General features: G+C 61.5%; 196 protein-coding genes, 5 tRNA genes, 1 other RNA gene, 1 pseudogene and 1 riboswitch. Of the genes and pseudogenes, 121 read left to right on the top strand and 82 right to left on the bottom strand.

Annotation, left to right across the window (positions count from 1 at the left end; genetic code table 11):
- Positions 1–314: 314 nt before the first annotated feature.
- Entirely contained in the window at positions 315–797 is a 483-nt protein-coding gene (locus tag IEX16_RS10880) for a GreA/GreB family elongation factor (protein ID WP_188708697.1), read from the bottom strand.
- Between the two features lie 410 nt (positions 798–1207).
- Between IEX16_RS10880 and IEX16_RS10885 the strand changes: the two genes are divergently transcribed.
- The 10 genes from IEX16_RS10885 (at position 1208) to IEX16_RS10930 (ending at position 11879) form a co-directional block, all read left to right on the top strand.
- Positions 1208–2707: a sigma-54 interaction domain-containing protein gene (locus IEX16_RS10885; RefSeq protein ID WP_188708516.1), complete on the top strand. Its 1500-nt coding sequence runs from the start codon at positions 1208–1210 to the stop codon at positions 2705–2707.
- A gap of 144 nt (positions 2708–2851) precedes the next feature.
- Positions 2852–4045 carry a substrate-binding domain-containing protein gene (locus tag IEX16_RS10890; protein WP_188708517.1) on the top strand — a complete coding sequence of 398 codons (1194 nt, stop codon included), beginning with the start codon at positions 2852–2854 and terminating at the stop codon, positions 4043–4045.
- 169 nt (positions 4046–4214) lie between these two features.
- Positions 4215–4991: an ABC transporter ATP-binding protein gene (locus IEX16_RS10895; RefSeq protein WP_188708518.1), complete on the top strand. Its 777-nt coding sequence runs from the start codon at positions 4215–4217 to the stop codon at positions 4989–4991.
- Entirely contained in the window at positions 4988–5713 is a 726-nt protein-coding gene (locus IEX16_RS10900; RefSeq protein ID WP_188708519.1) for an ABC transporter ATP-binding protein, read from the top strand. Before IEX16_RS10895 ends, IEX16_RS10900 begins: the two co-directional genes overlap by 4 nt.
- An 85-nt stretch (positions 5714–5798) precedes the next feature.
- Positions 5799–6779: a branched-chain amino acid ABC transporter permease gene (locus IEX16_RS10905; RefSeq protein WP_188708520.1), complete on the top strand. Its 981-nt coding sequence runs from the start codon at positions 5799–5801 to the stop codon at positions 6777–6779.
- Positions 6780–6888: 109 nt separating this feature from the next.
- A complete protein-coding gene (locus tag IEX16_RS10910; protein ID WP_188708521.1) occupies positions 6889–7971 on the top strand; it encodes a branched-chain amino acid ABC transporter permease in 1083 nt (360 codons plus the stop codon).
- A gap of 58 nt (positions 7972–8029) precedes the next feature.
- A complete protein-coding gene (locus tag IEX16_RS10915; RefSeq protein ID WP_229676305.1) occupies positions 8030–9184 on the top strand; it encodes an ABC transporter substrate-binding protein in 1155 nt (384 codons plus the stop codon).
- A gap of 45 nt (positions 9185–9229) precedes the next feature.
- Positions 9230–10117 carry an alpha/beta fold hydrolase gene (locus tag IEX16_RS10920; protein ID WP_188708522.1) on the top strand — a complete coding sequence of 296 codons (888 nt, stop codon included), beginning with the start codon at positions 9230–9232 and terminating at the stop codon, positions 10115–10117.
- A gap of 129 nt (positions 10118–10246) precedes the next feature.
- Positions 10247–10672 (top strand): ribbon-helix-helix domain-containing protein, encoded by a 426-nt coding sequence (locus tag IEX16_RS10925; RefSeq protein WP_188708523.1) that lies wholly within the window; start codon positions 10247–10249, stop codon positions 10670–10672.
- A 31-nt stretch (positions 10673–10703) separates the two neighbouring features.
- Positions 10704–11879, top strand: coding sequence for an extracellular catalytic domain type 1 short-chain-length polyhydroxyalkanoate depolymerase (locus IEX16_RS10930; RefSeq protein ID WP_188708524.1), 1176 nt, complete (start codon positions 10704–10706; stop codon positions 11877–11879).
- 133 nt (positions 11880–12012) lie between these two features.
- Here the strand turns inward: IEX16_RS10930 and IEX16_RS10935 are convergent, their stop codons facing one another.
- The 7 genes from IEX16_RS10935 to hemH form a co-directional block, all read right to left on the bottom strand.
- The gene (locus tag IEX16_RS10935; RefSeq protein ID WP_188708525.1) at positions 12013–12444 is read right to left on the bottom strand and encodes a GNAT family N-acetyltransferase; all 432 of its coding nucleotides are present in this window, start codon (positions 12442–12444) and stop codon (positions 12013–12015) included.
- A gap of 29 nt (positions 12445–12473) precedes the next feature.
- Entirely contained in the window at positions 12474–12944 is a 471-nt protein-coding gene (locus tag IEX16_RS10940) for a GNAT family N-acetyltransferase (RefSeq protein WP_188708526.1), read from the bottom strand.
- A 70-nt stretch (positions 12945–13014) separates the two neighbouring features.
- Entirely contained in the window at positions 13015–13398 is a 384-nt protein-coding gene (locus tag IEX16_RS10945) for a RidA family protein (protein ID WP_188708527.1), read from the bottom strand.
- A gap of 230 nt (positions 13399–13628) precedes the next feature.
- Positions 13629–15125, bottom strand: a complete 1497-nt coding sequence (locus tag IEX16_RS10950) for an RNA-directed DNA polymerase (protein WP_188708528.1) — start codon at positions 15123–15125, stop codon at positions 13629–13631.
- Positions 15126–15796: 671 nt separating this feature from the next.
- Entirely contained in the window at positions 15797–16036 is a 240-nt protein-coding gene (locus tag IEX16_RS10955) for a SlyX family protein (protein ID WP_188708529.1), read from the bottom strand.
- Between the two features lie 20 nt (positions 16037–16056).
- Positions 16057–16275 carry a hypothetical protein gene (locus IEX16_RS10960; protein WP_229676306.1) on the bottom strand — a complete coding sequence of 73 codons (219 nt, stop codon included), beginning with the start codon at positions 16273–16275 and terminating at the stop codon, positions 16057–16059.
- 79 nt (positions 16276–16354) lie between these two features.
- The gene (gene hemH / locus IEX16_RS10965) at positions 16355–17458 is read right to left on the bottom strand and encodes a ferrochelatase (protein WP_188708530.1); all 1104 of its coding nucleotides are present in this window, start codon (positions 17456–17458) and stop codon (positions 16355–16357) included.
- A gap of 19 nt (positions 17459–17477) precedes the next feature.
- Between hemH and IEX16_RS10970 the strand changes: the two genes are divergently transcribed.
- On the top strand, positions 17478–18188 hold the full coding sequence (locus IEX16_RS10970) for an HAD family hydrolase (RefSeq protein ID WP_188708531.1): 711 nt from the start codon (positions 17478–17480) through the stop codon (positions 18186–18188).
- Positions 18185–18823 carry a glutathione S-transferase family protein gene (locus IEX16_RS10975; RefSeq protein WP_188708532.1) on the top strand — a complete coding sequence of 213 codons (639 nt, stop codon included), beginning with the start codon at positions 18185–18187 and terminating at the stop codon, positions 18821–18823. The genes IEX16_RS10970 and IEX16_RS10975 overlap by 4 nt, the downstream gene beginning before the upstream one ends.
- A gap of 63 nt (positions 18824–18886) precedes the next feature.
- Here the strand turns inward: IEX16_RS10975 and hpnE are convergent, their stop codons facing one another.
- The 5 genes from hpnE to hpnC form a co-directional block, all read right to left on the bottom strand.
- Positions 18887–20164 (bottom strand): hydroxysqualene dehydroxylase HpnE, encoded by a 1278-nt coding sequence (gene hpnE, locus IEX16_RS10980; protein ID WP_188708533.1) that lies wholly within the window; start codon positions 20162–20164, stop codon positions 18887–18889.
- 208 nt (positions 20165–20372) lie between these two features.
- The gene (gene hpnD, locus IEX16_RS10985) at positions 20373–21215 is read right to left on the bottom strand and encodes a presqualene diphosphate synthase HpnD (RefSeq protein ID WP_188708534.1); all 843 of its coding nucleotides are present in this window, start codon (positions 21213–21215) and stop codon (positions 20373–20375) included.
- Positions 21212–21451 carry a DUF2867 domain-containing protein gene (locus IEX16_RS20000; protein WP_229676307.1) on the bottom strand — a complete coding sequence of 80 codons (240 nt, stop codon included), beginning with the start codon at positions 21449–21451 and terminating at the stop codon, positions 21212–21214. Before IEX16_RS20000 ends, hpnD begins: the two co-directional genes overlap by 4 nt.
- A 106-nt stretch (positions 21452–21557) precedes the next feature.
- Positions 21558–21992, bottom strand: coding sequence for a DUF2867 domain-containing protein (locus IEX16_RS20005; protein ID WP_229676308.1), 435 nt, complete (start codon positions 21990–21992; stop codon positions 21558–21560).
- 8 nt (positions 21993–22000) lie between these two features.
- Positions 22001–22885 carry a squalene synthase HpnC gene (gene hpnC / locus IEX16_RS10995; protein ID WP_188708536.1) on the bottom strand — a complete coding sequence of 295 codons (885 nt, stop codon included), beginning with the start codon at positions 22883–22885 and terminating at the stop codon, positions 22001–22003.
- Between the two features lie 120 nt (positions 22886–23005).
- Between hpnC and IEX16_RS11000 the strand changes: the two genes are divergently transcribed.
- The 11 genes from IEX16_RS11000 (at position 23006) to IEX16_RS11050 (ending at position 34988) form a co-directional block, all read left to right on the top strand.
- Complete coding sequence (locus IEX16_RS11000; RefSeq protein WP_188708537.1) at positions 23006–24163, top strand: efflux RND transporter periplasmic adaptor subunit; 1158 nt, start codon at positions 23006–23008, stop codon at positions 24161–24163.
- Between the two features lie 7 nt (positions 24164–24170).
- Positions 24171–27332: an efflux RND transporter permease subunit gene (locus IEX16_RS11005; RefSeq protein ID WP_188708538.1), complete on the top strand. Its 3162-nt coding sequence runs from the start codon at positions 24171–24173 to the stop codon at positions 27330–27332.
- A 125-nt stretch (positions 27333–27457) separates the two neighbouring features.
- Positions 27458–27544 (top strand) — tRNA-Leu (locus IEX16_RS11010).
- 91 nt (positions 27545–27635) lie between these two features.
- Complete coding sequence (tig, locus tag IEX16_RS11015) at positions 27636–28946, top strand: trigger factor (RefSeq protein ID WP_188708539.1); 1311 nt, start codon at positions 27636–27638, stop codon at positions 28944–28946.
- 115 nt (positions 28947–29061) lie between these two features.
- Positions 29062–29679 (top strand): ATP-dependent Clp endopeptidase proteolytic subunit ClpP, encoded by a 618-nt coding sequence (gene clpP, locus IEX16_RS11020; RefSeq protein WP_308421338.1) that lies wholly within the window; start codon positions 29062–29064, stop codon positions 29677–29679.
- Between the two features lie 125 nt (positions 29680–29804).
- Entirely contained in the window at positions 29805–31070 is a 1266-nt protein-coding gene (gene clpX / locus IEX16_RS11025; protein WP_188708540.1) for an ATP-dependent Clp protease ATP-binding subunit ClpX, read from the top strand.
- 297 nt (positions 31071–31367) lie between these two features.
- Entirely contained in the window at positions 31368–33797 is a 2430-nt protein-coding gene (lon, locus tag IEX16_RS11030; protein WP_188708541.1) for an endopeptidase La, read from the top strand.
- A gap of 62 nt (positions 33798–33859) precedes the next feature.
- Positions 33860–33935 (top strand) — tRNA-Gly (locus IEX16_RS11035).
- A gap of 88 nt (positions 33936–34023) precedes the next feature.
- Positions 34024–34097: transfer RNA gene (locus IEX16_RS11040), tRNA-Cys, on the top strand.
- 59 nt (positions 34098–34156) lie between these two features.
- Positions 34157–34250: transfer RNA gene (locus tag IEX16_RS11045), tRNA-Leu, on the top strand.
- A gap of 99 nt (positions 34251–34349) precedes the next feature.
- Positions 34350–34988, top strand: coding sequence for a DUF6806 family protein (locus IEX16_RS11050; RefSeq protein WP_188708542.1), 639 nt, complete (start codon positions 34350–34352; stop codon positions 34986–34988).
- A 25-nt stretch (positions 34989–35013) separates the two neighbouring features.
- Here the strand turns inward: IEX16_RS11050 and IEX16_RS11055 are convergent, their stop codons facing one another.
- A complete protein-coding gene (locus IEX16_RS11055; RefSeq protein WP_188708543.1) occupies positions 35014–35640 on the bottom strand; it encodes a TetR family transcriptional regulator in 627 nt (208 codons plus the stop codon).
- Between the two features lie 242 nt (positions 35641–35882).
- On the opposite strand from IEX16_RS11055, the gene IEX16_RS11060 reads away from it, so the two are divergent.
- From IEX16_RS11060 to IEX16_RS11070, 3 genes are read left to right on the top strand one after another with little or no spacing between them, the layout of a single operon-like run.
- On the top strand, positions 35883–37088 hold the full coding sequence (locus tag IEX16_RS11060; protein ID WP_373288332.1) for an efflux RND transporter periplasmic adaptor subunit: 1206 nt from the start codon (positions 35883–35885) through the stop codon (positions 37086–37088).
- 11 nt (positions 37089–37099) lie between these two features.
- A complete protein-coding gene (locus tag IEX16_RS11065; RefSeq protein WP_188708544.1) occupies positions 37100–40279 on the top strand; it encodes an efflux RND transporter permease subunit in 3180 nt (1059 codons plus the stop codon).
- Positions 40272–41714, top strand: coding sequence for an efflux transporter outer membrane subunit (locus IEX16_RS11070; protein ID WP_188708545.1), 1443 nt, complete (start codon positions 40272–40274; stop codon positions 41712–41714). Before IEX16_RS11065 ends, IEX16_RS11070 begins: the two co-directional genes overlap by 8 nt.
- On the opposite strand, the gene IEX16_RS11075 is transcribed toward IEX16_RS11070, so the two are convergent.
- On the bottom strand, positions 41711–42346 hold the full coding sequence (locus tag IEX16_RS11075; protein WP_188708546.1) for an alternative oxidase: 636 nt from the start codon (positions 42344–42346) through the stop codon (positions 41711–41713). The two genes, IEX16_RS11070 and IEX16_RS11075, sit on opposite strands and share 4 nt — an antisense overlap.
- 141 nt (positions 42347–42487) lie before the next feature.
- On the opposite strand from IEX16_RS11075, the gene IEX16_RS11080 reads away from it, so the two are divergent.
- Complete coding sequence (locus IEX16_RS11080) at positions 42488–43798, top strand: MFS transporter (protein ID WP_188708547.1); 1311 nt, start codon at positions 42488–42490, stop codon at positions 43796–43798.
- A gap of 44 nt (positions 43799–43842) precedes the next feature.
- Here IEX16_RS11080 and murI read toward each other — a convergent pair whose 3' ends face one another.
- Together murI and IEX16_RS11090 are read right to left on the bottom strand one after the other, a co-directional pair.
- Entirely contained in the window at positions 43843–44673 is an 831-nt protein-coding gene (gene murI, locus IEX16_RS11085) for a glutamate racemase (protein ID WP_188708548.1), read from the bottom strand.
- Between the two features lie 102 nt (positions 44674–44775).
- Positions 44776–46329, bottom strand: coding sequence for a fumarate hydratase (locus tag IEX16_RS11090; protein WP_188708549.1), 1554 nt, complete (start codon positions 46327–46329; stop codon positions 44776–44778).
- A gap of 91 nt (positions 46330–46420) precedes the next feature.
- Between IEX16_RS11090 and fumC the strand changes: the two genes are divergently transcribed.
- On the top strand, positions 46421–47806 hold the full coding sequence (gene fumC, locus IEX16_RS11095; RefSeq protein ID WP_188708550.1) for a class II fumarate hydratase: 1386 nt from the start codon (positions 46421–46423) through the stop codon (positions 47804–47806).
- A gap of 114 nt (positions 47807–47920) precedes the next feature.
- On the opposite strand, the gene IEX16_RS11100 is transcribed toward fumC, so the two are convergent.
- Positions 47921–48535 (bottom strand): YqhA family protein, encoded by a 615-nt coding sequence (locus IEX16_RS11100; protein WP_188708551.1) that lies wholly within the window; start codon positions 48533–48535, stop codon positions 47921–47923.
- A gap of 161 nt (positions 48536–48696) precedes the next feature.
- Here IEX16_RS11100 and acs point away from each other — a divergent pair, with 161 nt between their 5' ends.
- On the top strand, positions 48697–50694 hold the full coding sequence (acs, locus tag IEX16_RS11105; RefSeq protein ID WP_188708552.1) for an acetate--CoA ligase: 1998 nt from the start codon (positions 48697–48699) through the stop codon (positions 50692–50694).
- 72 nt (positions 50695–50766) lie between these two features.
- Here acs and IEX16_RS11110 read toward each other — a convergent pair whose 3' ends face one another.
- Entirely contained in the window at positions 50767–51081 is a 315-nt protein-coding gene (locus IEX16_RS11110; RefSeq protein WP_188708553.1) for a c-type cytochrome, read from the bottom strand.
- A 119-nt stretch (positions 51082–51200) separates the two neighbouring features.
- Between IEX16_RS11110 and IEX16_RS11115 the strand changes: the two genes are divergently transcribed.
- Positions 51201–51440 carry a TIGR04438 family Trp-rich protein gene (locus tag IEX16_RS11115; protein ID WP_188708554.1) on the top strand — a complete coding sequence of 80 codons (240 nt, stop codon included), beginning with the start codon at positions 51201–51203 and terminating at the stop codon, positions 51438–51440.
- Between the two features lie 184 nt (positions 51441–51624).
- Here the strand turns inward: IEX16_RS11115 and ilvD are convergent, their stop codons facing one another.
- Positions 51625–53334 (bottom strand): dihydroxy-acid dehydratase, encoded by a 1710-nt coding sequence (gene ilvD, locus IEX16_RS11120; RefSeq protein WP_188708555.1) that lies wholly within the window; start codon positions 53332–53334, stop codon positions 51625–51627.
- A gap of 99 nt (positions 53335–53433) precedes the next feature.
- Between ilvD and IEX16_RS11125 the strand changes: the two genes are divergently transcribed.
- From IEX16_RS11125 to IEX16_RS11160, 8 genes are all read left to right on the top strand, one after another.
- Positions 53434–54348: a LysR family transcriptional regulator gene (locus IEX16_RS11125; protein ID WP_188708556.1), complete on the top strand. Its 915-nt coding sequence runs from the start codon at positions 53434–53436 to the stop codon at positions 54346–54348.
- A gap of 37 nt (positions 54349–54385) precedes the next feature.
- Positions 54386–55192, top strand: coding sequence for a prolipoprotein diacylglyceryl transferase (gene lgt, locus IEX16_RS11130; RefSeq protein WP_188708557.1), 807 nt, complete (start codon positions 54386–54388; stop codon positions 55190–55192).
- 293 nt (positions 55193–55485) lie between these two features.
- Positions 55486–56154: a GntR family transcriptional regulator gene (locus IEX16_RS11135; RefSeq protein WP_188708558.1), complete on the top strand. Its 669-nt coding sequence runs from the start codon at positions 55486–55488 to the stop codon at positions 56152–56154.
- Positions 56151–56732, top strand: coding sequence for a hypothetical protein (locus tag IEX16_RS11140; protein WP_188708559.1), 582 nt, complete (start codon positions 56151–56153; stop codon positions 56730–56732). The genes IEX16_RS11135 and IEX16_RS11140 overlap by 4 nt, the downstream gene beginning before the upstream one ends.
- Entirely contained in the window at positions 56729–58201 is a 1473-nt protein-coding gene (locus tag IEX16_RS11145) for a malonyl-CoA decarboxylase (protein ID WP_188708560.1), read from the top strand. Before IEX16_RS11140 ends, IEX16_RS11145 begins: the two co-directional genes overlap by 4 nt.
- A 48-nt stretch (positions 58202–58249) precedes the next feature.
- Positions 58250–59248 (top strand): Bug family tripartite tricarboxylate transporter substrate binding protein, encoded by a 999-nt coding sequence (locus IEX16_RS11150; RefSeq protein ID WP_188708561.1) that lies wholly within the window; start codon positions 58250–58252, stop codon positions 59246–59248.
- Between the two features lie 206 nt (positions 59249–59454).
- On the top strand, positions 59455–60231 hold the full coding sequence (locus IEX16_RS11155; RefSeq protein ID WP_188708562.1) for an enoyl-CoA hydratase/isomerase family protein: 777 nt from the start codon (positions 59455–59457) through the stop codon (positions 60229–60231).
- A 47-nt stretch (positions 60232–60278) separates the two neighbouring features.
- Complete coding sequence (locus IEX16_RS11160; RefSeq protein ID WP_188708563.1) at positions 60279–61820, top strand: malonate--CoA ligase; 1542 nt, start codon at positions 60279–60281, stop codon at positions 61818–61820.
- A 169-nt stretch (positions 61821–61989) separates the two neighbouring features.
- Here the strand turns inward: IEX16_RS11160 and IEX16_RS11165 are convergent, their stop codons facing one another.
- Entirely contained in the window at positions 61990–62910 is a 921-nt protein-coding gene (locus IEX16_RS11165) for a DMT family transporter (protein WP_188708564.1), read from the bottom strand.
- A gap of 90 nt (positions 62911–63000) precedes the next feature.
- Here IEX16_RS11165 and IEX16_RS11170 point away from each other — a divergent pair, with 90 nt between their 5' ends.
- The 20 genes from IEX16_RS11170 (at position 63001) to IEX16_RS11265 (ending at position 80692) form a co-directional block, all read left to right on the top strand.
- Positions 63001–63411, top strand: a complete 411-nt coding sequence (locus IEX16_RS11170; protein ID WP_188708565.1) for a gamma-glutamylcyclotransferase family protein — start codon at positions 63001–63003, stop codon at positions 63409–63411.
- Between the two features lie 354 nt (positions 63412–63765).
- On the top strand, positions 63766–65085 hold the full coding sequence (gene aceA / locus IEX16_RS11175) for an isocitrate lyase (RefSeq protein WP_188708566.1): 1320 nt from the start codon (positions 63766–63768) through the stop codon (positions 65083–65085).
- Between the two features lie 141 nt (positions 65086–65226).
- Positions 65227–65403: a hypothetical protein gene (locus tag IEX16_RS11180; protein ID WP_188708567.1), complete on the top strand. Its 177-nt coding sequence runs from the start codon at positions 65227–65229 to the stop codon at positions 65401–65403.
- A 238-nt stretch (positions 65404–65641) separates the two neighbouring features.
- The gene (thrS, locus tag IEX16_RS11185; RefSeq protein ID WP_188708568.1) at positions 65642–67549 is read left to right on the top strand and encodes a threonine--tRNA ligase; all 1908 of its coding nucleotides are present in this window, start codon (positions 65642–65644) and stop codon (positions 67547–67549) included.
- An 87-nt stretch (positions 67550–67636) separates the two neighbouring features.
- Positions 67637–68254, top strand: coding sequence for a translation initiation factor IF-3 (gene infC / locus IEX16_RS11190; protein ID WP_188708702.1), 618 nt, complete (start codon positions 67637–67639; stop codon positions 68252–68254).
- Positions 68255–68489: 235 nt separating this feature from the next.
- Complete coding sequence (gene rpmI / locus IEX16_RS11195; protein ID WP_188708569.1) at positions 68490–68693, top strand: 50S ribosomal protein L35; 204 nt, start codon at positions 68490–68492, stop codon at positions 68691–68693.
- A gap of 25 nt (positions 68694–68718) precedes the next feature.
- The gene (rplT, locus tag IEX16_RS11200; RefSeq protein ID WP_188708570.1) at positions 68719–69078 is read left to right on the top strand and encodes a 50S ribosomal protein L20; all 360 of its coding nucleotides are present in this window, start codon (positions 68719–68721) and stop codon (positions 69076–69078) included.
- Between the two features lie 142 nt (positions 69079–69220).
- Positions 69221–70273 (top strand): phenylalanine--tRNA ligase subunit alpha, encoded by a 1053-nt coding sequence (gene pheS, locus IEX16_RS11205; protein ID WP_188708571.1) that lies wholly within the window; start codon positions 69221–69223, stop codon positions 70271–70273.
- 21 nt (positions 70274–70294) lie between these two features.
- On the top strand, positions 70295–72721 hold the full coding sequence (pheT, locus tag IEX16_RS11210) for a phenylalanine--tRNA ligase subunit beta (protein WP_188708572.1): 2427 nt from the start codon (positions 70295–70297) through the stop codon (positions 72719–72721).
- 38 nt (positions 72722–72759) lie between these two features.
- Positions 72760–73113 (top strand): integration host factor subunit alpha, encoded by a 354-nt coding sequence (locus tag IEX16_RS11215; protein ID WP_188708573.1) that lies wholly within the window; start codon positions 72760–72762, stop codon positions 73111–73113.
- Positions 73114–73279: 166 nt separating this feature from the next.
- Positions 73280–73759 (top strand): MerR family transcriptional regulator, encoded by a 480-nt coding sequence (locus IEX16_RS11220; protein WP_188708574.1) that lies wholly within the window; start codon positions 73280–73282, stop codon positions 73757–73759.
- A gap of 39 nt (positions 73760–73798) precedes the next feature.
- Positions 73799–73875: transfer RNA gene (locus tag IEX16_RS11225), tRNA-Pro, on the top strand.
- Positions 73876–74067: 192 nt separating this feature from the next.
- A complete protein-coding gene (locus tag IEX16_RS11230) occupies positions 74068–75306 on the top strand; it encodes a tyrosine-type recombinase/integrase (RefSeq protein ID WP_188708575.1) in 1239 nt (412 codons plus the stop codon).
- Positions 75307–75407: 101 nt separating this feature from the next.
- Positions 75408–75719 (top strand): hypothetical protein, encoded by a 312-nt coding sequence (locus IEX16_RS11235; protein ID WP_188708576.1) that lies wholly within the window; start codon positions 75408–75410, stop codon positions 75717–75719.
- Positions 75720–75833: 114 nt separating this feature from the next.
- Positions 75834–76475: a hypothetical protein gene (locus IEX16_RS11240; RefSeq protein WP_188708577.1), complete on the top strand. Its 642-nt coding sequence runs from the start codon at positions 75834–75836 to the stop codon at positions 76473–76475.
- Between the two features lie 112 nt (positions 76476–76587).
- Positions 76588–76833 carry a helix-turn-helix transcriptional regulator gene (locus tag IEX16_RS11245; protein ID WP_188708578.1) on the top strand — a complete coding sequence of 82 codons (246 nt, stop codon included), beginning with the start codon at positions 76588–76590 and terminating at the stop codon, positions 76831–76833.
- 10 nt (positions 76834–76843) lie between these two features.
- Positions 76844–77119, top strand: coding sequence for a hypothetical protein (locus tag IEX16_RS11250; RefSeq protein WP_188708579.1), 276 nt, complete (start codon positions 76844–76846; stop codon positions 77117–77119).
- Positions 77116–79530: a DUF3987 domain-containing protein gene (locus IEX16_RS11255; protein WP_188708580.1), complete on the top strand. Its 2415-nt coding sequence runs from the start codon at positions 77116–77118 to the stop codon at positions 79528–79530. The genes IEX16_RS11250 and IEX16_RS11255 overlap by 4 nt, the downstream gene beginning before the upstream one ends.
- Positions 79527–80015 (top strand): hypothetical protein, encoded by a 489-nt coding sequence (locus tag IEX16_RS11260; protein WP_188708581.1) that lies wholly within the window; start codon positions 79527–79529, stop codon positions 80013–80015. The genes IEX16_RS11255 and IEX16_RS11260 overlap by 4 nt, the downstream gene beginning before the upstream one ends.
- Positions 80012–80692 (top strand): hypothetical protein, encoded by a 681-nt coding sequence (locus IEX16_RS11265; protein WP_188708582.1) that lies wholly within the window; start codon positions 80012–80014, stop codon positions 80690–80692. Before IEX16_RS11260 ends, IEX16_RS11265 begins: the two co-directional genes overlap by 4 nt.
- A gap of 183 nt (positions 80693–80875) precedes the next feature.
- Here the strand turns inward: IEX16_RS11265 and IEX16_RS11270 are convergent, their stop codons facing one another.
- On the bottom strand, positions 80876–81514 hold the full coding sequence (locus IEX16_RS11270) for an SOS response-associated peptidase family protein (protein WP_188708583.1): 639 nt from the start codon (positions 81512–81514) through the stop codon (positions 80876–80878).
- A gap of 1192 nt (positions 81515–82706) precedes the next feature.
- Positions 82707–82967 (bottom strand): annotated as a pseudogene (locus IEX16_RS11275) (IS21 family transposase); the annotation flags it as partial.
- A 204-nt stretch (positions 82968–83171) separates the two neighbouring features.
- Between IEX16_RS11275 and kaiC the strand changes: the two are divergent.
- Together kaiC and IEX16_RS11285 are read left to right on the top strand one after the other, a co-directional pair.
- Positions 83172–84692 carry a circadian clock protein KaiC gene (gene kaiC, locus IEX16_RS11280; RefSeq protein ID WP_188708584.1) on the top strand — a complete coding sequence of 507 codons (1521 nt, stop codon included), beginning with the start codon at positions 83172–83174 and terminating at the stop codon, positions 84690–84692.
- A gap of 39 nt (positions 84693–84731) precedes the next feature.
- Positions 84732–85337, top strand: a complete 606-nt coding sequence (locus IEX16_RS11285; protein ID WP_188708585.1) for a chemotaxis protein CheB — start codon at positions 84732–84734, stop codon at positions 85335–85337.
- Positions 85338–85588: 251 nt separating this feature from the next.
- Here IEX16_RS11285 and IEX16_RS11290 read toward each other — a convergent pair whose 3' ends face one another.
- From IEX16_RS11290 to IEX16_RS11325, 8 genes are all read right to left on the bottom strand, one after another.
- A complete protein-coding gene (locus tag IEX16_RS11290; protein WP_188708586.1) occupies positions 85589–86557 on the bottom strand; it encodes a recombination-associated protein RdgC in 969 nt (322 codons plus the stop codon).
- 115 nt (positions 86558–86672) lie between these two features.
- Positions 86673–87218 carry an NUDIX hydrolase gene (locus IEX16_RS11295; RefSeq protein WP_188708587.1) on the bottom strand — a complete coding sequence of 182 codons (546 nt, stop codon included), beginning with the start codon at positions 87216–87218 and terminating at the stop codon, positions 86673–86675.
- A 67-nt stretch (positions 87219–87285) separates the two neighbouring features.
- Positions 87286–88338, bottom strand: coding sequence for a TRAP transporter substrate-binding protein (locus IEX16_RS11300; protein ID WP_188708588.1), 1053 nt, complete (start codon positions 88336–88338; stop codon positions 87286–87288).
- Between the two features lie 112 nt (positions 88339–88450).
- On the bottom strand, positions 88451–89146 hold the full coding sequence (locus tag IEX16_RS11305; protein WP_188708589.1) for a fumarylacetoacetate hydrolase family protein: 696 nt from the start codon (positions 89144–89146) through the stop codon (positions 88451–88453).
- Positions 89143–90210, bottom strand: coding sequence for a gentisate 1,2-dioxygenase (gene gtdA / locus IEX16_RS11310; RefSeq protein ID WP_188708590.1), 1068 nt, complete (start codon positions 90208–90210; stop codon positions 89143–89145). Before gtdA ends, IEX16_RS11305 begins: the two co-directional genes overlap by 4 nt.
- A 16-nt stretch (positions 90211–90226) precedes the next feature.
- Positions 90227–91585 (bottom strand): FAD-dependent oxidoreductase, encoded by a 1359-nt coding sequence (locus tag IEX16_RS11315; protein WP_188708591.1) that lies wholly within the window; start codon positions 91583–91585, stop codon positions 90227–90229.
- A gap of 147 nt (positions 91586–91732) precedes the next feature.
- Positions 91733–92740 (bottom strand): Bug family tripartite tricarboxylate transporter substrate binding protein, encoded by a 1008-nt coding sequence (locus tag IEX16_RS11320; protein ID WP_188708592.1) that lies wholly within the window; start codon positions 92738–92740, stop codon positions 91733–91735.
- Positions 92741–92765: 25 nt separating this feature from the next.
- Positions 92766–93959, bottom strand: coding sequence for a 3-hydroxybenzoate 6-monooxygenase (locus IEX16_RS11325; RefSeq protein ID WP_188708593.1), 1194 nt, complete (start codon positions 93957–93959; stop codon positions 92766–92768).
- A 172-nt stretch (positions 93960–94131) separates the two neighbouring features.
- On the opposite strand from IEX16_RS11325, the gene IEX16_RS11330 reads away from it, so the two are divergent.
- Positions 94132–94572 (top strand): MarR family winged helix-turn-helix transcriptional regulator, encoded by a 441-nt coding sequence (locus IEX16_RS11330; RefSeq protein WP_188708594.1) that lies wholly within the window; start codon positions 94132–94134, stop codon positions 94570–94572.
- A gap of 29 nt (positions 94573–94601) precedes the next feature.
- On the opposite strand, the gene IEX16_RS11335 is transcribed toward IEX16_RS11330, so the two are convergent.
- From IEX16_RS11335 to IEX16_RS11350, 4 genes are read right to left on the bottom strand one after another with little or no spacing between them, the layout of a single operon-like run.
- Positions 94602–94904: an antibiotic biosynthesis monooxygenase family protein gene (locus tag IEX16_RS11335; RefSeq protein ID WP_188708595.1), complete on the bottom strand. Its 303-nt coding sequence runs from the start codon at positions 94902–94904 to the stop codon at positions 94602–94604.
- A gap of 39 nt (positions 94905–94943) precedes the next feature.
- The gene (locus IEX16_RS11340; protein WP_188708596.1) at positions 94944–95267 is read right to left on the bottom strand and encodes a 2Fe-2S iron-sulfur cluster-binding protein; all 324 of its coding nucleotides are present in this window, start codon (positions 95265–95267) and stop codon (positions 94944–94946) included.
- Positions 95268–95281: 14 nt separating this feature from the next.
- A complete protein-coding gene (locus tag IEX16_RS11345) occupies positions 95282–96766 on the bottom strand; it encodes a glutamine synthetase family protein (RefSeq protein ID WP_188708597.1) in 1485 nt (494 codons plus the stop codon).
- The gene (locus tag IEX16_RS11350) at positions 96763–98193 is read right to left on the bottom strand and encodes a Rieske 2Fe-2S domain-containing protein (protein ID WP_188708598.1); all 1431 of its coding nucleotides are present in this window, start codon (positions 98191–98193) and stop codon (positions 96763–96765) included. Before IEX16_RS11350 ends, IEX16_RS11345 begins: the two co-directional genes overlap by 4 nt.
- A 57-nt stretch (positions 98194–98250) precedes the next feature.
- On the opposite strand from IEX16_RS11350, the gene IEX16_RS11355 reads away from it, so the two are divergent.
- The 3 genes from IEX16_RS11355 to IEX16_RS11365 are packed head-to-tail and all read left to right on the top strand — an operon-like array spanning position 98251 to position 99957.
- On the top strand, positions 98251–98973 hold the full coding sequence (locus IEX16_RS11355; RefSeq protein ID WP_188708599.1) for a GntR family transcriptional regulator: 723 nt from the start codon (positions 98251–98253) through the stop codon (positions 98971–98973).
- Positions 98970–99665 carry an AzlC family ABC transporter permease gene (locus IEX16_RS11360; protein ID WP_188708600.1) on the top strand — a complete coding sequence of 232 codons (696 nt, stop codon included), beginning with the start codon at positions 98970–98972 and terminating at the stop codon, positions 99663–99665. Before IEX16_RS11355 ends, IEX16_RS11360 begins: the two co-directional genes overlap by 4 nt.
- The gene (locus tag IEX16_RS11365; RefSeq protein ID WP_188708601.1) at positions 99655–99957 is read left to right on the top strand and encodes an AzlD family protein; all 303 of its coding nucleotides are present in this window, start codon (positions 99655–99657) and stop codon (positions 99955–99957) included. Before IEX16_RS11360 ends, IEX16_RS11365 begins: the two co-directional genes overlap by 11 nt.
- A 160-nt stretch (positions 99958–100117) precedes the next feature.
- On the opposite strand, the gene IEX16_RS11370 is transcribed toward IEX16_RS11365, so the two are convergent.
- From IEX16_RS11370 to IEX16_RS11385, 4 genes are all read right to left on the bottom strand, one after another.
- The gene (locus IEX16_RS11370) at positions 100118–101152 is read right to left on the bottom strand and encodes an NADP-dependent oxidoreductase (protein ID WP_188708602.1); all 1035 of its coding nucleotides are present in this window, start codon (positions 101150–101152) and stop codon (positions 100118–100120) included.
- 178 nt (positions 101153–101330) lie between these two features.
- Entirely contained in the window at positions 101331–103385 is a 2055-nt protein-coding gene (locus IEX16_RS11375) for a PAS domain-containing hybrid sensor histidine kinase/response regulator (RefSeq protein WP_188708603.1), read from the bottom strand.
- 13 nt (positions 103386–103398) lie between these two features.
- A complete protein-coding gene (locus IEX16_RS11380) occupies positions 103399–104967 on the bottom strand; it encodes a DUF7125 family protein (RefSeq protein ID WP_188708604.1) in 1569 nt (522 codons plus the stop codon).
- Positions 104951–105400: a hypothetical protein gene (locus IEX16_RS11385; RefSeq protein WP_188708605.1), complete on the bottom strand. Its 450-nt coding sequence runs from the start codon at positions 105398–105400 to the stop codon at positions 104951–104953. The genes IEX16_RS11380 and IEX16_RS11385 overlap by 17 nt, the downstream gene beginning before the upstream one ends.
- 422 nt (positions 105401–105822) lie before the next feature.
- Here IEX16_RS11385 and maiA point away from each other — a divergent pair, with 422 nt between their 5' ends.
- From maiA to IEX16_RS11415, 6 genes are all read left to right on the top strand, one after another.
- Entirely contained in the window at positions 105823–106461 is a 639-nt protein-coding gene (gene maiA, locus IEX16_RS11390) for a maleylacetoacetate isomerase (protein WP_188708606.1), read from the top strand.
- A 5-nt stretch (positions 106462–106466) separates the two neighbouring features.
- Positions 106467–107270, top strand: a complete 804-nt coding sequence (gene pgeF / locus IEX16_RS11395; protein WP_188708607.1) for a peptidoglycan editing factor PgeF — start codon at positions 106467–106469, stop codon at positions 107268–107270.
- A gap of 338 nt (positions 107271–107608) precedes the next feature.
- Positions 107609–109351 carry a class I poly(R)-hydroxyalkanoic acid synthase gene (phaC, locus tag IEX16_RS11400; protein ID WP_188708608.1) on the top strand — a complete coding sequence of 581 codons (1743 nt, stop codon included), beginning with the start codon at positions 107609–107611 and terminating at the stop codon, positions 109349–109351.
- A gap of 143 nt (positions 109352–109494) precedes the next feature.
- Positions 109495–110673, top strand: coding sequence for an acetyl-CoA C-acetyltransferase (locus IEX16_RS11405; protein ID WP_188708609.1), 1179 nt, complete (start codon positions 109495–109497; stop codon positions 110671–110673).
- 129 nt (positions 110674–110802) lie between these two features.
- Positions 110803–111540, top strand: coding sequence for an acetoacetyl-CoA reductase (phbB, locus tag IEX16_RS11410; protein ID WP_188708610.1), 738 nt, complete (start codon positions 110803–110805; stop codon positions 111538–111540).
- A gap of 229 nt (positions 111541–111769) precedes the next feature.
- The gene (locus tag IEX16_RS11415) at positions 111770–112219 is read left to right on the top strand and encodes a ribonuclease HI family protein (RefSeq protein ID WP_188708611.1); all 450 of its coding nucleotides are present in this window, start codon (positions 111770–111772) and stop codon (positions 112217–112219) included.
- On the opposite strand, the gene IEX16_RS11420 is transcribed toward IEX16_RS11415, so the two are convergent.
- From IEX16_RS11420 to IEX16_RS11435, 4 genes are all read right to left on the bottom strand, one after another.
- Complete coding sequence (locus tag IEX16_RS11420) at positions 112216–112761, bottom strand: nucleoside deaminase (RefSeq protein ID WP_188708612.1); 546 nt, start codon at positions 112759–112761, stop codon at positions 112216–112218. The genes IEX16_RS11415 and IEX16_RS11420 overlap by 4 nt on opposite strands.
- A gap of 34 nt (positions 112762–112795) precedes the next feature.
- Entirely contained in the window at positions 112796–114490 is a 1695-nt protein-coding gene (locus tag IEX16_RS11425; protein ID WP_188708613.1) for a PhoH family protein, read from the bottom strand.
- Positions 114491–114656: 166 nt separating this feature from the next.
- Positions 114657–115133, bottom strand: a complete 477-nt coding sequence (locus tag IEX16_RS11430) for a peroxiredoxin (protein ID WP_188708614.1) — start codon at positions 115131–115133, stop codon at positions 114657–114659.
- A gap of 130 nt (positions 115134–115263) precedes the next feature.
- On the bottom strand, positions 115264–115665 hold the full coding sequence (locus tag IEX16_RS11435; RefSeq protein WP_188708615.1) for an Mth938-like domain-containing protein: 402 nt from the start codon (positions 115663–115665) through the stop codon (positions 115264–115266).
- Between the two features lie 175 nt (positions 115666–115840).
- On the opposite strand from IEX16_RS11435, the gene IEX16_RS11440 reads away from it, so the two are divergent.
- The 7 genes from IEX16_RS11440 (at position 115841) to IEX16_RS11470 (ending at position 122941) form a co-directional block, all read left to right on the top strand.
- On the top strand, positions 115841–117097 hold the full coding sequence (locus IEX16_RS11440; RefSeq protein WP_188708616.1) for a pyridoxal phosphate-dependent aminotransferase: 1257 nt from the start codon (positions 115841–115843) through the stop codon (positions 117095–117097).
- Positions 117098–117129: 32 nt separating this feature from the next.
- Positions 117130–118452, top strand: coding sequence for a homoserine dehydrogenase (locus tag IEX16_RS11445; protein ID WP_188708703.1), 1323 nt, complete (start codon positions 117130–117132; stop codon positions 118450–118452).
- Positions 118452–119969, top strand: coding sequence for a threonine synthase (locus IEX16_RS11450; protein WP_188708617.1), 1518 nt, complete (start codon positions 118452–118454; stop codon positions 119967–119969). The genes IEX16_RS11445 and IEX16_RS11450 overlap by 1 nt, the downstream gene beginning before the upstream one ends.
- Before the next feature lie 343 nt (positions 119970–120312).
- Positions 120313–120846: a molybdopterin-guanine dinucleotide biosynthesis protein B gene (gene mobB / locus IEX16_RS11455; protein WP_188708618.1), complete on the top strand. Its 534-nt coding sequence runs from the start codon at positions 120313–120315 to the stop codon at positions 120844–120846.
- Positions 120843–122108 (top strand): molybdopterin molybdotransferase MoeA, encoded by a 1266-nt coding sequence (locus IEX16_RS11460; RefSeq protein WP_188708619.1) that lies wholly within the window; start codon positions 120843–120845, stop codon positions 122106–122108. The genes mobB and IEX16_RS11460 overlap by 4 nt, the downstream gene beginning before the upstream one ends.
- 17 nt (positions 122109–122125) lie before the next feature.
- A complete protein-coding gene (locus IEX16_RS11465) occupies positions 122126–122377 on the top strand; it encodes a MoaD/ThiS family protein (RefSeq protein WP_188708620.1) in 252 nt (83 codons plus the stop codon).
- Positions 122378–122941 (top strand): molybdenum cofactor biosynthesis protein MoaE, encoded by a 564-nt coding sequence (locus IEX16_RS11470; RefSeq protein WP_188708621.1) that lies wholly within the window; start codon positions 122378–122380, stop codon positions 122939–122941. It begins immediately after the preceding gene.
- A gap of 12 nt (positions 122942–122953) precedes the next feature.
- On the opposite strand, the gene IEX16_RS11475 is transcribed toward IEX16_RS11470, so the two are convergent.
- Positions 122954–123448 carry a MarR family winged helix-turn-helix transcriptional regulator gene (locus tag IEX16_RS11475; protein ID WP_188708622.1) on the bottom strand — a complete coding sequence of 165 codons (495 nt, stop codon included), beginning with the start codon at positions 123446–123448 and terminating at the stop codon, positions 122954–122956.
- Between the two features lie 105 nt (positions 123449–123553).
- Between IEX16_RS11475 and IEX16_RS11480 the strand changes: the two genes are divergently transcribed.
- Positions 123554–124561, top strand: a complete 1008-nt coding sequence (locus IEX16_RS11480; protein ID WP_188708623.1) for a tripartite tricarboxylate transporter substrate binding protein — start codon at positions 123554–123556, stop codon at positions 124559–124561.
- A gap of 97 nt (positions 124562–124658) precedes the next feature.
- The gene (locus IEX16_RS11485; protein WP_188708624.1) at positions 124659–125897 is read left to right on the top strand and encodes a flavin-dependent oxidoreductase; all 1239 of its coding nucleotides are present in this window, start codon (positions 124659–124661) and stop codon (positions 125895–125897) included.
- A gap of 28 nt (positions 125898–125925) precedes the next feature.
- Here the strand turns inward: IEX16_RS11485 and IEX16_RS11490 are convergent, their stop codons facing one another.
- Positions 125926–126534 (bottom strand): hypothetical protein, encoded by a 609-nt coding sequence (locus tag IEX16_RS11490; protein WP_188708625.1) that lies wholly within the window; start codon positions 126532–126534, stop codon positions 125926–125928.
- Between the two features lie 104 nt (positions 126535–126638).
- On the opposite strand from IEX16_RS11490, the gene clpB reads away from it, so the two are divergent.
- The 4 genes from clpB to IEX16_RS11510 all read left to right on the top strand — a co-directional run bounded on the left by clpB (position 126639) and on the right by IEX16_RS11510 (position 131188).
- On the top strand, positions 126639–129239 hold the full coding sequence (clpB, locus tag IEX16_RS11495; protein ID WP_188708626.1) for an ATP-dependent chaperone ClpB: 2601 nt from the start codon (positions 126639–126641) through the stop codon (positions 129237–129239).
- Between the two features lie 86 nt (positions 129240–129325).
- A complete protein-coding gene (locus tag IEX16_RS11500) occupies positions 129326–130258 on the top strand; it encodes a histone deacetylase family protein (protein ID WP_188708627.1) in 933 nt (310 codons plus the stop codon).
- Between the two features lie 8 nt (positions 130259–130266).
- Positions 130267–130464, top strand: a complete 198-nt coding sequence (locus IEX16_RS11505; protein WP_188708628.1) for a hypothetical protein — start codon at positions 130267–130269, stop codon at positions 130462–130464.
- Positions 130457–131188 carry a transporter substrate-binding domain-containing protein gene (locus tag IEX16_RS11510; RefSeq protein ID WP_188708629.1) on the top strand — a complete coding sequence of 244 codons (732 nt, stop codon included), beginning with the start codon at positions 130457–130459 and terminating at the stop codon, positions 131186–131188. Before IEX16_RS11505 ends, IEX16_RS11510 begins: the two co-directional genes overlap by 8 nt.
- 105 nt (positions 131189–131293) lie before the next feature.
- Here IEX16_RS11510 and IEX16_RS11515 read toward each other — a convergent pair whose 3' ends face one another.
- The 4 genes from IEX16_RS11515 to IEX16_RS11530 form a co-directional block, all read right to left on the bottom strand.
- A complete protein-coding gene (locus IEX16_RS11515; RefSeq protein WP_188708630.1) occupies positions 131294–131542 on the bottom strand; it encodes a DUF3297 family protein in 249 nt (82 codons plus the stop codon).
- A gap of 35 nt (positions 131543–131577) precedes the next feature.
- Positions 131578–132291, bottom strand: a complete 714-nt coding sequence (locus IEX16_RS11520; RefSeq protein WP_188708631.1) for a YebC/PmpR family DNA-binding transcriptional regulator — start codon at positions 132289–132291, stop codon at positions 131578–131580.
- A 145-nt stretch (positions 132292–132436) separates the two neighbouring features.
- The gene (locus IEX16_RS11525) at positions 132437–133141 is read right to left on the bottom strand and encodes a glutathione S-transferase N-terminal domain-containing protein (RefSeq protein WP_188708632.1); all 705 of its coding nucleotides are present in this window, start codon (positions 133139–133141) and stop codon (positions 132437–132439) included.
- A 131-nt stretch (positions 133142–133272) separates the two neighbouring features.
- On the bottom strand, positions 133273–133944 hold the full coding sequence (locus IEX16_RS11530) for a hypothetical protein (RefSeq protein ID WP_188708633.1): 672 nt from the start codon (positions 133942–133944) through the stop codon (positions 133273–133275).
- Between the two features lie 291 nt (positions 133945–134235).
- Between IEX16_RS11530 and IEX16_RS11535 the strand changes: the two genes are divergently transcribed.
- From IEX16_RS11535 to IEX16_RS11580, 10 genes are all read left to right on the top strand, one after another.
- The gene (locus IEX16_RS11535) at positions 134236–135033 is read left to right on the top strand and encodes a LytTR family DNA-binding domain-containing protein (RefSeq protein ID WP_188708634.1); all 798 of its coding nucleotides are present in this window, start codon (positions 134236–134238) and stop codon (positions 135031–135033) included.
- 154 nt (positions 135034–135187) lie between these two features.
- A complete protein-coding gene (locus tag IEX16_RS11540) occupies positions 135188–136051 on the top strand; it encodes an FAD binding domain-containing protein (protein ID WP_188708635.1) in 864 nt (287 codons plus the stop codon).
- A gap of 43 nt (positions 136052–136094) precedes the next feature.
- On the top strand, positions 136095–136583 hold the full coding sequence (locus IEX16_RS11545; protein WP_096696434.1) for a (2Fe-2S)-binding protein: 489 nt from the start codon (positions 136095–136097) through the stop codon (positions 136581–136583).
- Between the two features lie 29 nt (positions 136584–136612).
- Complete coding sequence (locus IEX16_RS11550; RefSeq protein WP_188708636.1) at positions 136613–139015, top strand: aerobic carbon-monoxide dehydrogenase large subunit; 2403 nt, start codon at positions 136613–136615, stop codon at positions 139013–139015.
- Positions 139016–139079: 64 nt separating this feature from the next.
- The gene (locus tag IEX16_RS11555) at positions 139080–139679 is read left to right on the top strand and encodes an SRPBCC family protein (RefSeq protein ID WP_188708637.1); all 600 of its coding nucleotides are present in this window, start codon (positions 139080–139082) and stop codon (positions 139677–139679) included.
- A 12-nt stretch (positions 139680–139691) separates the two neighbouring features.
- Positions 139692–140624, top strand: a complete 933-nt coding sequence (locus tag IEX16_RS11560; protein WP_188708638.1) for an AAA family ATPase — start codon at positions 139692–139694, stop codon at positions 140622–140624.
- Between the two features lie 3 nt (positions 140625–140627).
- Entirely contained in the window at positions 140628–141806 is a 1179-nt protein-coding gene (locus tag IEX16_RS11565; protein ID WP_188708639.1) for a VWA domain-containing protein, read from the top strand.
- Between the two features lie 205 nt (positions 141807–142011).
- Entirely contained in the window at positions 142012–142686 is a 675-nt protein-coding gene (locus IEX16_RS11570) for a nucleotidyltransferase family protein (protein WP_188708640.1), read from the top strand.
- A complete protein-coding gene (locus tag IEX16_RS11575) occupies positions 142683–143381 on the top strand; it encodes a TIGR02466 family protein (protein ID WP_229676310.1) in 699 nt (232 codons plus the stop codon). Before IEX16_RS11570 ends, IEX16_RS11575 begins: the two co-directional genes overlap by 4 nt.
- Positions 143382–143439: 58 nt before the next feature.
- A complete protein-coding gene (locus tag IEX16_RS11580; protein WP_188708641.1) occupies positions 143440–143916 on the top strand; it encodes a PaaI family thioesterase in 477 nt (158 codons plus the stop codon).
- A gap of 151 nt (positions 143917–144067) precedes the next feature.
- Here the strand turns inward: IEX16_RS11580 and IEX16_RS11585 are convergent, their stop codons facing one another.
- Both IEX16_RS11585 and IEX16_RS11590 read right to left on the bottom strand, forming a co-directional pair.
- A complete protein-coding gene (locus tag IEX16_RS11585; protein ID WP_188708642.1) occupies positions 144068–147559 on the bottom strand; it encodes a class I SAM-dependent DNA methyltransferase in 3492 nt (1163 codons plus the stop codon).
- Positions 147560–147678: 119 nt separating this feature from the next.
- Positions 147679–148995 (bottom strand): amidase, encoded by a 1317-nt coding sequence (locus IEX16_RS11590; protein WP_188708643.1) that lies wholly within the window; start codon positions 148993–148995, stop codon positions 147679–147681.
- Positions 148996–149071: 76 nt separating this feature from the next.
- Between IEX16_RS11590 and IEX16_RS11595 the strand changes: the two genes are divergently transcribed.
- The 3 genes from IEX16_RS11595 (at position 149072) to IEX16_RS11605 (ending at position 152160) form a co-directional block, all read left to right on the top strand.
- Positions 149072–150487 carry a coniferyl aldehyde dehydrogenase gene (locus IEX16_RS11595; protein ID WP_188708644.1) on the top strand — a complete coding sequence of 472 codons (1416 nt, stop codon included), beginning with the start codon at positions 149072–149074 and terminating at the stop codon, positions 150485–150487.
- Positions 150488–150668: 181 nt separating this feature from the next.
- Complete coding sequence (locus IEX16_RS11600; protein ID WP_188708645.1) at positions 150669–151133, top strand: GlcG/HbpS family heme-binding protein; 465 nt, start codon at positions 150669–150671, stop codon at positions 151131–151133.
- A gap of 55 nt (positions 151134–151188) precedes the next feature.
- Complete coding sequence (locus IEX16_RS11605; protein ID WP_188708646.1) at positions 151189–152160, top strand: tripartite tricarboxylate transporter substrate binding protein; 972 nt, start codon at positions 151189–151191, stop codon at positions 152158–152160.
- A 58-nt stretch (positions 152161–152218) separates the two neighbouring features.
- On the opposite strand, the gene IEX16_RS11610 is transcribed toward IEX16_RS11605, so the two are convergent.
- Positions 152219–153046: a CAP domain-containing protein gene (locus IEX16_RS11610; protein ID WP_188708647.1), complete on the bottom strand. Its 828-nt coding sequence runs from the start codon at positions 153044–153046 to the stop codon at positions 152219–152221.
- Positions 153047–153232: 186 nt separating this feature from the next.
- Positions 153233–154141 (bottom strand): AraC family transcriptional regulator, encoded by a 909-nt coding sequence (locus IEX16_RS11615; RefSeq protein ID WP_188708648.1) that lies wholly within the window; start codon positions 154139–154141, stop codon positions 153233–153235.
- 73 nt (positions 154142–154214) lie between these two features.
- Here IEX16_RS11615 and IEX16_RS11620 point away from each other — a divergent pair, with 73 nt between their 5' ends.
- Positions 154215–155459: an MFS transporter gene (locus IEX16_RS11620; RefSeq protein ID WP_188708649.1), complete on the top strand. Its 1245-nt coding sequence runs from the start codon at positions 154215–154217 to the stop codon at positions 155457–155459.
- Between the two features lie 29 nt (positions 155460–155488).
- Here the strand turns inward: IEX16_RS11620 and IEX16_RS11625 are convergent, their stop codons facing one another.
- The 10 genes from IEX16_RS11625 to IEX16_RS11670 form a co-directional block, all read right to left on the bottom strand.
- Complete coding sequence (locus IEX16_RS11625; protein WP_188708650.1) at positions 155489–156355, bottom strand: dienelactone hydrolase family protein; 867 nt, start codon at positions 156353–156355, stop codon at positions 155489–155491.
- A 160-nt stretch (positions 156356–156515) separates the two neighbouring features.
- Positions 156516–156836, bottom strand: a complete 321-nt coding sequence (locus tag IEX16_RS11630; RefSeq protein ID WP_188708651.1) for a DNA-3-methyladenine glycosylase — start codon at positions 156834–156836, stop codon at positions 156516–156518.
- 6 nt (positions 156837–156842) lie between these two features.
- On the bottom strand, positions 156843–157745 hold the full coding sequence (locus tag IEX16_RS11635) for a DMT family transporter (RefSeq protein WP_188708652.1): 903 nt from the start codon (positions 157743–157745) through the stop codon (positions 156843–156845).
- A 10-nt stretch (positions 157746–157755) separates the two neighbouring features.
- Entirely contained in the window at positions 157756–158358 is a 603-nt protein-coding gene (locus tag IEX16_RS11640) for a DUF6064 family protein (RefSeq protein ID WP_188708653.1), read from the bottom strand.
- A gap of 2 nt (positions 158359–158360) precedes the next feature.
- A complete protein-coding gene (locus tag IEX16_RS11645) occupies positions 158361–159272 on the bottom strand; it encodes an aldo/keto reductase (RefSeq protein ID WP_373288329.1) in 912 nt (303 codons plus the stop codon).
- Positions 159273–159365: 93 nt separating this feature from the next.
- The gene (locus tag IEX16_RS11650; RefSeq protein ID WP_188708655.1) at positions 159366–160244 is read right to left on the bottom strand and encodes a sugar phosphate isomerase/epimerase family protein; all 879 of its coding nucleotides are present in this window, start codon (positions 160242–160244) and stop codon (positions 159366–159368) included.
- Between the two features lie 94 nt (positions 160245–160338).
- Positions 160339–161535, bottom strand: coding sequence for a dihydrodipicolinate synthase family protein (locus tag IEX16_RS11655; protein ID WP_188708656.1), 1197 nt, complete (start codon positions 161533–161535; stop codon positions 160339–160341).
- A 64-nt stretch (positions 161536–161599) separates the two neighbouring features.
- Complete coding sequence (locus IEX16_RS11660; protein WP_188708657.1) at positions 161600–162763, bottom strand: Gfo/Idh/MocA family protein; 1164 nt, start codon at positions 162761–162763, stop codon at positions 161600–161602.
- Between the two features lie 104 nt (positions 162764–162867).
- A complete protein-coding gene (locus tag IEX16_RS11665) occupies positions 162868–163860 on the bottom strand; it encodes a tripartite tricarboxylate transporter substrate binding protein (protein ID WP_188708658.1) in 993 nt (330 codons plus the stop codon).
- Between the two features lie 134 nt (positions 163861–163994).
- Complete coding sequence (locus tag IEX16_RS11670; RefSeq protein ID WP_188708659.1) at positions 163995–164654, bottom strand: TetR/AcrR family transcriptional regulator; 660 nt, start codon at positions 164652–164654, stop codon at positions 163995–163997.
- A gap of 159 nt (positions 164655–164813) precedes the next feature.
- Here IEX16_RS11670 and IEX16_RS11675 point away from each other — a divergent pair, with 159 nt between their 5' ends.
- Entirely contained in the window at positions 164814–165122 is a 309-nt protein-coding gene (locus IEX16_RS11675) for a hypothetical protein (RefSeq protein WP_188708660.1), read from the top strand.
- Between the two features lie 150 nt (positions 165123–165272).
- Positions 165273–166994, top strand: coding sequence for a thiamine pyrophosphate-binding protein (locus tag IEX16_RS11680; RefSeq protein ID WP_188708661.1), 1722 nt, complete (start codon positions 165273–165275; stop codon positions 166992–166994).
- 189 nt (positions 166995–167183) lie between these two features.
- Here the strand turns inward: IEX16_RS11680 and IEX16_RS11685 are convergent, their stop codons facing one another.
- Positions 167184–167660 carry an SWIB/MDM2 domain-containing protein gene (locus tag IEX16_RS11685; protein WP_188708662.1) on the bottom strand — a complete coding sequence of 159 codons (477 nt, stop codon included), beginning with the start codon at positions 167658–167660 and terminating at the stop codon, positions 167184–167186.
- 603 nt (positions 167661–168263) lie between these two features.
- Positions 168264–168956, bottom strand: coding sequence for an ArsR/SmtB family transcription factor (locus IEX16_RS11690; protein ID WP_188708663.1), 693 nt, complete (start codon positions 168954–168956; stop codon positions 168264–168266).
- A gap of 88 nt (positions 168957–169044) precedes the next feature.
- Here IEX16_RS11690 and IEX16_RS11695 point away from each other — a divergent pair, with 88 nt between their 5' ends.
- The 3 genes from IEX16_RS11695 to IEX16_RS11705 are packed head-to-tail and all read left to right on the top strand — an operon-like array spanning position 169045 to position 170978.
- On the top strand, positions 169045–169518 hold the full coding sequence (locus IEX16_RS11695) for an OsmC family protein (RefSeq protein ID WP_188708664.1): 474 nt from the start codon (positions 169045–169047) through the stop codon (positions 169516–169518).
- Positions 169505–170608: a cytochrome P450 gene (locus tag IEX16_RS11700; protein ID WP_188708665.1), complete on the top strand. Its 1104-nt coding sequence runs from the start codon at positions 169505–169507 to the stop codon at positions 170606–170608. The genes IEX16_RS11695 and IEX16_RS11700 overlap by 14 nt, the downstream gene beginning before the upstream one ends.
- Positions 170609–170633: 25 nt before the next feature.
- Positions 170634–170978, top strand: a complete 345-nt coding sequence (locus IEX16_RS11705) for an antibiotic biosynthesis monooxygenase family protein (RefSeq protein ID WP_188708666.1) — start codon at positions 170634–170636, stop codon at positions 170976–170978.
- A 3-nt stretch (positions 170979–170981) separates the two neighbouring features.
- On the opposite strand, the gene fdhF is transcribed toward IEX16_RS11705, so the two are convergent.
- The 6 genes from fdhF to oxc form a co-directional block, all read right to left on the bottom strand.
- Positions 170982–173819 (bottom strand): formate dehydrogenase subunit alpha, encoded by a 2838-nt coding sequence (fdhF, locus tag IEX16_RS11710; protein WP_188708667.1) that lies wholly within the window; start codon positions 173817–173819, stop codon positions 170982–170984.
- A 33-nt stretch (positions 173820–173852) separates the two neighbouring features.
- Positions 173853–175553 (bottom strand): NAD(P)H-dependent oxidoreductase subunit E, encoded by a 1701-nt coding sequence (locus IEX16_RS11715; RefSeq protein WP_188708668.1) that lies wholly within the window; start codon positions 175551–175553, stop codon positions 173853–173855.
- Between the two features lie 36 nt (positions 175554–175589).
- Complete coding sequence (frc, locus tag IEX16_RS11720; protein ID WP_188708669.1) at positions 175590–176837, bottom strand: formyl-CoA transferase; 1248 nt, start codon at positions 176835–176837, stop codon at positions 175590–175592.
- A gap of 105 nt (positions 176838–176942) precedes the next feature.
- On the bottom strand, positions 176943–177389 hold the full coding sequence (locus tag IEX16_RS11725; RefSeq protein ID WP_188708670.1) for a PAS domain-containing protein: 447 nt from the start codon (positions 177387–177389) through the stop codon (positions 176943–176945).
- Between the two features lie 113 nt (positions 177390–177502).
- Positions 177503–178774, bottom strand: coding sequence for a formyl-CoA transferase (frc, locus tag IEX16_RS11730; RefSeq protein ID WP_188708671.1), 1272 nt, complete (start codon positions 178772–178774; stop codon positions 177503–177505).
- 28 nt (positions 178775–178802) lie between these two features.
- Positions 178803–180518 (bottom strand): oxalyl-CoA decarboxylase, encoded by a 1716-nt coding sequence (oxc, locus tag IEX16_RS11735; RefSeq protein ID WP_188708672.1) that lies wholly within the window; start codon positions 180516–180518, stop codon positions 178803–178805.
- 261 nt (positions 180519–180779) lie between these two features.
- Here oxc and IEX16_RS11740 point away from each other — a divergent pair, with 261 nt between their 5' ends.
- Positions 180780–181388: a Crp/Fnr family transcriptional regulator gene (locus IEX16_RS11740; RefSeq protein ID WP_188708673.1), complete on the top strand. Its 609-nt coding sequence runs from the start codon at positions 180780–180782 to the stop codon at positions 181386–181388.
- A gap of 72 nt (positions 181389–181460) precedes the next feature.
- Here IEX16_RS11740 and IEX16_RS11745 read toward each other — a convergent pair whose 3' ends face one another.
- The 3 genes from IEX16_RS11745 to IEX16_RS11755 form a co-directional block, all read right to left on the bottom strand.
- Positions 181461–182990, bottom strand: a complete 1530-nt coding sequence (locus IEX16_RS11745; protein ID WP_188708674.1) for a tripartite tricarboxylate transporter permease — start codon at positions 182988–182990, stop codon at positions 181461–181463.
- A 51-nt stretch (positions 182991–183041) separates the two neighbouring features.
- Positions 183042–183563, bottom strand: coding sequence for a tripartite tricarboxylate transporter TctB family protein (locus IEX16_RS11750; protein WP_188708675.1), 522 nt, complete (start codon positions 183561–183563; stop codon positions 183042–183044).
- A gap of 111 nt (positions 183564–183674) precedes the next feature.
- A complete protein-coding gene (locus tag IEX16_RS11755; RefSeq protein WP_188708676.1) occupies positions 183675–184691 on the bottom strand; it encodes a Bug family tripartite tricarboxylate transporter substrate binding protein in 1017 nt (338 codons plus the stop codon).
- Positions 184692–185001: 310 nt separating this feature from the next.
- Here IEX16_RS11755 and IEX16_RS11760 point away from each other — a divergent pair, with 310 nt between their 5' ends.
- Complete coding sequence (locus IEX16_RS11760; RefSeq protein WP_188708677.1) at positions 185002–185901, top strand: hypothetical protein; 900 nt, start codon at positions 185002–185004, stop codon at positions 185899–185901.
- A 30-nt stretch (positions 185902–185931) separates the two neighbouring features.
- Here the strand turns inward: IEX16_RS11760 and IEX16_RS11765 are convergent, their stop codons facing one another.
- From IEX16_RS11765 to IEX16_RS11775, 3 genes are read right to left on the bottom strand one after another with little or no spacing between them, the layout of a single operon-like run.
- Positions 185932–186942 (bottom strand): 2-dehydropantoate 2-reductase, encoded by a 1011-nt coding sequence (locus tag IEX16_RS11765; RefSeq protein WP_188708678.1) that lies wholly within the window; start codon positions 186940–186942, stop codon positions 185932–185934.
- A gap of 21 nt (positions 186943–186963) precedes the next feature.
- Positions 186964–187731: a fumarylacetoacetate hydrolase family protein gene (locus IEX16_RS11770; protein ID WP_188708679.1), complete on the bottom strand. Its 768-nt coding sequence runs from the start codon at positions 187729–187731 to the stop codon at positions 186964–186966.
- Between the two features lie 9 nt (positions 187732–187740).
- Positions 187741–188121: an HAD family hydrolase gene (locus IEX16_RS11775; protein ID WP_188708680.1), complete on the bottom strand. Its 381-nt coding sequence runs from the start codon at positions 188119–188121 to the stop codon at positions 187741–187743.
- A gap of 146 nt (positions 188122–188267) precedes the next feature.
- On the opposite strand from IEX16_RS11775, the gene IEX16_RS11780 reads away from it, so the two are divergent.
- Complete coding sequence (locus IEX16_RS11780) at positions 188268–189254, top strand: LysR family transcriptional regulator (RefSeq protein WP_188708681.1); 987 nt, start codon at positions 188268–188270, stop codon at positions 189252–189254.
- A gap of 135 nt (positions 189255–189389) precedes the next feature.
- Here the strand turns inward: IEX16_RS11780 and IEX16_RS11785 are convergent, their stop codons facing one another.
- The 5 genes from IEX16_RS11785 to IEX16_RS11805 form a co-directional block, all read right to left on the bottom strand.
- A complete protein-coding gene (locus IEX16_RS11785; RefSeq protein WP_188708682.1) occupies positions 189390–190313 on the bottom strand; it encodes a methionyl-tRNA formyltransferase in 924 nt (307 codons plus the stop codon).
- A 26-nt stretch (positions 190314–190339) separates the two neighbouring features.
- Positions 190340–191140, bottom strand: coding sequence for a sulfite exporter TauE/SafE family protein (locus IEX16_RS11790; RefSeq protein WP_188708683.1), 801 nt, complete (start codon positions 191138–191140; stop codon positions 190340–190342).
- 33 nt (positions 191141–191173) lie between these two features.
- Positions 191174–191353: non-coding RNA, 6S RNA (gene ssrS, locus IEX16_RS11795), on the bottom strand.
- An 80-nt stretch (positions 191354–191433) separates the two neighbouring features.
- Positions 191434–191799, bottom strand: a complete 366-nt coding sequence (locus tag IEX16_RS11800) for a cell division protein ZapA (RefSeq protein WP_188708684.1) — start codon at positions 191797–191799, stop codon at positions 191434–191436.
- Positions 191796–192053, bottom strand: coding sequence for a cell division protein ZapB (locus IEX16_RS11805; RefSeq protein ID WP_188708685.1), 258 nt, complete (start codon positions 192051–192053; stop codon positions 191796–191798). Before IEX16_RS11805 ends, IEX16_RS11800 begins: the two co-directional genes overlap by 4 nt.
- A gap of 35 nt (positions 192054–192088) precedes the next feature.
- Positions 192089–192379: riboswitch (cobalamin riboswitch) on the top strand.
- Positions 192380–192460: 81 nt separating this feature from the next.
- Between IEX16_RS11805 and IEX16_RS11810 the strand changes: the two genes are divergently transcribed.
- The 16 genes from IEX16_RS11810 (at position 192461) to IEX16_RS11885 (ending at position 212307) form a co-directional block, all read left to right on the top strand.
- On the top strand, positions 192461–194344 hold the full coding sequence (locus IEX16_RS11810) for a TonB-dependent receptor domain-containing protein (protein WP_188708686.1): 1884 nt from the start codon (positions 192461–192463) through the stop codon (positions 194342–194344).
- 10 nt (positions 194345–194354) lie between these two features.
- Positions 194355–195698 (top strand): cobyrinic acid a,c-diamide synthase CobB, encoded by a 1344-nt coding sequence (locus IEX16_RS11815; RefSeq protein ID WP_188708687.1) that lies wholly within the window; start codon positions 194355–194357, stop codon positions 195696–195698.
- On the top strand, positions 195695–196543 hold the full coding sequence (locus tag IEX16_RS11820) for an ABC transporter substrate-binding protein (protein ID WP_188708688.1): 849 nt from the start codon (positions 195695–195697) through the stop codon (positions 196541–196543). Before IEX16_RS11815 ends, IEX16_RS11820 begins: the two co-directional genes overlap by 4 nt.
- A 117-nt stretch (positions 196544–196660) precedes the next feature.
- A complete protein-coding gene (cobU, locus tag IEX16_RS11825; protein WP_188708689.1) occupies positions 196661–197251 on the top strand; it encodes a bifunctional adenosylcobinamide kinase/adenosylcobinamide-phosphate guanylyltransferase in 591 nt (196 codons plus the stop codon).
- Positions 197252–197316: 65 nt separating this feature from the next.
- Complete coding sequence (locus IEX16_RS11830; protein ID WP_229676314.1) at positions 197317–198171, top strand: ABC transporter substrate-binding protein; 855 nt, start codon at positions 197317–197319, stop codon at positions 198169–198171.
- A 41-nt stretch (positions 198172–198212) separates the two neighbouring features.
- Positions 198213–199187: a FecCD family ABC transporter permease gene (locus IEX16_RS11835; RefSeq protein ID WP_188708704.1), complete on the top strand. Its 975-nt coding sequence runs from the start codon at positions 198213–198215 to the stop codon at positions 199185–199187.
- The gene (locus IEX16_RS11840; protein WP_373288330.1) at positions 199187–199984 is read left to right on the top strand and encodes an ABC transporter ATP-binding protein; all 798 of its coding nucleotides are present in this window, start codon (positions 199187–199189) and stop codon (positions 199982–199984) included. Before IEX16_RS11835 ends, IEX16_RS11840 begins: the two co-directional genes overlap by 1 nt.
- Before the next feature lie 149 nt (positions 199985–200133).
- A complete protein-coding gene (gene cobO, locus IEX16_RS11845; RefSeq protein ID WP_188708691.1) occupies positions 200134–200715 on the top strand; it encodes a cob(I)yrinic acid a,c-diamide adenosyltransferase in 582 nt (193 codons plus the stop codon).
- Positions 200716–200755: 40 nt separating this feature from the next.
- Positions 200756–201220: a MotA/TolQ/ExbB proton channel family protein gene (locus IEX16_RS11850; RefSeq protein ID WP_188708692.1), complete on the top strand. Its 465-nt coding sequence runs from the start codon at positions 200756–200758 to the stop codon at positions 201218–201220.
- Positions 201217–201573 carry a DUF2149 domain-containing protein gene (locus IEX16_RS11855; RefSeq protein WP_188708693.1) on the top strand — a complete coding sequence of 119 codons (357 nt, stop codon included), beginning with the start codon at positions 201217–201219 and terminating at the stop codon, positions 201571–201573. The genes IEX16_RS11850 and IEX16_RS11855 overlap by 4 nt, the downstream gene beginning before the upstream one ends.
- Positions 201573–205760, top strand: coding sequence for a cobaltochelatase subunit CobN (gene cobN, locus IEX16_RS11860; RefSeq protein ID WP_229676311.1), 4188 nt, complete (start codon positions 201573–201575; stop codon positions 205758–205760). Before IEX16_RS11855 ends, cobN begins: the two co-directional genes overlap by 1 nt.
- A gap of 1 nt (position 205761) precedes the next feature.
- Positions 205762–206781, top strand: coding sequence for an adenosylcobinamide-phosphate synthase CbiB (cbiB, locus tag IEX16_RS11865; RefSeq protein ID WP_373288331.1), 1020 nt, complete (start codon positions 205762–205764; stop codon positions 206779–206781).
- The gene (locus IEX16_RS11870; RefSeq protein WP_188708694.1) at positions 206760–207761 is read left to right on the top strand and encodes an aminotransferase class I/II-fold pyridoxal phosphate-dependent enzyme; all 1002 of its coding nucleotides are present in this window, start codon (positions 206760–206762) and stop codon (positions 207759–207761) included. The genes cbiB and IEX16_RS11870 overlap by 22 nt, the downstream gene beginning before the upstream one ends.
- The gene (locus IEX16_RS11875) at positions 207758–209323 is read left to right on the top strand and encodes a cobyric acid synthase (protein WP_229676312.1); all 1566 of its coding nucleotides are present in this window, start codon (positions 207758–207760) and stop codon (positions 209321–209323) included. Before IEX16_RS11870 ends, IEX16_RS11875 begins: the two co-directional genes overlap by 4 nt.
- Before the next feature lie 91 nt (positions 209324–209414).
- Entirely contained in the window at positions 209415–209840 is a 426-nt protein-coding gene (locus tag IEX16_RS11880; protein ID WP_188708695.1) for a potassium channel family protein, read from the top strand.
- 109 nt (positions 209841–209949) lie between these two features.
- A complete protein-coding gene (locus IEX16_RS11885) occupies positions 209950–212307 on the top strand; it encodes an ATP-dependent DNA helicase (protein WP_188708696.1) in 2358 nt (785 codons plus the stop codon).
- Positions 212308–212424 lie beyond the last annotated feature (117 nt).

The following is a 212424-nucleotide window of genomic DNA, read 5'->3' on the forward strand; positions in this document are numbered from 1 at the left end:
AGCCAGTCAGGCCGTCATATCGGTTTGACTTAACCCAACGGGCCTCCACGAAACCCGGGGCGATTCAGCTTCTTACCCCAGCCTAACCGGTTGGTGAAGCTGACGCCCACAAACGCCGCTCGCGGATGCTCTCCGTGCTCGGCACTCTGGTGCGGCTTAGCGCGAGGGCAAAACACCAAATCAGATGAGTTGAATGACCGCTATCTGGAAATTTGGCTGTCGGCTATGCGGCGAGGAGCGGTCATTCGACCGATAGTCCTGTGTGTCGGCTCCTGGCCCACAGCCGCTGTCGAGACACAGGAGTCCTTCACGGTTTAATAAACCCGTAGCACCTCAAACTGCTGTCGGATTAGAGTGACCTGGATCGACACCTCATCACCCTCGCATTTGCCCAGCATGGCCCTGCCCAAAGGGGCTTCGCTGCTGATGACCTGAACGAGCTGAGTGCCGCTGACCAACTTCATGCTGCCCCCATCCGGGCCGAGAAAGAGGTGTTGCTGCTTGTCGTCGGAATCGACCATGCAGACCAGCGCGCCGAGCTGTATACCTTTTCTGACGTCGTAGGGACGCGGGCGGAATTGGCGCCAGTTGGCCAGCGCTTTGCGGATGGCTTCGGCACGCCGAACTTGGCCGGTGGCCAGGTAGGCGGCTTCGAGTCCCAATGTGTCGTATTTGTTTTCGGCGATGTTTTCTTCGTGGGTCGCCGTTTCATGGGCCGCCCGCGCTGCCTGTTCGGCTTGCAGCAGGTCTTCTGCGAGCCGTTTCAGCACCTGCTGTTGCAGCAATAATTTATCCATAACCAAAGGTAGGCATCTCAGACAAGCGGGAGACAGGCCTTGATTATGAAGGGCTCCACCGGCCGTCGACCAGATTGCGCCTCCGGCAGCGCGCCGTAAATCTTTCAAACGGCCAGAACGTTCCGGCAAGGAAGACTTTTTTACACGGCTCAACTTGCGCGAATGACCGCTTCTGGTCCATAGCTGTCGCTAAAAGCTCGGAAATGACCGGCCGCTCCTGCCGCTTTGCAGTCATTCAAAACGGAATCGTGATGGTCCAGTTGGACGCCCAAAGCAGACATTGGCAGGATTCTTCGCTGACTATCGATAGCCGAATATTGTTGTTAGCCTCGTGTTGACCGCAGAGTGAAAAACGTGGGGCGGGGTTCTAGTTGACCCGGTGCTTGGCTCGGCGGCGTTACCATCGACGCATGGAGACGCTTGACACCACAACGCATGGCCTGCCGCGCGATGCCCAGAGCATTCTGGAGCTGGCGGCACGCTCCATGTTCCACCTTTTTTCCAGCATCAGCCAGGGCATGTTCCTGGTGGACCGCACCGGCCGCATCGTCTGGGTCAACGAGGGCTACAAGCGATTTTTGCCGGCGCTGGGCTTTTCGTCGGTGGACCAGTTTGTCGGCCACATGGTGGAAGAGGTCATCCCCAACACGCAGATGCGGCGCGTGCTGGAAACCGGCGAAGCTTTTCTGATTGACCTGCTGACCAATCGCGCCGGCACCTTTGTTGTAAGCCGCATCCCGCTGCGCGACGAAAGCGGCGACGACATCATTGGCGCCATCGGCATCGTGCTGTTCGACCACCCGGAGACCACGCTGCAGCCGTTGATCAGCAAGTTTGCGCTGCTGCACCGCGACCTCGACGATGCGCGCCGAGAGCTGGCCAGCCAGCGACTGCAGCACACCGGCGGGCAGCGCCAGTCCAAACACACGTTTGCCAGTTTCATCGGCACCAGCCCGGCCGCGGTCGAGGTCAAGCGCCAGGCGCGGCGCGCGGCGCAAACATCGAGTCCGGTGCTGCTGCTGGGCGAAACAGGCACCGGCAAGGAACTGCTGGCGCATGCCATCCATGCGGCGTCGAGCCGGGCGCGCGGGCCGTTTATCAGCGTCAACATCGCGGCCGTGCCCGACACGCTGCTGGAGGCCGAATTTTTTGGTGTGGCGCCCGGCGCCTATACCGGCGCCGACCGCAAGGGCCGCGACGGCAAGTTCAAGCTGGCCGATGGCGGCACGCTGTTTCTCGACGAGATCGGCGACATGCCGCAGGCGCTGCAGGCCAAACTGCTGCGCGCCTTGCAGGAGGGCGAGATCGAGCCGCTGGGCTCGAACAAGCTGATTCCGTTTGACGCGCGGCTGATTGCCGCCACCTCGCGCGACCTGGCGGTGCTGGTGCGCGAAGGCAAGTTTCGCGAAGACCTGTTTTACCGCCTCAACGTGTTGCCGGTGCGGGTGCCGCCGTTGCGCGAGCGGCGCTCTGACATTCCCGCGCTGCTGGAAGTGCTGGGCGAGGAAATGGCCTCGCGCAGCGGCGACCGCCAGCCCGAACTGTCGGCCGATGCGCTGGCCTTGTTGTCGGCGCAGACCTGGCGCGGCAACATTCGCGAATTGCGCAATGTGCTGGAGCAGGCCGCCATGCGCAGCGACTCGGCCAACATCGAACGCGCGCAGTTCGAGCAGGTGCTGAAAGAAGCCGGCATCGAACGTATCGCACCCGCGCCCGCCGCAGAGGAAGGCGCGGATTTGTCGGCCAGCGACCCCTTGCGGCCGCTGGCCGAACAGATTGCGCAGGTCGAGCGGCGGGCGATTGCCGCCGCCATGGAGGCCACGGGTGGCAACAAACTTGCGGCTTCCCGGCTGCTCGGAATCTCGCGCGCCAAGCTGTACGAACGTCTGGATAACCCTGATCGAAAATAATGCATTTGTCTGAAATAAATACAAAATTATTGTATTTATATAAGGCAACTTAAAAAATATAAAAAAAATATCCATATAAATCAATGGCTTGAAGCTGGCACGACCTGTGCAATCCTGGTGCATAACCCACAACAGGAGACATCCATGCACCGCCGTTCCCTTATTGCACTTGCCGCACTCGCCACAGCCCTTGTTTCGCCGCTGGCCCAGAGCCAGTCCAAGGAAGTCAAGATTGCGTTGATCGCCAGCAAGACCGGCCCGCTGGAGGCTTACGCCAAGCAGACCATTGTTGGCTTCAATATGGGCCTGAGCTACGCCACCGGCGGCACCATGATGGTCGCCGGCAAGAAACTGGTCGTGATTGAAAAGGACGACCAGGGCAAGCCCGATGTGGGCAAGAGCCTGCTGGCCGCAGCCTATGCCGACGACAAGGTAGACATCGCGGTCGGCCCGACAGCCTCGCCGGTTGCGCTGGCCATGCTGCCGGTCGCCGAGGAATACAAGAAGATCCTGCTGGTCGAGCCGGCTGTGGCCGATTCGATCACCGGCGACAAATGGAACAAGTACATCTTCCGCACTGGCCGCAACAGCTCACAGGATGCCGCCGCCAACGCGGCCGCGCTGGACCAGCCGGGCAACGTGATTGCTTTTCTGGCCAACGACAACGCTTTTGGCCGTGATGGCGTGAAGGCGGCCAAGGACTTCACCAAGAAGGCCAAGGTGGTGCATGAGGAATACCTTCCCGTCGGCACCACCGACTTCACCGCCGGCCTGCAGCGCATCATCGACAAGCTCAAGGACCAGCCGGGCCGCAAGTACATCTCGGTGGGATGGTCCGGTGCGCCCACACCCTTCGGCAAGATCGCCGACCTGGACCTGAAAAAACGCTATGGCATCGAGCTGGCCACTGGCGGCAACATCCTGCCCGCGATGGTGGCTTACAAGCAGTTCCCCGAGATGGAAGGCGCCCTGTATTACTACTTCGGCATCCCTAAAAATCCAGTGAACGAGGCGATGGTTGCCGAGCACTACAAGCAGTTCAAGGCACCGCCTGACTTCTTCACCGCCGGTGGTTTCTCTGCTGCGATGGCCGTAGTGACCGCACTCAAGAAGACCAATGGCGACACCAACACCAACAAGCTCATTACCGCCATGGAAGGCATGAGTTTTGACACGCCCAAGGGCAAGATGACTTTCCGCAAGGAAGACCATCAGGCCATGCAGAGCATGTACCACTTCAAGATCAAGGTAGACCCGGCGTTTGCCTGGGGCGTGCCTGAACTGGTGCGTGAGATCAAGGCGGAAGAGATGAACATCCCGATCCGCAACAAACGCTGATTCTTGGCATTGTCATTGCGGGCCTGACCCGCAATCCATGCCGCGCTGACCGTGCATCTGCGGTGTGCTGACATGGATCCCGGATCAGGTCCGGGATGACAGTCAGGGGAGTCCCCCTAACCTCCTGCCCTCTCGCTACGCCGCTCCCCCCATCAAGGGGAAAGAAAACATGCTTCAAACAAACGAACTCACGGTCCGCTTCGGCGGGCATGTGGCGGTCAATGCCGTCTCGTGTACTTTTGCACCGGGCACGCTGACGGCCATTGTTGGCCCCAATGGCGCGGGCAAAACGACCTATTTCAATTTGATCTCGGGTCAGCTCAAGGCCAGCAGCGGCACGGTCACGCTTTATGGCCAAAGCTTGTCCGGCATGAGTGCTTCTGCGCGCACACGCGCCGGCCTGGGCCGGGCCTTTCAGCTCACCAACCTGTTTCCGAATCTGACGGTGCTGGAGAACGTGCGGCTGGCGGTGCAGGCGACCAGGCAGGGTGCGCACCGCCATGGGCTGAATCTCTGGAGCATCTGGAGCGACCACAAGGCGCTGGTGCAAAGGGCTGAAGAAATTCTTGAAGCGGTGGCCATGAACGACAAGGCCGGCATGCCGGTCGCCAGCCTGCCACATGGTGACCAGCGCAAGCTCGAAGTCGCGCTGCTGATGGCGCTGGAGTCCAAGGTCTTCATGTTTGACGAACCGACGGCCGGCATGAGCACCGAGGAGGCGCCGGTGATTCTGAACCTGATTCGCCAGCTGAAGCGGGACAAGACCAAAACGATTTTGCTGGTGGAGCACAAGATGGACGTGGTGCGTGAACTGGCGGACCGCATCATCGTGCTGCACAACGGCGCGCTGGTGGCCGACGGCGAACCGGCTGAGGTGATTGCCTCGCCGGTGGTCCAGGAGGCTTACCTGGGTGTGGCGCCGGTGCCGGCAGGGGAGACCGCATGAGCGCGAATCTACTAACCCTCGAAGGTGTGCACACCCACATCGGCGCGTACCACATCCTGCATGGCGTGGACCTGGCCATACCGAAGGGGCAGCTCACCATGCTGCTGGGCCGCAACGGCGCCGGCAAGACCACCACGCTGCGCACCATCATGGGCCTGTGGCAAGCCTCGCAGGGCAAAGTCAGTTTTGCTGGTCGCGACATCACCCGGCTCAACACGCCGCAAATCGCCGAACTCAATATTGCTTATGTGCCTGAAAGCATGGGCATCTTCTCTGACCTCACCGTCAAGGAAAACATGCTGCTGGCCGCGCGCAGTGCCAGCCGTGCGAGCCAGATGGACGCGGCACGCCTCAAGTGGATCTTCTCGCTGTTTCCTGCGGTAGAGAAATTCTGGAACCACCCGGCCGGCAAACTCTCGGGCGGGCAAAAACAGATGCTGGCCGTGGCCCGCGCGATAGTCGAGCCGCGCGAACTGCTGATCGTCGACGAGCCCAGCAAGGGCCTGGCGCCCGCCATCATCAACAACATGATTGACGCGTTTGCCCAGCTCAAGGCCAGCGGGGTCACCATCCTGCTGGTCGAGCAAAACATCAACTTTGCCAAACGCCTGGGCGACACCGTCGCCGTGATGGACAACGGCCGCGTCGTGCATGCCGGGTCCATGAAAGAACTGGCGGAAGACGCGGCGCTTCAGCAATCTCTTTTGGGACTGGCACTATGAGAATTCGCGACGACGGACCGCTCCTAGGCGCGAAGGCCCCCTCGGGGGGCAGCGTAGTACATGAAATGACAAGCGTGGGGGCACTATGACTCTTGACTTTGACTGGAAGCCGCTGGCGCTGGTCCCGCTGCTGGCCGTGCTGGTTTTTCCGTTTATCGGCTCCAGTTCCACCTGGCTCACGCTGACGGTGGCGGGCCTGGCCATGGGCATGATCATCTTCATCATTGCCTCGGGCCTGACGCTGGTGTTCGGACTGATGGACGTGCTCAATTTCGGCCACGGCGTTTTTATCGCACTCGGTGCGTTTGTGGCCACCAGCGTGCTCGGCGCCATGAGCGACTGGACCGGCTCGCAGGAACTGTGGCGCAACCTGGTGGCGGTGTTGCCGGCCATGTTAATTGCCATGCTGGTGGCGGGCGCTGTCGGCCTGGCATTTGAGCGTTTCATCGTGCGGCCGGTGTATGGCCAGCATTTGAAGCAGATTCTGATCACCATGGGCGGCATGATCATCGGCGAGGAGCTGATCAAGGTGATTTGGGGCCCGGCCCAGATTGCGCTGCCGCTGCCCGAAGGCATGCGTGGCTCGCTGCTGGTCGGCGACGCAGCGATTGAAAAATACCGCCTGATAGCCGTGGTGGTGGGCCTGGCTGTATTTGCCCTGCTGGCCTGGACCCTGGCACGCACCAAGATTGGCCTGCTGATTCGTGCCGGCGTGCAGGACCGCGAAATGGTGGAGTCCCTCGGCTACCGCATCAAACGCCTGTTTATCGGCGTGTTTGTGGTCGGCAGCGCGCTGGCCGGACTGGGCGGCGTGATGTGGGGCTTGTACCAGCAGGGCGTGACGCCGCAGATGGGTGCCCAGGTCAATGTGCTGATATTCATCGTCATCATCATCGGTGGCCTGGGCTCCACCGGCGGTGCGCTGATAGGCGCGCTGCTGGTGGGCCTGATGGCCAATTACACCGGCTTTCTGGCGCCCAAGGTGGCGCTGTTTTCCAACATCGCGCTGATGGCCGCGGTGCTGCTGTGGCGGCCCCAGGGCATTTACCCCGTGACCAACCGCTGAAGACAAATATGGCCCCCACGCTCTTCACTTCGTGTAACTCGCTGCCCCCCGAGGGGGCTGGCCTTGCTTGGGGCGGCCCTGCGCTGCGACCGACTTTCTGGATCTCATCATGCTGACCCGCGTTCTTTCCGGCGACTTTCCGCGCAGCCGCGTGCTGGCCGTCATTCTGGTAGGCCTGTTGCTGGCGCTGGCCTTTGCGCCGTTTATTTTTCCTGGCGTGAAGGCGCTCAACGTCGCGGCCAAGGTGCTGATTTTTATTGTGCTGGTCGCCAGCTTTGACTTGCTGCTGGGCTACACCGGCATCGTCAGTTTTGCGCACACCATGTTTTTTGGCATTGGTGCCTATGGCATCGCGGTGGCGACAACCCGCCTGGGTCCGACTTGGGAGGCTCTTGCCGTCGGGCTGGTGTCGTCGCTGGCCTTGTCCTTTGTGCTGTCGCTGCTGGTGGGCTTGTTTTCGCTGCGGGTCAAGGCCATCTTTTTTGCCATGATCACGCTGGCGGTGGCCTCGGCCTTCCAGACCCTGGCGTCGCAGTTGTCGGAGATCACCGGCGGTGAAGACGGCCTGAGCTTCAAGGTGCCTGAACTGCTGTCGCCCAGCATGGAGTTTTTCGAGCAGCCTTTCCTCGGTGTGTCCATCGACGGGCGTCTGCTTTGCTACTACCTGCTGTTTGTGGTCACCCTGGTGCTGCTGCTGAGCCTTCTTCGCATCGTCAATTCACCGTTTGGCCGCGTGCTGCAGGCCATCCGCGAAAACGAGTTTCGCGCCGAGGCCATCGGTTACCGCGTGGTGGTCTACCGCACTACGTCCAGCGTTTTGTCGGCACTGTTTGCCACCCTGGCCGGCGCCATGCTCGCGCTCTGGCTGCGCTACAACGGGCCCGACACCTCGCTGTCGTTTGAAATCATGATCGACGTGCTGCTGATCGTTGTGATCGGTGGCATGGGCACGATTTACGGCGCCGCCATTGGTGCGGTGCTGTTTCTGGTGGCGCAAAGCTACCTGCAGGATCTGCTGCGCCTGGGCAGCGAGGCGGCCTCTGGTCTGCCCTGGTTGGCGGCCCTGCTTTCCCCTGACCGCTGGCTGCTCTGGCTGGGCCTGCTGTTTGTGTTGTCGGTTTATTACTTTCCCACCGGGGTGGTGGGCAAGCTGCGCGCCGCACATCTGAACAGGTTGGCAAGTCGGTCGTAAGCAGGTAGGTAGCAGGTAAAAAGCCTGAATCCAGGCAACAACAAGCAGGAGACAAACCATGATGAAGAACACTTTCGGACATTGGGGTCGACAGACGGTGGCCGGACTGGCGGCGCTGGCTTTGAGCGCAGCCGGCGGTCTGGTGTTGGCGGCCGACCTCGTGATCGGTCAGGTGGCGCCGCTTTCTGGCGTGCTGGCCAGCACCGGCCACCAGATGGTGGTCGGCGGGAAAATTTACTTTGAGCACATTAATGCCCAGGGCGGCATCCACGGCGCAAAAATCCGCCACGAGGTGGTAGACGACGGCTACAAGGTGGCCGAGACCGTGCGCCTGACGCGCGAGATGCTGGCCAAACCCGAGGTGGTGGCGCTGTTCGGTTTTGCCGGCACCGCCAATGTCACCCAGTTGCTGACCGACGGCGTGCTGGATGTGGGTGGCGCGGCGCTGGTGGCACCCTATACCGGTGGCGAATCGCTGCGCAACCCGTTTAATCCGTGGATCTTCCATGTGCGTGCCGGTTACGCCGACGAGGCCGAACACATGGTGCAGCAGGTCACCACCCTGGGCATGAGCCGCATTGCGGTGATGTATCAGGACGACGGTTTTGGCAAGGCGGGGCTGCTCGGTGTCGAGAACGCCCTGACCAAGCGCAACCTGAAACTGGCCGTGGCCGCCGGTTACGAGCGCAACACCGACAAGGTGGAAGAGGCCGTCAAGAAGATCAAGGCCTCGGACGCACAGGCCATCATCATGATTTCGGTCAACAAGTCCACGGCGGCTTTTGTCAAGCTGTACCGCGAGAGCGGCGGCGGCGCGCAGCTCTACAACATCTCGGTGGTGGACCCGGCCGAACTGGTCAAGCTGGCCGGCCTGAAAAACGCCCACGGCCTGGGCATCAGCCAGGTGGTGCCTTACCCCTTCATGCCCAACACACCGGTGGTGCGCGAGTACCAGGCGCTGCTCAAGAAGTACGCGCCCAAGGAACTCGTCAACTACACCAGCTTTGAGGAATTTGTCGGTGCCAAGGTGCTGGTCGAAGCCTTACGCCGCGCCGGCCCGAATCCGACGCGCGCCAAGGTGGTCAAGGCCCTGGAAGGCATGACCAGCTACGACACCGGCGGCGTGGTCGTCAACTTCTCGCCCAGCAACCGCATCGGCTCGCGTTATGTCGAGGTCACGGTGATCGGCAGCACCGGCAAGCTGCTGAAGTAACACCGCCGCAAGTCTCATAACAGCAGATTACAGAGAGTCCTGTCCATGTCCTTCACGTCGCACTACATGAACTGCGCCGGCCGCGAAATCCATTACACCGAATGGGGCTCGCAGCACAGCGCCACCGTGATCGCCTGGCATGGGCTGGCGCGCACCGGGCGCGACATGGACGAACTGGCCGCGCACCTGAGCACGCGTTACCGCGTGATCTGCCCCGACACGATTGGCCGTGGTCTGAGCCAGTGGAGCCCGGACCCGGCCAATGAGTACCAGCTCTCGTTTTACGCGCGCATCGCCGCCGAGCTGTTTGACCAGTTGAACATAAAGCGTGCGCACTGGGTCGGCACCTCCATGGGCGGTGCCATCGGCATGGTGTGCGCGTCGGGCTTGTTCGAGCCCAGCCTGAAACCGCGCATCCAGAGTCTGGTGCTCAACGACACCGCGCCCAAGATTGCCGATGCAGCGATAGAACGCATACGCTCCTACGCCGGTAACCCGCCGGCCTTTGACACCATGCGCGAGCTGGAGGCCTTCTTGCGCCAGGTCTACAAACCCTATGGCTGGCTCAGCGACGCACAGTGGCGGCGGCTGACGGAGACGTCAACACGCCGCCTGCCCAATGGCCAGGTGACGCCGCATTACGACCCGGCCATGGTGCAGCAGTTCACGCACCATCCCGACGACTACCTGATCTGGGACCACTACGACGCGCTGACTATCCCGGTGTTGTGCCTGCGCGGCGCCGACTCTGACCTGGTGCTGCGCGAGACCACGGCCGAGATGCTGACACGCGGCCCCGGAGCACAGGGTTTGACGCAAGTGGTGGAAATCGAAGGCTGCGGCCATGCGCCAGCGCTTAATGTGCCAGATCAACTGGAGCGGGTATCGGGGTTTATCAAAGCGGCCAGCCGGGCCGGAGTTGCTACTGAATAGATAGCTGCTTGCGCTTGCTGGTAATGGGCTGGGGCCCGATTTGATGCCTTGATTCGGGTCTAAACGTTAATCCTGCGATGGCAATAACCCTCCGATTACCATCCATATGGATGGTGGTAGGATGGTTTCATGAAAAATAACACGACCGCGGTACTCGCCCGATCCAAGGCTGCGGACGCTGAAAAGATCACCATCAACCTCGGTTTTGTGGACCTTGGCCAGATCGACCTGCTGGTCACGGAGGGCTTTTACGGCAACCGCACCGATTTCATCCGCACCGCCATTCGCAACCAGCTGAGCACGCATTCGGACGCGGTCAAGCAGGTGGTGGCCCGCAAGATGCTCGTGCTGGGCCTGCAGCATTTCAGTGCAGCCGACCTGCGCGCTGTGCAGGCTGCCAACCAGACCTTGCAGATTCGCGTGCTGGGCCTGGCCACGATTGCCGATGACGTCACGCCCGAGCTGGCGCTGGCCACCATCGCCTCGATGGAGGTGCTGGGCGCCTTGCATGCCAGCCCGGCGGTCAAGGCCGCACTGGCCAGCCGCCAGCTTTGATTTCCCTCCTTCCCCTTTCAAGAAAGTTTGCATGAACAACGTCCTGCAGGACCTGATGCGTGAAGCCACACGCCTGACACAAAGCGGCCGCCTGGCTGAAGCCACCGAAGCGATACAGCGCGCGCTGGGAGGCGCGGTGCCGGCGGCACGTCCTCGCCCTGGCGCTCGCGCGGGCGCCGCCACCCCAGCCGAATCAGAGGCGGATCCGCTGATCCTGGACGGCTGTGTGTTTGAGGTTGATGAACAGCCCTCCGCCGCCGCGGCGAAGGCAGCGCCCGTCCCGGAGCCGGCGCCTTCGCGCGGCCCGGCAGCGCAGGGCCAGTTCATCAGCGGCACCTTCACCGAGGCATCGCGCACGCGCCGCTACAAGCTGTTTGTTCCGCCCGGCCGCGCCGGCCGGCAACTGCCACTGGTGGTTATGTTGCACGGCTGCACCCAGAACCCCGACGACTTCGCCGCGGGCACCGGCATGAACGCGCCGGCAAGTACGCAAGGCTTTTTTGTGCTGTATCCCGAGCAGTCGCAGGACGCCAACCCGCAGCGCTGCTGGAACTGGTTCAAGCACAACCACCAGCAACGCGGCAGCGGCGAGCCGGCCCTGATCGCCGGCATGACGCAGGCCGTGATGAAGGACTACGGTATCGACCCGCGCCGCGTTTACATCGCTGGCCTGTCGGCCGGCGGCGCGATGGCTGCGGTCGTGGCAGGCGCCTACCCGGAGATGTTTGCAGCGGCCGGTGTGCATTCGGGACTGCCGAGCGGCGCCGCCAGCAATCTGCCGGAAGCCCTGGCGCTGATGAACAGCGGCGCGGCGGGCCCGTCCCTGCAGTCTGGCGGACGTTTCGGCGCGGCAGTCCGAATGAAAGCGCCGCCACCGGTGCCGGTCCCCACCATCGTTTTTCACGGCGACGCAGACCGGACCGTGCACCCGCGCAACGGCGAGCAGGTGCTGGCGGCCGCGCTGGGCGATGCTGCGCGCGGTCCACAGGTGGAGCAGGGCATGTCGCCGAACGGGCGGCGCTACACCCGCAGCACCCACCTCGATGGCGAGGGAAAGTCGCTGGCCGAACACTGGCGGGTAGAGGGCGCCGGCCACGCCTGGTCGGGCGGTGATGCCAGCGGCTCTTACACCGATGCCCGCGGACCCGATGCCACGCGCGAAATGCTGCGCTTCTTTTTTGAGCACCCACTGGCCCCGCGGCATTGAGCCATGGCAGGGAAAATTGCTACTGAATTAATAGCTGTCTGCGCACGCTGGACGGGGGCGGGAGGCTGATTTGATGCAAAGGTTGCAGGTTGGGCCAGGCTTGTCATTGCGGGCCTGACCCGCAATCCATACCTCACGTCTCGTTGATATAACCACGCGCCATGGCGCCAGCCTGGTCATCGAAGATGGCCATGGCCGTTGTCATGCGCCTGAAGGCCAGCTTGCGGTAAAAACCTTCCTTGCCGGGGACCGCATAAAGAATGATCTTGCGGTGACCGCGCGACAGGTCCACCAGATGGCTGACGATCTCTTTGCCGAGGCCAGTGCCCTGGTGGCTGGGCAGCACGGCAATGTCGCAGATATAAGCGCAGTCCACGCCATCCGCCAGCACGCGGCCCACACCGACGAGTTTGCCGTTCTCGCTCGCGAAGCAGCGGAACATGCTGTTGGTGAAGACGGTTTGCAGGTTCTCCGGGCTTTTGTTGCCGAGGGGCGCGGCCGCATACAGCGCGGAGAGTTCGCTCCAGTCGATGTCGGCTAACTGGTCGGTCCAGGTGAGGGGCATGTTTTTTCGGGCAAAGCTCAAACGATGGGTCAGCCCGCACTTTCGGGCAGCCGAAGTTCCATGAACAGGCTGTGCGGGTCCTCTTTGTAGTTAGCGAAGGGGCCTGACTCCTGGAAGCCTGCACTTCTGTACAACTGCTGTGCAGGCAGGAACGCGGGATGTGTGCCAGTTTCAAGGCTGATCAGGCTATACCGGCGTTGTCTGGCAGTCTCGATGATTTGATGGAGGACCGCCCGCCCAGCACCGCGGCCGCGAAGTTTTGCCGGCGTGCGCATGGACTTTATTTCTCCACGCGTTGAAGTCAACTCCTTCAGCGCACCACAGCCGAGCAACAGGTCCTTGTCCCAGACGGTCCAGAAGGTGATGTCTGGCGACTTCAACTTTGACAGATCCAGGGCGAACACCTGCTCTGGCGGGCTCAACTCGTACATGTTCGCCAGATGCTCGCTCAGGAGATCCTGGATGGCAGGGCGGGAGAGGTCGTCAATTTCGATTCGCATGAGGTGGGTGTCGTATTTGTGTGGCCTGACATTTGACATGAAGGGTTAGGCGTCATGTGGTGCGATGACCTCACGCCTTGACTATTGTGGTGTCAATCTCTACGAGTTGCCCCACGTAGCCCAGTCCGGCGACACCGAGCAAGGTAGCAGGCGGAACTTGGCCACCAAACCAATCTGCGACCGCTGACCATGCCGCAGAGAGACTTGCTTGATCCCCGACCACGTACACGACCAATTGTCGAATGTCCGTGACTTGAAATTCGTGCACCGCGAGGAGCCGCTCTAAGTTGCGCAGACACTGCAAGGCTTGTGCGCTCGGGTCTTCGGGGCCCACCAAGTGGCCATGGGAGTCGAGAGGCATCTGGCCAGCCACAAACAGACGATCGCCGAGGCGAGCCGCGTAGCGGTATTGCGGCGTAGCTGGGAGTCCTGCCTTGAGTTCGGCTTCATTCATCGGACTTCATCAAGTGGCTGAGATTTTGGGGGCTTGGCTGCAGTCTTCTCGGCTTCCGAGAGCGGCGTAGCATGTGCTTGTTGACGCCTAACGTTCGAGTTAAACCGGCCTGCGGAGGCAAGCACCGTGAGCCTGGTACGAGATGATGCACCATGTGCCTTGGACCAGGCTCACGATGCTTGCCGTAGCGGGCCCGGTTGAGCGAGGGGTTCGACGTCATCGCGCCGAAGCTAGTAAGAGAAGGCATTCTGTTTAAAGAGTTCAACCTCCTCGGGCTGAACTACTTCAAGCACCTCAATCGGATCCGAAATCACTAGCTTGGTTACGTCAATGGCACTCTTCAGCGCGGTGCTTGAGATCCAGGTGCAGTCCCAAATGGCGGGTGACTCGCCGTTCACAATTCGGCAGATTGGTTCCTCACTCTCGAACGCTATACCAAGAGACTTCGGCTTGATGACCCGTTGCATCCAGACTTCTAGGTATCCGTTGTAGGGCACGCGAGCCATTTTGCCGCGTACCCTTGACCAAAGGCCCGATTTCTCGCCGATTGGCGCCAGAGAGATGAGGTAGCTCAGTATTCCGGCAACAGCTGGGATAGTCGATGGGGATGTGTAGGCGATGTCCGTGGCGATAGCTACCTGCACGTCTAAGTCGTCGGGGCAGTCGGTCTGCTTTGCGATGCTCGAGTGAAACTCGCTGACAAGCCGCTTGAGAGCGCCGCTATTTGGATAGCGTCGGCCAAACGCGTGAAGGCGAAGCAGTTGCTTTTGAATTGTTTTGGCGTTGGCGCTACCAAGATCCTGTAGTTCGATCCCGGCGAGTTTGTCTGGCTTAACGGAGCCCTCGACAACATTGCTGCAGCCGATTGTCTTCGAGACGCCAAGCCGCATCCCGACGGACCGCAACTTGTCGCTTACGGTCTTCAGTACTTCTTCGCCGCGCTCCTGATTGTTCGAGAAGATTCTGTAGTCATCACGGTAGCGAAGAATCCGCACATCAGCTGGATTCCCAAGTGCATCGCTAATCATTGAGTCAACGTAGCCGAGAACGATTTCAGCCACGAAGTCCATTAGCACGGACCCCTGTGGTATTCCGTTTGTCTGGCCGTATCGACCTGCCTGAATGTGGGAGTCCACGACGTTGCCCAGCAAGGACGCGTCCTTCTTTCCATCTTTCGCAGCGGGTAGCCCGTGCAGAGCCCAGGGGATACTGTGCGTGTAGAGCGCGCCATAGCAATCGGTGACGTCGGTATGCAGAAGATACGTGTATTCAAGCGAGTAGGCTAAGGACTTTTGTTCAACTGCTTGCCACCAACTCAGTATTTGGGCTGCGACGTCAGTCTGGTGATCACTGGAGACTACTGGCGAGCTACAGCATTCAACCACGCCGCCCTTGAATGACTCCATTCGGTGCTGCACAGTGGCCCAGTTGGCCTCGGTGGTGAGAGCGTTGACGAGAGAGACGTACAGGGCCGGATGGATGAGTTCAAGCGGGCGCCAGGCAAGGCGTCCGTCCTTGTTGGCCGTGAAGCTGTAGTTGACGTTGGGAAGTTCGTACGGCTTTGCACTCTTGAAGCCGTGGTAGTCACCACCGTTCAATACTGCGGCTACAGCCTGCAGAACCGGCTCGAAGCTTATGTACCTTGGGAAGTCACCATTGAAGTAGCTACTGCCCTTCAGGAGGTGGACTCGAGCGTCGGCGCTGGGCAGTTCGATGATTTGAGGCATTGGGTAGGTACAGCGACACCTAACGTGAACGTAACCGGCGCACACGGAATGGTGCGACCGAAGGGAACTGACGCCCGTGAGCGTCCGTGTTGACGGGTAAGTTAGAGCGCATCTAAGTTAGTGGGCGCCCAGAAAGCCCAACGCCTGCGTGATTGCTTCGTCCGCTGTGTTGCGATCGGTCCACGCGGCGTTCGGGAGCGGTACCCAAACTTGAAAGTCACCAGGCTTCGTAGTGAACTTCCCACTGACCACGGGATACGAAGGCTGCAGATGGAAGTGCTCGTGATAAGAGACCCTAGTGCTGAATCGGCCAGACTGCTGATCGTGCAGTGCCTCAATTCGAAACTGCGTGTCCCCACCGCCGTATGGCATAACGAATTCCACTGTCTTCACGACTTCGTAGAACTCACTACAGTTTTTGTACGCGGCTGGTTGAATCATGACCCCTCCTCTGGTGAATATACAAGTGTGCTTCCAATGCGCTCAAACTTAATGTGTACCGCAACCTGCTACGGTGTAACTCAGACACCAAATTTTGGCTCAAGTGCTTGTCACGAAACAGTTTCTTGAACATCGAGCCTTCCTGGCAGGTCAATAAAAAGCCGTCAAACACCGCAGAATTCTAGGCCGGGCTAGCAGATCGCACATCCTTCAAACGAAGGAGACGCACCTCAAAAATGCGGCGGCAAATCATCCCGCAAACTGCGCACCTGACCCACACCCCCATCCACCGGCGCCTGCTGCTTCAAGTCAGCGATCTCGCGGATCAGGGCGTCGATTTGTTGTTGCTGGCGCACGATGACGTTGTCGAGTTTGTCGAGCAGGTCTTCGGTGAAGGATGCTTTGATCTCGAGCTCGGTCAGGCGCTGATCTGTCGTGTTGGAGTTACTGCTGCTGCTGCTGGGTTCCATGGCGCTATTGGACAGGATTTTTATGGCGAACCGAATGCGGCATTGACCAGTGCTTCGTCGGGCGCGGAAAACGGCGTGTTGTGAAAGTCGGTCAGCGGGCCGCCGCCGGGAATCACTTCACCGCCCGGGCCGTAACCCACCGCCTTGAATTTCCACACACTGCCGATGCGCTTGAGGTTGCCGACATGGCCATGCTGGCTGTGTTTCACGCGCCAGACACCGTCGTTGAGTGGGCTCAAACTGATGCACCGGGTCATCATGAAACAGGCCTCCAACCCACGTCCAGCAAGCACAAGCAGCTATTAAAAACGGAGCAGACTATTGCCTGGCCCCCAGCGCCAGTGCCGCCGCGCGTGACGCGGCCAGTGCTTGCGCATCGGGCGCAGCCTGCGTTGGCCATCCCGACAAATGCTGCCCGGCGATGTCGCCCAACGCTTCCAGCCATTCGGGGCTGTTGTTGAGGCAGGCGATGTAGCTGAAACTTTTTCCGCCGGCATGTATGAACGCTTCACGCGCTTCCATGCTGATTTCTTCCAGCGTTTCCAGGCAGTCGCCGGTGAAGCCGGGGCACATCACATCGACGCTGTGGGTACCGGACTGTGCCAGTGCCACCAGCGTCGGCTCGGTGTACGGCTCCAGCCACTTGGCCTTTCCGAAGCGTGACTGGAAGGTGACGACATACTGTTCCTTCGTGAGGCCCAGTTGTTCGGCCAGCAAGCGCCCGGTTTTGTGGCATTCGCAGTGGTAAGGGTCGCCCAGGTGCAGCGTGCGTTCGGGCACGCCGTGAAAACTCATGACCAGCTTGTCGGCCCGGCCGTGTGCGGCCCAGTGCGCACGCACGCGCGCGGCCAGCGCGGCGATGTAGCCTGGGTGGTCGTGGTAGTTGTTGACAAAACGCAGCTCGGGAATGCGCCGCACTTTGGCGGCCCAGCTGTATACCGCGTCGAACACGCTGGCCGTGCTGGTGCCGCTGTATTGCGGATAGGCCGGCAGCACCAGGATGCGCGTCGCGCCTTCGGCCTTGAGCGCGTCAAGCTGGGAGGCGATGGACGGGTTGCCGTAACGCATGGCGTAACGCACCGCGACCTGGTGGCCACGCGCAGCCAGCGTGGTGTCCAGCGCAGCCGCTTGCGCTGCCGTCCACACTTTGAGCGGTGAGCCCTCCGCCGTCCAGATGCTGGCGTATTTCGCTGCCGATTTTTTGGGCCGCACCCGCAGGATGATGCCGTGCAGGATGAACCACCAGACGGCTTTCGGAATCTCGATCACGCGGTGGTCGCTGAGAAACTGTGCAAGGTAAGGGCGCAGCGCCGCGGCCGTCGGCGCATCGGGCGTGCCGAGGTTGCAATACAACACGGCAGTCGCAGATGCCGCTTTTGCGGGTTGGCCGTGGGTAAAGGGTGGTTCGGGGGTGAAAGTCATGGGTTATTCTCCCCTACCTATGCTTGACCTGACAATTATTAAAGCCATAACCCTTGACCTTGACGACACCCTCTGGCCCGTGTGGCCCGCGATAGAGCGGGCTGAGGCCGCACTGGACGAATGGCTGGGCCGCCACGCGCCCATGACGGCGGCGATGTTCGCCAACCCCACCGCCAGGCACGACATTCGCGAGCAGATCGTGCGCACCCGGCCCGAACTCAAGCACAACCTCAGCGCGATCCGGCGCGAGGCGATCCGTCTGGCGTTGTACCGTTCCAAAGAAAACCCGCTTTTGGCTGAGGATGCCTTTGAAGTCTTTTTTGCGGCGCGGCACGAGGTCACGCTGTATGACGACGCGCTGCTGGCGCTGGGGTTTCTGTCGGCGCGTTACCCGGTGGTGGCGCTGACCAACGGCAATGCCGATATCCAGCGCATCGGGCTGGGCAAGTATTTCCGTGCCGCGATCAGCGCGCAGCAGTTCGGCGTGGGCAAGCCGGACCCGCGGATCTTTCACGCAGCGGCCGGTGCTGTCGATGTGCCCGCGCACAACGTGCTGCATGTGGGTGACGATGCCACGCTGGACGTGCTGGGCGCACTCAACGTCGGCATGCAGACCGCCTGGGTCAACCGCTCTGACCATTTGTGGGCGCACGATGCCTCGCCGCATGAAACCGTGACCAATCTCACCGAGTTGTGTGACCTGTTAAAGGCCGGGGAGGCGCACATATGACGCTGAAGATTTACGGCATCGCGGCTTCGCGTACATCGCGCCCGCTGTGGGTGGCGCAGGAACTGGGGCTGGACTACCAGCACATCGCCCAGGTTTACGAAGGCGGCGGCACGCGCACACCCGAGTTTCTGGCGCTCAATCCCAACGGCCACATCCCGGTGATAACCGACGACGGGATTGTGGTGTGGGAGTCCATGGCCTGCACGATTTACCTGGCCGAACGCTTTCAGGGGCCGAACGGTTTGTCACTGGCGGCACAGAGTCATGCCGAACGCGCCGACATTTTGCGCTGGAGCTTTTGGGCCGTGACCGAGTGTGAAAAAGATGCGCTGACGTTTCTGATGCACCGCATCGCCATGCCGGAAGAACGCCGCAAGCCGGAACTGGCGCAACAGGCCGACCGACGCCTCGCGCTGGTCTTGCAGGTGCTGGAACAGCATTTGCAGAACCGCGATTACGTCGCGGGAGAGCGCTTTACCGTGGCCGACATCTGCGTCGCTTCGGTGCTGGCCTGGGTCCAGCGCGCGGACGCGATGGCCGCTTGCCCGCGCGTGGCCGCATGGCTGGAGCGCTGCCTGACGCGGCCTGCACAACTGCAGGTGCGCGTGATGGCGCGCAACCGCGGCAAGACCTGAATTTAAGCAGTTCCTTAAGAGAAAAAGGCTGTCAGCCCATAGCAGGATTGCGCAAGTAGCTATCTATTTAATAGCAAATCGGGCGGCCTGCTGGCCGGAACGCACCGCACCTTCCAGCGTTGCCGGGTAAGGGCCGTCCACATAGTCACCACAGGCCACCAGCCCCGGCAGCAGTTGCGCGGCGGGCCGCAGCAGGCCGGGCAGGCAGGCGAAGGTTGCGCGTTTCTCCACAATGGTTTGCACAGCGACGGCCTGCGTCAGGCCGAGCTGCTGGCGGGCCTGCAGCAGCACACGCTGCGTCAGCGCGACGCTGTCGCCCTGGCTGGCGCTCACCACAAATGCCAGCAGGCCATCGGGGCCGCAGAGCTGGCCGCGGTCAAACACAAACTGGGCTGGCGCATCCCCCCCGGGCGCACTCGCGCGCAAGGCAAGCATGGGCTGCGCAAGGCGGCTGCCGCGTGATGAAACATAAACCGTGGTAATAGCCTCGAACTGCAGCGCCTGTGTCTGGTCCACCCAGGCCTTGCAGGGCAGGCCCGTGTTCAGGACGAGCCGCGCCGCTTCGCCCGGCGGGCAGGCCAGGATCACGCGCTCAAATGTTTCGCCATCGACCTGCCAGCCGGTGTCTGCGGGGGCGAGGGCCAACACGCGCGTACCGAGCCGCACCTCGGCGCCGTGCTGCGCCAGCCAGGCCAGTGCGGCGTCGGGCAGCAGCGCGCTGAGGTCGGTGCGCGGCAGCAGCAGGTTGGAGCCGCCGGACTGGGAGAACAGGGAATCACGCAATACGCGCAGAAACACCTGGCCGCTGGCGCGGTCGGCGGGCGTGTTCAGTGCGGCGACACACAGCGGCTCAATCAGCGTGGTCAAAACGGCGGGTGTCAGCGCGATGCACAAAGCGGCAACCGACAGTTCGGGTGCGCAGCGGAAGCCGGCGAGCTGCCAGCGCGTGGCGGCCAGCAGCAGCGAGACCTTGTCGAGCCAGGACCAGCCGCGCGCGCGCAGGATGCCGGCGAAGGCGTCCAGCGGTGTGGGCAAGGCAGGAAGGCGCAAACCGCTGCCATCGGGAAATTGCAGCGTCAGCGGCATGCGGTGCAGCAACGATGTTGTCTTCAGGCCCAGATCGCCCATCAGCTTCAAGGTCTCGCTGTAGGCGCCGATCAGGATGTGCTGGCCGTTGTCCAGCGGCAGTGCAGAGCCATCAGGCCACTGGCCATCGACACGCCGCGCGCGACCGCCGGCAATGCGGGCTGCTTCGATCAGCGTGACCTGCTGGCCCAGGCGCGTGGCTTCGACCGCCGCCGCGCACCCGGCCCAGCCGGCGCCGATGACGGCGACCTTCATGGTGATATCGCGGCGACAAGCGTCCGGCTTGTCATTGCGGGCCTGACCCGCAATCCAGGCTGCTCGGCCTCGCGCGCTGGGGAGCGGGTTCGTGGATTCCGGCCTTCGCCGGAATGACAGTCAGGCTGGGGAGATGCGGGACACCCTCGGGGCACATCCTTCGACAAGCTCAGGATGATCGGAAAGAAGAAATGCGGAACGTGGGGGCTCATTGAACCTTGCCGAAGGCTTGGGTCTTCCACGCCAGCCAGAACTTGCGCAGCGGTGTCAGGCTCACGCGCTGGTGCAACACCTGGTAGTTGTCGGCCGCAATTTCGCGCAGCAGGGTGCGGTAGATGCTGGCCATCATCAGGCCGGGTTTTTGGGCGCGGCGGTCGGTCTCGGGCAGCAGCGCCAGCGCCTCGTCGTACAGGGCGAGCGCGCGCTCGGTCTGGAATTTCATCAGCGCGGTGAAGCGCTCCGAATACTGGCGCTTCAAAATCTCGTGCGCTTTCACGTCGAACTGCTGCAATTCATTCACCGGCAGGTAGATACGGCCGCGCAGTGCGTCTTCACCGACGTCGCGGATGATGTTGGTCATCTGGAAGGCTAGGCCGAGCTTGTGCGCATAGGTCGTGGTGATGTCGTCTGTCTGGCCGAAGATGCGCGCCGCGACCTCGCCGACGATGCCGGCTACCAGGTGGCAGTAGGTCCTGAGGTTGGGAAAGTCGAGGTAGCGGTTTTGTGCCAGATCCATCTGGCAGCCCTCGATCACCGCCTGCAAATGGCGCGCTTCGATGCGGTAGTTGGGCGCCAGCGGCATCAGCGCCTTCATCACCGGGTGTGTCGGCTCGCCGGCATAGGACTTGAGCACCTCGGCATGCCACCAGGCCAGCTTGGTGTAGGCCACGCCGGGGTCGGTCACCTCATCGACCACATCGTCGATCTCGCGGCAAAAGGCGTAGAAGGCGGTGATGGCGGCGCGGCGCTCCTTGGGCAAAAACAGGAAGGCGTAATAAAAACTGCTGCCGGACGCGGCGGCTTTTTGCTGGACGTATTCCTCAGGGCTCATGGGCGGGATTGTCGCAGGCTTGTTGCCACGGCCTGGGGTGCGCGGCGCAGCACCGCAGGCGCAATGATCTTGTGCGCCGGGCCGACAAAAGCCATGTACACCCGGCCCAGCGTGTTGTGGATATGAACCACCGTGCTCAGGGTCAGTTTGTCATGGGCGTCGTCATGGCTTTGCTTCAACACCGACAGTTGAACCACCAGGTGTTTGTCGTCGTCCTGCATCAAGGGCCTGTTCACACCGTGTATGCAAGTGCGAACGTGGTTAAAACAGTGCCAATCTAGGCGCGCGACGACGCTCAGCCTGGGCGGCTGAGCTAGGAGTGCAACAACAAGTGGCGCTGTTTTAACCACGTTCCCTCCGGGTTGCGGCCAAAAAGGCCATGCGCAGCGTTGCAAAGCCTTGCCGGGCGCCAGCCCGGCTGCGTTTTGCGCCTCGCGCATGACCTTTTTGACTCGCAACGCATCTCGCATACACGGTGTGAACAGGCCCTGGCTCATCCAGACTGCTGCTGACAACTTCAAAAAGCCCCATGCGTTTGCCGGGAACCGCTTCGCCAGGCGGGACAGCCATCGTGCCCAGATTCTTCAATCCAACAAGCCGAACCACCTGGTTGCGCACGCGCATCAGGCCCTCTATCCAGCCAGGCGTCTGGCGGGTGATGGCCCGGTAAATTTCGGTCGCGGTCAGTTGTGAGGCCGGAACCAGCGCTTCATACGCGTCGGCAAAGTCGGCATCGTGTTGTTTGGCGGCCAGCGCGCAGCCGGCAGGGATGGGCACGGATCGAGTCATGGCAGCAGGGCTTTCCAGAAAATCACGACCGCATCCCAGGCCGTAAGCTTGGGCCGCCGCGCCAGCGTGCGGTGGTCCATGGCTGCCATCTTGTCGAGGATGCGCAGCCCGCCCTGAATCACGCAGCGCAGCTCCAGCGCGGCGCGCCATCCGTCAAAGCCGCCCAACCGGCGCGAGACGCTGGCCGGAAGCTCCAGGCCTTTTAGCATTCTGGCCCTTGCTGCACGGGCGCATGCAGCTATCAAATTAGTAGTGGCCGGGTTGATCACGTGCGCCATCAGTTGCGCCTCGTCCACGCCATGCGCCGCCCACAGCTCACGCGGTAGGTAGATGCGGCCACGCGGAATGTCCACGCTGAGGTCTTGCCAGAAGTTGATCAGTTGCAGGGCGCTGCAGATGTGGTCGCTCTGGCCCAGCGATTCGGCATCGTACACGCCGTACAGGTGCAGCAGCAGGCGCCCGACCGGATCGGCCGAGCGGCGGCAGTAGTCCAGCAACTCGGCCTCGGTGGCGTAACGCTGCTTGACCACGTCCTGTTCAAAGGCGCTGAGCAGGTCGGCCAGCAAGGGCACCGGCAGATCGAATTCGGCGATGACCGGCTGCAGCGCGTCAAATACGTGAGGCCAGCGCCCCGAGCCGGGCCGGCCTTCCGCCGCCGCCAACAGGTCGTCGCGGATGGCGGAGAGGTCTTTCAGGCGCTGGGCGGGTCGGGCGTCGCCTTCATCGGCGATGTCGTCAGCGGTGCGCGCAAACCAGTAGATCGCGGCAATGGCCGGGCGTAGGCGTGGCGGGCACAAGACCGAGGCCACCGGAAAGTTTTCATAGTGGCTGGACGGCGGCTGCAGCGCCAGCGGCGTGCTGTGGGGAGGGCCTGGATGCATGGCCGGATTGTCGCTTGACAGCGCTAGTGATTTACCCTAGATTACTAACCGGTCAGTCAGTAGTGTGGATTTTTCCCACAGCCTTGCTGGTATTCCGCCACCGCTTTTGCCCACCACATCATGCATAAAACAGCCTTTGTTCTCATCAGCAGCGCCCTGATTCTGGCCGCCTGTTCCAAGCCTGCCCCGCCCGAGGAGCCGGTGCGCGCGGTCAAGGTGATGACGGTGGGCACCGATTCTTTCACAGCGAATTACGAGTTTGCCGGGGAGGTGAAAGCCCAGGTCGAATCCCGGCTCGGATTCCGGGTCGGCGGAAAAATCATCCGGCGCCAGGCCGAACTCGGCCAACAGGTGAAAGCCGGCCAGGTTCTGGCGCAACTGGACCCGCAGGACTACAAATTGGCTGCGGATGCCGCGCGGGCCCAGGTGGCTGCCGCCAGTACCAACCGCGACCTGGCGGCTGCCGACTACAAGCGCTACAAGGAACTCAAGGACCAGAACTTCATCAGCGGCGCCGAACTCGAGCGCCGCGACACCACGCTGAAAGCCGCGCAGGCCCAGCTCGAGCAGGCGCAGGCGCAGCTGGCAGTGCAGGGCAACCAGGCCAATTACGCGTCACTGGTTGCTGACGTATCTGGGGTGGTGACTGCGGTCGAGGCCGAGGCCGGCCAAGTGGTCACGGCCGGCACGCCGGTTCTGCGCATTGCGGCCGACGGCCCGCGCGACGTGGTGTTTTCTGTGCCTGAAGACAAGGTGGCCGCCATCAAGGTCGGCACGCCGGTCAAGGTGCGTGTCTGGTCGCAGGCCGGTGAGCTGACCGGCCGTGTGCGCGAGGTGTCGGCCAGTGCCGACCCTGCCACGCGCACCTATCCGGTCAAGGTGGCCCTCGACACCAAAGAGCCGCCGGTACTGGGCGCCACGGTGTATGTGCAGCCGCAGGGCCTGGGCGCGGCCGGCGTGCAGGTCATCAAGCTGCCGACCAGCGCGCTGCGGCAGGACGGCAAGGCCAGCGCCGTCTGGGTGCTCGACAAGGCGAGCATGACGGTGAAATCGCAAACCATACAGATCGCCACAGCCGACGGCAACGAAGCGGTGGTCGCCGCCGGACTGCAGCCCGGCATGCTGGTGGTCAGCGCCGGGGTGCATGTGCTTTCACCCGGGCAGAAAGTCACGATTTATCAGCCAAAAGTGGCTGTAGCCCCCGTTCCGCCTGCGCAGACAGCTATCAATCCAATAGCGTCCGCTGCTGCCGCACCCGCTGCAGCGCCTGCGAAGTGAGGACGGCATGAACCAGGAACAACCGAAAGACAGTTTCAACCTGTCCAAATGGGCGCTGGACCATCCGGCGCTGACACGTTACCTGATGGTGGTGCTGATGTTGCTGGGTTTTGCCGCCTACTTCCAGCTCGGCCAGGACGAGGATCCGCCGTTTACCTTCCGTGCGATGGTGGTTCGCACGTACTGGCCGGGCGCCACGGCGCAACAGGTCGCCGAGCAGGTGACCGACAAACTCGAACGCACGCTGCAGGAGGTGCCTTATGCCGACAAGATCCGCAGCTATTCCAAGCCCGGTGAGTCGCAGATCATCTTCCAGATCAAGGATTCATCAAAAGCCGCCGACGTGGCCGGTGTCTGGTACGCGGTGCGCAAAAAAATAGGCGATATGCGCGGCACCTTGCCGGGCGGGGTGGTGGGACCGTTCTTCAACGACGACTTCGGTGATGTGTATGGCGTGATCTACGCGCTGCAGGCCGACGGTTTCAGTTATGCCGAGCTCAAGACCTTTGCTGACAATGTGCGCCAGCAGTTGCTGCGTGTGCCCGATGTGGCCAAGGTCGAGCAGTTCGGTGTGCAGGACGAAAAGCTGTTCATCGAAATTTCGCAGAAACGGCTGGCCCAGCTCGGGCTGGATTTCAGCCAGGTGCTGAATCAACTCGGCCAGCAAAACGCCGTGGAATCGGCTGGCGCCATCCAGACGCCACTGGACGTGGTGCAGGTGCGGGTGGCCGGCCAGTTTGAGGCGGTTGAGCAGTTGCGCGCCATGCCGATACGCGGCAATTCGGGCAACCAGATGCGCCTGGGCGACATTGCCGAGATCAAACGTGCTTATGTCGATCCGCCTGCCGTCAAGGTGCGGCACCAGGGCCGGGAGGTGATTGCGCTGGGTGTGTCCATGGGCAAAGGCGGTGACATCATCGCGCTGGGCAAGGCGCTCAGGGCTACCACGGCCAAAATCAGTACCACCCTGCCGGCAGGGATTGAGCTGGTGCAGATTCAGGACCAGCCGACCGCCGTGACGACCTCGGTCAATGAATTTGTGCGCGTGCTGATCGAAGCCGTGGCCATAGTGCTGGCCGTTAGTTTTATTGCGCTGGGTTTTCACCGGCGGCCGGGTCAGCACCCGCTGTGGAAGCGTTATTACATCGACATGCGGCCGGGGCTGGTGGTCGGCATCACGATTCCGCTGGTGCTGGCAATGACTTTTCTGGCCATGAGTTATTTCGGCATCGGGCTGCACAAGATATCGCTGGGTTCGCTGATCATCGCGCTGGGCCTGCTGGTGGACGACGCCATCATTGCGGTCGAGATGATGGTGCGCAAGATGGAAGAGGGCTACGACAAGGTGCGCGCCGCGACCTTTGCCTACGAAATCACCGCCATGCCGATGCTGACCGGCACGCTGATCACCGCCGTGGGCTTTCTGCCCATCGGGATGGCCAAGTCAACCGTGGGCGAATACACCTTTGCGATTTTTGCGGTGACGGTGATTGCGCTGGTGCTGAGCTGGGTGGTGTCGGTGTGTTTTGTGCCTTACCTGGGCACCTTGTTGCTCAAGGCCAAGCCGCTGCCTGAAGGCGTCGAGGCGGGTCACCAGGAGCACTTTGACACACCGTTTTATCGGGTATTTCGCCGAACGGTGAACTGGTGCGTCGAGCACCGCTGGCTCACGATAGGCGCGACGATACTGGTCTTTGCACTCGGCATTGTCGGCATGGGCAAGGTGCAGCAGCAGTTCTTTCCGGATTCCAGCCGGCCAGAAATCATGGTCGACATCTGGTTCCCGGAAGGCACCTCGTTTGCCGCCAATGAACTCACGACCAGGCGCGTCGAAGAGCGCCTGCTGAAAGAAGAGGGCGTCAGCTCTGTCAGCACCTGGGTCGGTTCGGGCGTGCCGCGTTTCTATCTGCCGCTGGACCAGGTGTTTCCGCAGAGCAATGTGTCGCAGTTCATTGTGTTGCCGAAAGACCTGAAAGTTCGCGAATCGCTGCGCATCAAGCTGCCGGCCCTGCTAGCCCAGGAATTCCCCGAGGTGCGTGGCCGCATCAAGCTGCTGCCCAACGGCCCGCCCGTGCCCTACCCGGTGCAGTTTCGCGTGGTCGGCATCGACCCGCTGGTATTGCGTGACCGCGCGGACGAGGTGAAAGCCGCGATGCGTGAGAGCCCCAACACGCGTGGCGTCAACGACAACTGGAACGAGTCGGTCAAGGTGCTGCGCCTGGAAGTGGACCAGTCCAAGGCGCGCGCACTGGGCGTCACCAGCCAGTCGATCGCACAGGCGTCCAAAACCATCCTGGCGGGCAGCACCGTGGGCCAGTTCCGCGAGGGTGACAAACTGATCGACATCGTGCTGCGCCAGCCACTGGACGAACGCAATGCCATCACCGATATTGCCAACGCCTACCTGCCGACGGCGTCGGGAAAATCGATTCCGCTAACGCAGATCGCCAAGCCGGTGTTCACCTGGGAGCCGGGCGTGATGTGGCGCGAAAATCGCGACTACGCAATCACGGTTCAAAGTGATGTGGTTGAGGGTCTGCAGGGCGCGACGGTGACCAACGAGCTGCTGCCAGCGCTGAAAGCCATCGAGGCCGAGTGGCAAAAAAATGGCATGAGCGGCTACCGCATCGAGGTTGCCGGCGCTGTGGAAGAGAGCGCCAAGGGCCAAGGCGCGATCGGAGCGCAATTGCCGGTAGCGGGCTTCATCATTTTGACCTTGCTCATGCTGCAACTGCACAGCTTCAGCCGTTCAATGCTCGCTTTCACCACGGGCTTCATGGGTATCGCTGGTGTCGCGGGCGCGCTGTTGATCCTGAATCGGCCGATGGGCTTTGTTGCCGGCCTCGGCATCGTGGCGCTGTTCGGCATGATCATCCGCAACTCCGTGATCCTGATCGACCAGATCGAGCAGGACCGCGCGGCAGGCATCCCGGCTTGGGATGCGATTGTCGAGTCGGCGGTGCGGCGCTTGCGCCCCATCGTGCTGACGGCTGCTGCTGCGGTGCTGGCCATGATCCCGCTGTCGCGCAGCGTGTTCTGGGGACCGATGGCCGTCGCCATCATGGGCGGCCTGATTGTGGCTACTGTACTGACCCTGCTGGCCTTGCCGGCCATGTATGCCGCATGGTTTCGCGTGAAACGCGAAACACCCGGTGTGGTGCCGGCGTAAATCCGGGGGCCGGGTTTACCGGCAGGCGGGGACGGTACCGATACAGGCTAAAATAGAAAGTTGACCGATTTCAGGCGGGGGTCCACGAGCCTAAAAAGCTGAGGATTCCCGTTTTTATTTCAGGCGCGCGGGTGGCGAAATTGGTAGACGCACCAGGTTTAGGTCCTGACGGTAGCAATACTGTGCGGGTTCGAGTCCCGCCCCGCGCACCACTATTTGAGATTTTCAGGACGATTGCCGCACAGCCTTGAGTTGCCGTGCGCCGGACCGTCTTTTACATATTCTGGATATTAGGAGTAGATCATGGCCGTGACTGTTGAAACCCTGGAAAAGCTGGAACGCAAGATGACCTTGACCTTGCCGGTCAGCGCCATCCAGTCTGAAGTTGACTCACGCCTCAAACGCATGGCCCGTACTGTCAAAATGGACGGTTTCCGTCCCGGCAAGGTCCCCATGAATGTGGTGGCCCAGCGTTACGGCTATTCAGTGCATTACGAAGTCATGAACGACAAGGTCGGCGAGGCGTTCTCGCAGGCCGCCAACGAAGCCAAGCTGCGTGTGGCTGGCCAGCCGCGCATCAGCGAAAAAGAAGGCGCGCCCGAGGGCGAGCTGGCTTTTGATGCGGTCTTCGAGGTCTATCCTGAAGTCAAGATCGGTGACCTGGCCAACGCCGAAGTCGAAAAGCTGACGTCCGAAGTCAGCGAGGAGGCGATTGACAAGACCGTGGACATCCTGCGCAAGCAGCGCCGCACCTTTGCGCAGCGCGCCATGGACGCGGCGGCCCAGGACGGTGACCGCGCGACCATCGACTTCGAAGGCAAGATCGACGGCGAAACCTTTGCCGGCGGCAAGGCTGAGGCTTTCCAGTTTCTGGTCGGCGAAGGCCAGATGCTCAAGGAATTCGAAGACGCTGTGCGCGGCATGAAAAGCGGCGAAAGCAAGACTTTCCCGCTGAACTTTCCCGCTGACTACCACGGCAAAGACGTGGCCGGCAAACAGGCCGACTTCATGGTCACGGTCAAGAAAATCGAAGCCGCGCACCTGCCCGAAGTCAATGAGGCCCTGGCCAAGTCGCTCGGCATAACCGACGCCAGCGTCGAAGGCCTGCGTGCCGACATCAAGAAAAACCTGGAGCGTGAAGTCAAGTTCCGCTTGCTGGCCCGCAACAAGAATGCCGTGATGGACGCATTGGTGGCCAATTCCGAACTGGATGTTCCACAAGCGATTGTCCAGGCCGAGCTGGAGCGCATGGTGGAAGGCGCCCGCGCCGACCTCAAGCAACGTGGCATCAAGGACGCCGACAAGGCGCCGATTCCCGACGACATCTTCCGCCCGCAAGCCGAAAAGCGCGTGCGCCTGGGCTTGGTGGTGGCCGAACTGACCCGCGCCAACAACCTGTTCCCCACCAGCGAGCAGATCAAGGCCCATGTGCAGGAACTGGCGTCCAGCTACGAGAAGCCTGAAGATGTGGTGCGCTGGTATTTCGGCGACGAAAAACGCATGGCCGAAGTCGAGTCCGTGGTGATCGAAAATAATGTCACCGACTTTGTGATGGGCAAGGCCAAGGTGCTTGAAAAAGCCGTTGCCTTCGACGAGTTGATGGCGCAGAACTGACCGGCAGCCGGTCCGGCTGCGGTTTGTCGGCCAAAATTTCTGATGCAGGGGCTTGCGGCTACGGCTTCAAGCCCCATTTATTTTGGGTAAAGTAGCCTCACAAATCGGAGAACATATGATTTTCAGCAGTGCACGGGAAATTCAGGGCCTCGGCATGGTGCCGATGGTGATCGAGCAATCCGGCCGCGGTGAGCGGTCGTATGACATTTATTCGCGCTTGCTCAAGGAGCGCGTGATTTTCCTTGTGGGGCCGGTCAACGACCAGACCGCCAACCTGGTGGTGGCGCAGTTGCTCTTTCTCGAGAGCGAGAATCCTGACAAGGACATCTCTTTCTACATCAACTCGCCGGGCGGTTCGGTGACCGCCGGCATGGCGATTTACGACACCATGCAGTTCATCAAGCCCGACGTCTCCACGCTGTGCACCGGCATGGCCGCCAGCATGGGTGCTTTCCTGCTGGCCGCAGGCGCCAAGGGCAAGCGTTTTTCGCTGCCTAACTCCCGTGTGATGATTCATCAGCCGTCCGGCGGCGCCCAAGGGCAGGCTACGGACATTGAAATCCATGCCCGCGACATCCTCAAGACACGCGAGCAGCTCAATCGCATCCTGGCCAACAACACCGGCCAAACCGTCGAAAAAATCGAGCGCGATACCGAGCGTGATTACTTCATGTTTGCCGACGAGGCCAAGGCCTACGGTGTGGTGGACGAGGTGATCAGCAAGCGTCCTTAGTCTTCCCTCGCCAAAACAGGTCAGTTGCGGCACGGCAACGGCGTTTTCTGTAACAGAGAACGCCGTTTTTATTTGGTTATCATTGACTTACCATCCCTTTCGGGACCTACAAAGGCACTCCATCAATGGCCGAAAAAAAAGGCTCTTCCAGCGAAAAAACCCTGTACTGCTCCTTCTGCGGCAAAAGCCAGCATGAAGTCAAAAAGCTGATCGCAGGGCCGTCGGTGTTCATTTGTGATGAATGCATCGATCTGTGCAACGAAATCATTCGTGATGAGTTGCCTGCCGGAGAAGATGTGCGCGAAACGCGCGGCGACCTGCCGACACCGCTGGAAATCAAGACCACGCTGGACGGCTACGTGATTGGCCAGGAACCCGCCAAGCGCACGCTGGCGGTCGCGGTCTACAACCACTACAAACGCCTGCGCCACAAGGACAAGGCCAAAAAAGACGAGGTCGAGCTGACCAAGAGCAATATTTTGCTGATCGGCCCGACCGGCTCCGGCAAGACACTGTTGGCCCAAACCCTGGCGCGTACGCTCAATGTGCCGTTTGTCATGGCCGACGCCACCACGCTGACGGAGGCCGGCTACGTCGGTGAAGACGTCGAAAACATCATCCAGAAGCTGCTGCAAAGCTGCAACTACGAAGTTGAGCGCGCGCAGCAAGGCATTGTGTACATCGACGAAATTGACAAGATTTCGCGCAAGTCGGACAACCCTTCCATCACACGTGACGTGTCGGGCGAGGGCGTGCAGCAGGCCCTGCTCAAGCTGATTGAGGGCACGATGGCCTCGGTTCCCCCCCAGGGCGGCCGCAAGCACCCGAATCAGGATTTCCTGCAGGTGGACACGACCAACATCCTGTTCATCTGCGGCGGCGCCTTCTCGGGTCTGGAAAAAGTCATTGAAAACCGTACGGAGGCTTCGGGCATCGGTTTTGGCGCAGCCGTCAAAAGCAAGAAGTCGCGCAGCCTGACCGAGTCCTTCAAGGACGTGGAGCCGGAAGACCTGATCAAGTTCGGCCTGATCCCCGAACTGGTGGGCCGCATGCCGGTGGTCGCCACGCTGGCCGAACTGACCGAAGACGCGCTGGTGCAGATTCTGACCGAGCCGAAAAACGCCGTGGTCAAGCAGTTCAGCAAGCTGCTGTCCATGGAAGGGGTGGACCTTGAGATTCGTCCTTCCGCGCTCAAGGCGATTGCCCGCAAGGCGCTGGCGCGCAAGACCGGCGCCCGCGGTCTGCGTTCCATCCTGGAGCAGTCCCTGATCGACACCATGTTTGATCTGCCCAACACCAGCAATGTCGAAAAAGTCGTGGTCGACGAATCGACCATCGAAGAAAACAAGGCGCCGCTGCTGGTTTACCGAGAGTCTGCCAAACAGGCGTAGTACTGCAATCCGAAAATATCGAAACATGAAAGCGCGTCTTCGCACCCATGGCGGCGTTGCAACCCTTGCGAAGGCGCACAGCCTTCGCTGCGGCTTGCGCCTTGCCTTGGGCGCGAATCCATCACTTTCATTTTGTTCCGCTACTTCCGGTTTGCAGTACTAGTGCTGAAGCGACAGGCCGGCTTGAAAACCGGCCAGCGCCCCCCAAGTTCGAGGCTATTGCTGTTGCCGAACCATGAAAGCCTGATACCCGTCACGATGCCAGGGCTTTCGTTCAAGGCTTACCTTTAAGGTTCTATGTCCGCACAAAACACACTGCCCTCCAGCCCGATTGACCTGCCGCTGCTTCCGCTTCGCGATGTGGTGGTGTTTCCGCACATGGTGATTCCGCTGTTTGTGGGCCGGCCCAAAAGCATCAAGGCCCTCGAATCGGCGATGGAGGCCGAGCGCCGCATCATGCTGGTTGCCCAGAAAACCGCGGCCAAGGACGAGCCTTCGGTCGAGGACATGTTCGAGGTCGGTTGTGTGGCGACCATCCTGCAGATGCTCAAGCTGCCCGATGGCACGGTCAAGGTGCTGGTCGAAGGCCAGCAGCGCGCCAAGGTCAACAAGATTGAAGAAGGCGAGCTTCACTTCAGCGCCAATGTGACGCCGGTTGAGCCGGAAGTTGCCCTGCCCGGCGACAAGACCAGCGAAGTCGAAGCATTGCGCCGCGCGGTGATGCAGCAGTTCGACCACTACGTCAAACTGAACAAAAAGATACCGCCCGAGATACTGACCTCAATCTCCAGCATCGACGATGCCGGCCGCCTGGCCGACACCATCGCCGCGCATCTTCCACTCAAGCTGGATGCGAAACAGGTCATTCTGGCCCTGGACCCGGTCAAGGCCCGGCTCGAAAATCTCTACGAGCAGCTTGAGCGCGAGGTCGACATCCTGAATGTCGACAAAAAAATCCGTGGCCGCGTCAAGCGCCAGATGGAAAAGAATCAACGCGACTTCTACCTGAACGAGCAGGTCAAGGCGATCCAGAAGGAACTCGGTGAAGGCGAAGAGGGTGCCGACATCGAGGAGATCGAGAAAAAGATCAAAGCCGCCAAGATGCCGCAGGAAGCCCGCAAAAAGGCAGAGAGCGAACTGAAAAAACTCAAGCTCATGTCGCCGATGTCGGCTGAGGCGACGGTGGTTCGCACCTACATCGACGTGCTGACGGGCCTGCCATGGAGCAAGAAAACCAAGATCAAACATGACCTGGCCAATGCCGAAGCGGTGCTCGACGAAGACCACTACGGGCTGGAGAAGGTCAAGGACCGTATCGTGGAATACCTCGCGGTGCAGCAGCGCGTGGACAAACTCAAGGCGCCCATTCTTTGCCTGGTTGGCCCTCCCGGTGTCGGCAAGACGTCGCTGGGTCAGTCGATCGCCAAGGCCACGGGGCGCAAGTACGTGCGCATGGCCCTCGGTGGCATGCGTGACGAGGCTGAGATTCGCGGCCACCGTCGTACCTACATCGGCGCCCTGCCGGGCAAGGTGCTGCAAAGCCTGACCAAGGCCGGTACGCGCAATCCGCTGTTCCTGCTTGACGAGATCGACAAGCTGGGCACGGACTTCCGGGGCGATCCTTCCAGCGCCTTGCTGGAGGTGCTGGACCCCGAGCAGAACCACACCTTTGGCGATCACTATGTCGAGGTGGACTTCGACCTCAGCGACGTGATGTTCGTGGCAACTTCGAACTCGATGAACATCCCGCCGGCGCTGCTGGACCGCATGGAAGTGATTCGCCTGTCGGGTTATACCGAGGACGAGAAAACCAGCATCGCCATGCGTTACCTGCTGCCCAAGCAACTGAAGAACAACGGCGTCAAGGACGGCGAGCTGGAGATTCAGGAGCAGGCGGTTCGCGACATCGTGCGTTACTACACGCGTGAAGCCGGTGTGCGCTCACTGGAACGCGAGCTCTCCAAGATCTGCCGCAAGGTCGTCAAAGGTATCCAGCTCAAGAAGATGGAACCCCAGGTCATCGTGACTGCGGACAACCTCAATGACTATCTGGGTGTGCGCAAGTTTGACTATGGACGTGCCGAGAACCACAACCAGGTCGGCCAGGTGGTGGGCCTGGCCTGGACAGAAGTCGGCGGCGACCTGCTGACCATCGAGGCGGCCATGATGCCGGGCAAGGGCGTGATCACACGCACCGGTTCACTCGGCGACGTGATGAAGGAATCCGTGGAGGCCGCTCGCACCGTGGTGCGCAGCCGCGCACGCTTGCTTGGTATCAAAGACGAGATGTTCGAAAAGCGCGACATCCACATCCACGTGCCTGATGGCGCGACGCCCAAAGACGGCCCGAGCGCGGGTGCGGCGATGACCACGGCCTTTGTGTCGGCCATCACCGGCATCCCGGTGCGCGGCGATGTTGCCATGACCGGCGAGATCACCTTGCGCGGCGAAGTCACGGCTATTGGTGGCCTGAAGGAAAAACTGCTGGCGGCGCTGCGCGGCGGCATCAAGACTGTGATCATTCCGGAAGAGAACGCCAAGGACCTGCAGGAGATTCCCGAGAACGTGAAAAATGGTCTTGAGATTGTGCCGGTCAAGTGGATTGACCAGGTGCTGCAGATCGCGCTGGTGCGCCAGCCCGTGCCCTTGACTGAGGAAGAGGTGGCCGTGGCGGCCGCTGCTGCGGCAGTGCCTGCTGTGGGAGCGGCGGGCAGCATCACGCATTGAGCAAATTTTTTCATCCTCTTCGCATGGCGCAAAAAAATGCGCTATAATTTGAGGCTGTAATCGCGGGAGTAGCTCAGTTGGTAGAGCGCAACCTTGCCAAGGTTGAGGTCGAGAGTTCGAGACTCTTCTCCCGCTCCAATTCAAAAGGGCAGCACGTTAAAATGCTGTCCTTTTTCTTTGGGTTGTTGCTGTTAGTAGAATTGGTTTATTGAGCCCGACAGATCAAGGCGCGGTAACAAAGCGGTTATGTACCGGATTGCAAATCCGGCTAGCCCGGTTCGACTCCGGGCCGCGCCTCCACCCAGGTTTTTTTTGCCAGCCCCTGCGATGGGGCTTTTTTGTTTCACAATAAGAACCCTGCCCGGGTGGTGAAATTGGTAGACACATCGGACTTAAAATCCGCCGCTTTCCTGCATAAGGGGCGTACCGGTTCGATTCCGGTCCCGGGCACCACATGACAGTTTTCCGATGCATTGCAAGCCCTTGGCGCTGCAATTTCTCCTCCTCCGTGGTCATGTTTATTTCAGGCTGCAACTGGTTAAGATAGATTCCATGGCCCGTTACAACACCCCTCCTTTTGAAATTCACGTTCACGGCGAAGTGCCCTTGCGTGACGACATTGGTTTTGAGCAGTTGCAGGATGCGCTGAAACCACTGTGGGCTTATGCAGGCGCCAAGTCGCTGGCGGACGGCGCGACCAGCGTGTATGAGGAAGAGCCTGGCATACGTTTTGATGCCCAACAGCATTTGCTGCAGCTGTGCTGGACGGTTCCGGGCGACGAGGACTTCCGGCAGGTGCTTGACGAAGTCTGCATGGCCCTCAACGAGATGGCCGTCAGTGGCGCACCGATTGAAGTCACGTTTTACGATGCCGATTTTGACGAAGATGAAGAGCGCGACGGCGAAGAAGCCAGGGACGACTTTGCGATGTATTTTGTCGGCCCCACGCCGGCCGCCATCATGCAGGTCCAGCGCGACTTGCTGGTGCAGGACATGATCGGACTGATGGAGCGGCATTTCGATGCCACGGAACTCGGTGACGTGGTGGCGGCGGTGGACAAGTTGTTCGAACAGCGCTTTGAGACCCTGGTCAACTCCATGCAACTGGGCCGACCTCCGCGTGGCTTGGGCGGCTCCCAGGGCGGCTCCGGGCACGGTGGCGGCGGGCGCAAGCCCCGCCATTTGCACTAGCGTTACGCCGGGTTATGGCCCGGATTTATTTCCCCCGCTTCAGACCCAGCCCGCAGAGATAAATTTCCATCACGTCCTGGCCCACGACGACCAGGTCGAAGGCTTCGCTGTCCAGCAGCCAGTTCTGAATCAGGCCGTCGATGATGGCATGCAAGCCTCCGGCGCAGGTGGCGGCTGGTGCTGCCAGCGTCACCGACCGGTGCCTGGCCGCTGCGCTCAAACCATGCGCCACCTTTGCCAGAAAGTCACGGCGCACGGCCAGATGGCGCGCGCGCACGGCCTGAAGCTCATCCACATATTCAACTTTCTGGGTGGCCACCTCCAGCACACGCCGCGTCTGCGGGTCGTTGGCAATCCGGACCAGCGCCTCGCGCATGCCCAGGCAGAGTTGAGACAGCGGATCGATGTTGCCGTCGCGCCCCAGGTCCTGAAACGACTGCTCCAAAGGCAGCGTAACCCTTTCCATCATGGCGTTGAAGAGGTCGGCCTTGTCTTTGAAATGCCAATAAATGGCGCCCCTGCTGGTGCCCGCCAGTTTGGCGATGTCATTTAGCGACGTGCGGGAAACACCTTGCGCCTGAAACAGCAGTTCTGCCGCATCCAGCAAGCTGTGGCGGGTAGCCAGTGCGTCTTCTTTTGTGCGGCGAGCCAAACTTTGCCTCCTGCGATTTAATTTTCCAAGGGTTTAAATATACATTCATAAATGTATGTAAAATCCTTTATCCGCGAAAACCCTTGGTTCTGGGTAAGCTTTCTCTCCTGAACAGCTTCCAGAGATTCTCTTCGTTCCTGCACAGCCACACTCAAGGAAGCAGCATGCCTACGTCGAGCCTGATTCAGCCTTTTTTACCTTCTGAACTACTGCAAAAAAAGTCCCTCCGCCTGCAACTCCTGATGGTTGCGCTGCTGACAGTGTTCGTTGCAGCTTGTGGCAAAGGCGCCAATGGCAATGGATCGGGGGCCGGCGCAACGCGGCCACCGGCCGAGGTCGGCGTGGTGACGGTCAGCCAGGGTGATGTGGCACTCGTCACTGAACTGCCTGGCCGGCTGGAGGCCTCTCGCGTGGCACAGGTCAGGGCGCGGGCGGCGGGCATTTTGCAAAAGAGGTTGTTCCGTGAGGGCGGCGACGTCAAGGCCGGCCAGCCCTTGTTCACGATTGACTCTGCGCCTTACGCGGCCCAAGTAGCGAGCGCCAAGGCTGGCCAGGCGCGTGCGGAAGCCAATCTGGCCCAGGCCACAGGGCTGGCCGAGCGCTACAAGACGCTGGTGCAGGCCAATGCGGTCAGCAAGCAGGAATATGCCAACGCGGTGGCGGCGCAAAAGCAGGCCGAGGCCGATGTGGCCGTCGGCCGGGCGAACGTGCAGACCGCCAGCATCAACCTTGGTTATGCCGCGGTCACCGCGCCGATTTCGGGACGTATCGGTCGCGCGCTGGTCACCGAAGGCGCATTGGTCGGGCAGGGCGACGCGACCCAACTGGCGGTGATCCAGCAAATCAATCCGATGTATGTCAATTTCACGCAGTCCGCATCGGAAGTGATGAAGCTGCGCAATGGCCTGGAAAGTGGTCAGTTCAAACGTGCTGGTGGCGGCCGGGCAGCCAGCGTGCGCATCGTGCTGGAAGACGGCAGTGAATATGCCAAACCCGGCCGCTTGTTGTTTTCCGACCTGACGGTCGATGCCACCACCGGCCAGATCACGCTGCGCGCCGAAGTGCCCAACCCCGGCGGCGACTTGTTGCCGGGGCTGTATGTGCGCGTTCGGCTGGAGCAGGCCCAGGCCACCAATGCCATCACCTTGCCGCAGCAGGCGGTCACGCGCACCGCCCAGGGCGATACGGTGATGGTGGTCGGTGACGACAACAAGGTCAACCCGCGAACCATCAGGATAGGCTCAGCCAAGGGTAACCAGTGGGTGGTGCTCGAAGGCCTTAAAACCGGCGAAAAAGTCATGGTGGACGGCTTCCAGAAATTGCAGCCCGGCGCGACGGTCAAGCCGGTGCCCTGGCAGCCGGTCGCTGCCCGGCCTGCCGGCGCAGCTTCCGCCCCTGCGGCTTCTGCCTCCGCGCCTGCCGCTGCCGCCTCGTCGGCCGCGAAATAAGGAGCTGCTGCATGGCCAAGTTTTTTATTGATCGGCCGATCTTTGCCTGGGTGATTGCGCTGTTCATCATCGTGATGGGTGGCGTGGCGATCACGCGGTTGCCCATCTCCCAATACCCGCCGGTGGCACCACCTGCCATCGTCATCAACGTTGCCTATCCGGGCGCCTCGGCCCAGACGCTGGAAGACAGCGTGTTGTCAGTGATTGAGCGCGAGATGAACGGCTCGCCAGGCCTGATTTACATGGAGTCGGTGGCGCAGGCCAACGGTACCGGCAGCATCACCATCAGTTTTCAGCCCGGCACCAACGCCGACCTGGCGCAGGTGGACGTGCAGAACCGCCTCTCTCGCGCCTCGCCGCGTCTGCCGCAGGCCGTGACGCAACAGGGCGTGCGCGTGGACAAGTCGCGCTCCAATTTCCTGCTGTTCACCATGCTGTCGTCGAGCAACCCGGCGATTGATCCGATTGCGCTCGGTGACTACGCGTCCCGCACGGTGGTGCCTGAGCTGCAGCGTCTGCCCGGCATCGGTCAGGCCCAGTTGTTCGGCTCCGAGCGCGCGATGCGTGTCTGGATCGACCCGGCCAAGCTGGCGGGTTTCAACCTGTCCTCGGCCGATGTCACCACCGCCATCCGCTCGCAGAACGCGCAGGTCGCCTCCGGCACCATTGGCGACCTGCCCAATGTTGGCGGCCAGGGCATAGCAGCGACAGTGGTGGTCAACGGCCAGCTTGCCAATGTTGAACAGTTCGGCAACATCGTGTTGCGTGCCAACACCGACGGCTCCACCGTGCGGCTCAAGGACGTGGCCCGCATGGAACTCGGCGGCCAGACCTATGCAACGTCGGCGCGCCTCAACGGCCAGCCGGCCGTCGGTATCGGCGTTCAGCTGTCACCCAGCGGCAACGCGCTGGCCTCGGCCAAGGCCGTGCGCCAGAAGATGGCCGAGTTGGAGCGTTATTTTCCGCAGGGCGTGAGTTGGTCGATTCCCTATGACAGCTCGCGTTTTGTGCAGATATCCATCTCACAGGTTGCGGTGACGCTGCTGGAAGCCGTGGCGCTGGTGTTCCTGGTGATGTTCCTGTTCCTGCAGAACTGGCGCTATACCGTGATTCCGACCATCGTCGTGCCGATCGCGCTGCTGGGCACCTTCGGCACCCTCCTGGCCCTGGGTTTTTCGATCAACGTGCTCACCATGTTCGGCATGGTGCTGGTGATCGGCATCGTGGTTGATGATGCGATCGTGGTGGTCGAAAACGTCGAGCGCATCATGAGCGAGGAAGGCCTGCCGCCACTGGAGGCCACACGCAAGGCCATGAAGCAGATCTCGGGCGCCATCATCGGTGTGACGGTGGTGCTGATCTCGGTGTTTGTGCCGCTGGCCTTTTTTGCCGGCTCCACCGGCAACATCTACCGCCAGTTCTCGGCAGTGATGGTGGCGTCCATCGGCTTTTCGGCCTTCATGGCGCTGTCGCTAACGCCGGCTTTGTGCGCAACATTGCTCAAGCCGGTCGAGGCCGGGCATCACCACGAAAAGCGCGACTTTTTTGGCTGGTTCAACCGCGGCTTCTCGCGCACCGCGAAGGCTTATGAAAGTGTGGTTGCCCGCATACTCAAACGCGCGGCACGTTACCTGGTGATTTACGTTGCGATCATTGGTGTGGTGGCCGTGGTCTACATGCGTTTGCCCACGTCTTTCCTGCCGGGTGAGGACCAGGGCAATATTTTGGTGAACGTGCAGTTGCCGCCTGGCGCGACGCAGGAGCGAACGCTGGCAGTGATGCAGCAGGTCGAGGCTTACATCCTCAAGCAGCCCGAGGTGCAAAGCATGGTGGGTGTGCTGGGCTTCAGCTTTTCGGGCCAGGGCCAGAATGCGGCACTTGCCTTCGTGACGCTCAAGGACTGGTCCGAGCGTGAAGGCCCCGGCCAGTCGGCTGCGGAACTGGCGGGTCGGGCTTTCGGTGCGCTCTCGGGCATACGCGATGCCTTCATCTTCCCGTTGAGCCCGCCGCCGATTCCCGAACTCGGTTCTGCCAGTGGCTTCACCTTCCGTCTGCAAGATCGTGGTGGCGCTGGTCATGACGCGCTGCTCGCCGCGCGTAACCAGATGCTGGGCATGGCTGCCAAAAGCCCGGTGCTGGCCCAGGTGCGTCCGGACGGCCTGGAGGATGGGCCGCAATTGCAGATCGACATCGACCGCGACAAGGCCAATGCGCTCGGCGTTTCCTTTGACTCGATCAACGCTACGTTGTCGACAGCGCTTGGCTCAAGTTACGTGAACGACTTCCCCAATCAGGGACGGCTACAGCGTGTGGTGGTCCAGGCCGACGCACCCGCGCGCATGCAGCCCGATGATTTATTGCGGCTCAACGCGAGCAACAGCCAGGGTCGGCCGGTGCCGATGTCGGCTTTTGCGTCCACCCGCTGGGTCACCGGCGCCCAGCAGACCATCCGTTACAACGGCTACCCCGCAATGCGGATTTCAGGCTCGGCCGCGCCCGGCTACAGCTCTGGTGCAGCCATGGCCGAGATGGAAAATCTGGCGACCAGGTTGCCGGCGGGATTTGGTTTCGAATGGACCGGCCAGTCGCGCGAGGAAAAACTGGCCGGCTCACAGGCCCTGATCCTCTACGGCTTTGCGATCCTGGCCGTTTTCCTCTGCCTGGCGGCGCTGTACGAAAGCTGGACCATCCCGCTGGCGGTAATTCTTGTGGTTCCGCTGGGCGTGCTCGGCGTGTTGCTGGCGACGCTGCTGCGCGGGTATTCCAACGACGTGTACTTCCAGGTGGGACTGATCACCATCATTGGCCTGTCAGCAAAAAATGCGATCCTGATCATCGAGTTTGCCAAGGACCTGGAAGCCCAGGGCAAAAGCGCGATTGAATCGGCATTGGCAGCGGCCCACCTGCGGTTCCGTCCTATCGTGATGACGTCGCTGGCTTTCATGATGGGCGTGCTGCCGCTGGCGATTGCCACTGGCGCGGGCTCGGCCAGCCAGCGCGCCATCGGCACCGGCGTGATCGGCGGCATGATCACCGGGACGGCGCTGGCGGTGATCTTTGTGCCGGTATTTTTTGTCGTGGTGCGCGGTTTGTTCAAGAGCAGCGAGCGGCAGAAAAAAATGTATGCAGCACATGCCCATGCGGCGGGAATCGACGGCGATGAAAGCCTTGAAGGGAAAAACAATGCGTAAGACCGCTCTGGCGGGGACTTTGGCGGCGGCTCTGGCTGCCGGCTGCTCCATGGCGCCCAACTATGAGCGGCCCGACGCGCCGATTGCAACTGACTGGCCGGGCCTGCGGCTGTCAAGGTCGCTCGCGTCCGCGCCGCCGGTCGCCTCGGCCTCGGTGCAGTCTGTCGCCGCTGCCGACATCGAATGGCAGAGTTTTTTCAGCGACGCCAAGATGCGTCTGCTGATCGACGCGGCACTGCGTAACAACCGCGACCTGCGCATCGCGGTGCTCAACATCGAGCAGGCCCGCGCCCAGTTCCAGATCCGGCGGGCCGACCAGTTCCCGACGGTTGGCGCTGCGGCGACCGGTACGCGGCAGCCCGCCGCCGGCGGAAATATTTCCAGCGTCTACACCGCGGGACTGGCCATGACCTCGTACGAGATTGATTTCTTCGGTCGCGTCGCCAGCCTCAAGGACGCCGCGCTGGCGCAGTACCTGGCGACCGAAGAAGGGCGCAAGACCACGCAGATCAGCCTGATCGCCACCGTTGCCAACACCTGGCTGAGCCTGCTGGCCGATGAGGAGTTGCTGGGCATTACCGAGCAGACGCTTGCAACACGCGAGGAGTCTTTCAAGCTCAGCCAGCTGCGCTTTGACAATGGCATCACTTCCGAGCTCGACTTGCGCCAGGCCGAGTCGCTGGCGGAAGCCGCCCGTGTCAGCCGGGCGCAACTGCAGCGCCAGCGCGCGCAGGGCGAGAATCTGCTGACCTTGCTGGTGGGCCAGCCCTTGAGCGGAGAACTGGCAACCGCCTTGCCACGTGGCCAAGCGCTGGCCGATGCGCCGGTCATGGTGGACGTGCCCGCCGGTCTGCCCTCGGACTTGCTGACCAAACGGCCCGACATCCGCCAAGCCGAACAGCAACTGCTGGCCGCCAACGCCAACATCGGCGCCGCGCGCGCCGCATTTTTTCCGCGGATTTCACTGACGGCGTCGGCTGGCAGCGTCAGTACCCACTTGTCGGGCCTTTTCGAAAGTGGAACCTACGGCTGGACGCTGGCGCCGCAATTGTTCTTGCCGCTGTTCGACGCGGGCCGCAACCGCGCCGGGCTCGATTCTGCCAATGTCAACCGCGACCTGGCTGTGGCGCAGTACGAAAAAGCCATCCAGACCGCTTTCCGTGAAGTGGCCGATGCCCTGGCGGGCCGCGCCACGCTGGGTGAGCAACTTCGCGCCCAGCAAGCGCAGACAACGGCAGAAACCACGCGTTTCAAGTTGTCGGACCTGCGATACCAGAACGGCATTGCCAACCAGCTTGACTTGCTCGACGCCCAGCGCTCGCTGTTCGCCGCGCAGCAGGCCGTGGTGCAAACCCGGCTGCTGCAACTGCAAAACCAGGTCACCTTGTACAAGACCCTGGGTGGCGGCTGGAAAGAGCCTGCGGCAACGCCCTAAGCGGCCTTGGTTTCGGCGCTGAGCTGGTCGGCAAACGCGTGGTTGAGGTCGCGGTGGCCGGCTTCATCGTCGCGCACGACCAGGATCACGTCGCGCAGGCGCGCGTCAGGTGCCAGCTTCCAGTAGTCAATCGCGATTTGCGGCGCGGGCACATTCTCGTACTGCCCGCTGTCAATGCCCGCCAGGTATTCGGTGTAGCTGTAGACCGCTTCTTCCTCGAAGTAGCCGACGAGTCGGTGCGCGGTGCGGGAGGACACCAGGTAGAGCAGGAAAAACAGGTTGTAGAAGATGCCCTGCGCCAGCATGATCATCCAGCGTTCCAGCCGGCTCGGTTTGGCGATGTGCACAAAGGTCATCAGGTGCATGCGTTCGTTTTCGGCTTCGTCAAGCAACTGACGTATCCAGCCCTCGTCGTTTTTCATGCTGCGCAAGGACTTCAGGTGGATCAGCGCCCCGCCGACCATGCCCGGCACCGCAGCCACGGTTTCCAGCACCACGGCGCGGTTGCCGTAACGTCCGGCAAAAAAGGTGTCCGCCAGGAAACGCAGCAAGCGGGTGGTGCGCCAGGCGAAGCGGTCCGAGAGATCCGTCTGTACATGGTGCGGTGCTTGCGGTGGCGTGGAGTCGGACATGAGGCATTCTCCTGTGGTGCGATTCATTGGAACACGTATCAAGCGGAAGATGCTATTTGGACTTCCTGAACCCCTGGCCTTCCGCGCCATCGCGCCGACATTCTGGTGGTTTATGCTGGGTTCCTTTTCAGGAGCTGAGCCATGGTCCTCTTTTCCCAGGATGCCCTCAACCCCGGCGTGCGCAAGCGCGAGGTGTTTGGTTGGGCCATGTATGACTTTGCGAACTCGGGTTACACCACCGTCGTGATCACGGCGGTATTTGCCGCCTATTTCGTGGGCGGCATTGCGCAGAAGGCCGAGTGGGCCACCTTTGCCTGGACGGCGGCGCTCAGCGTGTCCTACGCGATTGTCATGCTCACCATGCCTAGCCTCGGCGCCTATGCCGACCTGCGCGCGGCCAAGAAGCGACTGCTGATGATCACCACCGCCGGCTGTGTGCTCAGTACTGCTGCGCTGGCGCTGGCTGGTCCCAGCAGCGTGGCTTTCGCGGTGCTGCTGATCATTGTGTCGAATACCTTTTTTGCGTATGGCGAGTCACTAACCGCCGCCTTCTTGCCGGAACTGGCCCGGACTGAAGCTTTGGGAAAGGTCAGCGGCTGGGGTTGGGCTTTCGGTTACTTCGGCGGCATGCTGGCGCTTGGCATTTGTCTGGGCTATGTAATCTGGGCCCAGGGGCGCGGTATCCCGGCTGACCAGTTTGTTCCCGTCACCATGCTGATCACGGCTGTGATTTACGGCCTGGCCTCGCTGGTGACCTTCCGCCTGCTCAAGGAAAGGGCGCAGCCCAACCCGGCGGCCTCACGTGTGGGCGGCATGAAGGCGTCGCTGGCGCAATTGCGCCAGACCTTTCGCCAGGCCAGGCGTTACAAGGACTTCATGTGGCTGCTGGCCAGCGCCGTGTTCTACCAGGGGGGGGTCGCCGTGGCCATCGCGTTGGCCGCTATTTACGCCGAGCAGGTGATTGGTTTTCAGCCGCAGGAAACCATGGTGCTGATCTTCGTGCTTAACTTTGCCGCCGCCGGTGGTGCGTTTGCCTTCGGTTATTTCCAGGACCGCATCGGCCACAAGCTGGCGCTGGGCATTACGCTGGTGGGCTGGATCGCCACCTGCGTGATCGCTGCCGTTACCACCACCAAGGGCGGCTTCTGGTACGCCGCCGCGATCGCCGGGGTGTGCATGGGCTCCAGCCAGTCGGCCGGCCGCGCCATGGCCGGCATGTTCGCTCCGAAAAAGCAACTGGCCGAGTTTTACGGCCTGTGGACCTTCGCCATCCGGCTGGCCAGCATCATCGGGCCGCTGAGTTACGGCGCCATTACCTGGATGACCGGTGGTGACCAGCGCACCGCCATTTTGTCGACGGCCGTGCTGTTTGCCGTGGGCCTGGTGCTGCTGGTTCCGGTGAATGTGCTGCGCGGGCGGCAGGCCGCGCTACAGGCCGACACCCAGGCCTGACCACCTGTTCCGCGTGGGTTTCGGTGAATCAGCCGTGGCGGCTGTCAGACATGCAGCGGGGCTGCGGTGCTGTCGAGTTGCAACCAGCGCTGCGCTGCCGTTTGCAAGACGGCGGGTTCGCCGGTGGTGAACAACTTGATCTGGCCGACCCGCTTTGTGACGGGGCTGTCGGCGGCAAGTAAGCGCAAGCGGGTCTGGCGCGCGACCGGCACGCCGGTGTCCACGAGGTGCACGTCCGGCCCGAGCAGGGCGCGCAGGATTTCACTGGCGAACGGGTAATGGGTGCAGCCGAGCACCAGCGTGTCCATCTCCCCATCCTTCAAGCCAAATCGGCCCATAGCCCTTGTGTGGATTGAGCAAGCAGCTATCAATTCAGGAGCGGATTCGGGCCAGCCGGCTGCCTGTTCGATGGCTTCCGCCAGGCCGTCACAGGGCTGCAGCACAAACTCGGCTTGGGTCGACAGGGTGCCCAGCAAAGTCCTGAAGCGGGCGCTCGCCAGTGTGCCGCGTGTCGCCATGACGCCGATGCGTTTGGTTTTGCTGAGGACGGCAGCCGGTTTGAGCGCCGGCTCCACCCCAATGATGGGCAAGTGCGGATGCTCCGCACGCAGCAGGTCGATCGCCGCTGCCGTGGCGGTATTGCAGGCGATCACCAGGGCCTGAATCTCTTGCCCCAGCAGGTACTGGGTGAGGGCGCGCGAGCGCGCGGTCACAAATGCATCGTCCCGCTCGCCGTAGGGCGCGTGGCCGCTGTCGGCGATGTAGATGAAGTCTTGCTGCGGCAGTTCGGCGCGTAGCGCTTGCAGCACGCTCAGGCCGCCGATGCCGCTGTCGAAGATGCCAATGGGCCCCCACGGTCGCGCACTGCGTGTCACTCCCTGCCCCCCGAGGGGGCCGCTGCGCCTGCGGTCCGGCAAAGCCGGTCCCGCGGCCCCTGCTTGAAGGGAGAGAGGATGCACGCTCTCGGCTGTTATGGACTAGGCGGCCGCTACCGTGATGCCCTTGAACTCGCCGGTGGCAATTCGCTTTTGCCACTCGGCCGGGCCGGTGATGTGCGCGCTGGTGCCGCCTGAGTCAACCGCCACGGTCACCGGCATGTCAACCACGTCGAATTCGTAAATCGCCTCCATGCCCATGTCCGAAAAACCGACGACTTCGGCATGTTTGATGGCCTTGGAGACCAGGTAGGCAGCGCCGCCCACAGCCATCAGGTAGGCGCTTTTGTGTTTCTTGATGGACTCGATGGCGACCGGGCCGCGTTCGGCCTTGCCGATCATTGCAATCAGCCCCGTCTCTGCCAGCATCATCTCGGTAAAACCATCCATGCGGGTGGCGGTGGTCGGGCCGGCCGGGCCCACGGCTTCGCCGGCCACCGGGTCCACCGGGCCCACGTAATAAATCACGCGGTTGGCAAAGTCCACCGGCAGTTTTTCGCCTTTCGACAGCATGCCCTGGATGCGCTTGTGCGCGGCGTCGCGGCCGGTCAGCATCTTGCCGCTGAGCAGCAGGGTGTCGCCGGGTTTCCAGCTCGCGACCTCGGCCTTGGTCAAGGTGTTGAGGTCCACCTTCTTGCTCTTCTGGTAGTCCGGCGCCCATTCCACATCGGGCCAGAGGTCCAGCGAGGGCGGGTCGAGGTAAACAGCGCCGCTGCCGTCCATCACAAAGTGGGCGTGGCGCGTGGCCGCGCAGTTCGGGATCATGGCTACCGGCTTGCTCGCCGCGTGGGTTGGGTACATCTGGATCTTCACGTCGAGCACGGTGGTCAAGCCGCCCAGGCCCTGCGCGCCTATGCCGAGCGCGTTGACTTTTTCAAACAGTTCGAGTCGCAGGGCTTCGACCTTGCTGAGTTCGGCGCCGGAAGCGGCCTTGGCCTGCAGCTCGTACATGTCGAGGTCGTCCATCAGCGACTCCTTGGCCATCAGTACGGCTTTTTCGGCGGTACCGCCAATGCCTATGCCCAGCATGCCGGGCGGGCACCAGCCCGCGCCCATGGTCGGCACGGTTTTGAGCACCCAGTCGACGATGGAGTCGCCGGGGTTGAGCATGGCCATCTTGCTCTTGTTCTCGCTGCCGCCGCCCTTGGCCGCCACCGTGATGTCGAGTTTGTCGCCCGGCACGATCTCGGTGAAGATCACCGCCGGCGTGTTGTCCTTGGTGTTCTTGCGATCGAAGTGCGGGTCCGCCACGACCGAGGCGCGCAGGGTGTTGTCGGGGTGGTTGTAGCCGCGCCGAACGCCTTCGTTTATGGCGTCGTCGAGGCTGCCCGTGAAACCTTCCCAGCGCACGTCCATGCCGACCTTGAGGAAGACGTTGACGATGCCGGTGTCCTGGCAGATCGGGCGGTGGCCGGTCGCGCTCATCTTGCTGTTGGTCAGGATCTGCGCAATCGCGTCTTTGGCGGCCGGGCTTTGTTCGCGCTCATAGGCGCGCGCCAGATGCGCGATGTAGTCGGCCGGGTGGTAGTAGCTGATGAACTGAAGCGCGGCGGCGACGGATTCGATGAGGTCGGCTTGTTTGATTGTGGTGGTCATGGTCGGGTGATGTGGGGGATGGCTTTTCAGGAGCGGTGTCATGTGCTACGGTGCGCGCTCAACTCTGCATTTTGACAGGTAAGCACACACCATGACGACACGTACCGAACGCGATACTTTTGGCCCGATAGAAGTCCCGTCCGACCGGCTGTGGGGCGCGCAGACGCAGCGCTCGCTGCAGAACTTCGACATCTCGGGCGAGTTGCAGCCGCGCGAAATCATCCGGGCGCTGGCCCAGGTCAAGCGTTCGTCGGCCACCGTGAACCACGCGCTGGGCCTGCAGGACGACAAGAAGACAAAGGCCATCATCGCCGCTGCCGACGAGGTAATCGCTGGCCAACATGCGGACGAGTTTCCGCTGGTGGTCTGGCAGACCGGCTCGGGGACCCAGACCAACATGAATATCAACGAAGTGCTGGCGAACCGCGCCAGTGAGTTATTGGGCGGCGAGCGAGGCGAAAGCCGGCTGGTGCACCCGAACGACGACGTGAACCGCAGCCAGTCCTCCAACGATGTGTTCCCGACCGCCATGCATGTGGCGGCGGTAGAAGCGATCACGCACAAGCTGCTGCCGGCGATTGTCAAGCTGCGCGGCACGCTGGCCAAGAAGGCGCAGGACTTCGACAGCATTGTGAAAATCGGCCGTACCCATTTGCAGGACGCGACACCGCTGACCCTGGGCCAGGAGTTCTCCGGCTACGTGGCCCAGCTCGCCCACGGCGAAAAACATCTGCGTGCCGCATTGCCGCATCTGTACGAACTGGCGCTGGGCGGCACCGCCGTCGGCACCGGCCTGAATGCGCCCCAGGGATATGCCGAACAGGTGGCGGCCGAGCTGGCCAGCCTGACCGGTTTGCCCTTTGTGACCGCGCCCAACAAGTTCGAGGCTATGGCCTCCTGCGACGCGCTGGTGCACGCCCATGGCGCACTGAAAACTTTCGCTGCCAGCATGATGAAAATCGCCAACGATGTGCGCTGGCTGGCCAGCGGCCCGCGCAGTGGCATCGGTGAATTGTCGATTCCTGAAAACGAACCCGGCTCGTCCATCATGCCGGGCAAGGTCAACCCGACCCAAAGCGAAGCCGTGACCATGCTCTGCTGCCAGGTTTTCGGTAACGACGTTGCCATCAATTTCGGCGGTGCCTCGGGCAACTTCGAGCTCAATGTGTTCCGGCCCATGATCGCCCACAACTTTTTGCAGAGCGTGCGCCTGCTGGCCGACGGCATGGTGAGTTTCAACGACCAGTGCGCCGTCGGCATCGAGCCGAACCGCGACCGCATCGCCGAACTGGTGGACCGTTCGCTGATGCTGGTGACCGCGCTCAACACCCACATCGGTTATGACAAGGCGGCCTTCATTGCCAAGAAGGCGCATAAGGAAGGCAGCAGCCTGCGCAACGCGGCTCTGGCGTCAGGCCATGTCACGGCGGAGCAGTTTGATCAGTGGGTGGTGCCAAAAAAAATGACTGGTCGTTAAGGCATGATATTTAATCAATAGCTAACTGCGCCCGCAGCATATGTGCTAGCGGCCGGTTGAATATTAAAAAAGGGCCGTGAGGCCCTTTTTTTGGTGCAAGCCGATGTTGCAGGCTCAGTGTTTTTGCGAGGCCGCCGCAATGCCCGACATGATCTTGTCGGTGTAGGCGATGGCCAGGGCCGACAGCAGGAAGGCGATGTGGATGACCGTCTGCGCGATCAGCACCCGGTCAGTGTAGTTGTCGGCGTTGATGAATGTTTTAAGCAGGTGGATGGAGCTGATGCCGATGATGGCGGTCGCCAGCTTGACCTTGAGCACCGAGGCGTTGACGTGGCTTAGCCACTCGGGCTGGTCGCGGTGGCCCTCGAGGTTCATGCGGCTCACAAAGGTCTCGTAGCCACCAACGATCACCATGATCAGCAGGTTGGAGATCATGACCACGTCGATCAGCGCCAGCACCACCAGCATGATCACGGTTTCATTCAGCGTGGTGATGGGTACATCGGTTTTGTAGCCGATGCTGGTCACCAGCGCCTGCAGCGCGGTCTGGCTGCCGAAAACAGCTTCGATCAGGTGCAGTAGTTCGACCAGAAAGTGAAACACGTACACGCCCTGCGCTGCGATGAGGCCCACATACAGCGGCAATTGCAGCCAGCGGCTGGCAAAAATGAAGTTGGGAATCGGTCGCAGCGGCGGGGCCTTTGGAGGGAGGGGCTTGGGATCGGACATGGTTCTTTATGGGGGTTTATACGGACTGTGCGGATTGTAGGCGTGCTGCCTGAGCGGCCTGAATTCGGGTTAAATCTGTAAGCTTCCAGCCAGTCAGTGGTCTGTAAGTGCTGAGCAGGACATTAGCACGGATTAATGACAAACTGAGGAGACAAGCCATCATGAACGCGCCTTCATCCGCCATCGAGTCCACACTGGTTGAAAACCGGGTTTTCTTCCCCAACCCCGAGCTGGCCAAATCCGCCCGCATTTCCAGCATGGACGCCTACAACGCGCTGTGCGCCGAAGCTGAAAAAGACTTCGAAGGCTTCTGGGCCCGGCTCGCGCGGGAAAACCTGAGCTGGAAAAAACCATTCACCCGGACCCTGGATGAGTCGAACGCGCCGTTTTACCAGTGGTTTGCCGACGGTGAACTCAACGCCTCGTACAACTGCCTGGACCGGCATCTCGGCACCGCCACAGAGAATAAGAAAGCCATCATCTTCGAAAGCGACGATGGCAAGGTGACCAACGTCACCTACAAGGAATTGCACGGCAAGGTCTGCCAATTCGCCAATGCGCTCAAGGCCATGGGCATCAACAAGGGCGACCGCGTCATCATCTACATGCCGATGACGGTGGAAGGTGTGGTTGCCATGCAAGCCTGTGCGCGCATAGGCGCAACCCACTCGGTGGTGTTCGGCGGCTTTTCGGCCAAGAGCCTGCAGGAGCGCATCCAGGACGCCGGTGCGGTCGCCGTCATCACCGCCAACTTCCAGTTGCGCGGCGGCAAGGAACTGCCGCTCAAGGCCATCGTCGATGAAGGCATCGGCATGGGCGGCTGCGAATCCATCAAGAACGTGATCGTCTACCAACGCACCGCCACGGCCTGCAATATGGTCGCCGGGCGCGACAGCCTGATGCACGAGGTCGCAGCGAAGCAGCCGGCCACCTGCGAGCCCGAGTTTGTCGGCGCAGAACATCCGCTGTTCATCCTCTACACCTCCGGCTCGACCGGCAAACCCAAGGGTGTGCAGCACAGCACCGGTGGTTATTTGCTGTGGGCCAAGCTGACCATGGACTGGGCTTTTGACATCCAGCCCTCGGATGTGTTCTGGTGCACTGCCGACATCGGCTGGATCACCGGCCACACCTATGTCGCCTATGGCCCGCTGGCCGCCGGCGCGACCCAGGTGATCTTCGAAGGTATCCCTACTTTTCCGAACGCTGGCCGCTTCTGGCAGATGATCGAAAAACACAAGGTCACGATTTTCTACACCGCGCCGACCGCGATCCGTTCGCTGATCAAGGCGGCCGAGGGCGACGAGAAAGTGCATCCGGCGCGCTCTGATTTGAGCAGCCTGCGCATCCTCGGTTCGGTCGGCGAGCCCATCAACCCCGAAGCCTGGATGTGGTACTACAAAAACGTCGGCGGCGAGCGCTGCCCGGTGATTGATACCTTCTGGCAGACCGAAACCGGTGGCCACATGATCACGCCGCTGCCCGGCGCGACACCACTGGTGCCCGGTAGCTGCACCTTGCCGTTGCCCGGCATCATGGCCGCCATCGTTGATGAAGTGGGCAAGGACGTGCCCAACGGCTCCGGCGGCATGCTGGTGGTCAAACGCCCGTGGCCCTCAATGATCCGCACCATCTGGAACGACCCCGAGCGTTTCAAGAAGAGTTATTTCCCCGAAGAGATGGGCGGCACGTACTACCTGGCTGGCGACGGCGCGGTGCGCAGTCTGGACCGCGGTTACTTCCGCATCACTGGCCGCATCGATGATGTGCTGAATGTGTCCGGCCACCGCATGGGCACCATGGAGATCGAGTCCGCGCTGGTCTCGCATTCAGCGCTGGTGGCCGAAGCCGCCGTGGTCGGACGGCCTGATGATTTGACCGGCGAGGCGATTGTGGCCTTTGTGGTGCTCAAGCGTTCGCGCCCCACCGGCGATGAGGCCAAGGCGATTGCGAAAGAGCTGCGCGACTGGGTCGGCAAGGAGATCGGCCCGATCGCCAAGCCCAAAGACATCCGTTTCGGCGACAACCTGCCCAAGACCCGCAGCGGAAAAATCATGCGCCGCCTGCTGCGTGGCATCGCCAAGGGTGAAGCCATCACCCAAGACACCTCGACATTGGAAAATCCCGCCATCCTCGATCAACTGTCTGAAAATCTGTGATCGAGGGCGTCGCCCATGAAAAAAGCCCGCTGACGCAGCGGGCTTTTTTGTGCCGGATGTCCGGTGAGGCGCTTATTTCTGCGTCATCACCCAGGCGGCGAGCTTCTTGGCTTCAGCGTCGTTGACCTGTGCGTTGGCTGGCATAGGCACAGGGCCCCAGACGCCGGAGCCGCCCTTGACGATTTTGCCTGCCAGTTTGTCCACCGCGTCTTTTTGACCGGCGTATTTGGCGGCCACGTCCTTGTACGAAGGGCCGACGAGTTTGGTCGCGACGGCATGGCAGGCCATGCAATTTTTAGCCGTGGCCAATTGCAGATCGGCCAGCGCCGGCGAAGAAACCACCGCACCGGCGGCCAGGGTAGCGATCACCAAGAATACACGTTTCATCGTTAACCTCGTGGGAAGAGTTTTTAATTTGGATTGGGGTACAGTCAGTTAACGCAATTGTAGTGGTGCGGGTTGACCTTGCTTACAAAGGGTTTCCCGCCCAATTTGAGGAATCATTCATGTTTTTTCTGTTCATCGGCGTCATTGGAATTTTGCTGAAATACCTGGAGATCGGTCCTGTGGCAACCCTGGACTGGTGGATGGTCCTGGCCCCGTTTGGCCTGGCTGTGATCTGGTGGTGGTGGGCGGACTCCAGCGGCTACACCAAAAAGAAGGAAATGGAAAAGATGGACAAGCGAAAGCAGGAGCGCATCGACAAGCAGCGTGATGCCATGGGGATGCTCAAAAAAAGGAAATGACCCCCACGGTCGCTCACTTCGTGTAGCTCCCTGCCCCCCGAGGGGGCTGCTGCGCCTGCGGCCCGGCGAAGCCGGTTCCGCGGCCCCTGCTTGAAGGGGAGCGCTGCTCGCTACGCTCGGCGCAAACAAAAAGTCCCTGCAGCTTCGCTGCAGGGACTTTTTTAATTCGCGCGTTGCCGCAATCTCAATAATCGTCGAGCACGGCGCCCTTGCTGGCGCTGGAGGCGTTGAAGGCGAACTTGGCCTGCACGCCGCGCATGTAACGCGGCAGCGGGGCTTTCCAGCCCACTTTGCGTTGAGCCAGTTCGGCGTCATCGATGTTCAGTTGCAGCAGCAATTGTTTCGCGTCGATGGTGATCGAATCGCCTTCCTTGATGAAGGCGATGTTGCCGCCCGCTGCAGCTTCTGGCGCCACGTGGCCGACCACCATGCCCCAGGTGCCACCTGAAAAGCGGCCGTCCGTGATCAGGCCCACCGTTTCGCCCAGGCCCGCGCCTATCAGCGCGCCGGTCGGCGCCAGCATCTCGGGCATGCCGGGGCCGCCCTTGGGGCCGAGATAACGCAGCACCATCACATCACCCGCAACAATCTTTCCGGCCAGGATGGCGGCCAACGCCGACTGCTCGTCGTCGAACACACGCGCCGGGCCGGTCATTACCGGATTTTTCAGGCCGGTGATCTTGGCAACACAGCCTTCAGGCGAGAGGTTGCCTTTGAGAATCGCCAGATGGCCCTGCGCATACATCGGTTTGTCGATGGGACGGATCACGTCCTGGTCGGCGCGCGGCGCATCCGGAACATCCTTGAGCACCTCGGCAATGGTCTGGCCGCTGATGGTCAGGCAGTCGCCATGCAGCAGGCCGGCCGCCAGCAGGATTTTCATGACCTGTGGAATGCCGCCCGCCTTGTGCAGGTCCACCGCCAGGTATTTGCCGCTGGGCTTGAGGTCGCACAGCACAGGCGTCTTGACACGCACGCGCTCGAAGTCGTCAATCGTCCAGTCCACCTCCGCCGCATGGGCAATCGCCAGAAAGTGCAGCACCGCGTTGGTTGAGCCGCCGGTGGCCATGATGACAGCCACGGCGTTTTCAATCGCCTTTTTCGTCACGATGTCGCGCGGCTTGATGTTCTTTTTGATGGCTTCGATCAGCACCTTGGCCGACTCTTTCGCCGAGTTGGCTTTTTCGTCGTGCGGATTGGCCATGGTCGAGGAGTAAGGCAGCGAGATACCAAGAGCCTCGAAGGAAGACGACATGGTGTTGGCGGTGTACATGCCGCCGCAACTGCCGGTGCCGGGAATCGCGCGGCGCTCGATCTGCAGCAGGTCCTCGTCGCTCATGCGGCCGGCCGAATGTTCACCTACGGCTTCGAACACGCTGACGATGTTGAGGTCCTTGCCCTTGTAGCTGCCCGGCAAGATGGTGCCACCGTAGACGTAAATGGATGGCACATTGGCACGCAACATGCCCATCAGGCCCCCTGGCATGTTCTTGTCGCAGCCGCCTACCACCAGAACGCCATCCATCCACTGGCCCTGCACGCAGGTTTCGATGCAGTCGGAAATCACTTCTCTGGAGACCAGAGAATACTTCATGCCCTCGGTGCCCATGGCCATGCCGTCGGAAATCGTGGGCGTGCCAAACACCTGCGCATTGCCGCCGGCTTCCTCGATACCGGCAATCGCAGCGTCGGCAAGTTTTTGCAGGCCGCTGTTGCACGGAGTGATGGTGCTGTGGCCGTTGGCCACACCGACCATGGGTTTCTTGAAGTCGCCGGCTTCGTAGCCCATCGCGTAATACATCGAGCGGTTTGGCGCGCGCGCGGTACCTTCGGTGATGTTTTTGCTGCGGCGGTTGATCGCGTCGCCGGCGCCGTCTTTGTCCTGCTGGTTCATGGGATGTCTTCTTTGTAGTGGGGGTTCGAAGTGCAAGTATGCCCCGCCTGGTTTTGCGCTTCCAATATATTTTTTGGCATCCATTAATATGCTGGGCATATGAGTCCCCTCCCCATTGAACTCAGGCTCTGGCGCCAGTTTGCCGCTGTGGCCGAGGAACTGCACTTTGGCCGTGCTGCAGCGCGCCTGCACATGACACAACCGCCGCTGACCCAGGCGATCGCCCACCTTGAAAAGCTGCTGGACGTACGTCTGTTCGACCGCACCAAACGCAGCGTGCAGATGACGCCGGCGGCCACGGCGTTGTTGCCGCAAGTGCTGGACCTGCTCGCACGCGCCCAGGCTTTGCCCGAACAGGCGAGGGCAGCCGATGCCGGGGAGCTGGGGCGCTTGCGGCTGGCTTTTGTGTCCACAGCGGGCTTTTCACTGCTGCCCGCATGGGTGCGGATTTTTCGCGAGCGCAACCCGCAGGTCCAGCTTGAACTGCTGGAAGCCACCGGCGACATGCAGCTCCAGGCTTTCGAGCGCCACGACATCGATGCCGGCGTGATCCTGCACTCACCGGGATTTGCTCCTCCGGGACTGCAAAGCCGGCGGGTGGCGCGGGAGCCGCTGGTGCTGGCGCTGGCTGAACAGCATCCGCTAGCGGCCAGGGCTTCGCTGGTTTTGGACGAGGTGCTGACGCAACCGCTGGTGATTTTCCCGCGTCGCATTTTGCCTTCGCTGTACGACGCGATTTTCGCCACGTACCACGCCGCTGCGCAGTCGCCCCGGGTGGCGCAGGAAGCAATCCAGATGCAGACCATCGTCAACCTGGTGTCGGCCGGTCTGGGCGTGGCATGGGTGCCCGACAGCGTGCGGCAGTTCCAGCGGCCTGGCGTGATCTATCGCAGTGTGGCGGGCAAGAAAGGCCGCCAGGTGCCGGTATGTGAAACCAGCCTGGTCTGGCCCGAGGGGGCTGTCCCGGCCTGCGTGACGCGATTCATAGATTGCGCGCCGGCCTGGCCCGGCTGAACGCTGCCCGGTTGTGGCCGCTGGCACAATAAGCCGCATGCTGATTCACCCCACCATCGACCCCGTCGCCTTGCAGTTGGGCCCGCTGGCCATTCACTGGTACGGCCTGACTTATCTGGCTGCCTTTGGCCTGTTCCTGTTTCTGGGCATGCGCCGCCTGCGGCATGAGCCCTATGCGTCGATGACCGGCGCTGCCGCGTGGAGCCGCAAGGACATCGAGGACATCCTGTTTCTCGGCGTGATGGGTGTGGTGCTCGGCGGGCGCATCGGTTACTGCCTGTTCTACAAGCCCGGCTATTACCTGGCGCATCCGCTGGAGATTTTGTATGTCTGGCAGGGCGGCATGAGTTTCCACGGCGGCATGCTGGGTGTGCTGGTGTCGCAGATCTGGTTTGCGCGCACGCGGCAAAAACCCTGGCTGCAGGTGATGGACTTGATTGCACCTTGCGTACCGACGGGGCTGGCGGCGGGGCGAGTCGGTAATTTCATCAACGGCGAATTGTGGGGCCGCCTGAGCAGCCCCGACTTGCCTTGGGGCATGGTGTTCAGGAACAGCGGCACGCTGGCGCCGCGACACCCCTCGCAGGTCTACCAGTTTCTGCTGGAGGGCCTGTTGCTGTTTGTGCTGCTGTGGCTGTATGCCCGCAAACCGCGCAAAACCGGGCAGGTATCGGCGGCCTTTCTGGTCGGCTACGGCGTGTTCCGTTTCATCGCCGAGTTTTTCCGCGAGCCCGACGACTATCTCGGCATCCTGGCGCTGGGAATGAGCATGGGCCAATGGTTGTGCCTGCCCATGGTCGCGGCCGGTGTCTGGCTCTGGATGTGGGCTGAAAAGCGGGCCTAGCCCACGCCAAATTTGCCAGATATGCTATCAATTGGATAGCAGACCAGCTGCTCGCGTGATAGCAATCAGCGGCAGCAAGCCCGGTCCCTGCGGACCAGTGTCCGGGTTTTTACCTGTGATTTTGTGCGCCAACCTCCTTGCCAGACTGTTCTCAGTCTTTAATAATTACCTGTAATTATAGGAAATTATGAAGATTCAAGCGATTCAGCGCGAAGAATTTGCTGCCCGTGGTTGTCGGCGCGGACTTTGCTCGTCGGCGCGTGGTCTTCAATTAGGCGGGGCGGACTGACAGCATGCGCCTCGTCCAGAACTCACTGCACCAGGAAGTCGCAGCCACCTTGCGCGAGCAGATTTTTGCCGGCCTGTATGCACCCGGCAGCTTTCTCGATGAACTGGTGCTGTGCGAACGCCTGCAGATTTCGCGGACGCCGCTGCGTGAGGCGCTCAAGGTGCTGACCGCCGAGGGGCTGCTGCGTCACGAGCCACGGCGTGGCTGCTTTATCAGTGAGGTGACCGAAAAAGACTTGGACGACATCTTCCCGGTGATTGCGCTGCTGGAAGGCCGCTGCGCCTTCGAGGCGGCGCGCAATGCGACCGACGCCGACCTCGCCGCGCTGACGACGCTGCACGAACGCCTGAACAGCCACGCGCAGGCCAGCCGCCTCAACGACTACTACGACACCAACTTCGCGATCCACGAAGCCATCATCACGCTGGCCGACAACCGCTGGCTGGCCATGGCAATCGCCGATTTGCGCAAGATCCTCAAGCTGGCACGCTCGCAGCAATTGCACGCGCCTGGCCGTCTCGCGCAAAGCCTGTCCGAACATATGGCGGTGTTTGCCGCTCTGAAAGCCAGAGACAGCGCAGGCGCCGAAGCCGCCATGCGCACCCACCTGACCCGCCAGCGAGAAGCCCTCAGGGAACTCGCCAGGAGTCAGAGAACGAAGGTGCTGGCATGACCTACCTGACGAGGGGCCCCGGCAGAATGCTGGGGATCGGCAGTAAAGGTCAGGCCAGCGGAGAGCAGACACCTTTTTGCCCGCTGATCGTTAGCGCCACAGGAGGCGACGGCATGACCTACCTGACGAGGGGCCCCGGCAGAATGCTGGGGATCGGCAGTAAAGGTCAGGCCAGCGGAGAGCCGACACCCGGCTTTATGCAAATCGATGACGCCACAGGAGGCGACGGCAAGACCCACCTGGCGAGGGGCCCCAGCGCAGTTGGGGATCGACAGCAGGCGAATGCCAGCGCAGAGTCGACACCTTTTTGCCCGCTGATCGTTAGCGCCACAGGAGGCGAAGGCAAGACCCACCTGGCGAGGGGCCCCAGCTTGCTGGGGATCGGCAGTAAAGGTCATGTCAGCAAGGAGTCGACACCTTTTCGCTCCCTGACCGCTAACGCATTGGGAGGCGACAGCATGAGCCCGTTCATCGTCAGCGCCTCGAGAACCCACAGGATGCAGTTCCTGATGAAGCCTCATGCACATGGGCGCATCAGCGATTCCCGTTTTCAAACCACCCCACAGGCCACCTCATGAACACGCCCGACTGGATCACCCGCAGCGTGGCCATCTTGCGCAGCCCTGATAAATCCGAGTCAAAAGGCGTGCCAGCCCATACAGAACGGGCGCAAGCAGCTACCAAATCAGGAGCAGGTGCGGCGGCGGTGCGCAGCACCCGCGAGCGGCTCAACGCCACCTTGCGGCAAAAAGAAGAAGCCCTGTCGCCGCGCGTGCTGCGCCGCACGCTGGAAGAACTCAAGGCCATCGTTGATCCGCAGGTCAGCGAGATTGAAGGTGGGCGCCGCGCCATGGGTGTGGCCGGCTGGTATGCCAATGCCTCGCTCGACGAGCGCCGCGACATGTGGCTGCTGATGAGTGAGCAGTTTGTCGCCGACGCTGCCAGGGTCAAGCTGGCGCAGACGCAATTCGCGGCCGCAGTCGGCACGCCCGACGAAGCCGTGGCCGAAGTGCGTTACCGGCGCGCCACCGTGTCGCCGCGCCGGCGCCTGCTGCAGCGCTTCAGCGCCTTCCCGGAAGGATTCCGTTTTCTGGTGAACCTGCGCGCCGATCTGTTGCCGCATCTCAAGGCGGACAAGCGCCTGCAAGCGCTGGATGTCGAGATGGAGTACATGTTCTCGACCTGGTTTGACGTGGGTTTCCTGGACCTGCGTCGCATCAGCTGGGACTCGCCGGCTTCGCTGATCGAAAAGTTGATCAGGTACGAGGCCGTACACGACATCAAGAGCTGGGCCGATGTGAAAAACCGGCTCGACAGCGACCGCCGTTGCTACGGGTTTTTCCATCCCCGCATGCCCGACGAGCCGCTGATTTTTGTCGAAGTGGCGCTGATCGACGACATGGCCGACAGCATCATGCCGCTGCTCGACGAGTCGGCCGCGCCGGCTGATCTGAAAAAAGCCACGACCGCGATTTTTTATTCGATCAGCAATACGCAGACCGGCTTGCGCGGTGTGAGTTTCGGCGATTCGCTGATCAAGCGCGTGGTCGAGACGCTGCATGAAGAGTTTCCGCGTCTGAAGAACTTTGCGACGCTGTCGCCTATTCCAGGGTTTCGTTCCTGGCTGGGAAAAAATGCGGTCAACCTCTTGACGCAACTCGACGAGAAGGAACGCACGCTGCTGGGCCGGGCGGTTGGCTTCGAGCCGCCCACGGCGCAACATTTCCTTACTGCGGCCGACAATGCGCTGACCCTGAACGAGAAGTCGGCCGTGCGCCGTGTGTTACTGCATTGCGCCGCTCACTACCTGGGGCGGGAACTCGACGATGGCAAGCCGCTGGATCCGGTCGCCCGCTTTCATCTGGGCAATGGCGCGCGCGTGGAGCGCATCAACTGGGGCGGTGATCCCTCGCCGAAGGGTCTGAAACAGTCCTGCGGCCTGATGGTCAACTACCTTTACGATCTCAAGCGGCTGGACAAGCACCGCGCTCTGCTCGCGCAGGGGAAAATCCCCGTATCCGGTGCCATCGAAGATTTGTATATTTGAGTTTTGTTTTTGAACCGTTTTTATTGATTCACAAAAACAGGAGACAGCATGACATCGAGTTTTGACATCAAGGCATCCCGGCGGGATGTGCTGCGTGCCGCTGCGGCGGGCGCCGCTGCATTTTCAATGGGCAGCTATGCGCAATCGACCTGGCCGGTCAAGCCGGTCAACATGATCGTGCCTTTCCCGGCCGGCGGCGGCACCGATGCGTTTGCACGCCCGATGTCTGCACAATTCTCGCGCCTGACCGGCAAGCAACTGATCATCGACAACCGCGGCGGTGCCGGCGGCACGCTCGGCGCCAGCATTGCAGCCAAGGCTGCGCCCGATGGTTACACGCTGTTCATGGGCGCGGTGCACCACACGATTGCGCCCAGCATGTACCCCAAGCTGGACTACGACATCGAGAAGGACCTGGTGCCGCTGATCCTGGTGGCCAGCGTGCCGCAGGTGGTGGTGGTCAACCCGCAAAGGTTGCCGGTCGCCAACTTCAGGGAGTTTCTGGACAACGCCCGCAAGAACCCCGGCAAGCTCAATTACGGCTCGGCCGGTGCCGGCACCTCGCACCATCTCGCGGGTGAGTTGTTCAAGCAGCAGACCAAAACATTCATCACCCACATTCCCTACCGCGGCGCCGGCCCGGCCCTGCAGGGCCTGATCGCCGGTGATGTCGAGATGATGTTCGACGGTCTCGGTTCCTCGGCGGCCCATATTGCCGGTGGCCGCATCAAGGCGTTGATGGTGTCCGGCAACAAGCGCAACCCGGCGATTCCGGATGTGCCGAGCGCCGCCGAGATGGGTCTGCCCGACTACAACGTGACCACCTGGTACGGCGTGTGGGGACCCAAAGGCATGCCGGCTGACGCCCAGGCGCGCGCCATCGAAGAAATCCGCAAAGCCTGCACCACGGACGAAGCCAAGGCGGTCTGGGCGCGTCAGGGGGCTGAGTTCGCCGGCCTGAGCGGCCCGCAGTTTGGCAGCTTCATCAGCGCCGAGGTCAAGAAGTGGACGCAGGTGGTCAAGGCTTCCGGCGCGAAACTCGATTAAGAGATGGCCCCCACGCTTGTCGCTTCGCGTACTGCGCTGCCCCCCGAGGGGGCTAATTTCCCTTGGGCCGGCCCGGCGGGAAATTGCATAGCCCCCGCGCTTTTCACTTCGTGTAATACGCTGCCCCTTTCACGACGTGAAGGGGCTGTTCCACCTTGTGGCGGCCCGGCGGTGGATCAGCTTTTTGTCTCTGTCGGCATGAGTACATGAAGGGACAGGTTCGGCTTGCCATCACAGGCAGCATCGCGCGCGTCACCCTGTCCCACCCCGGCAAGCTCAACGCCATGTCGCGTGCGATGTGGCTTGAGTTGCGCGAGGTGTTTGAAGGCATTCAGCAGGACGCGGCCTTGCGCTGCGTGCTGCTGGCCGGTGAAGGCGGCAACTTCTGTGCAGGCGGGGATATCTCCGAGTACGCCGCTTTCCGTTTTGAGGAAGCCAGACTGCGCCACTTTCACGACGAGCAGGTCTGGGGTGGCCTGCAGGCCATGCTGGACTGCGACGTGCCAATCGTGGCTCAGATTGAAGGCGCCTGCATGGGCGCGGGTCTGGAGATCGCGAGTTGCTGCGACCTGCGTCTGGCGGGTGCGTCAGCCCGGTTTGGCGCGCCGATTGCGAAGCTGGGTTTCCCGATGGCGCCGCGTGAGATGGCGCTGGTGATGGGTGCCGCCGGTGAACTGAGCACACGCGAGATGCTGCTGGCAGCCGCAGTGCTGGACGCAGCCACGGTGGCGCAGCGGGGCTTTCTCAATCGCGTGGTGCCAGACCACGAGGTAGTGGCCGAAGCCACCGCGACGGCCGCAGGTGTTGCGAGTCTCGCGCCGCAGGCTGCACGCCTGAACAAACAGTCTTTTCGGGCTCTGGCCCATATCCAGATTGCGCGAGAAGCTACTGATTTAATAGCAAATGCTTACAATTATGCGGATTCCGCCGAACACCGGGAAGGGGTGATGGCCTTTGTCGAAAAACGTTCACCGCAATTTTAAGAACTTGCCCGTCCTGTTTCTTGTCCCGATCTCCAGGTGAACCAGCAATGAAAAACAACAATCTGTTCGCCGCCTTGCGCGCGGCCTTTCCCGAGGACCTCGACGCCATTGCGGTCGAGACCGACAGTGGCCTGTATTACTCCTGGGGGGACCTGGAGCGCGGCACGGCCATGCTGGCCAACTTGCTGAAGTCGCTGCAGTTGCCTGAGGGCGCGCGCATCGCAGTGCAGGTTGAAAAATCGGTCGAGGCCATGATGCTGTATCTTGCCACCCTGCGCGCCGGCTATGTGTTCCTGCCACTGAACACCGCCTACCAAAGCGCCGAGATGGAATATTTCATCGCCAACGCCGAGCCCTCGGTGGTGGTGTGCGGACGCAAAAATTTCGGCTGGGTCAGCAAGATCGCGTTCCAGCATGGCACCTACAACGTCTTCAGCCTGGACGACAACCGCATCGGCTCGCTGCTGGACCGCGCCGCGCAATGCAGCGACAGGCATGAGGTAGTGCAGCGCAAGGCCGATGATCTGGCGGCGATTTTGTACACCAGCGGTACCACCGGGCGCAGCAAGGGTGCCATGTTGTCGCACGGCAACCTGTCTGACAACGCGCAGGTGCTCAAGGACTATTGGGGCTGGACGGCTACCGGAGGGCCTGAAGGCCGTGGCGATGTGCTGATTCATGCGCTGCCGATTTTTCATGTGCACGGCCTGTTCGTCGCCATCCACGGCGCGCTGATCAACGGCAGCAAGATGATCTGGCTGTCGAAGTTCGATCCGAAGCTCGTTGTCGACAAGCTGCCTGAGGCCACCGTCTTCATGGGCGTGCCTACGTTGTATGTGCGCCTGCTGGCCGAGCCAGGGCTCACGCGCGAGGCTTGCCGCAACATGCGCCTGTTTGTCGCCGGATCGGCGCCGCTGCTGATCGAAACCTTCAAGGCCTGGCAGGAACGCACCGGCCACACGATTCTGGAGCGTTACGGCATGAGTGAGACTGCCATGCTTACCTCCAACCCCTATGAGGGCGAACGCCGCGGTGGCACTGTCGGTTTCGCGTTGCCGGGGGTCAAGCTTCGGGTGCAGGGCGATGGTGGCCAGCCGCTGCCGGCCGGCGAGGTCGGCGGCATCGAGGTCCAGGGCCCTAACGTGTTCCAGGGTTACTGGCGCATGCCGGAAAAAACAAAAGAAGAGTTCACAGCCGATGGATTCTTCAAGACTGGTGACGTCGGAAAAATCGACGAACGCGGCTATATCCACATCGTCGGGCGCAGCAAGGACCTGATCATCAGCGGCGGCTACAACGTTTACCCGGCCGAGATCGAGGGCTACATCAATGACATGCCCGGTGTGGTTGAGAGCGCGGTGGTCGGCGTGCCGCACCCTGACTTCGGCGAGGTTGGCGTGGCCATCGTGATCGCCAGACCCGGCAATACGCTTGACGGGGAGGCCATCATTTCCGCCTTGAAATCGGGGCTGGCCAACTTCAAGATTCCCAAGCGCTGTTTTGTGGTGACCGAACTGCCGCGCAACACCATGGGCAAGGTGCAGAAGAATTTGCTGCGCGAGCTGCACAAGCAACTGTTCGCGGGCTGAGGTGCCAAGGAAGCGCTGAGTAAGTCCTTGCGGAAGTGCGGCAGCCGGATCGGGATGGGATGCAAGGTGGATTTCGCAGTCAATAGCTGGCTATTGACAAGAAAGCCAACGCAGCAGACCGCCCGAGTCCGGGTGATTGCGCGCCGCAGGGGGCTTGTTCAGCGCTTCCCTAGCCTCTGGCGCGCTGGGGCAGCGTGGCCAGCACCACACCCGCCAGCGCCAGCGCAAAGGCCGCTCCTTGCGCCGCTCCCATGGGCTCGCCCAGTACAAACACGCCGACCAGCGCCGCGCTGATGGGCAGCATCACGGTGAAAACACCGGCCCTGCTGGCCGGCACACCTTTGAGGCCTGTCATCCACAGCCACACCGTCCAGACACTGGCGGCCAACGCGTAAAACAGCAGCAGCAGCCAGCTTGCCGACGCCACTGCCGCAAAGTCAAAACTCCAGGCCAGCCACAGGCCCATGGGTGTCACCAGCACAAAACCCCAGAGGTTGATCAGCGCGGTGATGCGTTTGGCGCCCAGCGCACCGGTGAGCTTTTTGCCGATCACCGCATAAGCGGCTTCGCAGAGCACCGCGCCGAGCAGCAGCAGGTTGCCCAGCCAAACCGTTTTCGAAGAAAAATCGGCCTCCAGCCCTTGTCCGGCGGGGTTGGGAGGCTCTGATTTTGATAGCGACACCAGCGCAATGCCGAGCACCGCGCAGGCCACTGCCAGCCACACCCGCGGGCTGATGCGCTCGCGCAGGAACAGCCAGCTCAGCGTCGCCACCACGGCGGGAATGGCTGCCATGATGACGCCGGCGGCGACTGTGCTAGACAGGCTGACGCCATACAACATGCAGATCGAAAACAGAAAGTTGCCGAGAAAGGATTCGAGGAACACCAGTTGCCGCGTCTGGCGCGTCATTGGCGCTTCGTCGACGGGTTTTTTCAGCCAGTGCAGCATGGCCGCGCCGCCGATACCGAAACGCAGCCAGGCCAGCAGGAACACGGGGAAGATCGCCACCAGCGGTTTGGACAGCGCCACGTAGCTGCCGACCAGCGACATGCTGAGACCCAGGCAGGCGTAGGCCAGAATGCGGTTCATTAAAGCGGGGTTCTTTCTGAAGTGGTGCGGCGCTGCTGCCGGGGCTGCAACAATGAGCGGAAATCATGCCTCAATTTGCGAACTGAACCCATGACCACGCCCGCCACTCGCCACGTTTTTGTCTATGGCACCTTACGCCGCGGGGAGGTGCGCGACATCACCCGCTTGCAGCCGGCACCGGTGTTTGTTGGCATGGCCAGCGTGGCAGGCAGGCTCTACGACCTCGGCTCCTATCCTGGGCTGCTGCTCGGTGGCGCGAACAGGGTGACCGGCGAGATCTATGCGATCAGCGCCGAGCTCGAACGCCTGCTCGACGAGATCGAGGAAGTCTGGCCACTGCAGACCGGCGAGTATCGCAAGCGTGAAGTGGAGGTGCAAAGGGAGGGCGCTGGCTCTGCGGCAGGGCCGGTTTGCCTGGTTTATGAAATCGACGCATCCCGTCTGGCGGGTTGCCCGGTCATCACCAGCGGCGATTGGCGTCTCCGCACGCCGGCCTCCTGATTTCAGGCGCCGGCCGTGAGTCGGCGGGCGATTTCCGCAGAACACTGTCCTCCTGGCGGTCAGCACTGCTTGAACAGGCCACATTTCATGATTGGAGAAATCATTCCATATTGTGAGATTCTTAAATGCTGCAATGCGCCAAAATTTCTCAATGCAAGAAAATGTTTTTCACATTGCAATAATTTCTCTGAAGATGCTTGATTTTATTGGAAAAGATTTTTGTCTTATATAAGACATAAGAGCTTAACAAAGTCTTGTAGAAGACTTAAAGTGGAGCTCAGAACAAACAGCACGGCAAGCAAAGAAGTGCAGCCCGGTTTGTCCCCTTTTTCTTTCAACCTCCGGAGTGACCCCATGCCACAGACCCTCACCGAACAACTGAGCCGCGAACAGCAAATTGCCGCCCTCGAAAAAGACTGGGCGACCAACCCCCGCTGGAAAGGCATCAAGCGCGGCTACAGCGCCGCCGACGTCGTGCGCCTGCGCGGCTCCTTCCCGATCGAGCACACGCTGGCCCGCCGCGGCGCCGAAAAACTCTGGAACCTGCTGCACACCGAACCTTATGTGAACACCCTGGGTGCGCTGACGGGCGGCCAGGCCATGCAGCAGGTCAAGGCCGGCGTGAAAGCCATCTACCTCTCGGGCTGGCAGGTCGCCGCCGACAACAACACTTACTCGTCGATGTACCCCGACCAGTCGCTGTACCCAGTGGATTCGGTGCCCAAGGTGGTTGAGACCATCAACAACACTTTCCGCCGTGCCGACGAGATCCAGCACTCCAAGGGCATCGACGCCGGCGACAAGGATTACATCGACTACTTTGCGCCCATCGTGGCCGATGCAGAAGCCGGTTTCGGCGGTGTGCTCAATGCTTTTGAGTTGATGAAGGCCATGATCAAGGCCGGCGCCGGTGCCGTGCACTGGGAAGACCAGCTCGCGTCCGTCAAGAAGTGCGGCCACATGGGCGGCAAGGTGCTGTTGCCGACACGCGAGTCGTGCCAGAAGCTGATCGCTGCCCGCATGGCGGCCGACGTTCTGGGCGTGCCAACACTCGTGATTGCGCGCACCGACGCGGAAGCTGCCGACCTGCTGACCTCCGACTACGACGAGATCGACAAGCCTTTCCTGACCGGTGAGCGCACGGCAGAAGGTTTCTACAAGACCCGCAAGGGCATGGACCAGGCCGTCGCCCGCGCCAATGCCTATGCGCATTACGCCGACCTGGTGTGGTGCGAGACCGGTACGCCCGACCTCGATTTCGCCAAGAAGTTCGCCGACGCCGTGCACAAGGTGCACCCCGGCAAGATGCTGGCCTACAACTGCTCGCCGTCATTCAACTGGAAGAAAAACCTGGACGACGCGACGATTGCCAAGTTCCAGCGCGAGCTCGGCGCCATGGGTTACAAGTACCAGTTCATCACGCTCGCCGGCATCCACTCCATGTGGTACAACATGTATGACCTGTCGCAGGACTACGTCAAGCGCGGCATGACGGCGTACATCGAGAAGGTGCAGGAGCCCGAATTCGCAGCGCGCGACCGCGGCTACACCTTTGTGTCGCACCAGCAGGAAGTCGGCACCGGTTACTTCGACGAAGTGACCACGGCCATCCAGGGCGGCAAGTCCAGCGTGACCGCGCTGACCGGCTCGACCGAAGAAGAGCAGTTCCACTGAGCTGATACGCCCTGAAAGCTGCCGCTTTGCAGCGGCTGCGGCCCGGCCCGCGCTTCATGCGCAGGCCGGGCTTTTTTCTTGGGCTTGTGGCGGTTTTCGCGTAGAGTGCGGCTGATTCAAGCCACACTGCGGGAGCACGTGATGTCGGACGCCACCATGGGTTCCAAAAGGACGCCTTGCCCGGACTGCCATGGGACCGGCGAACTGCGCATCGACAGCGAAAATACCAACGAGGACCTCGAGGTCGAAAAGCAGACCGTGATCGCCGACTGCCCGCGTTGCATGGGGCTGGCGTTTTTTCCGCCGGACCCGCCCTGAGCCGCCTGGCCAAAGCTGCCGTAAAATATCGCCATGCAATCAATCAAGCTGGAAACAGGAAGGATAGTCCGGGTTATGACACCGCGAACTACGACCACGCCTCCAGTTTGGAGTCATCCAGGGCGCTAGCCGCACCCCCAGGTGATTTATAGCTACTGATTCAATAGCATTCCTCCAATCCAACCTCAAGCAAAGCGCGGCAGTCACCGCGCTTTTTTATTGTCCGAGCCAGACCACCATGATCAAAATTACGCTGCCAGACGCTTCGATCCGTGAATTCCCCGAATCGGTGACGGTCGCCGAAGTCGCCGCCTCCATCGGTGCCGGCCTGGCCAAAGCCGCGCTCGGGGGCAAGGTCAACGGCAAGGTGGTGGACACCAGCTACCTGATTACCGCCGACAGCCCGCTGGCCATCATCACGGCCAGGGACCCCGAAGGCCTGGACATGATCCGCCATTCGGCTGCCCACCTGCTGGCCTACGCTGTCAAGGAATTGTTTCCCGATGCGCAGGTCACGATTGGCCCGGTGATCGAAAACGGCTTCTTCTATGACTTTTCGTATAAGCGGCCCTTCACGCCGGACGATCTGGCGGCCATTGAAAAGAAAATGACTGAGCTGGCCGCCAAGGACGAGCCGGTGACGCGCCGTGTGTTGCCGCGTGACGAAGCTGTGGCCCACTTCAAGGCGATCGGCGAACACTACAAGGCCGAGATCATTGCCAGCATCCCGGCCAATGAAGATGTGTCGCTGTACCGCGAAGGCAAGTTCGAGGATTTGTGCCGCGGCCCGCACGTGCCCAGCACCGGCAAGCTGAAGTTCTTCAAGCTGATGAAGCTGGCTGGCGCCTACTGGCGCGGCGACCACAACAACGAGATGCTGCAGCGCATCTACGGCACGGCCTGGGCCACGAAAGACGAACTGCAGCAGTACCTGACCATGCTGGAGGAGGCGGAAAAGCGCGACCACCGCAAGCTGGGCCGCGAACTCGACCTGTTCCATATCGACGACCACGCACCAGGCCTGGTGTTCTGGCACCCCAAGGGCTGGACCGTGTGGCAGGGCGTCGAGCAGTACATGCGCAAGGTTTACCAGGACAACGGTTACCAGGAGGTCAAGGGGCCGCAGATCATTGACAAGACGCTGTGGGAAAAAACCGGTCACTGGGACAAGTACCGCGACAACATGTTCACGACAGAGAGCGAAAAACGCGAGTACGCACTCAAGCCCATGAACTGCCCCGGCCACATCCTGATCTTCAAGCAGGGCATCAAGAGTTACCGCGACCTGCCACTGCGTTACGGCGAATTTGGCCAGTGCCACCGCAATGAGCCCTCGGGCGGCCTGCACGGCATCATGCGGGTGCGAGGTTTCACACAGGACGACGGCCACATCTTCTGCACCGAGGAGCAGATCCTCAAGGAATGTGTCGACTACACGACCCTGCTGCAGAAGGTGTACACCGACTTCGGCTTCAAGAACATCATCTACAAGGTTGCCACGCGGCCCGAGGCGCGTATTGGCTCTGACGAGAGCTGGGACAAGGCTGAACACGCGCTGATGGAAAGCCTGCGGGCCTCGGGCTGCGAGTTCGAGATTTCACCGGGCGACGGCGCGTTCTACGGCCCTAAGATTGAATACACCCTGAAAGACGCGATTGGCCGGCAGTGGCAGTGCGGCACGATGCAGGTCGATTTCTCGATGCCGGAGCGGCTGGACGCGGAATACGTGGGCGAGGACGGTGCCCGGCACAGACCTGTCATGCTGCACCGGGCGATTGTGGGCAGCCTGGAGCGCTTTATCGGGATTTTGATCGAGGAACACGCCGGCGCGCTGCCAACCTGGCTGGCGCCGGTGCAGGTTTCGGTCCTCAATATCACCGATGCACAGGCTGAATACTGTCGCGAAATAGCTAAAACGCTTCAAAATCAAGGGCTTAGGGTCAACGTCGACCTGCGCAATGAGAAAATTACGTATAAAATACGGGAGCACTCAATGCAAAAGCTGCCTTACATTCTGGTCGTGGGCGACAAGGAGAAGGAAGCCGGCGCGGTTGCCGTGCGCGCCCGGGGTAACAAAGACCTTGGCGTCATGTCGCTCGAAGCCTTCGTCCAGACGATTGCCTCTGACATTACCCAAAAAGCCTGATTGTTGACTTCTTTGTGAGTCAAGTCGGCTATTCGTCCTTGCTGGACGGGCGCAAGCCGCTATAGCTTTTATAGCAATGTTTACAGGATTAAAACCATCGCTACTGAATTTCGTGACCGCCGTCACCGTGAAGAACGCAAGCACCGCTTGAACCGTGAAATCATGGCCCCTGAGGTACGCCTCACAGGGCCCGACAATGAGCCTTTGGGCGTTGTCAGCATCATGGAAGCCCTGCGCCTGGCAGGTGAGGCGGACGTTGACCTTGTTGAAATCTCCCCCACTGCGGTTCCGCCAGTGTGTCGGTTGATGGATTACGGCAAGTTCAAGTACGCCGAGCAGAAAAAAGCGGCAGAAGCGAAGTCCAAGCAGAAGGTCATCGAGGTCAAGGAAATCAAGTTCCGGCCCGGTACCGACGATGGGGACTACAACATCAAATTGCGCAATATCAAGCGCTTTTTGGAAGAGGGCGACAAGTGCAAGATCACCTTGCGTTTTCGCGGTCGCGAGATCACGCACCAAGAGCTGGGTCTGGCCCTGCTGGCGCGTATCCGTGACGAGTTGGCTGATTTGATAGTGGTGGAGCAGTTTCCCAAGCTCGAAGGCCGGCAGATGGTCATGATGATCGCGCCGGGCAAGAAGAAGGTAGCTGCCAAGCCCGCAGCGGCGCCCGCGGAAGCGGCACCGGTAGCATCGACAAACGCCTGAGGGCGCTGTCGCAAGAGGAGTTTGAGCCTGCAGGTGTGGTTACCGGCGGGTTTTAAAGGGGGGATGCGAAAGCATGTCCCGCGAAGGCAGGTCACACTGCTTTCCAAACGTGGCGACGTGAAACTCGCCATTACAAGTGGAAGAGCTAAAAACTCGCCACTACAAGTGGCTCGGGGCCATCAAGTCTGCGGAAGGTTCGCAGCGCCTCACGAGCACAAATGAAAAGGAGCATTCAATGCCCAAAATGAAGACCAAAAGCGGCGCCAAAAAGCGTTTCCGCGTTCGTCCTGGTGGCACCGTCAAGCGCGGTCAAGCCTTTAAACGTCACATCCTGACCAAGAAGACCACCAAAAACAAACGTCACCTGCGTGGTTCAGTTGCTGTTCATGAGACCAATATGGGTCACATGGCACAGATGCTGCCCGGCATGGGCATTTAATTAACGACGAACAAGGAGTACTCACATGCCTCGCGTCAAACGTGGTGTAACGGCTCGCGCCCGCCACAAAAAAGTTCTCGCCCTTGCAAAAGGTTTCCGCGGCCGCCGCGGCAATGTCTTCAGGATCGCCAAAGAAGCGGTGATGAAGGCCGGGCAATATGCCTACCGTGACCGTCGCACCAAAAAGCGCGTGTTCCGCCGCCTCTGGATTGCGCGTATCAACGCCGCCAGCCGTTCGTTCGGCATGACCTACAGCCAGTTTGCCAACGGCCTGAAAAAAGCCGGCATCGAGATCGACCGCAAGGTTCTGTCCGACATGGCAATCCATGACAGCGCCGCTTTTGGTGCCATCGTGGATCAGGTCAGGGCCAAGCTGGCTGCCTGATTTTCAGGGCAGGACGCTATTGAATTAATAGCGGCTTGCGTACGAAAATAAAGGGCTGGAGCTTGAAAAGGCTCTGGCCCTTTTCCGTTGATGGGGCAGCAACAGGGGCTGCCGCAGTTGGCAAGTTAATTACAAGAAATTTATGAACGAACTTGATGCTCTGGTGGATTCGGCAAAAGCCGGTTTTGCGCAAGCGGGCACACCCGCCGACCTGGAAAATGCGAAAGCCCGGTTCCTGGGCAAAGCCGGGCGCATCACCGAACTCATGAAAGGCCTGGCGGCCCTGCCGGTGGACGAGAAGAAGTCCCGCGGCGCCGCCATCAACCTTGCCAAGCAGGCCATCGAAACCGCGCTGACCGCGCGCCGCCAGGCGCTGGCCGATGCCGAGTTACAGCTCCAGCTCAAGGCCGAGGCCCTTGATGTGAGTCTGCCGGGCCGCCAGCGGCCCACGGGTGGCCTGCATCCGGTGTCGTTGACGCTCGAGCGCATCGAGGCGATTTTCGGCTCCATGGGTTTTGATGTCGCGCAAGGCCCGGAGATCGAAACTGACTGGTTTAACTTCACCGCGCTAAATACACCCGAGGACCATCCGGCGCGTTCGATGCACGACACCTTTTATGTCGAGGGCGGCACCGAAACCGCTCCCAACCTGCTGCGCACCCACACCAGCCCGATGCAGATCCGGTATGCCGTGCAGCACGTCAAAAAGCACCGCGCACTGATTGATGCCGGTGGTGCGATGCCGGAGATACGCGTGATCGCGCCGGGCCGCACCTACCGCGTCGACAGCGATGCCACGCATTCGCCGATGTTCCATCAGTGCGAAGGCCTGTGGATAGGCGAAAACGTCAGCTTCAAGGACCTGAAGGTGGTGTTCACTGACTTTTGCCGGACATTTTTCGAAAGCGATGACCTGGTGCTGCGTTTTCGTCCCAGCTTTTTCCCGTTCACAGAGCCCAGCGCCGAGATCGACATTCAGTTCCAGGCGGGCCCATTGGCTGGCCGCTGGCTGGAAGTGGCAGGCTCCGGCCAGGTGCATCCGAACGTGGTGCGCAACATGGGCCTGGACCCAGAGCTGTACATCGGGTTTGCCTTCGGCATGGGGCCGGACCGGTTGACCATGCTGCGTTATGGCGTCAATGACTTGCGGCTGTTCTTCGACGGCGACCTGCGTTTTCTGTCGCAGTTCCAGTAACCCACCAGGCTTGATCACCACATGCAATTTCCCGAATCCTGGTTGCGCGAATTCTGCAACCCCCCTCTGAGCACCGAAGCCCTGGCCGAAACGCTGACCATGGCCGGCCTGGAGGTCGAAGAACTCAAACCGGTGGCACCGCCATTCACCAAAATTGTCGTCGGCGAGATCCGTGAAGCGGTGCAGCACCCGGACGCTGACCGATTACGCGTCTGCCAGGTGGACGTGGGGCAGGGCACCCTGCTCAATATCGTTTGCGGCGCGCCGAATGCGCGTGTCGGCATCAAGGTGCCCTGTGCCCTGGTTGGCGCAGAACTACCCCCCGGCGAGGACGGCAAGCCCTTCCTGATCAAGGTTGGCAAGCTGCGAGGCGTGGAAAGCCAGGGCATGTTGTGTTCGGCCCGTGAACTCAAGTTGTCGGAAGACCACGGCGGCCTGCTGGAACTTGCCACTGATGCACGGGTCGGCCAGGACATCCGTGCGCACCTGAATCTCGATGACACCTTGTTCACCCTCAAGCTCACGCCCAATCTTGCGCATTGCCTGAGCGTGTACGGCGTGGCCCGCGAAGTTGCCGCCCTGACAGGTGCGCCGCTGAAAGCCCCGGCCTTCCCACCGGTCGCTGTGTCGGGTGCTGACAAACTTCCCGTCACCATCAGTGCACCTGACCTGTGCGGCCGTTTTTCCGGCCGCATCGTGCGCAAGGTCAACACCCAGGCAATCACACCCGCCTGGATGGTGGATCGCCTTGCACGTTGCGGCCAGCGCAGCGTCACGGCGCTGGTGGATATTTCCAACTATGTGATGTTCGAGCTGGGCCGTCCGTCGCATATTTTTGACCTCGACAAGATCCATGGCGGCCTCGATGTGCGCTGGGGCAAGTCTGGCGAATCGCTCAAGCTGCTCAACGGCAGCACCGTGACGGTCGATGAAAAAGTCGGTGTGATTGCCGACGGTAGCCAGGTCGAGTCGTTGGCCGGCATCATGGGCGGCGACGCCACGGCGGTGTCGGACACAACAGAAAGTATTTATGTGGAAGCGGCTTTTTGGTGGCCGAAGGCGATTGCCGGGCGTTCACGCCGCTACAATTTCTCCACCGATGCCGGGCACCGCTTTGAGCGCGGTGTCGATCCTGGCCAGACGGTTGAGCACATCGAACGCATCACGCAACTGATCCTCGACATCTGCGGCACGCCGGACACCGTCTGCGGTCCCATCGACGATGTGCGGGTCAGCATGCCGGAAGCCGCTCCCGTCACTCTGCGGGTTGCGCGTGCCGTCAAGGTCATCGGCATGCCTTTGACCCAGGCGCAGTGCGCCGACGCGCTGCGGCGCCTGGGATTGCCGGTAACGGAAGGCGAGGGCACGCTGAGGGTCACGCCGCCAAGTTACCGCTTCGACCTGCAGATCGAGGAAGACCTGATCGAGGAAGTCGTGCGGATGATCGGTTACCAGCAACTGCCGGCGACACCGCCGCTGGCGCCCATCACCGCACACGTCCGTACGGAGGCGCAGCGCAGCGGGTTTGCGGTGCGGCGAGCGCTGGCGGGCCTGGGCTACCAGGAAACCATCAATTTCAGTTTTGTCGAAGAGCGCTGGGAGCATGAACTTGCCGGCAACCCCCATCCCATCAAGCTGCTGAACCCGATCGCCAGCCAGATGAGCGTGATGCGTTCGTCCCTGCTTGGCTCGCTGCTGCAAGTGCTGAAATTCAACATCGACCGCAAGGCCGGCCGTGTCAATGTGTTTGAGTTGGGGCGCGTGTTTTTGCGCGACCCAGCCAGCTTGAATACCGACACCACGGTAGCGGGTTTTGACCAGCCCATGCGCGTGGCTGGTCTGGCATATGGGCCGCGCGAAGGATTGCAGTGGAGCCTGTCCGACAAGGGTGTGGACTTCTTCGACGTCAAGGGTGATGTGCAAGCCCTGTTGTCGCCGCTGCCGGCGGTGTTCATGCCGGGCAGCCATCCCGCCATGCATCCCGGCCGTTGTGCCAGTGTGGCGGTCAACGGCCACGCCATCGGTTTTGTCGGCGAGTTGCACCCGCAATGGCGCCAAGGCTATGAGCTGGCGCAGGCGCCGATTATCTTTGAACTCGACCTCAACGCCCTGTTGCAGCGGCCAGTCCCCAAGTTCCAGGCGGTCAGCAAGCTGCATCCGATTGAGCGCGACATTGCCGTGATCGTGGCAGAAGGGGTGACACACGCAGCCCTGATGGCGGGCATCCATGCTGCCGACACCCAGGGTTTGCTGAAGTCCGCCACCCTCTTTGATGTCTACAAACCGCAACATGGCAATACCGTGATGCAGCTCGGCGAAAAAAGCCTGGCGGTGCGCTTGGTCCTCGGCAGCGACGACGCTACACTGACCGACGAACAAATCGAAGCGGTCACTCAGGCGGTGCTGACCAGTCTCCAGGTTCGATTGCAGGCGCGCTTGCGTGCCTGAGGTTTCCAACAACAACAGTTATCAGTGAGGAGTGCAGCGTGGAATTTTCCGTTGAAAGTCTTGAAAGTCCCGCGCTCACCAAAGCCCATCTCGCCGAATTGTTGTTTGAACAGATCGGACTGAACAAGCGCGAATCCAAAGACATGATCGACGCTTTTTTTGACCTGATTTCCGACTGCCTGGTCGACGGTAATGACGTGAAAATCTCGGGTTTTGGCAATTTTCAGATTCGCACCAAAGCCCCGCGTCCGGGGCGCAATCCCCGCACCGGGGAGTCGATCCCTATCCAGGCGCGTCGCGTAGTGACGTTTCATGCCAGCCACAAGCTCAAAGAGCACATCCAAGGTCAAACGGCTGGTGCCGTCGAAGCGCTGCTTGTCACGGGCGAATAATTGCCCTAAATCGGTTGCCGGCTTCTACCGGACCGGTCCACCTTGTATGTCGAACAAGCCAGGCATGTGCCTAAACAACACATCTGGGCTATCTGTTTGTAACTATTTGCACTAAGCTTAGACTTAGAGTAGATTTATAGCTTTACCGCTTAGCGCATTGATTTAATTGGAGAAAACTCTCCCCCCCATTCCCGCCAAACGCTATTTCACCATCGGTGAAGTCAGCGATTTGTGTGGCGTCAAACCTCATGTGCTCCGTTATTGGGAGCAAGAGTTCACGCAGCTGCGCCCGATGAAGAGGCGCGGCAACCGTCGCTATTACCAGCACCATGAGGTGCTGATGATCCGCAGAATCCGCGATCTGCTTTACGACCAGGGTTTCACCATCAGTGGTGCGCGCAACAAGCTACAGGATATCGTTCAAATCGAACGTGACAAGCGCCGCAATGGCGAGGTAATGCTCGAAGGCGTCGATGTGATGGAGGCGGGTGACTCTACGCTTGATGACTTCGGTGACTCGGTGGACTTCGAAGACAGCGCCTCGGACATTGCGCATTTGCCTGACGGCAGTGCGGCGCAGCAGCGGCTGCAACTTGTACGCCGCGAATTGTTTGAAATTCGAGATCTGCTCAGTGTTACTTACTGAAGTGGCCAGAGGAAGCGCGCTATAATTTGAGGCTTGAAACGGTGTGTGGCGCAGCCTGGTAGCGCACTTGCATGGGGTGCAAGGGGTCGAAGGTTCGAATCCTTTCACACCGACCAGTAGGTACTCTAAAGGCCTCTAAGTAGCGATACTTAGGGGCCTTTTTCATTGGTAAATCAAGGTCTTACGCTGCAACGGCGTACAAAGCCATCTATTGACTGGCAATCTCAAACCGGGGAACATAACGGGGAACAGACCGGGATAAATGGCCTTTTTGGGCCTTTGTTCCCCGGTTTCACTGGAGAAACCCCATGTTGACCGATGCCGACTGCCGCAATGCCACCTGTTCCCCGGACAAGAAGCGGGCGCGGTTAACTGATTCCGGTGGCCTCTACCTTGAAGTAAGCCCCGCCGGGTCAAAACGCTGGTTCTGGAAGATCTACGCAGACGGCAAAGAATCGCGGCTGGCGCTGGGAAGCTATCCCACTGTGACCCTTGCGGCGGCGCGCAAGGCGCGCGATGCGGCAAAGCTGAAAAAGTCCGAGGGGCTTGATCCCGTGCAGACGCGGAAGATCGAAAAGCTCAAAGCCCTTACCCCGGCGGGGAACACATTTAAGGCGACCGCGCTGGAATGGTACGCAATGAAGCTGGATAGCTGGAGCAGTCATTACGCCATCCGTGAAAAGCGCAATCTTGAAAAAGACCTGTTCCCGTTTTTGGGTGAGCGGAACATCGGTGAGATTGAAGCCATCGAGCTGCTGGCCACGGTGCGCAGGGTTGAAGAACGCGGCGCGCTGGATGTTGCGCACCGGGTACTGACAACGGCGGGGCAGGTGTGGCGCTATGCGGTGGCCACTGGCAGGGCACAGCGGGACGTTAGCGCCGATATTCGCGGCGCATTGAAGCCACACCACGGCAAACACTTTGCAGCCATCACAGACCCGCTAAAGCTGGGGGAGCTGATCCGGGTGATCCGGGGCTATCAGGGCGGGCCGATTGTGCGGGCGGCGCTACAGCTTGCACCCATGCTGTTTCAACGTCCTGGCGAACTACGGGCGGCGGCATGGGCCGAATTTGATCTTAATGCAGCACTGTGGACTATCCCGGCGGCGCGAATGAAAAGGAGCGTAGAGGGCAAGCGCAACGGCGACCCGCATCAAGTGCCATTGCCCACGCAGGCGGTGGAGATACTGCGCAAGCTGCACCCGCTGACGGGACACGGGGCACTGTGCTTTCACGGTGAACGCAGCCACGACCGGCCTATCAGTGACAACACCTTGCGGGCGGCGCTGCTGACGCTGGGTTACGGGCCGGACGCACAAAGCGTGCATGGTTTCCGGGCTACGGCGCGCACGCTGCTGGCAGAGGAATTGAACATTGACCCGCTGGTGATTGAAGCGCAGCTAGCCCACGCGGTGAAGGATGCCAATGGCAGGGCCTACAACCGCACGCAGTACATGAAACATCGGGCAGCGATGATGCAGCAATGGGCCGACTATCTGGACAAGCTGGCGCGGGGTGCTGACGTGATCCCGTTCAAAGTGGCATAAAACCGGTAAGCCCCACGCCGGTTAATGTGGGGCATGTAGGCGGGGCAAGTAGGTGCGACAACCCTGCCAGCCCCTAACCATAAATGAAAGTGACTTCAATCATGGCTGAAAACGATTCTAAACACGTTGCCCAAGTGAAAGCAGCGGATCATCTATTTACGGAAATTGCTTACTCTGCGCACCAGATCGACCGACTTTTCTATCATTCAGTGTCAGAAGCTGCTGATGATGCAGACGAAAAATTAAACACTCTGCTCAACACCGTGCGCGAACTGGTTACACGTATGGGCTGGATGGCTGATCTCGGAAGCAAAAAATTAACCGGCTGCGAAAACATAAAGGGTGATGCAGAGCAGTGGCTAATGTCGCCTGCTTATGTAAACGAGCTTGAGGCTAGCGAATCAATTTCCTGAGCAGCCCGCCGCGCCTTCGGGCGCATCCAGTTCGCCAGTCCCTAGGCTGATCCCCGAAAACCCGTTTCCCTGACGGGCTGGGCTGGCACCTTATCAGGGAGCGTTAGGGACGCTATGCAACACGATAAAAAGCTAGATTACAACGACGAAGACGACGAATTTTCGATATGGGACAGCCTTGAAGAGCAGTACGGTCGACCTTTGACATTGACTGAACTTAAAGATGAATTAATTCTGATCACAGGCCATGAGCTGACAGATGAGGAGTTTGCAGAAAACCTTCGAAATAAAGCTGAGTGGGACGCATACAAAGAAAAGCTGCGAGCCATTGAAGAGAAGTCAAAGGAGGAGGCCGAACGCCCCACGAAGACTGCTGAGGCGTTTTGGGACCTGATGATGTGCCCGCCGATCGATGATGACGATTCTGTCAACGACGCTAGATATGAAAAATGGGTCCAGACAATAAATCAACATATCCGGACGTCAATGGATATTTATGCCGTTATGGAAGTCATTCGCCTCCATGAAGAAAGTGTGGTGAAAAGTACGGCGCGTCGAAACGCCTTAAAACGCCACACTGAAAATCATCAACTGCGCGACGCCGTTTACACCTGGGCCGACAAGAACATCAAGCCAGGAAAATCGCTTGACGATGCTGCGTCGGATATGGCCGGTAAAGTAGTACCGCTCAAATGGCGCACAGTGCGGGAGCATTTAACCGAATGGAAAAAGCTACGCTCTGCTAGCACACCGTAGGTTTAGCCAGCACGCCCAACAGCGAGCTTGCAAACCGACTTCACAGCCTAGACTCCATCCCCGACATTAGCCCCAATTGGCAACACCTGCCAATGAACTACAGGGGCTTTCAATGACCATACTTCGCATGCCAGCCGTCAAGGCTGAAACCGGGCACCGTTCCCACGCAAGCATTTACAACGCCATCAAGGCGGGGCTTTTCACCACCGGGGTAGCCATCGGGCAACGCTCGAAAGGCTGGCCAGCCGATGAAGTGCAGGCTATCAACGCGGCGCGTATCGCAGGCAAGTCAGACGCTGAAATACGCGAACTGGTGAAACGCCTTCACGCAAAGCGGGCCGAACTGGCCACGGCGTAAGGGGCGGCTGATGCACACAGACACCACCCCAAAAGAAAAGCCCACCGGGGACGGCAATCCCACGGCAGGCCACACAGACCCCCAGACTGTACCGAACCCGGCGAACACCGACAAGGTGTTTCACTCACTCCGTGCGGCGTTTGCCTTGCATGGTCATGCGCTGCACCGCACCGACCCGAACGACGGCACGGTGACCTATTGGGCCGAACGCTGGGGGCTGGTGCGCTACCTGTCCACGATTGACACGGCGCGGCGGTTCCTGGAGCAGATAGGGGGGCGGCTATGAGCGACCCTATCGAGCACTTCCGGCTGGCCATCGCAGCGGCTGGGCTTGAAGCCCCGGACAGTATCAATGCAGACGGTGCAATTCACCGATTCAGCACGAACGGCAAGCGCGGTGATGATTCCGGCTGGTACATGCTGCACACCGACGGCATAGCGGCTGGGGCTTTTGGCTGCTGGCGCACTGGCCTGCAATTGACCTGGTGCGCGAAGTCAGACACGGTCTTGACCGATGCAGAGCGCGAAGCCCACCGGCAGCGCATCAAGGCTATGACGGCACAGCGCGAAGCCGACCTACTGGCCAGCCAGCAACAGGCCAGCCAGACGGCGGCGGCATTGTGGCAAAGGGCGACACCCGCAACGGCGGCGCATGAGTACCTGACCCGCAAGGGCATACAACCCCACGGCGTGAAGTCTGACGGGCACCGGCTGCTGATTCCCATGCGCGACGCGGCGGGCACTCTGCACAGCCTGCAAACCATAGCCCCGGACGGTGATAAGCGATTCATGACCGGCGGGCGCGTGAAAGGCTGCTATCACTCGATAGGCAAACCGGGCGGCGTGCTGATCGTCTGTGAAGGCTACGCGACCGGTGCAAGCATTCATGAGGCGACCGGGGACGCGGTGGCGGTGGCCTTCAACGCTGGCAACCTGGAGCCGGTGGCGCTGGCTTTACGCGCTAAATACCCCAGCCTGAAAATCATCATCGCGGCTGATGATGACCACCTGACAGAAGGCAATCCCGGCGTGACTAAAGCAAGTGCAGCGGCGCTGGCCGTGGGCGGGCTGGTGGCTGTGCCATCGTTCCCGGCGGGCCGACCTAACAAGGCAACCGACTTTAACGACCTGCACCAATTGGCCGGGGCTGATGCGGTGAAGGCGTGCATAGATGCGGCGCAATTGTGCGCGGCGGCTGGTGCTGATGACTGGCCAGAACCCACGCCATTACCTAATGGCTTGCCCCCAGTTGACCGCTTTGATGCGGAGCTATTGCCCATAGCCTTGCGCGGCTGGGTGATGGACATTGCCCACCGTATGCAATGCCCGGCAGACTTCCCGGCGGTGGCGGCGCTAGTGGCCTTGAGTAGTTTGATAGGTGCGCGTGCTGTGATCCAGCCCAAAGCGCGGGATGACTGGCAGGTAGTGCCGAATCTGTGGGGCGCGGTTGTGGGTAGGCCTGGCGTGAAGAAAAGCCCCGCACTGAGCGAAGCTCTAAAGCCGTTGCACCGACTACAGGCAAACGAGTTTGAGCTATGGCAGGCCGCGCATGATGCCTGGGCACTGGACTGCAAAGTGATGGCTATGCAGGACGATGCGAACGAGAAAAAAGCAAAGGGGCTGGCAGGCAAAGACCCGGCGGCGGCGCGTGCGCTATTGGAGCCGGTGGACACCTCGGCAGAGCCGACAGCGCGGCGCTTTGTCGTCAACGATGCCACGGTAGAAAAGCTGGGCGAACTGATGCAGCAAAACCCGTGGGGCACCTTGTCCTATCGGGACGAACTGTACGGGCTGCTGACCGGCCTGGACAAGCAGGGGCAGGAAGGATCAAGGGCGTTTTACCTGCAAAGCTATGACGGCAATCAGGGCTACACCTTCGACCGCATCGGGCGCGGGACAGTGCATATCCCCCGCGTCTGTCTGGCGATGATAGGCGGCATACAGCCGGGCCGGATTCAGGAATACGTGCGCGGCGCGGTGGCCGGTGGCAGTGCCGATGATGGTTTGTTGCAGCGTTTTGGTTTGACCGTGTGGCCAGACACCACCGGCGAATTTATCCACGTTGACCAATGGCCAGACACCCCGGCCAAGCAGACCGCCTGGGCCGTGTTTGATCGACTGGCAGGCTTGCTACCGGCCAGCGACACAGAGCCGACCGTCTGGCGCTTTGACGATGCGGCGCAAGCATTGTTTGTGGAATGGCTGGTTCCCTTTGAAACTGAGATACGCGGCGATGACCTGCACCCGGCGATGGTGTCGCACCTGTCCAAGTATCGAAAGCTGATCCCGGCGCTGGCGCTGGTGTTCGCCTTGATCGATACCCCCGACAGCGGCGGCGTGATCCATGAGGGTGAACTATTGCGGGCGCTGGCCTGGGGGGACTATCTGCGCACCCATGCAAACCGTCTGTATGCGGCGGCGGTGATGCCTGAGACCACCGACGCAGCAACACTGTTATCCAGAATCAAGGCGGGCAAGCTGACCGACCGGGACGGCGTGATTCTGGACAGCTTCACACCCCGGCAGGTGGCGCAAAAGTGCTGGGCAGGACTGGCCACACCGGACGCTGTTCGCAAGGCGGCAGACGTGCTGGCAGATTACGACTACCTACGCCGGGACGTGGTGCAGGGCGGCGCGGCAGGCGGCAGACCCAGCGACCGTTACACCGTAAACCCATTGGCGAGGGGCGCGGCATGAACTGGCTTGCACGTTTGAAAAAAATAGACACTGCCCCCGAAGGCGACCCTACAGAACCTACAAAACCGGGTTTCGTAGGTTTCGTAGGCACTCCCACCGGGCATATTCAAAAAACAGGGGGAGATTCACCGGCAGCGAATGACCCAGCGGCAGACCCCGACCGCTGGTGCTGGCCACACAGTGAGGCGATGACCGGCGCGGAGATTGACACCTTCACGGCGCGGCTGGCGCGGTTCACCGATAAGGGGCTGGGGCTTGGTGACGCAGAGGCGCTGGCCGACAAGCTGGTGACGCGGGATCGTGAATCAGACGACCGGCGGCTGTGCCTGGAGTGCTTTCACCTGTCCGGCCAGTCCGGGAAAGCCTGGGACTGTAGAAACTGGCAGGCGGCAAAGGTGGCCAGCCGTGCAAGGGATGCGCAGCTATCGGCGGCGCTGGTTACGCAGCTACAGCGGTGTGATGGATTTAAGGAGGTGAACGCATGAGAAAGGCGAAAGCAAAATCCGTGGTAGTTAATCCCGATGCCATGCCGGTGTACCGCGCCCCCGAGCAGACCACGGAGCAAGCGTTATCGCGCACGGCCTTGCGACCTTCGATCAACGGCGCATCGGTAATGAAGGCGTATCAGGGCAACATCATGGGCAAGGATGCTGACTTGTCCGAACTGGTGAAGGGACTCAGCGACTCATGCAAGCGTGTGAATGGCGGCGACCTGTCCACCCTGGAGGCGATGCTGGTTTCGCAGGCCACGGCGTTGCAAACGATATTCACCAGTCTGGCACGCAGAGCGCAGGACCAGGAATATCAAAAGAATCTGGAGGCGTTTTTGGGGCTGGCCTTGAAAGCGCAGGCACAGAGCCGGGCGACCATATCGGCGCTGGTGGACTTGAAGTATCCCCGGCAAGCCACGTTTGTGAAGCAGGCCAACATTGCCCACGGGCCGCAACAGGTGAACAACGGGGCTGGTGCTGATGGTTCCGCGCGCGTACATGCGCAGGCGCACGGGGAAAAATCTGCACCTGAGCAAAGCAAACTATTGGAGGCAGAGCATGGGCAACCCGGCGGCAGGATGGACACCAGAGCGGCGCAAGCGGCAGAGCGAAGCTATCAGGCGGTGGAAACCGTAGCAAAAATCCACCGGGCCAAAAAGCCCCGAGGGTAAGGCGGCGGTGGCGCGGAATGGCTGGGCGGGGGGCTATTTGCTAATGCTACGAAAGGCCGTTAGTGAAATGAATCAGGTAATACGGCAGCAGCGTGAAGGCATAGGGTTATGAAGAATGATTTTCGTAGCGAAAGCGATTGGTAAGCTCGACGCGAGCATTGACGATTGTAAGATTCATTCTTATTACGTGATTTGGAGTTGGGTAGCAGGGTACAGCCGCACAAATTTTGCCGCTTCGCTCACGTCCCCATCTAACCAGTTGGTGTAATCATCTCGATCCAGAATTACAACCATTCTTTTAGCGTCAAAGGGCATCAATACAGACTGCAAGAGTGGATAATCTTGGGCGTCAACAGTCAGCATCGTAAAACATTCAACAGATGTGCCGTCAGGCAAAGAAATTGACCACCAAATTCCTGCGATGCCAAAAGGAGTTCCGTCCACCCGAGAAATACAAGCTTCGTTTATTCGTCCGCTTTTTAAGTCTGGTTCGAAGATTGCACTTACGGGAATGATGCATCGCTTATCAGTATTCCAAGCTTGGGAAAAAATAGCGCTTTTATGGATGGCCTCATAAGGAGTGTTGTATGAGGCGTGGCCTGACGTTGTTTCGGAGTATTGTGGTGATAAGCCGAAAAAGCCAAGACGCACATCTTTTTCAGGGGAGTCGCCGTCTACAGAAAATGAACCGGATCGCTTTTTAATAAAAAAGCTTTGTGTGCCGGCAAACACATTTTTATGCTGTTCACATTGAGGCAGCGCGATACCAAACGAACTTTTGAATACTGACGCATCGATTACGGTATGAAAATGGCTACACACGATGTCTCCGAGAAGAAGTACTAAACCAACAAGTTTGCTTTATCACGGAGCACATTACAGTTGCAACAAGCGCATTTACAAAATTTATAAAAAACTGCGTTTGTCGAATGTAAGGCCTCTGCCAACATCTTTGTAGGACTTTTTCTTAGGTCAAGAGCATGAGTTTTCCGGGACAGAATCGCCCCGCTGGCCGCAACAGGTGACAACAGAGCGGCTGGCGAATTACAAGGCAAGAAAGCGCAGGCACGCACGCATGGGAAAAACGCAGCGTCAGAGCAAAACAAACTATTCTAGGTAGGGCATGGGCAACCCAGCGGCAGGATGGACACCAGAGCGGCGCAAGCGGCAGAGCGAGGCAATCAAGCGGTGGAAACCGTGGAACCAGTCCACCGGGCCAAAAAGCCCCGAGGGTAAGGCGGTTGTATCGGGTAATGCCTGGACGGGGGGCGAGTGGCTGAAACTGCGTCAAGCCATCAAGGCATTGAATCAGGCCATGCGTGAGCAGCGGGGCTGGCTGGGGTAGGGGGCAGTAAAGTCTGGCGCTTCGCAACGGGAAACCGGTTCGTGCTATTCGCGCTACTGCTAACGCACAAAATGCCCGTCGTGCGCGCGCGTGCACGAGGCTTGAGGGTGGGGGCTGTAAAGCCTGGCGGTTTGTCGTGCTGGAAACCACACCGTACCCCGCGCGGAGAAAAAATTCCCCGTTTGAAAACAATCAAATTCGATCAAGCCAAAAGGGGGGGTATCAAAGGCAAAACCGGGGAACAAACCGGGGAACGTTTTGCAGTCTGTGAATCAAAAACCTAGCATTCATGCGGGTTTCAAGCCATCTTTAGAGAGGTTTCACAAGAAAATATAATGGAATCAACGGCTTAGACGCTTCGGCTTCTAGGCCGTTTTTCTTTGTAGGTTCTAAATATTCTCCAGGGGTCCACTGGGGGGGCCACCGCGTCTGTCCAAATTGTTCCAGAACGAGGTTGTGGGTTTTAAATTCGGTGTGTAACGGGGGCGGTCTTTTGACGTCACGCAAAACTCCGGCAACGACATTTTGTGGAGGTATTCACGTGCTCGGTGTGGAATTCCGCTGAAGTCTGACCCCCGAGTTTTCCATCAAATATTGACCCACACTCTTTGTGAGCAGTAGGTGCTCACGATGTGGATAAGTTCTTGGTTTTCTCCTTTTTGGGTCGAGTGAGTGGATCTGCCTCAAAGTGCGCCGCTGTTTCCGCGATTTTGTTGCCTCGATTCCCAGCCAGGTGGCCAGCTTCTCGGCGTAGGGATCGAGCTTGCTTGAGCTGACCCGCCTTTCGTAGTTGGGCTCAGTCTCATCTGATCGCAGGTACTTCTTTTCTGTGTTGCGAGCCAGGCCTGTACGCCTTGAGATCTCGCGGATGGACATCTGATCTCGCAATGCCCAACGCCTGATGACATTCAATGTCACCACGTCCACCACTCCTAATTTCTCCTGCTTTTAAAACAAGCAGAGTAGTGCCTACGTGGGTCAGATTTCGACGGAATTCAACATGACGCTGCTGTGTGCGTTGACGAACAGACCTTATGGCGTCTTTCAGTGATATTGATCGCGATGCTTGCATCAAACACCGCGCTTATCCAAAGATATCTTTTCGTGTGCGGTGAAATGCACAAAGGTTGAATCATGGCGAGAACCCCCAAAACCGCAAACTCCACAGGCAATGGCGGTCAACTTCAAAAGTGCCTCACGGGTATCAAAGGCTTTGATGAGATTACAGAAGGCGGGCTGCCAAGAAACAGAATCACATTGGTCAGTGGAGGACCTGGCTCTGGAAAAACCCTTCTGGGAATCGACTTCCTGGTCAATGGCGTAATTCATTACAAGGAGCGAGGAGTCTTCATGTCCTTTGAGGAAACAGAAGCCGAGCTTTATGAGGACGTCGCTTCTCTCAACCTGGATCTGTATGGCTTAGTTTCAAAAAAAGAAATTCGGTTCGAGTATGTTCTTTTGGAGCGCAGCGACATTGAGGAAAAAGGCGAATTCAATCTGGAGGGACTGTTTATCCGGCTTGAACTGGCCATTGACTCCATCGGCGCCAAGCGAGTGGTGCTGGATTCAATTGAGTCGTTGTTTGCCGGCATTACGGATGCGGGAATTCTCCGTCTGGAAATCAAGCGACTTTTCCGCTGGCTCAAGCAGAAGCAGGTGACCACGATCATTACCGGCGAGCAGGGGCAAACTTCATTTACCCGGCACGGTCTTGAGGAATTTATTTCTGATTGCATCATCCTCCTGGATAACAGAGTCCGGCAACAAGTTGCAACCCGCAGAATTCGTGTCATCAAATATCGTGGATCAAACCATGGAGCCAATGAATACCCTTTTGTGATTGATAAAAACGGGCTTTCCGTTATTCCTATCACTTCGGCTGGGCTCGATCATCCGGGCACCGCCGAGAAAGTGTCGACAGGCGTGAGACCCCTCGACAAGCTGTTTGCGGGCGGTGGTTACACCAGAGGCAGTACCGTACTCATTTCGGGTACAGCAGGCACGGGTAAAACCAGCCTTGCAGTCGCTTTTGCAGTGGACCGCTGCAAACAGGGCGAACGGTGTCTTTACGTGTCTTACGAAGAGTCTCCCGGGCAACTCATTCAAAATATGCGCTCTGTTGGTTTTGATCTTGAAAAATGGACAAAAAAAGGACTTTTAAAAATCGTTTCCACCAGACCTGCCTTCTTTGGTCTGGAGATGCACTTGCTCGAGTTATACAAGATCCTTGAGGACTTCAAACCATCCTCGGTCGTGATAGATCCCTTGACAAGTCTTATCGGGCAAGCCGAGCAATCAGAGATCCAATCCATGCTGACCCGCATGATCGACGCCTTGAAATCCAAGGGCATCACCGGTGTGTTTACAAGCCTGGTCGCATCAACCGCCTCCAATGACACCAGCGGTGAAATCGGCGTCTCATCGCTGATTGACACCTGGATCGTCGTTAGGGAATTGGAAGAAGACAAGGGCAGAAAAAGGACTCGCGGCCTTTACATCGCCAAATCCAGAGGCACGGGCCATTCCAATGATGTGCAAAAAATGATTTTCAGCGATGATGGGATTCATCTGCAACCCATGGAGGACGATGCGACCGCAAGCCCTGACCAGACAAAGAAAATGGGTAAAAGCACCAGTGCCAAAAAAATCAATTGAAGCAGGCGCAGGTTACTCACTAATTGCCTGGTTAGGCGCATGAAAATATCCAAGCCCAACTTCGTTGTCGGCATTGGCGCCTCAGCCGGGGGGCTCAACGCCTACAAGGCGTTCTTTGAAGCCCTGCCTTCCAATACCGGTATGGCATTTGTAGTCATCGCCCATCTCACCCCTGACGCGCACAGCTACTTGGCAGAAATTTTGTCACGGCACACCGAGATGACAGTTTTGCTTGCCGTCTCCGAAATGAAGGTGCAAGCCGATCAGATTTATGTGATTCCTGCCAACGCCGATCTTTTTCTGGAAAACGGCACCTTGATTGTCACTTCGCCGCGCGCTAGAAGAAACGCACAGGTAGATATATTTTTCTCCTCGTTGGCAACGGCCATGGGCACACGTTCAGTCGGCATTGTTTTTTCAGGCTATGACGGCGATGGCTCGGAAGGTTGCCAGCGCATAAGGGCGGCAGGGGGAACCACCTTTGCCCAAGACATTTCTGCGGAAGTAAGCGGCATGCCTCTCAGTGCACGCGCTACAGGCTGTATTGACTTCGTACTGGCGCCCGAAAAGATCCCGGCGGAATTGGAAAAAATGGCAACCAGATTCGTCAATAACGCCGAGCTTCGAGGCGGCTTTGACATTTAGTGGTCTTGATCCGCAAGTGATGGTCGAGGCCCACTTGACATACACGCCGTAAAAAAGGATAAAGGGGTATCAAACGCAAAGCGGGGGTACAAACGGGGGTACAAATTCGATTTCAATTTTGCAGAACCTGGTATCCATGCGGGTTTCAAACAATCTTTCAAGCGGTTTCACACGACCAGATCAGACTAAAAGCCGGTCAGCGCATGCTGACCGGCTTTTTTCATGGCCTTGTACTGGCGCTGTCGGGCGCTCTATGCTGCGGCAGCCAGTTCTGATACATGGCTTTTTGGTGTTGCATCATTGTTCAGCTCGCCACCCAGCGCTTCAAGAAGATCGGGAATCAGCGCTGACAACTCGCCCGTCAGAATGGCCGCATCGGTATCGAAACCATCATCGTCCTTGCCCTTGTCGCCGATGCCGTCGAGTACCACGTCGAGCAGCTTGAGTTTTTTGATTTGTCCTGCCTCGCTCAGGACAAAAGACACGCGGTCATTCCAGGTCATGGCCAGTTGCGTTGGCACTTTGCCGGCTGCGATGTGCTTCGCCACCTCGTCAATCTCCAGCGTATGGCGAGAATAACGGACGGTCGATTTTTCGTCGTCGGGCATCTTGAGTTCGCAATCACGGTCCACGGTGAAACCGACCGGCGCTTCCTGGCTGGACAGCCAGTGCGACATGGACGCTGCGGCCGACAGGGTGGTTTGCACTGGCTGTGCCTTGAGGCTGGCGGAACCGGGCACGCTGCTGAGGGCCTCGACCAGGAAGCTCACCACCTTGTCTGCGCCTGTGAGACTGCCGGAATCGACCACCAGAAATTTATGCACGGGATTTATCCACAAGGTCGTGGATGATTGTTTGGTGAAGGCGCGCGGCATGAGGTCCATCAGGACTTCTTCCCTGAACTCCTTTTTGATCTTGGCGCCGACGCGTTCACGGCCGGTTTCCTGTTTGTATTTCTCGATGCGTTCCTCGACGGCGGCCTTGATGGCCGATGCAGGCACGGGACGGCGTTCGGTGCACAGGCGCACGATGAGCTGGCGGTTGATGGTTTCCACGAGTGCCGTGCTCTTGTTGCCGCGCGGGGCCACCCATCCGCTGGATTCAGGCTGCGTGGCACCACAGGGCAGAAAGCGTGTGGCCTGCAGGGCTTCTTCAAGCGCGCCCAGGGGTGGGAGTACAAAATCATCTGCAATGCGAAAGAAAGACGCGCTTTTGAACATGAAATTCCGGAAATGTGAAAGGAGAGGGAGTGTGACGACAACCGGGCGGTGCCAGGAGCACGGCGAGATGGAATAAGTTTAAGGCACGTGAAGCGTGCACTGCGGCGCGAAGGTTCTAGGTGATGTCCAGCACATGAATGCCGTAGCTGCCCTGGCGCCTGTCGGCGAAGTAATATTCCAGCGTGGTCTTCACGGTTTTAAAGGCGATCTCTTCCCAAGGAATGTCAGCCTCGGCGAACAGCCGGGCCTCAATCGTTTCGTGGCCAGGTCGGAACTGGTCGCTGAGCAACCTGGCCCGGTAAAACATATGAACTTGGCCGACGCGCTCGACATTGAGCATGCTGAAAAGCGACTCCATTTCGAACTGCGCACCGGCTTCCTCAATGGTTTCCCGCGCGGCGCCCTGGGAGGTGGTTTCGTTCAGTTCCATGAAGCCTGCGGGCAAGGTCCACTTGCCCCAGCGCGGTTCGATATTGCGCTTGCAAAGCAGCACACGATCACCCCAATGCGGGACCGTGCCAACCACGTTGAGCGGGTTTTCGTAGTGAATGGTGCCGCAGGCCGGACAGACCGCCCGCTCCTTGGTGTCGCCGTCGTCGGGCACCCGGTAGGCCACAGTGCTGCCGCAGTTTTTGCAATGTTTGATCGGACTGCGGTACATGCGGCCAAGTGTAGATTGAAAAGTAAAAAGGCTCCTCGCGGAGCCCTTTGCAAAGCCACGACCTGGATCAGGCTTTGGTGGTCTTGGTGTGTTTTTCGATCAGGGCGCGTGCGGTATCCAGCAGCTTCTTGCCATCGAAGCCTTTCTTGTTCATGTCTTCCACCCATTCGACTTCCACGGAGCGGGACTTGCGGCGGAATTCCTGGGCTTCGACCGGACTCACGGTGTAGATCGTGTTACCGCGGTCGCTGGCTGTCTTGCGGCCTGGAACGTCGTTGCCCTGCTGCACCTTGCCCAGCCAGGCCGAGGTGGCCATGCCTGAATTGTTGTCGATGACTTTCTTCAGGTCGGGCGCGAGCGAGTTGTACTTGGCCTTGTTCATGGCCATGACAAAGGTGGTGGTGTACAGGCTGCCGCCGGCGGGGTCGAACTCGGCGTGGAACTTGGTGAGTTCGTTGACCTTGACAGAAGGCACCACTTCCCAGGGAATCACGCAGCCTGTGATGGTGCCTTTGCTCAGCGCATCGGTGATGGCGGGCAGGGGCATGCCGACGGGCGTTGCGCCGAGTATGCCCATCAGCTTGGTGACTTGGCGCGTCGGGGCGCGCATCTTCAGGCCACGCATGTCGGCGATCGAGCGGACCGGTTTGTCCACGGTGTGAATCACGCCCGGGCCGTGCACATGAAGCGCCAGGACCTGCGTATCCTTGAACTCATCCGGTGCCATGGTCTGCACGTATTCCCAGTAAGCCTTGGAAGTTGCCTCGGCATTGGACATGATGAACGGTAGTTCAAAGGCTTCGATGCGCGGGAAGCGGCCGGCGTTGTTGCCGGGCAGCGTCCACACGATGTCGACCACACCGTCTTTGGCCTGGTCATACAACTGCACCGGTGTGCCGCCAAGTTGCATGGCGGGGTAGGCTTCGAACTTGATGCGGCCCGCGGATTCCTTCTCGACCTTGTCCATCCAGGGTTTGTGCATGCCCAACCAGACGTTGGACGTGGGGGACATGAAGGTGTGAAACTTCAAAGTCACGGCTTGTTGGGCCAGGCCTGACAGGGCTGGTGCAGCCAGGGCAGCGGCGGCGCCGGTTTTAAGAAGAGTGCGTCGTTTAATCATGCGTGGTCTCCGGTAGATGGATAGAAATTAATTCAAGAAGGGCCGCTTGGGAACCCGTGCTTGCCCTGATGAAGAGGTGTCAGGCGAAAACTTTACAAGGCACGTCGGCGCTTCAGGCCACTTTGACTGTCAAGGTGCCCAGTCCCCGCACTTCACCGAGCATGGTGTCGCCCGAGACAACAGCAGCCACGCCTTCGGGCGTGCCGGTGTAAATCAGGTCGCCAGGTTGCAGCTCCCAAGCTGCGGACAGGTGCTCGATGGTCTCTGCGAGGTTCCAGATGAGCTTGCTGACAGTGCTGCGCTGGCGATCTTTTCCGTTGACCTGCAGGTAGATCTCGGCGTTGGCAACATCGCCGGCCTTGTCAGCTGGAGTGATCGGGCCAATGGGCGCGGAGTGGTCGTAGGCCTTGCCGATGCACCAGGGGCGACCCTGTTTTTTCATTTCGCCCTGCAGGTCGCGGCGCGTCATGTCCAGGCCAACGGCATAACCAAAGATGTGTTTGAGCGCATCAGCTGCCTTGATGTTCTTGCCGCCGGTACCAATGGCCGCGACCAGTTCGATTTCATGGTGGAGGTTGCTGGTGAGGGACGGGTAGGGGATGACACCGGTCTGGCCGGCCTCGACGACCACCACCGCATCGGCCGGCTTGAGAAAGAAAAACGGCGGCTCGCGGCCGGTGAACCCCATCTCCTTGGCGTGTTCTTCGTAGTTGCGGCCTACGCAATAAACACGGTGGACCGGGAAACGGTCCAGCGTACCGACCACGGGTACCGAGACCAGCGCCGGTGGGGTAAATACAAAGCTCATGACAACCTCTCTTCTCTGTGTATGCCCAGTGCCTGATGCACCGGACGGTCTGAAAAACTGAATAACACGCAGCCGGGCGCCGAACGCAGGCTGGCCGTGTGCCAGGATGGAATCACAAAATGGTCGCGCGGGCCGAACTCGAAGACCTGCTGTCCGGCGCCGTGCGAGATGGTCACGCTGCCGTGCCCCTCCACCACACTGAAAATGGCGCCATCGGTCTGACGCCAGGCCTTGCCGTCAAAACCTGCCGGCAGGCGCTGCATGAAGGTGGCCATGGTCGGCATTGGCGAGCCGCCGGTGGCCGGATTCACGTAGCGCAGCTTGACACCGTCCCAGTCGTCCACCGGCGCCTGGCGCTCCAGCGTATGCAGCGCCTCACGCGTGCGGTCGTAGGGGTAGCTGAAGATCGGCGAGGTCTGACCGAAAGGCGCGTTGTAACGAACCGGCAGCATGTTGGCACCGTAGCGCTGGTAACTGGTGCCTTCGGCTTTGGTCACCGGCTGAGAGCGCTCGCTGTGGTTTTCCGCGAAACCCGCATCGAAAAACCGCAGCATCGGAATATCGAGTCCGTCAAGCCAGACCACCGGCTCACCGTTGGTTTGCGTTCCCTCATGACCATGGTCGTGCCAGGTCCAGCTCGGGGTGATGATGAAGTCGCCCGGTGTCATGGTGGTGCGTTCGCCGTCGACGGCGGTGTACGCCCCTTTTCCCTCAACCACAAACCGCAGGGCGCTCTGGGTGTGGCGGTGGCTGGGCGCCACTTCGCCGGGCAATATCAGCTGCAGGCCGGCGTAGAGCGACTGGGTGATCGCCGATTGCCCCTGTAAACCCGGGTTCTCCAGAATCAGCACACGGCGCACCGCTTCCTCGGCGGTGATCAGTTGGCCGGACTCCATCAGGTAAGGGCGCACCTGTGCATAGGCCCAGAACGCCGGCACACACGGTGTGGCCGGCTGCTGTGGCACCAGCGCATGCAACACCTCCCACAAGGGGGTCATGTGCTGCGCACGGATGGCATCGTAAAAGGCCTTGCGTGTACTGCCAGGAGGTGGGGTCATGTCCATGGGGCTCTCCGTCGGTTCATCGGTCGAAGAAAACGCCATCCTGCGACAACTGGTGCTGCAGGACGGCGACATTGATGTCGCGGAAGGTCTGGCCGCTTGCCAGCAGCGCTGCGGCCGTTCCGGCGGCCTGGCCCATCACAAAACAGCCGCCGCTGGCGCGCGCAGCGGATTGGCCTTCGTGGGTCATGGACGCGCAGCGTCCAGCGACCAGCAGATTGGACACCACGCTGTTGGTCAGCATGCGCCACGGCAGGTCGTTGCAGGCGCGTTGTTCATCCCGCGGGAAGCCCCAACTGATGGCGCCGTCCACATGCATTTCCATGGGCCAGGCATTGATGCCGACCACGTCGTCAAAGCGTGCGGACGACAGGATGTCCTCGCCGGTGAGCGCGTAGTCGCCGCAGATGCGTCGCGTCTCCCGGATACCGACCTGGGGGGCGATATCGACAATGGCCGACTGCTCAAAGCCGGGCACCTCGTTTTTCAGGAAGCGGAAGTATTCGGTGATCTGCCGGCGGCCCTCGAGTTCGCCATCGCTGAGTTGACGTGCATTGGTGGCGTCCATGGCCATGCCGGCGGCGTTGCGGATTTGCGTGACATTGGCGCGCCATTCAGTCGGATTCTTGTTGGGGCGCAGGATCGCGCCTTGGCGCGGAAACCGGTAGCGGCCTGGCTTGCTCAATGCGCTTTCGTCCATGAGTTTGTTGATCGCGCTGAACTCGCCCACGGCAGCCAGCGCGCGTGGGGCATCAACATGGCCAACGCGAAACATGGTGCTTGGAAACAGCGCGCTGCCCTGACCGTCACCAAGTTCAAAAGGCACGCCGGCAAAATGTGCCACGTCGGCGTCACCCGAGCAGTCGATAAAGCGGTGGGCACGAATCGCCTGGCGGCCGGACTTGGTTTCCACCACCAGGGCTGCGATGGAACGACCCTCCATCACCACGGCTGCAGCCCAGGCGTGAAACAACAGTTGCACACCCGCCGATACCAGCATCTGGTCGGCGGCGCACTTGTAGGCCGAGACATCGTAGGAGCGCACGCGAATGCGCCCCTGCATTCCGTCTTGCGGCTGGTTCAGCCCGCCCAGCGCGTCAATTCGCACCAGCAAATCGTCCACCACGCCATGCACCAGCTGTTGCATCTCGCCGTTCCTGCGGCCGTACAGGCCGGCGAAATTGGTGACGCCGCCTGCCGTGCCCATGCCACCCAGAAAACCATAACGCTCCACCAGCAAGGTGCGCGCGCCGTGCCGGGCAGCACTGACGCTGGCGGCCAGCCCGGCAGGCCCGCCGCCGATCACAACTACATCAAACTCGCCATAGACCGGCAGCCTGCGGGCTGGCTCGGTAACGGTATTGAAGTCGGATGCCATGGGTAGATCAGTCAGCTGCGGCAATGAGCGACCACTTTGATTCTTCAATCAAGCAGGGGCCGCGGGTCCGGCTCTGCCGGCCCGCAGGCGCAGCGGCCCCCTCGGGGGGCAGGGAATTACACGTAGTGAATGACCGTGGGGGCAACGTCATTCGATTTTTATGCCGCGCATCGTGATGATGCCGCCCATGATGGCGGTCTCGCTGCGGATGCGGCTGGTCAGGCCCTCGGGCGAGGTGCCCACGGCCTGCCAGCCCTGGTTGAACAGTTTCTGGCGCGTGTCGCTGTCGCGGATGATGCGCGGCACCTCCTGAGCCAGGCGTGTCTGCGCAGCTTTGGACAGTTTGGCCGGGCCGACCAGCGCGGTCCAGACTTCAAGGTTGAAGTTGCGCACTTCTGCATCGGCCAGCGACGGAATCTCCGAGGCGAGGGCACTGCGTCCGCTGGTCAGGCCGATGGCCTTTAGCTTGCCGGCCTTGATCTGCGGCAGCGCGATACCCGGGGGCACCAGCGCCATCTGGATCTGGCCGCCCAGCAGCGCGGTGACGACTTGCGGGTTGCCCTGATAAGGCACATGCACGGCACCGAGGTTACCGGCGGTGGACTTCAGCAGTTCCATGCCCAGATGCCCGACCGAGCCATTGCCAACCGAGCCGTAATTCCATTTGTCTCCGCCATTGCGGGCGGCCAGGAAAAAATCGCTGCCCGAAGGCTGGTTCATCGGGGCGACCAGCACCAGCGGTGCGGTGGTCAGCAGCGAGATCGGAGTGAAGTCCTTGGCCGGGTCGTAAGGCAGCTTGGCGTACAGCATCTTGGCCGAGGTCAGGTTGCCATTGATCACCACCGCCAGTGTGTGGTCGTCGGTGGCTTTGGCGGCCAGGTCGGCGGCGATGTTGCCGGACGCACCGGGGCGGTTTTCGACGATGACGGGTTGCCCGAGGGCGCGCGACAAGGGCTCAGCCAGTGTGCGTGCCGCCATGTCCGGCGTCGAGCCACCGGGGAAACCCACCAACAGTTTGACCGCGCGTGTCGGCCAGGCCGGGACTGCAGAAACGGTTTCTCTGGAGGCTGGTTTTTTGGGAGCATTCTGCGCTGCAGCCAGCATGGGCAGAGCGAGAGTCGCTATCAAAAGTGCAGTGTATTTGGACAACTTCATGCGATTTTCCAATTTTGAAAGGGCTCTATTTGAACAGTTTTGACGGCTCAATTCCGTCGTACATCCACTGCAGGCCTGCAAAACCGGCGCTTTCTTTTTCGCTTTGAAACATCTGGTTACGCAACTCCCGTTGCACGCCTGCTGCGTGGTAAATGTCGCCATAAAAACGCGCGGTCAGTTGCACCCGTCCAGTGCGCAGGTAGCGAGCCTGCTGGTATTTCTGAAAGGCTTGAGGTATGTCGCCGTGCGTAAAACGCAGCGCCTCGCGCAGCACCACGGCATCTTCGATGGCCTGGCCGGCGCCCTGGGCCAGGTACTGCAGCATCGGATGCGCTGCATCACCCAGCAGCGTGACGCGCCGGTCGGTCCAGTTTTTCACCGGCTCCCGGTCGCACAGCACCCACATTTTCCAGGTCTCGATTTTCCCCAGCAGTTCCCGGACCTGCGGGCATGCCTGGGAAAATCGCTCCGTCAGCTCCGCCGTATCGCCAAAGGTGTTCCAGCCTTCGTCGTACTTGTTGCTGTGAAACACCGCCACCAGATTGAATAACTCGCCGCGGCGCAGCGGGTAGTGAACCAAATGGGTTTTCTCACCACCCCAGAGCAGCACGTCGTCGCTCCACAAATGGGCCGGCACGTTTTCACGCGTGAGCACGGCGCGGTAGGCGATGTGGCCCGACACGCGGGGCTTGCCGTCGCCCACCACCACCTCGCGCACCTTGCTCCAGATGCCGTCGGCGCCAATCAGGGCTGCGCCCTGTAGCACCTCGCCGCCAGCTAGGTGGACCTGCACGCTGCTTTCGGATTGCGCGAAAGATTCGACTTTTGCGCTGGTGCGCAGCGTCACGTTGTCCTGCGCCGCGCAGGCGTCCAGAAACACCTGGTGCAGGTCGGCCCGGTAAATCACGCCATAGGGAAAACCGTAGGTGGCGCGCGCCATGTCGCCGAGCGGAACGCGCACGATTTTTTCGCCGGTGCGCACATCATTCATGCCCAGACCGGGCGGGAAGAAGGAGACCTTGCTGACCACATCGGTCAGGCCGAGGTAGGCGAACATGCGGAAAATATTCGGACCTAGCTGGATACCCGTGCCGATTTCACCGAAGCTGGCCGCCTGTTCCAGCACGGTCACGGCATGTCCGTCACGCGCCAGCACCAGTGCGGTGGCCAGGCCGCCTATGCCGCCGCCGGCAATAAGGATGGGGTGAGGAGATGTCACGTTGATGGGTGTTCGAAGCCAGAGGTGGCTTTAGTAGTAAGTATACTTACTATTGATGTCCACGGTGATTACCCTGAACCTGGGGGGCGCTGAACAGGCGCCCTGCGACGCGCGATCAGCCGGCTGCCGCGCATCCGCGTGAACCTGTTCAGCGCTCCCTTAAACTCCGGCCATGCCAACAAGTTTTAACTTCATCGAAGCGCCGGGGCACCAGATCCGGCGCGCTCACCAGTTGTCGATTGCCCTCTTCATGGACGAGACGGCCGGGTTTGACGTGACGCCGGTTCAGTTCGCCATCCTGAACGCGCTGATGGATGACCCCGGTGAAGACCAGGTCACGTTGTCAGGGCGGGTGGCTTTTGATGCTGCGACTTCCGGTTCGGTCATCGGCCGGCTGGAGGCCAAAGGCTGGGTGCGGCGCGAGTCCGATCCGGTCGACAAGCGCCGCAAGCTGCTTTGGGTCACCCCCGAGGGGCAGAAGGTCGCGCTGCAGATGAAGCGGGCCGTCAGCAAGGTTCAGTCACGCCTGCTGGAGCCGCTTAGCGCCGCCGAACGCAAACGGTTTGGCGTGCTGCTGGGCAAGTTGATTGCCGGCCACGAAGGCGTCGACTAAGCCTCCGATGTGGCGGCGGGGCCCGGTCGTCAGGCCGACTTGGCCAGCAGCGTGAAATGCTCCACTACGGGCGGTGCGGCAAAAAAAGGCCCGACGATGGCGCGCCAGTCGGCGAAAGCCGGCGATTCGCGGAAACCCACGGTGTGGTCCTCCAGCGTGTCCCAGAAAATCTGCAGGATGTAACGCTCGGGGCTTTCAATGCCTTTGTTGACCTTGAAGCCCTGAAAACCTTTGGCGCCGGCTATCACGGTGGTCAGGCCACGCTGGATGGCTTCGTCAAAAGCGGCCTGCTGGCCGGGGGCAATACGGATGTCGGCGAGTTCGAGAATCATGGGCTTCCTTGGGTTGAGCGTGTGTAGAGATGCCAGCCCTCAATACTGGCTGGCCGGTAACTCTACCGTCAAACCATCGAGTTCTGCATTCAGGATGATCTGGCAGCTCAGCCGGCTGCTTGGCGTGGCGGGGGTGGCTGTGAAGGCCAGCATGGCGCATTCCTCCCCGTCGGCAGCCGGCAACAGCGCCGCGAATGGCTGCGCCACCATCACATGGCAGGTTGCGCAGGTCAGCAAGCCGCCGCAGTCGGCTGCAATGCCGCTCACGCCCGCAGCCACCGCCACTTCCATCACACTTTGACCAATTTTGCCCTTAGCCCTTATCGGCTTTGCGTCACCAGCTATGAAATTAATAGTAATCATGCAGGCCCTGCCGTTCAAATGCGGCTGAAATATTCGCGGCGCTGCCAGTCGTCCCCGTCCACCGCCTGTTCGTGGCGTGTGATCTCCGACTGTTTGATGCGCATGAAGTAGTTGATGAAGCTGCTGCCGAAGGCGTCGACGAGGACACTGTCGGCCTGCAGTGCGTCCAGCGCCTCGCCCAGGCTGGTGGGTATTTTGACCGCAGCGTCGCCATACGGTGCATCGGTAGCTACCGGCGCCTTGAGTTGGCGCGTGATGCCGTCAAGCCCGGCGTGGATTTGAGAGGCCAGGTAGAGATAGGGGTTGGCCGCCGGCTCGCCGATGCGGTTTTCGATGCGCGTTGCAGCATCGCCCGCCTGCCCAACCACGCGCAGCATGGCACCGCGGTTGTCGCGGCCCCACAGCACCGACTGCGGCGCCAGCGCGTTCGGGCGGAAGCGGCCGAAGCCATTGATGGTAGGTGTGCAAAACACCGTCATGCCGCGCGCATGTTCCAGCAGGCCGGCCAGATAATGCTCCCCTACTTCGGACAGCGTGTACTGCGCGTCGGTGGATTGCGTGCCTTGCGCCGACGCGTCGCGCTGGAACAGGTTGGCGCCGGTGTGTATGTCTACCAGCGACTGGTGCAGATGCCAGCCGCTGGACATGATGTTCGGAAAGGGCGGGCGGCACATGAAGGTGGCGTGGTAACCGGCACGGCGCAGCGCCTGCCTGACCGCGCTGCGAAACAGCACCATGTTGTCGGCAGCGGTCAGCGCGTCAGTCGCGTCGAAAACCGCTTCGACCTGACTCGGGCCAAGCTCGATTTCCAGTGACTGCAAAGGCAGGCCCAGTGCCTGCGCCGTGTGCTGGACGATGCGCAGCGGTTCTTCCGCCATGTCGAACCATTGCTCGGACAGAAGGTTATAGCCGGGGTGGATCATGGCCACCTTGGGCGGCGGGCCGGGCCAGGCAGCCTGTTCCGGATCAAGCTGGTCCTGGGCGCTGTCACCGGTGATGCGGTAGATGTGAAACTCGATTTCTAGCCCGCACTTCATGCCGTAGCCGGCTTCGGCCAACCGCGCCAGCGCGCGCTGCAGGATGCGCCGGCTGTCCAGTTCAACGGCGCTGCCATCCTGCATCCAGGGCTGGCCCTGGACCCAGCCCGTAGCGGCTGCCCAGGGCAGTGGTTTGAAGCTGGCCGGGTCGGCCAGCAGCAAAAGGTTGCTCGCAAACTCGAAGCCTGGCAGTTCCGCCGTGCCGCCGGCCTCAAACACCTTGAAAGCCGTGCGATCGGAACTGTCCTTGAGCAGCAAGGTGCTAACCAGGCCGACGCCGTCCAGCATGGCTTTGGCAGCGGCGCTGGCCACCAGTGTTTTGCCGCGCAGCGTGCCGTGCAGATCACACCAGGCAAAACGTACCAGCTCGATACCGCTGGCGGCAATCAGCTGTTCGGTCTGTTGCAGGGCCAGCCGGCGCGCTTCATCATGGATGCCGCAGTGTTCGGCGAAGCTGTTCATTTCTGCACCGGTCGGGCTGAGCTTGTCGAAGCCGCGGCAGGCACTTCGACAGGCTCAGTGCGAACGGGGGGAGATGTCCAAGGTGCGTTTTCCTGCTTGGCCCGGGCCTGTGCCTGCCACCAGTCTGGCCATTGCCCGGCGGGCGCAATGCCATCGACGGTATCGGGCCCAACCATGTGCTGGGCCTGCGCGGCGTCGGCTATGCCGGGCGCCACGCCGCCTTCCCGCACGGTGGCAATCGCCTTGAGCAGGACCCGGCGGTTCGCCATGATGACTTTGTCACTGGTGCCAAGATGCTCCCGTGTGCGGTCCTGGATCGCGCCCATGCTTTCTACCGCCCATTGGTCGTGCACATTGATGTCTTCCTCGCCCATTCCCAGGTAGGTCTGGGTGCGCTGCTCCTCGGCGCTGAAGCCCCAATTGTTGTGACGTCCGGCGTTAGGGATGTAGTCGGGCAGCGAGATGAACTGCTGGCGCTGCGCACGCATGCTCTCTTTGTCCAGCGGCCCGGCAAAACTGGTGAAGTAGGAATACCAGTAGGTGTGGGTGTCGTCCACCGGCACATGCATCTGCGTGATGGTCATGGTTTCCGACAGCGGGATCACAAAGGTTGCCGGAAAGATGGCCTGGGTGACACGCACGTGGGTCAGCTCTTTATTCATGGAGCGCAAGGCCGTAAGCTGCATGCCCCAGGGTTTGCTCTCAAAGCTGATGTCGGGCTGGGCAAACTCGCGCATGATGCGTGTCATCGGCCATTGCTCGCCATCGATGGCGCCGGCGCTGGCACTGCGGAACTGTTTGCCGGCTGCGTTGCTGCCGATGTCGGCCAGCGCTTCGTCCTGCAAAAAGCGGTGCAGAAAAGAAGGATGCGCGGGGTCTATGCCGACTTCAAACGCCTGCAGCCAGTTCGCGTTCCACAAGCCCTTGAAGGCAAAGGTGTGGGTCGTCGGCGCGCGGAAGCAGTCAAAAGCTGGCAGCGGCGGCGGGATGGAACCCTCGGGGCCCAGCCAGGCGAAGATCACGTCGCTTTTTTCGATCACCGGGTAGCTGCGCTGTTTCACGCGCTCACACAGCTTGCTGCCGACAGGTTCTGCCGGGGTTTCCAGGCAGCGGCCAGCCACGTCGAACTTCCAGCCGTGAAAGGGGCAGCGCAGGCCGTCGCCCTCGGCGCGGCCGAAGGACAGGTCGGCGCCGCGGTGCGGGCAGTGGCGGTCCAGCAGGCCATAGTTGCCCTGGTCGTTGCGGAACAGCACGAAGTCCTGGCCCATCAGGCGGACGGCCTTGACCGGGCGTTTGTCCATGCGGGGATCGAGCGCCGGGTTGAACTCGTCGACCAGTGCCGCGGGTTGCCAGTAGCTGCGCAGCAACGCGCCGCAGGGTGTGTCCGGCCCGACGCGGGTGATCAATTCGTTTTGTTCTGCATTCATGGGGCGACCTTCTTAAAACGGTATACCGAATTTAAAATTCAGTGTACATTTCTCATCATGAACTTGCAAGAGACGGTGCTGATCCAGTTGCGCGACCTGATTTTGCGCGGCGAATTCGAGCCTGGCCAGCGCCTGGCTGAGCAGCAACTGGCCGAGCGCCTGGGCGCCTCCCGCACCCCGGTACGCGCGGCCCTGGTCACGCTGGAGCAGGAAGGCCTGGTCGAAGCCAACGACACAGGCAAGTTTCTGGTGCGCCAGTTCACGCCGCGTGAAGTTGCCGACGCCATTGCCGTGCGTGGCCAGCTCGAAGGCATGGCAGCGCGGCTGGTGGCCGAACACGGCGTCTCGCGCCAGTTGCAGGGTGACTTGCAGGCTTGCCTGGATGAGGGCGACCTGGCGCTGGCCGCCAACCCGCTGGACTACGAAAGTTATGCGGCTTACGCCGTGGTCAACGATCGTTTCCACGCACTGGTGCTCGAAGCCAGCGGCAACCGCGCCTTGCAGCGCGCCGTGGCGCTCAACGACAAACTGCCGTTTGCGCCGGCGTCTGCCATGCTGCCGATGCAGGGCACGGTGACACTGGACCGGGACTGGATGCTGTACGCGCACCGCCAGCACCACATGTTGTTCGCCGCACTCAAAGCCGGCGAGGGCGCGCGCGCCCAGGCGCTGGCCATCGAACACACCGAAGTCGCGCAGATGAACATGCGCATGGCGCTGGAGCGCCGGGCCGAGACTGAACGTGTGTTGCCGGCGATCCGACTGGTGGTGGGGCGTTGACACCCGCACCCGTGAGTTTTACCGCTGCTGGTGTACGCCGCGGTTTTTTCGCCGCCCAGGTGATGGCGCCGGGCATCACGCTGTATGCGATGGTTTTCGGTGTGCTGGCCAGCGAGCGCGGCATGTCGTGGCTGCAGGCCATGCTGATGAGCGCAGCTGTTTATTCAGGCAGCGCACAACTTGCGGCGCTGCAGGGCTGGACCGCCACGGCAGCCGTCACACCGGTCATCGTCACGATTTTTGTCATGAATGCGCGTTATGTACTCTACGGCGCAGCGCTCCAGCCCTGGCTGACCGGCTTGCCGCGGCACCAGAGCTGGGGCTCACTGTTTTTTCTCGGCGACGGCAACTGGGCCATGGCCATGCGTGAATACGAAGCTGGCTACCGCGACGCCGGTTACGTGCTGGGCTCCGGCTTGGCCATGTTTGTGCCCTGGATAGGGGGCACGCTGCTGGGCCACCTGCTGGCGGGTAATGTGCCCAACCCAGCCGCTTTTGGCCTTGACTTCATGCTGGCGGCGTTTGCCGCAGCGATTGGCATCGTGCTGTGGCGCGGCAAGTCCGACCTGTGGCCGGTGGCTGCTGCGGGCTTGGTGGCGCTGGTCCTGCACCGGCTGGTGCCAGGCGCCTGGTACATCGTGGGTGCGGGCGTGGCGGGCGGGCTGATGGGAGCGTGGCGCCATGGCCGTTGAATCGACTTTCTGGCTGGCACTGCTGGGCATGGCGCTCGCGTCCTTCGCCTGCCGCATCAGCGGCTTCCTGCTGATGGGTTATGTGGCCATCACGCCGTGCGTGGAGGCCGCGCTCAAATCGATACCGATCTCGGTGATGGTCGGCATCGTCACGCCCGCAGCCACCGCGGGCAAGCTGCCTGAACTGCTGGCCCTGCTGGCGGTGGGTCTGGTGATGAAGCTGGTGCGCAACGACCTGGCAGCCGCCGTGGCGGGTGCAGCCACGGTGGCCGTGGCGCGCTGGCTGACATAGCCCCCACGGTTGCTCGCTTCGCGTAGCGCCCTGCCCCCCGAGGGGGCCGCTGCGCCTGCGGCCCGGCAAAGCCGGATCCGCGGCCCCTGCTGGTCTGGACCTCTACACCACGATCCCGTCATTGCGGGCTTGACCCGCACCATGTTGCGCGGTCCGGGCTTTATTCCTTGGCCACCTGCAACACCAGCTTGCCGAAGTTCTCGCCGTTGAAGAGCTTGAGCAGGGTTTCGGGGAAGTTCTCCAGCCCTTGCGCCACATCTTCCCTGCTCTTCATCTTGCCGTCCTTCAGGTAGCCGGCCATCTCGGCAATCGCCAAGGGGTAGCGGTCGGCGTAGTCGAAGACCACAATGCCTTCCATGCGCGCGCGGTTCACCAGCAGCGACAGGTAGTTAGCCGGGCCCTTGACCGGCGTGGTGTTGTTGTACTGGCTGATAGCGCCGCAGATGATGATGCGCGCGCCGCGCGTGATGCGTGTCAGCACCGCGTCAAGTATGTCGCCGCCCACGTTGTCAAAATAAATGTCCACGCCTTTGGGGCAATGTTCTTTGAGTCCGGCCTTGACGTCACCGGCTTTGTAGTCGATGCAGGCGTCGAAGCCCAGCTCGTTGACCACCCAGTCGCACTTGGCCTTGCCGCCAGCGATACCCACAACGCGGCAGCCCTTGAGCTTGGCGATCTGGCCAACTGTCTGGCCAACGGCACCGGCAGCGCCAGACACCACCACGGTGTCTCCGGCCTTGGGCTGGCCCACATCCATCAGGCCGAAGTAACCCGTCATGCCGGGCATGCCCAGCACATTGAGCCAGGTGGTCAGGCCCAGACGCGCATCGATCTTGAACATGCCGCTGCGTTTGATCTGCGCCTCGGGGATCAGGCAGTATTCCTGCACGTCCAGCCCGGCATTGACATAGTCGCCCACGGCAAAGGCCGGGTCATGCGAAGCGATTACCTTGCCGATGCCGCCGGCGCGCATCACCGCACCGATCTCGACCGGCGGGATGTAACTTTTGCCTTCGTTCATCCAGCCTCGCATGGCCGGGTCCAGCGAGAGGTACAAGGTCTTGATCAGCACGCCGCCGGAGCCGGGTTCGGCGACCGGCTCGGTAGTGAAGTTCCAGTTGGCCCGGGTCGGCAAGCCGGTAGGGCGCGCGGCCAGGCGTACCTGGTGATTGATCAGTGAAGCTATGGCAGTCATGGGATTCTCCAGTGTGAAACATCTGCCGCTCTTGTAATGGGCCTGTCAGACGGCGTTGATGGCGCATCTTAGCGAGGCAAGGCGGATCAGAAAGTCGCCCAAGCGATTGCTCACACAAAATTTCTCGAAATCAGATCGACCCAACCTTTTTCCCTACATCGGCAAAAAGCCTCGTCTCCTAGGAACTCGGATCGCGTTGGCAGACGGATTCCAGGATTTTTTCAACCTCATCAAAATCGGTTGGTTTGACCAGGTGGTAATCAAAACCCGTTTCTTTTGACCGCTGCCGGTCTGCCTCCAGCCCATACCCCGTCAGGGCGACCAGCACGACGTTTTTCAGTGTGGGTTCCTGGCGGATTCGCTCAGCCACCTGGAACCCGTTGAGCCCTGGCAGGCCAATATCCAGCAGAACCAGGTCCGGGTGCCAGGCAAGAGCCATATCCACTGCGTCCGGGCCATCGTGAGCCATCCGGACTTCATGCCCTGACATTTGCAGCAGCATCGCCACGGTTTGTGCCGCGTCCACGTTGTCATCGACGACCAGCACCCGACAGCATTTTCCGCGCGGCCGAGCCGGTTCAACAGGCGTCGACGGCGACGGCGGTATTGAGGTGAGCATCACCGGCAGACGCACTACAAACTCGCTGCCTTGTCCCAGGATGCTGTGCGCCTCTACGGTCCCGCCGTGCAAATCCACCAGCCGTTGCACCAGGCACAGACCAATGCCCAAGCCGCCTTCCGAGCGGTCCAGTGACCGTTCGGCCTGCGTGAACAGGTCGAAGATGCGGGGTAGCAATTCGGGGGAGATGCCGACGCCGGTATCGCGCACCCGCAGCACGGCGGTATCGCCTTCGCGCCCGACCGTCAGAGTGATGCGGCCGCCCTCTTCGGTGTACTTGGCGGCGTTGGTGAGCAGATTCACCACCACCTGCTCCAGTCGGGCGGCGTCTGCATGCAACCAGATAGGTTCCGGCGGTAGCGACACCTCAAGTTCATGCCGGCGCTGTACGATCAGCGGCTGCGCTGTCTCAACCGCCCGCTCCACGATGCCGCTCAAAACGATCCGCTCTTGACGAAGTTGTACCTTGCCGGTTGTGATGCGGGAGACTTCCAGCAGGTCATCGATGAGATGCTTCAGTTGCCCCACCTGACGTTCAATGATGGTGCGGGCCTGCAGCTGGAGTGGGTCTTCGTTCTGCTGGAGACGAAGGAGGCGCACGGCGTTTGAGATGGGCGCCAGCGGGTTGCGGAGTTCATGACTGAGCATCGCCAGAAACTCATCCTTGCGGCGGTGCAGGTCGGCCAGCGCTTCCGCTTGCTCTTGTAACTTCCGCTCGGACTGTTTCCGTGCGGTAATGTCATTGAAAATGACAGCTACTTTCCGGCTCTCCGGCCCACCGATCCGGAAGGCGTAGACATCGAACCAACGGCCATTCAACGCTTTCGCTTCGTTGACAAAGCGGATCGGGTTACTTGTCAGAATGACATTGCCGTAAGTTTCAATCCAATGCCTCTCAATATTCGGCGCGATCTCGCGCATACGTTTGCCCATCGCTTCAAATATTCCAGACTGTTTCTCAAAAGAAGGATTCACTTCAAGAAATCGGTAATCGATCGGCTTTTTCTGCTCATCAAAAATCATCTCGATGACGCAAAAACCCTCGTCAATCGAGTTGAATAAATTGCGATAACGTTCTTCGGATTCACGCAAGGCGTTTTCCGCCTGTTTGCGCTCGGCAATTTCCACGCGCAGTTGCGCGTTCAAAGTGTCCGATGCTTCAGTGAGTTCATGCTGGCGCAATGACCCGAGTAATAAGGCCTCGTTCATCGCGACGGTCTGTCCATGAGACTGCGCGGTCTCGGTCACTTGAATGATGATCCCCGCAGCGCGCTCACCCGCCCGCACCGGCCACATCGTGTAAGACCACAGGACAGGATGCGGGTTCGAGCCTCGATGTTCCGTGTGGCTTTCGGATTCTCCCGTCTGGTAAACGCGCTCCAGCAGGCTCAGGCATTCGTCGTTGTCCAGCATCATTTCGGCGAACGGTTTTCCGGCCAGTTGTTCTGCGGATTTATCCATAAGGCGGCAGAAGGCTGGGTTGACATAGCGCACGATGTGGCTGGCTCCCTGCACTGCAACCATCGGCAGGGGCGAATGCTCGGCGACCGCCAGGCAGAGGTCGGACAGGTCAGGCGGCCGCTGCGGGGGGGGTGATGTTGGACTTGTCTGCATAACAAGTGAGAATTTACTTCCTCGCTTTCGGCTCCGGTGCGGGTTCTTCTTCCTGCGTCTGGCGCGGGCCGGTTCGCTGGGGAATGCCGGCGGTCAGCCCAATGTATTCTGTACTCCGCGGGTGGATAACAACCACACCCTTGTTTGTGATGACATATTCGCGGATGTCTTTGCTGTGATTGCCGCCGCGCATTTTGATCACGACCATGACCTTTCTGAGCTGTCCATCAATCTCCACATAGCGCATTCGGAGAATATCGTCGGTGAGGAACGAAATGGTGTAATGACTGAACGACAGCGCAGTAAATGTATCCTCCACTTCGACGGTGCTGAGAATCGTGACCCCGGCCCCCGTCAACGCCCCGATCATCCGGTAAAGCGACTCGCGAAAGTCGGCGCGAAAGCCGGGCGCCAGCGCCATCTCAAAACCGACCAGCGAATCGATCACCAGCCGTTTTGCGCCTATCCTTTCGATGGCATCAAGAATTTCCTGCATGGTTTCATCGACCGAAAGGTCGAGCGGCCTGAGGTAAAGAATCTCCAGTTTTCCCTTTTCCTGCGGCGTTCTTAGATTCAAACCAAAACTGTCGGCGCGATGCGTGTAGCCTGCCGGGCGTTCTTCAAAGATCGCCATGATTCCTGGCTCCCCATGGCGCAGTCCTTCAGCGATAAATTGTGTCGCCAAAGCAGATTTCCCTGTCCCCGAAGGCCCCGCAACGAGGAGACTGTCGCCCTCCAGAATACCCCCGCCCATCATCTTGTCCAGCTCGGGAATGCCCATGGAGAGCCGCCGTTTTCGAACCGGTTTCATCGCTTTTCCGGCCAGTCCCAGAGTCCGTGAGAACGCCTGAACTCCGTCATCGTTGATGCGCACAGTGTGCATTCCCGGCACCGACGCCTGCCCGCGCAGTTTCATGATCTGCAATTTCCGCACCACGGAATTTCTTTCTGCCACCTGAGACAGCCAGAAGAGGCCATCGACAATGGTAAACAGCGGATTGTCGCGAATCTCGTCCTGGGCATATTCGCCGACCAGAAACGTCGTGGCCTCCCAACTGGTCAGAAACTGGGCGAGGCGCTGAATGAACGATTGCATCTCGATTTCGCTGGAGCTCGCCTGCGCCGTGCGCACCACGGTGCGAAAGGAGTCCACCACCACCAAGCCCGGCTTGATCGTCGTCACCTGTTTGATGATTTCATCGAGGACCGCGTCCAGATCTTTCCCCAGCACCACGTCGCTCAGGTTGATGAAGCGGACGGCCTTGCCCAATTTGGATTCGTCGAAGAAAGAAAACTGTTGCTGATAGCGCAGCATTTTGATCGCCGATTCACCCAGGACGGTGAAATAGAGCGCCGGTTTTTTCACCGTCGCATTGGCGAAAACGAGTTGATGCGCCATCGTGGTTTTGCCGCAACCAGGCGTGCCAGCAATGATGTTGAAAGAAAATTCAGGAATGCCGCCGCCCATGATGTCGTCCAGGCCGCGCACGCCGGTCGGCAGTTTGCGTATCGTGACCTTGGCCGGCTGGCTAACGACTTTTTTTGTTGGGCGACTTCCGTTCGCGTCATTTTGTTTTTTCATTTTTAGCGCCTTTACTAAAATCCAGATCGTTGAGATACAGTTTTGGCCAGACACCGCGCACCAACTGCACCGTTAATTTTTCGCCGATGAAGGCCACCAGCAGTCCGAGCAACGCAGCGAGCAGAACTACTCTGCCCTCAAAAAAATAATCCAGGTCAATTTGCGCTTCAAATTTTTCCAGCCCTTCCAAAGTGCCATCTGATTTGACATGCACTGCGCGCAGCCACGGAACCTCCGCACTGGCCAGCGCAAGCGAGCGGGTGAGGAGCGCACGAAAACCGGTGCTGCCCATAAGGTTCGCCAGCTGCGGGCGCAGTTTCTCAAAGACCAGAAACGCCGCCGGAAGTTTTACATCGAAAGATTTATTCCCATTCGTCTCATGAGCAATGAGACGCTCGGCGAAATCCCGCATTTGTGGAGTAGTGCGGTTCATTGGTAATTTGAGATAGCTCGCACCCCTGGCGCGCCTGCAGCGGCGTCGTGCCGCCCCAATTGTTTTAACAACTGCTTACCAGGGGCAGACCTGCCAGCACACCAGGCAAATGCGCTCTCTGGCGTTTGATGGTTGCCATTTCTCATTTTCGTTCAACCTTTCAGGTTGGCAGAGCGCCGATGGCAGTGATGGGTACAGTCGCGTTTGTCATCCGACCGAAGGGATAACCAGTGTATGTGCCGGCTTTGGAAAAGTCGAGGGGCTGTGCGGCGTTTCCCTGACGATCTTGGGACTGTCTGGCTGCGGACGGCGGAAGGGTCGGACGCAAGTAACTGAAGTTGCGTCGGTGATTCCGGCCGCAACTCGCTGTCAGGCGCCCCGTCAGCTCATAAAAATCGCCTTTTCAGTTTATGCTTTCAACCATGAAGCTCTACAACTACTTCCGTTCATCCGCCTCTTTTCGCGTGCGCATTGCGCTGCAGCTGAAGGGCCTTAATTACGACTACGTGCCCGTGCACATTGCCAAAGGCGAGCACAAGAAAGAGGCCTATTCAGCGGTGTCAGCAGACTTGCTGGTGCCTATGCTGGAGACCGTAGGCGAGCGGCTGTCGCAGTCCATGGCAATCATCGAGTACTTGGACGAAACCCATCCGTCGCCGCCGCTGCTGCCCGGCGATGCGCTGGGCCGCGCCAAAGTGCGCGCGCTGGCGCAGTCGGTGGCCTGCGAAATCCATCCGCTGAACAATCTGCGCGTGCTCAAATACCTGGTGCGTGAGCTGAAGGTCGATGAAGACGCCAAAAACACCTGGTACCGCCATTGGGTGCGCGAAGGGCTGGAAGGCTTTGAGCGGCAACTGATGCAGTTGCCGGCGTCGACCTACTGTTACGGCGAGACGCCAACACTGGCCGACTGCTGCCTGGTGCCTCAGATTTTCAACGCCAAACGCTTCAACGTGAACTTTGACGGCTTGAGCCGCGCCATGGCGGCCTACGAGGCCTGCATGGCGCTGGAGGCTTTTCAGAAAGCCCAGCCCTCGGCCTGCCCGGACAACGAGCCCTGATCGTTGTGAATCCTGACTGGCTGACGCCTGACTGGCCAGCGCCGCCCGGCGTGCGCGCGGTGTTGACGACCCGCCACGGCGGCGTTTCGGTTGCGCCCTGGGACAGCCTGAATCTGGGCGATCACGTCGGCGATGTGCCCGCGCAGGTGGCGGCTAACCGGGCGCTGCTGGCGCAAGTGACGGGGGCGAAACCGGTTTTCCTGCAGCAGGTGCACGGCTCAGCCGTCTTGCCGCTGGACGGCCAAACGCCACACGGTCTGCAGGCCGACGCCGCCATCACCTCGCAGCGCGGCGTCGCATGCACCATCATGGTGGCCGATTGCCTGCCGGTTCTGTTCACCCACACTGAGGGCGGGTCGGTGGCTGCAGCCCACGCCGGCTGGCGTGGGCTGGCGGGCAGGCAAGGCGACGGTGTACTGGAGCAGGCTTTTGAACGTTTTAGGGCTCTGGCCCATAAGGGACGAGCGCCAGCAGCTATCAATACCATAGCGTGGCTGGGACCATGTATTGGCCCGACAGCCTTTGAGGTGGGTGCTGAGGTGAGGGCAGCCTTTGTGGACAACGATCCCGGGGCCGCCGCTTGTTTCACCGCTGCAGCCCCCGGCAAGTATCTCGCCGACCTCGCCGGCCTGGCCCGGTTGCGGCTTCAGGCCTTGGGCATCACGCAAATCTTTGGCAATGACGGCAGTGCATCCTGGTGCACGGTGGGCAATGCCTCAAGGTTCTTTTCGCACCGGCGCGATGCCGGCGTCCGAGGCAACGGGCGCAAGACTACCGGCCGTATGGCTGCCTGCATCTGGCTCGAGTGACGGGGGCTGCATGGTGGTCGCTTCGGCGGCTTCGCGTGCCTTGATCGCTTTTCGACGGGACGGCGCGCCCATCAGGTAAACCACCAATGCCACAGGACCCACACCATAGAGTACAAAGGTCACCAGTGCGCCCAGCAGCGTCCCGGACGGATGGGTGGCTTCAGCAACACTCATCATGAGCACGACATACATCCAGGCAATGACGATCAAATACATAAATTTCGTGTGGCCTAATGAGTTGGGAAAGTTTTTACACGATACTAGAGTTGACTTGCCGCGGCTATCCAAGCTCGACACAGACTGCCCCCAAGAGCCCGCAGATATCCCTGGAGACAAGCATGAATTCTGACGCAAACCTGGCGCAATCGGCCCAACAGATGCAAGAGACTTTTGCGCAGGGCCTCAAGCAGGTCATGGGCGCGATGGCCGGCGGCGGCTTTGGCGCGGCGCCTGGTTTTGCGCAGATCGGCATGGCTGATGCGCAGGCAACCCTGCCACCGCTGCAGATCGACCCGCTCAAGTTGCTGGAGATCCAGAAAACTTACCTTGCCGACATCAGCACGCTCTGGAACAGCGGTCTGCAAGCCAGCACATCAAAGTCGACCGACCGGCGCTTTTCGTCAGAAGCCTGGCACCAAAACCCCGTTGCCCAATTTGCCGCCTCGGCCTACCTGCTCAATGCCCGAACGCTGATGGGTTTGGCCGATGCGGTCGAGGGCGACGAAAAAACCAAGGCCCGCGTGCGCTTTGCGGTCGAGCAGGCGATGGCCGCCGCCGCCCCCAGCAACTTCCTGGCGCTCAATGCCGAGGCGCAGAAAAAAGCCATCGACACGCAGGGCGAAAGTATTGCCCAGGGCCTGACCAATTTGCTGCACGACATGAAGCAGGGCCATGTGTCCATGACCGATGAAAGTGTCTTCGAGGTCGGCAAAAACGTCGCGACCACCGAAGGCGCAGTGGTTTTTGAAAACGAATTTTTCCAGCTCATCGAATACAAGCCGCTGACGGCCAAGGTCTATGAGCGGCCTTTCCTGCTGGTCCCGCCCTGCATCAACAAGTTTTACATCCTGGACCTGCAGCCCGAGAACTCATTGATTCGCTATGCCGTGGCGCAGGGCCACCGCACCTTTGTCGTGAGCTGGCGCAACCCTGACGAGTCGATGGCCGAAAAAACCTGGGACGACTACATCGAACACGCTGCCATCAAGGCGATTGAAGTCACGCAGGACATCACCGGCGCCAAAACCATCAACGCGCTGGGTTTCTGCGTGGGTGGCACCATCCTCGGCACCGCGCTGGCGGTGCTGGCCGCGCGGGGTGACAAGCCGGTGGCCAGCGCGACCTTTCTGACCTCGCTGCTGGAGTTCAGCGACACCGGCATCCTCGACATCTTCATCGACGAGCAGTCCGTCAGTTACCGCGAGATGCAGATGGGCAAGGGCGGTCTGCTCAAGGGCCAGGACCTCGCGTCCACCTTCAGCTTCCTGCGGCCCAACGATCTGGTCTGGAACTATGTGGTCGGCAACTACCTCAAGGGTGAGACCCCACCGCCGTTTGACCTGCTCTATTGGAACAGCGACTCGACCAACCTGCCGGGCCCGTTTTATGCCTGGTATTTGCGCAACACCTATTTTGAAAACAACCTTGCCAAGCCCGGCAAGCTCACGGTCTGCGGACAGAAGGTTGATCTCGGCAAGCTCGACATGCCGGCCTACATTTATGGCTCACGCGAAGATCATATCGTGCCGGTCGGTGGGGCCTATGCCTCGACCCAGGTGCTGCCCGGCAAGAAGCGGTTTGTCATGGGCGCGTCGGGCCACATCGCCGGCGTGATCAACCCACCCGCCAAGAAAAAGCGCAGTTACTGGACTAACGACAAATTGCCCCAGGGCAAGTTTCCGGCCGTGCAGGCTGACTGGCTCAAGGGCGCGACAGAACACCCCGGCAGCTGGTGGACCGACTGGTCGGACTGGCTCAAAACCCACGCAGGCAAGCAGATTGCTGCGCCCAAAAGTTATGGCAGCCGGCAACACAAAGTCATCGAGGCCGCACCCGGCCGTTACGTCAAGGCCAAGGCCTGAATGAAAAATCTTGTTATCCCGGGCTTGACCCGGGATCCATGCCCCGGATCCCGCAGCGCCGGCATGGGATGCATAAGTTGAAACCCCGGACCTGATTCGGGGCCGCAACGACAGACAGCTGAATTTTTACAGGAGAGAAACCCATGGAAGACATCGTCATCGTTTCAGCCGCCCGCACCGCTGTAGGCAAGTTCGGCGGCAGCCTCGCCAAAACCCCCGCCACCGAACTTGGCGCGGCGGTCATCAAGGCCGTGGCCGAGCGCGCGGGCCTGTCCCCCGAGCTGATCGGCGAAGTCATTCTGGGTCAGGTGCTGACGGCTGGCGTGGGCCAGAACCCGGCGCGTCAGAGCGTGGTGAAGGCAGGCTTTCCGCATGCCATTCCCGGCCTGACCATCAACGCCGTCTGCGGCTCCGGCCTGAAGGCTGTCATGCTGGCAGCCCAGTCCGTCGCCACCGGCGACAGCGAGATCGTGATTGCCGGCGGGCAGGAGAACATGAGTGCTGCGCCGCACGTGCTCAACGGCTCGCGCGACGGCCAGCGCATGGGCGACTGGAAGATGATTGACTCCATGATTGTTGACGGCCTGTGGGACGTTTACAACCAGTACCACATGGGCATCACTGCCGAAAATGTCGCCAAAAAATATGGCATCAGCCGCGACATGCAGGACGCGCTGGCCCTGGCCAGCCAGACCAAAGCCATGGCGGCGCAGGACGCCGGCAAGTTCAAGGACGAGATCATTCCGTTTTCGATCGCGCAGAAAAAGGGCGATCCTTTGGTGTTTTCTGCCGACGAGTTCATCAACCGCAAGACCAGCGCCGAAGGCCTGGCCGGCTTGCGCCCCGCGTTTGACAAGGCTGGCGGTGTGACGGCCGGCAATGCCTCGGGCATCAACGACGGCGCCGCCGCCGTGATGGTCATGACCGCGAAGAAGGCTGCGGCGCTTGGTCTCAAGCCACTGGCGCGCATCGCCAGCTACGCCACCAGCGGCCTGGATCCAGCTTTCATGGGCATGGGTCCGGTGCCCGCAGCGACCAAAGCCTTGCAGCGCGCTGGCTGGAAAGCGCAGGACCTGGACCTGCTGGAAATCAACGAAGCCTTTGCCGCGCAGGCCTGCGCCGTCAACAAGGAGATGGGCTGGGACACCAGCAAGGTGAACGTCAATGGCGGCGCGATTGCCATCGGCCACCCGATAGGCGCGTCCGGTTGCCGTATCCTGGTCACGCTGATCCACGAAATGGTGCGTCGAGACGCCAAAAAAGGCATCGCCAGCCTGTGTATTGGCGGCGGCATGGGGGTTGCCCTCACACTGGAACGCTGAATTTGAGTTAAAACTAGCTCTAGCCCATGAGCAGAAAGCGCAAGAAGCTATTTATTTGATAGCACGGTGGTGCGCGGCATGGGATGACTTTTGCACTTCATCGACAAGTAAAACTCAAGGAGCACAGACATGGCAAAACGAATTGCGTACGTGACAGGCGGGATGGGCGGCATCGGAACCGCCATCTGCCAGCGCCTGCACAAGGATGGCTTCATAGTTGTCGCCGGTTGCGGCCCGACGCGTGACTTCACCAAATGGCTGGATGAGCAGAAGGCACTCGGCTACACCTTCTACGCCTCCGTCGGCAATGTCGGTGACTGGGACTCCACCGTTGCCGCCTTCGACAAAGTCAAGGCAGATCACGGCCCGGTCAGCGTGCTGGTCAACAACGCCGGCATCACACGCGACGGCCAGTTTCGCAAGATGAGCAAGACCGACTGGGACGCGGTGATCTCCACCAACCTCGACAGCATGTTCAACGTCACCAAGCAGGTGATCGAAGGCATGATCGAAGGCGGCTACGGGCGCATCGTCAACATCTCGTCGGTCAACGGCCAGAAGGGCCAGTTCGGCCAGGTCAACTACTCGACCGCCAAGGCCGGCCTGCACGGCTTTACCATGGCGCTGGCGCAAGAGGTGGCCGCCAAGGGTGTGACTGTCAACACCGTGAGCCCCGGCTACATCGGCACCGACATGGTCAAGGCCATCCGCCCCGACGTGCTCGAAAAAATCGTCGCCGGCGTTCCGGCCAAACGCCTGGGCACGCCGGAAGAAATCGCCTCCATCATTTCGTGGATTGCCTCGGATGAAGGCGGCTACGCCACAGGCGCGGACTTCTCGCTCAATGGTGGTTTGCACATGGGGTGAGGTCTTGCCTCGCTCAATTTAAAACCCGCTTCGGCGGGTTTTGTTTTCTGCTTTTACAGTGAAATCGGGCTGCGCACTCGCAAGGAGGCCGAGGCGAAATTGCTGGAACGCGAAAACGCCGGCAAGATATTCCTGAGGGAAAAGCTCGCTCAATCAAAGGTGCGTCGTGGGCTGGAGCGCTCTGCACTGCCGCATCTCCCCACTTGAAATTTCATACTGGAAAAGCTTCTTGGTTCTCTCAACGGACTGGATCATTCACTGCGACGGCAGCGCAGTGCCCAATCCCGGCCGCATGGGCCTGGGTGCGGTGCTGCTTGCGCCAGACGGCACGCGGCATGTGCTCTCGGTGGCGGCCGATGTGCGAGGCTGCAACAACGAGGCAGAGGCGCGGGCGCTGATGCTGGCGCTCCACGATGCGCAGGCGCATGGGGCGACAGCGCTGCATATCTACTCGGACAGCAGCTTGCTGGTGGCGCAACTGGGTTCGCCGGGTACGCCGCCGGTGTTGCGGCTGGCTGCGCTGTATGCGGAGGTGGCCGCCTTGCTGGCGAACTTTGTGCACACTTCGCTGCACTGGATACCTCGGCACCGCAATGGTGAAGCTGATGCGTTGGCGCGTGCGGCGCTGGGACTGGTGCCCAAGGGACCGGCGAAGCTAATGAAGAAGAAGCGGCGTTAGCTGCCGGGCTTTTCGTCGCTGTTGTTCCAGAAGCCCTGATGCGGCCCGGCCGCTTCCTCTTCCAGCAGCGGGCCCAGCACTTCGACCGGCCGCTGCCCGGTTGCGAAGACCCGCCTGCAGGGCAGGGACAGGGTCGGGTTTTCAGGATGAGCGCCGGTCAGTTCAAGCAGCTTGTCTTCGGACAGGCCATAAACAACGCGGCCGATGTTGCACCAGTAGATGGCGCTGGCACACATGCAGCAGGGTTCTGCACTGGTGTACAGCGTGCATTTGGCCAGTCGCTCCGGCCACAAGGCGCGGGCGGCCAGTGCGGCAGCGGCCAGTTCGGCGTGCTGGGTCGGATCGCCTTGCGGCGGCATCGAGTTGTTGCCGGCCGAGGCGATGACCGTTCCGTTTTCATCAGCCACCAGCGCGGCAAAGGGATGGCGCCCCTTGGCGCGCGACGCGGCCGATAGCGCGATAGCCTGGCGAAGCAAGCCGAGATCGAGCGCGGAGGCCAGGACCTCCACACCGGTGCTGCGATGTTTGCCGGTTTCGTTCATGGCTCAGCGCTTGCGACCCAGCGGCAGCTTGCTGTCAGAGCACCTCACTGGCGAAGTCGGCCAGCCGCGAACGCTCGCCGCGCGCCAGCGTGATGTGCCCGCCGTGCGGCCAGCCCTTGAATCGGTCGACGGCGTAGGTCATGCCGGACGAACCTTCGGTCAGGTAGGGCGTGTCGATCTGTGCGAGGTTGCCCATGCAGATGATCTTGGTGCCGGGGCCGGCGCGGGTGATCAGGGTCTTCATCTGTTTGGGCGTCAAATTTTGCGCCTCGTCGATGATCACGTACTTGTTCAGGAAGGTGCGGCCGCGCATGAAGTTCATGCTCTTGACCTTGATGCGTGAGCGGATCAACTCGTTGGTGGCGGCGCGGCCCCATTCGCCGGAGCCGCTGTCGTTCTTGCCCAGCACTTCAAGGTTGTCGTCGAGCGCACCCATCCAGGGGCCCATTTTTTCTTCCTCGGTGCCGGGCAGGAAGCCGATGTCTTCACCGACGCTGACGGTGGCACGGGTCATGATGATCTCGGTGTAGCGACGGTCGTCCAGCACCTGGGTCAGGCCGCTGGCCAGGGCCATCAGTGTCTTGCCGGTGCCGGCTGTGCCGGCCAGCGTCACGAAATCGACCTCCGGGTCCATCAGCAAATTCATTGCAAAGTTCTGCTCGCGGTTGCGGGTGGTGATGCCCCAGACCGCGTTCTTGAGGTGGGTGTAGTCCTTCAGTGTCTTGAGCACCGCCGTCTTGGCGCGGATTTCGGTCACACGCGCATACAACGGCGGCTCACCGGGCGCCTCAAAAAATACGAACTGATTGATCAGCAGGCCGCCCACGATGGGGCCGGTGATGCGGTAGAAGGTGTGGCTGCCTTGCTGCCAGCTTTCGATGGTTTTGCTCTGGCGCGTCCAGAAGTCGGTCGGCAGAGCCAGCGAACCGGCGTAAAGCAGGTCGCCGTCTTCCAGCGTCTTGTCGTTCTGGTAGTCGTCAGTGGCCAGGCCCAGGGCGCGCGCCTTGACGCGCATGTTGATGTCCTTGGACACCAGAACCACTTCGCGGGGCGCGTACTCCTTGCGCAAGGCTTCCACCACGCCGAGGATCTGGTTGTCAGCCTTGCCCTGCGGCAGGCTGATTGGCAGCGAGTAATCGAGCACTTTGGTCTGGAAGAACAGGCAGCCGCCGGCCTCCTTGTGCCCGGTGGTGTCGAGCTTGAGGCCCCTGGCGATGTCGGCGCCGCTGGTGCCGGCCAGCGCGTCCAGCGTGCGGCTGGTCTGGCGTGCGTTGCGCGCGACTTCGGTCATGCCTTTTTTGTGGCCGTCCAGCTCCTCGAGCACGATCATCGGCAGGAAGATGTCGTGTTCCTCAAAGCGGAACAGGCACATCGGGTCGTGCATCAACACATTGGTATCGAGTACAAAGAGCTTGGTCGGGCCGGTGTATTTGGGCTTTTTGGCTTTGGCCGCCGGCTCGGGACGGCTGGGCGCCGGGGTGTCGTGCTTCTGGTAAGTGGCCGCGCCGGGTTTGCCCGCGTGTGAAGACGCCTTGTTCAGGTAAGCGGTGGGATGCTCGGCCTTGCCGCCACCGGAGCGGCTGTCGAACAGCTCAAGCGCGACGGGTTGCTGGTCGGGCTCGGAGTGCTCCGTCTTTCGCGCGGCCTTGGAGTGCGAACGGGCCGGCGCATCGAGGGCGTCGGCTGAGAGCAAAGCGGCACGTTTGGTCGGGGCGGGTGGCAAGGGCATAGTGCGTGGAGCTCACTTGGTAGAGGTTCAAAAAGCGAAAAAGCCGCCTGGAGGCCAGGGCGGCTTTTTCGGTGGGCGCAGTCGCTAAGGTCAACAGCATAAAGTCACTATACACGACTCCTGTGTCATCAAAGCGGCGGTGAAAAGGGCTTTTTTTCAGCCTTTTTCAAACGGCTTTTTTCAGGGCCTTGACGGCTTTCAGCACGTCGTCCACATGGCCCGGAACCTTCAGGCCGCGCCACTCTTCCTTGAGTGTGCCATCGGCGCCTACCAGAAAGGTGCTGCGTTCGATGCCCTTGACCTTTTTGCCGTACATGATTTTGTTCTTCACAACGCCAAACATATGGCACATTTTTTCTTCGGTGTCGGCAATCAGCTCGAAGGGCAGCTCGAGCTTGGCCTTGAACTCGTCGTGCGACTTCATGTTGTCGCGCGAAACGCCGAACACGGTGGCGCCGGCTTTCACGAAATCCTTGTAGCGGTCACGGAACTGCATGGCTTCGGTGGTGCAGCCTGGGGTGTTGTCCTTGGGGTAGAAATACAGGACAACCACGTGGCCCAGATGGGTTTGGTTGGAAACCTTGACGCCGCTGGTGGCGTTGGCTTCAAATTCGGGGAGTGGTTTATTGACGACGACTGCCATACTGCTTGGACCCTGACGAAAGTAGTTGTAATTAGCCGTTGGCTCTGGTGCTTGTCCCGGGCCTGACTGGGGGAGTCAGCCGGACTTTTCACCAGACGCAACCCTAGATTTTACTCTGAAAGCTCCTGCGTCACTTCGTGGCGCCCTCTGGTGCCTCCATCAGCAGCGCGGCAAGTACCTTGCGGCCTTCCCCCGCCAGAATGTTGTAGGTGCGGCAGGCGGCAATGGTGTCCATGGTTTCGACACCAATGCGGGCCGCCATCAGGCTGCGCAAAAATGCCGGCGGCGGGAAGCGCAGCCGTGTACCGCTGCCGAAAATCACCAATTCAGGCCGGTTCTCCACCAGGCGGGAAAAGTGTGCTTCGGTCAGGTCTTCAAAGCGGCTGCAGGCCCAGTCAAAATTTTCTCCGCGCGAGCCGATCACGACGCTGTGCTCGATTTTTTCAGCCACGCCTTGGTTGACCACGCCGATCCAGCCGGGGCCGTAACCAAGAATGGATTGAGCGTCAAGGTGATCGGGTTGCAGCTTCATGCGGTGTTTGGGAGGAGGAAGGGGCGGCGGTGGACCGGGAAAACCGGGGGTTTATGTGGTCAAATTATAGATTCCGCTCTGTGTTCTGGCTGTCGCGCCGCGCGTTAAGCCGGTTGCTGCCGGGCTTGTCAGCCCCCACTTGCGGTGCGGCCCTCGCTTATTTCCTGAGAGATGCATGAAACCGATCAATAAATCCGCCAAATTAGCCAATGTTCTGTATGACATCCGCGGCCCGATCATGGACGCCGCCAAGCAGATGGAAGAAGAGGGGCAAAAGCTGATCAAGCTCAATCTCGGCAACCTCGCGGCCTTCGGATTCGATGCGCCCGAAGAAGTCCAGCAGGACATGATCCGCAACCTGCCGGCCTCGGCCGGATATTCGGACAGCAAGGGCATTTTTGCGGCGCGCAAGGCGGTGATGCATGAAACGCAGAAGCAGGGCATCAAGGGCGTGGTGCTGGATGACATCTACCTCGGCAATGGCGCCAGCGAGCTGATCGCCATGGCTACCAACGCCTTGCTTGACGATGGCGACGAGTTGCTGCTGCCAGCGCCCGATTACCCGCTGTGGACTGCGTCCACCAGCCTGTCGGGCGGTACACCGGTGCATTACCTGTGCGACGAAGCCAACGGCTGGATGCCGAACCTGGCCGATATCCGCGCCAAGATCACGCCCAAAACCAAGGGCATCGTGGTGATCAACCCGAACAACCCGACCGGCGCGCTGTATTCCGACGAGCTGCTCAAGGGCATTGTGGCCATCGCGCGCGAACACGGCCTGGTGCTGCTCGCTGACGAGGTTTACGACAAGGTGCTGTACGACGGTGTCAAACACACGGCGCTTGCCAGCTTGTCCACCGACGTGCTGACACTGACATTCAACTCGCTGTCCAAAAGCTACCGCTCCTGCGGTTATCGCGCGGGCTGGCTGGTGGTGTCCGGGCCCAAGAAGCAGGCGCAGGACTACATCGAGGGCCTGAACATGCTGGCCAACATGAAGTTGTGCTCTAACGTGCCGGGCCAATGGGCGATCCAGACCGCGCTGGGTGGCTACCAGAGCATCAACGACCTGACCGGCGAAGGCGGGCGCCTGCGCCGCCAGCGCGATCTGGCTTATGAACTGATCACCGCGATTCCGGGCGTGAGTTGTGTCAAGCCGAGCGCGGCGCTGTACATGTTTCCGCGACTGGACCCCAAGGTCTATCCGATCACCGACGACAGGCAGTTTTTTCTGGAGCTGCTCAAGGAAACCAAGGTAATGCTGGTGCAGGGCACCGGCTTCAACTGGGCCGCGCCCGACCATTTCCGCATCGTGTTCCTGCCGCATGAGGAAGATCTGCGCGAGGCGATCAACCGGATTGCCAAATTCCTCGAAAGCCGCAGAAATGCGGTGCAACCTGCTGCCGCGCAGACCGCAGAACTGATCAAGTGAGCCGAACAACCAACATGACGACATCGACGACCATGAAACCGATCAAGGTAGGCCTTCTGGGCATGGGCACCGTGGGCAGCGGTGTGTTCACCGTCCTGAAACGCAACCAGGAAGAAATTTTCCGTCGCGCGGGTCGCCGCATTGAGATCGCCATGGTGGCCGACCTGGACACAACACGCGCGCAGGCTGCTGCGGGCTCCGGCGTGGAAGTGGTTGCCGATGCACGCAAGATCATCGCCAACCCCGAGATCGACATCGTGATTGAGCTGATTGGCGGCTACGGCATCGCCAAAGCGCTGGTGCTGGAAGCGATTGAAGCCGGCAAACATGTGGTCACCGCCAACAAGGCGCTGCTGGCCGTGCATGGCACAGAGATTTTTGCGGCGGCGCACCGCAAGGGTGTGATGGTCGCGTTTGAAGCGGCGGTGGCCGGCGGCATTCCCATCATCAAGGCACTGCGCGAAGGCCTGACCGCGAATCGTATCCAGTGGATCGCCGGCATCATCAACGGCACCACCAACTTCATCCTCAGCGAAATGCGCGACAAGGGCCTGGACTTTGACGTGGTGCTAAAAGAAGCGCAGCGCCTCGGTTACGCCGAGGCCGACCCGACCTTTGACATCGAGGGTGTGGACGCCGCGCACAAAGCCACCCTGATGTCGGCGATTGCCTTCGGCATCCCGGTGCAGTTTGACAAGGCTTATGTCGAGGGCATCACCAAGCTGGGCGCGCAGGACATTAAATACGCCGAGCAGCTTGGTTACCGCATCAAGCTGCTGGGCATCACCAAACAAACGGCCAAGGGCATCGAGCTGCGCGTGCATCCCGCGCTGGTGCCGGCCAAAAGGCTGATTGCCAATGTCGAAGGGGCGATGAATGCCGTGGTGGTGCAGGGCGACGCTGTGGGCACCACCCTGTATTACGGCAAAGGCGCGGGCAGCGAGCCCACGGCCAGCGCCGTGATTGCCGATCTGGTCGATATAGCACGCCTGCATGGCGCCGATGCCGCGCAGCGCGTGCCGCATCTGGCTTTCCAGCCGCAGTCCATGAGCGACATGCCGATATTGGCCATGAGCGAAGTGGTCACCAGTTATTACCTGCGCCTGAATGTGGCCGACGAGGCCGGCGTGCTGGCCAAAGTCACCGGCATCCTCGCCGAAGCCGGCATCAGCATTGATGCCATGCTGCAGCGCGAGGCCGACGAGGTGGGCGGCGAGGGCGCGACCCAGACCGACCTGATCATCCTGACGCACGACTGCATGGAAGCGAAGATGAATGGTGCACTCGCGCAGATGCAGGCGCTGCCCACCGTGCTGTCACCGATCACGCGCATCCGAAAAGAAGAGTTGGCTTGATGATGTATGTCTCCACGCGCGGCCACGCGGATCGCAAGCGTTTTTGCGAAATCCTGCTCGAAGGCCTGGCGCCCGACGGCGGCCTCTATCTGCCCGAGACCTACCCCCAGGTCAATGCAGCCACGCTGGAGCAATGGCGCACGCTGCCCTATGCCAGCCTGGCCTTTGAGGTGCTGTCGCTGTATATCGACGACATCCCGGCGGCCGACCTGAAGGCGATCTGCGAACAAACCTACACCGAAGAGGTGTTCGGCACGAAAGAGATCGTTCCGCTGCGCCAGCTCGAAAACGGCCTGTATATAGAAGCCCTGTCCAACGGCCCGACCCTGGCCTTCAAGGACTTGGCGATGCAGTTGCTGGGCAACCTGTTCGAGTATGAACTCGCGCGCCGAGGTGAAGAGCTCAACATCCTGGGCGCGACCAGCGGCGACACCGGCAGCGCGGCCGAATACGCCATGCGCGGAAAAAAGGGCGTGCGGGTTTTCATGACCTCGCCCGAGGGCCGCATGAGCCCTTTCCAGCAGGCGCAGATGTTCAGCCTGCAGGACGAAAACATCCATAACCTGGCGCTCGAAGGCGTGTTCGACGACTGCCAGGACATTGTCAAGGCGGTGTCCAACGATCTGGACTTCAAGCGCAAGTACCGTATCGGCACCGTCAACTCGATCAACTGGGCACGCCTGATGGCGCAAGTGGTTTACTACTTCGCCGGTTACTTTCAAGCAACGAATGTGGCCCCCACGCTTGCCGCTTCGCGTATTACGCTGCCCCCCGAGGGGGCCGCTGCGCCTGCGGACTGGCAAAGCCAGATCCGCGGCCCCGGTTTGAATAAGACCACGCTGCCTCGGGTCAGCTTTGCCGTACCCTCCGGCAACTTTGGCAATGTTTGCGCTGGTCATGTGGCGCGCATGATGGGCTTGCCGATAGCGAAGCTGGTGGTCGCCACCAACGAGAACGACGTGCTCGACGAGTTCTTCCGCACCGGCGTCTACCGCGTGCGGGCCAGTGCCGACACGCACGAAACGTCCAGCCCGTCGATGGACATCTCCAAAGCGTCCAACTTCGAGCGCTTTGTGTTTGACCTGTTGGGCCGCGATGCGACGCGTGTGGCCGACCTGTTCGGTGCGCAACTGTCCACGCAGGGGCGGTTCGACCTCAGCGGCGATGCGGTGTTTCAGTCGGCGGCGCAGCACTACGGTTTTGCCAGCGGTAAAAGCACCCATGCCGACAGGCTGGACACCATTCGCGACACCTGGAAGCGCTTCGGCACCCTGATTGACACTCACACCGCCGACGGCCTGAAAGTCGCGCGCGCGCACCTGCAACCGGGCGTGCCCATGGTGGTGCTGGAGACCGCCTTGCCGATCAAGTTTGCCGAAACGATTGAAGAGGCGCTGGGCCGCCTGCCGGACCGGCCGGCGAAGTTTGAAGGCATCGAGGCCCTGCCCAAGCGTGTGTATTTCATGCCAGCCGACCTTGCGCTGGTGAAGGCCTACATCGCCGACAATGTGATTTAAATCAGCCTTCAGCCCACGGCTGGCGGGCGCAAGCAGCTATCGAATTAGGGCCTGTTAATGCTATTTTGCAAATGCGAACGGGGTGAAAACAGTGCCAATCAAGGCGCGCGACGACGCCCAGACTGGGCGTCTGGGCAAGGAGTGCAACGCCGAGTGGCGCTGTTTTCACCCCGTTCCCTTCGGGTTGCGATCAAAAAGGCCCTGCGCGGCGTTGCAAAGCCTTGTCGGGGGCCTACCCCGACGGCGTTTTGCGCCTTGCTCAGCGCCTTTTTGACTCGCAACGCATCTTGCAAAAATAACGTTAACAGGCCCTATAGCTAACCAGGATCGGTGAAATCTGTTTATGAACGTGGTTGCATTTGCCGGTTATTCCGGTTCGGGTAAAACAACGCTGGTCGAGAGTCTGATTCCCGCGCTCAAGCTGCGCGGCTTGCGGGTGTCGATCGTCAAACATGCGCACCACAAATTTGACATCGATCACCCCGGCAAGGACACCTGGCGGCACCGGCAGGCCGGCGCCTTCGAGGTGGTGGTGGCCTCGGACAGCCGGCTGGCACTGATGCGCGAGTTCGAGAAGCCTGCATCGCTGACGGTGCATCACTTGATCGCCGAACTCTATGACGGGGTGGACTGGGTGCTGGTCGAAGGTTTCAAGAGCAGCGACCTGCTCAAGGTCGAGGTCTGGCGGGCCGAGTCCGGCAAGCCGGTGCGTTATCCTGACGACGACTTTGTGGTCGCCATCGCCACCGACTCACCGGCTCAGTTGCCGCAAACCACCCTGAGGCCAGTGCTGGATTTGAATAACGCCGAGGCCGTGGCGCAGTGGCTGATCGACAATCAGGATCGGTTTGTCTACAACGCAGAGATGCACGTATGAACACAGCTCGCGCCGCCAACGCGACTTCCGCAGCTTCCCGTCCGCCGCTGCGCCCGCTCGACGACGCGCTGGCCGAATTGTTGGCCCATGCCGTGCCGCTGGCGGGCAGCGACAGCGTCTCCACTTTCGACGCCGACGGCCGCGTGCTGGCCGCTGACGTGGTCTCCGCGCTGCAGGTGCCGCCCGAAGACAACAGCTCCATGGATGGTTACGCCGTGCGCAGCGCGGACCTGACCTGCGAGGGCGTGGTGCTGCGGGTGTCGCAACGCATTGCGGCCGGCAGCAGCGGCGGCGCGCTGGAGCCCGGCACGGTGGCCCGCATTTTTACCGGTGCGCCTATCCCTGCAGGCGCTGATGCGGTGGTGATGCAGGAAGATTGCGAACCGGTCGCGGACCGCGAAGGTCTTGTCAGCGTCCGACAGCTTCCGAAAGCCGGCCAGTGGATTCGCCGCGCCGGTGAAGATGTCACGCGCGGCGCCACGGTGCTCTCAAAAGGGGAGCGTCTCACACCCGCTGCACTTGGGCTGGCGGCCAGTATTGGCATGAATTTGCTGCAGGTCGCGAAAAAGCCGCGGGTCGCGCTGTTTTCGACCGGTGATGAACTCGTGATGCCCGGCGAAGTGACGCCCGGGCAAATGCGGCCCGGCGCGATTTACAACTCCAACCGCTTTTTTCTGCGCGCTTTGCTTACACGCATGGGTTGCGAGGTCACCGACATGGGCATCGTGCCGGACCGGCGTGACGCCACGCTGGACGCGCTGCGCAGCGCGGCCGCCGCGCATGATCTGATCCTGACCAGCGGCGGTGTCTCGGTGGGTGAAGAAGACCACATCAAACCCGCCGTGCAGCAGCTCGGCTCGCTGGACTTGTGGCAGATCGCCATCAAGCCCGGCAAACCGTTTGCCTACGGCAAGGTCGGTGGCGCGCACTTCATCGGCCTGCCGGGCAACCCGGTGTCCAGCTTCCTGACTTTTCTGGTGCTGGTGCGGCCGTTTCTGCTCAAGCTGCAGGGCGCCAGCGACGTGGTGCCTGCGCCTGTGCCCATGCTTGCGCATTTCGACTGGCCGCGTGCCGACAAGCGCCGCGAGTTTTTGCGCGTGCGGCGCGATGGTGCCGGCGGACTCGATCTGTTTGCCAACCAGAGCTCGGGCGTGCTGACCTCGGCGGTCTGGGGTGACGGTGTGATCGACAACCCGGCTGGCCAAACCATTCGCCATGGTGATACCGTGCAATTCCTGCCATTCTCGGCGCTGCTGTCGTGAAAGCTGAAGGCCTTGTCATGAAAATCACGGTTAAATATTTTGCATCCATCCGCGAAACCATCGCGCAGGGCAGTGAGTCGCTGGACACTGCCGCCGGCACGCTGGGCGCCTTGCGTGACGAACTGATCGCACGCGGGCCGGTGTACGCGGAGAGCCTGGCGCGCGGCAAGGCGGTGCGCATGGCGCTCAATCAGGTGATGGTGGACGAATCAGTGGCGCTGGTGGACGGTGCCGAGGTGGCTTTTTTTCCGCCGGTGACGGGAGGTTAAGTGAAGGCCCGCGTCAGCATACTGACCGCTGATTTCAATCTCTCGGATGAGATTGCAGCACTGCGCGCCGGTGACAAACGTGTCGGTGCTGTCTGCAGCTTCATCGGAACAGTGCGCGATCGCAATATGGCCCCCACGCTCCGCACTGACGTGTCGTCGCTGTCCCCCGAGAGGGCTGAACTTGCTCGGGGCGGCCCTTCGCTGCGTTCGATGGGAGCGCAAGACGAAGTACTTTCCATGGAATTGGAGCATTACCCCGGCATGACCGAAAAATCGATTGAGGCAATGATTGATGAGGCGCACAAGCGCTTTGACATTTACGGCGCCCGCGTGATTCACCGCGTCGGGCTGCTGCAGCCACTGGAGCAGATCGTGCTGGTGGCCGTGACCTCGGCGCACCGTGGCGAAAGTTTTCAGGCCTGCGAGTTTTTGATGGACTACCTCAAGACCCAGGCGCCGTTCTGGAAAAAAGAACAGACACCGGACGGCGCGCGCTGGGTCGATGCACGAATCAGCGACGATGCCGCGCTGTCCAAATGGGGCATCCAGGCCAGCAACGGCTGAAGCGGTGCGGGTTCAAACCATTTCGTCAGCGCCTCGGCCGGGTGGCACAAAGGCCGCCCGCGCCTCGGCTTCCAGACCAGCGGTCAACACCTGCAGCAGGTCCACCAGTTGTGCTTGCTGCTTCTTGTCCAGCGGTGCCATCAGGCGGCCGTAGGCACGTTCGGCAGGGTCTTGCGCGGTTTTCAACAACGCCAGCCCGGTCTCCGACAGCGAAATCGACAAATTGCGCCGACTCATCGGCGCGGGCACCCGCGCTATCAGCCCCCGCTTTTCCAGCCCGCGCAGCACGCGCAACACGGTTACCTTGTCAAACCCCAGCGCCCGCGCCAGGCTGGACTGGTCCAGGCCGGGGCTGGCGCGCAGCACGCTGAGCACGCCAAACTGGGCCGGCGTCAACCCGACGCTGCGGCACTCGTCTTCAAAAACTGCGGCAGATATCTGATGCGCGCGGCGCAGCAAAAAACCGGGGCGTGCGTAAAGTTGGGAGAGGTTATGAAATGCAAGCACGGCAGTAAAAAGTTCTCGTTGATTCTTGCTCTAAGGGAATTCAGGGATTGTGCCTTGCCAACTTTACACAATACTCGTTAGCATGCAAACCAATTGAGGTCTTTGATGGTCATCTTTTCCTGCTCTTGCCGCCAGCTCGCGCTGCGCACTGGCTTGCTGCTGGCCGCTGTGGCCGCCAGCACGGGCCTGCTGGCCCAGACCGCGCCGGCCGCCAATGCCTTGCCGCAGGCGCCGATCCGGCTGATAGTGCCTTTCACGCCGGGCACTGGCATCGACCTGATCGCCCGCACAATCGGGCCAAAACTCTCGGAGCGGCTCGGCCGGCCGGTGGTGGTGGACAACCGCGCCGGCGCCTCAGGCAACATTGGCACTGAAGCGGTGGTGCGCGCCGCGCCCAACGGCAGCACCTTGCTGGTGACCGTCAACACGCTGGTGATGAACGCTGGCCTGTACCCGCAACTGCCCTTTGATCCGGTGAAGGATTTGACGCCGGTGACGCTGACCAGCTGGGGCCAATTGATCCTGGTGGCGAACCCGAAGACCGGTTTCAAGACCGCGGGGGAGATGGTGGCAGCCGCGCGCAAGGCGCCGGGCCGCATCAATTACGGTTCGCCCGGCGTTGGTACGCCGCATCATTTGTCGATGGAGCTGTTCAAGGCCACGGCCCGCGTGTTTGTGACGCATATTCCCTACCGCGGCACCGGCCCGGCACTGACCGACCTGCTCGGGGGGCAGATCGAGGCCATGTTTCTGCCCATCCATGTCGCTTTGCCGCATGTAAAGTCGGGCCGGCTGGTGGCACTGGGCATCGGCAGCGACAAGCGGCACCCGCTGTTGCCCGAGCTGCCGACGCTGGCCGAGGCCAAAGCCGGCAATGTCAGCGTCGACATGTGGTACGGCATTTTTGCGCCGCCTGGCATCTCGCCGGAATTGGTGGCTTTATTCAACCGCGAGATCAGAGACATTTTGCTCAGCGACGAGGTCAGGAAAGCCTTTCAGACCCAGGGCATGGACCCGAGCGGCAGCACGCCGGGCGAGTTCAAAAACCTGGTTGAGACGGACGCCAGGCGCTGGGCGCAACTGATCAAGGCCCAGGGCATCACCGCCAACTGAGAATCTGATTTGCTACTGAATTGATAGCTGTTGGCGCCTGCCTGCTATGGGCTGGATGCCGATTTGATGCATAAAAACGAGCAACCCACGAGAACACATGAAGATAACCATCGTCGGCGGCGGCATAGGCGGCCTGAGCCTGGCACTGGCCCTGCACCAGCGCGGCCTGGCCTGCGAGGTGTATGAAACCGTGCCTGAGGTGAAAGAACTCGGCGTCGGCATCACCTTGCTGCCGCATGCCATGCGCGAGCTCGCGGCACTGGGCCTGCAGGCGTCCATCGAGGCGGTCGGCATCGAAAATGAGGAAAGCGTGTTTTTCAACCGCTTCGGCCAGTTCATCTACAAAGAGCCGCGCGGCCGCCATGCGGGTTACGCGCTGCCCGAGATCGGCATTCCGCGCGGCAAGCTGCACCGGCTGCTCTACGAAGCTTGCTTGGCCCGCCTGGGCACGCACGCCATCCACACTGACCACCGCTGCACCGGCGTGACGCAGGACGAGAGCGGCGCCACGGTGCAGTTCACGCAGACATCGAGCGGCGCGGTCCTGCCACCGGTGCGTGCCGACGTGGTGATTGCCTGCGACGGCGTAAATTCGACCGTTCGCCGGCAGTTTTATCCGGATGAAAAAGTCGCGTTTGCCGGCATCAACACCTGGCGCGGCGTGACCCGGCACCAACCCATCCTGACTGGCAAGAGCTACATGCGCATCGGCGCCATCGACACCGGCAAGATGGTGATCTACCCCATCGTTGACCGGCTGGATGACGAGGGCCACCAGCTGATCAACTGGGTGGCCGAAATCCAGCGTGACAACGCGGCCATGAACGACTGGAACCACGCCGGCGACGTCAAGGACTTCCTGGACATCTTCAAGGACTGGCGCTTTCCGTGGCTGGACGTTGCCGCGCTGATTGCCAACGCCGAGCAGATACTCGAGTACCCGATGGTGGACAAGGACCCGGTGCCGCAGTGGACCTTTGGACGTGTGACCTTGCTGGGCGATGCTGCGCACCCGATGTACCCGCGCGGCTCCAATGGCTCGGCGCAGGCCCTCATCGACGGGCGCACGCTGGCCGAACAACTGGCCGGCGCCGGCGGGGACGGCCGCGCCGCACTGCTGGGGTATGAAAAACTGCGGCTGGCGCTTACGGCAAACATTGTGCTGACCAACCGCTCGGTGCCGCCGGACTTCATCAACATCAAGGTCGATGAACTCAGCGGTGGCAAGCCTTTTGCCAACATTGATGAGCTGATCAGCCAGGAGGAGCTGCGCGAGATTTCGGAGAACTACAAAAAAGTCGCCGGCTTTTCACTCGAAGCGGCCAAGGCTGGCTGAAGACTGCTTCAGCCCGGAGCCGGGTAGCTCAATTCAGGTATTTGGGCTTGGACAGATCCAGACTCAGGTCGGCCTGCTCGGTTGTGGTGGCCACTTCTTCCAAGGGCGAGATCACGGGCAAATGCAGCCACTGTGAGGCGTTCAGGCTCTGGTGCAGCAGATGCAACAGGCCGTTGCTCAATTTCGGGTCCATCATGACCTGAAAGTTGCGTACGGCTTCCTGGCCAGGCAGTTTTTCGAACAGCTGCAGCCGCAGCTGGCCGCTGCCCAGCAGGGTCACCTTGACCTCTGTCAACAGCAGCGGCTCGGGGCCCAGCACCGGATCGGCCGGGGTGCTCTGGCGGTCCTGATAGGGCGTTTCGAAATCTCCGCTGCGCAGCGCGGCCTCGGTTTCAAAGGCCGCCAGCAATCTCCCGCGCTGATCGTCGAGGCTGATGGCGGGCATCGCGGTGGTGACGGCTGCAGCGGCGACTTTCTTGATCTGCTCCGAGGTGGTCTGACTCAAGATGGGCAGCAGCGCCAGCGCCAGGCGCCGCGTCAGCCAGGCGCGCAACTCGCCACCTTCCTTGCCATTGATGCGTATCAACAGGCGGTCCTGTTCGTGGACGTAGCTGACCGACATCTGGTGTATGTTCATGGCAGGGATTTTAGTCTCCTGTCGCGGACAGGCCGCTGCCCGGACTATTGAAAATGCCCGATTTCAGCCCCAGATGAACAACAATCAAATTCAAGGGACGCCCCATGCGCCAGGACAAACTCACCACCAAATTCCAGGAAGCCCTCAGCGACGCGCAATCGCTCGCGCTGGGCCACGACAACGCCTACATCGAGCCGGCCCACCTGCTGGCCGCCATGCTGGGCCAGGACGACGGCCCCAAGGCCTTGCTGCAGCGCGCTGGTGTCAATGTGACCGCCTTGCAGGCTGCCATTGACGCTGCCGTCAACAAGCTGCCCACGGTCTCGGGTCAGGAGCAGATTCAGGTCGGCCCCGAACTGGCCAAGCTGCTGCAGGCGACCGAGAAGGAGTCGATCAAACGCGGCGACCAGTTCATCGCCGGCGAGCTGTTCCTGCTGGCCGTGGCCGACAGCAAGGCCGAAGTTGGCAAGCTGGCCAAAGAGGCCGGCCTGACGCGCAAGGCGCTCGAATCAGCTATCGACACGGTGCGCGGCGGCGAGAAGATGGACAGTCCCGAGGCGGAAGGCCAGCGCGAAGCGCTCAAGAAATACTGCATGGACCTGACCGAGCGCGCCCGCCTGGGCAAGCTGGACCCGGTGATCGGCCGCGACGACGAGATCCGCCGCGCCATTCAGGTGCTGCAGCGCCGCACCAAGAACAACCCGGTGCTGATCGGCGAGCCCGGCGTCGGCAAGACCGCGATTGTGGAAGGCCTGGCCCAGCGCATCGTCGCGGGCGAGGTGCCGGAATCGCTCAAGGGTAAACGCGTGCTGTCGCTCGACATGGCGGCCTTGGTGGCGGGGGCCAAGTTTCGCGGCGAGTTTGAAGAGCGTCTGAAAACCGTTCTCAAGGAACTGGCGAAGGAAGAAGGCCAGACCATTGTCTTTATTGACGAGCTGCACACCATGGTGGGCGCCGGCAAGGCCGAGGGTGCCATGGACGCCGGCAACATGCTCAAACCTGCGCTGGCGCGTGGCGAGCTGCATTGCGTGGGCGCCACCACCCTGGACGAATACCGCAAGTACATCGAGAAAGATGCCGCGCTGGAGCGCCGCTTCCAGAAAATCCTGGTCGGTGAGCCTTCGGTGGAGGCCACCATTGCCATCCTGCGCGGCCTGAAAGAAAAGTACGAGCTGCACCACGGCGTGCAGATCACCGACCCGGCCATCGTCGCCGCAGCCGAGCTCAGCCACCGCTACATCACCGACCGGTTTTTGCCCGACAAGGCGATTGATCTGATTGACGAAGCCGCCAGCAAGATCGCCATCGAGCGCGACTCCAAGCCCGAAGTCATGGACAAGCTGGACCGCCGGCTGATCCAGCTGCAGATCGAGCGCGAGGCCGTGCGCCGTGAAAAAGACGAGTCCTCGCAAAAGCGCTTCGGCCTGATCGAGGAAGAGATCATCAAGCTGCAAAAGGAAATCTCCGACCTCGACGAAATCTGGCAGGCCGAAAAAGCCCAGGCGCTCGGTTCCAAGGACGTGATGGAAGAGATTGACCGCATCCGTTTCCAGATCGAGGAGCAAACCCGCAAAGGCGACTTCAACAAGGTCGCCGAGCTGCAATACGGCAAGCTGCCCGAGCTGGAAAAACGGCTCAAGGAAGCGCAGGACGCCGAGGCCAGCAAAGGCAAATCGGACGCTCCCACCTTGCTGCGCACCCAGGTCGGCGCCGAGGAGATCGCCGAGGTCGTCGCGCGCTCTACCGGCATTCCGGTCAGCAAACTGATGCAGGGCGAGCGCGACAAGCTGCTGCTTATGGAAGGCAAGCTGCACGAACGTGTGATCGGCCAGGACGAAGCCATAGGCGCGGTGGCCAACGCGATCCGCCGCTCGCGCTCGGGTCTGAGTGACCCGAACCGCCCGACCGGCTCTTTCCTGTTCCTGGGCCCCACCGGCGTCGGCAAGACCGAACTCTGCAAGGCACTGGCTGGCTTTCTGTTCGACAGCGAAGACCACCTGATCCGCATCGACATGAGCGAGTTCATGGAGAAACATTCGGTCGCCCGCCTGATCGGTGCGCCGCCCGGTTATGTGGGGTACGAGGAGGGCGGTTACCTGACCGAAGCCGTGCGCCGCAAGCCCTATAGCGTGCTGCTGCTCGACGAGGTCGAGAAAGCGCACCCGGATGTCTTCAATGTGCTGCTGCAGGTGCTGGACGACGGCCGCCTGACCGACGGCCAGGGCCGCACCGTGGACTTCAAGAACACCGTCATTGTCATGACCAGCAACATCGGCTCACCCATCATCCAGTCCATGGTTGGCAAGCCGTATGAAGAGATCAAGGATGCAGTAACGGATGAGCTGAAAAACTACTTCCGGCCCGAGTTTCTGAACCGGATTGACGAGACCGTGGTGTTCCATTCGCTGGACGCGAAAAACATCGAGTCCATTGCCCGCATCCAGTTGCAGACGCTGATCGCGCGCCTGCAGAAGATGGAGCTGACGATGCAAGTCTCGGAGGCAGCGATTGCAGAACTGGCCAAGGTGGGCTTCGATCCGGTGTTCGGTGCGCGGCCGCTCAAGCGCGCGATTCAGCAGCGCATCGAGAACCCGCTGAGCAAGCTGCTGCTCGAAGGGCGCTTTCCGCCCAAGAGCTTGATTCCGGTGGACGTGGACCCGGTGCTCGATCCCGGCGTGTTCAGGTTTGACCGCGCGGTGGGTTGAACGGGGGCTGAACGAAACGAAGAGAGCCCGCCTCTTCAACCGGGAGGCGGGTTCGCTATCATGGGGATCCACCTACTGCGACCACCATGACCACCCTAATCTACACCCACGCAGCCTGTTTCAACCACAAGCCCGGTCCACACCACCCCGAGTCGCCCGAGCGTCTTGAAGCCGTGCTGCAGGCGCTGAAAACGCCGGCGTTTGCTGGTGCGGTCTGGCGCGATGCGCCGCTGGCCTCCTTCGAGCAGGTGCTGCATGTACATACGCCCGACTATGTGGCGCAGGTGCAGGCGGTGTCGCCGACCGAGGGCTACCGTGCGCTCGATGCCGGTGACACCATCCTGTCGCCTGGTTCGCTGGAGGCGGTGATGCGTTGCGTGGGCGCAGCCTGTGCCGGCGTCGACGATGTGGTGTCCGGCGAAGCGGCCAATGTTTTTTGCGCCACACGTCCCTGCGGCCATCATGCCGAGGCGGACCAGGCCATGGGTTTTTGCGTGTTCAACCAGGCCGCCATTGCCGCATTGCATGCGCGCGAGCAACATGGCATCCAGCGTGTGGCGGTGGTGGACTTCGATGTACACCACGGCAACGGCACGCAGAACTCGTTTTACGACGACCCCGACCTGTTCTACGGCTCCTGCCACCAGTCGGAGTTTTACCCCGGAACCGGCGAACGCCATGAAACCGGTGTGGCCGGCAATATCGTCAACGTGCCCTTTCCGCGCGGCACGGGCTCAAGCGCCTTCCGCGCCGCCATGACAACCCAGTTGCTGCCGGCCCTGCGCAAGTTCGCGCCCGGGCTGCTGATCATCTCCGCCGGTTTCGATGCGCATCACCTGGACCCGTTGGGCGGGCTGCAGTTCACCGACGACGATTACCACTGGATCACCCGCGAGTTGATGAAGGTGGCCGATGAAAGCGCCGATGGCCGTGTGGTGTCCGTGCTTGAAGGTGGCTACAGCCTGGAAGGCCTGGCCAGCGGCACAGCGGCGCACGTGCGTGCGCTGATGAGCGATTGAGGACGTCCATGGAACGCAAACTCCGGGTCGGTCAGCCCATCACCCCTGAAGAATTCGACGAACTGTCCGACGCGCAGCTTGAGCGTCTTGTGCCCAAGGCATATCGGGAGTTCTTTCCCGGCAAGGACGATTGCGCCGATGGCTATTTCTATTTGCACGACGGCACCGCGTGGAGTTTTTACAAGGGAGGCTTCCTCGATGACTGATCTGGCTAAATTGGCGCAGGAGTTCGCGCCTGGGGGCAGGCTGCGCGCATCGCTGAACATGGGCAACCCGGTGCTCGCGCACAGCCACACGGCCACAGAAAAGCCCGCAGGCGTCACCATCGACCTGCCGCGTGAATTTGCGCGTGAGCTGGGCGTGGCGGTGGATTTCCTGCAGTTCGATACCGCTGCCAAATCGGTTGCGGCGCTGGCCGGTGGCGAGGCCGACGTCGGCTTCATGGCGATTGATCCGCTGCGCGCCGAGACAACGCATTTCACGCCAGCCTATGTGCAGATCGAGGGTTACTACCTCGTTCCCGAAGACTCACCGATCCGGACCAATGCCGACGTGGACCGCGCCGGCACGCGCATCGTGATGGGCGCCGGCAGCGCTTACGGCCTGTACCTGCAGCGCCACATCCAGCACGCCACGCTGATTCAGGTGCCGACCTCTGAAGCTGTGGTTGATGCCATGCTCAAGGACGGCCTGGACGTGTCGTCCGGCGTGAAGCAGGGGCTGCAAGCGGACGCTCAGCGTGTATCCGGCGTGCGCCTGCTGGGTGAGCGCTTCATGGTGATCAACCAGGCGATGGCCATGCCGAGGGCACGCAGCGCAGCAGCGGCTGCCTTCCTGGATGATTTTGTCGCCCGCATGAAGCACACTGGTTTTGTTGCCGCTTCGCTCGCGCGCCATGCCATTGTTGGTGCGACCGTCGCTGACAACTGAACTTCTGCTGGGCAGGCGCTCTTTTTTTGATAGCTGCCTGCGCCCATTGCTTATGAGCTGGAGGCCTTTTCTGTTGATGAACTACGGGCGGGGCCGGGTCGCCGGCTATTTGTAAAACGCCTCGACCTTGCCCTTGAGCCTGATCATCAGCGGCTGGCCCTTGCGGTCCAGCGCCTTGCCGGCCGGCACTTTGATCCAGCGTTCGCTGATGCAATACTCCTCCACATCCGAGCGCTCCTTGTCATTGAAGCGGATGCCGATGTCATGTTCGAACACGGCGGCGACGTGGTGCGGGCTGCGGGGGTCCACCGACAGGTGATCTGGCAAGGGGGGGAAGGTGGTGGCGTCGTTCATGCGGATGGGATTTAACGTGGAATGAGGCTGCGGGTCTAGTTTCCCAGGCCTGCGTAAATTGTCTGCACATCGTCGTTGGCATCGATGGCGGCGAGAAAAGCTTCGACTTCTTCCAGTTCGGCGGCGCCCAGGGTCGCCGGGTCCACCGGGTTTTTCGGTTTGTAGCCGAGCTTGGCAGACAGCACGGTAAAGCCCTGGGCCGGCAACGCGCGGCTGACAATGTCGAGGTCGGTGGCATCGGTGATAAACAGCGTGCTGCCTTCTTCCTCCCCGGCCTCGAAGTCCTGTGCGCCGGCTTCAATCGCGGCGAGTTCCGGGTCAGCGCCTGGCGCTGCGGGCTCGGCCTCGATCATGCCGACATGGTCGAAGTCCCAGGCCACCGAGCCCGAGGTGCCGAGCTGACCTTTGCGGAACAGCACCCGCATCTCGGGCGCGGTGCGGTTCAGGTTGTCGGTCAGGCACTCGACCATGACCGGCACGCGGTGCGGCGCGAAGCCTTCGTAGATCACATGCTCGAAATGCACAGCCTCACCGGTCAGGCCCGCGCCCTTTTTGATGGCGCGTTCCAGTGTGTCTTTGGGCATGGAAACCTTGCGGGCCTGTTCCACCACAAGCCGCAAACGCGCGTTGAGCGCCGGGTCGGCGCCGCTGCGCGCGGCGACCATGATCTCCTTGGCAAGTTTTCCGAAGACCTTGCCTTTGGCATTGGCCGCCAGTTCCTTGCCTTTTGCTTTCCACTGCGCGCCCATGCTTGAAATTCCTTGAGGTGTATCAGAGGGGCCCGCGCTGACGACAGCCGTGCGCGGGACCGAAGGCCTTGTTTATACACCCTGCGAAGCTGCTTCAACCTGGGTTGCCGGACTGGCTGGGGCGCAGGCCTGGCGGGCGCGCCGCCTAGGCGCGCGCGGGAATGTTCAGGCCCTTGATGACCGCCGGCCGTGCGACGAAGCTTTCCAGCACCCGTTTGACGTTGCTGAAGCTGTCAAAACCGACCAACTCGCCAGCGCCGTAAAAACCGATCAGGTTGCGCACCCAGCCGAAGGTCGCGATGTCGGCAATGGTGTAGTTGTCGCCCATGATCCAGTTGCGCCCTTCAAGGCGTTTGTCCAGCACGCTGAGCAGGCGTTTCGATTCGGTGACGTAGCGGTCACGCGGACGTTTGTCTTCGTAGTCTTTGCCGGCAAATTTGTGGAAGAAACCGAGCTGGCCGAACATCGGGCCGATGCCGCCCATCTGGAACATCAGCCACTGGATGGTTTCGTAGCGGGTCGCGGCATCTTGTGAGAGAAACTTCCCGGTTTTCTCGGCCAGGTAAATCAGGATGGCGCCGGACTCGAACAGGGCCAGCGGTTTTCCGCCGGGGCCGTCAGGATCGAGGATGGCGGGAATCTTGTTGTTTGGGCTCAGCGACAAAAATTCCGGCGACAACTGGTCGTTGGTCGCGAAATCCACCAGATGCGGCTCGTAGGGCAAGCCGGTTTCCTCCAGCATGATCGACACCTTGACGCCATTGGGCGTCGGCAGCGAATAGAGCTGAATGCGCTCGGGATGGAGTGCCGGCCATTTCTGGGTGATGGGGAAGGTGGAAAGATCGTTCATGGCGGGGTGGTGCGGTCTGGGGTGGGCTGTTGTTTGAACGGCAACTGTAGCCCAAGCCCACGACAGGCGTGTTCGTATTCCGCGCTGCGGCGGGACCGCCGGTGTGGCGGGCTTTTGGCGACGCGGCCCGGTCAAGCCCGGTTGCGCAGAGTGAAGAAACCCCGGTACAGCGCCACACTGATCACCATGCCCCAGGTCATGCCGACAAACATGCCACCCAGCATGCCGGGCAGGGTGCTGTTTCCGGCCGACAGCGGCCAGCGCGAAAACCACAGTGCGCCCGCCGTCATGCCGACCAGCATCCAGCCGGAACACAGCAGGTTCTGCGCAAACAGTGAACACAGGTAGCGGCCGCAATGGGGCCGGAGCAGCCTCAGGCTGGGGATGGCGAGCAGTCCCCCGGCCAGCATGCCAGCATGCATGCCGGGCAAAAACTCGAGGTGCAGCCGGAGGCTGTCCACGAAGCCGAGAGACGTGGCCTGGGTGCACAGGCTGTCCAGCCGGGCCGGGCCGACTTGGCCGACGTCGTACAGCAAGCCCAGCAACATGCCCCCGAAGCCGAGCGACAGCATCACCTGGGGCGGCGACAGCCCGACGCGTTGCGGACGCACCCAGGCCAAGGCAGCGCAGCCCGCAGCCACGGCTATCAGTGTCAGAACCACGATGGTGGGAAGGTCTTTGTTGCCGGCTGCGCCGGACTGGCCCAGCGACCAGAGTGTCAGCCCGGCGAGCAGCACCAGAACCGCCGGGGTGAGGGCGGCCGAACCCATGCCGCGCGCCAACCAGTGAGGGTGGGTGTTCACGGGACTTGTCATTGCATCTGCCCTGTCTTCCAAGGGGGGGACACACGGTTTACGTACTCGGGTAAACCCCGTAGCGACACGGCCGCAGCCGCATCAACATCCCGTGGCCTACATTCAATAGAGGGGCGCATTTGCTTCTTCATGAGTCAAAACTCTAGCCGTTGCCTGGCTTGGAGGCCCAGCGTATTAACGAAGCGCGACTGGGATGCATGAGTGCCCACCTGGCGGCACGAAAGCGATCCCGGCGCGTGGTTTGCAATGGTTTTGGCCTGCCTACAACATGGTATTTTGATGAAAACCTGTCCCGCTGGTTCCCCGTCGCGCGGGCCGTCAAGCTCGTGGCTTTATCTGCTGGAGCGTTTTGACGTCGGCGTGGTTCATCTTGACCTTGAGCTGCGGGTGATGGGCATGAATGACTACGCACGGCGCAGCCTGCCTGTGGCCGAAAAAATGCCGTTTGGCAAACTCGTGACCTCCTTTCATCCCGAAGCGGCCAGGGCCAAGGTGAAGTTTCTGCTGGGACAGGCCGAGTGCCCGGTGAACAACGCGCCGCCCATGGCCATGATGATCAATATCCCGGACCGGATGCTGCTGATCAAGGTGTCCAAGATCGGCGATGCCCAGGGCGCCACGACGGGCTACACCCTGGTTTTTTATGACATCACCGAGGTGGTCAGCCAGGAAGTCGAAGGCGGAGCCACACGCAGCGCGCGTGAAGGCGGCGAAAAGCGGCAACTGCGCAAGATTCCAACCATCAAGCAGAACCGCGTGCTGCTGGTGGATGTGCCCAGTGTCTCCTTCATCCGTTCCGAGGGGCACTACACCTGGGTGCATACCGGTCACGGCAACCAGTTCTGCAACCTCAATATTGGCGACCTCGAGACCCGGCTCGATCCGCAGCTGTTCCTGCGCGTGCACCGCAGCTACATCGTCAATCTGTCCCATGTCGACGAAATCGTGCGCGGCGACGGCCGAATGACGCTGCGCATGATGGGATCCCCCCCGGTCGAGATTCCGGTGTCGCGTGCAAGCGCGCCGCGCCTGCTGGAGCAACTGGGGCTGGCGGACGCCATACCGGCCAAAATCTGATCCGCAGATTTTCATGCATGACGAATTTTCATTCGTGCAATCATGCTGCCGTTCGTGCGGTGTGAGCGACGGTTGATTGCTTAGCTTCCCCAGCCGAATCGGCTGGCGCTAGAGTCGCGCTTCTAAAGGCCCCTGGGCCGCCTAAGGAGACAACGTGATTCCACCCTCATTTGCGTACCACGCGCCCCGCTCCATTGGCGAGGCGCTTTCCCTGCTGACCGAGCTGGGCGACGATGCCAAGCTGCTCGCCGGCGGACACAGCCTGCTGCCCATGATGAAGCTGCGTTTTGCCCAGCCGGGCGTGCTGATCGACATCAACCGGATTCCCGAGTTGCGCGGGATCCGCGAGGAGGGCGGCAAGATCCGTATCGGCGCGATGACGACCGAAAGCGAGCTGATTGCCTCCCCGTTGCTGCAGGAGCATCTGCCGCTGCTGGCCGAGGCGGCCCGCATGATCGCCGACCCGCAGGTGCGCAACCGCGGCACCATAGGCGGCGACATCGCCCACGGCGACCCGGGCAACGACCACCCCGCGATTGCGATGGCGCTTGATGCAAGCTTTGTATTGCAGGGACCGGCGGGCGAGCGCCAGGTGCCGGCCGTCGATTTTTTCCACGGCACCTACATGACGGCCTTGGCCGAGAACGAAATCCTGACCGCCATCCTGGTGACGCCTTTCGCGTCGGGTACCGGTTATGCCTACCAGAAGCTCAAGCGCAAAACCGGTGACTGGGCCACGGCCGGTGCCGCCGTGGTGATGCGCATGGCCGGCGGTGTGGTGACGCAGGTCAGCATAGGCCTGACCAATGTGGCGCCGACGGCGCTGCGTGCCCGCGATGCCGAGAAGGCGTTGATCGGTCAGCCTGTCAATGACGCCTCGCTGGCCGCGGTGGTGCAGGCGGTGCGCGCGGTGTGCGACCCGGCGGAGGACTTGCGCGGCGATGTTGAGTACAAGACCGCGATGGCCGGTGAAATGGCGAAACGCGCCATTCTTGCCGCTGCCGCGCGCTGCCGTTGAACCCGCAGAAGAAGAACAAGCAGATCTACAGGAGACCCAGGCGATGATCAAGAAAATTGTTTCCATGACCCTCAATGGCCGCAAGGTGGAAGAGGCGGTCGAACCGCGCACGTTGCTCGTGCACTTCCTGCGCGAGAAGATGAGTCTGACCGGTGCCCACATTGGCTGCGAAACCAGCCACTGCGGCGCCTGCACGGTGGACATTGACGGGCAGTCCGTCAAGAGCTGCACGCATCTTGCCGTGCAGTGCGACGGCAGCGAGATCAAGACCGTGGAGGGGCTGGCCAATGCCGGCGTACTGCATGCGGTGCAGGAAGGCTTCTACAAGGAGCATGGCCTGCAGTGCGGTTTCTGCACACCGGGCATGCTGATGCGCGCTTACCGTTTCCTGCAGGACAACCCGGACCCGACCGAAGAGGAAGTGCGTGTCGGCATGTCGGGCAACCTGTGCCGCTGCACCGGTTACCAGAACATCGTCAAGGCGGTGCTGCACGCCGCCCGGGTACTGCAACAAGACAAGGTCGCCGCGTAAGCGCAGGCGCCCATCCAAAGGAGACACGAATGAACGCACCAATGAGTGATCGGGAAAAGGCCCTGATGGGCATGGGCGAGTCGCGCCTGCGCAAGGAAGATGCACGCTTCATCCAGGGCAAGGGTAATTACGTCGATGACATCAAGCTGCCCAATATGGTGTTCATGGACATCGTGCGCTCGCCGCTGGCCCATGCCCGCATCAAGCGCATCAACAAGGAGGAGGCGCTGAAGATTCCGGGCGTGCTGGCCGTGCTGACTGCCGAAGACCTCAAGCCGCTCAAGCTGCACTGGATGCCGACCCTGGCCGGGGATGTGCAGGCGGTGCTGGCCGATGAAAAAGTGCACTTCCAGATGCAGGAAGTGGCGGTGGTCATCGCCGAAGACCGTTATGCCGCTGCCGACGGCGTGGAAGCCGTCGAGGTGGAATACGAGGAGCTGCAGGCCGTGGTGGACCCGTTTGAGGCACTCAAGCCCGGGGCGCCGGTGCTGCGTGAAGACCTGGCGGGCAAGACCGACGGTGCGCACGGCAAGCGTTACCACCACAACCACATCTTCACATGGGATGCCGGCGACAAGGAGGCCACCGATGCCGCCTTTGCCAGTGCGGCCGTCACGGTCAAGCAGGACATGTTCTACCCGCGCGTACACCCCTGCCCGCTGGAGACCTGCGGCGCGGTTGCCTCGTTCGATCCGGTGCGCGGCGAACTGACGACCTGGCTGACCAGCCAGGCGCCACACATCGTGCGCACGGTGGTGTCCATGCTCTCGGGCATTCCCGAGTCCAAGGTGCGCATCATCTCGCCGGACATAGGCGGCGGCTTCGGCAACAAGGTGCCGATCTACCCCGGTTATGTGTGCGCCATCGTGGCCTCCATCGTGCTGGGCCGGCCGGTGAAGTGGATCGAGGACCGCATCGAGAACATCTCAAGCACCGGCTTTGCCCGGGACTACCACATGACCGGCGAGCTGGCCGCCACCGCAGATGGCAAGATCCTGGCGTTGCGCACCAATGTGATCGCCGACCATGGTGCCTTCGACGCCTGCGCCGACCCGACCAAGTTCCCGGCCGGCATGTTCCACATCTGTTCGGGTTCCTACGATATTCCGTCCGCCTACTGCAAGGTGGACGGGGTCTACACCAACAAGGCGCCGGGCGGCGTGGCTTACCGCTGTTCGTTCCGCGTCACCGAGGCGGTGTACCTGGTCGAGCGCATGGTGGACGTGCTGGCGCAGAAACTGAACATGGACAAGGCCGAGATCCGCGCCAAAAACTTCATCCAGCGTGAACAGTTCCCGTACACCTCGGCATTTGGTTTTGAATACGACTCGGGCGATTACCAGACCGCGCTGGACAAGGTGCTCAATGCCGTGGACTACAAGGGCCTGCGCGCCGAACAAGCCAAAAAACGTGCCGACCCGGCCTGCCCGACGCTGATGGGCATCGGCTTGGTGACCTTCACGGAAGTGGTGGGCGCCGGCCCGAGCAAGATCTGCGACATCCTGGGTGTGGGCATGTTCGACTCGTGCGAAATCCGCGTGCACCCGACCGGCAGTGCGATCGCCCGCATGGGCACCATCTCGCAGGGCCAGGGTCACCAGACCACCTACGCGCAGATCATCGCCACCGAGCTTGGCATCCCGTCCGAGGTGATCCAGGTCGAGGAGGGTGACACCAGTACTGCACCCTACGGGCTTGGCACCTATGGTTCGCGCTCCACGCCGGTGGCCGGCGCCGCGATTGCGTTGGCCTCGCGCAAGATCCACGCGAAAGCCAGGAAGATCGCCGCGCACCTGCTGGAAGTCAGCGAAGCCGATCTCGAATGGGAAATCGACCGTTTCAAACTGCGTGGCAATGACGACAAGTTCAAGACCATGAAGGACATTGCCTGGGCTGCCTACAACCAGCCGCCACCCGGACTGGAGCCGGGGCTGGAGGCTGTGCATTATTACGACCCGCCCAATTTCACCTTCCCCTTCGGCATCTACCTGTGTGTGGTGGACATCGACAAGGGCACGGGCGAAACCAAGATCCGCCGCTTCTATGCGCTCGACGACTGCGGCACCCGCATCAACCCGATGATCATCGAGGGCCAGATCCATGGCGGTCTGACCGAAGGTTTTGCGGTGGCGATGGGGCAACTGCTGTCGTTTGACAAGCAGGGCAACATCCAGGGCAACTCGCTGATGGACTACTTCCTGCCGACCGCGGTGGAAACGCCGAAGTGGGAAACCGATTACACGGTGACGCCGTCGCCGCACCACCCGATCGGTGCCAAGGGCGTGGCAGAGTCCCCGCACGTGGGCAGCATTCCGACCTTCACAAGTGCAATGGTCGACGCGTTTGCTCACCTTGGCGTGACCCATTTCAACATGCCGCACTCGTCCTACCGCGTGTGGCAGGAACTGAAAAAAGCGGGCCTCACCAGCTGACACGGCGCCGGGCCCGACGGGTACGCGACGGCGTACCTGCCTTTCTGACCATTTGAAGGAATCCATGGAAGTCACTATCGACAAACAGTACCCGGTTGCGGCAGGCCTTGATGCCGCCTGGCAGGTGCTGGCCAACATCAATGAACTCGCCACCTGTATGCCCGGGGCGCAGATCACCGAAGAGATTGATCCGACCCATTACAAGGGCAGTGTCCGGGTCAAGGTCGGCCCGGCGGTGGCCGCCTTTGCCGGCACCATCGAGGTGCTGGCGATGGACCCGCAGGCGCACACCCTCCGGCTGCTGGGCAAAGGGGCGGACAAGGGTGGCTCCTCGGCGTCGATGGAACTGACGGCCTCGCTGGTCGCCGTGGATGCAGGAAGCAGCACGCTGACGGGCAAGGCCGAGGTCATTGTCAATGGCAAATTTGCGCAGTTCGGCGGCCGCATGATGACCTCCGTCTCCGACATGATCCTGGCCCAGTTCGCCGAAGTGTTCTCGCAAAAGGCGCAGGCCCTGCAGGGGGCAGCTGCCCCTGCCGCCGAAGGTGCGGCTCCGGTAGCGGCGCCGGCCCCGCCCGTGGTGGCCAGGGAGTTCAACGCCCTGGGGCTGGTCTGGGCCTTGATCAGGAATTTTTTTGCGGGCCTGTTCGGTCGCAGGTCCTGAGACGCTGTCGCCATGTCACTGACTGAGGCTGTCGAGACACCCGAAGGCCTGCGCGAACGGCTGTTCAAGGCGGGCTACATCGCCGACGAAGACCTCGCAAGCCTGGTCTGGATGGGGCTGACGCTGGAGCGCCCGCTTCTGATCGAAGGCGAGGCCGGTGTCGGCAAGACAGCCATTGCCGGCGCCTGCGCACGCGCGCTGGGCCGGCCGCTGCTGCGCCTGCAGTGTTATGAAGGCCTGGACCTGAGCCAGGCTGTCTACGAGTGGAACTACAGTCGCCAACTGCTCGAAATCCGGCTGGCAGAAGCCGGCCAGGGCGACAAGGCGGCGCTGCGCGAAAACCTGTTTTCCGAAGCCTTTCTGCTCGAGCGGCCGCTGCTGCAGGCCATCCGTTCGCCGGAGCCCTGTGTGTTGCTGATTGACGAGATTGATCGCGCCGACGAGGCTTTCGAAGCCTTTCTGCTCGAGATGCTGTCGGAGTACCAGGTGACCGTTCCCGAAATCGGCACGCTCACGGCGCGCAGCAAGCCGCTGGTGATTCTGACCAGCAACGGTACGCGCGACCTGTCGGACGCCTTGCGCCGGCGCTGCCTGTTTCATTACCTGGATTTTCCGACACTGGTGCGCGAGATGCAAATCGTTCGCACACTGGTGCCCGAGGCGGCCAGCCGGCTGGTCGAAGAAGCGGTGACTTTTGTCCAGCGCCTGCGCAAGGAAGACCTCGACAAGACGCCCGGCGTGGCCGAAACGCTGGACTGGGTGCGCGTGCTCTTTCATCTCGGTCATGGTGAACTGCCGGTGGACCCGCAGTCGCTGGTGCCCACGCTGGCCGCCTTGCTCAAGACGCGCAATGACCGCTGGCAGGTTACCGCCGAACGTGTGGGCAAGCTGGTCGATGGTCCGCGCATAGCGCAGGACGTCGGTGTGGCTGGTGCGATGAAATAAACCATGGCAATGGCTGCTGCCGTTACCACCGCCGCGGACCCAAGGCAGCGCCTCGGCGAGTTTGCCCACTACCTGCGCGAACACGGCTTTGCGCTGGGTTATGCCGAGGTCGGGTTGATGGCCCAGGCTGCAGCCGCCTTGCCGCTGTCGCAGTGGCCCCGTATCGAGGCCTTGTGGCGCGGCATCGCCTCCGGCAGCCACAAGCAGTGGCTCAGGTACCCGGATTTGCACCAGGCCTTCTGGTTCCCGCACAAGGTCCGGGGCGCTGTCCGCAGCTCGGGCATCAGCCGGCGCGCCCGTTCGCTGCCCGAACTGGTGCAGCAGATGCACAGCGAGATGGGCAACACAGCACCGGGCGAAGCCCGGTCCACGCTGGGCATGGCCGACCAGCCGGGCGAGGGCGAGCTTGAAGCCAGCGACGCACCGCCGCGTGCCCAGGGAGGCGCCAGCCGCACCGATGCGTTCGAGGAGCGTGATTTTGCCGACTGGCTGCTGTCCGACATGGACCGATTCGAACCCCTGGTTGAGGCTTTCAAGCGGCGGCTGCGTACTCGCCTGCTGCGTCGCCTGCAACGCCACCGGGACAGCGGCGTCATTCATCTGCGGCGTTCGATGCGTTCGGCGCTGTCCACCGGCGGGGAGCTGGTGCAGCTGCACCATGTGCGCCACCAGCGCCGCCAGCCGCGTGTGGTGGCGCTGGTGGACGTGAGCCGTTCCATGGAAGTGCACGCACAATTTTTTCTGCGGCTCACGCGCGCCTTCGTCGAGGTCATGGATGCACGGGCTTTTGTGTTCCATACCAGGCTCGCCGAGGTCACGCCGCTGATGAAGCGGCGCAGCGAACGTGTGCAGGACAAGATCAACGCGGTGACCTTCGGCTTTGGCGGCGGCACCCGCATTGCCAGTTGCCTGCACGAGGCGTTGCACCAGCACCTGGGTCGCTCCCTGGGTCGTTGGGACCTGTTCATGGTGTTCAGCGATGGTTTTGACACCGATGAACCCGAGGCCCTGGCCGGGGTGCTGGCGCAGGTGCGTGCCCGCGGTGCCCGCGTCTTCTGGTTGCACCCGACGGTGCAAGTACCCCAGTCGGCGGCGATGGCGCTGGCTGCGCCTCATGTCACGCGGTTCATGCCGGCGCACAATTTGGCCAGCCTCGAGCGCCTGTCCGAGCTGCTGGTGTGAACCATGCTCGATGGAGATTTTCATCAAACATGACAAGCACCTCACTACCGTTCGCCCTGAGCTTGTCGAAGGGTCTTCCGCTCTTGCTCAGGGCAGGCTTCGACAAGCTCAGCCCGAACGGAGTGGTGTTTTGGAACGGAGTGATGTTTTTATTTTCGGAAACATCAATAGTTAATCTACGCTCACAACTTCTGGAAAAACAACCATGGGATGCCTGCTGAAACAAGGTGGTGGGCTGTATGCCCGCCTGCGGGTCGGCGCGGTGTTGCTGGCCGCCGGCGAGGGGCGGCGTATGGGCGGCGTGAGCAAGCCTCTGATCCGCCTGCAGGGCGTGCCCCTGATCAACCGGCAGCTGATTGCGCTCAGCGGCGCCGGGGTGGACGAGGTCGTGGTGGTGACCGGCCATGCGCGTGATGCCATCGAGGCGCAGGTCCGGAGTTTCCCGGTCACGCTGGCGCACAACGCCGACTATGCCCACGGCCAGCAAAGCTCGGTGCGGGCCGGTCTGGCGGCGCTTCGCGGCAATTTTGACGCCGTGTTCATCGTGCTGGCCGACCAGCCCCTGATCGGGTCGGCCGATCTGGTCGAACTGATGGCGGCCTTCAAGAAGCGCCCCTCGGGCAATCTCGTGGTTCCTGTCGTCAAGGGCCAGCGCGGCAACCCGATCCTGCTCGACGACGTGGCGCTGGCCCAGGTTCTGGCCAGCGATACCCATCTGGGTTGTCGCCAGCTCATCGAGCGTCAACCCGGGCTGGTGTATGCGTTTGAAACCAGCAATACCCGTTTCACCACCGACCTGGACACCGTCGAAGATGTGCTGCAACTGGCACAGCGTACTGGCTGGAAGCTGGAGCTGCCTTCCGATGAGCTTGCTGCGTGAAGCTGGCTGTGGCCGACGGCGCGCTGCAATGGCATTGGCCGGTCCCGCTGGCCGTGCACCGCTTTGCCGGTGCTTCCGAAGTCAATCCGGTGCTGGCCCGGGTGTTTGGCGCCATGCGTGCCACGGATGCTGCTGCACCGGGGGGAAACTTCTACGCCAGCGCTGACGATCTGCTGCGCCGGGTGGATCTTCCGGAGTTCCATGCGCTGCTCAAGTTCATTGCCGCGTCCCTGCAGGCCACGGCGCAGCAGGCCAATGCCGGCGTGTGGCCGGCGGGCCGTCACGGGCTGCAGCTTGAACTGATGGGGGTGTGGTTCCAGATCCAGAACGGTGCTACTTTCCATGACATTCACACCCATGGGAACTGCTCGTGGTCGGGGGTGTATTACGTGCAGATCGATCCGGTGGCGCAGCGTCGGCAGCACCCCGACTTTGGCGACCTCAACGGCGCCACGCGCTTTTACAGCCCGATGTTTCCATTGCTGGGCGGTGCACACATCGACACGGGCAATGCCTGGTTGCAGCAGGCTACTCTGGACGTGACGCCGCAGGAGGGCGAACTCGTCCTGTTTCCCGCCATGCTGGCGCACAAGGCCATGCCTTACGCCGGTGAGCGGGACCGCATCATCGTTTCCTTCAACGCGCAAATTCGCGCACCCGACGGGGACCAGCTGTTCCACTACGCGGGCACTTGAGTCACCGAGCAGTCGCCGAGCGGACGGGCCGCAAGCCGCACCCGGGTTAGCATGAGGAATGCCTGACACCGCCTCTTTCTGCGCTTCCGCCATCCCCAATGGTTTTGTTCCTGTTAGTGTCGGTGGCCCCTTTATTGAGGTCAACGGCCCGTTTTACGCGCGGCTGGAAGGCCAGCAACTGCTGCTGGGTTTTCGCGTCGAGGAGCGCCACAGCAACCCGCTGCAGATGTGCCACGGCGGCATGCTGGCGTCGTTTGCGGACATGCTGCTGCCCTGCGCGGCGATGTACCAGACCGACACCGACAGGCGCTTTCTGCCGACCATCAGCTTGCAGATCGATTACCTGGCGCCGGCCAGACTGGGGGCGTGGGTGCAAGGCCAGGCCGAGATCCTGCGTAGCACGCGCAACATGATTTTCATTCAGGGCCTGGTGACGGCCGACGGTGAGCCGGCCTTGCGCATCAGCGGCATTTTCAAACAGGGCCCGCTGATCGGCGACGGCAAGGATCACGACCCGTTCTTGCTACGAAGTTGATAGCTGGTGGCGCAAGCAGATAAAGGGCTGGAGCCATTTTTTGCTTGAATTTTTTCAGGCGGCCCCGGTCGGCACACCGGCGGAACGCTGCACCTCAATGCGGATCTCTTTTGTCAGCCGCGCCTGGCCGGGGCTTTCCAGCCGCAGGCCCTTATTCCCGCCAGCTTTCACCGTCACGCCGGGCGCGCCCGAGCGCTTCCAGGGTTTCCAGAATGCGGGGCAGGCTTTTCTTCCATGGCCCCCGGCCCTTGAAGCGGGCTTCGATCTCAGGCACCGTCAGCGCGCCGGAGTGGCTGGCCAGCACCTGTGCGAGGGCTCGCACCTGCTCGGGCAGGCTGGCTGGCCAGGGCTGGGTGTTTTGGTCTGGTGTTTTGCCGGAAGACGGCTTGGCCTCAATGTCAAGTGCCATTTCGGCCTGTAGCCCTTGCTGGGCGGGCGCAAGCAGCTCCTGATTTTGTAGCGTTTTGCTGGCTGCCGGGTTCTGAAACTCGGGCCGCAGCCAGCGAATGTGGCCGGTTTTTTCTTCTGCGGCGCGCCGGGCATTGAGCACCACCAGGTGGGTCAGCAGGTCATCGGTGGCCAGACCCGGTTCAAGTCCATAGGCTTGCAGCACGGCAGCGTCGAGCTCTTCGTGCAGGTCTTTGAGTACGCTGACCAGACCCTGGGTGTGGATGATTTTTTCTTTCTCGGTCAAAGGCCGTGCATCCTGAGCCCCACCCCGTTCGTCCTGAGCCTGTCGAAGGACTTCCAGCACGTTGTACATGCCGGTCAGCGTCAAGCCGGGGTGTGCCGCCTGCTGGCGTTTGCGGTGCGCGTCAATCTGCTCGGCCAGTGCGGCGATTTGTTCGCGCAGCGCAGGGGTGAGGCCGGTGTCCTCGTCGGGGAAGGGGAAGGTTTCGAAGCAAGCGGTCTTGATGTAACGTGGACGGTCTTCAAGTGTGCTTCCTTGCGCGAGCGCCCAGTTCACATGGCAATTGCTGGAAAGAACGCCAAGATGCAGAGCTTGGTCGCTACCTACAACGACCAACATCTGATCGGGTAGAACGGCGCCATCCAGAAACTGGAATATCCGATGCTTCGCGGTCATGGTGGTGGCGATGTAGCGCGGGAGTCCGGCCAGCGCGCGCCGCATGTCGTCGTTGTTGCGTCGGTGTAACCACCACTTTTCGCGCAAATCTACATCGCGGTTGGCGTCACGCTCCGGTTTCACCCGATCAACCAGCCACTGGTAGAGCGTCGGGTAGCGCGAGCGTACTTCCGTGATCGACAGGCCGTGGCAATCAATCACCATGACGCCACGCGGAACATCGGTCAAATCTTTGCCGTTGCGATAAGGCTTAACCGGAGCACCGGGCTCGAAGCACCTTGCTTGTGCTGGCGTGATAACCATTCCCGCGCCGTGCGGAATGACGCCTGTGGCGCTGAGCCTGCTGTTGGCTTGCAATGGCCCGGCGGCGGAGAGATTCGCTCCAATGGTGAGGTCAGCGTGGATGTAGCCGGTGCGTGTGGTGAACTCCACTGCGAACTCGCCGTCGCCATTGTCTGTTTCGCGCGCAGTGCGAAGCAACACGCCATCGTCATGGCCCATGGAGCCGACTGTCATTGCGATTCGTACCGCAGCTCCCTGCGCACTGTCCACCCACGGGTGATCGGAAATCGCAAATGTGATCCTCAAATTTTGGAGCGCACGCTCCACTACGCGGCGGTTGTAGGTCATGGAAATGCTGTTCGTGGTGATCAGACCAAACGCACGGCTGCGTCCACTTGCGACCCGCGCGCTTGCCTGTTGCCACCAATACATGACGAAGTCCGCGCTATCGGGCACCTCACGCCATACTTCCCGCAGCGCCTCCACGTAGCCGTCGCCGAGCGCCTCGCGCATCTTCAGTTTGCCAATAAACGGCGGATTTCCCACGATGAAATCTGTGTCTGGCCACTCGGCCTTGCGCGCGCCGATGTATTTCCACTGCGGCACTTGCGCAGCCTCGTCGGGCACCAAAGCGCCCGAGACCGGATGGAGCTTAAAGGTGGTGCCATCCCAGCGGCTCAGCAACTGACCGTTTTCGTCATAAGCCAAATCGGTGTCGTCCCAGGCCAGCACGGCATCGCGGTGCTCGATGTTGCCGTAGTCGTGCACCACCGGCTCGGCCACGGCCTTGTTGCCGCGTGTGCGGATATGCCATTGCAAATAACCAATCCACAACACCAGTTCGGCCAGCGCGGCGGCGCGCTCGTTCAGTTCGATGCCCAGCAGTTGCTGCGGTGTGACGGTTTCGCCTTCGAGGCCGAGCAGGCTTTGGGTGTCGCCCAGCGCTTCAAGTTGGTTGATGACCTCGCCTTCAAGGCGCTTCAAATGCTCTAGCGTCACGTATAAAAAGTTGCCGCTGCCGCAGGCCGGATCCAGCACGCGGATGCTGCAAAGCTGGTGGTGAAACTTGCGCACCTCGGCCCTGGCTTCTTCCAGTTTGGCTTCAAGCGCCTTGCCCGAAAGCTCTGTCGCCTCTCGCGCCAGCACCAGCGCGGCGGCCTGGGTGTCGGCCCAATCTGCGCGAAGCGGCTCCACCACGGTGGGCAGCACCAGCCTTTCCACATAGGCGCGCGGCGTGTAGTGCGCGCCCAGCGCGTGCCGCTCGGTGGGGTCAAGCGCTCGCTCCAGCAAGGTACCAAAGATGGCGGGCTCCACCTCGCGCCAGTTGGACTGGGCGGCGCGGATGAGGCGATCAACTTGCTCCTGATTCAATAGCAAAGAATAGCCGTCAGACGTGGACGCCTTGAACAATTTGCCATTGAACTTGAGCACCTGGGTGGCCAGCGCGGCAGAAAAGCCGCCGCGGTCCATGTCGGCCCAGAGCACGCGCAGCATTTGCTGCAAGGTGATGGGTTGCTCGCGGTGGTCTTGCAGCAGGCCCAGAAAGCTGCCTTTGGGCAGCAGCTCCACATCTTCCGCAAACATGCTGAACAAGCTGCGTGTCAGAAAGGCGGCGACATGGTCGGCGCGGTGGCCAGATTGCTCCAGCGACCGGGCGAGTTCGGCCAGTTGCCCGGCCACCTCACGCGTGACGCGCGCACTGGCGCGGCTGGGGTTCAGGCTGTCGGGGTCGGTCCAGATGTTTCTGAGGCGGTCACGTACATCCGCATTGACCAGACTGCTCAGGGCGATGCGGTGGCTGCGCGGATCGGGGAAGGGCGTGTAGGTGGCGCCGCTGCGGGTGAACTCCGAATACAGCTCGATGACATTGCCGACATCGACCACCAGCAGAAAAGGCGGCCGGCCTTCTTCCGGCGGCAGGGCGCGGGCATAACCCTCGGCCTGAGCGCGGGCGCGCAGCAGCGCATCGTCAAATCCTTTGGTCTGCGTGCTGGACTTGAGTTTTTTCGACTCCAGCACGAAGTGGCCGCGCCGGTAGCAGTCAATCCGCCCGGGGCTGGTGCTGCCGTCGCCGTGGCTGAAGGTGATGGGCCTCTCGAACATATAGTCCTGCTCGGACGTGGCATGGGGCACTGGCACACCCAGAAGCTCGCACAGCTCGCGCACAAAACTCTGCGCGGTGGACAGTTCACTGGCGGTGACGCCCTGCCAGCGCTGAACAAAGGCGCTGGCCTTTGTGTTGTGGTTGTCAGACGTGCTGTGGGCTTCTTCCATTAGCTGGATGATAGCGGGAGGTTTGGTGCCTCCCACTCGCTCCCGTTCGTCCAGGCTTCGACCCCTTCGACTGAGCTCAGGACAGGCGGCTCAGCCCGAACGGTGTGCTGTCGCCACTGTCAATGGCTGCCCAGTTGTCGCTCGACAGCCGCGCCCAGCGCCAGCAGCTCCCTGTCCTGCCCGCGGCGGCCGACCAGCATCAGCCCGACCGCCAGCCCGTTGCCGCGCGGCAGCGGCAAGGTCAGCGCCGGCAGGTCAAAGAAATTGAAGACCGAGGGGTTGCGCAGCAGCAGGGCGTTGGTGCGCAAAAATACCTCTTCGGCCTGCACGTCGGCGATGCGCGGCGCCAGCAGCGGCACAGTGGGCAGCACCAGTGCATCGAGCTGTGTCAAACGCGCATCGAGTGCCGGCAGCAGTGCGGCCCGCGCCTGCTGGATGCCGACATAAGTCGCCGCGTCCAGCGTCTGGCCGCGGCGGATGCGGCCCAGCACGATGGGGTCGTATTCCTCGGGCCGGCTATTGACCCAGTCGCGGTGAATCCACGCGGCCTCGGCGGCCACCAGGGTACCGCGCTCCTGCAGGCGAAAGGGTTCGCCCAGCAAGTCGTCGAGGGTTTCATCCCGGACCTGGGCACCGGCGCCCGCGAGTTGCGCGAGGGCTTGTTCCACGGCGCCCAGCACCTCGTCTTGCGCCTGGCTGAACAACAGGCCGCGCGGCACGCCCAGGCGCAAGCCGCGTACATCGCGCTGCGGCAGGGCTTGCGGCGTGATGCCGGCCAGCACGCTGTCGGTGGCGGCGGCGTCCGCCACGCTGTGGCACAGCGGCCCCAAGGTGTCCAGGATGAAGGACAGCGGAAAAGCGCCTTCGCGCGTGACCCGCGCCTGGGTCGGCTTGAAGCCGACCAGCCCATTGAGCGCCGAGGGAATACGCACCGAGCCGCCGGTGTCCGAGCCGATGGCGATCTCGGCCATGCAGCGCGCCACCGACACGCCTGCGCCCGAGGACGAGCCGCCCGGGATGCGGCTGATGTCCAGCGCATTGCCAGGCGTGCCGTAATGCGGGTTGATGCCGACGCCAGAGAAAGCGAACTCGGTCATGTTGGTTTTGCCGATGATGACGGCGCCGGCCGCACGCAGGCGGCTGACCACCACGGCATCTTTAACCGCCGGCGCGGCATCGCGCAGCAGGGCCGAGCCAGCGGTGGTGGCTTCACCGGCCACGTCGAACAGGTCCTTGATAGCCACGATGCGGCCGTCCAGCGGACCCACCGCTTTGCCGGCGCCCCTGCGCCTGTCGGAGGCATTGGCGGCATCGCGGGCGCTGTTGGCATACACCCGTGTGAAAATGCGCGCGCCCTCGTCGCCGGCGGCGGTGATGCGAGCCAGTGCCAGCTCTAGCCTCTGGATGGACGGCGTGTCGGTGGATCGTTGGGTCATGCGGCGATTATCTGCACATTTGGCGCCTGGAGTCCCACCCCTACCACTGGCGCTGGCTGCAGCCTATCATCGCCGGATGACCACGCCCACACCCTTCCTGCGCTTTTTGTTCGACACCCAGCACCTGGCCAGCCGCGCACAAATCGATGTGCCGCTGGCCCTGCGCCGCGACCGCTTGTTGCGGCTGCGCCGTCTGCTCGACGCGCACGGCAGCGCGCTGGCGCAGGCGGTGCAACAGGACTTTGGCGTGCGCTCGCCGCAGCTCACCGAGATTGCCGACCTGTTTGTGTTGCGCTCCCTGTTATCGAACACCTTGAAAAACCTGGCGAAATGGATGAGACCCGTGAAGGTCGGCACGCCGCTGTACCTGCTGCCGGCCCGCGCTTTTTTGCAGCGCCAGCCGTTGGGCGTGGTTGGGGTGGTGTCGCCCTGGAATTACCCGGTGCAGTTGTCGCTGGGTCCGGTCATCACTGCGCTGGCGGCGGGCAACCGCGTGATGCTCAAGCCGAGCGAGCTGACACCGGCCACTTCTGCGCTGCTGGAAAAACTGCTGGGCGAAGTATTTGCGCCTGACGAGGTGTGTGTGGTGCAGGGCGACGGCGCGGTGGCGGCAGAATTTGCCGCACTGCCGTTTGACCACTTGTTCTTCACTGGTTCCACCGCCGTGGGCCGCAAGGTTGCCGAGGCCGCTGCCGTCAATTTGACACCAACCACGCTGGAGCTGGGTGGCAAGTCGCCTTGTATTGTTGATGCGTCCTGCGATCTCGACGCCGCCGCCATCAAGATTGCCCACGGCAAGCTGCTTAACGCCGGGCAGACCTGCATCGCGCCCGACTACGTGTTGTTGCCCCGCGGCAAGGAGGCCGCTTTCGGTGAAGCCTTTGCCCGTGCCGTGGCCACGCTGTTTCCCACCATCGCGGGCAACCCCGACTATGCCGCCATCATCAGCCCACGCCACCATGCGCGTTTACAGGCCTTGCTGGCACAGGCCGAGGCCGGTGGCGCACGTTTGCAGGTGGTCAACCCAGGCGCTGTCGCCGCAACGGATTCACGGCAGATGGCGCCGGTGCTGGTGTTCAATGTGGCCGCGGATGACAAGCTGCTGAGCGAAGAAATTTTTGGCCCCATCCTTCCGGTGCTGAGCTACGGAACCCTGGACGAAGCCATCGGCTACATCAATGCCCGGCCGCGCCCGCTGGCGCTGTACTGGTTCGGTATCGATACGGCAGCGCGTGACGATGTGCTGGCCCGCACCGTCAGCGGCGGCGTGACGGTCAACGACACGCTGATACACATTGCTCACGAGAACCTGCCTTTTGGCGGCGTCGGCGACAGCGGCTGGGGCAGCTATCACGGCGAAGCCGGCTTTTTGCGCCTGACACAGCAAAAGCCGGTGCTGGTGCAGTCGAAGTGGGCCAGGGGCGACCTGTTCTATCCGCCGTATGGCAAACGGTTTGACCAGGTGATGGGCTTGCTCAAGCGGCTGATCTGACGCGGCCAGTGCGCGCAGCGCGAGTGCTGCGCATTTTTCGGCTACGGGCGCTGCGTGCAGGCCTTGCTTTCAGCCTATATGTTTTACCTATAGCCCGCCTCGGAAATCGGTATTAGCCGTTTTTCGGGCCCGCTCCTATCATGGTCGCTCGTTCAAGCAGCCATGACAGGAGACCCCATAGATGCCCACTGAAGCAAGCCCGCCGGGCGCGGCTGAGCAGCCTGCGCTGGATGCCCCCTTGCCCTATGGCCCGCCGCTGAATCTGCTGCAGGCCAAGGCCATCATGCAGGCCGCCGAAGCCGAGGCCGAACGCAACAACTGGCCAGTGTGCATCGTTATTGCTGACGCCAGTGGCGACATCGTGCTGGCGCTCAAACGCGACCAGACCCAGCACTCCAGCATGGCGATTGCCACCGGCAAGGCCATGACTGCCGTGAACTTCCGGCGCCCGACCAAGATGTTCCAGGACGGCATCGCTGCAGGCGGTGAAGGCCTGCGTTTTCTCGCGGTGCCCGGCGTGACACCGCTGGAAGGCGGCTTCCCGCTGGTGCTGGCCGGCCACATCATTGGCAGCATCGGCGTGTCGGGCGTGCTGTCAACCCAGGACGTGCAGGTTGCACGCGCAGGCATGGCGATGCTGCGATGAGCTGATGCCGCTTTTCTTCGTTCATCAAAAAATTATTAGACAGGAGACAGACAAGATGTTTTTCAAAATTGCAAAAATTGTTGGCGTGGCCTTGCTGGTCGCAAGCGGCTCCCCGGCAGTGCAGGCGCAGGAGAAATTTCCAAACAAACAGGTACGCATCGTCGTGCCCTTTGTGGCGGGCAGCCAGGTCGATTTGGTCGCGCGTGAGATTGGCCGCCGCTTGCAGGCCGTCTGGGGCCAGGCCGTCATCGTGGACAACCGGCCGGGCGCCGGCGGCACCATTGGCAGCCGGACTGTCGCCACCGCAGAGCCGGACGGCCACACGCTGATGATCACCTCGGCGTCACACGCGATCAACCCCACGCTTTACAAAAAACTGTCTTACGACACCCTGCGTGACTTCACTGGCGTGACTTTTGTCAACAGCGTGCCCAACGTGCTGGTGGTGGCGCCTTCGCTAGGCGTCAAGTCGGTGCCTGAATTGCTGACACTGATCCGCGCCAAACCCGGCCAGCTCAATTTTGCTTCGGCGGGCATCGGCAGTGGCACCCATTTCAATGGCGAGATGTTCAAGGCCATGGCCAAACTCGACATCGTGCACGTGCCGTACAAGGGGACCGGCGATGCGCTGGTCGATACCGTTGCCGGACGCTCCGCGCTTTACTGGTCTCCGCTGGGGCTGACCTTGCCCTTCATCAAGGACGGCAAGCTGTTGCCGCTGGCCGTCAGCACCGCTGACCCGGCACCCGTGATGCCCAACCTGCCGGTGATTTCGACTTACGTGCCCGGCATGATCTACGACCACTGGTACGGAATGGTCGCGCCGGCCGCAACGCCCAAGGCTGTGGTCGATCAGATTTCCGCCGAGGTCGGCCGCATCCTGCGCATGCCGGAGGTGGTCAAGTCCTTCTCGGACCAAGGGGTGATTGCCGCACCGACTTCGCCGGCTGATTTCAACAAGTTCATTGCTTCGGAGATTCAGCGGCTGGGCGCTGTGGTGAAGAGTGCGAATATTCAGATCGATTGAGAAAGCGCTAGACGGGACGCAGTACTGGCGTGCAAGGGCATGCGCTGCTGCGCGATGATTAGCGTCCCGCCCCAAGCACCTGCACCCAATAAATCCCCGACTTGCTTTTGGTGTTCACCACAAACGCGGAACCCATTTCAACAAAAGCCGGCGACATGATGTTGGCGCAGTGGCCGGGGCTGTTGAGCCAGCTTTGCACGGCCAGCTCGGGCGTCGCCTGGCCGGCAGCCAGGTTTTCACCAATGCTGCGCCAGCGATAGCCGGCGCGGGTGACACGCACATCGACCGTGCTGCCGTCGCGGGCGGTGTGGTTGAAGTAGCTGTGCTGCGCCATGTCCGCGGCATGGCCCGCTGCAACTTCTGTGAGCAGGGACTGGTGCAGCAGGGGCGGCACGGCAACAAACAGATCCTTGCCGCAGTGCCTCGGCTGGGCGCGCGCGGCATTGACCAGTGCCAGGATGCGAGCCTCGACTTGCACGCCCTGCGCGGCGGCGGGCGCAACAAAGGGTTGGGCGACCACCACCCAGAGATGGTTGCTGCGCTGGTGAAAACCGGCTTCAGTCAAACGCGGGCGCAGCACCATCGCGCAGGACTTGCCCAGTGTGTTCGGCGTCAGTGCTGCGGACCCGATCCTTGTGCGCAAGTTGATCTGTGTGGCATGCACGGCGCGGTAGTTCGCGATTTTTAGGGCATCGTTGAGCTTGCTACCATCGGCCAGCAATGCCGCGACGCGCGACAGCACTGCGTTTTCGCGCAGCGCCGGTGTTTGCGCCGGGCTTTCACCGCAGCCCTGCTGCCGGATGGCGTTGACCGCGCTCAGCAGCGTTGGGTGCTCCGGCTCCGGCTCGGGCGACTGCGCGTAAAGCTGTGTACTGATCGCCAGCATGCTGAAAGCGAGTAAAGCAGTCGCTAGACTCCTGGCCATCTTGCTTGGGGTTACCGACACCGGAAAGTTCATCCGTCATGATAGCCACGCGGGGTTGTTTTTGCTTGCGCTCAACCTGATCCCCCGGCGCTGCCAGGTTTCAACTCGCTGCTTTTTTGATAGCTGTTTACGCGCACTGGATATGGGTCAGAGTCCTTTTTTGTTCTGGAAATAACTCGGCGACTGACCCATGGCGGCTTTGAACATCGCTGAAAACGCGCTGTCACTGGCGTAGCCGCTGGCCGCCGCCACCTGGCTGACCGGCGTGCCGCGTGCCAGCAGCGGCAGCGCGTGCGCCAGGATGGCCTGCTGGCGCCATTGCTGGTAGCTGGTGCCGAGTTCGTCGCGGAACAAGCGCGCCATGGTGCGCTCGCTGGCGCCCATGTCGGCTGCCCACCCGGCCAGCGTGGCGCGCTCGGCTGGCGCGCGCAGTACGGCCTCGCACAGCGCGCGCAGGCGCTTGTCGCCGTGTTCTGCATGCGGCAGCGGCACGCCCAGCGGCTGGGTGTCCGCGTGGGTGATCTCGTCGATCAGCAGGGCGCTCAGCAGCGCTTCGCGTGCCTTGCTGAGCACGGGGCCACCCTGAGTTTTGCTGCCGGGCCGCCCCAAGGCAAAAGCGGCCCCCTCGGGGGGCAGCGAAGCGTGGGGGTTCATCTCCAGAGACAAAACCATTTCCCGCAGCAGCGGCGACACCACGATCACGCGGCAGCCCTGCCAGCCGGCGGGTGTGGCGTTGGCGTGGATGTAGAGCGTGCGGAACTCGGCCGTCTCCAGCACGTTGATGGCGTGTAACGCGCCGGGCGCGATCCACACCGCGCGTGAGGGCGGCACGATGTAGGTGACCTCGTCAGGCGTGGCGGCGGTCACCTGCACGATGCCACTGGCGCAGTAGGCCAGTTGCGCCCAGCCGTGGCGGTGCGGTTTGAAGTGAGTGTCCGCCGGCATGCTGCGGGCCCGCACCCGCACTGGTCGCGCCGGACTGGGCGTGAAGGCGTCAATGCCGTCGACCGAGATCAGGGCCGGACGTGCGGGGAGGGGGCTGGAAGGCCGTGGCATGGTTGGCTGAAATTCGCTAAATAATGTCTTTTCGTCGCATTCAGGAATTCAGGCCCAATATTACGATAGCGCCATGAGCATCACAAACACCCTGAATCCGCCGGCCCTCAACCCCGTCAGCCTGCGCCAGGACGCCGGCGTGATCGGCCTGGTTGGCCTGGCGCACATGATCAGCCACTTCAGCCAGTTGCTGCTGGCGCCGCTGTTTCCCTGGCTCAAGGACGAGTTCGGCGTGAGCTACGCGCAGCTTGGTTTTCTGATGACCATTTTCTTCTTGGTGTCCTGCGCGGTGCAGGCGCTGTCTGGTTTTGTGGTGGACCGTTTCGGCCCCCGGCCGATTCTGTTCGCGGGGCTGAGTCTGCTGGGTCTGGCGGCATTTGGTTATGCGGTCAGCACCAGCTACTGGATGATGGCGGCCTTCGCCGTGGTGGCCGGCATAGGCAACGGCGTGTTCCACCCGGTGGACTACACCCTGATCAACCGCAAGGTCAGCGCGCCGCGCCTGGGCCATGCCTACAGCGTGCACGGCATCACCGGCAGCCTGGGCTGGGCGCTGGCGCCGGCGCTGGTGGTGACGCTCACCTTTGCGTATTCGTGGCGCGTGGCATTGATGGCCGCCGGCGCGCTGGCCTTTGGGGTGCTGGCCGTGCTGATGCTCAACCGCGACAAGCTCACACTCGTGGTGGCGCCGCCGGTCAAAGGCGCGGCGGCGGCTGACGGCTCGCTGGACTTCCTGAAGATCCCGGCGGTGTGGATGTGCTTTGCATTTTTCTTCTGGTACGCGATTGTGCTGAGCGTGGTGCAGGCCTTTGCGCCGGAAGCCGCGCGCCAGTTGCATGACGTGCCGCTGGCGCTGGTGGCCATGTGCCTGACGATTTACATGGTGTGCAGCGCCGGTGGCATGGTGGCGGGCGGTTTTCTGGCCTCGGACCCGGCACGCTGCGAACGCATCGTCGGTGCCGGCTTTGGCATGGCAGCGGTCATCGCGCTGGTGCTGGCACTGGGGAGTTTCCCAGCCTGGGTGGTGCCGCTGCTGTTTGGTTTGATGGGTTTTTCGTCAGGCATCGCCGGGCCGTCGCGTGACCTGCTGGTCAAACGCTCGACGCCTGAAAATGCCACGGGCCGTGTTTACGGCGTGGTCTATGCGGGTCTGGACATCGGGCAGGCCGTGTCGCCGCTGGTCTTCGGCTTGATGATGGACCACCAGATGTATCGCGGCGTGTTGCTTGGGCTGGCGCTGATGCTCGGTGTGCTGATTGCCAGTGCGTTTAATGTGCGGCGGGTCAGGCGCGCCCCGCGGGACGAAGCATTGGCCTGACGAAAAGCAGAGTCGGTGCAGCGTTCACACTAGCGGTGGAGATTGAAAAAATCCACCATCCGGCGTGAAGAATCCCTGGTCGCCGGCTCGTTGTACAAATAAACATTGGTTTCGCCGGAGCCAGTGACGACGGAATAGTTGCCACGGTGGTTGGACTGGTCCCAAGCATGATGCACGCCCTCATACACATGCCACTCTACCGGCTTGCCCACTGCCTTCATTTCCTGCATGAGCGGAAAACAATCCCCCGGATTGAATTCCTTGTCGTTGCCTGCCAACAGCATGAGCAACGGGCGATCAACGTCGGGCGCGAGATAGGTTATTCTTCTGCCGCCCGTTTTTATCAGGTAGGAGCAACCACCGTAGTTGGACACCAGAGCACGAAAGCGAAGTCCCGAACCAAAAAGTTGTGACGACTGCGGACTGGCAAGCATAGGCGCCACGACGCCGCCCCATGAGTACCCGGAAAAGTAAATGCGACTCTTGTCAACGTCAGCAACGGTGGCAAGGGCGTCTAGCGCCTGGTAGGCGTCCCGGACGGTACCGTTCGAGGTGATCACTGTCTGTCCACGGCATTGGGGCAGGCCGCGCGGTCCGAAACTGTCCAGAATCATGACCGCAAAACCTGCGTCCAGCAGTTCGCGCGCGCGTTCTTTCAAGTGGGGCTCCTTGACGCCGCCGCAGGTGTGACCCAGCACCACGACAGGAAAAGGACCGGTGCCCCTGGGTTTGAAAAATCCGTTTGACAGGTTGCTGAAGATCCCCAACTCCTTGCCTTCCAGGCGTAACTCGAGTTTGGGCAAAGCGGGGGCGATGGCGGACAGGTACTGCGTCAGTTCCTGGCCATGAAGTGAGCCGGCGAAAAGAGCGGAAGTGATCCAAATCAGTTTTTTCATGCATTCCCGTCATGCGTTCTTATAAAAGCCTGCGCGTGCGTCAGCGGTCACTCTGCGGCAGTGTGCCGTTGGGGCAAGCGGATAATTGCGCTCCAGGGAAGGCTTGTCAACGTGGTTTTCCCCGTCGATGCCCTTCATGTCCGAGCTACGCCTCAGTGCGCTAACGGAAGGAGCGGCTCAAAAACTTCGAACCCGCCAAGCCAAAGCGCCAGGGCGGGTCCACGGCTTTGGAAATTCCGATGCGCGGCCCGCTGACCACCCGCACACCTTCGGGATAAACGCAGGCACGGCCGGGCGGGCCGAACATGGCGGCGTTGGGCGGAGTCGGGCCGGCAAAGCTGTGCGAGGCCGGGTCTTCACGGTCATAGGCCTCGGTCTCGACGATGCGCCCACCCACGCCGTCCACCATTGGCATCGCTCCTATCAGACGCCGCGCGAGTTCGAGCGAGGAGGCCATGAAGTTGATGGAGGAGCTTCCCATATATCTTCAGTCGGGTGGCGCCGCCGCGGCTTCGGGCAAACGCCGCTTTTCACTGACCAGCACATACAGCCCGGAGCCGATCAGCAGCGCGATGCCGAACCAGGCCAGCGTGTTCGGCACCTCACCCCACACCGCGTAACCGAGCACCAGCGCAAACAGCAGACCGCTGTAGCGAAAGGGCGCAATCAGTGTCATCTCGCCGTGGCGCATGCTGTTGATGATGAAGTAATAGCCGCCTGTGAGGAAGACCGAGGCCAGGCTCAAAAGCCCCAGCTCGAACAGGCCGAAAGGCTGCCAGCCCTGCAGCAGCGAGCCCAGGCCCGACACCACCGTGACCGCGACGGCGGTGGCCAGGGTGATCAGGATGGACGGGACGCTGGCGTGAATGCGGCGCGTCATCAGGTCGCGCGCGGCATGAAACAGCGTGCCCAGCAAGCAGACCAGCGCCCAGGCGTTGAAACCTTCGGCGCGCGGCTGGATCACCAGCAACACACCGAGGAAGCCGAAACCGACCGCCAGCCAGCGCGCGCCGCGCACCCGCTCGGCCATGAAGAGTGCGGCAAACATCGTCATGAACAGCGGCGCGGCCAGGTTGATGGCGGTGGCATTGCCAATCGGCAGGTGAAACAGTGAGCTGAGGTAAAGCAGGGAGGCGATGGCGTCGACCAGCGCGCGGATCGCAACCCAGCCGCGCGTGGCTTCGCGCAGGCGAGGCGTGGCGCCCAGCGCGTGAGCAGCGACTAGCACCAGCAGCACCGACATAAAGCCGCGAATGAAGATCAGTTGTGCACTGGGCATGCTCTGGCTGGCGAATTTGACCAGCGCGTCGTTGGTGACGAAGCAGCCCATCGCACCCATCATGCAAAGGATGCCGCGCCGGTTGGCAGCGGCGGAAGCGCGCAGGGTCATGGTGAGGTGTTCAATTCAAAAAGGTCCATCCGGTCGCCGCGCCCAGCAGCAGGCAGAGCAGGGGAATGAGGAAAAGCAGAAAACGCCATGCATTTGAGGCCGGGAGCCCGGCGAGCAGCAGCAGGCCCAGTGTGAAAAGCGCGGTGGGCTCAGGCACCATGCCGAAAACTTCGGCCTGCACCCCCGGCCGGCCAGCGGCCAAAGCAAGCAACGGATACAACAACCCGGCGATGGCCAGCAGCCAACCCATACCCTGCGAGGCTGCCAGCGGCGGCGCAGTTGCCTGCCTGTGCGCCAGGCCCGCGACCAGCAGCAACACCGCCTGCACGGCAAAGGCCACCGCCACATACTGCGCGGCCCAGTTGATGACGGCGTAACGCTCCCAGAGAAAAGCCCATCCCACCCACAACCAGACGGCGGAGAGTCCAAAAGCGCTCCAGCGAAAGGCGTGGGCGCGCCGGGCGGCAGCGAGCCAGAGCGCTGCCAGCCCGGCCACGAGCAACGGCAGGTGCAGCGGCCAGACGTCGCGGTTGTACAGCTCGATCATTCGCCAGTAAGTCCTGGGCGAAAACATCAGAAAATCCGACAGCGTGTAGGTCCACCACTCGAACATGGTCAGAGCTTTGCCACATCGTCGGCCATGCGGTGACGCAAGGCGGCGTCCGGCAAACGTCCACGCGCCGCGCCCATGTTCTCGCGCAGATGGGCGGCGTTGCTGGTGGCCGGGATGGCGCAAGTCACTGCCGGGTGCGAAACGACAAACTTCAGCGCGACCTGCGCCCAGCCTGTGCAGTCAATCTCGGCCGCCCAGGCCGGCAGCGGGTGGCGCTGCAACTGACGCAGCAGCGCGCCTTCGCGGAAAGGCCGATTCACCAGCACGGCGATGCCGCGCTCGCGCGCCAGCGGCAGCAGGCGCTGCTCGGACTCGCGGTCCAGCAGGTTGTAGCTAAGCTGCACGAAGTCGATGCGCTGGTTGCGCATCAGCTGCTCGAATTCGCTGTGGCGCCGTCCTTCGGAGGTGGTGATACCGACATAACGTAACTGGCCTGCGGCTTTCATGGCCTGCAGCAGCGGCAATTGTTTCTCCCAGGCTAGCAGGTTGTGGACCTGCAGCAGGTCGAAACGCGGCATCTGCCAGAGCTTGCGCGAGCTCTCGATCTGGGCGGCGCCGTCCGAGGAGGTCCAGACTTTTTCTGCAGAAAATACTCTGGACTGCGCCTGCAGTTTCTGCAGGCCCTCGCCGATCACGCCTTGGGACGAGCCATACATTGGCGAAGAATCGATCAGCTTACCGCCGGCCGCAAGGAACTGCCGAATGACTTCAGCGCTCTGCGCGCGTGCCGCCGCGTCATTGCCGACGTTGAAGGTGATCCAGGTCCCAAGGCCGACCACCGGGATCTGCTCGCCTGACGATGGGATGGGCTTGGACAGGACTTGTGGCAGGGCAGGGGTTTGTGCCAGCGCGCTCGCCGCACCCATCGCGGGAACAAGCTGCAGCAGAAGGTCACGGCGTTTCATGGGGGGCATCTCGCATCAATCGAGTGAGCAGGCCCCAGACCGTATCACAGGGGCGACAGATGCAGAAGGGAAAATGTACAAGCCCTGCACGGATGCCGGGGTTCACACGGCGCTGCGGTGTCTGGCGATGCAGGTGTCCAGTACCTCAGCCGATTGGCGCTGCCACCAGTTGCCCGACGAGAAAATCTCGACCTCGCTGTAGCCGGCAAAACCCTGGGCTTCGACCCAGCCGCGTATGCGGGGGATGTCGATCACGCCGTCACCCATCATGCCGCGGTCTTCCAGCAGGTGCGTGGTGGGTAGCATCCAGTCGCAGACATGGAAGGCCAGCAGACGTTCCTTGCCAGCGCGCTGGATCTGCGCTTCAAGCTTGGGGTCCCACCAGACGTGGTACACGTCCACTGCCACGCCCAACGCACCCGTCTTGCCCGGATCGAGTGCGTCGCAGACGTCGAGCGCCTGCTCCATGGTGTTGATGCAGGCGCGGTCGGCGGCGTACATCGGATGCAGTGGTTCGATGGCCAGCGGCATCTTGTTGGTTATGGCGTACTCCAGCAGTTCGGAAATGCCGTCGCTGACCTGGTTGCGCGACAAGGCGAGGTCCTTGTGAGCGGCCTGGCCGGCCAGTGCGCCGGGCAGCGCGCCGACCACCAGCACCAGACAGGCGGCATGGAGCTCACAGGCTTCGTCCACCGCGCGGCGGTTGTCGTCACGCGCAGCTTTTAGGCCGGCAGTATCAAGAGCCGGGAACATGCCGCCGCGGCAATAACCCGACAGCTCCAGGCCGTGCTTTTTGACGAGTTTCGAAATGGCTGGCAGGCCGGCGGCTGCCACCTGGTCGCGCCAGGGCGAGATCGCCCGGATGTCACGCTTCACGCAGGCTTCGATGATGTCGGTCAGCGGCTGCTCGACACCGTGGCTTTTGCGCACGGTTGCGGTGTTGATGGAAAGCCAGCGGTGGTCGGTGGTGAAGTCGCGCATATCAGAGTCCTGTCATGCCGGACTCGATCCGGCATCCATGTTGGCGCGCCTGGATGGATCCCGGGTCAGGCCCGGGACGACAGGCACGGCGGGTTTAGTGTTCGATTCCGTGCAAAGCCAGCAGCGTATTCATGCGCTGCACCGCCAGCTCCGGTTGCTCCAGCAGATTCGCTGCATCGGCCAGGCGGAACAACTCAGCGAAATGTTGTAGCGAACGTGTGCTCTGCTGGCCGCCCACCATGGTGAAGTGCTTCTGGTGACCGTTGAGCCAGGCCATGAAAACGACACCGGTTTTGTAGAAACGCGTGGGCGCCGCGAAGATGTGGCGCGACAGCGGCACGGTGGGGCCCAGGATGGCGTGGAATGTGTCTATGTTGCCTTGGGCCAGTTCACCGAGTGCCGCACTTGCGGCTGGCGCAATCGCATCGAAGATGCCCAGCAGCGCATCGCTCTGGCCGTGGAACAGTTCGCTTCCCTGGCCGTCACCAGCAATCAGCTCGGCATAGTTGAAGTCGTCACCCGTGTACATGCGCACGCCCGAGGGCAGGCGCCGCCGCATGGCGATTTCCTTGCCCTTGTCGAGCAGTGAAATCTTGATGCCGTCAACCTTGGCGGGGTGCGCCTTGATGATGCCGAGCGCTGTGTCCATCGCCGCGTCCACATTCTTCGTTCCCCAATAGCCGGCCAGCGCCGGATCGAACATCTCGCCCAGCCAGTGCAGCACCACCGGCTGTTTGGCCTGGCTCAGGATTCGGTCGTAGACACGTTCATAGTCGGCCGGTGATTTGGCCACGCGGGCCAATGCGCGGCTGGCCATGACGATAAGTTTGCCGTCGAGTTTTTCAATCGCAGCCATCTGCGCTTCGTAGCCGGCAATTACTTCGTCAACAGTCTTGACGTTCTCCAGCAGCAGGTGGTCAGTGCCGCAGCCGGAAGCAACCAGCGCCCCCGGAATATCCTTGGCGGCTTCGAGTGAACGGCGGATCAGTTCGAGGGAGGTCGGCCAGTCCAGGCCCATGCCGCGCTGCGCCGTGTCCATCGCTTCGGCCACACCCAGGCCCAGCGACCACAGGTGGCGGCGGTAGGCGATGGTCGCGTCCCAATCGACGGCGCAGTTGACCCAGGGGTCGACCACGGCCAGTGGGTCCGCGACGACGTGGGCGGCCGAGTAGGCGATGCGGTTGAACGCCACGGTATTTTTGCCGGCGACAGGACGCACGGGCGTGCTGCCTTGCAGCGTGTAGGCCTGCAGGCCGCCTGCGGGCACGGGCAGGGAAAGGGTCAAAGCCATCAAATCACCTTTTTATGTGTATCAAATCGGGTTTAAGCCCATGTCGGATATAGGTACTTAGCTATCAAACCTGTAGCGCCGAGACGTCCACCCAGCGGCGTTCTTTCCAGCTTTCGAGCGCGGCTTCGACCAGTTGCACACCTTTGGCACCTTCGGGCAGGGTCCATTTGTAGGGCTCGTTTTCCACCACATGGCGGATGAAGTGTTCCCACTGGATCTTGAAGCCGTTGTCGTAGACCTGGGTGTCCGGCACTTCCTGCCACTGGTCGGAGAAATTCATCGTCTGCTTTTCGTCCGGGTTCCAGACCGGGCGCGGCGTGTTGACGCGCGACTGGGCCTTGCACGAGCTCAGGCCGGCGACAGCGGAGCCGTGCGTGCCGTCGACGTGGAAGGTGACCAGGTCCTCGCGGTTGACGCGGGTGGCCCAGGACATGTTCATCTGCGCGATCACCGGTTCGCCGTTGTGCCCGATCAGTTCGGCCGTGGCGTAAGCAGCGTCATCGGCAGTGGCTTTGTAGGGCTTGCCGGTTTCGTCCCAGCGCTCAGGGATGTGGGTCGCGCCTATGCAGGAGATGGACTTGACCTCGCCGAACAGGTTGTCCAGCACATAACGCCAGTGGCACATCATGTCCAGAATCATGCCGCCGCCGTCTTCGGTGCGGTAGTTCCAGCTCGGGCGCTGGATAGGCTGCAGGTCGCCTTCAAACACCCAATAGCCGAACTCCAGGCGCACCGACAGCATCTTGCCGAAGAAGCCGGCACGGCGCAGCATGTCGAGCTTGCGCAAGCCGGGCAGGAAAAGCTTGTCTTGCACTGCGCCGTGTTTTAGTCCGGACTTTTCCGCCAGGCGGGCAATCTCGACGGCTTCGTTGAGGTTGGTGGCAATCGGCTTTTCACAGTAAACGTGTTTGCCGGCGCGTATCGCCTTGGCCAGCAACGTGGGGCGCATCTGCGTGGTGCCGGCGTCGAAAAAGAGCGTGTCGTCCTTGTTCTTCAGCGCTTCGTCAAGGTCGGTGCCCCAGCGGGCGATGTCCCAGGCCTTGGCCAGGGCTTCCATCTTTTCGGCGTTGCGGCCGATCAGGATCGGGTCGGGCATCACCTTGTCGCCGTTGGAGAGCGTGACGCCGCCCTGCTTGCGGATCGCGACGATGGAGCGGATCAGATGCTGGTTCATGCCCATGCGTCCGGTGACGCCGTGCATGATGAGTCCTAGTCGTTGGGTGGCCATGGGTTTCCTTTGGGGCTGGTGGAATGCGGCGGCCGCACCGGGCCGGCGTGGCCAAAGCAAAATGCTTCAACCGTCCGGCGCAGGCGCGATCTCCTCGCGGAAAATTACTGGGGTGCGGGCGACAGGCCGGCGGCTTTGACAAGCACGGCGTTGCTCTTGATCTCGTCCTTGATGTAGGCGTCAAACTGATCGGGCTTTAATGTCCAGGCATCGGCCCCAAGCGTGGCGAAACGCTCCTTCACTTCAGGCGTGTTCAGCGCCTTGACGACTTCGTCGTGCAGGCGGTTGACGATGTCGCGTGGCGTCTTTGCCGGGGCCATCATGCCGATCCAGAAGTTGAACTCGGAACCAGGCACGCCGGCTTCGGCCGTGGTTGGCACCTGGGGCAGGGCGCTGGCGCGTTTTGGCGAGCCGACGGCAAGGGCCACCAGCTGGCCGCCGCGGATCTGGCCGATCACCGGGGCAATCGGCGAGAAGTAGTAATCGACGCGACCGGACATCACTTCGGTGACCGCTTCGCCGGATCCCTTGAACGGGATGTTGGTGGCTTCGATCTTCGCAGCCAGCTTGAACTTCTCCGCGTTCAGATGCGTTGCGCTGCCCTGGCCGGCAGAAGCGAAGTTCATGCTGCCGGGTTTGGCGCGCGCCGCGGCCAGCAATTCCTGCAGGGTCTTGATGTTTTTCGAGGGTGACATCACCAGCACATTGGGTGTGCTGGAGATCGGCGTCACGCCCACGAAGTCGCCCAGGGTGTCAAAAGGCAGCTTGGCAAAGGTCGAGGGGCTGACCGTGTGTGAGGACGAGTGAATCATGATGGTGTAGCCGTCCGGTGCTGCTGTGGCCACCGCCTGCTGGCCGATGGTTCCGCTGGCGCCGCCGCGGTTGTCGATGATCAGGGTCTGGCCCATGCTCTGCCCCATTTTGTCGGCGATGGCGCGGGCAATGATGTCGGTGGTGCTGCCTGCAGCGAAGGGCACGATCACGCGGATCGGCTTGCTGGGGTAAGTGCCCTGGGCGCTGGCGGCCAGCGGCGAGAACGCGGCCAGCACGGTGAGGGAAGTGAGCGAAGCCAGGGCGGCGCGGCGTGCAAAGGTCATGGTTGTCTCCTGAAGGGCATTTTGAAGAAACGGAAATCCGGCAAACACAAACAGGCGGAGTTTACGCTTAATTCACCATTAAGTGAATTAAAAATTGTAAAACACTCGCGGCCATGTCTTCATGCGGCGGTGCTTCAGTTTCTCAGGACATACCCCAGGATCACGTCACACATGTGGGACAGGCGCTCGTGGCGCGCCTTGGGTGTCATCAAGTCACGCCCGAAGATGGCTGACAACGTGTGGTTGTTCGACAGGTAGAAATAAGCCATGCCGGCAATCGACACATACAGCTGGATCGGGTCGATGCCGCCGCGGAACAGGCCTTCGCTGCGCCCGCGCTCAAGGATCTCGGCCAGTGTCTGGATCAGCGGCGAGTTCATGTCGCGCACCCGCCCGGACATCGCCAGATGCCGGCCCTGGTGCAGGTTTTCACTGTTGAGCAGGGTCAGGAACTCGGGATGCGCGATGTAGTACTCCCAAGTGAACTGGGTCAGGCGCTGGATTGCCTGGGCCGGTGGCATGTCGCGCAGGTGCAGCTGGTTTTCGGCCTCGCGGATGTCGGCATAGGCCTGCTCCAGCACCGCCAAAAACAGCTCGTCCTTGCTGGTGAAGTAGTAATAGATCAGGCGTTTGTTGACGTCGGCGCGCTCGGCGATGCGGTCCACCCGCGCACCGCCCAGGCCGTGCTGCGCAAACTCGTCGCGGGCCGCCAGCAGGATGGCCAGCTGGGAACGGTCGGCATCGCGCGAGCGCGGCTCGGCGGTTTTGGCGGGTTTGGCTTTGACGCTTGGCATGGCGGGTAATTTAACTGTTTGGTGAATTAATGCAAGACGACGCCTGATGCGGCCGCAGCGTGCCGAAGACGGCATGGGATGACAGCGACTGTAGCAAGCCGCGCCCATAATGAAGCAGGTACCGGCCACCCGCGCCGCTGCCACTTCAAGGAGACGGCCATGAATGATGCGACCACCCCCAAAGACGGCGACTTCGCCAGTTGGGTTGACGAAAAGTCCGAAGCGCTCAAGTTCGAGCTTGGCGAAAAGTTTCCGGTACCGCCGACCGAGCTGCATTCGTCCTCGGTACACGCGGAAACCGGCCGGCAAAAGCTGGAGGAAGTGCTGCTGGAACATGAGGAGCCGACAGCCGAGTTTCTCGAGGAAATCCAGGCCCTCGAAAACGCGCCGCCCTTGAGCGACGAGGAACTGGCCCGGCAGGCGCTGGAAGCCGGCGGCGGAGACGGAGATGCAGGTACACCGGAGTAGCACTCAACGAGTGAAGGGGCAAGATCCCCTTCAATCAGGGGCCGCAGAACCGGCTTCGCCGGGCCGCAGGCGCAGCGGCCCCCTCGGGGGGCATGGCGCTACACGAAGTGAGCAACCGTGGGGGCCACATTCCAGCGGCACAATCAGGAGATGACAACACAACTTGCCGGCCATCTTCTTGTTCAATGCCTTGTGGCCCAGGGCGTCACCCACGCCTTTGGCGTTCCCGGTGAAAGTTATCTGGCGGTGCTCGATGGCTTTCACGCCTATCCCGACCAGATTCAATTCGTCATCAACCGGCAGGAGGGCGGCGCCGCCTTCATGGCGGAAGCCCACGGCAAGCTGACCGGTCGGCCAGGCATCTGTTTTGTGACGCGGGGTCCCGGCGCCACCAATGCCTCCATCGGTGTGCACACCGCCTTCCAGGATTCCACGCCGATGATTCTGTTTGTTGGCGACGTGGCCAGCGACACGCGCGACCGCGAGGCGTTCCAGGAGGTGGACTACAGCAGCTTCTTCGGTCCTTCCACCAAAGGCATGGCCAAACGGGTGGAGCGCATTGATGACGCGCGGCGCATCCCTGAATACGTGGCGCGGGCTTTTGCCACCGCCATGAACGGGCGGCCTGGTCCGGTGGTGCTGGTGCTGCCGGAAGACATGCTGACCCAAACCGTGGACCTGGAGCCGCTGCCGCGCGTGGAAGCGGTCGAGGCCTCGAGCGACCCCGGCTCGCTGCGCAAACTGCGCGAGATGCTGCTGCAGTCCGAGCGCCCGCTGGTGATCGCTGGCGGCGGCGGCTGGACGCCGCAGGCCGCGCAGGCGCTGCAGCGCTTTGCCGAGAACTGGTCGCTGCCGGTTGGCAACGCCTTTCGTTTTCAGGACACCTTTGACAACCACCACCCGCTGTATGCCGGCGATGTCGGCATCGGCCTGAACCCCAAGCTCGCCGCGCGTATCAAGCAGGCCGACCTGATCCTGGCGATTGGTCCGCGCCTGGGCGAGATGACGACAGGCGGCTACACGCTGATCGAGGCACCGCGGCCCAAACAGAAGCTGGTGCACATCCATGCCAGTGCGGAGGAGCTCAACCGCGTGTTCCAGGCCGATCTGGCTATCAACGCCACGATGAATGCCGCGGCGCGTTCGCTGGAGGTGCTGACCGCACCGGTGACCGTGCCCTGGCAAGCCTGGGCAGAGGCGGCCAACGTGGACTATCTCGCCAACATTGATCCGGCCAACGGCGGTGTGGTGCTGCCGGGCAGCATCGACATGCCGGCCATCGTCGCCACGCTGAAGAAGCTGTTGCCGCAAGACGCCGTGCTGACCAACGGCGCCGGCAATTTCGCGAGCTGGGTGCACCGCTTTTTCCAGCATCACGGGCTGGTCAAGGGCCTGAAGACCCAGCTCGCACCCACGGTGGGTGCCATGGGTTATGGCGTGCCTGCCGGCATCGCGGCGGCCATCACCACGGGCAGGACCGTCTTCACGATTGCCGGCGACGGCGATTTTTTGATGAACGGCCAGGAGCTGGCCACGGCTGTGCAGCATGGCGCAAAAAGCATCGTGCTGCTGCTTAACAACGGCATGTACGGCACCATTCGCATGCACCAGGAGCGCGAGTACCCGCGCCACGTCAGCGGCTCCAGCCTGCAGAACCCGGACTTCTGCGCACTGGCGCGGGCTTACGGCTACACCGCCACACGTATCACGCGCACCGAAGAGTTTGAGGCCGTGATGCGGCAGGCGCTGCAGGGCAAGGAGGGCGCGCTGATTGAGATCATGCTGGACCCGGAAGTCATCAGCACGCGCGGTACGCTCTCGGCAATCACGAACGCAAAGCTTACAGCCCCCACGTTCGCTCGCTCCGCGTAGCTCTCTGCCCCCCGAGGGGGCGCTGCGCCTTGCGGCCCGGCAAAGCCGGTTCCGCGGCCCCTGCTTGCAAAAGAAACTCACATCGGGGCTCAACCTGCAAGGCTAGCGCGGACAAAAAAAAAGGGCCACTTGCGTGGCCCTTCTACCGGTCTTGTCCCGCGCGAACGCGGAGCAAGTCCTTCGCGACGTTTACTTGACGTGCTTGCCGATCAGGCCAGCCATCTCGAACATCGACACTTGCGCCTTGCCGAAAACGGCACGCAATTTTTCGTCGGCGTTGACCATGCGCTTGTTGATCTTGTCCTGCAGACCCTTGGCCTTAATGTAGACCCAGAGCTTGCGAACGATCTCGGTGCGTGGCAGCGCAGCAGCGCCAACCACAGCCGACAAAGCCGGGCTCAGTGTCAAAGGCTTCATGAACGCTGCGTTGGGCGTACGCTTTTTGGCAGGCGCTTTTTTCGCTGCTACTTTTTTGGCCGGTGCTGCTTTCTTCGCAGGGGCCTTCTTCGCTGGAGCTGCTTTCTTCGCAGCTACTTTCTTTGCCGGTGCTGCTTTCTTCGCAGGGGCCTTCTTTGCTGGAGCTGCTTTCTTCGCAGCTACTTTCTTTGCCGGTGCAGCCTTTTTAGCGGGCGCTTTTTTTGCCGGTGCTTTTTTTGCAGTTGCCATGATTGATTTTCCTTCTAGAAGTTGATAAATCACCAATGCAGATAACTACTCTTCACTGGCAAGGGGGATGCTACTGGAGAAAACCACTGTTTCATAGGGAAAACCGAATTCTTTTGGTCTTTTTTGTTGCTGATTTACCTCTGAAAATCGAAAAACCTCCAATGAAAATCATGCCTCAGCCGCACTGAGGCGCATCTCGCGCACCGGGCGCGCGCGCCGCAGCACTGAAAAATCGCCGTGCTCACCGGCACTTTTGTTGGCACCCGACCTGCGCGCACGCGACCGCGCTGGCCTCATGCAGCACAGGAGGTAGCGCGCATAACGCCGCGCCAGTACACGGCATTTGTGCTGCGCACGCTTGAGCGGCGGACTTGTCAGCGCAGGAAATCCAGACCATGCCCGCATGCGCCGCATGCCGCGATGCGCGGCGCATGACCAATTTGGCCGTGCTGCGCCGGGCCGGTTTCCCGACGAACACGCTGTCTGTCTCCTGTGATGCGTGTGCTCGCCCTGAAAAACCACAGCGCGGGCCGCTTGCGGGTGCTGCCGCTTGTGTTTTGCGGTGCTGGGGAGCGTGGATGGCCGATGCGCTGCTACGCCGCATCAGCCCAGGTGCAGGTCCCACTGCGCCAACTGCTCGCGGCCCAGCGCGGTGACGGCCACCACGCGGCTGTGTTTCCTTCGCTCTATCCAGCGCTCGGCCTGCAGGTGTTCCGCGAGCGCAGCGCCCAGTGCGCCGCCCAGGTGGTCGCGCCGCTCCGACCAGTCGAGGCAACGGCAGGCGAATTGCCGGCGCCGCGCGCGGGTGCCCGCCAGATCGAGGCCCAGCTTGGTGAAGGCCCTGGTGCCTTTGGGCGTGAGCTCGAGTTGCTTGGCCGCCGTGTCGCTGCTGTCGCTGACCAGCCAGCCCTTGCGCAGCAGGAGCGCCAATAAGCCAGTGCCCAGACTGCCGGCCAGGTGGTCATAACAGAAGCGGGCCTGACGGATGGGCTCGGCGGCCTGGGCCGGCTCGGGCTGACGCCGCGGTGCGACACGCATCAGCGACTCCACCAAGTGCGCGACATGCTCCGAGGCCAGACGGAAGTATTTGTGCCGCCCTTGCGAGGTGCTCGCCAGCAGGCCGTTGTCGAGTAGGCGCTTGAGGTGGGCCGTTGCGGTGGCCGGCGTGATGCCGGCACCGAGCGCCAGCTCTTTGGCGGTCAGTGCGCGGCCTTCCATCAGCAGTGCCAGCATCTGGATGCGGCGCGCATCGCCCACGGTTGCGGCGAGGCGGGCGAGGTCGGGTTCTGCATGCATGGTTTTATCCTGGACAAACTGTTGTTGCTCGACAAGGACTGGAAGGATAGCGACACTGGAGCCCTTTCAGCAAGAGGTGGAACGCACGATGGTCGAGCACACAGCGGAGATTTTCTGGGAGCGCGGCGCGCAGGATTTTTTGAAAGGCAGCTACAGCCGGCGGCACCTGATGCGTTTTGACGGCGGAGCCGAAGTGGCGGGCTCGTCGTCGCCGCACTCAGTGCCGCTTCCGATGTCTGACGCGGCGGCGGTTGATCCGGAGGAAGCCTTCGTGGCCTCGCTCGCCAGCTGTCACATGTTGTGGTTTTTGGCGATCGCCGCCAAACGCAAGTTCTGTGTGGACCGTTATTGCGACGCAGCGGTCGGGATCATGGCAAAGAATGCGCAGGGAAAAATGGCCATGACAGTGGTCACCCTCAGGCCCAAGGTGGGTTATTTCGGGGACCACCTGCCAACGCGCGAACAACTGAACCAGTTGCATCACGAGGCGAATGAGGAATGTTTTATTGCCAATTCGGTGCGCACCGAGGTCCGTTGCGAACCGGTGTATGGCGATGTTTGAAGCGGCCATCAAACCGCCTGCTGATCCCGTCGCTGCCGTCACCCATGCCGATCCCTGGCCGTATTACCGGCAGCTGCGCGAAACCCAGCCGCTGTATTTCGATGTCAGGCTGCAGCTCTGGGTCGCCAGCAGCCAGGCTGTGATCAGCGAGGCTTTGCACCACCCCTCGTTGAACGTGCGCCCGCCGGACGAGCCGGTGCCTGCGGCCCTGCAGGGCACGGCGGCAGGCGAGGTGTTTGCGCGACTGGTGCGCATGACGGACGGCGCCTTTCACGCGGCGCACAAGCCGGCGGTGGTGCGGGCGGCAGGGCGCTGGAGTCTGGCCGACGTGGCGCGGGCCAGTGAGATGGCAGCCGCCGACCTGCAGCCGCCCATGGGAACCAACGCGCTGATCAGCAACTTGCCGGTGCAGGTGATGGCGCGGCTGCTGTTGGTGTCCGAAAGCGTTCTGGCCGTGACTTGCGATCTGGTGCAGCAGTTCGTGCAGGGCATCGCTCCCGGCGCCTCAGAGGCGGCCGTGGCACTTGCTTCGCAGGCCGCCGAGGCCCTGATGGCTCAGGGAAGCGCCGAGGGCCTGAACGCAGTGCAGGCGGTCAACCGCATCGCGCTGATGCAGCAGTCGCTGGACGCGACGGCCGGTTTGCTGGGCCACACGGTCTTGATGTTGGCCCAGCACCCGCAACTGGCCGCCACCGCCCGCTGCTCGCCGCAAGCCATGCGCGAGTTCGTGGCGGAGGTCGAACGCCATCAGGCACCGATCCAGAACAGCCGGCGCTTTGCTGTGCGGGCACTTCGGTTGGCGGGCCAGCCGGTGGAACAGGGGCAGGGCATGCTGCTGGTGCTGGCCAGCGGCAACCGCGACGAGGCGCTGAACCCGCAGCCCGATCACTTTGATCCGCAACGTGCCAACCGGCGCAGCCTCGGTTTCGGTGCAGGCTCCCACGCCTGTCCAGGCGCGGCTATTGCTATCGAAACAGTAGCTGCTTGCGCCCGTTCGACATGGGCTGGAGGCCGATTTTATTCCTGTATCGGGCGGCAGACGGGGTTTCGGCCTCTGGGCAATGCCCGCATTCCGGTTTTTGAAAAATGACAACTGCAAACCAAGGAGACGCTCGATGGTGTCAGTAATTTTTGAAGTCTGGCCGGACCCAGCCCACCGAGAGGGCTACCTGAACTGGGCGGCCGAGCTCAAGACCGAACTGCTCAAGATGGACGGCTTTATTTCCATCGAGCGCTTCCAGAGCCTGAGTGAGCCTGACAAGCTGCTGTCGCTGCAGTTCTGGCGCGACGACGCTTGTCTGACCGCCTGGCGCAACCTGGACGCCCACCGCGCCGCGCAAAACGCGGGCCGCAGCACCATGTTCATGGATTACCGCTTGCGCATCGCCGAGGTGACGCGCGACTACGGCCTCAACCAGCGCGACGAGGCGCCCGCCGATTCACGCGCCGCACACGGCTGAAGCTCAGATACCGGCCAGCGCGACCGAGTTTTCCAGCGCCTGGCCGCCGCCGTAGCTGTCCTGCACCGGCGCCACACCGCCCAGCGTGACGCGGATGGCGCAGTACTTGAACTCCGGGATCTTGGCAAACGGGTCCAGCGCCGCGTTGGTCAGCTTGTTGATTGCCGCCTCGTAGTAGCAGAAGGGCACAAACACCGCGCCGCGCGGCGAGCTTTCGTCGGCCCGTGCGTAGAGCGCGACCTCGCCGCGACGCGATGCGATGGTCACCACGTCGCCCGGTTTGCCACCCAGCGCCGCCAGGTCCAGTGGGTGCACCAGCGCCACTGGATCGGGCTCGATCGCGTCGAGCACGGTGGCGCGCCGCGTCATGCTGCCGGTGTGCCAGTGTTCGAGCTGACGGCCGGTGATCAGCACCATCGGGTAGTCGGTGTCCGGCCGTTCAGCGGCCGGGATGATGTCGGCCGGGACAAATTTGGCTCGGCCGGATTCGCGCGGAAAACTGTCAACAAACACCACCGACTGGCCGGGGTCGCCTTCCTTCATGCAGGGGTAGGTGACCGAATGCTCGCGCTCGAGCCGGTCCCAGGTGATGCCGCCTATGCTGGGCATGGTGTGGCGCATCTCGTCGAAGACTTCGCTGACATGGTTGTAGTGCCAGCCGCAACCCATGCGGTTGGCGATCTGCGTGATGATCCACAAATCCTGACGCGCGTCGCCGGGCGGGTTGATGGCCTTGCGGCCCATCTGCACCAGCCGGTCGGTGTTGGTGAAGCTGCCGTCCTTTTCGGGGAAGGCGCTGGCCGGCAGGATCACATCGGCCAAATAGGCGGTTTCGGTCAGGAAAATATCCTGCACCACCAGGTGGTCGAGTGCCGCGAGCGCTTCGCGGGCGTGGTTGGCATCCGGGTCGGACATGGCCGGGTTTTCGCCCTGCACATACATGCCGCGTATGCCGCCCTTCTTGATCGCGTGCATCACCTCGACCACCGTGAGGCCCGGCGTGTCATCTAGCGAGCCTTCGGGCACCTTCCAGGCTTTTTCAAAGCTGGCGCGCACTGTGGGGCTGGAGACATGCTGGTAGTCCGGCAGCATCATCGGGATCAAGCCTGCGTCGGAAGCGCCTTGGACGTTGTTCTGGCCGCGTAGCGGGTGCAGGCCGGTGCCGGGACGGCCAATCTGACCGGTCATCAGCGCCAGCGCGATCAGACAGCGGGCATTGTCGGTGCCGTGCACGTGTTGCGACACACCCATGCCCCAGAGAATCATGGACCCTTTGGAGGTGGCATACAGGCGCGCGACGTAACGCAGCGTGTCGGCGTCGATGCCGCAGATCGGCGCCATCAGTTCCGGCGTGTAGCCTTCGACATTTTTGCGCAGCTCCTCGTAGCCGATGGTGCGACTGTCGATGAAGTCCTGGTCCACCAGGCCTTCGGTCACGATGACATTCATCATGGCGTTGAGCATGGGCACGTCGGTGTCTGGCTTGAATTGCAGGTGGCGGTGTGCCATGCGGGTCAGGTCGGAGCGGCGCGGATCAAGTACCACCAGTTTGGTGCCGTTCTTGATGGCGTTCTTGATCCAGGTGGCGGCGACCGGATGATTCACGGTCGGGTTGGCGCCTATGACCACGACGACATCAGCCTTGGTGACATCCATCACTGGGTTGGACACGGCGCCCGAGCCAATGCCTTCCAGCAAGGCGACGACCGACGAGGCATGGCACAACCGCGTGCAGTGGTCCACATTGTTGCTGCCGAAACCGGTGCGAACCAGCTTCTGGAACAAATAAGCTTCCTCGTTGCTGCCCTTGGCCGAGCCGAAGCCGGCCAGCGACTTCTTGCCGTGGGTGTCGCGGATGGCGGCGAGTTTACCGCCGGCAAATTCCAGCGCCTCTTCCCAGCTGGCTTCGCGGAATACGTCCATCACGCGATCCGGGTCCATCGTGAAGTCACCGGTTTTGGGCACGCCTTCACGGCGGATCAGGGGTTGGGTCAGGCGGTGCGGATGGTGCGCGTAGTCGAAGCCGTAACGGCCCTTGACACACAGGCGGCCATGATTGGACGGGCCGTCGCGGCCTTCCACGAACAGTATCTTGTCGTCCTTGACGTTGTAGGTGAGCTGGCAGCCGACGCCGCAATACGGGCAGACCGACTCGACCTGCTTGTCAGGCACGGTAAGGGCCGCCTCACGCGCCGGCATCAGCGCGCCGGTCGGGCAGGCCTGCACACACTCGCCGCAGGCCACGCAGGTGGATGCGCCCATGGCGTCGTCCATGTCGAACACGATCTTGGCCTGGTCGCCGCGGAAGGCCAGGCCGATCACGTCGTTGACTTGTTCATCGCGGCAGGCGCGCAGGCAGCGGGTGCACTGGATGCAGGCGTCGAGATTGACCGCGATCGCGGGGTGCGACAGGTCTTGGCGCACTTGCTGGCGTGCTTCGAATCGGGGTTTGCCGACGCCGATTTTGGCGGCCCACTGGTCCACCTCGTTGTTGCGCGTGTAGTCCTTCTCGGGCATGTCGGACAGCAGCAGTTCGAGCACGAGCTTTTGCGAAGCGACGGCGCGCTCGCTGTCGGTCACCACCTTCATGCCGGCCGTCGGTGCGCGGCAGCAGGAGGGCGCCAGCACCCGCTCGCCGTTGATCTCGACCATGCAGGAGCGACAGTTGCCGACCGCTTCCAGGCCTTCCTTGAAACACAGGTGCGGAATCTCCACGCCTTCACGTTTGGCCACTTGCAGCAGGGTTTCCGTCGTGCGGCCCTGGACTTCACGGCCATTGAGGCTGAAGCTCACCAGCGGCGCATCCAGTTCGGCGAGTTCTTGGCGGGTAATTGCATTCATGGTGTTGCCTTTTGTCTTGGTGTCCGAACGTGCTCAGGCCAGCTCATGAGGGAAGTATTTGACGACGCAGTCCATCGGATTCGGCGCGGCCTGACCCAGGCCGCAGATCGACGCGTCACGCATGACCAGCGACAGGTCGGCAAGCAGGGGCAAGTCCCACTTGGGTTGCGCCATCAGGTGGGCCGCTTTTGCTGTGCCCACGCGGCAGGGCGTGCACTGGCCGCAGGACTCGTGGTGGAAAAAACGCATCATGTTGCGCGCCGCATCGGTGGCGGTGTCCTTGTCGGACAACACCATGACCGCTGCCGAGCCGATAAAGCAACCATAGGGCTGCAGCGTGTCGAAGTCGAGCGGGATGTCGCCCATCGTGGCTGGCAGAATGCCGCCCGAGGCGCCGCCGGGCAGGTAGGCGTAGAAGGTTTGGCCGTCCAGCATGCCGCCGCAGAATTCCTCAATCAGCTCGCGGATGGTGATGCCGGCGGGTGCCAGCTTGACACCCGGTACCTTGACCCGACCGGAGACCGAGAAGGAGCGCAGGCCCTTGCGCTCATTGCGTCCGTGCGAGGCAAACCATTCACCGCCTTTTTCCAGGATGTCGCGCACCCAGTACAGGGTTTCGAAGTTGTGCTCCAGCGTCGGGCGGCCGAACAGGCCGACCTGCGCCACATAAGGCGGGCGCAGGCGCGGCATGCCGCGTTTGCCTTCGATGGATTCGATCATGGCCGACTCTTCACCGCAGATGTAGGCACCGGCGCCGCGGCGCAACTCGACCGCCGGCATGCCGGCCATCAGCGGTGAAGCCCGTAGCTTGATCAGCTCGGCTTCCAGCATGCTGCGGCAACCGTGGTATTCGTCGCGCAGGTAGATATAGATCGTCTCGATGCCGACGGCCCAGGCGGCGATCAACATGCCTTCGAGGAAACGGTGCGGATCGCGCTCGAGGTAGACGCGGTCCTTGAAGGTGCCGGGCTCGCCTTCGTCGATGTTGACGGCCATCAGGCGCGGACCTTTTTCAGCCTTGACAATGCGCCATTTGCGGCCCGAAGGGAAACCGGCGCCACCCAAACCTCGCAGGCCGGAGTCTTCCATGATCTTGATGACCGCCTCGACATCCTTCTCACCGGAAACGCATTGCTGGAGCAGGGCGTAACCACCTGCGGCCTGGTAGGCCGCGAAGTCCACAAAACCCTCGGGCACGTGTTTGACGGCGCCGGTGGCGACGGTGGCCATGACAGCTTCGCAGGTGGCATTCGGGACCGGGTTCTGCCCGACGACCGCCGCCGGAGCCTGTTCGCAGCGCCCGATGCAGGGTGCGGCGATGACCCGGATGTCCCGGCCGAGCAGGCCGGGGAGTTTGGCCAGCAAATCCTGGGCGCCAGCCATCTCACAGGACAAGCCGTCACACACCCGCACCGTCAGCGGCGCCGGCGCGGCCTCGCCTTCCTTGACCACATCGAAGTGGTGGTAGAAAGTCGCGACCTCGTAGACCTCGGTCTGCGCCAGACGCATTTCCTGCGCGAGTGCAGCCAGGTGGGCTGCGGACAGGTGGCCGAAGTGATCTTGCAGCTTGTGCAGGTGCTCGATCAGCAAATCAGCCTGGCGTGACTCGGTGCCCAGCAGCCGCTGTACATCGGCCAGCGCCACCGGATCGACGCGGCGACCCTTGGGCGCCTGACGTTTTCTCTGTTTGGAGGAAACCTCCAGGACGGCGATGGGGATGACGGGGTAGTTCATGTGGGCTAACTTCTTGGAAAAACGCGGGTTGACCCGCTAGATGACGTGTTCGGTGCGTAACTCGGCGATGTACTCGGCGCTGTAGCCGAGTTGTGTCAGCACCTCGTCCGTGTGTTCACCCAGCAGGGGCGAACGCGTGACTTCGGTGGCGCTGTCGGACAGCTTGATCGGGTTGCCCACGGTCAGGTACTTGCCGCGCGTGGGGTGGTCCACTTCGACGATGGTGCCGCTGGCCCGCAACGCGGGTTCTTCGGCAATTTCCTTCATCGACAGGATGGGACCGCAGGGGATGTCGTATTTATTCAGGATGTCCATGGCCTCGAACTTGGTCTTTGTCATGGTCCATTGTTCAATGCGCGCGAAGATGGGCTTGAGGTGGAGCAGGCGGGCAGCGGCGGTGGCGTAGGCCTCGTCGGTGATCCAGCCTTCCTCGCCAATGACTTTGCACACGGCCGGCCAGACACCGCCTTGCGTGATGAAGTAAATGTAGGCATTAGGGTCGGTTTCCCAGCCCTTGCACTTGAGGATGGAGCCCGGCTGCCCGCCACCGGAGGCATTGCCGGCGCGCGGAACGGCCGAGCCGAACTTGCCGTCCGGGTACTGCGGGTACTCATGCATGGTGCCGGTACGCTCCAGGCGCTGCTGATCGCGGAGCTTGACGCGGCACAGGTTCAGCACGGCGTCCTGCATGGGGGCCAGCACTTTTTGGCCGCGACCGGTGGTGTTGCGCTGATATAGCGCGGCCATGATGCCCAGCGCCAGATGCAGGCCGGTGCCGCTGTCACCGATCTGGGCGCCGGTCACCATCGGCGGGCCGTCGTCGAAACCGGTGGTGGATGCCGAGCCGCCGGCGCACTGCGCGACGTTTTCATACACCTTGCAGTCTTCGTAGGGACCGGGGCCGAAACCCTTGACCGAGGCCACGATCATGCGCGGGTTGAGAGTCTGGATGTGCTCCCAGGTGATGCCCATGCGGTCCAGCGCGCCTGGCGCGAAGTTCTCGACCAGCACATCGCAGGTCTTGATGAGCTCGTCGAGCACCTGTTTGCCCTTGGCGTTCTTGGTGTTCAGCGTGATCGAGCGCTTGTTGTGGTTCAGCATTGTGAAATACAGACTGTCCACGCCAGGAATGTCGGCAAGTTGTCCGCGTGTGGCGTCACCCTCGCCGGCGCGTTCCACCTTGATCACATCCGCACCAAACCAGGCCAGCAGCTGGGTACAGGTCGGGCCCGACTGGACATGGGTGAAATCGAGGATGCGAACACCGTCTAATGCTTTGCTCATGGAAATACCTGCATGGAAGTTGAAATAGGTTGCTCAAACATGGCTCCGTCAGCGTTGGCGGCCGGTTCAACCCCTATGTTAATCACTGGGTGCATGCGCTCAGGTTCAGGGAGCTTTGACCGGAGCAGCAAGCTGGATTTCAAGTTCGGTTAGGCGTTTTTTCAGGTTTCTTTCTTCAGCGAAGCGGCGAGTCTCGTCGCGGATGACCGCCACAATCGCCGAAACCTTGCCGTCCGGCGTGTGTAGCAGAGCCACGGTAAAGGCGATGGACAGGGTGTGCCCGTCCTTGTGGACAGCCGGTACGCGCAGCACATCGTTGCCATAACGTGTCTTTCCGGTTGCCATGGTCTGGTGGTAGCCGTCCCAATGGCGCTGCTGCTGGCGCTGCGGAACGATGATGTCCAGTGACTGGCCGAGTGCTTCGCTTTCGGTGAAGCCGAACATGCGCTGGGCAGCCGGATTCCACAAAACGATGGCGCCACCAGCGTCGGAAGCGACGATGGCATCGCCAACGGCCTCCACCAGTTGTTTCAAGTCGGTTGTTGTTTGCATAGATCCAATCGTGGTGCTGGCAAATAAACTGGCTAGTGCCTCAAACAAAGACGGCGCTCAAGTGAACGCCGTCTTTTTCAGGCCTTTGCGACCAAGGCCTCAACTTTCCGGGATCAGACTGCTTTCGCCGTGTGCATGGCTGCGATCTGGTCCTTGCTGTAGCCGAGCTCAGTCAGAACTTCATCGGTATGTTCTCCCAGCAGGGGCGATGCCGTTACTTCGGGCTTGGTGTCAGAGAACTTGATCGGGCTGCCCACGGTGAAATAGCTACCGCGCACTTTGTGCGGTACTTCAACGATGGAGCCACTGGCGCGCAAGGATTTGTCATGCAACAACTCCTTCATCGACAACACGGGCGCGCAAGGAATATCAAACTTGCGGAAGATGTCCACGGCTTCGAACTTGGTCTTGTCAGCAATGAATGCTTCAATCGTCGCGAAGATCTCCATGATGTGTGGTTGGCGTGCTTTGGCCGTGGTGTAGGCGGGGTCAGTCTTCCACTCGGGTTTGCCCAGTGCGTCGCAGATCGGCTCCCAGGCGTGACCCTGGACCGTGAAATAGATGTAAGCGTTGGGGTCGGTCTCCCAGCCCTTGCATTTCAAAATCCAGCCGGGTTGTCCGCCACCGCCGGCATTGGCGCCACGCGGCACCACGCCATCTTTGAAGGCTTCCATTTCATGCGGGTATTGCGGGTACTCTTCCAGGTAGCCTAGGTTGTCCAGACGCAACTGGTCACGCATCTTGACGCGGCACAGGTTGAGCACACTGTCCTGCATGGACACGGCGACTTTTTGGCCCTTGCCAGTCTGCTGGCGGCCGATATAGGCCGTCAAAATACCGATGGCCAGGTGCATGCCGGTATTGCTATCGCCCAAAGCGGCAGACGAAATGGTGGGACCTGAGTTCTCGCCCTTCCAATAGCCGGTGGTGGATGCTGCGCCACCCGCGCACTGGGCCACGTTTTCGTAAACCTTCAGGTCTTCGTAGTGGTGACCATCAGAGAAGCCCTTGACGGATGCCAGAATCATTTTTGGGTTGAGAGACTGAATGTGTTCCCAAGTGAATCCCATACGATCCAGCGCACCGGGACCAAAATTCTCGACCATCACGTCGGATTCCTTGATGAGCCTCTCCAGCACTTCCTTGCCTTCGGGCTTTTTTGTGTCCAGCGTCAGACCGCGCTTGTTGCTGTTGAGCATGGTGAAGTACAGCGCGTCAGCGCCTTCGATGTCGCGCAACTGGCTTCGGGTGACGTCGCCAGAGCCAGGACGCTCGACCTTGATCACGTCAGCGCCGAACCAGGCCAGCATCTGAGTGCAGGCGGGACCGGCCTGAACGTGGGTGAAGTCGATGATCTTGATGCCTGCGAGTGGTTTGTTGCTCATTTGTTTTCTCCTTAAATAGTGGACTTGATTACTTTTTCTTCGCGCTTTGCGGATTCAGGCTGGTGATGCGGCCGCTTTCGGTGCCGGCCGTCTCGTCGATGATGGCATTGATCAGGGTCGGTTTGCCGGATGCCACAGCCTCATCCAGCGCCTTGGCCAGTTCGGCCGGGGTGTTGGCCAGCACGCCGACGCCGCCAAAAGCCTGCATCATCATCTCGTAACGTGCATTCTTGACGAAAACAGTGGGCGCCACATCGCCGCCCAGCGGATTCACGTCGGTGCCCTTGTAAATGCCATTGTTGTTGAAGACGATCACGCAGATTGGCAGGTTGTAGCGACAGATGGTTTCGACTTCCATGCCGCTGAAGCCGAAGGCGCTGTCACCCTCGATGGCAATCACAGGTTTGCCGGTGACCACGGCTGCGGCGACCGCAAAACCCATGCCGATGCCCATGATGCCCCAGGTGCCGACGTCCAGGCGCTTGCGCGGCTCGTACATGTCGACGATGCTGCGCGCGAAATCCAGGGTATTGGCGCCTTCGTTGACAACGATGGCGTCCGGACGCGCCTTGACCGCGTTGCGGATCACGTTCAACGCGCTGTGAAAGTTCATTTTCTCAGGGTTCAATGCCAGGGTGGCAGCCATCTTGGACAGGTTTTTGTCCTTGCGCTCCTTGATGCCGTCGGTCCATTCTGCCGGCGGTTTGGCCCAGCTTGAGCCAAGACCGGCCAGAAGTGCCGATACGCAGGAGCCGATGTCGCCCACCAGCGGCGCGGCGATGGGCACGTTGCTGTCCATCTCGGTTGGCGAGATGTCGATCTGAATGAACTGCCGGGTGTCGGCATTGGCTCCGCCCCAGGTCTTGCCCTTGCCGTGCGACAGCAGCCAGTTGAGACGCGCGCCGACCAGCATCACCACATCGGCTTCGGCCAGCACATGCGAGCGCGTGGCGGAGGCCGACTGCTCATGGGTGTCGGGCAACAAACCCTTGGCCATAGACATCGGCAGATAGGGGATGCCGGTTTTTTCGATCAGGGCGCGGATGTCGGCGTCGGCCTGCGCATAGGCTGCCCCCTTGCCAAGCACGATCAGGGGGCGTTTTGCGCCTTTGAGCAGGTCGAGGGCGCGTTTGACGGAGTCAGGCGCGGGGAGCTGGCGCGGCGCCGGGTCCACCACCTTGACCAGCGAGCGTTTGCCGGCTGCGGCGTCCATGGTCTGCGCGAACAGTTTGGCCGGCAAATCCAGGTAGACACCGCCGGGGCGGCCCGACAGCGCCGAGCGAATCGCGCGTGCAATTCCGATGCCGATGTCCTGGGCATGCAGCACGCGGAAAGCCGCCTTGCACAGCGGCTTGGCAATCGCTAATTGGTCCATCTCTTCATAGTCGCCCTGCTGCAGGTCGACGATTTCGCGTTCGCTCGAGCCGCTGATCAGGATCATCGGGAAGCAGTTGGTGGTGGCGTTGGTCAGTGCCGTCAGGCCGTTGAGGAAGCCCGGAGCCGACACCGTCAGGCAGATGCCGGGCTTTTGCGTCAGGAATCCGGCGGCGGCGGCGGCGTTGCCGGCATGCTGTTCGTGGCGGAACGAGATCATGCGGATGCCCTCGGCCTGTGCTTTGCGCGTCAGGTCGGTGATGGGGATGCCGGGCAGGGCGAAAATTGTGTCGATGCCGTTGAGTTTCAGGGCGTCGATGACAAGGTGAAACCCGTCCGTCTGTTCTGTTGATTGAGTGTCGTTTGTCATGATGAATGTCTCTTCGTTTGACTTCGATAAGGATGAAGCAAGGTGGCTGGCAGCATCAGGTGTGCCAAAAGACCCACTGGCTGAAGTCAGGGTTTTCCATTGTGGATCAGCCTCCCTGGTTCTTGTGCCCGCACGGGTCTTTTACACCGTCGGGGTATCATAGGAATCGATTCGGTTTTCTCTATTGACCACGGTCAATTTTCGTTGCATTCGGCGCTCCCGAATACAGACGAAACCTGAATCGACTCAACCTAAGTCGTCATGCTGTCTGTACAAAACCATCCCGATAGAAACGTCATTCGCGTCCAGCTTGGGCAAAACCTGGTTCTCAAGGGAATGACAGCGGAGCAGAGCGCTGAACTGGAGTCTCATCTGGTGATCGTCGACAGCCAGAAAGGCGACACGCTGTTACACCAGGGTGCGCACGAAATGGAACAATATTTCATCCTGGAAGGCATTTTGAAGCGGGTTGTGACCAACCAGGAAGCCAAGGAGATGATTCTGCGTTTTGCCGACGAGCGCGATATGGAAACCAGCTACGCGGCATGGCGTCTGGGAACCCCCACGCCTTACAGCACCGTCTGCGTGACAAAAGGTCGGGTGGCCAAGCTGCCGCTGACGGACTGGGTGGCCTTCCTGGAGCGCCACTACGAAATCAAGCAGTCTTTTGAGTATTACGTCATGCGGCTCATGAGCGAAATCATGGCCCATACCATCACACTGCACTTGCTGGATGCGCCTGGCCGTGTCAAGCGCTTTCTGCGCAAGCACCCGGAGCTGTTTGACCGCATTCCGAAGAAAGAGCTGGCATCCTATATGAACCTCTCGGCAGAAACCCTGAGCCGTCTCAAGCAGCGCGGGAAAATCTGACAGGGCAATCGCAGCAGGAATAAAAAAAGCCGGGTGATGTACCCGGCTTTTTTTGTTGACTTGGTCAGACGGTCAGTCTACCGGCTGTTCCGCTGCAAATTCGTCCTTTTTGGGTGGACGGACCTTGGCGATCAAGCGGGAGATCAGGGGCCACAGCAGCAAAATCAGGGCCAGCAGGGTGATGCCGCCGACCAGCGGGTTGGACCACATGATGGACATTTCGCCCTGTGATACCAGCATCGCCTGACGGAAGGAGTCTTCTGCCTTGTCTCCGAGCACCAGCGCCAGCACCAGCGGTGCAAGCGGGTAGTCCAGCTTCTTGAAGAGGTAGCCAATCACGCCGAACAGCATCATGAACCAGATGTCCAGCATGGCGTTGTGGACGGTGTAGGCGCCGATCGCGCAGATCACCACAATCACTGGTGCAATGATGGAAAACGGAATCCGCAGGATGGATGCAAACAGCGGCACGGTGGTCAGCACAACGATCAGACCCACCAGGTTACCCAGGTACATGCTGGCAATCAGGCCCCAGACGAAGTCCTTTTGCTCGACAAACAGCAGCGGTCCGGGCTGGAGGCCCCAGATCAGCAGCCCACCGAGCAGAACGGCTGCGGTCGGCGAGCCGGGAATGCCGAGTGCCAACATGGGCAGCAGGGCGCTGGTACCGGCAGCATGCGCTGCGGTTTCTGGCGCAATCACGCCCTCGATCTCGCCGGTGCCGAACTTGGAACCGTTCTTGGACATTTTCTTGGCCAGGCCGTAACTCATGAACGAGGCTGGAGTGGCGCCGCCGGGGGTGATGCCCATCCAGATACCGATCAGCGAGCTGCGAACCGTTGTCATCCAGTATTTCGGCAGCTTCTTCCATGTCTCAAGCACAACCTTGGGATCGATCTTGGCGCTTTTTCCGGAGAAAGCCAAGCCTTCTTCCATTGAGAGCAGAATTTCACCGATGCCGAACAGGCCGATCACGGCGATCAGGAAATCGAAGCCGCGCATCAGGTCAGGGATACCGAAGGTCAGGCGCAATTGGCCGGTCACTGTGTCCATGCCGACAGAAGCCAGCGCAAAACCGATAGTCATGGACGCCAGGATCTTGAACGGAGAGCCTTTGCCCATGCCCACGAAGCTACAGAAGGTCAGCAGGTAAACAGCAAAGAACTCCGGCGGCCCGAACTTCAGCGCAAACTTGGCAACCAGGGGAGCCAGGAAAGTGATCATCACCACGGCAACAAACGCACCGATGAAAGACGATGTGAACGCTGCGGTCAACGCGGCGCCAGCCTTCCCCTGTTGGGCCATCGGGTAACCGTCGAAGGTGGTTGCAACTGACCAGGGCTCACCCGGTATGTTGAACAGAATCGACGTGATGGCGCCGCCAAACAGGGCGCCCCAGTAGATACATGACAGCATGATGATCGCCGAGGTCGGCGACATCGTGAAGGTCAGGGGCAGCAGGATGGCCACACCGTTGGCGCCGCCCAAGCCGGGCAGCACACCGATCAGCACGCCAAGGATGATGCCCACGAACATCAGGAGGATGTTCATCGGCGTCAGGATGACGCTGAATCCGTGAAAAAGCGAGTTTAGTTCTTCCATTTCGATATCCGGTCAGTAAAGGGTCAGTAGGCTCGTACGGGTAAGGAGGACTTAGTAGCCGAGGAAACTCAGCGGGTCGAACTGGCCCTTGAACAAGGGAACCTTGAACCAGACCTCAAACATGAAGAAAAACAGGACCACCACGATCAGGGCGGTGATCACGCTTTTGATCGGGGAAAATTTGCCCAGGATGATCATGAACAGCGCAATGTAGACAGCCGAAGCCATGTAAATGCCTACAAACTGGATGGCCAGCACGTAAACCAGCGCCGGCAGCAGGACCGACAGCACGCGCTTGAGCTGTTCGCCATCTACGAAGACGTCGGTATTCCGATTTTTTCCGAGGAGTGCCTGATAGAGGGTGCCGACGCCGGAAATGCACAGGATGATGCCGATGTAGAAAGGAAAGTAGCCAGCGCCGGGGCCGTCGCTGGTCCAGCCTGACCCGAGGGCCCAACTGCCCTGGAGGACCACGGCCCCCATGATGACAATGCAGGTGGCGACGATCGCTTCAACAATATAGGTCGCGACGCCGGTGCGAGACTCCGCGCCGGTTTCTTGGTTTGGCTCCATGAGCAACTCCGTTGGATTTGAGCGCCCTGGACCAGGGCGAACTTGATTGAATGTCGGGCTGGCGTGCGCCGGCCCGCGGGAGAAAACCCCGCGAACGGGGGCCTTCTTTTCTTACTTCGCGATGAAACCGGCTTCCTTCATCAGCTCGCGGTGGCGCTGTTCTGCGGAACCCAGCCATTTGGCGTATTCATCGCCAGACATGGTGGTCTGGTTGAATGCGCCTTTTTCCATGTAGTCTTTCCACTCCGGTGTGTCGCGGATTTTCTTGAGCAGCGTGACATAGAACTCAAGCTGATCCTTGGACACGCCGGGCGCCATAAAAATACCGCGCAGCATGGTGTAGTCGGTGGGGACGCCGGCTTCCTTGCAGGTCGGAATGTCTGCCCACGACATGGTGTCGGTGACTTTGGTCTTGTAAGACATGCGTTTGTCATCAAAGACACACAGGGCTCTGAGCTGGTTGGCACGCCATTGGGCAACCGCCTCGATCGGGTTGTTCACCGAGGAGTCGACATGTTTGCCGACCAGCTGAACGGCCACTTCACCGCCGCCCTTGAACGGGATGTAGATGAACTTGGTGCCGGTGGCTTGTTCGATGCCAACGGTGATGATCTGGTCTTCCTGCTTGGAGCCGGTGCCGCCCATCTTGACCTTGCTCGGGCCCGCTGCCTTCACTGCGGCCAGGTACTCCTTGGCATTTTTGGCTGGATTTTCCGCGTTGACCCACAACACAAACTGGTCGAGCGCCATCATGGACACGGGTGTCATGTCGCGCCAGTTGAAGGGGACGCCGGTTGCGAGCGGTGTGGTGAACAGGTTGGACAGCGTGATGATGATTTTGTGTGGATTGCCGGTCGCGCCTTTCACTTCGAGAAAACCTTCAGCGCCCGCACCGCCGGACTTGTTGACGACGATCAGCGGCTCTTTCATCAGCTTGTGTTTGATGACGATTCCCTGCATCAGTCGCGCCATCTGGTCGGCGCCGCCGCCAGTGCCCGCCGGTACAACGAACTCAACCGGCTTGGTCGGCTCCCAGGCGGCATGAGCGGGGGCTGATCCGACAGCCATCACCGCGATGGCCGCAGCCGTGGCGAGGCTGCTTTTGACGATGGAAAGTTTGATTTTCATTGCGTTGTCTCCTGTGTTGGGTAACTCGGATTGAGGCTGGAACTTCTTGATGATTTCCTGGCCAGAACGTATCACACCGGTATGGTCTTACCAAGTAGTTAAAAAACTCTTGACGAGGGTCAAGTTTGCTCAATTTTTGAGCCGCGCTAGGGTTTGTCCGGAGAGGTCCCTCGCTCCTCAGCCTTGCGCCTCCGAATAGCGTAACTCCCTAGGTGAAATTAGTACTCAAGCAGTAGGATGATTTTCAGTTCGGTTGGTCATCATGCACCGAATTGAGGGGACATATGAATTTTTACAAAGGCAATGAGCCATGAAAACACCATCCTTGCTGTTGATTTTGTTCTCATCCTGTGCCGCCTCCGCCCATGCGCAGTCATGCGAAGGCGGTTTGTACCTCAATCCGCAAGTCATTCGCGGTGAAGGCTCCTCCCAAACTGAAAGCGCGTTGAGAGAGCTGATTGATTTCGTCAAACCGACGGGTTTGTCCGTCTCCGCCGTCCTTAATATTAGGGAAACGCAGGATGTGCTGAATGCCGTCAAAAAGCCTGCGCCGCCTTGTTGGGTATATGGCAATCCTGTGGTGGGGCTGGCTTCGGGCTACCGCCCGGTGGCGATCAATGTGGACCCAATCCAGTCAGCCGTACTGATTCTGGCCGACATCGGCACCGTGAAGGACGGCAAGCCCGTGGATTTGAAGTCGTTGCCGCCCGAGCAGCAAGCCAAGGTGCTGGCCAAGCTCAAAACCACAAGCTGCTTTGGCATGAAAAGCGGCGTGACCACCTCGCTTGTGAAGGCCGAGAATTTCTGTGGAACTGTGGTGGAGGTCATGCCCCAGCAAGGCCTGGGACAGAGCTATCTGCCGACCAAGGCCGCTTTTCACTGGCAGGCAGATCGTTGGGCGGGACTGATCACACGTCTTCAGTCGGCCCAGGCTGCCACCATGAAAAACCATCATGGAACGGATGACCGGATCCACATGGCTCAACTGGTGGTTGTGCCGGCGGCCAATCCCAGCTGGGGGTATGGCCTCTATGTGCACCCCAATGCGCCGGCGGATGCCGTGAAAAAGGCGGCCGCGCAATTTGCATCGCTTAAAACCGCCAGCCCTTTGCTGCTCAAGGCACTGGACCTGGGCGCCAAGTATGAGTTTGAAACGCCTTCCGATGCGGCAGTTCAGGCGATGAAAAAATCGCTGGCCACCGGGTCCTGATGACGCAGTGGGTTGCTGGCAGCGTCCTGTTCAGGCGGCAAGTTGAAGCCGCACTTGCCCACTTTCTTCCTGCATGGTTCGAGCCAGCAGCTTGACCAGGGCATACAGCGTGTCGATATGAGGTGTGGGCGTCTGTGTCAGGCGGCCGAGTTCCACCACTGAGCCGACCAGGGCATCAATCTCGGGTGCGCGCCCGGCCTCAATGTCCTGCAACATGGATGTCTTGTGTTTGCCCACCTTCTCGGCACCCGCAATGCGCTTTTCAAGTGTCACGCGAAATCCAATGCCCAGCTTGTGGGCAACGTCTTGCGCTTCGCGCATCATGCTGGCCGCGAGCTCGCGTGACAGCGGGAATTGGCAGATGTCCTGCAAGGTGGAGTGGGTCAGGCTGCTGATGGGGTTGAAGGTGAGGTTGCCCCAGAGCTTGAGCCAGATTTCGGAACGGATGTTGTCAAGCACCGGTGCCTTGAAGCCCGCCCTGGAAAAACATTCAGAGATGCGCGTGACCCGTTCGCTGGCCGTGCCGTCGAGCTCACCCACCGGGAAGCGGTCGCCCTCAATGTGCCTGACGACGCCCGGCGCGACCAGCTCTGACGCTGGATAGACGACGCAGCCGATCACCCGCTGCGGCGGGATATTTTTGACCAGGATGCCGGTGGGGTCAACGCTGTGCACCTGGCTGCCCTCGAACGGTCCGCCATGCTTGTGAAAATACCAGTAGGGGATGCCGTTTTGCATGGTGACCACGGTGGTGTGTGGCGCGAACAGTTTGGGCAGATCATTGGCCACGGCCTCGACCTGGTGCGCTTTCATCGCCAGAATCACAATGTCTTGCGGACCGGCTTCTGCATAGTTGTTGGTGGCCTTGACATCGCCGGCGACATGTTCACTGCCGTCGTGCATGATGAGTTTCATGCCGTTCTTGCGAATGGCGTCGAGGTTGGCGCCGCGCACCATGAAAGTCACGTCCTCGCCAGCCAGTGCCAGTTTCACGCCCACATAACCGCCGATGGCTCCGGCTCCAATGATCGCAATCTTCACACCCGTTCTCCCGAAAAATGGCTATTCAAACCGGTTGCTGAGCCTGCCGATGCCAGCAATCTCCACCTCAATGGTGCTTCCGGGCTTCATGGATCCGACGCCCACTGATGTTCCGCAGAGGATGATGTCGCCCGCGTACAGCGTGATGTCCTGTGAAATCAGGCTGACCAGTTGCTGTACCGAAAAACGCATGTCGCTGATCGGATAGTCCTGGCGCACTTCTCCGTTGAGGAGCGTCCTGACCATCAGTTTTGCCGGATTCAGGCCGGTAGCAACCACCGGACCGAACGGGCAAAAAGTGTCAAATCCTTTGGCCCGCACCCACTGAGCAAATGATGGATCGCGATTCAAAATGTCGGCGACCGTCACATCATTGGCGCAGGTGTAGCCAAACACATGATCGAGCGCCTCACGCTCCTGCACCTGTTTGCAGGTTTTGCCGATGACAATGCCCAACTCGCCTTCAAAAACCACTTTGCCGTCGCAAGGTGGCTTGCGGATGGTGTCACCTGGCGCCAGATAGGAGTTCGGGGACTTGATGAGGTACAGCGGCTCGTTGGGGACGGGTAAATTGAGTTTCTCGCCCAGCGCGTGAAAGTTGTTCCACAAGGCGATCACCTTGGTGGGTTGAACCGGGGTCAGCAACTCCACGTCAGCCAGTGGCACCAGGCGCTTGGTCGGGACGGCGCGGATGAACATGTCGCCTTCGCAGACCTGGACCTGCTCGCCCTGCAACATCCCGAAACGAATGGACTGGCCTTCCCTGAAACGCACCCAGTGATTTGACATCCCGCGCTTTCAGGTCAGCGCACTTGTCGCCGCACGGTGCGCGGGCGCGCCGGACGTTGCGTTGTGCCGTGAAGTTGGAGGGAGGTGCGAGTCGCCGATCCAGCCGTAGGCGGCTTGAACTGCCCGATGGCCCATGCTCGCATAACACCTGGCCTGGGTGGTTTCGATGGCGCCCACCAGAAATTCGGCTTCGTAAGCGCGCAGCAAGTGCGATTGCTCGGTTTCCAGGTAAATGCGCACACCCTCGCGGCCATGGGCCTGCAGGCGGGCGTAGGTGGAGGCATCCCAGTACCAGGTCAGGCCCAGTTCCTCGAACGCGGCGTTGTAGGCGTGGCGATGGGCTTCGGCGGCCTGGCCGGCGGCGGTCTGGGAAAGCAGGGCATTGAGCATGGCAGTTCTCCTCGTGGTGTGGCGCTCTGGTCGAGTGACGGCGCTTTTGCACCGGGCTTGAACGCAAATGTAGGGAAGAAAGATGATTAGCGATAGTTAAAGTATTTGATACTATTGATAACTTATCAGTTATACATTGAGGCGCTATGAAAAACGCAACATTGCGCCAGCTCAAGGTTTTTGAGGCGGTCGCCCGGCACCTGAGCTTTTCCAGAGCTGCGGAAGAGCTGCACCTGTCGCAGCCCGCCGTCTCGATTCAGGTCAAAAAACTGGAAGACCATGCCGGTCTCCCGCTGTTTGAGCAACTTGGCAAAAAAATTCACCTCACGCCAGCGGGTGTGGAAATGCTGCACTCAAGCCGCAACATCATCCAGCAGTTCAGGGAAGCCGAAGAGGCCATGGCGCAATTCAAGGGTGTCGCCGGCGGCAAGTTGAACGTGGCCGTGATCAGCGCGGGGGATTACTTTTTACCGCGTCTGCTGGTCGAATTCGCACGTCGCCACTCTGGGGTCACGCTGGATTTCGGGGTTTGCAACCGCGAAGAATTGCTGAGCCAGCTGGGCGACAACCTGACGGATCTGGCCATCATGGTGCGTCCGCCGCTGGGTCTGGACACGGTTAGCGAAGCTTTTGCACCACACCCCTATGTGGTGGTGGCCGCGCCCGACCATCCGCTGGCAAGCAAAAAGCGCATCACGCTGTCGCGTCTGGCGCGCGAGCCTTTTGTGGTGCGTGAAAAAGGCTCGGACACCTGGAACTCCATGCAAGAGGGTTTTGGCGCGCATCTGGCCGATCTGAACATCGCGATGGAGATCAAAAGCACGGAAACCATCAAACAGGCGGTGATGGCGGGCATGGGCGTGAGTTTTTTGTCGGCGCACACCATCAGCCGCGAGCTGCAGGTCGGCAGCCTCAGCGTGCTTGATGTTCAGGGTTTTCCGCTGATGCTCCACTGGTATGTGGTGCACAGGCGCAACAAGCGTCTGACGCCGGTGGCCCAGGCCTTCAAGACTTTTCTGATGAGTGATGGCGGCGTGCTGATCGAGCAAACCATCGGCTACCGGCCTAAGGAAGCGCTGAACAAGTCCCCTGCCGCGCGCCATCAGCCGGGCTTGGGCGGTCTGCTGCGTTGAATTTCTTGCCAATAGTCAACTATTGGCTGCGAAATCCGCCTTGCATCCCATCCCAATCCGACTGCCGCGCATCCGCAAGGACTTATTCAGCGCTTCCCTGAGCCGGTGTCGGGGCGTCTCAAGAAGTGAGCCGGCTCAACCCGCCGGGCTGAAGAGCTTGCGCTCGCGCGCGAAGTCTGCCGCATTCATTTTGGCGCCGCCTTCCGGCCGCAGCTTGAGTACCTCGATCTGGCCGCCGTGCGTGTTGATCAGCAGACCGGTTGGCGTGAGGCCTGCAATTTCGCCGGGCTTGCCGCGCACGCCCGCAAAGCCGTGCACCGGGTGCTTGCGGCAATCGTAAAGCCAGACGCGGGTATCGCCGAGTACGGTCCAGGCACCGGGCGCCGGGTTGCAGGCGCGGATCAGGTTGTAGACCTGGTCGACATGGTTGGCCCAGTTAATGCGGGACTCTTCCTCGTGGTACCAGCCTTCATAGCTGGCTTTCAATTCGTCTTGCGCCTGCTCCTGATGCTGGCCCGAGATCACCAGATCGGCGGCTTGCAGCAGGGCCGCCACGCCCATGGGAAACAACTTGTTGAAATACAGTTCGCCCAGGGTTTCGTCAGGCCCGATGGCGCAGGATTTCTGCAGTACCAGTGGCCCCTCGTCAAGTCCGTCGGTAGGTCGGAATATGCTGATGCCGGTCTGGGTTTCGCCCAGCGCAATCGGCCAGCTGATCGACGACGGCCCGCGATGCCGGGGCAGCAGCGACGGATGAAACTGGATGGTGCCGCAGCGGGGAATATTGACGAAGGCCTGCGGCGCGAACTGCACCACGTAAGCCATCACGCCGATGTCGGCGTTGAGGTCGCGCATGGCTTGCTCGGCATAACTGCTTTTGAGGCTGCTGAACTGGAACACCGGCAGATGCAGGGCCTGGGCGGCTACGCGAAGCGCATCGGGCTTGGCGCCAGATTTTTCTGGCACGCAGAAAACGCCAACCACTTCGTCGCCACGCGCCAGAAAGGCCTCGAGTGTGGCTTTGCCGAATTCCTGCTGGCCTATGAATGCTATTTTCATTGTGGGTCACCGATAGGCGGCGCGGTTTAGCGAAACAGAAAGTATGCCGCCAGAATATAGAGCACCACGGCAAACACTTTTTTCAGCGGCCGGATGTCCATGCGGTGCGCCGTGCGTGCACCCAGCGGTGCGGTGCACATGCTGGCCAGCGAGATGACGATTAGGCCGGGCAGGTAGAGATAACCGATGGAGCCCGGCGGCATTTCGGGCAGGCCCTGGCCGGCCCAGATATAACCGAGCGTGCCCGCCAGCGCGACCGGGAAACCCAGTGCCGCTGATGTTCCCACCGCGTCGTGGATCTTTACGTTGCACCAGGTCATGAACGGCACCGAGACAAAAGCGCCGCCGGCGCCCACCAGCGAGGACAACATGCCGATCACCCAACCCATGCCGAACGTGCCGAGGCGCCCCGGCAACGTGCGGCTGGGTTTGGGTTTGCGGTCCAGAAACATCTGCGTCGCCGAAAACGCCACGAACACCGCGAACAGGACGCTGAGAACCTTGCCGGGCAGGGCCACGGCAAGTTGTGCGCCGACCAGCGAACCCAGCAGGATACCGGGGGTCAGCAAACGGACGATGGGCCACAACACGGCGCCGCGGCGGTGGTGCGCGCGCACCGATGACATCGAGGTAAAGCAGATCGTCGCCAGCGAAGTGGCAACAGCCATTTTCACCGTGTAGTCTGCCGGGTAGCCCTTGGCCGTCAAGATGAAGGTCATGAAGGGCACCATCAGCATGCCGCCGCCTATGCCCAGCAGGCCGGCCAGAAAACCGGTGGCGCTGCCCAGCAGCAAGAGTTCGGCAATAAGTTGCGGTTCAAGAAACATTCAGGCCCGGGCCGGGCCCGAAAGGAGATCAAAAAGGTGTCTGCAAGTGCCACCGGACCGTCATCCTGAACCGGGGTTCAGGTGGGCGAGGGCAGTCAGGCTTCGGGTTCGTCTAACGCGAGACGATCACGCCTGCCTGACAATTTACCAAGCCCGTGCTCGTGGAGCATTGGTTCAAGGAAATATAAAGCCCGGTGCGCACCGCAGACAACCTTATTGTAGGCGCATGTTGCAGACAGTGCAGCCGGTGGCGGGATGTTTGGCGCGACACCTGGCGCCGGCAAAGTGCCGCTTTAAAGCAGGCGGCCGTCCACGCCGAGCGCGCTGTCCAGGCGCTGAAGCAATGCCACCAGTTGCGGTTGCCCGGTTGTCTGCTGCGGCGCGGCCAGCCCATGGGACTGGGCGGCAAGCGGTGGGGCCGTGATCGGGCTGCTGCGGGATGCTTTCAGGGCATTTGCTTCCAACTCGGACAACTCGAATGCCAGGTTCAGCGCGGCCAGCACGGCGATGCGGTCGCGCGCCTTGATTTTCCCGGCGTCGCGGATCTTGCACATGGCGGCATCGACTTTTTCCACGGCGTCGAGCAGGCGGACATCGCCACCTTCAGGGCAGCCGAGCAGGTAGCTCTGGCCCATGATCTGTACATCAAGCTGCTTCATGTGTCCGATCCGGCAGTGGTTCTGGCGCCAGCCGCGTTCAGGGACAGGGACGACGAGGAGTCCGGCAAGCGCTCCAGCAGCGCATCAACCCGTGAGCGGGCGGCGCTGAGGCGGGAGCGCAGCGAGTCGCGCTCTTGCGTGAGCACATGCACCTGCTCACTGAGCAAGGCATTGGTGCGCTGCAATTCCTCGTAGCGCAACAGGAGCCGCTCGACGCGTTCGGCAATCTGGTCGATGTGGATTTGGTTCGACATGGCCCTCTGATTGTAGGGTTTGCCGCGTTTTGGGGCGTAGAATCTCGCCTGTTGGTGCTCGCGGTGTGGTTCACACGCCGCAGTTCAACGGGAAGCAGGAGGGAGTTGTTGCCATGCGCTCGGGGGTTCGACCCGGATCGCAAGCGCCGCGACTTTTAACCTGCGCTGCCCCCGCAACGGTAAAACGGACGAATGTTTTTCCCTGAAATTCAGCTTCAGGGTGCATTCAGCCCTCATCACAGCCACTGAGCGATTGAACATGCGCTTGGGAAGGCGATGAGGACAGTTCCGTCAGCCCGGATACCGGCCAACAAGGTGGTTGCACGTCTGTCCCGACAGGCCGTAGCCGTAACGCTCATGCACTGGCGGGGAAGCCAGTGAGGGCCTTTTGTTGATTGTCTCCATCCATGAAAACCTGTGTTTTTTATGCGCGTCCTGCCGCGCTTTCGCTGGCGCTGGCCGCCGCTTTTCCCGCCTTCTCCCAGTCCCCCGCTGCGTCGCAGCTCTCGGAAACAGTCGTCACGGCCTCACGCGTGGCTACGCCGGTTACCGATGTGATCGCAGACGTTTCCATCATTGACCGCGAGATCCTCGAGCGGGCTGGCCAGTCGTCGCTGCGCGACATTCTGGCTCAGCAGCCTGGCATCCAAATGGGCAGCAATGGCAGCTACCGCTCGAATTCAAGCATTTTCCTGCGCGGCGCGAGCAACTCGCAAACCATTGTCTTGATAGACGGCGTGCGCGTGGGCTCGGCCACTTCGGGCGGCGCATCGTTTGAGAACCTTCCGCTGGCGCGTATTGAGCGGATTGAAATTTTGCGCGGCGCGGCCTCAGCCTTGTATGGGCCGGATGCCGTGGGCGGCGTGATCCAAATTTTTACCCGAGAGCCCGCCGAGGGTCTGGCGCTCAGTGCCAGTGTCGGCTTTGGCTCGGCCGGGCAACGGCAGGCGGACGCATTGGTGCGCGGCAGCGCTGGCGCCATTGGCTACAGTCTGGGTGTCTCGCGCGAAAAAGCGCGCGGCATCAGTTCTGTGTCCAACCCAACATCGACCAGCTTCAACCCGGATGCGGACGGGTTCACGTCTACCAGCGTCGATGCGAAACTGACTGCCAAGATCAACCGCGAACATGCGCTGACCCTGAGTTTTCTGCACAGCGATACCGAGTACCAGTTTGACGGCCTGCCTTCCCCCAATCCCTTGGGTTTGACCAAACTCACATCCGATGCGCGGGCGAAACCTAAGCTCAACAACGCTACCGTCAGATGGGATGCGCAATGGCTGCCGCAATGGAAATCCACACTGACTGCGGGGACCAGCGATGAAGATTCGGTCAGCGAGTATTACCGCATCTCCGATGGAAGGTTTGGCGGCAGCAGCAGGTTCAATACCGGCCGCAAGCAGTTGACCTGGCAAAACGACATCACGCTGGACAAGGACGTGTTGTCTCTGATGCTTGAAGACCGATCCGAAGCGGTTGACAGCTCTACCAGCTACACGATCAAACAACGCAATGTGCGCAGCGCTCTGGCATCTTATGCGCTGAACCGAGAGCGCTGGAATGCGCTGGCCGTGATCCGCAACGACAAAAACTCCCAGTTTGGCAGCTTCAACAACTGGGCGCTTTCCGCCGGCTATCGCTTGATCGACGGTCTGCGTGCGGTGGCCAGTGTTGGCACGAGTTTCCAGGCGCCCACTTTCAACCAGCTGTACTTCCCGGGGTTTGGCAATCCCGCGCTGGTGCCGCAGCGCAACCGGGCCACCGAGCTGGGGTTGAAGTACCAGCAGGGCAATGTCGCGCTGGGTGCGGTGGCGTACCACAACGATATCCAGGGCTTCATCATTCCGTCCACCAATGTCCAAAGTTCGCTGGCGGTGTTGCGCGGGGTCACCCTGAGCGCTGACGTGAAATCTGGCGCGACCAGTTACTCGCTGTCTTACGACTACGCAGACCCACGCTCTTACTCGTCCGTGCCGGCTTCCAATGACCTGCGACTGGTGCGAATTGCGCAGAACGTGCTTAATGCCCGCGTCACGCACCGCATGGGCGATGTCAGTGTGTTTGGCGAGCTCAAGTTGTCCAGCAACCGGGAAGACGCCAAGGTAGTGGGTGTGGGCCGCGATACGCTGCCTGGCTACGGCGTGCTCAATACCGGCGTAAGCTGGAAGGTTCAGAAAGACGTCACCTTGCTGGCCCGCATCAACAACCTGACCGACACCCAATACATGCTCGCCAACGGTTTCTCGGTGCCTGGTCGCAATCTGTTTGCGTCCGTGACATGGGCGATGTGAAGCCGTCGCCATGCCTTCAGCTTCTTGCCCTGCCATCCTGATTGCCGCGCCCGCCTCCGGCCAGGGCAAGACCACGGTGGCCTGTGCCCTGGCGCGTCTGTTTACGCGCCAGGGCCGGCGCGTGCGGGTGTTCAAGTGCGGGCCGGATTTTCTGGATCCGTACTGGCTCAGCCTGGCCAGCGGCGCGCCCGTTCATCAGCTGGATTTATGGATGACCGGCGAGGCCGACTGCGCGCAACGCCTGCACGCTGCGGCGCTGGAAGCCGATCTGATCATTGTCGAAGGCGTGATGGGACTGTTCGACGGTCAACCCAGTGCTGCTGACCTGGCGCAGCGCTTCGATTTGCCGCTGCTGACGGTGATTGACGCCAGCGCCATGGCCGGCACTTTTGGCGCGCTGGCCTGGGGGCTGCAGACTTACCGGAAAGGCCTGCGTTTTGCGGGTGTGCTGGCCAATCGGGTGGCGTCCAACGGCCATGCGGCCATGCTGGAAGAGAGCCTGCGCGACCCCGCGCAGTGGCAGGGCGCGCTGATGCGCAGCGAAGACTTCAGCCTGCCGGAGCGGCACCTGGGCCTGGTGATGTCTGCCGAGATGGACGACGCCATGACCCGGCTCGATGCTGCTGCCGACGCGCTCGCCGCGACAAAGCTGGGACAGATGGGCGCAGATGCGCTGCAGGCCTGGGTGGTGGATTTTGACGCGCCGGCTGATGCGGCGCCTGAAACGCCGGACCTGCTGCAGGGCCTGACAATTGCCGTCGCACGCGACGCGGCGTTCTGTTTTTTGTACGCTGCGAACCTTGATTGTTTGCAGGCCATGGGTGCCAGGCTGGTTTTTTTCTCGCCGCTGGCCGATGCTGCCTTGCCCGATTGCGACGCGCTGTGGCTGCCTGGTGGTTACCCCGAGCTACATGCCGCGACCCTGGCAGAAAACGGCGCCATGAAAGCCGCCATCGCTACCCATGTGTCTGCCGGCAAGCAGGTTTGGGCGGAATGCGGCGGCATGATGACGCTGTTTGACGAACTGCAAGCCGTCGATGGCCGCTGTTTCGCCATGTGGGGTGTGCTGCCGGGGCGTGTCACCATGCAGGCGCGTCTTGCCGCCTTGGGTCCGCAACAACTCGCTGTGGCGGGCGGCACCCTGCGCGGCCATACTTTTCACTACTCCACCTGCAGCTCGCCGCTGGCGCCCGCAACGCGCACCGAAGCCGCGCCAGGGCGCAAGCTGCGCGGTGAGGGCGAGGCCCTGTATGTGGCGGGTCCCGGCGACAGCGTCAAAGCCAGCTACTTCCACGCCTGGTTCGCGTCAAGCCCGGCCGCCGCTGCGACACTGTTTCTGAAGGACAAGCCATGACCGGATCGACAGACTGGCGCGCACTGGCTGCGGGCGCAGGCACGGTGGCCTACGGCCCGCAGCGCATCGTTTGCCTGACCGAGGAGCCGACCGAGTGGCTTTATCTGCTCGGGGAAGAGCGGCGCATCGTCGGCATCTCGGGCTACACCGTGCGGCCGCCGCGGGCGCGCGAGGAAAAACCGAAAGTCAGTGCCTTTTTGAGCGCCAAGATCGACAAGATCGTAGAACTCAGGCCCGATTGCGTGATTGGCTTTTCTGACCTGCAGGCTGACATTGCCTCCCAGCTGGTCAAAAAAGGGATTCAGGTCACCATCTTCAACCAGCGCAGCGTGGCGGAGATTTTCTCCATGATGTACCAGCTCGCCGCCATGGTGGGCCAGGAGGCACGTGGCCGTGAACTGATGCAGGGCATGCAACAACGCCTGCTTGAGATTGAAGCAACAGCCGCGACTCTCAAACGCCGCCCTCGCGTGTTTTTTGAGGAGTGGTACGACCCGCACATCAGCGCGATTGCCTGGGTCTCCGAGCTGATGGGTATTGCGGGAGGCGACGATTGCTTTCCCGAGCTGGCCTCGCAGCCCATGGGCAAGGACCGCATTATTGCCGACGGGAGCGAGATTGTGCGGCGCAACCCCGATATCATTTTGGGCTCCTGGTGCGGCCGCAAATTCCGGCCCGACCATGTGCTGGCGCGGCTGGGCTGGGAAAACGTCAACGCTGTCAAAAACAAACAGCTGTTTGAGATTAAGTCGGCAGAAATTCTGCAGCCCGGTCCGGCGGCTTTGACCGACGGTGTCGAGCAAATACACCGGATCATCATGGAGTGGAGTTTGGCGCATGGCTGAATTGGTATTTTTCTGTCAGGGGCGCCAAAACTTCTTTCCGTTCACCCTGAGCTTGTCGACGGGGCGTGTATGTGGATGCAGGCTTCGACAGGCTCAGCCCGAACGGTGCTTTGCGTCATGAGCAATTCAGCTACTTTTTCACGCAGCGAATTTATTCTTGGCGGCCAGCGAAGCGGCAAGTCGCACCGTGCCGAAATGCTGGCGCGTGACTGGCTGCTGCAATCCCCTGACAACCAGGCTGTGCTGATTGCCACGGCCCAGCCCTGGGACGATGAAATGCGCGAACGCATCACGAGGCATCAGCAAGACCGCTCTGAACGCGTACCCGGCATGCGTACGGTGGAAGAGCCGCTGCAGCTGGCGCAGACCATCACGCAGCACAGCACAGCGCAGACGCTGCTGGTCGTCGATTGCCTGACACTGTGGTTGACCAATTTACTGATGCCGGCTGGCAACCGTCAGACAAATCAGGCTCCAGCCCTTACCACATATGCGCAGACAGCTATGCTTGTGATAGCAATTCGCGCCGCGCCTGGACCACTTATGCTGGTAGGGAACGAGATCGGGCTGGGCGTGATTCCCATGGGGCGCGAGACCCGTGACTTTGTGGATGCCCTCGGCCGCCTGAACCAGGAGGTCGCCCAGGCTTGCGAGCGCGTGACCTTCATGGCGGCAGGTTTGCCGCTCACATTAAAGGGCCAGCCATGAGCTTTTCTTCTTGCCCCCTCGCCCTCTGGGAGAGGGCTGGGGTGAGGGCGGCGCTGTTGCTGCCCATGCTGTTTGTTCTAGCTTCAAACGTCGCCCACGCCCTGCAACTGTCAGACGACCGCAATGTGAGCCTCACTTTTGCGCAAAGTCCGCAGCGCATCATCAGCCTGCTGCCTTCGCTGACTGAAAGTGTCTGCGCCATGGATCAGTGCCACCGGCTGGTGGGGCGGGACCGTTATTCCAACCACCCGGCGTCGGTGCGGCAATTGCCGGTCCTGGGTGGCGGGCTGGACCCGAACATCGAGGCCATTGTGGCGCTCAAGCCCGATGTCGTCTTGCTGGCGACCTCGTCGCGTGTTGTGACCCGTCTGGAGTCGCTGGGCATCAAGGTGGTGGCACTGGAGCCCAAAAGCCACGCCGATGTGCGGCGCGTCTTGCACAAGTTGGGCGTCTTGCTGGAGGTGCCGGAAGAGCAGGGCGCGGCGCGTCTGTGGCGCGTCATCGATACCAGTGTCTCGGCAGCCGCCCAGTCGCTGTCACCGCAGGCCCGCAAGGCACGGGTCTACTTTGAAGTCAGCCGCGGACCGTATGCGGCGGGCGAGTCGTCTTTTATTGGCGAAACCCTGACGCGGCTCGGTGTGCAGAACGTGGTGCCCGCGTCGCTTGGCCCTTTTCCCAAGCTCAACCCCGAGTTTGTGGTGCGCGCCAACCCGGATGTGATCATGGTCGGCAACCGCAGCATGCTGGCCATGGCCAGTTATCCGGGCTGGGGCAGCATCAGGGCGGTGAAGGAGCAGCGCATCTGTGTGTTCGGCGCTGAAGAGTCCGATGTGGTGGTGCGCCCCGGACCGCGCATGGCCGAGGCCGCCCGGCTGATGGCCAATTGCCTTGAAAAACATGCGGATCGGGGCGTGCGGTGAATCACCCCGTTGCCCGCTATCAACGCAGGGCTTTCTGGCTGATGGGTGTGCTGCTGCTGGTCAGCCTTGCCCTGTTGCTGTTGGGTGTGAGTGTGGGCAGCACCGGTTTTGAAAGCGTGCTGAACATGCAGCGCGATCCGCAGGCGATGCAAATCATCTGGGAAATTCGCCTGCCACGCACGGCGGGCGCCTGGCTGGCCGGGGCCTTGCTTGGCCTGGCCGGCGCCGTGGCGCAGGGGCTGTTTCGCAACCCACTGGCCGACCCGTATTTGCTGGGCAGCGCCTCGGGTGCTGCGTTGGGCGTGGCGCTGGCCATGGCGCTGTTTGGTGTGTCGCCGCTGGCCACACACTGGGTCGCACGCATCGGTCTGACCGGCGCGGCGTTTATCGGCGCAGTGGCGGCGGTGCTGCTGACCCTGCTGCTGGCCAAGGGTGTGCAGCACACCTTGCGCCTGTTGCTGGCCGGTGTGATTGTAGGTGTGGTGCTGGGCGCCTTTGGTTCACTGATCTTGCTGCTCACGCCTGACATCATGCAGGCCATGCAGGCCTTCATGCTGGGCAGCACCGCTTTTGTGGGCTGGGCAGCCTGCGCGGTGATGGCTGTGGTGTTTGCCGTCTGTCTGCTGGCCGCCTGGATGATGAGCCATGTGCTGGACGGGCTGGCGCTGGGTGAAGCCACTGCCCAAAGCCTGGGCTTGAAGCTGCCGCAAATGCGCGCCGCCCTGGTGGCGGTGCTGGCGCTGGCCACAGGCACGGCGGTGGCGCAAACCGGGCTGATTGCGTTTGTCGGCCTGGCCGCGCCGCACCTGGTGCGCTCGGTCATCAAGACCACGCATGGCCGGCTGATTGTGCTGGCCAGTCTGACTGGCGCGGTGTTGCTGACGGCGGCTGACATTCTGGCCAGAGGCGTGATTGCGCCGCAGGAGTTGCCGGTGGGCGTGCTCACCGCCGTGCTGGGTGGGGGCTATTTGCTGTGGCTGATGCACCGCAGCAGCGGCCGGGGAGGGGGGGTGTGATGGCGAAAGTTTTTTTAGACGTTATCAATTCTGTAGCTGTTCACGCAAACGGGATAAGGGCCAGCCTCGGAAATGCCGAGGTATTGCAAGGTGTGGCTCTGGTATTGCCTGCGTCGCGCTGGACCAGCATCGTCGGGCCCAACGGCGCCGGCAAGTCCACCTTGCTCAAGGTGCTGGCGGGACTGTTGCCGTATCGCGGCAGCATCACGCTGCTGGGCCGGCCCCTGGCCGCGCTGCCTGCCCGTGAGCGCGCACAGCAGCTCTCCTGGCTGGGCCAGAACGAAAGTTCGCCCGACGACCTGACGGCCTACGACGTCGCCATGCTGGGCCGCTTGCCGCACCAGCGCTGGCTGGCGCCGCCGAGCGCACAAGACCACGCCGCCGCCGAGCACGCCCTGCGCGCCACCCACGCCTGGGACTGGCGCGAGCGCCCACTGGGTCAGCTTTCGGGCGGCGAACGCCAGCGTGTGCTGCTGGCGCGTGCGCTGGCGGTGCAAGCGCAGGTGCTGCTGATGGACGAACCGCTGACCAACCTCGATCCGCCGCACCAGGCCGACTGGCTGTTGATGGCACGCGCGCTGGTGGACAGCGGCAAAACCGTGGTCAGTGTGTTGCATGAAATTTCGTTCGCGCTCCACGCGGACGACATGGTGATCATGGCCGATGGCCGGGTCACGCACCAGGGTGCCTGCAATGACGCCGCCACCCACCGCGCACTGGAGCAGGTGTTTGACCAGCGCATCGCGGTGCACCAATTGGCAGGTCAGTGGGTCGCCGTGCCGAAGATTGAAATATGAACCCCGGTTTGTCATCCCGGACTCGATCCGGGATCCATGACTTTTGTCTGCGCTATGGCTGGGTCCGGATACATGGATTGCGGATCGGGCCTGCCCCGGACCACGATCCGGGGTCCGCAATGACAGCTAGAACTTGATAAGGCGATCCCATGCAAATCGAAACCCCGCCCAGCGCAAAACCCTATGAAAAGCCCGAGGGTGAACGCCGCGGCCTGCTCATCGTCAACACCGGCGACGGCAAAGGCAAAAGCACCGCGGCTTTTGGCCTGGCGCTGCGTGCCCATGGCCGCCACCATGTGCATGGCAAAACCGTCAAGATTTTCCAGTTCATGAAAGTGCCCAGCGCGCGTTTTGGCGAGCACCGCATCTTCGAGCAGCTCGGCATCCCCATTGAAGGGCTGGGCGACGGCTTCAGCTGGAAAAGCCAGGACCTGGAACACTCGGCCCAGCTCGCGCGCACGGGTTGGGAGAAAGCCAAAGCAGCCATCCTGGGCGGCGAGAATTTTATGGTGGTGCTGGACGAGCTGACCTACCCGCTGATTTACGGCTGGATGCCGCTGGACGATGTGTTGCAGACGCTGAAGGACCGGCCCAAAGATGTGCATGTGGTCATCACCGGCCGGCGTTGCCCGCCCGAGATCATTGAACTGGCCGATACCGTGACCGAGATGACCAAGGTCAAACACGCTTTTAATGCCGGGGTTCCGGCGCAGCGCGGTATCGAAGACTGAACCTTCTTCGCTGAAAAAACCCCTGCCCGAAAGAGACGCCATGCCTTTTGAAAACACCCTGTTCCAGCTTGCCCAGATGTTTCTGTGGCCGGTCACCATTCTGGTATTGGCCGCGTTTGCCTATGCCGTCATGAGCTTGGGCGCGTTTGGCCTTGAGTGGGTGCGCAGGCGCAGGCAGCCTGGCAGGGTGTTGGTGCTGGCCGGTGCCAGCGCAGCTTCAGCCGAAACGCTGGAACTGGCTGTGCTCAGGGAACTGGAGGGCCTGCGCCTGTGCAGCCGCGTGGCTCCAATGCTGGGCCTGGTTGCCACCATGATTCCCATGGGGCCAGCGCTGGTGGCAGTGGCTTCGGGCCAGTCGCAAGGCGTGGCCGAAAGTCTGGCGCCGGCTTTTGCCGCCGTCATTGTGGCGCTGGTGGCCGCGTCCATCACCTTTGTGGTTTACAGCGTGCGCCGGCGCTGGCTGCTGGCCGAAATGCTGGCGGTGCTGGAAGGCCAGGCCGCATGAACCGGCCCGCCGCAGCGCCCTCCCAGGCAACCAGGCCGCGGCTGCGCATTCTGGACGAAGATGATGATGACCCGGTCTTGTCCACCATCAATCTGATTGATGTGTTTCTGGTTGTTATCGGCATGTTGTTGATCGCAGTCATCAACAACCCGATGAACCCGTTTTCCGATGACAAGCTGACCATCATCCGCAACGAAGGGCAGCCCAACATGGAGATCATCACCAAAGACGGGCAGAAGATCACGCGCTTCAAGGCCAGCGGCGCCTCGGGCGAAGGGGATGGCGAAAAAGCCGGCACCGCCTACCGCATGAAAGACGGCACCATGGTGTACGTGCCCACGGCCAAACCTTGATGAAACCCTGTCTCGCGGTGGCGGTGGGTTGCTGGCTCATTCTGACCGTCGGAATGGGTAGTGTGCAGGCGCAGCCCGCGCCTGCCGCGCCGCGCGTAGTTCTCCTGAGCACCTACGTGGTGTCGCCCGCGCGTGCGGCCAAGCTGCGGCTGGCGGCGCAGCAGGCGGGCGTGCCCTTGCAAACCCTGTCTGCGGAAGAGGACACGCCCGAGGCTTTGCAGCAAGCCCTGCAAAGCGCGGGCCTGCTGGTGATCGACGCGCCGCACAGCAGCGTGGCGCAAGCCGTCGCCGCGCGTTTTGGCGAGATGCTGAATAAAAGCGGCACACCTTATGTACTGGTCGGGGAGTTCAGCGCCGTGGCGAAAAACCAGACGCTGGCGGCGGCGCCGCTGCAGGCTGAGCGCGGGGTGGGTGCGGCCTGGGCGCAGCGCCTGCGCGAGTACTGGCGCTTTGGCGGGGCGCAGAACATGCGGCTGGCGATGGAAGTGCTGAAAGTCCCGGCGAACGGACAGGGCAGTGCGGCCACCTTGCCGCCGGCTGTTGAGTTGCCGCTGCAAGGTTTTTACCATTCCCGGTGGGCGCGCCTCGAAAGTGATGCGAACATGCTGAAGATGTTGCCTGCGCCCGGTGTTCCCGATCAAAATCGGGCTCCAGCCCTTGTTCCACATGCGCAAGCAGCTATAAAAACAGTAGCAATTGCGGTGAACAACGCAGTCTTCACCTCGGACGACACGCCCTGGTTGGACGCCCTGATCACCGCGCTCGAGCAGCGCGGCCTGCGCGCCTATGCCTTTTATGGGCCGCGCCAGCAAAAAGATCTGTTTTTCCAGATGACGCATGTGCCGGCCGCCGGTGGCCCGCAGCGCGTGGCCGATGTGATCATCAACTCGGCGCTGGTCTTTAACCCGACCGAGCGCAAGGCCGAGCTGGAGCGTATCGGCGTGCCGGTGCTGCAAACCATGCCTGCGCTGGCCATGGACGCCGCGCAATGGGCGCAGAGCAAGGACGGCCTGGCCCTTAGCGATGTGTCCTATTACTACACACCCAGCGAGTTGTCGGGCATGGTGGATGCCATGCTGATCACCGCACGTGATGCCAAAACCGGTGCGCTCAACCCGATTGCGGCGCAGATCAACGCTGTGGCGGACAAGGCCGCGGCCCTGGCCCGCCTGCAGCAAACCCCCGCTGCGCAGCGCCGGGTGGCGATGATGGTTTACAACTACCCCCAGGGCGAGGGCAACTTCGGCGCATCCTTTCTGAATGTGCCAAAAAGCCTGCAGAACATGCTGGGCGCCATGAAGGCGGCCGGCTACCAGACACACACGCCTGACGCGGACCAGATCACACCGCAGGTGCAGGCCACACTGGGCGGGTTTTACAAGCCAGAAACCTTAAGCTCGTTGCCGGCGCAGGGTCTGGCCGACGTGCTGTCGCTGAGCCGCTACCTCAGCTGGTTTCGTGCGCTGCCACCCGGCACGCAAAGTCGCATCGAGGCCTATTGGGGCCCGCCTGAAAAAGCCCTGATGCTGCGGCCCCAGGCAGCAGGCGCAAGCGGGCAGGCTGAGGCCGGTTTCATCATTCCGCGCGTCTTGCTTGGCAATGTGGTCGTTATGCCGCAGCCACTGCGGCATGAGGTCACGGCAGGGACGCCCGCCGAGGTGCGCAAAAAACGCATAGGCCACCGCTCCCAGGTGCCGCTCAGCCACAACTACCTGGCCACTTATTTGTGGATCCGCGAACAATTTGCAGCCAACGCAGTGGTGCATGTGGGCACCCACGGCACGCTCGAATGGGCGCCGGGCAAGGAGCGTGGCTTGTCGAGCCAGGACGATCCTATTCTGGCGCTGGGTGACTTGCCCAACATTTACCCCTACATCATGGACAACCTGGGCGAGGCGCTGACCGCCAAGCGGCGTGGCCGCGCGGTGCTGGTGAGCCATTCAACCCCGATGTTTTCGCCTGCGGGTTTCAGGCCCGGCCTGCACGAGATGCACGACCTGATGCACGACTGGGAAACCGTGGCTCCCGGTCCGGTGAAAAAAGAGTTGGAGAAACGGCTGGTAGCTCAATTTGTTGAACACCAGCTACACCGCGACGTGGGCTGGAGCGCGCAGAAAATCAGCGCCGACTTTGCCGGCTTCATGGAGTTGTTACATCCCTACCTTGACGACATTGCGCAGGCCGCACAGCCCCAGGGCCTGGCCGCCTTTGGCGAAGTGCCCGATGCACAGCGCCGCTTTGGCACCGTGATGCAGACCCTGCGCAAGCCGCTGATTGATGCGCTGGGCGAAGACATTGATGAGGTGTTTTTGCTAGACGCCAAGAAGATCATCCTCTCGCGCCCCGCGCGCTGGCTGCAGGTCGCGCTGAAAGACCCACAAGCCGCCAGCATGCTGGATCTTCGGGCGCAGGATACCGCCGACGCGGCCAAAACGGGAATCCATAGTTCTGTGCCGAATCGTGCCGAAGCCAAAAAATTGGACCCCAAAGTGCTGCTGGCGCTGGCGCAGCGCGCACAGCAACTGGACAAGGCTTTGGCCGGCAACGAAGAGATCAGCGGCTTTCTGGCCGCGCTCGACGGCCAACACATCAAGGCCAGTTACGGCGGCGATCCGGTGCGCAACCCCGACAGCCTGCCCACCGGCCGAAATCTGTATGGCTTTGACCCCAGCCGCGTGCCGACGCGCCAGGCCTGGGACACCGGAGTGGCTGCGTTTGATGTGTGGATGACGCAGCACCGTGCGGCCAACAAGGGCCAGTGGCCCGACAAGATAGCCTTCACCCTGTGGGCTGGAGAAACCATGCGGCATCAGGGCGTGATGGAGTCGCAGGCGCTGTATGCACTGGGCGTCAAGCCGCGCTGGGATGAAGCCGGGCGTGTGACGGGCCTGGACACCGTGGCCCCTGGCGAGTTGAAACGGCCGCGCCTGGATGTGCTGATCAATGTGACCGGTTCCTACCGCGACCAGTTTCCGGTGGTGATGCGCTGGATGGACGAAGCGGTGCGGCAGGTGGCGCCGCTGAACGAGGCCGACAACCGGGTAGCCCGCAACACGCAGAAGCTGGCGAAAGAATTTGCGGCGCAGGGCGCCAGCGCGCTTGAGGCCAAACGCTGGTCCACCGCGCGGGTGTTTTCCAATGAGCAGGGCAGCTACAGCACCGGCCTGAGTGAAGCGGCGCAAGCCACCGATGTCTGGAAAATCGCGAACAAGGGCGGCGGTGACGCCGAGATGTCGCAGCTCTACATGGACCGCATGGGCCATGTGTATGGCGAGGGGTTGACGGGCGTAGCGCGGCCCAAAGGCTTTGAGAAAGCCTATGCGCGCAACCTGGCGCAGGTGGATGCGGCTTTGCTGTCGCGCACCTCACACACCTACGGCGTGCTTTCCAGTGATGACCCGTTTCAATACCTGGGCGGTATTGCGCAGGCGGTGCGCCAGCTCACCGGCAAAGACCCGGCGCTGTATGTGCAGAATTTGCGCGACACCTCTGAAGTGATCACCGAAAGCGCCAGCAGCGCGATTGCCAAGGAAATGCAAACGCGTTACCTGCACCCGCAGTGGATCAGCGCGCAAAAAGCCGAGGGCTACAGCGGCACCCTGCAGGTGCTGAAAACAGCGCAGTTTTTATGGGGCTGGCAAGTCACCGCGCCGCAAGCCGTGCGGCAGGACCACTGGCAGTCTTTGCATAATGTGTATGTGCGCGACCAGTACAAGCTGGGCACACGCGAGTGGCTGGAGGGCGACAATCGCGCCGCCTTTGCCCAGACGCTGGAGCGCATGCTGGACGCGGTGCGCCTGAACTACTGGCAACCCGATGCGGCGACAAAACGGGAGCTGGTGCAGGCGTATCAGGAAGCGCTGAAAGCCACCGGGTTGCGTGAAACCAATCGGGCGGTGCAGCGTTTTGCGGCAGAGGCTCAGGTTTCTTCTGCCAACAGTAGCTCTGCGCAGGTCTCGGCAGCGCGCGAGCCGGTCAACCAAGCCAAACCGAATCCGCCCGATGAAACCACGCGCGCACCCGTGCGCGGCCTGAAGCTGGAACCGCAATCGCCAGAAGTCAAAACGCCCGCGTCGGTTGTGCACAGCTTGGCCGTCTTGTGGGGTATCGCCCTGTTGCTGGCACTGGGCGCGTGGCAGCAATCACGCCGCTGGCGGCGGGCCGGTCTGACGGCGTCCGGCGTTTGACATGATGACCCCGGGCGCTGTTATTGCTGCGTTGGCCTTGGCCCTGGTTTTGCTGCTGGCCTTGGGGATTGACAAACTTTTTGGCGAGCCGCGCCCCCGCTTGCACCCGGTGGTCTGGATGGGCAGCTACCTTCAGGCCTGCGGCAGTGTCGCGGTCCGTTGCCAGCCCGCGACCGCGTTTGTGCTGGGGGCTTTCGCCTGGTGCCTGGGCGCGCTGGTGACGGGGGCTTTGGCTTGCGGCTTGCAGGGGCTGATGTTCTCGCAGCTGGCGCGGGTTGTGTCCACGCCCGGTTCAGGACCTGTCGTGATTGCAGCCCTGCTGGCCGCGATAACGGTCTGGCTGCTGAAGTGCATGTTGTCGTGGCGCATGTTGCGCAGCGAAGTCCAAGCGGTGGAGGCGGCTTTGCAGCAGTCGCTGCAAGCGGGGCGCGAGCGCCTGTCGTGGCTGGTCAGCCGCGATACGACCCAGCTGAGCGAAACCGAGGTACGCGAAAGCGCTATCGAATCGCTGGCTGAGAACCTCAACGATTCGGTGGTCGCGCCCATCTTCTGGTTTGTGCTGCTGGGCCTGCCCGGTGCGGCGGTCTACCGGTTTGCCAACACCGCTGACGCGATGTGGGGCTACCGCGGCGTCTACAAAGGCCAAAACTGGGAGTGGGCGGGCAAGTGGGCTGCGCGTGCTGACGATGTGTTGTCCTGGTTGCCAGCGCGATTGACGGCGGCGCTGATCCGGATGGTGACCGGCGGCTTTCAGATGGCTGCCCTGCGACGGGAGGCCACGAAAACACCTTCTCCCAACAGCGGCTGGCCCATGGCCGGCATGGCCCTTGCATTGGGTGTTTGCCTGCGCAAGCCAGGCGCCTACGCGCTCAACCCGGAGGGCAGGGCACCGCAGGCTTCTGACACGCTTTTGGCTGTCAATGTTGCATCAAAAGTGCTGCTTGCCCTTTTGGCATGTGCGCTGGCAGCTATTGTTTTAATAGCATTTGTAGTGAAATCATGGCAGCAGATCAGCCTTTGACATCACGCATACATGGCGGCCCGGACCACCTGGGTGCGCCGCTGCACGACTTTTCAAGCAACAGCAACGCCTGCGGGCCTTGCCCCACGGCTTGGGCGGCCGTGCAACAAGCCGACGCCCGCCAATACCCCGACGCCAGTTACACCACGCTGCGTGCGCAACTTGCCGACTTCCATGCGGTGGACCTGCGGCGCGTGTTGCTGGCTGGCAGCGCCAGCGAGTTCATATTTCGCATCACGGCGATGGCTTCCCAGCTCGGCGCTGCCGGGGTCTGGCTGCCGCCGCACAGCTACGGCGACTATGCGCAGGCCGCGCAGGCTTTCAAGTTGCCGGTGGTGACGCAGCTGAAGCAGGCGCAACTTCGCTGGGCTTGTGATCCGTCCAGCCCGCTGGGTGCGGCGCATGCCGCGCTCCAGGCCTTGCCGGACCCGGCAGCAATGTGTGTACTGGATCGTGCCTACGAGCCGTTGCGACTGAGTGGCGCACTTGGGTTGTCACAAGAGGTGCTGCAAAAGTTCTGGCAACTCTGGACGCCCAACAAGGCCCTCGGTCTGACTGGCGTGCGCGCAGCCTACGTGATTGCACCGCTGGATTCAGAAGAAGACGTGGTCCAGTTGGAGCGACTCGCACCGTCGTGGCTGTTGGGTGCGCACGGTGTAGCAATGCTGCAGGCCTGGACCACCCCTGCCGCACAGGCCTGGTTGGCAGCCAGCCTGCCTGCGCTGCGGGAATGGAAGACCCGTCAAATCGCGCTGTGTGAATCCTTTGGCTGGACCGTGCTGCCCAGTGACGCCAACTTTTTTGTTTGCCATGGCGGCCAGGCTCCATGCGTCGTGGCCGCCTTGCGCCATCGCGGTATCAAGCTGCGTGACTGCGCGTCGTTTGGTTTGCCCAATCACTTCCGCCTCAGCGTACACACGCCCGCGGCACAGCAGGCATTGCACAATGGCTTGCAGGACATCCTCGGGAAATCAATGTGACCGCAAAAAGCGTGATGGTGCTGGGCACGACCAGCGGAGCCGGCAAAAGCTGGCTGACCACGGCTCTGTGCCGTTACTACGCCAACCAGGGTCTCAAGGTCGCGCCGTTTAAAGCTCAAAACATGAGCAACAACGCAAGGGTTGTTGCAGGTGGCGAAATCGGTAGCGCCCAGTATTTCCAGGCGTTGGCTGCGAGAGCCATCCCTGACGTACGCATGAACCCGCTGCTGCTCAAGCCCGAGAAAGACACCTACAGCCAGGTCATCCTGATGGGCCAGGTCAATGACGAACTTTCACGCATGGCCTGGCGCGGCCGCAGTGCGTCGGTCTGGCCCGTGGTGGCGCAGGCGCTGGACGAGTTGCTGGCCGAAAACGATGTGGTGGTGATGGAAGGCGCGGGCTCGCCGGCCGAGATCAACCTCAAGGACAGCGACATCGTCAACATGCGTGTGGCGCTGCATGCACAAGCCGCCTGCTTGCTGGTCACTGATATCGACCGCGGCGGCGCTTTTGCGCACCTCTATGGCACCTGGGCCATGCTTGACGAAGCAGAGCGCAAACTGATCAGGGGGTTTGTGCTGAACAAGTTTCGCGGTGACGCGAGCCTGCTCGCGCCGGGCCCGCAGATGTTACTGGGCCTGACCGGTGTACCCACGGTGGCAACACTGCCCATGTGGTGGCAACACGGTCTGCCCGAGGAGGACGGTGTGTTTGATATGGCCCCCACGCTTGTCGCTGCGCGAGCCTCCGGCGTTGCGCTGCCCCATGCACCGGGAAGAGGGGCCGCTGCGCCTGTGGCCCGGCAAAGCCGGTTCCACGGCCCCGGCTTGAAGGATTCGGGAAATCGCGCTCCGGTGACCATCGCCATCGTTGCCTATCCGCGCATCAGCAACCTCGATGAATTCCAGCCACTCAAAAACGTTCCGGGCATTCACCTCAAGTGGGTGCGCAGTCCGGCGGAGCTGGCGGGACTGACCCCCCCCGACTGGATCATCCTGCCCGGCTCCAAACATACCAGCGGCGACCTGGCCTGGTTACGCGCGCAGGGGCTGGACAGCGCAGTTGCGGCGCATGCAGGACGGGGCGGTGCCGTGCTGGGTATTTGCGGTGGTCTGCAAATGCTCGGCGAGGCGCTGATTGACCTGCATGGCATCGATGGCAACGGGCCTGGCCTGGGTTTGCTGCCGGTGGTCACGGTGTTTGAGGTTGACAAGACCGTGCAGCGTCGGCAAACCAGTTTTTCATCGGTGAGCGGCGTGTGGGCGGCGTTGTCGGGTGCCACAGTGCAAGGCTACGAAATCCACCACGGTCAGACCGCACCGCACAGCGCCATGGCCGCGGCGGGCGATGTGGCGCACGCCGTGATGCCGGATGGCCTGGCCTGGCAAAACAATGCCGGCAATGTGCTCGGCGTTTACCTGCACGGCCTGTTTGAAGACCCGGCTGTGTTGCGGGCGCTGTTCGGTGCCAGCGCACCGACGCTGGACTCGGTGTTTGAGGGCCTTGCCGACTACATCCACAAGCATTTCGAAGCGGGGGTTTTGGACGCGCTGATTGCCTGAGGCGGGGCTATAGTTCCCTCAGGTGCACGGCTTGCGTGTACTGCCGGTGCATCATCCCGGCAATTTCCAACCAACCCATTGCAGGCTCCAAGTGATCAACATCGTTCTGGCCAATCTGGCCGTTGTCCTGGTGGCCGTGGTCATTCACTACGAGTTCCTGTTTCGGCTCACCCTGTTGCTGCCCAGAGTGAAAATCAGGCACCGCTTCCTGGTGCTGCTCGGCGTGGGCGGTGCACTCGTGGCTCACACGATTGAGGTCTTGCTGTTTGCCTCTGTTTATTACCTGATGCACCATGCTGAGGGCTGGGGCCACCTGACGGGCAACTTCAATGGCAGTTGGATGGACTGCGTTTATTTTTCCTTCACAACTTTCACCACGCTGGGCTTTGGCGACATCCAGCCGGTAGGTGATCTTCGCTTCCTGACGGGGCTTGAGTCATTGACTGGCCTGGTGTTGATCACCTGGACGGCGTCCTTTCTTTTTGTCGAGATGCAGAAATTCTGGAACGAGAAGTAGTTCCCGAGCGCACACCTCTGGCGGCCCCTTGGGGCTGCGTCCGGCGGTACGGCAGCGCTGGCTACAATACTGGCTATTCATACAGTAGCCTCAAGAACCCGCATTGCCCATGAACAAGCCTCACGACCCGGACCAGCCGTATGTCGTGGCCGTGCGTGCGCTGTGTGACTTCACCGCCAAGCGAGGTGACCTGGATTTGCGCTTCACGCCATCGCCTTCCGCGCTTGAAGGCATGGCGGGCCACCGCGCGGTGGCACTGCGGCGTCCGCCGCATTACCAGACCGAACTCAGCCTGAGTGGTAACTACAAGGATTTGCGTGTGCGTGGCCGCGCCGATGGATACGACGCCGAGGCGGGCCAGCTTGAAGAAATCAAGACCTATCGCGGCAACCTGGAAACCATGCGCGAGAACCACCGGCAACTGCACTGGGCGCAGCTCAAGGTTTATGGCCATCTGTTGTGCAGCCGGGACGGCTTGCCGCAGATCAAGCTGGCGCTGGTTTACTTCAATGTCGCCACGCAGGACGAGACCTTGCTGGTCGAGTCCTGCAGCGCTGAAGACCTGCGTTCGTATTTCGAGGCGCAGTGCGAGAGCTTTTTGGACTGGGCGCGGCAGGAACTGGCGCATCGGGCCGCGCGCAACGAAGCGCTGGCGGTGTTGCCGTTTCCGCACGCGGCTTTCCGGCCCGGCCAGCGCGAACTGGCGGAGGCGGTCTACAAATCCGCGAGCAGCGGCCGCTGCCTGATGGCACAAGCGCCCACCGGCATTGGCAAAACAGTCGGCACCTTGTTCCCGCTGCTCAAGGCTTGTCCGACGCAGCAACTCGACAAGGTGTTTTTTCTGGCGGCCAAGACGCCGGGCCGGCAACTGGCGCTGGATGCGCTGGCGCTGATTAAGACCGCTGCGCCGGTGCTTCCCCTGCGGGTGCTGGAGCTGGTGGCCAAAGGCAAGGCCTGTGAACACCCCGACAAGGCCTGCCACGGCGAGTCCTGCCCGCTGGCCCAGGGTTTTTATGACCGCTTGCCGGCGGCGCGGCAGGCCGCTGTCGATGCGGCTGCTGCCGCGCCCGCTCCGCTTGACAAAAACGCGCTGCGCGAAGTCGCGCTGACGCATCAGGTCTGCCCCTATTACCTGGGGCAAGACCTGCTGCACTGGAGCGATGTGGTGGTGGGCGACTACAACTATTATTTCGACGTGAACGCCATGCTGCATGCCCAGACGCAGGCCAACCAGTGGCGTGTCAGCGTGCTGGTGGATGAGGCGCACAACCTGGTCGAACGCGCGCGCAAGATGTATTCGGCCGAACTGGACCCGGCCCATCTGGCGCTGGCGTGGCAGGCGGCGCCAGCCGACATCAAGCGTGTGCTGGACCGGCTCAAGCGCAGCTGGTACGAGCTGTTCAAGGAGCAGCAAGCGGACTACCAGGTGTATGACGACGTGCCGCAGGATTTTCGCGGTGCGCTGCAGCAGACAAGCAGTGCCATCCTCGACCACCTGGCCGACCATCCGTCGGGCATCGCCGCCAGCCTGCAAGACTTTTTTTTCGAGGTGTTGCATTTCTCGCGCATGGCTGAGCTGTTGGGCGCGCATTCGCTGTTTGACATCACGCGCGGTGAGAGCGGCGCGCTGCTGTGCCTGCGCAACATCGTGCCCGCGCCTTTCTTGGGGCCGCGTTTTGCCGCCGCGCGTTCGGCGGCGCTGTTCTCCGCCACTTTGAGTCCGGCAGACTATTACAGCGACATGTTGGGCCTGCCGGATGACATAGCCTGGATCGACGTGGCCTCGCCCTTCAAAGCCGAGCAGCTCTCGGTGCGGGTGGTGGACGACGTATCGACCCGGTTCCAGCACCGTGAGCGCTCGCTGTCCCCGATGGTGGATTTGATGGCCCGGCAGTACGCGCAGGTGCCCGGCAACTACCTGAGTTTTGTCAGCAGCTTTGACTACCTGCAGCAACTGGCAACGCTGTTCAAGGCGCGTTACCCGGACATCCCGGTCTGGGAGCAGTCGCGCGGCATGGAAGAAAGCGCAAAAAAAGGTTTTCTCGAACGCTTCTCCCCAGCTTCAAGCGGCATCGGTTTTGCAGTGCTCGGTGGTGCCTTTGCCGAGGGCATCGACCTGCCCGGCAAACGCCTGATCGGCGCCTTCATCGCCACGCTGGGCTTGCCGCAGGTCAACCCGGTCAACGAGCAGATCAAGGCGCGCATGGAAACCAGCTTCGGCCAGGGCTACGACTACACCTACCTCTACCCCGGCCTGCAAAAGGTGGTGCAGGCGGCCGGCCGGGTGATACGCGCCGAATCTGACCGCGGCGTGGTTTACCTGATTGACGACCGGTATGGTGGGGCGCAAGTGCAGGCGCTCTTTCCTGGGTGGTGGAAGGTGGAACGGTTGCGGGCACGGTTGCCACTGCCGGCTGCGGTTTCGGCTTCGAGGAGAGAAGGCTTTCCTGCCAGCGGCGTGGTTTGAATGCTGTTGGTTGGCCCACAAGCCGGGGGTTGCCCGGCAGCAACTCACTTTTCTTTTGCGTCGCTGTATAGACCGGAGACATAGGTGACACATGTGCGGAGACATGGTTGACGGTTT

It is taken from the genome of Polaromonas eurypsychrophila, from assembly GCF_014641715.1.
Lineage (GTDB): Bacteria > Pseudomonadota > Gammaproteobacteria > Burkholderiales > Burkholderiaceae_C > Polaromonas > Polaromonas eurypsychrophila.

What these genes read in the sequence shown, in the direction of transcription:
- IEX16_RS10880 (WP_188708697.1), bottom strand. Translation starts at nt 797, where the DNA reads ATGGATAAATTATTGCTGCAACAGCAGGTGCTGAAACGGCTCGCAGAA.
- IEX16_RS10885 (WP_188708516.1), top strand. Translation starts at nt 1,208, where the DNA reads ATGGAGACGCTTGACACCACAACGCATGGCCTGCCGCGCGATGCCCAG.
- IEX16_RS10890 (WP_188708517.1), top strand. Translation starts at nt 2,852, where the DNA reads ATGCACCGCCGTTCCCTTATTGCACTTGCCGCACTCGCCACAGCCCTT.
- IEX16_RS10895 (WP_188708518.1), top strand. Translation starts at nt 4,215, where the DNA reads ATGCTTCAAACAAACGAACTCACGGTCCGCTTCGGCGGGCATGTGGCG.
- IEX16_RS10900 (WP_188708519.1), top strand. Translation starts at nt 4,988, where the DNA reads ATGAGCGCGAATCTACTAACCCTCGAAGGTGTGCACACCCACATCGGC.
- IEX16_RS10905 (WP_188708520.1), top strand. Translation starts at nt 5,799, where the DNA reads ATGACTCTTGACTTTGACTGGAAGCCGCTGGCGCTGGTCCCGCTGCTG.
- IEX16_RS10910 (WP_188708521.1), top strand. Translation starts at nt 6,889, where the DNA reads ATGCTGACCCGCGTTCTTTCCGGCGACTTTCCGCGCAGCCGCGTGCTG.
- IEX16_RS10915 (WP_229676305.1), top strand. Translation starts at nt 8,030, where the DNA reads ATGATGAAGAACACTTTCGGACATTGGGGTCGACAGACGGTGGCCGGA.
- IEX16_RS10920 (WP_188708522.1), top strand. Translation starts at nt 9,230, where the DNA reads ATGTCCTTCACGTCGCACTACATGAACTGCGCCGGCCGCGAAATCCAT.
- IEX16_RS10925 (WP_188708523.1), top strand. Translation starts at nt 10,247, where the DNA reads ATGAAAAATAACACGACCGCGGTACTCGCCCGATCCAAGGCTGCGGAC.
- IEX16_RS10930 (WP_188708524.1), top strand. Translation starts at nt 10,704, where the DNA reads ATGAACAACGTCCTGCAGGACCTGATGCGTGAAGCCACACGCCTGACA.
- IEX16_RS10935 (WP_188708525.1), bottom strand. Translation starts at nt 12,444, where the DNA reads ATGCCCCTCACCTGGACCGACCAGTTAGCCGACATCGACTGGAGCGAA.
- IEX16_RS10940 (WP_188708526.1), bottom strand. Translation starts at nt 12,944, where the DNA reads ATGCGAATCGAAATTGACGACCTCTCCCGCCCTGCCATCCAGGATCTC.
- IEX16_RS10945 (WP_188708527.1), bottom strand. Translation starts at nt 13,398, where the DNA reads ATGAATGAAGCCGAACTCAAGGCAGGACTCCCAGCTACGCCGCAATAC.
- IEX16_RS10950 (WP_188708528.1), bottom strand. Translation starts at nt 15,125, where the DNA reads ATGCCTCAAATCATCGAACTGCCCAGCGCCGACGCTCGAGTCCACCTC.
- IEX16_RS10955 (WP_188708529.1), bottom strand. Translation starts at nt 16,036, where the DNA reads ATGGAACCCAGCAGCAGCAGCAGTAACTCCAACACGACAGATCAGCGC.
- hemH (WP_188708530.1), bottom strand. Translation starts at nt 17,458, where the DNA reads ATGACTTTCACCCCCGAACCACCCTTTACCCACGGCCAACCCGCAAAA.
- IEX16_RS10970 (WP_188708531.1), top strand. Translation starts at nt 17,478, where the DNA reads ATGCTTGACCTGACAATTATTAAAGCCATAACCCTTGACCTTGACGAC.
- IEX16_RS10975 (WP_188708532.1), top strand. Translation starts at nt 18,185, where the DNA reads ATGACGCTGAAGATTTACGGCATCGCGGCTTCGCGTACATCGCGCCCG.
- hpnE (WP_188708533.1), bottom strand. Translation starts at nt 20,164, where the DNA reads ATGAAGGTCGCCGTCATCGGCGCCGGCTGGGCCGGGTGCGCGGCGGCG.
- hpnD (WP_188708534.1), bottom strand. Translation starts at nt 21,215, where the DNA reads ATGAGCCCTGAGGAATACGTCCAGCAAAAAGCCGCCGCGTCCGGCAGC.
- hpnC (WP_188708536.1), bottom strand. Translation starts at nt 22,885, where the DNA reads ATGCATCCAGGCCCTCCCCACAGCACGCCGCTGGCGCTGCAGCCGCCG.
- IEX16_RS11000 (WP_188708537.1), top strand. Translation starts at nt 23,006, where the DNA reads ATGCATAAAACAGCCTTTGTTCTCATCAGCAGCGCCCTGATTCTGGCC.
- IEX16_RS11005 (WP_188708538.1), top strand. Translation starts at nt 24,171, where the DNA reads ATGAACCAGGAACAACCGAAAGACAGTTTCAACCTGTCCAAATGGGCG.
- tig (WP_188708539.1), top strand. Translation starts at nt 27,636, where the DNA reads ATGGCCGTGACTGTTGAAACCCTGGAAAAGCTGGAACGCAAGATGACC.
- clpP (WP_308421338.1), top strand. Translation starts at nt 29,062, where the DNA reads ATGATTTTCAGCAGTGCACGGGAAATTCAGGGCCTCGGCATGGTGCCG.
- clpX (WP_188708540.1), top strand. Translation starts at nt 29,805, where the DNA reads ATGGCCGAAAAAAAAGGCTCTTCCAGCGAAAAAACCCTGTACTGCTCC.
- lon (WP_188708541.1), top strand. Translation starts at nt 31,368, where the DNA reads ATGTCCGCACAAAACACACTGCCCTCCAGCCCGATTGACCTGCCGCTG.
- IEX16_RS11050 (WP_188708542.1), top strand. Translation starts at nt 34,350, where the DNA reads ATGGCCCGTTACAACACCCCTCCTTTTGAAATTCACGTTCACGGCGAA.
- IEX16_RS11060 (WP_373288332.1), top strand. Translation starts at nt 35,883, where the DNA reads ATGGTTGCGCTGCTGACAGTGTTCGTTGCAGCTTGTGGCAAAGGCGCC.
- IEX16_RS11065 (WP_188708544.1), top strand. Translation starts at nt 37,100, where the DNA reads ATGGCCAAGTTTTTTATTGATCGGCCGATCTTTGCCTGGGTGATTGCG.
- IEX16_RS11070 (WP_188708545.1), top strand. Translation starts at nt 40,272, where the DNA reads ATGCGTAAGACCGCTCTGGCGGGGACTTTGGCGGCGGCTCTGGCTGCC.
- IEX16_RS11075 (WP_188708546.1), bottom strand. Translation starts at nt 42,346, where the DNA reads ATGTCCGACTCCACGCCACCGCAAGCACCGCACCATGTACAGACGGAT.
- IEX16_RS11080 (WP_188708547.1), top strand. Translation starts at nt 42,488, where the DNA reads ATGGTCCTCTTTTCCCAGGATGCCCTCAACCCCGGCGTGCGCAAGCGC.
- IEX16_RS11090 (WP_188708549.1), bottom strand. Translation starts at nt 46,329, where the DNA reads ATGACCACCACAATCAAACAAGCCGACCTCATCGAATCCGTCGCCGCC.
- fumC (WP_188708550.1), top strand. Translation starts at nt 46,421, where the DNA reads ATGACGACACGTACCGAACGCGATACTTTTGGCCCGATAGAAGTCCCG.
- IEX16_RS11100 (WP_188708551.1), bottom strand. Translation starts at nt 48,535, where the DNA reads ATGTCCGATCCCAAGCCCCTCCCTCCAAAGGCCCCGCCGCTGCGACCG.
- acs (WP_188708552.1), top strand. Translation starts at nt 48,697, where the DNA reads ATGAACGCGCCTTCATCCGCCATCGAGTCCACACTGGTTGAAAACCGG.
- IEX16_RS11110 (WP_188708553.1), bottom strand. Translation starts at nt 51,081, where the DNA reads ATGAAACGTGTATTCTTGGTGATCGCTACCCTGGCCGCCGGTGCGGTG.
- IEX16_RS11115 (WP_188708554.1), top strand. Translation starts at nt 51,201, where the DNA reads ATGTTTTTTCTGTTCATCGGCGTCATTGGAATTTTGCTGAAATACCTG.
- ilvD (WP_188708555.1), bottom strand. Translation starts at nt 53,334, where the DNA reads ATGAACCAGCAGGACAAAGACGGCGCCGGCGACGCGATCAACCGCCGC.
- IEX16_RS11125 (WP_188708556.1), top strand. Translation starts at nt 53,434, where the DNA reads ATGAGTCCCCTCCCCATTGAACTCAGGCTCTGGCGCCAGTTTGCCGCT.
- lgt (WP_188708557.1), top strand. Translation starts at nt 54,386, where the DNA reads ATGCTGATTCACCCCACCATCGACCCCGTCGCCTTGCAGTTGGGCCCG.
- IEX16_RS11135 (WP_188708558.1), top strand. Translation starts at nt 55,486, where the DNA reads ATGCGCCTCGTCCAGAACTCACTGCACCAGGAAGTCGCAGCCACCTTG.
- IEX16_RS11140 (WP_188708559.1), top strand. Translation starts at nt 56,151, where the DNA reads ATGACCTACCTGACGAGGGGCCCCGGCAGAATGCTGGGGATCGGCAGT.
- IEX16_RS11145 (WP_188708560.1), top strand. Translation starts at nt 56,729, where the DNA reads ATGAACACGCCCGACTGGATCACCCGCAGCGTGGCCATCTTGCGCAGC.
- IEX16_RS11150 (WP_188708561.1), top strand. Translation starts at nt 58,250, where the DNA reads ATGACATCGAGTTTTGACATCAAGGCATCCCGGCGGGATGTGCTGCGT.
- IEX16_RS11155 (WP_188708562.1), top strand. Translation starts at nt 59,455, where the DNA reads ATGAAGGGACAGGTTCGGCTTGCCATCACAGGCAGCATCGCGCGCGTC.
- IEX16_RS11160 (WP_188708563.1), top strand. Translation starts at nt 60,279, where the DNA reads ATGAAAAACAACAATCTGTTCGCCGCCTTGCGCGCGGCCTTTCCCGAG.
- IEX16_RS11165 (WP_188708564.1), bottom strand. Translation starts at nt 62,910, where the DNA reads ATGAACCGCATTCTGGCCTACGCCTGCCTGGGTCTCAGCATGTCGCTG.
- IEX16_RS11170 (WP_188708565.1), top strand. Translation starts at nt 63,001, where the DNA reads ATGACCACGCCCGCCACTCGCCACGTTTTTGTCTATGGCACCTTACGC.
- aceA (WP_188708566.1), top strand. Translation starts at nt 63,766, where the DNA reads ATGCCACAGACCCTCACCGAACAACTGAGCCGCGAACAGCAAATTGCC.
- IEX16_RS11180 (WP_188708567.1), top strand. Translation starts at nt 65,227, where the DNA reads ATGTCGGACGCCACCATGGGTTCCAAAAGGACGCCTTGCCCGGACTGC.
- thrS (WP_188708568.1), top strand. Translation starts at nt 65,642, where the DNA reads ATGATCAAAATTACGCTGCCAGACGCTTCGATCCGTGAATTCCCCGAA.
- rpmI (WP_188708569.1), top strand. Translation starts at nt 68,490, where the DNA reads ATGCCCAAAATGAAGACCAAAAGCGGCGCCAAAAAGCGTTTCCGCGTT.
- rplT (WP_188708570.1), top strand. Translation starts at nt 68,719, where the DNA reads ATGCCTCGCGTCAAACGTGGTGTAACGGCTCGCGCCCGCCACAAAAAA.
- pheS (WP_188708571.1), top strand. Translation starts at nt 69,221, where the DNA reads ATGAACGAACTTGATGCTCTGGTGGATTCGGCAAAAGCCGGTTTTGCG.
- pheT (WP_188708572.1), top strand. Translation starts at nt 70,295, where the DNA reads ATGCAATTTCCCGAATCCTGGTTGCGCGAATTCTGCAACCCCCCTCTG.
- IEX16_RS11230 (WP_188708575.1), top strand. Translation starts at nt 74,068, where the DNA reads ATGTTGACCGATGCCGACTGCCGCAATGCCACCTGTTCCCCGGACAAG.
- IEX16_RS11235 (WP_188708576.1), top strand. Translation starts at nt 75,408, where the DNA reads ATGGCTGAAAACGATTCTAAACACGTTGCCCAAGTGAAAGCAGCGGAT.
- IEX16_RS11240 (WP_188708577.1), top strand. Translation starts at nt 75,834, where the DNA reads ATGCAACACGATAAAAAGCTAGATTACAACGACGAAGACGACGAATTT.
- IEX16_RS11245 (WP_188708578.1), top strand. Translation starts at nt 76,588, where the DNA reads ATGACCATACTTCGCATGCCAGCCGTCAAGGCTGAAACCGGGCACCGT.
- IEX16_RS11250 (WP_188708579.1), top strand. Translation starts at nt 76,844, where the DNA reads ATGCACACAGACACCACCCCAAAAGAAAAGCCCACCGGGGACGGCAAT.
- IEX16_RS11255 (WP_188708580.1), top strand. Translation starts at nt 77,116, where the DNA reads ATGAGCGACCCTATCGAGCACTTCCGGCTGGCCATCGCAGCGGCTGGG.
- IEX16_RS11260 (WP_188708581.1), top strand. Translation starts at nt 79,527, where the DNA reads ATGAACTGGCTTGCACGTTTGAAAAAAATAGACACTGCCCCCGAAGGC.
- IEX16_RS11265 (WP_188708582.1), top strand. Translation starts at nt 80,012, where the DNA reads ATGAGAAAGGCGAAAGCAAAATCCGTGGTAGTTAATCCCGATGCCATG.
- kaiC (WP_188708584.1), top strand. Translation starts at nt 83,172, where the DNA reads ATGGCGAGAACCCCCAAAACCGCAAACTCCACAGGCAATGGCGGTCAA.
- IEX16_RS11285 (WP_188708585.1), top strand. Translation starts at nt 84,732, where the DNA reads ATGAAAATATCCAAGCCCAACTTCGTTGTCGGCATTGGCGCCTCAGCC.
- IEX16_RS11290 (WP_188708586.1), bottom strand. Translation starts at nt 86,557, where the DNA reads ATGTTCAAAAGCGCGTCTTTCTTTCGCATTGCAGATGATTTTGTACTC.
- IEX16_RS11295 (WP_188708587.1), bottom strand. Translation starts at nt 87,218, where the DNA reads ATGTACCGCAGTCCGATCAAACATTGCAAAAACTGCGGCAGCACTGTG.
- IEX16_RS11300 (WP_188708588.1), bottom strand. Translation starts at nt 88,338, where the DNA reads ATGATTAAACGACGCACTCTTCTTAAAACCGGCGCCGCCGCTGCCCTG.
- IEX16_RS11305 (WP_188708589.1), bottom strand. Translation starts at nt 89,146, where the DNA reads ATGAGCTTTGTATTTACCCCACCGGCGCTGGTCTCGGTACCCGTGGTC.
- gtdA (WP_188708590.1), bottom strand. Translation starts at nt 90,210, where the DNA reads ATGGACATGACCCCACCTCCTGGCAGTACACGCAAGGCCTTTTACGAT.
- IEX16_RS11315 (WP_188708591.1), bottom strand. Translation starts at nt 91,585, where the DNA reads ATGGCATCCGACTTCAATACCGTTACCGAGCCAGCCCGCAGGCTGCCG.
- IEX16_RS11320 (WP_188708592.1), bottom strand. Translation starts at nt 92,740, where the DNA reads ATGAAGTTGTCCAAATACACTGCACTTTTGATAGCGACTCTCGCTCTG.
- IEX16_RS11330 (WP_188708594.1), top strand. Translation starts at nt 94,132, where the DNA reads ATGCCAACAAGTTTTAACTTCATCGAAGCGCCGGGGCACCAGATCCGG.
- IEX16_RS11335 (WP_188708595.1), bottom strand. Translation starts at nt 94,904, where the DNA reads ATGATTCTCGAACTCGCCGACATCCGTATTGCCCCCGGCCAGCAGGCC.
- IEX16_RS11340 (WP_188708596.1), bottom strand. Translation starts at nt 95,267, where the DNA reads ATGATTACTATTAATTTCATAGCTGGTGACGCAAAGCCGATAAGGGCT.
- IEX16_RS11345 (WP_188708597.1), bottom strand. Translation starts at nt 96,766, where the DNA reads ATGAACAGCTTCGCCGAACACTGCGGCATCCATGATGAAGCGCGCCGG.
- IEX16_RS11350 (WP_188708598.1), bottom strand. Translation starts at nt 98,193, where the DNA reads ATGAATGCAGAACAAAACGAATTGATCACCCGCGTCGGGCCGGACACA.
- IEX16_RS11355 (WP_188708599.1), top strand. Translation starts at nt 98,251, where the DNA reads ATGAACTTGCAAGAGACGGTGCTGATCCAGTTGCGCGACCTGATTTTG.
- IEX16_RS11365 (WP_188708601.1), top strand. Translation starts at nt 99,655, where the DNA reads ATGGCCGTTGAATCGACTTTCTGGCTGGCACTGCTGGGCATGGCGCTC.
- IEX16_RS11370 (WP_188708602.1), bottom strand. Translation starts at nt 101,152, where the DNA reads ATGACTGCCATAGCTTCACTGATCAATCACCAGGTACGCCTGGCCGCG.
- IEX16_RS11375 (WP_188708603.1), bottom strand. Translation starts at nt 103,385, where the DNA reads ATGCAGACAAGTCCAACATCACCCCCCCCGCAGCGGCCGCCTGACCTG.
- IEX16_RS11380 (WP_188708604.1), bottom strand. Translation starts at nt 104,967, where the DNA reads ATGAAAAAACAAAATGACGCGAACGGAAGTCGCCCAACAAAAAAAGTC.
- IEX16_RS11385 (WP_188708605.1), bottom strand. Translation starts at nt 105,400, where the DNA reads ATGAACCGCACTACTCCACAAATGCGGGATTTCGCCGAGCGTCTCATT.
- maiA (WP_188708606.1), top strand. Translation starts at nt 105,823, where the DNA reads ATGAAGCTCTACAACTACTTCCGTTCATCCGCCTCTTTTCGCGTGCGC.
- phaC (WP_188708608.1), top strand. Translation starts at nt 107,609, where the DNA reads ATGAATTCTGACGCAAACCTGGCGCAATCGGCCCAACAGATGCAAGAG.
- IEX16_RS11405 (WP_188708609.1), top strand. Translation starts at nt 109,495, where the DNA reads ATGGAAGACATCGTCATCGTTTCAGCCGCCCGCACCGCTGTAGGCAAG.
- phbB (WP_188708610.1), top strand. Translation starts at nt 110,803, where the DNA reads ATGGCAAAACGAATTGCGTACGTGACAGGCGGGATGGGCGGCATCGGA.
- IEX16_RS11420 (WP_188708612.1), bottom strand. Translation starts at nt 112,761, where the DNA reads ATGAACGAAACCGGCAAACATCGCAGCACCGGTGTGGAGGTCCTGGCC.
- IEX16_RS11425 (WP_188708613.1), bottom strand. Translation starts at nt 114,490, where the DNA reads ATGCCCTTGCCACCCGCCCCGACCAAACGTGCCGCTTTGCTCTCAGCC.
- IEX16_RS11430 (WP_188708614.1), bottom strand. Translation starts at nt 115,133, where the DNA reads ATGGCAGTCGTCGTCAATAAACCACTCCCCGAATTTGAAGCCAACGCC.
- IEX16_RS11435 (WP_188708615.1), bottom strand. Translation starts at nt 115,665, where the DNA reads ATGAAGCTGCAACCCGATCACCTTGACGCTCAATCCATTCTTGGTTAC.
- IEX16_RS11440 (WP_188708616.1), top strand. Translation starts at nt 115,841, where the DNA reads ATGAAACCGATCAATAAATCCGCCAAATTAGCCAATGTTCTGTATGAC.
- IEX16_RS11445 (WP_188708703.1), top strand. Translation starts at nt 117,130, where the DNA reads ATGAAACCGATCAAGGTAGGCCTTCTGGGCATGGGCACCGTGGGCAGC.
- IEX16_RS11450 (WP_188708617.1), top strand. Translation starts at nt 118,452, where the DNA reads ATGATGTATGTCTCCACGCGCGGCCACGCGGATCGCAAGCGTTTTTGC.
- mobB (WP_188708618.1), top strand. Translation starts at nt 120,313, where the DNA reads ATGAACGTGGTTGCATTTGCCGGTTATTCCGGTTCGGGTAAAACAACG.
- IEX16_RS11460 (WP_188708619.1), top strand. Translation starts at nt 120,843, where the DNA reads ATGAACACAGCTCGCGCCGCCAACGCGACTTCCGCAGCTTCCCGTCCG.
- IEX16_RS11465 (WP_188708620.1), top strand. Translation starts at nt 122,126, where the DNA reads ATGAAAATCACGGTTAAATATTTTGCATCCATCCGCGAAACCATCGCG.
- IEX16_RS11480 (WP_188708623.1), top strand. Translation starts at nt 123,554, where the DNA reads ATGGTCATCTTTTCCTGCTCTTGCCGCCAGCTCGCGCTGCGCACTGGC.
- IEX16_RS11485 (WP_188708624.1), top strand. Translation starts at nt 124,659, where the DNA reads ATGAAGATAACCATCGTCGGCGGCGGCATAGGCGGCCTGAGCCTGGCA.
- IEX16_RS11490 (WP_188708625.1), bottom strand. Translation starts at nt 126,534, where the DNA reads ATGAACATACACCAGATGTCGGTCAGCTACGTCCACGAACAGGACCGC.
- clpB (WP_188708626.1), top strand. Translation starts at nt 126,639, where the DNA reads ATGCGCCAGGACAAACTCACCACCAAATTCCAGGAAGCCCTCAGCGAC.
- IEX16_RS11500 (WP_188708627.1), top strand. Translation starts at nt 129,326, where the DNA reads ATGACCACCCTAATCTACACCCACGCAGCCTGTTTCAACCACAAGCCC.
- IEX16_RS11505 (WP_188708628.1), top strand. Translation starts at nt 130,267, where the DNA reads ATGGAACGCAAACTCCGGGTCGGTCAGCCCATCACCCCTGAAGAATTC.
- IEX16_RS11510 (WP_188708629.1), top strand. Translation starts at nt 130,457, where the DNA reads ATGACTGATCTGGCTAAATTGGCGCAGGAGTTCGCGCCTGGGGGCAGG.
- IEX16_RS11515 (WP_188708630.1), bottom strand. Translation starts at nt 131,542, where the DNA reads ATGAACGACGCCACCACCTTCCCCCCCTTGCCAGATCACCTGTCGGTG.
- IEX16_RS11520 (WP_188708631.1), bottom strand. Translation starts at nt 132,291, where the DNA reads ATGGGCGCGCAGTGGAAAGCAAAAGGCAAGGAACTGGCGGCCAATGCC.
- IEX16_RS11525 (WP_188708632.1), bottom strand. Translation starts at nt 133,141, where the DNA reads ATGAACGATCTTTCCACCTTCCCCATCACCCAGAAATGGCCGGCACTC.
- IEX16_RS11535 (WP_188708634.1), top strand. Translation starts at nt 134,236, where the DNA reads ATGAAAACCTGTCCCGCTGGTTCCCCGTCGCGCGGGCCGTCAAGCTCG.
- IEX16_RS11545 (WP_096696434.1), top strand. Translation starts at nt 136,095, where the DNA reads ATGATCAAGAAAATTGTTTCCATGACCCTCAATGGCCGCAAGGTGGAA.
- IEX16_RS11550 (WP_188708636.1), top strand. Translation starts at nt 136,613, where the DNA reads ATGAACGCACCAATGAGTGATCGGGAAAAGGCCCTGATGGGCATGGGC.
- IEX16_RS11555 (WP_188708637.1), top strand. Translation starts at nt 139,080, where the DNA reads ATGGAAGTCACTATCGACAAACAGTACCCGGTTGCGGCAGGCCTTGAT.
- IEX16_RS11560 (WP_188708638.1), top strand. Translation starts at nt 139,692, where the DNA reads ATGTCACTGACTGAGGCTGTCGAGACACCCGAAGGCCTGCGCGAACGG.
- IEX16_RS11565 (WP_188708639.1), top strand. Translation starts at nt 140,628, where the DNA reads ATGGCAATGGCTGCTGCCGTTACCACCGCCGCGGACCCAAGGCAGCGC.
- IEX16_RS11570 (WP_188708640.1), top strand. Translation starts at nt 142,012, where the DNA reads ATGGGATGCCTGCTGAAACAAGGTGGTGGGCTGTATGCCCGCCTGCGG.
- IEX16_RS11580 (WP_188708641.1), top strand. Translation starts at nt 143,440, where the DNA reads ATGCCTGACACCGCCTCTTTCTGCGCTTCCGCCATCCCCAATGGTTTT.
- IEX16_RS11585 (WP_188708642.1), bottom strand. Translation starts at nt 147,559, where the DNA reads ATGGAAGAAGCCCACAGCACGTCTGACAACCACAACACAAAGGCCAGC.
- IEX16_RS11590 (WP_188708643.1), bottom strand. Translation starts at nt 148,995, where the DNA reads ATGACCCAACGATCCACCGACACGCCGTCCATCCAGAGGCTAGAGCTG.
- IEX16_RS11595 (WP_188708644.1), top strand. Translation starts at nt 149,072, where the DNA reads ATGACCACGCCCACACCCTTCCTGCGCTTTTTGTTCGACACCCAGCAC.
- IEX16_RS11600 (WP_188708645.1), top strand. Translation starts at nt 150,669, where the DNA reads ATGCCCACTGAAGCAAGCCCGCCGGGCGCGGCTGAGCAGCCTGCGCTG.
- IEX16_RS11605 (WP_188708646.1), top strand. Translation starts at nt 151,189, where the DNA reads ATGTTTTTCAAAATTGCAAAAATTGTTGGCGTGGCCTTGCTGGTCGCA.
- IEX16_RS11610 (WP_188708647.1), bottom strand. Translation starts at nt 153,046, where the DNA reads ATGCTGGCGATCAGTACACAGCTTTACGCGCAGTCGCCCGAGCCGGAG.
- IEX16_RS11615 (WP_188708648.1), bottom strand. Translation starts at nt 154,141, where the DNA reads ATGCCACGGCCTTCCAGCCCCCTCCCCGCACGTCCGGCCCTGATCTCG.
- IEX16_RS11620 (WP_188708649.1), top strand. Translation starts at nt 154,215, where the DNA reads ATGAGCATCACAAACACCCTGAATCCGCCGGCCCTCAACCCCGTCAGC.
- IEX16_RS11625 (WP_188708650.1), bottom strand. Translation starts at nt 156,355, where the DNA reads ATGAAAAAACTGATTTGGATCACTTCCGCTCTTTTCGCCGGCTCACTT.
- IEX16_RS11630 (WP_188708651.1), bottom strand. Translation starts at nt 156,836, where the DNA reads ATGGGAAGCTCCTCCATCAACTTCATGGCCTCCTCGCTCGAACTCGCG.
- IEX16_RS11635 (WP_188708652.1), bottom strand. Translation starts at nt 157,745, where the DNA reads ATGACCCTGCGCGCTTCCGCCGCTGCCAACCGGCGCGGCATCCTTTGC.
- IEX16_RS11640 (WP_188708653.1), bottom strand. Translation starts at nt 158,358, where the DNA reads ATGTTCGAGTGGTGGACCTACACGCTGTCGGATTTTCTGATGTTTTCG.
- IEX16_RS11645 (WP_373288329.1), bottom strand. Translation starts at nt 159,272, where the DNA reads ATGCCCCCCATGAAACGCCGTGACCTTCTGCTGCAGCTTGTTCCCGCG.
- IEX16_RS11650 (WP_188708655.1), bottom strand. Translation starts at nt 160,244, where the DNA reads ATGCGCGACTTCACCACCGACCACCGCTGGCTTTCCATCAACACCGCA.
- IEX16_RS11655 (WP_188708656.1), bottom strand. Translation starts at nt 161,535, where the DNA reads ATGGCTTTGACCCTTTCCCTGCCCGTGCCCGCAGGCGGCCTGCAGGCC.
- IEX16_RS11660 (WP_188708657.1), bottom strand. Translation starts at nt 162,763, where the DNA reads ATGGCCACCCAACGACTAGGACTCATCATGCACGGCGTCACCGGACGC.
- IEX16_RS11665 (WP_188708658.1), bottom strand. Translation starts at nt 163,860, where the DNA reads ATGACCTTTGCACGCCGCGCCGCCCTGGCTTCGCTCACTTCCCTCACC.
- IEX16_RS11670 (WP_188708659.1), bottom strand. Translation starts at nt 164,654, where the DNA reads ATGCCAAGCGTCAAAGCCAAACCCGCCAAAACCGCCGAGCCGCGCTCG.
- IEX16_RS11675 (WP_188708660.1), top strand. Translation starts at nt 164,814, where the DNA reads ATGAATGATGCGACCACCCCCAAAGACGGCGACTTCGCCAGTTGGGTT.
- IEX16_RS11680 (WP_188708661.1), top strand. Translation starts at nt 165,273, where the DNA reads ATGACAACACAACTTGCCGGCCATCTTCTTGTTCAATGCCTTGTGGCC.
- IEX16_RS11685 (WP_188708662.1), bottom strand. Translation starts at nt 167,660, where the DNA reads ATGGCAACTGCAAAAAAAGCACCGGCAAAAAAAGCGCCCGCTAAAAAG.
- IEX16_RS11690 (WP_188708663.1), bottom strand. Translation starts at nt 168,956, where the DNA reads ATGCATGCAGAACCCGACCTCGCCCGCCTCGCCGCAACCGTGGGCGAT.
- IEX16_RS11695 (WP_188708664.1), top strand. Translation starts at nt 169,045, where the DNA reads ATGGTCGAGCACACAGCGGAGATTTTCTGGGAGCGCGGCGCGCAGGAT.
- IEX16_RS11700 (WP_188708665.1), top strand. Translation starts at nt 169,505, where the DNA reads ATGGCGATGTTTGAAGCGGCCATCAAACCGCCTGCTGATCCCGTCGCT.
- IEX16_RS11705 (WP_188708666.1), top strand. Translation starts at nt 170,634, where the DNA reads ATGGTGTCAGTAATTTTTGAAGTCTGGCCGGACCCAGCCCACCGAGAG.
- fdhF (WP_188708667.1), bottom strand. Translation starts at nt 173,819, where the DNA reads ATGAATGCAATTACCCGCCAAGAACTCGCCGAACTGGATGCGCCGCTG.
- IEX16_RS11715 (WP_188708668.1), bottom strand. Translation starts at nt 175,553, where the DNA reads ATGAACTACCCCGTCATCCCCATCGCCGTCCTGGAGGTTTCCTCCAAA.
- frc (WP_188708669.1), bottom strand. Translation starts at nt 176,837, where the DNA reads ATGAGCAAAGCATTAGACGGTGTTCGCATCCTCGATTTCACCCATGTC.
- IEX16_RS11725 (WP_188708670.1), bottom strand. Translation starts at nt 177,389, where the DNA reads ATGCAAACAACAACCGACTTGAAACAACTGGTGGAGGCCGTTGGCGAT.
- frc (WP_188708671.1), bottom strand. Translation starts at nt 178,774, where the DNA reads ATGAGCAACAAACCACTCGCAGGCATCAAGATCATCGACTTCACCCAC.
- oxc (WP_188708672.1), bottom strand. Translation starts at nt 180,518, where the DNA reads ATGACAAACGACACTCAATCAACAGAACAGACGGACGGGTTTCACCTT.
- IEX16_RS11740 (WP_188708673.1), top strand. Translation starts at nt 180,780, where the DNA reads ATGCTGTCTGTACAAAACCATCCCGATAGAAACGTCATTCGCGTCCAG.
- IEX16_RS11745 (WP_188708674.1), bottom strand. Translation starts at nt 182,990, where the DNA reads ATGGAAGAACTAAACTCGCTTTTTCACGGATTCAGCGTCATCCTGACG.
- IEX16_RS11750 (WP_188708675.1), bottom strand. Translation starts at nt 183,563, where the DNA reads ATGGAGCCAAACCAAGAAACCGGCGCGGAGTCTCGCACCGGCGTCGCG.
- IEX16_RS11755 (WP_188708676.1), bottom strand. Translation starts at nt 184,691, where the DNA reads ATGAAAATCAAACTTTCCATCGTCAAAAGCAGCCTCGCCACGGCTGCG.
- IEX16_RS11760 (WP_188708677.1), top strand. Translation starts at nt 185,002, where the DNA reads ATGAAAACACCATCCTTGCTGTTGATTTTGTTCTCATCCTGTGCCGCC.
- IEX16_RS11770 (WP_188708679.1), bottom strand. Translation starts at nt 187,731, where the DNA reads ATGTCAAATCACTGGGTGCGTTTCAGGGAAGGCCAGTCCATTCGTTTC.
- IEX16_RS11775 (WP_188708680.1), bottom strand. Translation starts at nt 188,121, where the DNA reads ATGCTCAATGCCCTGCTTTCCCAGACCGCCGCCGGCCAGGCCGCCGAA.
- IEX16_RS11780 (WP_188708681.1), top strand. Translation starts at nt 188,268, where the DNA reads ATGAAAAACGCAACATTGCGCCAGCTCAAGGTTTTTGAGGCGGTCGCC.
- IEX16_RS11785 (WP_188708682.1), bottom strand. Translation starts at nt 190,313, where the DNA reads ATGAAAATAGCATTCATAGGCCAGCAGGAATTCGGCAAAGCCACACTC.
- IEX16_RS11790 (WP_188708683.1), bottom strand. Translation starts at nt 191,140, where the DNA reads ATGTTTCTTGAACCGCAACTTATTGCCGAACTCTTGCTGCTGGGCAGC.
- IEX16_RS11800 (WP_188708684.1), bottom strand. Translation starts at nt 191,799, where the DNA reads ATGAAGCAGCTTGATGTACAGATCATGGGCCAGAGCTACCTGCTCGGC.
- IEX16_RS11805 (WP_188708685.1), bottom strand. Translation starts at nt 192,053, where the DNA reads ATGTCGAACCAAATCCACATCGACCAGATTGCCGAACGCGTCGAGCGG.
- IEX16_RS11810 (WP_188708686.1), top strand. Translation starts at nt 192,461, where the DNA reads ATGAAAACCTGTGTTTTTTATGCGCGTCCTGCCGCGCTTTCGCTGGCG.
- IEX16_RS11815 (WP_188708687.1), top strand. Translation starts at nt 194,355, where the DNA reads ATGCCTTCAGCTTCTTGCCCTGCCATCCTGATTGCCGCGCCCGCCTCC.
- IEX16_RS11820 (WP_188708688.1), top strand. Translation starts at nt 195,695, where the DNA reads ATGACCGGATCGACAGACTGGCGCGCACTGGCTGCGGGCGCAGGCACG.
- cobU (WP_188708689.1), top strand. Translation starts at nt 196,661, where the DNA reads ATGAGCAATTCAGCTACTTTTTCACGCAGCGAATTTATTCTTGGCGGC.
- IEX16_RS11830 (WP_229676314.1), top strand. Translation starts at nt 197,317, where the DNA reads ATGCTGTTTGTTCTAGCTTCAAACGTCGCCCACGCCCTGCAACTGTCA.
- IEX16_RS11835 (WP_188708704.1), top strand. Translation starts at nt 198,213, where the DNA reads ATGGGTGTGCTGCTGCTGGTCAGCCTTGCCCTGTTGCTGTTGGGTGTG.
- IEX16_RS11840 (WP_373288330.1), top strand. Translation starts at nt 199,187, where the DNA reads ATGGCGAAAGTTTTTTTAGACGTTATCAATTCTGTAGCTGTTCACGCA.
- cobO (WP_188708691.1), top strand. Translation starts at nt 200,134, where the DNA reads ATGCAAATCGAAACCCCGCCCAGCGCAAAACCCTATGAAAAGCCCGAG.
- IEX16_RS11850 (WP_188708692.1), top strand. Translation starts at nt 200,756, where the DNA reads ATGCCTTTTGAAAACACCCTGTTCCAGCTTGCCCAGATGTTTCTGTGG.
- IEX16_RS11855 (WP_188708693.1), top strand. Translation starts at nt 201,217, where the DNA reads ATGAACCGGCCCGCCGCAGCGCCCTCCCAGGCAACCAGGCCGCGGCTG.
- cobN (WP_229676311.1), top strand. Translation starts at nt 201,573, where the DNA reads ATGAAACCCTGTCTCGCGGTGGCGGTGGGTTGCTGGCTCATTCTGACC.
- cbiB (WP_373288331.1), top strand. Translation starts at nt 205,762, where the DNA reads ATGATGACCCCGGGCGCTGTTATTGCTGCGTTGGCCTTGGCCCTGGTT.
- IEX16_RS11870 (WP_188708694.1), top strand. Translation starts at nt 206,760, where the DNA reads ATGGCAGCAGATCAGCCTTTGACATCACGCATACATGGCGGCCCGGAC.
- IEX16_RS11885 (WP_188708696.1), top strand. Translation starts at nt 209,950, where the DNA reads ATGAACAAGCCTCACGACCCGGACCAGCCGTATGTCGTGGCCGTGCGT.